Annotated in this window: 211 protein-coding genes, 2 tRNA genes and 1 riboswitch (1 of these 214 only partly in view); of the genes, 90 read left to right on the top strand and 123 right to left on the bottom strand. The window is 36.2% G+C overall.

What is annotated here, in order from left to right; genetic code table 11:
* Window positions 1–100: 100 nt before the first annotated feature.
* A complete protein-coding gene (locus tag C1634_RS18595) occupies window positions 101–1,198 on the top strand; it encodes a Fe(II)-2OG oxygenase family protein (RefSeq protein ID WP_103232494.1) in 1,098 nt (365 codons plus the stop codon).
* Between the two features lie 256 nt (window positions 1,199–1,454).
* Entirely contained in the window at window positions 1,455–2,855 is a 1,401-nt protein-coding gene (locus C1634_RS18600; RefSeq protein WP_103232493.1) for a serine hydrolase domain-containing protein, read from the top strand.
* A 74-nt stretch (window positions 2,856–2,929) separates the two neighbouring features.
* On the opposite strand, the gene C1634_RS18605 is transcribed toward C1634_RS18600, so the two are convergent.
* The 8 genes from C1634_RS18605 to C1634_RS18635 form a co-directional block, all read right to left on the bottom strand.
* A complete protein-coding gene (locus C1634_RS18605) occupies window positions 2,930–3,739 on the bottom strand; it encodes an alpha/beta hydrolase (RefSeq protein WP_103232492.1) in 810 nt (269 codons plus the stop codon).
* 173 nt (window positions 3,740–3,912) lie between these two features.
* A complete protein-coding gene (locus C1634_RS18610) occupies window positions 3,913–4,488 on the bottom strand; it encodes a Crp/Fnr family transcriptional regulator (protein WP_394337107.1) in 576 nt (191 codons plus the stop codon).
* Window positions 4,489–4,533: 45 nt separating this feature from the next.
* Window positions 4,534–5,055 (bottom strand): GNAT family N-acetyltransferase, encoded by a 522-nt coding sequence (locus tag C1634_RS18615; protein WP_103232491.1) that lies wholly within the window; start codon window positions 5,053–5,055, stop codon window positions 4,534–4,536.
* A 9-nt stretch (window positions 5,056–5,064) separates the two neighbouring features.
* On the bottom strand, window positions 5,065–5,208 hold the full coding sequence (locus C1634_RS26125; RefSeq protein ID WP_165835359.1) for a hypothetical protein: 144 nt from the start codon (window positions 5,206–5,208) through the stop codon (window positions 5,065–5,067).
* Window positions 5,209–5,341: 133 nt separating this feature from the next.
* Window positions 5,342–5,929, bottom strand: coding sequence for a 5'-methylthioadenosine/S-adenosylhomocysteine nucleosidase family protein (locus C1634_RS18620; protein WP_103232490.1), 588 nt, complete (start codon window positions 5,927–5,929; stop codon window positions 5,342–5,344).
* Between the two features lie 102 nt (window positions 5,930–6,031).
* On the bottom strand, window positions 6,032–6,733 hold the full coding sequence (locus C1634_RS18625; RefSeq protein ID WP_109738925.1) for a DsbA family oxidoreductase: 702 nt from the start codon (window positions 6,731–6,733) through the stop codon (window positions 6,032–6,034).
* A 74-nt stretch (window positions 6,734–6,807) separates the two neighbouring features.
* The gene (locus C1634_RS18630) at window positions 6,808–7,974 is read right to left on the bottom strand and encodes an MFS transporter (protein ID WP_103235074.1); all 1,167 of its coding nucleotides are present in this window, start codon (window positions 7,972–7,974) and stop codon (window positions 6,808–6,810) included.
* 2 nt (window positions 7,975–7,976) lie between these two features.
* Window positions 7,977–8,912 (bottom strand): alpha/beta hydrolase, encoded by a 936-nt coding sequence (locus C1634_RS18635; protein ID WP_103235075.1) that lies wholly within the window; start codon window positions 8,910–8,912, stop codon window positions 7,977–7,979.
* A 159-nt stretch (window positions 8,913–9,071) separates the two neighbouring features.
* Between C1634_RS18635 and C1634_RS18640 the strand changes: the two genes are divergently transcribed.
* Window positions 9,072–9,455: a winged helix-turn-helix transcriptional regulator gene (locus tag C1634_RS18640; RefSeq protein ID WP_103235076.1), complete on the top strand. Its 384-nt coding sequence runs from the start codon at window positions 9,072–9,074 to the stop codon at window positions 9,453–9,455.
* A gap of 75 nt (window positions 9,456–9,530) precedes the next feature.
* Here C1634_RS18640 and C1634_RS18645 read toward each other — a convergent pair whose 3' ends face one another.
* On the bottom strand, window positions 9,531–10,715 hold the full coding sequence (locus C1634_RS18645; protein ID WP_103235077.1) for an MFS transporter: 1,185 nt from the start codon (window positions 10,713–10,715) through the stop codon (window positions 9,531–9,533).
* A 257-nt stretch (window positions 10,716–10,972) separates the two neighbouring features.
* Between C1634_RS18645 and C1634_RS18650 the strand changes: the two genes are divergently transcribed.
* The gene (locus C1634_RS18650) at window positions 10,973–11,704 is read left to right on the top strand and encodes an MBL fold metallo-hydrolase (RefSeq protein ID WP_109738926.1); all 732 of its coding nucleotides are present in this window, start codon (window positions 10,973–10,975) and stop codon (window positions 11,702–11,704) included.
* Between the two features lie 16 nt (window positions 11,705–11,720).
* Here the strand turns inward: C1634_RS18650 and C1634_RS18655 are convergent, their stop codons facing one another.
* From C1634_RS18655 to C1634_RS18675, 5 genes are all read right to left on the bottom strand, one after another.
* On the bottom strand, window positions 11,721–12,062 hold the full coding sequence (locus C1634_RS18655) for a helix-turn-helix transcriptional regulator (protein WP_109738927.1): 342 nt from the start codon (window positions 12,060–12,062) through the stop codon (window positions 11,721–11,723).
* 539 nt (window positions 12,063–12,601) lie between these two features.
* On the bottom strand, window positions 12,602–14,743 hold the full coding sequence (locus tag C1634_RS18660) for a DEAD/DEAH box helicase (RefSeq protein WP_109738928.1): 2,142 nt from the start codon (window positions 14,741–14,743) through the stop codon (window positions 12,602–12,604).
* Entirely contained in the window at window positions 14,740–16,056 is a 1,317-nt protein-coding gene (locus C1634_RS18665) for an ATP-binding protein (protein ID WP_109738929.1), read from the bottom strand. Before C1634_RS18665 ends, C1634_RS18660 begins: the two co-directional genes overlap by 4 nt.
* Window positions 16,049–17,521, bottom strand: coding sequence for a tellurite resistance TerB C-terminal domain-containing protein (locus C1634_RS18670; protein ID WP_109738930.1), 1,473 nt, complete (start codon window positions 17,519–17,521; stop codon window positions 16,049–16,051). The genes C1634_RS18665 and C1634_RS18670 overlap by 8 nt, the downstream gene beginning before the upstream one ends.
* Before the next feature lie 231 nt (window positions 17,522–17,752).
* Complete coding sequence (locus C1634_RS18675) at window positions 17,753–18,379, bottom strand: chloramphenicol acetyltransferase (RefSeq protein ID WP_103235361.1); 627 nt, start codon at window positions 18,377–18,379, stop codon at window positions 17,753–17,755.
* A 222-nt stretch (window positions 18,380–18,601) separates the two neighbouring features.
* On the opposite strand from C1634_RS18675, the gene C1634_RS18680 reads away from it, so the two are divergent.
* The 4 genes from C1634_RS18680 (at window position 18,602) to C1634_RS18695 (ending at window position 21,695) form a co-directional block, all read left to right on the top strand.
* Window positions 18,602–19,450 carry an NAD(P)-dependent oxidoreductase gene (locus tag C1634_RS18680; protein ID WP_103235362.1) on the top strand — a complete coding sequence of 283 codons (849 nt, stop codon included), beginning with the start codon at window positions 18,602–18,604 and terminating at the stop codon, window positions 19,448–19,450.
* Between the two features lie 2 nt (window positions 19,451–19,452).
* Window positions 19,453–19,908 carry a PPC domain-containing DNA-binding protein gene (locus C1634_RS18685; protein WP_165835360.1) on the top strand — a complete coding sequence of 152 codons (456 nt, stop codon included), beginning with the start codon at window positions 19,453–19,455 and terminating at the stop codon, window positions 19,906–19,908.
* A gap of 48 nt (window positions 19,909–19,956) precedes the next feature.
* Window positions 19,957–20,541 carry a Crp/Fnr family transcriptional regulator gene (locus C1634_RS18690; protein WP_109738931.1) on the top strand — a complete coding sequence of 195 codons (585 nt, stop codon included), beginning with the start codon at window positions 19,957–19,959 and terminating at the stop codon, window positions 20,539–20,541.
* Window positions 20,542–20,627: 86 nt separating this feature from the next.
* The gene (locus C1634_RS18695; RefSeq protein ID WP_103234575.1) at window positions 20,628–21,695 is read left to right on the top strand and encodes an SDR family oxidoreductase; all 1,068 of its coding nucleotides are present in this window, start codon (window positions 20,628–20,630) and stop codon (window positions 21,693–21,695) included.
* Between the two features lie 223 nt (window positions 21,696–21,918).
* On the opposite strand, the gene C1634_RS18700 is transcribed toward C1634_RS18695, so the two are convergent.
* From C1634_RS18700 to C1634_RS18710, 3 genes are read right to left on the bottom strand one after another with little or no spacing between them, the layout of a single operon-like run.
* Window positions 21,919–22,722, bottom strand: a complete 804-nt coding sequence (locus C1634_RS18700; protein WP_109738932.1) for a helix-turn-helix domain-containing protein — start codon at window positions 22,720–22,722, stop codon at window positions 21,919–21,921.
* Between the two features lie 18 nt (window positions 22,723–22,740).
* Window positions 22,741–23,142, bottom strand: coding sequence for a GlcG/HbpS family heme-binding protein (locus C1634_RS18705; protein WP_103234576.1), 402 nt, complete (start codon window positions 23,140–23,142; stop codon window positions 22,741–22,743).
* A 5-nt stretch (window positions 23,143–23,147) separates the two neighbouring features.
* On the bottom strand, window positions 23,148–23,936 hold the full coding sequence (locus C1634_RS18710; protein WP_109738933.1) for an SDR family oxidoreductase: 789 nt from the start codon (window positions 23,934–23,936) through the stop codon (window positions 23,148–23,150).
* A gap of 202 nt (window positions 23,937–24,138) precedes the next feature.
* On the opposite strand from C1634_RS18710, the gene C1634_RS18715 reads away from it, so the two are divergent.
* The 6 genes from C1634_RS18715 (at window position 24,139) to pdeM (ending at window position 32,316) form a co-directional block, all read left to right on the top strand.
* Window positions 24,139–25,587, top strand: a complete 1,449-nt coding sequence (locus C1634_RS18715; RefSeq protein WP_103234572.1) for a S41 family peptidase — start codon at window positions 24,139–24,141, stop codon at window positions 25,585–25,587.
* A 230-nt stretch (window positions 25,588–25,817) separates the two neighbouring features.
* Window positions 25,818–26,840 carry a ligase-associated DNA damage response exonuclease gene (locus C1634_RS18720; RefSeq protein ID WP_103234571.1) on the top strand — a complete coding sequence of 341 codons (1,023 nt, stop codon included), beginning with the start codon at window positions 25,818–25,820 and terminating at the stop codon, window positions 26,838–26,840.
* Window positions 26,837–28,417: an ATP-dependent DNA ligase gene (locus tag C1634_RS18725; RefSeq protein ID WP_103234570.1), complete on the top strand. Its 1,581-nt coding sequence runs from the start codon at window positions 26,837–26,839 to the stop codon at window positions 28,415–28,417. Before C1634_RS18720 ends, C1634_RS18725 begins: the two co-directional genes overlap by 4 nt.
* A 2-nt stretch (window positions 28,418–28,419) precedes the next feature.
* Window positions 28,420–30,870: a ligase-associated DNA damage response DEXH box helicase gene (locus C1634_RS18730; RefSeq protein WP_109738934.1), complete on the top strand. Its 2,451-nt coding sequence runs from the start codon at window positions 28,420–28,422 to the stop codon at window positions 30,868–30,870.
* 149 nt (window positions 30,871–31,019) lie between these two features.
* On the top strand, window positions 31,020–31,622 hold the full coding sequence (locus tag C1634_RS18735; protein ID WP_185145147.1) for a 2,3-bisphosphoglycerate-dependent phosphoglycerate mutase: 603 nt from the start codon (window positions 31,020–31,022) through the stop codon (window positions 31,620–31,622).
* 49 nt (window positions 31,623–31,671) lie between these two features.
* Window positions 31,672–32,316, top strand: coding sequence for a ligase-associated DNA damage response endonuclease PdeM (pdeM, locus tag C1634_RS18740; protein WP_109738935.1), 645 nt, complete (start codon window positions 31,672–31,674; stop codon window positions 32,314–32,316).
* 4 nt (window positions 32,317–32,320) lie between these two features.
* Here the strand turns inward: pdeM and C1634_RS18745 are convergent, their stop codons facing one another.
* Both C1634_RS18745 and C1634_RS18755 read right to left on the bottom strand, forming a co-directional pair.
* Window positions 32,321–33,169, bottom strand: coding sequence for a GLPGLI family protein (locus C1634_RS18745; RefSeq protein WP_103234650.1), 849 nt, complete (start codon window positions 33,167–33,169; stop codon window positions 32,321–32,323).
* A 470-nt stretch (window positions 33,170–33,639) separates the two neighbouring features.
* Entirely contained in the window at window positions 33,640–34,857 is a 1,218-nt protein-coding gene (locus C1634_RS18755; RefSeq protein WP_109738936.1) for an MFS transporter, read from the bottom strand.
* Window positions 34,858–35,006: 149 nt separating this feature from the next.
* On the opposite strand from C1634_RS18755, the gene C1634_RS18760 reads away from it, so the two are divergent.
* From C1634_RS18760 to C1634_RS18775, 4 genes are all read left to right on the top strand, one after another.
* Window positions 35,007–35,597: a TetR/AcrR family transcriptional regulator gene (locus C1634_RS18760; RefSeq protein ID WP_109738937.1), complete on the top strand. Its 591-nt coding sequence runs from the start codon at window positions 35,007–35,009 to the stop codon at window positions 35,595–35,597.
* Between the two features lie 70 nt (window positions 35,598–35,667).
* The gene (locus C1634_RS18765) at window positions 35,668–36,126 is read left to right on the top strand and encodes a hypothetical protein (RefSeq protein WP_103234646.1); all 459 of its coding nucleotides are present in this window, start codon (window positions 35,668–35,670) and stop codon (window positions 36,124–36,126) included.
* 2 nt (window positions 36,127–36,128) lie between these two features.
* A complete protein-coding gene (locus C1634_RS18770; protein ID WP_109738938.1) occupies window positions 36,129–36,431 on the top strand; it encodes a DUF3817 domain-containing protein in 303 nt (100 codons plus the stop codon).
* A complete protein-coding gene (locus tag C1634_RS18775) occupies window positions 36,428–36,784 on the top strand; it encodes a rhodanese-like domain-containing protein (RefSeq protein WP_103234637.1) in 357 nt (118 codons plus the stop codon). The genes C1634_RS18770 and C1634_RS18775 overlap by 4 nt, the downstream gene beginning before the upstream one ends.
* A gap of 42 nt (window positions 36,785–36,826) precedes the next feature.
* Here C1634_RS18775 and C1634_RS18780 read toward each other — a convergent pair whose 3' ends face one another.
* Entirely contained in the window at window positions 36,827–37,780 is a 954-nt protein-coding gene (locus C1634_RS18780) for a nitrilase family protein (RefSeq protein ID WP_103234636.1), read from the bottom strand.
* Window positions 37,781–37,846: 66 nt separating this feature from the next.
* Window positions 37,847–38,644 (bottom strand): helix-turn-helix domain-containing protein, encoded by a 798-nt coding sequence (locus tag C1634_RS18785; protein WP_109738939.1) that lies wholly within the window; start codon window positions 38,642–38,644, stop codon window positions 37,847–37,849.
* Window positions 38,645–38,991: 347 nt separating this feature from the next.
* On the opposite strand from C1634_RS18785, the gene C1634_RS18790 reads away from it, so the two are divergent.
* On the top strand, window positions 38,992–39,498 hold the full coding sequence (locus C1634_RS18790; protein WP_103234634.1) for a pyridoxamine 5'-phosphate oxidase family protein: 507 nt from the start codon (window positions 38,992–38,994) through the stop codon (window positions 39,496–39,498).
* A 238-nt stretch (window positions 39,499–39,736) separates the two neighbouring features.
* Here the strand turns inward: C1634_RS18790 and C1634_RS18795 are convergent, their stop codons facing one another.
* From C1634_RS18795 to C1634_RS18805, 3 genes are all read right to left on the bottom strand, one after another.
* Window positions 39,737–39,970: a thioredoxin family protein gene (locus C1634_RS18795; RefSeq protein ID WP_103234633.1), complete on the bottom strand. Its 234-nt coding sequence runs from the start codon at window positions 39,968–39,970 to the stop codon at window positions 39,737–39,739.
* Window positions 39,971–39,979: 9 nt separating this feature from the next.
* On the bottom strand, window positions 39,980–40,864 hold the full coding sequence (locus tag C1634_RS18800; RefSeq protein WP_103234632.1) for a dihydrodipicolinate synthase family protein: 885 nt from the start codon (window positions 40,862–40,864) through the stop codon (window positions 39,980–39,982).
* A 156-nt stretch (window positions 40,865–41,020) separates the two neighbouring features.
* Window positions 41,021–41,476, bottom strand: a complete 456-nt coding sequence (locus C1634_RS18805; RefSeq protein ID WP_103234631.1) for a cupin domain-containing protein — start codon at window positions 41,474–41,476, stop codon at window positions 41,021–41,023.
* Between the two features lie 101 nt (window positions 41,477–41,577).
* On the opposite strand from C1634_RS18805, the gene pdxR reads away from it, so the two are divergent.
* A complete protein-coding gene (pdxR, locus tag C1634_RS18810; RefSeq protein ID WP_103234630.1) occupies window positions 41,578–43,008 on the top strand; it encodes a MocR-like pyridoxine biosynthesis transcription factor PdxR in 1,431 nt (476 codons plus the stop codon).
* 130 nt (window positions 43,009–43,138) lie between these two features.
* Here the strand turns inward: pdxR and C1634_RS18815 are convergent, their stop codons facing one another.
* Window positions 43,139–44,275: an Atu1372/SO_1960 family protein gene (locus tag C1634_RS18815; RefSeq protein ID WP_109738940.1), complete on the bottom strand. Its 1,137-nt coding sequence runs from the start codon at window positions 44,273–44,275 to the stop codon at window positions 43,139–43,141.
* Window positions 44,276–44,379: 104 nt separating this feature from the next.
* On the opposite strand from C1634_RS18815, the gene C1634_RS18820 reads away from it, so the two are divergent.
* A complete protein-coding gene (locus tag C1634_RS18820; protein ID WP_228410110.1) occupies window positions 44,380–45,168 on the top strand; it encodes an AraC family transcriptional regulator in 789 nt (262 codons plus the stop codon).
* A 38-nt stretch (window positions 45,169–45,206) separates the two neighbouring features.
* Here C1634_RS18820 and C1634_RS18825 read toward each other — a convergent pair whose 3' ends face one another.
* The 5 genes from C1634_RS18825 to C1634_RS18845 all read right to left on the bottom strand — a co-directional run bounded on the left by C1634_RS18825 (window position 45,207) and on the right by C1634_RS18845 (window position 48,870).
* Window positions 45,207–45,707, bottom strand: a complete 501-nt coding sequence (locus tag C1634_RS18825) for a CinA family protein (RefSeq protein ID WP_103234463.1) — start codon at window positions 45,705–45,707, stop codon at window positions 45,207–45,209.
* Between the two features lie 186 nt (window positions 45,708–45,893).
* Window positions 45,894–46,112, bottom strand: coding sequence for a hypothetical protein (locus tag C1634_RS18830; RefSeq protein ID WP_103234462.1), 219 nt, complete (start codon window positions 46,110–46,112; stop codon window positions 45,894–45,896).
* A gap of 188 nt (window positions 46,113–46,300) precedes the next feature.
* A complete protein-coding gene (locus tag C1634_RS18835) occupies window positions 46,301–46,915 on the bottom strand; it encodes a Crp/Fnr family transcriptional regulator (RefSeq protein ID WP_228410111.1) in 615 nt (204 codons plus the stop codon).
* A 52-nt stretch (window positions 46,916–46,967) separates the two neighbouring features.
* Complete coding sequence (locus C1634_RS18840; RefSeq protein ID WP_109738941.1) at window positions 46,968–47,564, bottom strand: Crp/Fnr family transcriptional regulator; 597 nt, start codon at window positions 47,562–47,564, stop codon at window positions 46,968–46,970.
* A gap of 421 nt (window positions 47,565–47,985) precedes the next feature.
* A complete protein-coding gene (locus C1634_RS18845) occupies window positions 47,986–48,870 on the bottom strand; it encodes a DMT family transporter (RefSeq protein ID WP_109738942.1) in 885 nt (294 codons plus the stop codon).
* Window positions 48,871–48,966: 96 nt separating this feature from the next.
* On the opposite strand from C1634_RS18845, the gene C1634_RS18850 reads away from it, so the two are divergent.
* Window positions 48,967–50,388: an aminotransferase-like domain-containing protein gene (locus C1634_RS18850; RefSeq protein ID WP_103234460.1), complete on the top strand. Its 1,422-nt coding sequence runs from the start codon at window positions 48,967–48,969 to the stop codon at window positions 50,386–50,388.
* A 146-nt stretch (window positions 50,389–50,534) separates the two neighbouring features.
* Here the strand turns inward: C1634_RS18850 and C1634_RS18855 are convergent, their stop codons facing one another.
* The 5 genes from C1634_RS18855 to C1634_RS18875 form a co-directional block, all read right to left on the bottom strand.
* Window positions 50,535–51,131 carry a Crp/Fnr family transcriptional regulator gene (locus C1634_RS18855; protein ID WP_089691886.1) on the bottom strand — a complete coding sequence of 199 codons (597 nt, stop codon included), beginning with the start codon at window positions 51,129–51,131 and terminating at the stop codon, window positions 50,535–50,537.
* Complete coding sequence (ytxJ, locus tag C1634_RS18860) at window positions 51,128–51,508, bottom strand: bacillithiol system redox-active protein YtxJ (RefSeq protein WP_103234458.1); 381 nt, start codon at window positions 51,506–51,508, stop codon at window positions 51,128–51,130. Before ytxJ ends, C1634_RS18855 begins: the two co-directional genes overlap by 4 nt.
* Window positions 51,505–51,966: a DUF1569 domain-containing protein gene (locus C1634_RS18865; RefSeq protein WP_228410112.1), complete on the bottom strand. Its 462-nt coding sequence runs from the start codon at window positions 51,964–51,966 to the stop codon at window positions 51,505–51,507. The genes ytxJ and C1634_RS18865 overlap by 4 nt, the downstream gene beginning before the upstream one ends.
* The gene (locus tag C1634_RS18870; protein ID WP_103234457.1) at window positions 51,960–52,496 is read right to left on the bottom strand and encodes a YfiT family bacillithiol transferase; all 537 of its coding nucleotides are present in this window, start codon (window positions 52,494–52,496) and stop codon (window positions 51,960–51,962) included. The genes C1634_RS18865 and C1634_RS18870 overlap by 7 nt, the downstream gene beginning before the upstream one ends.
* Window positions 52,497–52,705: 209 nt before the next feature.
* On the bottom strand, window positions 52,706–53,848 hold the full coding sequence (locus tag C1634_RS18875) for a DEAD/DEAH box helicase (protein ID WP_109738943.1): 1,143 nt from the start codon (window positions 53,846–53,848) through the stop codon (window positions 52,706–52,708).
* Between the two features lie 214 nt (window positions 53,849–54,062).
* On the opposite strand from C1634_RS18875, the gene pncA reads away from it, so the two are divergent.
* Together pncA and C1634_RS18885 are read left to right on the top strand one after the other, a co-directional pair.
* A complete protein-coding gene (gene pncA, locus C1634_RS18880) occupies window positions 54,063–54,668 on the top strand; it encodes a bifunctional nicotinamidase/pyrazinamidase (protein ID WP_109738944.1) in 606 nt (201 codons plus the stop codon).
* Between the two features lie 159 nt (window positions 54,669–54,827).
* Window positions 54,828–56,393, top strand: coding sequence for an amidase (locus C1634_RS18885; RefSeq protein WP_103234877.1), 1,566 nt, complete (start codon window positions 54,828–54,830; stop codon window positions 56,391–56,393).
* A gap of 231 nt (window positions 56,394–56,624) precedes the next feature.
* Here the strand turns inward: C1634_RS18885 and C1634_RS18890 are convergent, their stop codons facing one another.
* Window positions 56,625–57,806, bottom strand: coding sequence for a pseudouridine synthase (locus C1634_RS18890; protein ID WP_103234872.1), 1,182 nt, complete (start codon window positions 57,804–57,806; stop codon window positions 56,625–56,627).
* 101 nt (window positions 57,807–57,907) lie between these two features.
* On the opposite strand from C1634_RS18890, the gene aroB reads away from it, so the two are divergent.
* From aroB to C1634_RS18920, 6 genes are all read left to right on the top strand, one after another.
* Window positions 57,908–58,954 carry a 3-dehydroquinate synthase gene (aroB, locus tag C1634_RS18895; RefSeq protein WP_103234873.1) on the top strand — a complete coding sequence of 349 codons (1,047 nt, stop codon included), beginning with the start codon at window positions 57,908–57,910 and terminating at the stop codon, window positions 58,952–58,954.
* 276 nt (window positions 58,955–59,230) lie between these two features.
* On the top strand, window positions 59,231–59,869 hold the full coding sequence (locus tag C1634_RS18900) for a porin family protein (protein ID WP_103234874.1): 639 nt from the start codon (window positions 59,231–59,233) through the stop codon (window positions 59,867–59,869).
* A gap of 233 nt (window positions 59,870–60,102) precedes the next feature.
* Window positions 60,103–60,732, top strand: a complete 630-nt coding sequence (locus tag C1634_RS18905; protein ID WP_103234875.1) for a porin family protein — start codon at window positions 60,103–60,105, stop codon at window positions 60,730–60,732.
* 207 nt (window positions 60,733–60,939) lie between these two features.
* Window positions 60,940–61,524, top strand: a complete 585-nt coding sequence (locus tag C1634_RS18910; RefSeq protein WP_109738945.1) for a porin family protein — start codon at window positions 60,940–60,942, stop codon at window positions 61,522–61,524.
* A gap of 447 nt (window positions 61,525–61,971) precedes the next feature.
* On the top strand, window positions 61,972–62,676 hold the full coding sequence (locus C1634_RS18915; RefSeq protein WP_103233781.1) for a porin family protein: 705 nt from the start codon (window positions 61,972–61,974) through the stop codon (window positions 62,674–62,676).
* A gap of 364 nt (window positions 62,677–63,040) precedes the next feature.
* Window positions 63,041–63,760: a porin family protein gene (locus C1634_RS18920; RefSeq protein ID WP_103233782.1), complete on the top strand. Its 720-nt coding sequence runs from the start codon at window positions 63,041–63,043 to the stop codon at window positions 63,758–63,760.
* Between the two features lie 108 nt (window positions 63,761–63,868).
* Here the strand turns inward: C1634_RS18920 and C1634_RS18925 are convergent, their stop codons facing one another.
* From C1634_RS18925 to C1634_RS18955, 7 genes are all read right to left on the bottom strand, one after another.
* A complete protein-coding gene (locus tag C1634_RS18925) occupies window positions 63,869–64,816 on the bottom strand; it encodes a glycerophosphodiester phosphodiesterase family protein (protein WP_103233783.1) in 948 nt (315 codons plus the stop codon).
* A 141-nt stretch (window positions 64,817–64,957) separates the two neighbouring features.
* On the bottom strand, window positions 64,958–66,457 hold the full coding sequence (purF, locus tag C1634_RS18930; protein WP_103233784.1) for an amidophosphoribosyltransferase: 1,500 nt from the start codon (window positions 66,455–66,457) through the stop codon (window positions 64,958–64,960).
* Between the two features lie 66 nt (window positions 66,458–66,523).
* Window positions 66,524–66,883 (bottom strand): four helix bundle protein, encoded by a 360-nt coding sequence (locus C1634_RS18935; RefSeq protein WP_109738946.1) that lies wholly within the window; start codon window positions 66,881–66,883, stop codon window positions 66,524–66,526.
* 35 nt (window positions 66,884–66,918) lie between these two features.
* The gene (purC, locus tag C1634_RS18940; RefSeq protein WP_065397805.1) at window positions 66,919–67,641 is read right to left on the bottom strand and encodes a phosphoribosylaminoimidazolesuccinocarboxamide synthase; all 723 of its coding nucleotides are present in this window, start codon (window positions 67,639–67,641) and stop codon (window positions 66,919–66,921) included.
* A 36-nt stretch (window positions 67,642–67,677) separates the two neighbouring features.
* Window positions 67,678–68,373, bottom strand: coding sequence for a DUF3307 domain-containing protein (locus tag C1634_RS18945; protein WP_103233786.1), 696 nt, complete (start codon window positions 68,371–68,373; stop codon window positions 67,678–67,680).
* 2 nt (window positions 68,374–68,375) lie between these two features.
* Window positions 68,376–68,981 carry a SatD family protein gene (locus C1634_RS18950; RefSeq protein WP_109738947.1) on the bottom strand — a complete coding sequence of 202 codons (606 nt, stop codon included), beginning with the start codon at window positions 68,979–68,981 and terminating at the stop codon, window positions 68,376–68,378.
* A 459-nt stretch (window positions 68,982–69,440) separates the two neighbouring features.
* Window positions 69,441–71,360, bottom strand: a complete 1,920-nt coding sequence (locus C1634_RS18955; protein ID WP_109738948.1) for an endonuclease — start codon at window positions 71,358–71,360, stop codon at window positions 69,441–69,443.
* 194 nt (window positions 71,361–71,554) lie between these two features.
* Here C1634_RS18955 and C1634_RS18960 point away from each other — a divergent pair, with 194 nt between their 5' ends.
* The 11 genes from C1634_RS18960 (at window position 71,555) to C1634_RS19005 (ending at window position 81,074) form a co-directional block, all read left to right on the top strand.
* Window positions 71,555–72,694: an acyl-CoA dehydrogenase family protein gene (locus C1634_RS18960; protein ID WP_103233787.1), complete on the top strand. Its 1,140-nt coding sequence runs from the start codon at window positions 71,555–71,557 to the stop codon at window positions 72,692–72,694.
* 24 nt (window positions 72,695–72,718) lie between these two features.
* A complete protein-coding gene (locus tag C1634_RS18965; RefSeq protein WP_109738949.1) occupies window positions 72,719–73,216 on the top strand; it encodes a DinB family protein in 498 nt (165 codons plus the stop codon).
* Between the two features lie 204 nt (window positions 73,217–73,420).
* Window positions 73,421–76,351: a reprolysin-like metallopeptidase gene (locus C1634_RS18970; RefSeq protein WP_109738950.1), complete on the top strand. Its 2,931-nt coding sequence runs from the start codon at window positions 73,421–73,423 to the stop codon at window positions 76,349–76,351.
* 477 nt (window positions 76,352–76,828) lie between these two features.
* Entirely contained in the window at window positions 76,829–77,542 is a 714-nt protein-coding gene (locus C1634_RS18975; protein ID WP_103234669.1) for a glycohydrolase toxin TNT-related protein, read from the top strand.
* A gap of 9 nt (window positions 77,543–77,551) precedes the next feature.
* Entirely contained in the window at window positions 77,552–77,962 is a 411-nt protein-coding gene (locus C1634_RS18980; protein ID WP_103234668.1) for a hypothetical protein, read from the top strand.
* 124 nt (window positions 77,963–78,086) lie between these two features.
* A complete protein-coding gene (locus C1634_RS18985) occupies window positions 78,087–78,824 on the top strand; it encodes an energy transducer TonB (RefSeq protein ID WP_103234667.1) in 738 nt (245 codons plus the stop codon).
* Between the two features lie 84 nt (window positions 78,825–78,908).
* Window positions 78,909–79,376, top strand: coding sequence for a pyrophosphohydrolase domain-containing protein (locus C1634_RS18990; protein WP_109738951.1), 468 nt, complete (start codon window positions 78,909–78,911; stop codon window positions 79,374–79,376).
* Between the two features lie 2 nt (window positions 79,377–79,378).
* Window positions 79,379–79,942, top strand: coding sequence for a TlpA family protein disulfide reductase (locus tag C1634_RS18995; RefSeq protein WP_103234665.1), 564 nt, complete (start codon window positions 79,379–79,381; stop codon window positions 79,940–79,942).
* Between the two features lie 3 nt (window positions 79,943–79,945).
* Entirely contained in the window at window positions 79,946–80,551 is a 606-nt protein-coding gene (locus tag C1634_RS19000) for a DUF4230 domain-containing protein (RefSeq protein ID WP_103234664.1), read from the top strand.
* Window positions 80,552–80,568: 17 nt separating this feature from the next.
* A complete protein-coding gene (locus C1634_RS26130; RefSeq protein WP_165835361.1) occupies window positions 80,569–80,709 on the top strand; it encodes a hypothetical protein in 141 nt (46 codons plus the stop codon).
* A gap of 179 nt (window positions 80,710–80,888) precedes the next feature.
* Window positions 80,889–81,074, top strand: a complete 186-nt coding sequence (locus C1634_RS19005) for a hypothetical protein (protein WP_103234663.1) — start codon at window positions 80,889–80,891, stop codon at window positions 81,072–81,074.
* A 98-nt stretch (window positions 81,075–81,172) separates the two neighbouring features.
* Here the strand turns inward: C1634_RS19005 and leuB are convergent, their stop codons facing one another.
* The 4 genes from leuB to C1634_RS19025 form a co-directional block, all read right to left on the bottom strand.
* Window positions 81,173–82,297: a 3-isopropylmalate dehydrogenase gene (gene leuB / locus C1634_RS19010; protein WP_109738952.1), complete on the bottom strand. Its 1,125-nt coding sequence runs from the start codon at window positions 82,295–82,297 to the stop codon at window positions 81,173–81,175.
* Entirely contained in the window at window positions 82,278–82,886 is a 609-nt protein-coding gene (gene leuD, locus C1634_RS19015) for a 3-isopropylmalate dehydratase small subunit (RefSeq protein ID WP_103235438.1), read from the bottom strand. The genes leuB and leuD overlap by 20 nt, the downstream gene beginning before the upstream one ends.
* A 180-nt stretch (window positions 82,887–83,066) precedes the next feature.
* Entirely contained in the window at window positions 83,067–84,455 is a 1,389-nt protein-coding gene (leuC, locus tag C1634_RS19020; RefSeq protein ID WP_109738953.1) for a 3-isopropylmalate dehydratase large subunit, read from the bottom strand.
* 30 nt (window positions 84,456–84,485) lie between these two features.
* Window positions 84,486–85,649, bottom strand: coding sequence for a 2-isopropylmalate synthase (locus C1634_RS19025; RefSeq protein ID WP_109738954.1), 1,164 nt, complete (start codon window positions 85,647–85,649; stop codon window positions 84,486–84,488).
* Between the two features lie 148 nt (window positions 85,650–85,797).
* Between C1634_RS19025 and C1634_RS19030 the strand changes: the two genes are divergently transcribed.
* Entirely contained in the window at window positions 85,798–87,342 is a 1,545-nt protein-coding gene (locus C1634_RS19030) for a hypothetical protein (protein WP_109738955.1), read from the top strand.
* A 191-nt stretch (window positions 87,343–87,533) separates the two neighbouring features.
* Here the strand turns inward: C1634_RS19030 and C1634_RS19035 are convergent, their stop codons facing one another.
* A complete protein-coding gene (locus C1634_RS19035; RefSeq protein WP_109738956.1) occupies window positions 87,534–88,508 on the bottom strand; it encodes a dipeptidase in 975 nt (324 codons plus the stop codon).
* Between the two features lie 244 nt (window positions 88,509–88,752).
* On the opposite strand from C1634_RS19035, the gene thrS reads away from it, so the two are divergent.
* Together thrS and infC are read left to right on the top strand one after the other, a co-directional pair.
* On the top strand, window positions 88,753–90,672 hold the full coding sequence (thrS, locus tag C1634_RS19040; RefSeq protein WP_103235020.1) for a threonine--tRNA ligase: 1,920 nt from the start codon (window positions 88,753–88,755) through the stop codon (window positions 90,670–90,672).
* A 165-nt stretch (window positions 90,673–90,837) separates the two neighbouring features.
* Window positions 90,838–91,338 (top strand): translation initiation factor IF-3, encoded by a 501-nt coding sequence (gene infC / locus C1634_RS19045; RefSeq protein WP_185097810.1) that lies wholly within the window; start codon window positions 90,838–90,840, stop codon window positions 91,336–91,338.
* Window positions 91,339–91,485: 147 nt separating this feature from the next.
* Here the strand turns inward: infC and C1634_RS19050 are convergent, their stop codons facing one another.
* On the bottom strand, window positions 91,486–92,046 hold the full coding sequence (locus C1634_RS19050) for a hypothetical protein (protein ID WP_103235546.1): 561 nt from the start codon (window positions 92,044–92,046) through the stop codon (window positions 91,486–91,488).
* A 159-nt stretch (window positions 92,047–92,205) separates the two neighbouring features.
* On the opposite strand from C1634_RS19050, the gene C1634_RS19055 reads away from it, so the two are divergent.
* Both C1634_RS19055 and C1634_RS19060 read left to right on the top strand, forming a co-directional pair.
* Window positions 92,206–93,279, top strand: coding sequence for a resolvase (locus tag C1634_RS19055; protein WP_109738957.1), 1,074 nt, complete (start codon window positions 92,206–92,208; stop codon window positions 93,277–93,279).
* 108 nt (window positions 93,280–93,387) lie between these two features.
* Window positions 93,388–93,954 (top strand): hypothetical protein, encoded by a 567-nt coding sequence (locus C1634_RS19060; protein ID WP_109738958.1) that lies wholly within the window; start codon window positions 93,388–93,390, stop codon window positions 93,952–93,954.
* Between the two features lie 85 nt (window positions 93,955–94,039).
* Here the strand turns inward: C1634_RS19060 and C1634_RS19065 are convergent, their stop codons facing one another.
* From C1634_RS19065 to C1634_RS19095, 7 genes are all read right to left on the bottom strand, one after another.
* Complete coding sequence (locus C1634_RS19065) at window positions 94,040–94,669, bottom strand: response regulator transcription factor (protein WP_103235305.1); 630 nt, start codon at window positions 94,667–94,669, stop codon at window positions 94,040–94,042.
* A 2-nt stretch (window positions 94,670–94,671) separates the two neighbouring features.
* A complete protein-coding gene (locus tag C1634_RS19070) occupies window positions 94,672–97,002 on the bottom strand; it encodes a tetratricopeptide repeat-containing sensor histidine kinase (RefSeq protein ID WP_228410113.1) in 2,331 nt (776 codons plus the stop codon).
* Complete coding sequence (locus tag C1634_RS19075) at window positions 96,941–99,409, bottom strand: tetratricopeptide repeat protein (protein WP_109738959.1); 2,469 nt, start codon at window positions 99,407–99,409, stop codon at window positions 96,941–96,943. Before C1634_RS19075 ends, C1634_RS19070 begins: the two co-directional genes overlap by 62 nt.
* A 21-nt stretch (window positions 99,410–99,430) precedes the next feature.
* Window positions 99,431–100,648: a hypothetical protein gene (locus C1634_RS19080; protein WP_103233537.1), complete on the bottom strand. Its 1,218-nt coding sequence runs from the start codon at window positions 100,646–100,648 to the stop codon at window positions 99,431–99,433.
* A 46-nt stretch (window positions 100,649–100,694) separates the two neighbouring features.
* Complete coding sequence (locus C1634_RS19085; protein ID WP_103233536.1) at window positions 100,695–101,459, bottom strand: hypothetical protein; 765 nt, start codon at window positions 101,457–101,459, stop codon at window positions 100,695–100,697.
* 1 nt (window position 101,460) lies between these two features.
* Complete coding sequence (locus tag C1634_RS19090) at window positions 101,461–101,913, bottom strand: hypothetical protein (protein ID WP_103233535.1); 453 nt, start codon at window positions 101,911–101,913, stop codon at window positions 101,461–101,463.
* A gap of 427 nt (window positions 101,914–102,340) precedes the next feature.
* Window positions 102,341–103,822: a hypothetical protein gene (locus tag C1634_RS19095; protein WP_228410114.1), complete on the bottom strand. Its 1,482-nt coding sequence runs from the start codon at window positions 103,820–103,822 to the stop codon at window positions 102,341–102,343.
* A 248-nt stretch (window positions 103,823–104,070) separates the two neighbouring features.
* Here C1634_RS19095 and C1634_RS19100 point away from each other — a divergent pair, with 248 nt between their 5' ends.
* The 6 genes from C1634_RS19100 (at window position 104,071) to C1634_RS19125 (ending at window position 110,021) form a co-directional block, all read left to right on the top strand.
* Window positions 104,071–104,892 carry an alpha/beta fold hydrolase gene (locus C1634_RS19100; RefSeq protein ID WP_109738961.1) on the top strand — a complete coding sequence of 274 codons (822 nt, stop codon included), beginning with the start codon at window positions 104,071–104,073 and terminating at the stop codon, window positions 104,890–104,892.
* A gap of 223 nt (window positions 104,893–105,115) precedes the next feature.
* Window positions 105,116–105,313, top strand: coding sequence for a 50S ribosomal protein L35 (rpmI, locus tag C1634_RS19105; RefSeq protein ID WP_002979658.1), 198 nt, complete (start codon window positions 105,116–105,118; stop codon window positions 105,311–105,313).
* 118 nt (window positions 105,314–105,431) lie between these two features.
* Window positions 105,432–105,776 carry a 50S ribosomal protein L20 gene (gene rplT, locus C1634_RS19110; protein WP_103233532.1) on the top strand — a complete coding sequence of 115 codons (345 nt, stop codon included), beginning with the start codon at window positions 105,432–105,434 and terminating at the stop codon, window positions 105,774–105,776.
* 449 nt (window positions 105,777–106,225) lie between these two features.
* Window positions 106,226–107,407: a M28 family peptidase gene (locus tag C1634_RS19115; protein WP_103233531.1), complete on the top strand. Its 1,182-nt coding sequence runs from the start codon at window positions 106,226–106,228 to the stop codon at window positions 107,405–107,407.
* Window positions 107,408–107,471: 64 nt separating this feature from the next.
* On the top strand, window positions 107,472–108,647 hold the full coding sequence (locus tag C1634_RS19120) for a M28 family peptidase (protein WP_109738962.1): 1,176 nt from the start codon (window positions 107,472–107,474) through the stop codon (window positions 108,645–108,647).
* 210 nt (window positions 108,648–108,857) lie between these two features.
* A complete protein-coding gene (locus C1634_RS19125) occupies window positions 108,858–110,021 on the top strand; it encodes a M28 family peptidase (RefSeq protein WP_103233529.1) in 1,164 nt (387 codons plus the stop codon).
* Between the two features lie 73 nt (window positions 110,022–110,094).
* On the opposite strand, the gene C1634_RS19130 is transcribed toward C1634_RS19125, so the two are convergent.
* The 18 genes from C1634_RS19130 to C1634_RS19215 all read right to left on the bottom strand — a co-directional run bounded on the left by C1634_RS19130 (window position 110,095) and on the right by C1634_RS19215 (window position 127,900).
* Entirely contained in the window at window positions 110,095–112,218 is a 2,124-nt protein-coding gene (locus C1634_RS19130) for a TonB-dependent receptor (protein ID WP_109738963.1), read from the bottom strand.
* Window positions 112,219–112,640: 422 nt separating this feature from the next.
* Window positions 112,641–113,228 carry a bifunctional phosphoribosyl-AMP cyclohydrolase/phosphoribosyl-ATP diphosphatase HisIE gene (hisIE, locus tag C1634_RS19135; RefSeq protein ID WP_103231323.1) on the bottom strand — a complete coding sequence of 196 codons (588 nt, stop codon included), beginning with the start codon at window positions 113,226–113,228 and terminating at the stop codon, window positions 112,641–112,643.
* Window positions 113,225–113,977, bottom strand: coding sequence for an imidazole glycerol phosphate synthase subunit HisF (gene hisF, locus C1634_RS19140; protein WP_103231324.1), 753 nt, complete (start codon window positions 113,975–113,977; stop codon window positions 113,225–113,227). The genes hisIE and hisF overlap by 4 nt, the downstream gene beginning before the upstream one ends.
* Window positions 113,970–114,692 (bottom strand): 1-(5-phosphoribosyl)-5-[(5-phosphoribosylamino)methylideneamino]imidazole-4-carboxamide isomerase, encoded by a 723-nt coding sequence (gene hisA / locus C1634_RS19145; RefSeq protein WP_109739011.1) that lies wholly within the window; start codon window positions 114,690–114,692, stop codon window positions 113,970–113,972. Before hisA ends, hisF begins: the two co-directional genes overlap by 8 nt.
* Window positions 114,693–114,694: 2 nt before the next feature.
* Entirely contained in the window at window positions 114,695–115,273 is a 579-nt protein-coding gene (gene hisH / locus C1634_RS19150) for an imidazole glycerol phosphate synthase subunit HisH (protein ID WP_103234151.1), read from the bottom strand.
* A 2-nt stretch (window positions 115,274–115,275) separates the two neighbouring features.
* Window positions 115,276–116,370: a bifunctional histidinol-phosphatase/imidazoleglycerol-phosphate dehydratase HisB gene (gene hisB, locus C1634_RS19155; RefSeq protein ID WP_103234152.1), complete on the bottom strand. Its 1,095-nt coding sequence runs from the start codon at window positions 116,368–116,370 to the stop codon at window positions 115,276–115,278.
* Between the two features lie 178 nt (window positions 116,371–116,548).
* A complete protein-coding gene (gene hisC / locus C1634_RS19160) occupies window positions 116,549–117,574 on the bottom strand; it encodes a histidinol-phosphate transaminase (RefSeq protein WP_103234153.1) in 1,026 nt (341 codons plus the stop codon).
* 458 nt (window positions 117,575–118,032) lie between these two features.
* Entirely contained in the window at window positions 118,033–119,307 is a 1,275-nt protein-coding gene (hisD, locus tag C1634_RS19165) for a histidinol dehydrogenase (RefSeq protein WP_109739012.1), read from the bottom strand.
* Between the two features lie 282 nt (window positions 119,308–119,589).
* Window positions 119,590–120,447 (bottom strand): ATP phosphoribosyltransferase, encoded by an 858-nt coding sequence (gene hisG / locus C1634_RS19170; protein WP_103235541.1) that lies wholly within the window; start codon window positions 120,445–120,447, stop codon window positions 119,590–119,592.
* A 247-nt stretch (window positions 120,448–120,694) separates the two neighbouring features.
* Window positions 120,695–121,792 (bottom strand): glycosyltransferase family 4 protein, encoded by a 1,098-nt coding sequence (locus C1634_RS19175; RefSeq protein ID WP_103235540.1) that lies wholly within the window; start codon window positions 121,790–121,792, stop codon window positions 120,695–120,697.
* Window positions 121,789–122,565 (bottom strand): polysaccharide deacetylase family protein, encoded by a 777-nt coding sequence (locus tag C1634_RS19180; RefSeq protein ID WP_109738964.1) that lies wholly within the window; start codon window positions 122,563–122,565, stop codon window positions 121,789–121,791. Before C1634_RS19180 ends, C1634_RS19175 begins: the two co-directional genes overlap by 4 nt.
* A 1-nt stretch (window position 122,566) precedes the next feature.
* Window positions 122,567–123,496, bottom strand: a complete 930-nt coding sequence (locus C1634_RS19185) for a glycosyltransferase family 2 protein (RefSeq protein WP_103235320.1) — start codon at window positions 123,494–123,496, stop codon at window positions 122,567–122,569.
* 5 nt (window positions 123,497–123,501) lie between these two features.
* The gene (locus C1634_RS19190) at window positions 123,502–124,671 is read right to left on the bottom strand and encodes a glycosyltransferase family 87 protein (RefSeq protein ID WP_103235321.1); all 1,170 of its coding nucleotides are present in this window, start codon (window positions 124,669–124,671) and stop codon (window positions 123,502–123,504) included.
* Between the two features lie 29 nt (window positions 124,672–124,700).
* Complete coding sequence (locus C1634_RS19195; RefSeq protein WP_077417676.1) at window positions 124,701–125,513, bottom strand: 2,3,4,5-tetrahydropyridine-2,6-dicarboxylate N-succinyltransferase; 813 nt, start codon at window positions 125,511–125,513, stop codon at window positions 124,701–124,703.
* An 83-nt stretch (window positions 125,514–125,596) separates the two neighbouring features.
* On the bottom strand, window positions 125,597–126,208 hold the full coding sequence (locus tag C1634_RS19200; protein WP_228410115.1) for a methyltransferase family protein: 612 nt from the start codon (window positions 126,206–126,208) through the stop codon (window positions 125,597–125,599).
* Window positions 126,209–126,499: 291 nt separating this feature from the next.
* Complete coding sequence (locus C1634_RS19205) at window positions 126,500–126,871, bottom strand: DUF2255 family protein (protein ID WP_109738966.1); 372 nt, start codon at window positions 126,869–126,871, stop codon at window positions 126,500–126,502.
* A gap of 108 nt (window positions 126,872–126,979) precedes the next feature.
* Window positions 126,980–127,306, bottom strand: a complete 327-nt coding sequence (locus C1634_RS19210) for a LytR/AlgR family response regulator transcription factor (protein ID WP_109738967.1) — start codon at window positions 127,304–127,306, stop codon at window positions 126,980–126,982.
* Between the two features lie 21 nt (window positions 127,307–127,327).
* Entirely contained in the window at window positions 127,328–127,900 is a 573-nt protein-coding gene (locus tag C1634_RS19215) for a C40 family peptidase (RefSeq protein ID WP_109738968.1), read from the bottom strand.
* 153 nt (window positions 127,901–128,053) lie between these two features.
* Here C1634_RS19215 and C1634_RS19220 point away from each other — a divergent pair, with 153 nt between their 5' ends.
* A complete protein-coding gene (locus tag C1634_RS19220) occupies window positions 128,054–128,692 on the top strand; it encodes a hypothetical protein (RefSeq protein WP_109738969.1) in 639 nt (212 codons plus the stop codon).
* 36 nt (window positions 128,693–128,728) lie between these two features.
* Here C1634_RS19220 and C1634_RS19225 read toward each other — a convergent pair whose 3' ends face one another.
* Window positions 128,729–129,097, bottom strand: coding sequence for a hypothetical protein (locus C1634_RS19225; RefSeq protein ID WP_109739013.1), 369 nt, complete (start codon window positions 129,095–129,097; stop codon window positions 128,729–128,731).
* Between the two features lie 387 nt (window positions 129,098–129,484).
* Here C1634_RS19225 and C1634_RS19230 point away from each other — a divergent pair, with 387 nt between their 5' ends.
* A complete protein-coding gene (locus C1634_RS19230) occupies window positions 129,485–130,168 on the top strand; it encodes a hypothetical protein (protein WP_103234923.1) in 684 nt (227 codons plus the stop codon).
* 152 nt (window positions 130,169–130,320) lie between these two features.
* Here C1634_RS19230 and arr read toward each other — a convergent pair whose 3' ends face one another.
* From arr to C1634_RS19250, 4 genes are all read right to left on the bottom strand, one after another.
* Window positions 130,321–130,734 (bottom strand): NAD(+)--rifampin ADP-ribosyltransferase, encoded by a 414-nt coding sequence (arr, locus tag C1634_RS26540; protein ID WP_394337109.1) that lies wholly within the window; start codon window positions 130,732–130,734, stop codon window positions 130,321–130,323.
* 424 nt (window positions 130,735–131,158) lie between these two features.
* Window positions 131,159–131,974 carry a hypothetical protein gene (locus tag C1634_RS19240; protein WP_103234922.1) on the bottom strand — a complete coding sequence of 272 codons (816 nt, stop codon included), beginning with the start codon at window positions 131,972–131,974 and terminating at the stop codon, window positions 131,159–131,161.
* Window positions 131,975–132,014: 40 nt separating this feature from the next.
* Window positions 132,015–132,809: a hypothetical protein gene (locus C1634_RS19245; RefSeq protein ID WP_103234921.1), complete on the bottom strand. Its 795-nt coding sequence runs from the start codon at window positions 132,807–132,809 to the stop codon at window positions 132,015–132,017.
* 43 nt (window positions 132,810–132,852) lie between these two features.
* Window positions 132,853–133,644: a hypothetical protein gene (locus C1634_RS19250; RefSeq protein ID WP_103234920.1), complete on the bottom strand. Its 792-nt coding sequence runs from the start codon at window positions 133,642–133,644 to the stop codon at window positions 132,853–132,855.
* 306 nt (window positions 133,645–133,950) lie between these two features.
* Here C1634_RS19250 and C1634_RS19255 point away from each other — a divergent pair.
* Window positions 133,951–134,024, top strand: a tRNA-Ala gene (locus C1634_RS19255).
* Window positions 134,025–134,178: 154 nt separating this feature from the next.
* Here C1634_RS19255 and C1634_RS19260 read toward each other — a convergent pair.
* The 4 genes from C1634_RS19260 to C1634_RS19275 all read right to left on the bottom strand — a co-directional run bounded on the left by C1634_RS19260 (window position 134,179) and on the right by C1634_RS19275 (window position 140,590).
* Window positions 134,179–135,057, bottom strand: coding sequence for a glycerophosphodiester phosphodiesterase family protein (locus tag C1634_RS19260; RefSeq protein ID WP_109738971.1), 879 nt, complete (start codon window positions 135,055–135,057; stop codon window positions 134,179–134,181).
* A 16-nt stretch (window positions 135,058–135,073) separates the two neighbouring features.
* On the bottom strand, window positions 135,074–136,477 hold the full coding sequence (locus tag C1634_RS19265; protein WP_103234692.1) for a RagB/SusD family nutrient uptake outer membrane protein: 1,404 nt from the start codon (window positions 136,475–136,477) through the stop codon (window positions 135,074–135,076).
* Between the two features lie 4 nt (window positions 136,478–136,481).
* On the bottom strand, window positions 136,482–139,706 hold the full coding sequence (locus C1634_RS19270; protein WP_109738972.1) for a SusC/RagA family TonB-linked outer membrane protein: 3,225 nt from the start codon (window positions 139,704–139,706) through the stop codon (window positions 136,482–136,484).
* A gap of 71 nt (window positions 139,707–139,777) precedes the next feature.
* A complete protein-coding gene (locus tag C1634_RS19275; protein WP_103234695.1) occupies window positions 139,778–140,590 on the bottom strand; it encodes a FecR family protein in 813 nt (270 codons plus the stop codon).
* A 244-nt stretch (window positions 140,591–140,834) separates the two neighbouring features.
* On the opposite strand from C1634_RS19275, the gene C1634_RS19280 reads away from it, so the two are divergent.
* On the top strand, window positions 140,835–141,455 hold the full coding sequence (locus tag C1634_RS19280) for a GIY-YIG nuclease family protein (RefSeq protein WP_103234696.1): 621 nt from the start codon (window positions 140,835–140,837) through the stop codon (window positions 141,453–141,455).
* Between the two features lie 129 nt (window positions 141,456–141,584).
* Here C1634_RS19280 and C1634_RS19285 read toward each other — a convergent pair whose 3' ends face one another.
* The 3 genes from C1634_RS19285 to pnuC form a co-directional block, all read right to left on the bottom strand.
* A complete protein-coding gene (locus tag C1634_RS19285) occupies window positions 141,585–142,079 on the bottom strand; it encodes an RNA polymerase sigma factor (protein WP_109738973.1) in 495 nt (164 codons plus the stop codon).
* Window positions 142,080–142,223: 144 nt separating this feature from the next.
* Entirely contained in the window at window positions 142,224–143,255 is a 1,032-nt protein-coding gene (locus C1634_RS19290; RefSeq protein ID WP_109738974.1) for an acyl-CoA dehydrogenase family protein, read from the bottom strand.
* Window positions 143,242–143,838: a nicotinamide riboside transporter PnuC gene (gene pnuC, locus C1634_RS19295; protein ID WP_103235457.1), complete on the bottom strand. Its 597-nt coding sequence runs from the start codon at window positions 143,836–143,838 to the stop codon at window positions 143,242–143,244. Before pnuC ends, C1634_RS19290 begins: the two co-directional genes overlap by 14 nt.
* Window positions 143,839–143,863: 25 nt before the next feature.
* A riboswitch (TPP riboswitch) is annotated at window positions 143,864–143,972 on the bottom strand.
* Between the two features lie 112 nt (window positions 143,973–144,084).
* Here pnuC and C1634_RS19300 point away from each other — a divergent pair.
* Window positions 144,085–144,675 carry a hypothetical protein gene (locus C1634_RS19300; protein WP_103235458.1) on the top strand — a complete coding sequence of 197 codons (591 nt, stop codon included), beginning with the start codon at window positions 144,085–144,087 and terminating at the stop codon, window positions 144,673–144,675.
* A 65-nt stretch (window positions 144,676–144,740) separates the two neighbouring features.
* Window positions 144,741–145,046, top strand: a complete 306-nt coding sequence (locus C1634_RS19305) for a hypothetical protein (protein ID WP_103235459.1) — start codon at window positions 144,741–144,743, stop codon at window positions 145,044–145,046.
* Between the two features lie 89 nt (window positions 145,047–145,135).
* On the opposite strand, the gene C1634_RS19310 is transcribed toward C1634_RS19305, so the two are convergent.
* From C1634_RS19310 to C1634_RS19360, 11 genes are all read right to left on the bottom strand, one after another.
* Entirely contained in the window at window positions 145,136–145,507 is a 372-nt protein-coding gene (locus tag C1634_RS19310) for a response regulator (RefSeq protein ID WP_109738975.1), read from the bottom strand.
* A gap of 28 nt (window positions 145,508–145,535) precedes the next feature.
* Window positions 145,536–146,105 carry a chemotaxis protein CheB gene (locus C1634_RS19315; protein ID WP_103235042.1) on the bottom strand — a complete coding sequence of 190 codons (570 nt, stop codon included), beginning with the start codon at window positions 146,103–146,105 and terminating at the stop codon, window positions 145,536–145,538.
* An 8-nt stretch (window positions 146,106–146,113) separates the two neighbouring features.
* Window positions 146,114–146,947: a CheR family methyltransferase gene (locus tag C1634_RS19320; RefSeq protein ID WP_109738976.1), complete on the bottom strand. Its 834-nt coding sequence runs from the start codon at window positions 146,945–146,947 to the stop codon at window positions 146,114–146,116.
* On the bottom strand, window positions 146,948–147,313 hold the full coding sequence (locus C1634_RS19325) for a response regulator (RefSeq protein ID WP_185145148.1): 366 nt from the start codon (window positions 147,311–147,313) through the stop codon (window positions 146,948–146,950). It abuts the gene before it with no gap.
* Between the two features lie 15 nt (window positions 147,314–147,328).
* Window positions 147,329–150,937 carry a response regulator gene (locus C1634_RS19330; protein WP_109738977.1) on the bottom strand — a complete coding sequence of 1,203 codons (3,609 nt, stop codon included), beginning with the start codon at window positions 150,935–150,937 and terminating at the stop codon, window positions 147,329–147,331.
* A 5-nt stretch (window positions 150,938–150,942) separates the two neighbouring features.
* A complete protein-coding gene (locus tag C1634_RS19335) occupies window positions 150,943–152,421 on the bottom strand; it encodes a hybrid sensor histidine kinase/response regulator (RefSeq protein ID WP_109738978.1) in 1,479 nt (492 codons plus the stop codon).
* 262 nt (window positions 152,422–152,683) lie between these two features.
* Window positions 152,684–153,289 carry an alpha-ketoglutarate-dependent dioxygenase AlkB family protein gene (locus C1634_RS19340; RefSeq protein ID WP_109738979.1) on the bottom strand — a complete coding sequence of 202 codons (606 nt, stop codon included), beginning with the start codon at window positions 153,287–153,289 and terminating at the stop codon, window positions 152,684–152,686.
* A 453-nt stretch (window positions 153,290–153,742) separates the two neighbouring features.
* Complete coding sequence (locus C1634_RS19345; RefSeq protein WP_103234096.1) at window positions 153,743–154,231, bottom strand: hypothetical protein; 489 nt, start codon at window positions 154,229–154,231, stop codon at window positions 153,743–153,745.
* Window positions 154,203–157,703, bottom strand: coding sequence for a DUF6443 domain-containing protein (locus C1634_RS19350; protein ID WP_165835362.1), 3,501 nt, complete (start codon window positions 157,701–157,703; stop codon window positions 154,203–154,205). The genes C1634_RS19345 and C1634_RS19350 overlap by 29 nt, the downstream gene beginning before the upstream one ends.
* Window positions 157,704–157,711: 8 nt before the next feature.
* A complete protein-coding gene (locus C1634_RS19355; RefSeq protein WP_109738981.1) occupies window positions 157,712–161,218 on the bottom strand; it encodes a DUF5977 domain-containing protein in 3,507 nt (1,168 codons plus the stop codon).
* A gap of 4 nt (window positions 161,219–161,222) precedes the next feature.
* Window positions 161,223–162,839, bottom strand: coding sequence for a T9SS type A sorting domain-containing protein (locus C1634_RS19360; RefSeq protein ID WP_109738982.1), 1,617 nt, complete (start codon window positions 162,837–162,839; stop codon window positions 161,223–161,225).
* A gap of 343 nt (window positions 162,840–163,182) precedes the next feature.
* Between C1634_RS19360 and C1634_RS19365 the strand changes: the two genes are divergently transcribed.
* Window positions 163,183–165,792 (top strand): TonB-dependent receptor, encoded by a 2,610-nt coding sequence (locus C1634_RS19365; RefSeq protein WP_109738983.1) that lies wholly within the window; start codon window positions 163,183–163,185, stop codon window positions 165,790–165,792.
* A gap of 87 nt (window positions 165,793–165,879) precedes the next feature.
* Here C1634_RS19365 and C1634_RS19370 read toward each other — a convergent pair whose 3' ends face one another.
* Window positions 165,880–166,461 (bottom strand): YdeI/OmpD-associated family protein, encoded by a 582-nt coding sequence (locus C1634_RS19370; protein WP_103233433.1) that lies wholly within the window; start codon window positions 166,459–166,461, stop codon window positions 165,880–165,882.
* 149 nt (window positions 166,462–166,610) lie between these two features.
* On the opposite strand from C1634_RS19370, the gene C1634_RS26250 reads away from it, so the two are divergent.
* The gene (locus C1634_RS26250; protein ID WP_185145149.1) at window positions 166,611–167,240 is read left to right on the top strand and encodes a hypothetical protein; all 630 of its coding nucleotides are present in this window, start codon (window positions 166,611–166,613) and stop codon (window positions 167,238–167,240) included.
* A 53-nt stretch (window positions 167,241–167,293) separates the two neighbouring features.
* Here the strand turns inward: C1634_RS26250 and C1634_RS19380 are convergent, their stop codons facing one another.
* The 15 genes from C1634_RS19380 to C1634_RS19455 all read right to left on the bottom strand — a co-directional run bounded on the left by C1634_RS19380 (window position 167,294) and on the right by C1634_RS19455 (window position 185,967).
* The gene (locus C1634_RS19380; protein WP_103233434.1) at window positions 167,294–167,773 is read right to left on the bottom strand and encodes a MarR family winged helix-turn-helix transcriptional regulator; all 480 of its coding nucleotides are present in this window, start codon (window positions 167,771–167,773) and stop codon (window positions 167,294–167,296) included.
* A 2-nt stretch (window positions 167,774–167,775) separates the two neighbouring features.
* On the bottom strand, window positions 167,776–168,264 hold the full coding sequence (locus C1634_RS19385; protein ID WP_103233435.1) for a GNAT family N-acetyltransferase: 489 nt from the start codon (window positions 168,262–168,264) through the stop codon (window positions 167,776–167,778).
* Between the two features lie 214 nt (window positions 168,265–168,478).
* Window positions 168,479–169,894, bottom strand: a complete 1,416-nt coding sequence (locus C1634_RS19390) for an efflux transporter outer membrane subunit (RefSeq protein WP_103233436.1) — start codon at window positions 169,892–169,894, stop codon at window positions 168,479–168,481.
* A 91-nt stretch (window positions 169,895–169,985) separates the two neighbouring features.
* The gene (locus tag C1634_RS19395) at window positions 169,986–173,132 is read right to left on the bottom strand and encodes an efflux RND transporter permease subunit (protein WP_103233437.1); all 3,147 of its coding nucleotides are present in this window, start codon (window positions 173,130–173,132) and stop codon (window positions 169,986–169,988) included.
* On the bottom strand, window positions 173,132–174,319 hold the full coding sequence (locus C1634_RS19400; protein WP_103233438.1) for an efflux RND transporter periplasmic adaptor subunit: 1,188 nt from the start codon (window positions 174,317–174,319) through the stop codon (window positions 173,132–173,134). The genes C1634_RS19395 and C1634_RS19400 overlap by 1 nt, the downstream gene beginning before the upstream one ends.
* A gap of 1 nt (window position 174,320) precedes the next feature.
* The gene (locus C1634_RS19405; RefSeq protein WP_065394571.1) at window positions 174,321–174,776 is read right to left on the bottom strand and encodes a transcriptional regulator; all 456 of its coding nucleotides are present in this window, start codon (window positions 174,774–174,776) and stop codon (window positions 174,321–174,323) included.
* Window positions 174,777–174,893: 117 nt separating this feature from the next.
* The gene (locus C1634_RS19410; RefSeq protein ID WP_103233440.1) at window positions 174,894–175,406 is read right to left on the bottom strand and encodes a GNAT family N-acetyltransferase; all 513 of its coding nucleotides are present in this window, start codon (window positions 175,404–175,406) and stop codon (window positions 174,894–174,896) included.
* A 174-nt stretch (window positions 175,407–175,580) separates the two neighbouring features.
* Window positions 175,581–175,811: a DUF2007 domain-containing protein gene (locus C1634_RS19415; protein ID WP_103233441.1), complete on the bottom strand. Its 231-nt coding sequence runs from the start codon at window positions 175,809–175,811 to the stop codon at window positions 175,581–175,583.
* Window positions 175,812–175,873: 62 nt separating this feature from the next.
* On the bottom strand, window positions 175,874–177,199 hold the full coding sequence (gene lat / locus C1634_RS19420; protein ID WP_103233442.1) for an L-lysine 6-transaminase: 1,326 nt from the start codon (window positions 177,197–177,199) through the stop codon (window positions 175,874–175,876).
* A gap of 112 nt (window positions 177,200–177,311) precedes the next feature.
* Window positions 177,312–178,862: an L-piperidine-6-carboxylate dehydrogenase gene (amaB, locus tag C1634_RS19425; RefSeq protein WP_103234564.1), complete on the bottom strand. Its 1,551-nt coding sequence runs from the start codon at window positions 178,860–178,862 to the stop codon at window positions 177,312–177,314.
* 475 nt (window positions 178,863–179,337) lie between these two features.
* Entirely contained in the window at window positions 179,338–179,526 is a 189-nt protein-coding gene (locus C1634_RS19435; RefSeq protein ID WP_103234566.1) for an Arc family DNA binding domain-containing protein, read from the bottom strand.
* Window positions 179,527–179,604: 78 nt separating this feature from the next.
* On the bottom strand, window positions 179,605–180,471 hold the full coding sequence (locus C1634_RS19440) for an SPFH domain-containing protein (protein ID WP_103234567.1): 867 nt from the start codon (window positions 180,469–180,471) through the stop codon (window positions 179,605–179,607).
* Between the two features lie 295 nt (window positions 180,472–180,766).
* The gene (gene ccsA, locus C1634_RS19445) at window positions 180,767–184,036 is read right to left on the bottom strand and encodes a cytochrome c biogenesis protein CcsA (protein ID WP_109738984.1); all 3,270 of its coding nucleotides are present in this window, start codon (window positions 184,034–184,036) and stop codon (window positions 180,767–180,769) included.
* Between the two features lie 288 nt (window positions 184,037–184,324).
* The gene (locus C1634_RS19450) at window positions 184,325–184,906 is read right to left on the bottom strand and encodes a Crp/Fnr family transcriptional regulator (RefSeq protein ID WP_109738985.1); all 582 of its coding nucleotides are present in this window, start codon (window positions 184,904–184,906) and stop codon (window positions 184,325–184,327) included.
* A gap of 419 nt (window positions 184,907–185,325) precedes the next feature.
* Window positions 185,326–185,967, bottom strand: coding sequence for a cysteine hydrolase family protein (locus C1634_RS19455; protein ID WP_109738986.1), 642 nt, complete (start codon window positions 185,965–185,967; stop codon window positions 185,326–185,328).
* 372 nt (window positions 185,968–186,339) lie between these two features.
* On the opposite strand from C1634_RS19455, the gene C1634_RS19460 reads away from it, so the two are divergent.
* From C1634_RS19460 to C1634_RS19475, 4 genes are all read left to right on the top strand, one after another.
* Window positions 186,340–188,904, top strand: coding sequence for an FtsK/SpoIIIE family DNA translocase (locus C1634_RS19460; protein ID WP_109738987.1), 2,565 nt, complete (start codon window positions 186,340–186,342; stop codon window positions 188,902–188,904).
* 62 nt (window positions 188,905–188,966) lie between these two features.
* Window positions 188,967–189,614 carry a LolA family protein gene (locus C1634_RS19465; protein WP_109738988.1) on the top strand — a complete coding sequence of 216 codons (648 nt, stop codon included), beginning with the start codon at window positions 188,967–188,969 and terminating at the stop codon, window positions 189,612–189,614.
* 110 nt (window positions 189,615–189,724) lie between these two features.
* Window positions 189,725–191,182 carry an LptF/LptG family permease gene (locus C1634_RS19470; protein ID WP_109738989.1) on the top strand — a complete coding sequence of 486 codons (1,458 nt, stop codon included), beginning with the start codon at window positions 189,725–189,727 and terminating at the stop codon, window positions 191,180–191,182.
* Between the two features lie 132 nt (window positions 191,183–191,314).
* On the top strand, window positions 191,315–192,106 hold the full coding sequence (locus C1634_RS19475; RefSeq protein ID WP_109738990.1) for a hypothetical protein: 792 nt from the start codon (window positions 191,315–191,317) through the stop codon (window positions 192,104–192,106).
* 214 nt (window positions 192,107–192,320) lie between these two features.
* Here C1634_RS19475 and C1634_RS19480 read toward each other — a convergent pair whose 3' ends face one another.
* Window positions 192,321–193,379 carry a 3-oxoacyl-ACP synthase III family protein gene (locus tag C1634_RS19480; RefSeq protein ID WP_109738991.1) on the bottom strand — a complete coding sequence of 353 codons (1,059 nt, stop codon included), beginning with the start codon at window positions 193,377–193,379 and terminating at the stop codon, window positions 192,321–192,323.
* A gap of 569 nt (window positions 193,380–193,948) precedes the next feature.
* The gene (frr, locus tag C1634_RS19485; protein WP_103233015.1) at window positions 193,949–194,503 is read right to left on the bottom strand and encodes a ribosome recycling factor; all 555 of its coding nucleotides are present in this window, start codon (window positions 194,501–194,503) and stop codon (window positions 193,949–193,951) included.
* Between the two features lie 461 nt (window positions 194,504–194,964).
* Here frr and C1634_RS19490 point away from each other — a divergent pair, with 461 nt between their 5' ends.
* Entirely contained in the window at window positions 194,965–196,320 is a 1,356-nt protein-coding gene (locus C1634_RS19490) for a lipase family protein (protein ID WP_103233016.1), read from the top strand.
* 82 nt (window positions 196,321–196,402) lie between these two features.
* Here the strand turns inward: C1634_RS19490 and pyrH are convergent, their stop codons facing one another.
* On the bottom strand, window positions 196,403–197,110 hold the full coding sequence (gene pyrH / locus C1634_RS19495) for a UMP kinase (RefSeq protein ID WP_109738992.1): 708 nt from the start codon (window positions 197,108–197,110) through the stop codon (window positions 196,403–196,405).
* Window positions 197,111–197,277: 167 nt separating this feature from the next.
* On the opposite strand from pyrH, the gene porQ reads away from it, so the two are divergent.
* The 5 genes from porQ (at window position 197,278) to C1634_RS19520 (ending at window position 200,369) form a co-directional block, all read left to right on the top strand.
* Window positions 197,278–198,270: a type IX secretion system protein PorQ gene (gene porQ, locus C1634_RS19500; protein ID WP_103234806.1), complete on the top strand. Its 993-nt coding sequence runs from the start codon at window positions 197,278–197,280 to the stop codon at window positions 198,268–198,270.
* Between the two features lie 84 nt (window positions 198,271–198,354).
* Window positions 198,355–199,029 (top strand): (d)CMP kinase, encoded by a 675-nt coding sequence (gene cmk / locus C1634_RS19505; RefSeq protein WP_103234807.1) that lies wholly within the window; start codon window positions 198,355–198,357, stop codon window positions 199,027–199,029.
* Window positions 199,030–199,125: 96 nt separating this feature from the next.
* Window positions 199,126–199,476 (top strand): YtxH domain-containing protein, encoded by a 351-nt coding sequence (locus C1634_RS19510; protein WP_109738993.1) that lies wholly within the window; start codon window positions 199,126–199,128, stop codon window positions 199,474–199,476.
* 80 nt (window positions 199,477–199,556) lie between these two features.
* Complete coding sequence (locus tag C1634_RS19515) at window positions 199,557–199,865, top strand: phage holin family protein (protein ID WP_103234809.1); 309 nt, start codon at window positions 199,557–199,559, stop codon at window positions 199,863–199,865.
* A gap of 3 nt (window positions 199,866–199,868) precedes the next feature.
* Entirely contained in the window at window positions 199,869–200,369 is a 501-nt protein-coding gene (locus tag C1634_RS19520; RefSeq protein ID WP_103234810.1) for a phosphoribosyl-ATP pyrophosphatase, read from the top strand.
* A gap of 76 nt (window positions 200,370–200,445) precedes the next feature.
* Here the strand turns inward: C1634_RS19520 and C1634_RS19525 are convergent, their stop codons facing one another.
* Window positions 200,446–201,171 carry a TrmH family RNA methyltransferase gene (locus C1634_RS19525; RefSeq protein ID WP_109738994.1) on the bottom strand — a complete coding sequence of 242 codons (726 nt, stop codon included), beginning with the start codon at window positions 201,169–201,171 and terminating at the stop codon, window positions 200,446–200,448.
* Here C1634_RS19525 and tamL point away from each other — a divergent pair.
* Complete coding sequence (gene tamL, locus C1634_RS19530) at window positions 201,157–203,766, top strand: translocation and assembly module lipoprotein TamL (RefSeq protein WP_103234811.1); 2,610 nt, start codon at window positions 201,157–201,159, stop codon at window positions 203,764–203,766. The two genes, C1634_RS19525 and tamL, sit on opposite strands and share 15 nt — an antisense overlap.
* Here tamL and C1634_RS19535 read toward each other — a convergent pair.
* Both C1634_RS19535 and C1634_RS19540 read right to left on the bottom strand, forming a co-directional pair.
* Window positions 203,763–204,320 (bottom strand): SanA/YdcF family protein, encoded by a 558-nt coding sequence (locus tag C1634_RS19535; RefSeq protein WP_394337108.1) that lies wholly within the window; start codon window positions 204,318–204,320, stop codon window positions 203,763–203,765. The two genes, tamL and C1634_RS19535, sit on opposite strands and share 4 nt — an antisense overlap.
* Window positions 204,321–204,376: 56 nt before the next feature.
* Entirely contained in the window at window positions 204,377–205,501 is a 1,125-nt protein-coding gene (locus C1634_RS19540; protein WP_103233949.1) for a ferredoxin--NADP reductase, read from the bottom strand.
* A 33-nt stretch (window positions 205,502–205,534) separates the two neighbouring features.
* Here C1634_RS19540 and C1634_RS19545 point away from each other — a divergent pair, with 33 nt between their 5' ends.
* From C1634_RS19545 to C1634_RS19610, 14 genes are all read left to right on the top strand, one after another.
* Window positions 205,535–206,095 carry a TlpA family protein disulfide reductase gene (locus C1634_RS19545; RefSeq protein WP_103233948.1) on the top strand — a complete coding sequence of 187 codons (561 nt, stop codon included), beginning with the start codon at window positions 205,535–205,537 and terminating at the stop codon, window positions 206,093–206,095.
* A 25-nt stretch (window positions 206,096–206,120) separates the two neighbouring features.
* A complete protein-coding gene (locus C1634_RS19550; protein ID WP_185145150.1) occupies window positions 206,121–207,092 on the top strand; it encodes an iron ABC transporter permease in 972 nt (323 codons plus the stop codon).
* A gap of 341 nt (window positions 207,093–207,433) precedes the next feature.
* Window positions 207,434–207,811: a GxxExxY protein gene (locus tag C1634_RS19555; RefSeq protein WP_103233946.1), complete on the top strand. Its 378-nt coding sequence runs from the start codon at window positions 207,434–207,436 to the stop codon at window positions 207,809–207,811.
* Window positions 207,812–207,909: 98 nt separating this feature from the next.
* A complete protein-coding gene (locus tag C1634_RS19560; protein WP_103233945.1) occupies window positions 207,910–208,833 on the top strand; it encodes an ABC transporter ATP-binding protein in 924 nt (307 codons plus the stop codon).
* Between the two features lie 166 nt (window positions 208,834–208,999).
* Complete coding sequence (locus C1634_RS19565) at window positions 209,000–209,452, top strand: MarR family winged helix-turn-helix transcriptional regulator (RefSeq protein ID WP_103233950.1); 453 nt, start codon at window positions 209,000–209,002, stop codon at window positions 209,450–209,452.
* Window positions 209,453–209,506: 54 nt separating this feature from the next.
* Entirely contained in the window at window positions 209,507–211,900 is a 2,394-nt protein-coding gene (locus C1634_RS19570; protein WP_109738997.1) for a 3-hydroxyacyl-CoA dehydrogenase/enoyl-CoA hydratase family protein, read from the top strand.
* Window positions 211,901–211,987: 87 nt separating this feature from the next.
* Complete coding sequence (gene tnpA / locus C1634_RS19575; RefSeq protein ID WP_103233943.1) at window positions 211,988–212,452, top strand: IS200/IS605 family transposase; 465 nt, start codon at window positions 211,988–211,990, stop codon at window positions 212,450–212,452.
* 110 nt (window positions 212,453–212,562) lie between these two features.
* Complete coding sequence (locus C1634_RS19580) at window positions 212,563–213,741, top strand: thiolase family protein (protein WP_109738998.1); 1,179 nt, start codon at window positions 212,563–212,565, stop codon at window positions 213,739–213,741.
* 57 nt (window positions 213,742–213,798) lie between these two features.
* Complete coding sequence (locus tag C1634_RS19585; protein ID WP_103233942.1) at window positions 213,799–214,167, top strand: four helix bundle protein; 369 nt, start codon at window positions 213,799–213,801, stop codon at window positions 214,165–214,167.
* 115 nt (window positions 214,168–214,282) lie between these two features.
* Window positions 214,283–216,058 (top strand): acyl-CoA dehydrogenase family protein, encoded by a 1,776-nt coding sequence (locus C1634_RS19590; RefSeq protein WP_109738999.1) that lies wholly within the window; start codon window positions 214,283–214,285, stop codon window positions 216,056–216,058.
* Window positions 216,059–216,205: 147 nt separating this feature from the next.
* Entirely contained in the window at window positions 216,206–216,520 is a 315-nt protein-coding gene (locus tag C1634_RS19595; protein ID WP_123921512.1) for a hypothetical protein, read from the top strand.
* A 29-nt stretch (window positions 216,521–216,549) separates the two neighbouring features.
* Window positions 216,550–216,885, top strand: coding sequence for a YegP family protein (locus tag C1634_RS19600; RefSeq protein WP_109739001.1), 336 nt, complete (start codon window positions 216,550–216,552; stop codon window positions 216,883–216,885).
* An 80-nt stretch (window positions 216,886–216,965) separates the two neighbouring features.
* On the top strand, window positions 216,966–217,412 hold the full coding sequence (locus C1634_RS19605; RefSeq protein ID WP_103232957.1) for a phosphohydrolase: 447 nt from the start codon (window positions 216,966–216,968) through the stop codon (window positions 217,410–217,412).
* 12 nt (window positions 217,413–217,424) lie between these two features.
* Window positions 217,425–219,473, top strand: a complete 2,049-nt coding sequence (locus tag C1634_RS19610; RefSeq protein WP_109739002.1) for a M48 family metallopeptidase — start codon at window positions 217,425–217,427, stop codon at window positions 219,471–219,473.
* On the opposite strand, the gene C1634_RS19615 is transcribed toward C1634_RS19610, so the two are convergent.
* Together C1634_RS19615 and C1634_RS19620 are read right to left on the bottom strand one after the other, a co-directional pair.
* The gene (locus tag C1634_RS19615) at window positions 219,470–220,186 is read right to left on the bottom strand and encodes a DUF2490 domain-containing protein (RefSeq protein ID WP_109739003.1); all 717 of its coding nucleotides are present in this window, start codon (window positions 220,184–220,186) and stop codon (window positions 219,470–219,472) included. The genes C1634_RS19610 and C1634_RS19615 overlap by 4 nt on opposite strands.
* A 71-nt stretch (window positions 220,187–220,257) precedes the next feature.
* A complete protein-coding gene (locus tag C1634_RS19620) occupies window positions 220,258–222,069 on the bottom strand; it encodes a TonB-dependent receptor plug domain-containing protein (RefSeq protein WP_109739004.1) in 1,812 nt (603 codons plus the stop codon).
* Between the two features lie 643 nt (window positions 222,070–222,712).
* Between C1634_RS19620 and uvrA the strand changes: the two genes are divergently transcribed.
* The 5 genes from uvrA to C1634_RS19650 all read left to right on the top strand — a co-directional run bounded on the left by uvrA (window position 222,713) and on the right by C1634_RS19650 (window position 228,062).
* Window positions 222,713–225,505: an excinuclease ABC subunit UvrA gene (gene uvrA, locus C1634_RS19630; RefSeq protein ID WP_109739005.1), complete on the top strand. Its 2,793-nt coding sequence runs from the start codon at window positions 222,713–222,715 to the stop codon at window positions 225,503–225,505.
* A gap of 95 nt (window positions 225,506–225,600) precedes the next feature.
* Window positions 225,601–226,368 carry a methyltransferase domain-containing protein gene (locus C1634_RS19635; RefSeq protein WP_103232953.1) on the top strand — a complete coding sequence of 256 codons (768 nt, stop codon included), beginning with the start codon at window positions 225,601–225,603 and terminating at the stop codon, window positions 226,366–226,368.
* Window positions 226,369–226,493: 125 nt separating this feature from the next.
* Window positions 226,494–226,727 (top strand): hypothetical protein, encoded by a 234-nt coding sequence (locus C1634_RS19640; protein WP_103232952.1) that lies wholly within the window; start codon window positions 226,494–226,496, stop codon window positions 226,725–226,727.
* A gap of 106 nt (window positions 226,728–226,833) precedes the next feature.
* Complete coding sequence (locus C1634_RS19645) at window positions 226,834–227,607, top strand: alpha/beta hydrolase (protein ID WP_103232951.1); 774 nt, start codon at window positions 226,834–226,836, stop codon at window positions 227,605–227,607.
* A 380-nt stretch (window positions 227,608–227,987) separates the two neighbouring features.
* Window positions 227,988–228,062 (top strand) — tRNA-Arg (locus tag C1634_RS19650).
* Window positions 228,063–228,164: 102 nt separating this feature from the next.
* Here the strand turns inward: C1634_RS19650 and C1634_RS19655 are convergent.
* Both C1634_RS19655 and C1634_RS19660 read right to left on the bottom strand, forming a co-directional pair.
* Window positions 228,165–228,494 (bottom strand): transposase, encoded by a 330-nt coding sequence (locus C1634_RS19655; RefSeq protein WP_103232950.1) that lies wholly within the window; start codon window positions 228,492–228,494, stop codon window positions 228,165–228,167.
* A gap of 623 nt (window positions 228,495–229,117) precedes the next feature.
* A protein-coding gene (locus C1634_RS19660; protein WP_103232949.1) for a hypothetical protein crosses the window boundary here: on the bottom strand, window positions 229,118–230,686 show its 3' portion. Its footprint extends 147 nt past the window's final position; 1,569 of the gene's 1,716 nt are visible here — the last part of the coding sequence; the start codon falls outside the window, past its right edge; its stop codon occupies window positions 229,118–229,120.

Genomic DNA, 230,686 nt, shown 5'->3' on the forward strand with positions numbered 1-230,686 from the left:
TGGTGGTTACTTAATTATTCATAAATTTGAACCGGCTATTGTTATTTAGAATAATTAAAAACAAAGATAAAAATTATTAGTTAACACCAAATTTTTTTTAATGAATTCTACAGAAATTTTAGATAAAGACTGTTTAACAGCGGTAAAACTGCTTCCAACGGTCATAGAAGTCACCCCACAGGAGAGAAGAATGATAAAAGATGCAGCAGAGCATCTTCAGAAAAAATATGACAGTTATGAAAACCGCGACTTTATAAGACATGTTCATCAACTGGCATCCTATTTCTTACCGGAAAGGATATTAAACATAGCGGCTGATTTTGCGAGTGACTTTTCTAAAAATCAGTACGGAGCATTGATCCTCACCGGATTAATGGATATAGATCAGGAGGATATTGGTTCTACTCCTTCTAATTGGCAGTCTGCAGATTATTCAAAATTCAATTTATATGGTTTTGCATGCGCACTTATTCACGGTGCACTTCCTTCAAAGCCTGTACAATATTATTCACAGCGTAAAGGAGGCGGATTGATACATGCCATCATTCCTGATGAAAGAATGAAAGAAACGCAGACGGGATCAGGATCTTCAACAGATTTGTATGTACATACCGAAGATGCTTTTTTGAAACATCAGGCAGACTTTTTAAGTTTTATGTATGTCCGTAATGAAGAGCAGGTTCCTTCTACTCTTTATTCAATCCGCTCTCACGACTCGATTGGTGAGAATTACAGACCTCTTTTCGACCGTATTTATAAAATCCCGAAAGATGCGAATCTTGAAACGGCAGAGAATGAAGAAGAGACATTAGATGCTGTATTGTATGGCAATTACAGTCTTCCTTTTATGAGATTTGATGCCGCTGAACAGCTTTTCAATTCCAGTATCAGACAGACGGACGAAGCTCATCATTCTCTGAATGAGTTCTGGGAAGAAGCCAGACATTTGATTTACTCAGGATTTACGCCACAGGCGGGAGATGTTATTTTGGTTAATAATCATCTTTGTGCACATGGAAGATCAGCTTTCCGTGCAGGCGTAAGAAACATAGATGGTATAGAACAGCCATGCGAGAGAAGAATTATGCTTCGTATGATGAGTAAAGTGAGCCTTATCGATATGAGGGCACATACTCTTACAGAAGATCCGTTCTTTGTGATAGAAGAACATTTGGGTAAAAATTTTCAACATTTTTAATATGCTGACCTGTTAGCATTTTTGAATATCAATCAATCAATTCAAACCCTTTTTAAGCGTTGCTTAAAAAGGGTTTTTGTTTTCCTTTTGAAATTTAAAAGCCATCTTGATCCTTGACAAAGTTTAAAACCTTGTCAAGGATTCCCACATAAAAAAAATTAATAAATTATTCTTTTTCATGAAACATATGCTGTTACCGCACGACAGATATAAATGAAAATTAAAAGATCAAAATTTTCTTTAAAAACTAATCATCATGACAAATTTAATTTCAAAAAAAATAATCAGCCTTCCGCTCGTATTGTTTGCTATCGGTACGTATGCCCAGAATGAAGCCAAAACACTGGATAGCCTTTTTACAGCACTTCATCATCAGAAAAAGTTCAACGGAAATGTACTGGTTGCTGAGAAGGGCAAACCTATCTTCGAAAAGAGCTATGGGATGGCGGATGAAGAAGCAAAGCGCCCACTCAATCTGCAGAGTACTTTTGAACTCGCTTCTGTATCTAAACAGTTTACTGCCATGGGTATTGTTCTTTTGCAGAAAGCTGGAAAGCTGAATTATGACGACAAAATATCCAAATATCTTCCTGAACTGGCTTTTTATGATAAAATCACCGTCAGAAATCTTTTGAATCATACCAGCGGACTTCCCGATTATATGGAGTTATTTGAAAAGAATTGGGATAAAAATAAAATTGCTGTGAATGATGATATCATCAAAGAATTTGCAAAATCTAAACCCGCCCTGGAATTTGAGCCGAATCAACAATTTGAATACAGCAACACAGGATATGCCTTTTTAGCAAGTATTATTGAGAGGGTTTCTAAAAAATCGTTTGGGGAGTTTCTGAACCAGAATATTTTCAAACCATTGGATATGAAGCATACATTGGTGTACAGAAGTCGATATCAGCCGCAGACCATTTCCAATTATGCCCTGGGCTATGAAGCAGACAATTCCGGAAAAAAAGTTCTTTTGGACAGTCATGGAAAACAATATTACTCGTATTATCTGGATGGAATTGTAGGTGATGGTATGGTAAATTCTACCCTTGAAGATCTTCTGAAATGGGACAGAGCTTTGTATACCGACAAACTGGTGAATGAAAATGATAAGAAGCTGATATTTAATGATGTCACTACCACAAACGGAAAGGCAAGCAACTATGGATTCGGATGGTTTGTTAAAAAGACAACCAAGTATGGGAAAATAGCAAATCATTCCGGAGGTTGGGCCGGCTATATAACCTTTATAGAAAGACATCTTGATCATGATAAAACCTTTATTCTGCTTCAGAATAACAGTACTCCTGAGATAAAGATTCCTACTGATGATGTGCGAAAGGTCCTTTATCATGAAAAGCTGGGCGTAGAAAATCTCAAAAAAGCGACCCTAACTACTGATCAATTACAAGCTTATACCGGAGTGTACTCCACTGCTGATTTCCCGATGAAGATAAAAGTATTTGTTCAAAAAGGTACTCTTTACGGGCAGGCAATGGCGGAAGGACAAAATGCATTTGAACTGGCAGCCTATGAACATCATATTTTTAAGTTTGATGATGCAGGCATAAAAATGGCTTTTGACCTTGAAAACCGTAAGATGGATTTCAGCCAGGGAGAAGCTTCAAAATACACCTTTTCGAAAGAGTAATAATCTATACTAAATCTTATAAACAACAAAACCTCATGCGTATACATGAGGTTTTATTGTTTTATATGCGGTTATTATTTAAAGAATCTGTTAAATAGAGCCAGCTGTTCTGATAATGATCTGCTCCAGTATTCTGTAGTATGTCCTCCTAAAGATTCTGTGTAGAGATGCTGAATCTTCATTTCTGTCAACTTTTTATGAAAATTTCTATTCATATTGATCATTTGGGTATCTTCTGTACCACAGTCGAAAATATATTGCTGCCCGGCCCCAGCCATCAGTTTTATTTTGCTGTCTGTAAGAAAATTGGGATTCAAAGATTCCAATGGTCCCAGCACTTTATTTACCATATATTTCTGATAGCCTTCCCCAAACGAATTGAAGTCCAAAGCTCCACATGAACTTCCTACGATGCCGAAAGTCTTGTTATAAGTAACTCCAATATTCGTTGCACCATAGCCTCCCATACTCCATCCTAAAATACCCCGGAACTTTTTCTCAGCTTTCACAGGATAATTTTTATCCATAAAATCTACCAATTCTTTTCCAATAAAGGTTTGATATTGGGAGTCTTTAACGATCGGACTGTCTGCATACCATGAACTGTAGTTTCCATCCGGAAGGACATAGATTGTCTTGTATTCCTGAGCTTTCTGAACCAAATCCGGAATATCCTGCTTAATAATCCGGTCCGGATTGCCACTGAAACCATGAAGAATATAAACCGACGGATAGGTTGTGTTAGGTTGAAGATCTGGTGTAATGATAACCGTTTTGATCTTTTTATTCATTTTTGGACTAAAAATCTCCTGATGAATAATTTTTTGCGCCGATATCTGAATAAACGCAGTGAGTACAAATACAATGTTGATAAGCTTCTTCATGCTGAAAAATGTTTAATTAATAATAATCATAGAATCAATGGTATTCTTACTTTTTAAAACATATTGCGTACCAATGATCTTATGACAGAGCAAAATTGTCACATAAAAAAGAGAAAAGCCTCAACATATGTTGAAGCTTTTGCTAATTTATTTTTCACTTCGGGTTAGGAATATCAGTGTATCTCCTTTTTTATCCGGCTTAGCTGTGTAGGCGTAATCCCCAGATAAGAAGCAATGTGATGCTGTTTTAACCTGCTGTATAATGATTCATTTTCAAGCAATTGTACATAACGCTGTTTGGCGGTTTCGTATTTCAGAGAGACTTCCAAAGGTTCTTTTTTCACCACCCAGTTTTTTTCTAAATAGTGCATGTGAAAAAGCGCCAGATCATGATACTTTTCGAGCAGTTCCCGATACGCTTTTACAGGATATTTTATAACGGAACAGTCTTCAAGTGCAACGATGTTGAAGTCGCTGGGTTCATTTTTAATAATAGAAGCGGTGGAGGCTACAAAGCTGTTTTCTTCAAAGAAAATTTTATAAATATTATTTCCTTGCTCATCCACCGTGTAATATCCAATCAGCCCGGATCGCAGAAAATAATAATATCTTGCCATGGAGCCTGATTTCAGCAGAATATCATTTTTATGGTAGTATTCTTCAGTGCAGATATCCAGTAAAGCTTTAACCGTTTCTTCGGATAACGGATAATATTGGTTGACTTGTTTTACAAACTCTGAAATGTTCATTTTGAAATATTTTGTCTTACTGCATTAAACTTAGCATACCCCCTTCTAATCAAGCATCTTTTTCATCATCAGATCAGTCTGTTCTTCTTCTCCCAGTTTGAAAATATGCTTATCAAATTCAACAAATCCATTTTTCCTGTAAAAATTGAGCGCTCTTAGGTTTTCTTCCCAGACGCCCAGCCACAGATAAGCTTTATTAAGTTGCTGAGCCGTCTCTAAAGCCTGATGATAAAGAAGCTGGCCTACTTTTTTTCCATGATGGCTTTTCTTTACATAAATCCTTTCAATTTCCAGGCTGGTTTCATCCTGAAGTTCGGTCTGTGCCTTCCCGGAGTTCACTTTCAGATAGCCAACAGGATTGTCTTCTTCCCAGGCAATATAGAAAAAGGAATTGGGGTTACTCAACTCCGATTTTATTTTCTCGGTATTGAAACTTTCTTCCAGATACTTTTTCATAGACTCTTCAGTATTATCTTCTGCAAATGTTTCTGAAAAGGTCTGTATTCCTAGGTTTTGTACAATTTCCAGGTCTTCAGAAGAAGCTTTGATGATGATAATTGATGACATAGTATGTATTTATTGTTCTAATGTATTAATAAGATTTTTTATTTCAGGTAAGGTTAATTCTGTTTTTGCGCCTGTTGCTAAAATATTTTTCAAAATTTTAAAATGAGCAGCCTTTAAAGCATCTTCGCTTTTCACTTCCTGATCTGGAATCACTCCTATATGTTCCCAATTTTTTTTGAGTGATTAAAGAGGTTATTTTTCCTATCGGAACAAGCAGTAAAATATGAGCGAAGGGTTGAGCGTAACAATCCAAATAGAAAACAAAATCCTGAAAATTTATTCAGGATTATATTGATGAGAACAGTATTTTCTTGAATGCTTCAGAAGCCAGATGTACCTGTACACTCCAATCGTCTGCCGCATCACTTCCGGCATCATCAGAAATATATTTCAGACATAGGAAGGGAATATTTTCTTTTTGAGCAATCAAAGCCAATGGATAGGCTTCCATATCTACAATATTGTAATCCGTTTCAGAATGGTTCATTTCAAAGCTGTCACCACTTCCGCAGATTCCTTCTTTCAATACGTCCATTTTAAGACCATATTCCAATACAGGCGGCACTCCGGATAGCGGAGTTTCATAAAGTTTGAATCCCAGCCCTCTTACATCCATATCTCTCTGGATGAATTTTGTACAGCAAACGACTTCTCCTTTGTGGAAACCTTTACTTCCGGCAGAACCTAAATTCACGATCAGTTTAGGCTTTCTTGTATGGATTTCTTTGGTTAATTCGATCGCTGCATTTACTTTTCCAATCCCTGTAATCAGTTTATTTTTATCATCAAATACGGTTCCTGCTTCAGAATCTAATGCAAAAACAAAAAGGGTATCATCAATTGAATAATGAGTTTCGTTGTTAATTTTTATCATTGATAAATCAGATTTATACAGCTATTGGTGCTGTATGACAAAGATACAAGACTATATTAAATTAAAAACCCCAAAATAAAACTATTTTGGGGTTTTGATATCTTAAATGCTGCATCCGTCCGCATCGCAGGAAGCTCCGCTGTCGCCGGAAAGATCCTTAAAAGGACTCACTGTTTCTTTATACGTCTGCTGCAGTGCATTTTCAAATACCTCTACAGGCTGTGCTCCGGAAACAGCATATTTACCGTTCAGAACAAAAAATGGAACTCCGGAAACACCATTGTTTCTTGCTTCCTGAATATCCTGATTCACTTCATAATCCAATTGATCTGTTGTAACCGCTTCTCTGGCTTCTTCCGTATCAATTCCTAAACTTTCGGCAAGGGAAACCAAAACTTCCATATCTCCTACATTTTTACCATCAATAAAATGAGCGATAAATAACGCCTCTTCCATCTCATTGGATTTGTTGTGCTTTTTAGCCAAATGAAGCAATTTGTGAGCACTAAAAGTATTAGTGATCAGTGTTTTCCCAAAGTTAAAGTCAATTCCGGCATCTTTTCCCATTTGGGTAACCTGACCAAGCATTTGAGTAGCCTGAGCTTCTGGAACTCCTTTCTTTTCTCTAAAATATTGAATGGTATCCTGAGTCTTTTGTGGATCTAAAGTGGGATCCAGCTGGAAACTCTTCCACTCTATTTCTACTTTATCTTTGAAAGGAAGTTGACTCAAAGCCTGTTCAAAATTATTTTTTCCGATATAACAAAACGGACACATTACGTCCGACCAGATTTCTATTTTCATTGTATTCAATTTTACATCAAATTAATAGTGCAAAGTTACTACAATTTACTCAATGTAACAAAATTTGTTACAGTTTAATTCTGACATGTGGAAAGCACCTGATTTCGTTTCTCAACAACACTTTTCAAAATCATCATCAAAAATGCAAGAAGCCCAAAAACAAAACCTATCCATGGAATATACTGTACTCCTTGTGTCATGATAATCCACCCTCCTATTGTCGTTCCCAGCGTTACCCCCAGATTTCCAAATGATGTGGCAAGGCTGTTGGCAAATTCCAGTGAGTCCGGTGCAGAAAAGATCATATAAGTGGAAGCATTCAAAAAGCTGGGTGAATACAGGAACCCCCAAATTCCAATCACTGCAATGGTTGCGAATAAATTTCCATCAGAAAAATATAAAAGCACAGGCACTAAAATGGTTCCCGAAAGAAAAAAAGCAGTAGTTCTTGCGACGTTCTTATTGAGCATTTTACCGGCTACACCATTCGCAATGATTCCGATACCACCAAAGAGAAGCAGCATATAGCTTACCATTGAAGTATCCATTCCTTTGGCTTTGTTCAGATAATCGGCAAAATAACTGTAGGTAGAAAACCATGCTGTAATCATGAAAAAATTCGTCAGCGTACTCAAAATAAATGGAGGATGCTTCAATATTCTGACCTGATTTCCGTACGATTTTTTCTCTTTCACCGGCATAGATGGAAGAAGAAAATAAATAGTCATTAAAGCAATCAAACTTACAGCGGCTTGTATCATAAATGAATATTCCCAGGACCAAAGCCCAGCCATCCACGTTGCAAAAGGAACTGTAGTTACCATGGCAATAGCGACTCCATTAAAAACAATCCCCATCAACTCATTCTTTTTCCGGTCATCTGCCTGAGATACCGCCACTGACAAAGCAGTTGCAATGTATACAGGCTGCAGGAATGCCGGTAAAATCCTCACCAGCATCAGCAGCCAGAAAGGAGGTGAAAAAGAAGAAACAATTCCTGTAACCAGAAACATAAAAATGGCTGTAAGCATTATCTTTTTACGGTCAATTCCTGACGTAAGTAAAGTCATAAAAGGTCCTGTAAGAGCAATAATTAATGCAAAAGCGCTCAGCAGGTATCCAGCCTTGTCAATACTGATTTTATAATGTTCTGCAATTTGCGGGAGAATTCCGATGACTCCAAATTCTGTTGTAATGACTGCTATAAATCCCAGACATCCTATATATGCGTATTTTTTCATTGTTACTGTTCTCTGTCGGATTCAAAATGGTATGTGACAAAAGCTGCCATTTCATCCACTGCTGATTGTACTTCCTCCAAAAGTTCTCCCATATGCATAAACCCATGAACCATATCTTTGTAAAGGCTTGTTGTAAGCGTAACACCTGCATTTTCCATATTCAGGGAAAGCGTTTTACCATCATCTAAAAGTGGATCATGCTCTGCCAGGATCACTAAAGTAGGCGGCGTTTCTTTAAAATCTTTAATCAACACAGGAATCGCCAAAGGATTATCTTTTTCTTCTTTTGGAAGATACCATTCCCATGCTTCTATTCCGCCTTGCTTATTAAGAACCGGCCCGTTTTCATACGTTTCCCAGGATTTTGAGTTCAACTGATTGTCAGCTGCAGGATAAATCAATACCTGAAACTTGAACTGTTCTCCTATTTGCGTGGAAACGGCTGTTGACAAAGCTCCTCCGGCACTATCTCCTATGATTCCAATTTTATCAGGATCAATTCCTATAGATTCTGCGTTATCGACCACCCATTGTATTCCGTCAATACAGTCATTTAAACCTGCGGGAAAAGGATGTTCAGGAGCAAGACGGTAATCTATAAATATAATCACAGAACCCGTCTTATTGGCAAGTTTACGGACCACAGCATCGTGAGTTTCGTATCCTCCTGCTATAAACCAGCCTCCATGAATATAAATAATAGCTGATGAATTCTCTGTTTTTGCCCCATTAGGACGGTAAATCCGAATAGGAATCTGATGGTTTTCCTGCTGAATATTCAATTCTTCAATCATTGCCACTGATTCTTTCTTACCGTTAAGCTGGAAACACATCGTTTCAAGATATTTGCGGACTCCATCTAAAGAATTTTGTGGATTGAACGGCTGTATTGTTTCTAAATGATTTAAAATCTGTGTTATTTTAGGAGTTAATTGCATTTTGATTTTGATTTAAGTTATTATTATGTCTGCGGAGAACAGTAGCGCTATTGTTCTTTATGGCAGTATATTTTCTGTTTCGATGAACAAAATTAAATCTCAAACCTTACATTTGCATTGTATACAGCTAAATGTATGGTACTAACAAATTTGTAAGTAATGGGTAAAATAAAAGAGAATTCAACGAATAATATCAACCGGCAATATATACAGGGATGTGATTTAAGTTATGCAGTATGCAGAATCGGAGGCCGATGGAAGCTGATTATTTTAAACAAGTTAAAAGACGGAAAATTGCGCTTCAGCGAGCTTAGAAACTCTATTTCAGGAATAACGGAAAGAATGCTTACCCTTCAGCTGAGAGAACTGGAAAAAGAAAGCTTAGTAACGAGAACAGTTCACGCAGAAGTTCCACCAAGGGTAGATTATGAATTGACCGCTATAGCCAGAGAGCTTATTCCCATATGGAAACAGCTTGATGAATGGGGAGGAAGACACAGAGAATTGATGCAGGCACAGGAAGAAGCCGGAGAATTAAAATAAAAAATTTTGGGGGATTTTATCTGCGATAAAATCCCCCAAACTTAAAAGAATCAGAAATGTAAAATAAATTCTGATTTATGCTTTATTGACTCTTTTACAAAACAGAATATGTGCGATCAAAGCCAATACACCAAATACAGTTCCCACAAGGCATACTCCACTCCATTGAGCTTTTTGCCATGCAATAGAAGCCAGCCAGGTTCCCAATGATCCGCCAATGAAATAGGAAACCATATACACCGTATTCAACCTGTTTACAGCATTTGATTTAATCAGAAAATAATTGGTCTGGTTCATAATATGGCTCGATTGTACTCCCAGATCAACAAGAATAACTCCTACAATCAGTCCCCAATAGGTTTCTCCTGCAAAATAGGTAAAGCCCCAGCTTCCTATGACAATCAGTAAAGAATACAATATAATTCGGTTAATATCCAGATACTTTTGAAGTTTTCCCACCTTTGCCGCCGCTAAAGCGCCTACTGCTCCTGCCAACCCAAAGCTTCCTACAACGGAAGATCCCGCATTGAAAGGCGGTTTTTCCATATGGAAAACCAATGTTGTAAACAATGCACACATAGACCCGAATGCCATTGCTCCACGGAATGATGCCAGCTGAAGAATAGGTTGTGTTCTGGCAAGATGGGCAACAGAACGCATCAGCTCTTTGTAGCTCCCTTTAAAATTAGGGGACAGCTCAGGAAGCATTTTATATACAGCCAGCCACACCAGGATCATCAGCCCTGCCGCAATACCAAACATCGCTCTCCATCCCCATACTTCTCCTACAATTCCTCCTACAAAACGGGAAAGAAGAATTCCCAGTAACAATCCAGACATCACCAATCCGATATTGGATGATTTTTCTTTATCTGAAGAAAGTTCTGCTGCAATAGGAACAAAAAGTTGTGGAATAACCGAGGTAGCTCCAATCAATAGACTGGCTGCATACAACATCCATAACTCAGTAGCAAAAGTCATCCATAAGAGCGATCCAAAAACCAGAAACAGGTCTATTAAAATTAATCTCTTTCGGAAAAACTTATCTCCTAATGGAACAATCAGCAACAGTCCCAATGCATACCCTATCTGAGTAAGCACCGATATTTTGCTGGCAGCACTTTCAGAAACCTTAAAATCTTCCGAAATAAGCGCCAACAAGGGCTGGTTATAATAATTGTTGGCCACTACAAGCCCGGAAATAATAGCCATTAGCCAGATGACAGTCCGGGAAATACCTTGGGAAGAATTCTCCTGCATTATGTTACAATTTTATTTGAATCAATAGAAAGTGATCTGACATTTGATCATCATGTAGACTGTCAGATTTTTGAGACCTCAAAGATAATCATTAAAAAAAGAAAATTTCGGTACCCTGACTTTACATTTTTATGAATGATACAGGATTTTTTGATAAATACAATAGTCTCAGTATACTGCTGTATGATTGTTTTTATTGATGATATATATCGATGAAAAACCTTTTGAATATTAGAAATATTAAGGAAATTTGCATCATGAAAATCATTCCGCTCAAAGAAGGCAATTTTTCGGCTAGTAAATCCAAAGACTTCACTCTTTTAACAGAAGAAAATTTTGATAAAATTGGAGGAATCAAAATGTCTGTTCAGCCGTTTCTTATCATTACAGAAAATGATTATATCCTTCTGGATGCAGGGATTGGCTGGAAAGATGAGTCCGGAAAAACGGTGGTTTCAGAAATTCTGGAAAGAGAAAATATCCGTCCTGAACAAATCACAAAACTCTTGTTATCTCACCTTCATAAAGATCATATTGAAGGAGCTGTGAAGCTTACAGAGAGTGGTTTTGAAGCAGCTTTTCCGAATGCACAGATTTATATCCAGAAACGAGAGCTGGATTTTGCGATGGAAAAGAAAGGCAATCCTTCTTTTGATTTTGATATGCTGGAAAAACTGATTCAGCTTCCCAATATTACCTGGATGAGTGAAGATAAAGGACAAATCACGGATGAAATTTTCTATGAAGTGGTGGGTGGCCATACTCCTTTTATGCAGGTTTTTTGGATCAGAGAAAATGAAGAAACCGTTTTTTATGGGGCCGATGATCTTCCCCAGGCTTCTTATCTAAAATATCATTTAGCTTATAAAAGTGATTTCGATGGCAGAAAAGCCATGGAATTACGACTTCAATGGGAAAAAGAAGCCAGAGAAAACAATTGGAAAATTCTTCTTTATCACGATCTGGATAAAGCGATTCTGGAATTATAAATCAAGAAAAAATGGTTTAAATTTCATTAAACCATTTGTAGATATCAAATTCAGAAGCGATGTTGAGTTTTTTTCTGATCCTGTTTTTCCTGTTTTGTATAGCTTTTGGAGTAACAAAGATGCAGGTTGCAATTTCCTTTGTTGTCATATTCAGCTTCAGGTAAATACAAAAGATCAGTTCAGAATTTTTAAGGCTGGGCTGTATAGCAGATAATTTTTTTAAAAAATCGGGATATACCAATCTGAATTTATTCAGTAAACGAGGCGAATTGGCTTTGGCTAGTGCTACTATTTCGTCCTGTACACGAATTTTCTGGTCCAAATCATCCAAGTTAGTTTCAGGTTTTCTATTTTTCATAATATTTTTTCATCTCTACTTATTTTAGATGCACTATATTTTGTGCATCAGGATAAAGTCTTTTTCTCCGATCAATCTGTTTCATGATAATTTAATATCAAAACAAAATGATTTCTATGTATTCATAAATGCAATATAACTTGATGATTTACAACACCTATTTATTTTTAACAAATGGTGAATGTAGAAAATCACATGTATGAATTTCGTTTTAATTTTATATAGACAAAGAAAGAAAAAATGATTAAAATTTTGTTAAAACTGTATACCACATAGATACCACGTTACGCCCTAAACAAAATATCATAACGGCTTTTATCAGCCTGTTTCCAATTATCAGCTTTGCTATTTTAATTATTGTAAATGTAAAGGCTTCCTACGTTTACTTTTTATGATCTCGATCAATGTTTTGGGCTTAATATAAACATAGTTGTGACCAATGAATAGAAATAGATAAGTAAGAATAGTAAAACAGATGAAAAAGGATTCTTTAAAAGAAAAAAAGCCGGATTTATTTTAAATCCGGCTTTCCAATATAATTATTGATTATTTTCTATAAGTTTCAAATCTTTGAGATAGGCATGACAGCCTTCAAAATCGAAATATTTTTCCTTCAAAACTTTTACCTGATAGTTTACAGGAAGATACTTTCCCCACTTAGAAAAGTCGATGATTTGGGGACTGTTTTCTAATAAATCGGTCAGAATTTCATCTATATTCTGACCTATATCAGAACGGGCTAAGGCTGTTTTTAGCTCTTCTGCGGTATGGTCTTCTATTTCAAAGGAGCTGTCTTTATCATCCAGTGTACTTTCTATCTTCAACCCATCCAATAGTAATTTTAAGGTTCTGTTGATCTTTGAACTTGTAAAAGAATAGAAAGTCAGCTTTTCGTTATGATCCAATAATGGTCTCTCCTTTTTGAAATCATTGATGGTAAACGAAGAAAATTCACTTCGCAAAAGAAGAATGATTTGCTGGGCAGCCTCGTCCAGAAAGTCGTATTGCTCTTTTGACATAAGAATCTCAAGCATCTTTTCCCTGATCTGATAAGCAGTATCTGCAGCATCTCCAGAAAACTTAGGCTTTTTCCCGTCTTTAGCAGGGAGCACTTCTATTTTTTTCGTTTGATAATCAATATCCTTTATGCTCCATATTTTAGCAGAGAGATAAATATTTTCATTCTCTCTTATCTGTGGGGATAGAGGCAGTTCTCCGATTTTCACTCCGCCGCTGGAAACTTTAAAAAATACAGGCGTATCAAAAAGGCTGTAAAAATCTTTATTGTTTACCACTTCCTCTCCTTCCATTCCAATGATGAGTTCGTGACCTAATTTTTCAAAAAAATCAATACTTGTAAGATATCTGATCACGTCTTCTGTTTCTTCAGTACTGATATTTGAAAATGTTGAATTTCCAGCAATTTCATCTAGAAGCTGAGTCATAGAAACCCCTGAAGACCCCTTCACAATAGACAAAAGCTGATGAACCAACACATCATAAGGTTTTTTGTTTACAGAAACCGGTTCTATGTATTGTTCCTGATAGAGCATCCAGCAGGCCAAAGACTGCAATAAACTCCAAGGTTCTGTAGCATAGAGAAACAGATTGCTCGCTTTCCCCTCTCTTCTCCCGCTTCTTCCTACTCTTTGAATTAAAGAAGCAATACTGTGAGTAGCATCAATCTGTACCACATCATCTACATTTCCAATATCAATTCCAAGTTCCAGCGTTGAAGTACAGGAAATACAGAAGTTCTGTAACGTAGAATTTTTAGCAAAAAACTCAACATATTCACGGACTTCCTTGTCTACAGAAGAGTGATGTGAAAAATAATTCTTGTGACCGCCTACTTTCTCTGAAATCTGCTTCAGTTTCACGGCTACTTCTTCCACTCTTCCGCGGGCATTCGGAAATATTAAAACTTTACGATCTCTGGTCCTGATGTACAGATCTTTTAATAAGGGTAATGGCAGTTCTTCAACAGAGCCTGCAAAATATTTAAATAAGACATTAATCGGCTTGGGAGTAGTGTCTCTGATGACTTTTGTACGGTCCGTATCTCCAAGAAATTCTTTCAGTTCAATGTATTGACTCGCATCACTTACGGTAGCCGAAAGTCCTACAATACTGAATTTCTTGATGTTGATCTTTTGAAGGCGGTTCAGTAAGGACTGCAGATGAGTTCCCCTGTCTGAGCCTAAAAAAGAATGAATTTCATCAATAACAATATATTCCAAAGTAGAAAACAGATGGTGTAGATTATAAGGCTTATTCACAAACATGGCTTCCAGAGACTCCGGAGTGATGAGAACAATACCTTCCGGGCTTTTCAGAAGGCGGTCTTTGGCACCTTTAGAAGCTTCACCATGCCATTTCGTAACAGGAACGTCCAGATATTCACAAAGGCTTTCCACCCGAAGAAACTGGTCGTTGATCAAAGCAATCAGAGGTGAAATATAGAGAACTTTCACACCCGGTTCTTTAAAATTAACCTTGGATAAAATAGGCAGAAAAGCAGCCTCAGTTTTCCCTGAAGCTGTTCTGGATATTAAAATATAATTGTTGTCAGTAGAAATAATCCTTTGGATAGAAGCCTCCTGAATAGGTCTCAGGCTCTCCCATTTTTTATCCCGGATATATTTTCTGATGGGTTCAGAAAGCAGATTGAAGGCTGTCATAGTTCTTCAATACTGTCTAACAGAATAAGATCACTCGGCCTTTCGTCTGCGATTTCAATTTCCCCGAAAAGCCTTCTTTTATCCACTTCCGGATTTTGTCTGATGATATTAAGGATATTCAAAAAGTCTCTGATCACTTCTCTTGGGGTCAGGAATTCTGCAGCACCAGGTTTGTTGAAAATTTCTTCCATAAAAGCAGAAATTTCTTCATCCGTAATATTCAGTTCTGTTTTATAATTAAAATCAAAGATGAGCTTCAGTTTTTTAAGCAGCACAAAAATTTCATTATGATTCAGAGGCATCAGTTTGATCACAGGCTGTGCAAAATCACGAAGCTCAGTGGTTTCAAATTTATTGGATTCTAGTCTTGTTTTTAAAGCCTGATAGCTGAAAAGTCCTCTCCTTTCGTTTTCCAGAAATTCTTTTGTCCCGGCAAAATTGATAAAAAGATTGGCCACTTTCCCCTGGAAACAGTCATTATAAATAGATAAGATTTTTTCATAGTTTTTATCACGGGTAGCCGTAACAGAGATCTTATAGAGATTGATGGCTTCATCCAGATTGATCATAAAACCACTGTAGCCCATGCTTACAAAAAGCTTACAGAAGTTTTTGAGCATGTCATAATAATTAGAGTCATTGATAATCTCCCTGATTCCGAGGTCTTGTCTGGCTTCCGTTTTCGTGCTGTATTCGCCTTTCAGCCACTTCAAAGCATTTCTGCGCAAGAGCTCATCTCCTTTGATATAGCCTTCATAGTATTTTACAATAGCAGACCCGAAATCAAAACCGCCAACTTCTGTAATCTCGTTTACCGTTTTCATAATAGAATTCTGAATCAGACTGAGATACTGATCATTTCGGATGTCTATCAGAGAAATATGGTTTTCCTCTGCTGTTTTTACAATCACCTGCTCAATCCATTTTTCAAGTAAAGTCTGCAAAGCTCCGCCTTCCGGCTTCGTCTGGATCGCAATATTATCCATAATAGCAGAATATAGGATCACGCTTTTCCCGTCATTGGAATAAAGCCTGTTATCGGGTGTAAAATCGGCATTGGCAACCACAAACTTCTGTTTTAAAGCCACAGTATTCAAAAGATGGAGCATAAAAGATTTTCCGCTACCGAAATCTCCGATCCAGAATTTTACAAGACTGAGGCCGTTTTTAACGTCTTCCAGAGAGCTGATAAAAGCATGTATTTCTTCAGATCTTCCTACCGTAATATGTTGTACTCCTATTTTCGGAACGACTCCGCTTATCAGTGAATTGATAATGGAAGTTGCTTCTTTAGGTTTAATATTGTCAATCATTGTTTAAAAGTTTTTGGTAATAATTTGTGTTAATAATAAAATATTCATCTTCTTCCTCGATGAGAATATCATCAAGGGTCTCAAAACAGCATTCATTAATAGAATCTACGGTAGAGCCCATAAACAGGCCTTTTGTTTTGATAAAATCCTGAAGATCTTCCTGAAGTATATTGAAGCTGTGTTTTTCAAATAAGTCAAGGATATCCTTTTGAATATCTGTTAAATGAAGCTCATCACTATATTTGGAAGTTTGAAGTTCCGTAACCTGCTGTGCCATATTTATTGTTAACGCTTTCGGATCAGCTGTTTCTTCCGTTTTTAAGGAAGTAACTTCTTCTTCACTTTCGTCATTCAGAATCTGCCCCAAAATAGTTGCCGTTTCGGAATGCTGTGCCTGGATATTTTTGATGGCTTCATGATCAATCGTGATTTTCTTTCTTTTAGGAAGATAAAGCTGATTGGCTTTTTCAAGGGCTAGATTAAGGTTTCTGCCGGCAATAAATTCATTCAGGATATTTTCAAAATCAGAAATCAGCTCCTCTGTTGGAAATAGATTTTTCTGGATATTTTTGGGGAAATCTCTTTTGTCAAATTTGGGAGAGTTCAGATCCTTTTCCAGATAATGGATATAAAGTCTTAATGCAGAACTTTTATCGTGTTCCGCTACAAATTTTGAAGCTTCAAAAAACAAAGCATCCACAGACGGATTTTTAATATTGACCTCAGAAAGTCTGAAAATTTCTCTTTCAAATGCCAATGGATTGGAATAATCATCCCTGATCAGATCAAATTTTGTCTTCCAGCGGTTGGTGTTATTCTCATTGAGGATAATATTGGTTTTGTAATCGGCATCAAGTATCTGATGGTGATTTTCTGCCAGGAAAACATCAAGCTTTGAAACAATCTTTTTATTGTACTGGTGAAGAATATCCGGATCATTATAATTAAAATCAGTATTGATTTTCCTTTTAATACCATACACTTCACGGACCGTATTTTCACATAATTTCAAAATATGATTGAAAATTTCTGCTTGTACAGACTGATATGTGTAATTGTAATTCAGACTGTCTTTTTTATAGTTATACCGGAGGCAGACAATGATCTCCGAAAGCTCATCAATGACGGTCGGATAGGATTTGTTAACGGGAATACATTTCTGATAAAGGTATTCAATAGACCTCAAGAATTGCTTTATGATCTGTATTTTACAATAGTCAATCTCATTGAAAATATTTCCGGTAAAAGACATTCTATCCAGCATGGCTGACTGGTCTTCAGTAAGACTGAGTTTTCTGCTGTATTTTTTTCCTATTTTCCAGGAATCCGGATCATAAGATCTGTTCTGATTCTCGGGAGAGTTCCCGGAAGCAGATTCAGTTCCAAAATCAATTGGGCTGTCCGATTGTCCGGAAACATCAATAATAAAAGAATCTGTATCGGATGAAAATTGATCGTTCGGCATAATATCATCAGGATTAATACAATTGAGTTATTGGTTAATTAGTTCTTTTGATCGTAAAATCAATTTCCTAATATAGTAATATATTGACTCAAATGTATTGAAGATTTGAAAATATTCTTTACGGTTTCCCGTAATGAAAGAACGAGAATTTATAAGAGTAAATATATTAATAAGCTTACTTACTTTTATTCACTCTTACCCCCTCCAATCCTCAAGCGCTGCAACGATCTGCTATTGATCAAGTTGTTTCTGAAACTCTTCCAGGTATTTTGCAAGATGAAGCCCGTCGGCCAGCCCATGATGCGCTTCAATAGAAACCGGAAGGTATTTTCTCCCCTCACGGATATTAAATCTTCCAAAAGCAATTTTTGGGATCGATTCTGTTGTATTAAAGTCTGTAGGATGTAAAATTGCACTGAACGAGTTCCATGGAATCGTGGTATGTCTTACATGGTCTTTCCCCAGTCTTTCATTCCTTATCCTCAATCCTGAAGTCTCATGTACCCCTTTTATTTCTTCCTGCAAAGCAGCATTAAACGTTTCAAAATCTTCTGAAAAACGGGTAAACGAAAATCCGAAAGTTCCATCCGGTCTTCCGATTGTACTGCCGGCATGCACCGTATCAAACTGTACAACCTGTCCATCTATAATTCTGAGTTTTAATTCGTCAACAGTATTGATCGCTGCCATCGATTTGTGAAAATAATAGGCAAAAAATGAATACCCTTTTTCTTTAGCTGTATCATACGCTTTTGTGCAGTCTACTTCTGTAGTAAATCCAAAATATGGGCTTGCCATACCGGAAAAAAATTCAAAATGCTCCTTTCTGTTCCATTTTTCAAGGTCTACGATCTTCATTGATTTTTATTTTGGTGCAAATTTCTGAAAGTTTCTCCAGTTTTAAAAGTTTCTGATAGAAAATATAATTAAAACTTAACGTTATAAAGTTCCTATTTGGTAGATATTTTGCTTAAAAATAGAGGTATTTTGAAATCTCATTCATTATACCTGATACTAAATTCCTTCTTATTGAAGATATTTACACACTAAAAGACTTAATTCATCATAAAATAGAAAAATATGGCAATAGAAAAAATCGGATTCATCGGATTAGGAAATATGGGACATCCTATGGCCAAAAATCTTGAAAAAGCGGGCTTTCCGCTTTCCGTTTACAACAGATCATCTGAAAAAGCCAAAGATTTTGAAGAAAAATCTACAGTCTGCACCCAAATTAAAGACCTGGTAGAAAACAGTGATATTATATTCACAATGCTCACCAATGACACTGCTGTGAAAGCAGTTTATGAGGAGATTCTGGCTTTGGATATTCAGGGAAAGCTCTTTATAGATATGAGTACCATTTCTCCCGAAGCTTCCAAAGAAACAGCCACATCTTTGAAGATAAAAGAAGCCTCATTTATTGATGCTCCTGTAGCAGGAAGTACGGCACCTGCACAAGAAGGAACATTGATCATTATGGCTGGCGGCGTAGAAGAAAGCATACAGCGTGCTATGCCCTATCTGCTGAAGATGGGAAAATCTGTGAAACATTTGGGTGACAATGGAAAAGGAATTGCGGGAAAACTGTCTATCAATTATTTCTTAGCAACCATTTATCAGGGATTGGCAGAGACCGTTTTACTGGCCGGAAAATTAGGAATTGAACGATCAGATATGCTCGAAATAATCAATGAAAGTGCCAGTGGAAGCGGTGCTACCAAGGTAAAAACACCTATGCTGACTGCAGATCAGTATGCCCCGGCATTTGCGCTTGATCTTATGCTGAAAGATATTCTTCTTGCTAAAAATGCAGGAGCTGATTTTCCTCTGTCTGAAACCCTGATTCAAACTTATCAAAATGCTCATGATAAAGGCTTTGGGCAGGATGATGTCATAGGAATTATTAATTATTTAAAACAAAGCTAAGTATGGAGATCATCAATTGTAAAGGAAACCATTGGTCTGCAAGAAAGGCAGGGCAAATCTATGTGGTAAGTCTCGACAATCATTCCAATATCGTGGAAACTTTAACGGATTTTATTCAGAACCAAAATATTCAGGCTGGAGAAGTGACAGGAATCGGTGCTGTAAGTGAAGCAACACTTCGTTTCTTTAATCCGGCAACCAAAAAATATGTTGATAAAACTTTTAAAGAACAGATGGAAGTCACCAATATTTCCGGAAACATCTCTGAAATAGAGGGCAAGCTTATGCCTCATCTGCACATTACGTTGGGAAGAGAAGATTACACCGCTTTGGCAGGTCATCTTTTGGAAGCAAAAATTCAGGGAGCAGCAGAATTTATTTTTTATCCATTAGAAACCAGAATCGTAAAAATTAAAAACGAAGAAATAGGAATCAATCTTTATGATTTTGAAAAATAAGATTCAGCTTGCTGTTGAAAGTAGTATTTTTGATAAAATATTTATTTAATGTTTGAGGTCCTTCTTTCCCATATTGAGAATAAGGTTGATATTACAGAAGAGCAAAAAAGTCAGCTTCAATCTTTTTTTACTCTTAAAAAGCTTCGTAAAAAACAATATCTGCTTCAGGAAGGAGATATCTGCAAATCTTTGTCTTTTGTAAGCAAAGGCCTTCTGAAGTCTTATTTTCTGGATGAAAAAGGAAATGAGAATATCAATATGTTTGCCTTTGAAGGCTGGTGGATCTCGGACTTCAACAGCTTCATCAATCAGGAAAAATCGGTCCTGAATATTGATGCTATAGAAGAAACCGAAGTCCTGATGATCACTTTAGAAGATTATGAAAAAATGATGCTGGAAATTCCTGTTATGGACCGTTATTTCAGAATTTTATATCAAAACAGCCTCGTTACGAAAGATTACAGACTTATTGTTTCCAACAGCTACACGGCTGAAGAAAAATATCTTCAACTCACTCAGAAGAATCCTGAAATGATCAAAAGAGTTCCCCACAATCTTATTGCCTCTTATCTTGGACTTGCTCCGGAAACCGTGAGCAGGATCCGTAAAAAGAATTCCCTGAATAACACTTGATCCAGATCAACTCAAACGCATGATCCACATCAAGGATAAAAGCCTGTTTCCGTCCATAATTTTGTACAAGAAATTTTACAATACTTATGGAAAATATTGCATTGGTAGTAGGCGCTACCGGAATTACAGGAAGTAACCTTGCCGAAGAATTGATCGCTCAAGGCTGGACCACCTATGGCTTATCCAGAAACCCCAACAACAATACCCCGGGTCTTCGTCCTGTAAAGGCAGATCTTTTGAATGAACAAAGCCTTACTGAAGCACTGGAAGGGATCTCTCCTACCCACATTTACTTTACGACATGGATGCGTAACGATACTGAAGAAGAAAATATCCTTGTCAACAGCAAGCTGGTAAGAAATTTATTAAATGTTTTGTCTCCTAAAAAATCAGTGAAGCATGTGGCTTTGGTTACAGGGCTTAAACATTATTTAGGACCATTTGAGGCTTATGCTAAAGAAGGTATTTTACCTGAAACACCCGTAAGAGAAGAGCATCCAAGGCTTCCGCTTCCCAACTTCTATTATGCACAGGAAGACGAAGTGTACAAAGCTTCCGAAAGAGATGGCTTCACTTGGAGCATTCACAGGCCTCACACCGTTGTTGGATATGCCATTGGAAACCTGATGAATATCGCAACCACATTGGCCGTATATGCGAGCATCTGTAAGGAAACCGGAAGAAAATTCATCTGGCCGGGATCAGAAGCACAATGGAACGGAGTTTCGGATGTAACGGATGCCAGAATATTGGCGGCACAATTGGTGTGGGCTTCTACTACAGAATCCGCAAAGAATCAGGCATTCAATATCACGAATGGAGACGTTTTCCGATGGAAATGGCTATGGATAAGGCTGGCAGACTGGTTCGGTGTAGAAGCGGAAGGCTTCAATGGTACTATAAGATCTCTTGAAAAAGAACTGGAAAACGATCACCATATTTGGTCAGAAATAGCAGAAAAATATAACCTTAAAGAAAGCAATCTTGGTCGTTTGTCGTCAGCATGGCATACCGATCTGGATCTGGGAAGACCTTTGGAAGTGATGTGTGATATGTCTAAAAGCAGAAAATTGGGCTTCACAGCATATATCAGTACAGAAGATTCTTTTACCGATGTTTTTGAAAGATTAAGATCAGAAAATATGATCCCTTAATAATATATAGGAAAACGCAAAGACGTAGGAAAATCATAAATGATTGATAGATTCTCGCAGATGTTGCGGTTAATCAACAAGCTTTTTGAAATATTCAGTGTTCAATTTTATCGGAGATAAAATCCTTGCGACTTACAATCATCACATTGTAAAACCTTTCTTTCGTCTTTGCGTTTCTAATATTTAAGTTATAATATAATTTGTGTTTTTTTATGGTTAAAAGTTATACTTCCGTTGTAGTTACACCAAACTTCTTTTTGAAAGAAGAATAAAAATGGGATAAATTCTCAAAGCCCAGATCAAGATAAATATCTGAAGGCTTTTTATCTCTGTTTTTAATTAAATAATACGCTTCTTTCAATCTTTTCTCTTTCAGCCATTGCTTGGGTGTCATCTCAAATGTTTTATTAAAGTCTCTCTTAAAACCCGAAAGACTACGACCTGTAAGCCGTGCAAAAGCATCTACCGATACATTGAACATAAAGTTCTTATTCATAAACTCCTTAAGATCAATTTTATAAGGCTCAGAAAAATCAAAAAGGAGATTTTTAAGATCAGGATTACTCAGCAAAAGGAGTTCGATGGCTTCTTTCACCTTTAAAGCCGCTAATTTCGGAGGAATTTCCTGTGTTTTATGAATGTAAGGAATAAGAGAAGCAAAATAGCTTTCAAAAAAATCATTGGGCTCAAAAAACAACCGCTGATTTCCTGGAAAATTAGTACTTACAGCGATTCTGTTTTCAGTGGCATACTGTCTCAGTGTTTCATCATCCAATGTGATGGAGATAAACTGATACTTTTCATGAGCTGAAGGATATTTAATCGTTCTGATCAGTTGATTTTTCCTGACCAGGACCACTGTATTTTCTTTGATCACTGTTTTACCCTGTTCATGAAAAGCATGAGTTTCCCCGGATATCTGAAATCCAAGAAAATGGTCCGGAATAAACTCCTCATAGCCTCTATAAGATTCAAAAGCACATGAATAAACCAGTTTGTCGAATATGATTTCAGAAGTGTTTTCCATAGTACAAATATCTGAAATTTAAGCAATAACCTGAGCGCCTGCCCCGGCAATTTCTTTATCCTGCTCAGGAGTTCCGCCTGATGAACCTATAGCACCAATGATCCTACCTTCTGCATTCTTAAGGACAACACCGCCAGCAATCGTCAGAAGTCCATCATTGGAATTCAGCATTCCGTAACCATGAATACCGGTTTCTGAGATGATTCCTCCCATCAGATCACTATCTACTCCGAACATGACTGCTTTTTTTGCTTTTTTAATGGCAAAATCAATCACTCCGTAGACACTGTCCAGTCTTGCCAATGCAACCAGATGTCCTCCAGCATCTACCACGGCGATACTCACAGGAATATTCATAGATAATGCCTTTTCTTTGGCTGCATGTAAGGCTTTTTCGGCAACATTATAATTCAATTCCATAATATTTAGCTTTTTGAGGTCCATGCATCTGCCTGAAGCTGTTTTACAAAATCTTCAGTTTCTTTTGGATGTACATTTCTGAAATGACTCTCATCATCTAAAGCTACATTCACAATCACGTCTGCCATAGACTGTGGATCAAGCTGGTGGGCTAAAGATTCTGCCGCTCCGTCAAAAGCGGATTCCGGAGTGAAGTTAATTTTCGGATCATACCAATGGAAAATAGAATCTACTCCCCTGTCATTAAATCCTGTTCCAAATACACCTGGGTTGCAGGTTGCAATTTTGATATTAAACGGAGCAAGTTCTGTTCTCAATCCTTCAGCGATAGATTCCAATGCATGTTTTGAAGCACAATAAGCAGCCACATACGGAACCGTCCATAAACCTCCCATTGAAGAGGTAAAAACAATTTTACCCTTCTTTTTTTCAACAAACTTTTTGATAAAACCCTGGGCAAGGTTCAATGCACCAAACACATTCACATCAAACATGGAACGGATAATATCAACAGGCTGTTCAGCAATCGGACCACCTTCCATGATTCCGGCATTGCTGATTAAAATATCTATTTCATACTTTTTTAGGATATAATCAATATCTCTTTGGCTGGTTACATCCAGTTTATCCACCGTAAGGTCAATATTCTGTTCTTTAGCTTCACGGATTAAATCACTCATCTGAGGATAGACCTGTGCAGTAGCAATTACTGTATGTCCTTTTCTAGCAAGATCAAAAGCAGCAATTTTTCCGAATCCGCTTGCTGCACCTGTAATTAAAATTGTTTTACTCATTGTATTCTTTTTTTAATGATGGTACAAATTTCAAAGATTTCAAGAAGGTCGATATTGGCTGAACGTTCATTTTTATATTGCTGAAAAGTTCAGATCATGCATTAACAAGAGTTTTTATTTTAATTAAATAGCCTTTTAAATCATAAAAAAATAGAATTATCATTAAATTTGTACCCCTTACAATAAAACTAAAAACCAACGTATGCTTAAAATTAAAGCACTTCTTCTCATTTTTATATCCTCTTCTTCTTTTAGCTTTGCTCAAAACTGTAATTGTGAAAGCAATTATCAATGGGTAAAAAAAACATTCGAGGAAAATGATGCCGGATTTCAATATGTGATCGATAAAAAAGGACTCCCAGCTTATCAGGCCCATAACAATGACTTTCTGAATAAAATAAAAAATGTAAAATCGGATACTGAATGTACTCAGACTATTTATGAATGGCTTAAGTTTTTCCGATCCGGCCATCTCTCCATTTCAAGAATTGAAAAGAATAATCAGCAGGCTCAACCTGCAGCTGATGAAAATCTGAAAACAGAAATGGTAAAAGTAGATCTTGAAAAGTTTAAAAAAGAAGCGGTATCCAAGAAAGATTCTGATATTGAAGGGATTTGGGAAACCGAACCTTATACGATAGGAATTAAAAAATTTGGAGATGTCTATAAAGGCTTTATTATCAAATCGGGAGCTGAAAACTGGAAGCCCTATGAATTAAAACTGACTCTTAATGCTGATAAAACAAAAGGAACGTATTATGTAAGAAACAAATCCGGTCAGGAAATAACCATCATCAGATTTATTGGAAAAAATCATCTTGAAATCAATGATTTTACCTTGAAAAGAATCTCTCCAACATTTGAAAGAGAAGAAGGAATTGAGACTCACTTTGAAGCCACAATGGCAGAAAAACCTTTTTTGAAAGAGATTAACAAAAGCACCCTACTCTTAAGAATTCCGTCCTTCAAGGGTCCTTTTAAAAAAGATATAGACAGCGTTATTACAGCCAATCAGGCGAAAATTGAAAGTACGGAAAACCTTATTATTGATATTAGAAATAACGGTGGCGGAAGTGATAATAGTTTTGCCAAAATTATCCCATACCTCTATACAAATCCTATCAGAAGCATTAGAACACAGTTTTATTCTACAAAACTGAATAACCAAAGAATGCTTGATTTCTATGAGAATTACCAAAAATATGGGATCTCTGCAGATTCCAGAGACTATCTAAAAAAGTCTTATGATAAACTCAGTCAGAATCTTGGTAAATTTGTAAGCCTGCAGGAAGACGGAAGTATGGTGGAGATCAAAAAAATGGATAAAATCCTGCCTTATCCAAAGAATGTAGGAATTATCATCAACAACGGAAACGGCAGTACTGCAGAAGAATTCTTACTGGCAGCCAAACAAAGCAAGAAAGTGAAGCTTTTTGGAATAACCACTGCAGGTGTTTTGGATATCTCCAATATGTATTATGTGATTTCCCCTTGCAACGAATTTAAACTGGGCTATTCCCTATCCAAAAGCTTCCGTATTCCGGATATGGCCATTGACGGAAAAGGAATTCAACCGGATTATTTCATCGACAAAACAATTCCTGATTATCAATGGATTGATTTTGTAAATGATGTCCTGAATGAAAAATAATATACAGAAGCTGTTTCGAATAGAAGCAGCTTTTTTTATGCTTTAAAATCTTCTTGTAATCCTTCCTTTCATTGTTTAAATGCTATAGGATATCAATAGAAATAGTCTTTAGCCCATTTAATCTTTAAAATATTCCATCGGCTTTACCCAAAGCCTAAGATAAAAAAATAAACAGTTTGTTGTAAATTGGTTAAGTTTTTGAAGCTTATTCCACAAAACCTGTCACACCATTGAAATTAATCACATTTACAAAAAAAGGAATTTACTGTCCGCTGGGGAAATTTTATATAGATCCCTGGAGGCCTGTAGATCTGGCGGTTATTACCCATGGCCACGCTGATCATGCCCGTTGGGGAATGAAAAAATACCTTTGCCACCATTTCACGAAACCTATTCTCCATCAAAGAATAGGCATGGATATCGAATGCCAGAGTCTGGAATATGGAGAAATTGTGACCATCAATGGAGTAAAGCTTTCGCTTCATCCTGCCGGACATATTATTGGTTCCGCACAGATCAGGCTTGAATATAAAGGATATGTGACCGTCATTTCAGGGGATTATAAAGTTCAGGATGATGGGTTGAGTACTCCTTTCGAACTGGTAAAATGCAATGAATTTGTTACGGAAAGTACTTTTGGGCTGCCTATTTACAACTGGCTTGAAGTTCCGGATTTAAATAAAAAGCTTCAGAATTGGGTACTGAAGAATAAGGAAAATAATAAAACATCTGTATTCATCGGATATTCTTTAGGAAAGGCCCAGCGTATCATGAAGGCGGTAGAGGGCCTGGGGAAAATATACGTACACTATTCCATCGGAAAACTGAATGAAGCCTTTGAAACAGTAGGAATCAACCTTCCGGACTATACCATTGCAGATTTCAGGGAACGTTCCAAAGAGGTGGAACATGAAATTGTCATTGTTCCTCCGGCTTTACTCGACAGTAATATCATCAAAAAAATTCCTGATCCAGCTACCGCAATATGTTCCGGCTGGATGCAGGTTCGCGGTGCCAGAAGATGGCGCAGTGCAGATGCAGGTTTTGCAATGAGTGACCATGCGGATTGGAAAGGATTATTGCAGACTGTAAAAGCTACAGAAGCAGAACTCGTACATGTAACGCACGGACAGACGGAAGTATTTTCAAAATACCTGAATGAAATAGGAATCAAGGCAGATGTTGTGGAAACCTTATTTGGTGAAGATGAAGAAGAATCTGAAAAAGAAACCATTGAAAATCCGGAATCATGAGACATTTTGCAGACCTTATCAATGCGTTGGAAACCACCAATAAGACCAATGCTAAAATTGATGCTATCATTGATTATCTGGAACGTGCTCCGGATGAAGATAAAGTATGGTTTATTGCTTTGTTTACCGGGAAAAGACCCAAAAGAAACGTCAATACCAATTATATGAAAGAATGGGCTCTGGAAATTACCGGGCTCCCCTTCTGGCTGTTTCAGGAATCTTATTCTTCTGTAGGAGATCTTGGAGAAACACTATCATTGATTCTTCCGCCTCCACAGGAAAAAATAGAACGTACCTTATCAGAATGGATGAATGATATTGTTGGTTTGAAAGGCAAAACAGATTCAGAAAAGAAAGAATTTGTCTTAAACTCATGGAATGGTTTAGATTACACTGAACGTTTGATTTTCAATAAATTAATTGGCGGAAGTTTTCGCATCGGGGTCTCAGATAAAACATTAATCAATGCACTGACCAAATTTTCCGGTCAGGAATCGAGTGCGCTGATGCATAGTCTAATGGGAAAATGGCTGCCTGATGAGGTCTCATTCAAAGAACTTATAGATGCTGAAAATGTGAATCCTGATAATTCAAAACCTTATCCCTTCTGTCTTGCCTATCCTTTGGAAAAAGTACCTGCAGAACTGGGAAATCCTGATGAATGGCTGGTAGAATACAAATGGGATGGAATACGCGGACAGATCATCCGGAGAAACGACGAGGTTTTCATCTGGTCGAGAGGTGAAGAACTGGTCACAGAACAATTTCCAGAAGTCACAGAAGTGGTAAAAGCGATGAAAGGCAACTTTGTCATAGATGGAGAAATACTTGCGGTAAAAGACAGTAAGGTTTTAAATTTTAATGAATTACAAAAAAGATTAAACAGGAAAACTTTAACTAAAAAAATGTTATCGGAAATTCCGATAGAAGTCTTTGCCTATGACTTACTGGAACTTGAAGATCATGATCTGAGAGAAAAACCCATCTCTGCAAGAAGGGCTTTGCTTGAAGAATTATTATTAAATGAAAATCCCCAAAATATAAGCCTTTCCAACAGTCTGGATTTTGAAAAATGGGAAGAACTGGATTCGCTTCGTGAAAATTCAAGAGCTGTAAACAGTGAAGGTTTGATGCTCAAACAAAAAAACTCACCCTATCATTCCGGCCGGAAAAAAGGCGACTGGTGGAAGTGGAAAATCAATCCGTTTACCATTGATGCAGTCCTTATTTATGCCCAGAAAGGAAGTGGCAGACGAAGTGCTTATTATACCGATTATACTTTTGCCGTGAAAAACGGAGATGCTTTGGTGACCATCGCCAAAGCCTATTCCGGATTGACGGATAAGGAAATCATGGAAGTGAGCCGGTTTGTTACCAAAAATGCCATTGAGAAATTTGGACCTGTGAGAACGGTAAAAGCAGAGCTCGTCTTTGAAATTGCTTTTGAAGGCATTGGCTTCAGCAACCGTCATAAAAGTGGTGTTGCGCTCCGTTTTCCAAGAATTGTAAGATGGCGGAAAGATAAAACGGTAGATGAAATTGACAACCTTGAAGAAATCAAAAAATTAATACAATAAAATTGACAGCTTTTGAACATACCGACGGATTGAAGATCATTCAGCAATGGATGACCGATAAAGGTATTGCTCCTTTTAAATTTCAGCTGGAAACCTGGAAGAAATTTGGAAATGGTTACAGCGGAATGGTAGTAGCTCCTACTGGTTTCGGAAAAACTTTTTCTGTATTTTTAGCATTGGTCTCAGACTTCCTGAATCACCCTGAACAATACAAAAAAGGGCTGAAAATGATCTGGATTACCCCATTGCGGTCTTTATCCAAAGATATTGCGAAAGCCATGCAGGAAGCGATTGATGAAATTGGACTTGATTGGGCCGTAGGCGTAAGAAACGGAGATACCGATCCGAAAGTACGACAACAGCAGATAAAGAAAATGCCTGAAATTCTCGTTGTCACTCCCGAAAGTCTTCATCTGCTTTTGGCTCAGAAAAATAATGAAACCTTTTTCAGGGATATGAAATGTGTTGCTGTGGACGAATGGCATGAATTATTAGGTTCAAAGCGCGGTGTCATGGTAGAACTGGGGATTTCCCAGCTTAGAAAATATGTTCCCAAGATAAAAATATGGGGCATTACCGCAACCATTGGAAACCTTGATGAAGCCATGGACGTTCTTATTCCTTATGATATAAAAAAGACAAAAATTACAGCCAGAGAACACAAAAAGATAGATATTATCCCTGTTTTTCCGAACGAGATTGAAATATTACCGTGGGCAGGACATCTTGGAAACAAGCTTGCCGATAAAGTCGTCCCGATTATTCTGGAGTCAAAATCTACAATTGTTTTTACCAATACCAGGAGCCAGAGTGAAATGTGGTATCAGCTTCTGTTGGATGCTTATCCTGATTTTGCAGGTCAGATCGCTATCCATCACAGTTCCATTGATGCCCATTTGAGAATCTGGATTGAAGAAAATTTAAGTTCCGGCAAATTAAAAGCTGTGGTTTCTACCTCATCTCTTGATCTAGGAATTGATTTTAAACCTGTTGATACCATTATTCAAATCGGGTCTGCCAAAGGTGTTGCACGTTTTCTGCAAAGAGCCGGACGTAGCGGGCACTCCCCTTTTGAAACCTCCAGAATTTATTGTGTTCCAACCCATTCTCTGGAACTGATTGAAGTTTCAGCTTTAAAAGAAGCCGTAAAACAGAAAGTTGTTGAGCCTAGAGAACCACAGGTATTATGTTTCGATGTGCTGGTTCAGTTTCTGATGACATTGGCTGTGGGTGATGGTTTTTATCCTGATGAACTGTACGAAAGAATTAAAAAAGTATATGCCTTTCAGGAAATTCTGGATGAAGAATGGAAAAGTATCCTGGAATTTCTTACTATTGGCGGAAGTGTTCTGAAAAGCTATGAAGAATTCCATAAGATCGTCATTATGGAAGACGGGCTTTATAAAGTAACTTCAAGAAAAATTGCCATGCTTCACCGGATGAATATGGGCGTGATTGTAAGTGATGCCATGCTGAAAGTGAAATTTATTTCCGGAGGATATATCGGAATGATTGAAGAATATTTTATTTCAAAACTGAAAAAAGAGGAAAAATTCATTCTGGCGGGCCGTACCCTGGAAGTTGCCATGATCAAAGATATGACGGTCTATGTAAGAGCAGCAAAAGGAAGGGCTTTGGTACCGAGTTACCTGGGAGGAAGACTGCCTTTAAGTTCCAATCTGGGACATTTTTTAAGAGAAAAACTTTCACATGCTTTAAATCCTAAAGCTTCGGAAAAAGAACTTAAATTTCTGCATCCTCTGCTCGCCAATCAGGAAGAAAACTCCCATATCCCAACAGAAAATGAATTTCTGGTGGAAATGATCAAAAATCGTGAAGGATATCATGTTTTTATGTATCCTTTTGAAGGCCGTCTGGTACATGAAGTGATGGCAGCGCTGATTGCCTATCGTATTTCCAAACTGGCGCCTATTTCCTTTTCGATGGCGATGAATGATTACGGATTTGAGCTGTTCAGTGATAAAGAAATTCCTTTGAATGAAGATAATCTGCAGCAGATATTAACCCGAGAAAACCTCATGAATGATGTGATTGCCAGTATCAATTCTGCTGAAATGGCGAGAAGAAAATTCAGGGATATTGCTGTGATTTCAGGAATGGTTATTCAAAACTATGCAGGACAGCAGCGCTCCAACAAATCTTTACAAAGTTCTGCCGGACTTATTTTTAAAGTTCTGGAAGACCACGACTCTAATCATTTTTTAGTAAAACAAGCCTATACGGAAGTCTTTAATATGCAACTTCAGGAACAACGGCTTGTAGAAGCTTTTAAAAGGATTGAAAAGTCTGAAATTATTTTAAAACATTCCCGTTCTTTTACTCCGCTCAGCTTCCCGATTAAAGTAGACAGTCTGAGGCAGACACTTTCGAGTGAAGGGCTGGATGCAAGAATTAAAAGAATGCTGAAATTATCCAATATCACTGATATCTGATAGATCAATCAACATATTTTTCAATGAATTTACCTGTCATTTTAATCTTATTCTTAGCCTAATATTCTAAGTTAATTTTCTTGATAAATTTAAATAATCATCGTACCTTAGAGTATACCTTCTTAGAAGTATAAAATAAAATTTAAATAATGGAAAAGTTGTTCTTAGTCCGTCACGGACAATCACTCTGGAATCTGGAAAACAGATTTACAGGCTGGAAGGATATCGATATAACAGAAGCTGGTATTGAAGAAGCAAGAAAAGCAGGCCTTTCTTTACAAGGAGAAAAAATAGATATAGCTTTCACTTCTGCACTCATCAGAGCACAGCATACCCTCTCTATCATTCTGAATGAAATAGGAAATCCCAATATTCCGGTCGTTATGGATAAAGCATTAAACGAACGTTCTTATGGAAATCTTGAAGGATTAAACAAAGCAGAAACTGCATTGAAATACGGTGATGAACAGGTTCATACCTGGCGCAGATCCTATGACGTGGTTCCTCCCGGAGGAGAAAGTCTTAAAGATACCTACAACAGGGTAATTCCTTATTTTGAAAGTCAGATAAGACCGCTATTAAAGCAGGGAGAAAATGTATTGATCGTTGCTCATGGAAACAGCCTGCGTGCTTTGATTATGTATCTGGAACACCTGTCTCCTGAGGAAATTTTAGAAAGAGAAATTGCAACCGGCATTCCTCTTACTTACGTTTTTGATGAAAAGTTTCATGTAAGCCGGAAGGTCAGCTGATGCAATTAATATAACTCAATAAGTCTATTCAAATTTTCAATTATAAAACGTGTTTATAGCAACCAAAAGCATTTCTATCCAAAACGAAACTTTCATTCTGACCAATCAGCGTGCGGCATTCTGGGAAAGAGAAAAAGCATTGATCCTTTCTGATCTTCACATCGGAAAAACGGCTCATTTCCGTAAAAATGGTATCGCATTAGCGAATCATATTATGAAAAGCGACCTGGAAAGATTATCCGCTCTGATTGAATATTTTCAGCCTGAAAAATTCATTGTGGTTGGAGATCTGCTTCATGCCGGAGACAATTCTGATGTGGACGAATTCTGTACATGGAAAAGCCAATATCCCCATATACAGTTTTATCTTATTGAAGGAAATCATGACCGGATTTCAAAAGCTCTGGAGAAAAAACTATGTTTTAATAACAAAACTGAATATCTTGAAATAGAAAGCATTACCTTTATTCACGATTTTGATTCCGAAAGATCTGGATTTCAGATTACCGGGCATATTCATCCGGGAATTGTCCTGAATTCTGCTGTTAAAAACATAAGGCTTCCCTGCTTTGCTCTCAGCGATAATCAGTTATTGCTCCCAGCCTTCAGTGAATTCACAGGATTGGATACTAAAAACCTGCCTAAGAAAAGTACATTTTTTGTCTTTACCGATGCGGATATTTATGAAATTTAATAACCTAAGGGGTTAATTCGAGTGGATTTTGATATTTGCTGTTTTCCTCCCTTAATTTTTCTCTCTTTTTTAGCATTTCCTGTCCTTTTACGATAGTGGTTCCATAGCTTGCAAATACGGCAGCTGTATTCGCTTCATTATTTCTTTGTGCTTGTTTCAATTTAGATTGTGTTGTTTCTACAGCCCCGGTATATCTGCTTTTCTTGATATTGATTAATCTTCCTTTTAATTGAGAATCAGATACAGATTTTACCAGTTCAAAATCATAATCTCCCTTGTCATCCGTTATTTTTACGATCAAACCGGGTAATCCACTGAATTTCATTGGACCATACGGAAACGGAATTTCAGGGGCATACCATGCTATCCAGTTTCTTCCTTTAAAGGCTACTTCTGCTTTTTTGCAATTAATGGTATTGATTACTTTTATTTCATTCACAAGCTTCCAGTTCTTTATGACTGGCTCTTTATAGGTAAGTAATGCCATGAAAACTGAATCAAAATATTGTATATTTTCATTGGATTGTGCAATGGTAAAGTTAAAATCTGTTTTTGGAATCGCTACTCCTTTTTTCCAACCAAGACTTATACTTCCATCAGAATTATGGGTAGTTGTTCCTGAGTTTGTCATTACAGAATCGCCCTTCAGTGATACAATACTTGCAAAAAATGCATGATTATCCCCTATTTGTAATGAAAATAGCTCTTCATGTCTATTATCAATTCGTGTGTCGAATTTCGCTTTTAGCTGATACGTAAACTCTCCACGCAAAGTATCTTGTTTGGATTGAGCATAAGATAAAACACTATATAATAAAATGAATAATTGAAGTGGTTTTGGGGAATAATGCATAAAGGATATTTTATTATAAAATTATTTTTACGATCTGTTTCAGCTTTGGATCAGTCTTTAAATTTTTTATCATTGTATAATTTTGATCATCAGGAGATAAATATATACAATTAACTTAGACATAAAGAGCATTTTTTATTATGTTAAACGGCTCTATCATTGGGTAAATAAGTCCTATTTATTTTAAATAATTAAAAGAATAGCCATATGGGTTATAGATGCAGTTCACTTGTAGTGAGCAGGAAAATTTTAGTTTCAAACTTTTATTCTTTCCAATACAAAGGTTTTTAAAACAAAATAAAGGCAGATCAAAACCTACCTTTATAAAACCATCTACTTCATCATCACCGTATTGGTTCCTCTTCATTTATATACTATATACCTCTAACATTCTGGTTTTTGCTTTATCCATGTCAAGGTTTAAAATCTTGACATGGATTGATAAGTCAGATAAAACTATTAGTGAAATCTTATTTTTTCTTGCTTAAGCTGATACTGTACATGGTAATCAATACTGTAACCACCAGGAATAAAGCTCCAATCCATGGTGTACTCACCAGTCCCAAAGATGAAGTTACAATCATTCCTCCGGCATAAGATCCTATCGCAATACCAATATTGAATGCTGCAATATTGATCCCTGAAGCGACATCCTCAGTACCGGGAAGTTCTTTTTCTGCAATCTGCACCACCAATAGCTGAAGTCCCGGAACCGAAGCAAATGATAAAGCTCCTAAAAAGAAAAGGGTAACGATACTTAAAACCGGACTGCTTACCGTAAAATAAAATGCTAATAAAACCAATCCCTGTGCTGCAAACATCCATAGAAGAGCTTTCAAAGGATTTTTATTGGCTACCTTTCCACCAATCAGATTTCCCAATGCAATGGCAATTCCATAGATCAACAGGATAAATGTAACGGTAGATTCCTGAAATCCCGTGATTTTCTGTAAGATAGGTGACAGATAAGTAAAAACTACAAACGTTCCTCCATATCCTGTTGCCGTCATCAAAAAAGCAAAAATAAGACGTTTATTTCCCAGAACTTTAAACTGGCTTTTTAAAGAAGCGGACTTCCCGTTTTTCAGATTATTGGGAACCAGTAATAAGCTGGCTGCCAATCCGATGATCCCAAGAATTGAAACGCCAATGAAGGTCGCTCTCCATCCGAAATGCTGCCCGATAAAAGTACCCAGCGGAACTCCTGTTACAATGGCCAGCGTAAGTCCTGCAAACATAATAGAAATAGCGGTTGCTCTTTTTTCTTCAGGAACCAGTGATGCTGCAATGGTAGAACCAATGGAAAAATAGACCCCATGGGCAAAACCTGTTAATATCCTTGCCAAAACAAGTGTTATAAAGCCGGGAGCAATAGATGCCAATCCATTTCCGATAACAAACAGCAGCATAATGGAAACCAAAAGCATTTTACGCGGAATCTTCCCTGTTAAAGCCGTTAAAATCGGAGCTCCGATTGCTACTCCTATGGCATAAAGACTCACCAGCAATCCTGCTGAAGGAATCGTGATTCCAAGATCAGAAGCTACTGTTGGAAGCAGTCCTACAATCACAAATTCTGTAGTCCCAATCGCGAAGGCACTTATTGTGAGTGCCCATAAAGCTGCAGGAAGACCCTTTTTTATAGTCTGTGATGCAGTATTGGTCTGTATTTCTTTTTGAAAATTCATTGTCTTGTATTTTGTTGATATTGACAAGGCAAATTTCCGACGAATTATTGTATTATAAAAATTATTTAAATTGTATCAATGTATCAGAATAATGATAGTTTTATTTTTTGTTTAAATTTTGTTCCTTTGTATTATAAACAGCAGTTTTTATGAAGAAATCCGAAGCAACCCGTCTTACTATTCTCCAGAAAGCCTTTGAATTAATCTATGAGAAAGGCTTTCAGACAACGAGTATTGACGAGATTATTGCAAAAACTCAGGTCACAAAGGGTGCTTTTTATTATCATTTCAAAACTAAAGATGAAATGGGTCTTGCCATTATCACAGAACTTTTGCAAGTTACTTTCAGAAAAACTTTTATTGATACTTTACAAAACGGGCCCAATCCTCTGGAAAACATCTATCAGGTCTTCTATAATCTTCTCATGGAAAATGATTTTCTAAAGGTTGAATACGGCTGTCCTACTTCTAATTTTGTACAACAGATGGCTCCATGGCATATTGCTTTTACAGAAGCGCTGCACAAACTTTCAAAAGAATGGGAAAATGCTTTCACAGAGTGTATTGAAAAAGGCAAAGAAGCTGGATTGATCAAAAAAGAAGTAAGCGCAAGAGAAGTGAGCGTTTTTGTAATTTCAGGATATTGGGGCGTAAGAAATATGGGTAAACTTGAAAACTCAAAAGAAGTTTATCTTGTTTATTTAAAAGGACTTAAGTCTTATTTCAATACTCTTCAATAATTTTTTTGATTAAAAACATACTAATTAGTATGTTTTTGTTATACCTTTGCTTCATTCGAAAAAACAACCGATGTATCAGACTCTTACTTTTTTGCACTCCCTGACCCGCTGGCTGGTTTTATTAAGCTTACTCTATTCAATTTTCCGTTCTTTTAAAGGATGTTTTTCAGGCAGAAAATTCACCAAAACGGATGATTCAGTACGGCATTGGACCGCTACGATAGCGCATATTCAATTGATCATAGGAATGATATTTTATTTTAAAAGCCCGGTTATTCAATACTTCTGGAAGAATCTGAACGAAGCCAAAGAATCTTTTGAACATCTGTTTTTCGGATTAATCCATATTTCATTGATGATAACGGCTATTATTATCATCACGATCGGCTCTGCTTTAGCCAAACGAAAGGATTCAGATAAAGAAAAATTTAAAACGATGGGAATCTGGTTCTCCATTGCACTGATCATTATTTTCATTGCGATTCCGTGGCCTTTTTCTCCTTTTGCAAACAGACCTTATTTCAGATAATTATGATGGATTTATTTAAAACAAAGATCGGCCGGCTGAGGATTCTGGCTATTTTAGAAGGCATTTCACTGTTGAGCCTAATATGCATTGCTGTTCCCATGAAGTATGGGATGGGAAATCCTTTATTTGTAAGAATATTGGGTCCCGTTCACGGAACATTATTTCTTCTTTTCCTATTCAATACGCTGAGCGTGGGTGTAGAGCAAAACTGGAAGTTCAAAGAAGTGACATGGAAAGTGATCTTAGCCTGTTTTATTCCGTTCGGAACATTTTATATTGATAAAAAAATACTAAGCAAGCTATGAAGAGTTTCCTCATATTCTGCGGTATAGCGCTTATCTTGTATATTTCCTATAAAATTTACCGTTTCCAAACCCTAGATAACGGATTACCTGCCTTAATGAAAAAAGCAGCCGTTATTCTTGATGTAAGAACGGAAAAAGAGTTTGAAACAGGACATATTGAAGGTTCCATAAATATTTCGTTGGGAACCATCAGAGAGCGATACAGAGAACTTGATCCTGAAAAAACATACATCACCGTATGTTCTCATGGACTAAGAAGTGTAAAAGCTGAAAATATTTTAAAAGAAAGGGGCTTCAAACACATCTATAATGGCGGTGCCTGGAGCGATCTGCAGAAAACCATTAACCAATAAATGAATCTCTCCTATAGATTATACTACAGGAGAGATTGTATTTTAAACTGTTTTATCGTCAAGCCAGACCACTTTCTGCTCAGACGAATGTTCCTGCCCTATTATAGCTCCATACAATTCCGGCCTGCGGGCTTTAATATACCTATACCCTCCTGCCTGGGTAAGCTTTTCAGGAGTAATCACAGCAGATTCGAAACTGTCGTCGAAGGAACGGCATTCGGCAATGACATCACCGAAAGGATCAATAATCATGGAACATCCGTTTTTCAATTGGTCATCATCCATACCAATCGGGTTTGAAAAAACAATATAAGCTCCATTATCATAGGCTCTTGATGGTAGCCACTTCATCAGCCAGTCTCTTCCCTTCATCCCATTAAATTCCAACCGTAAAGAGGTTGGATCTGCTTCTCTGTTTTCCCAAAGTTGAGGATCTACAAAACCGGCTCCCGGCCTTGTAGAAGGCGTACACATGGTAACGTGAGGCATGAAAATAATTTCAGCACCAAGAAGTCTGGTAGCCCTCACATTTTCAATAATATTGTTATCATAGCAGATGAGAATACCACATTTCCAGCCCAAAATATCAAACACGCAATACTCATTACCGGGGGTAAGATGGGGATTGATAAAAGGATGCAATTTTCTATATTTTGCCTTCAACCCTGTTTTATCAACACATACATAGGCTTTGAATAGGTTATTATGTTCATCTTTTTCAAACAATCCGGCTAATATGACGATATCATAGCGAGCAGCAATCTCTTGTAGTTTTTGAATACTTTCTCCTTCCGGAATACGCTCTGCAACATCAAGCAGCTGTTCTTTAGAAAGTTTTCGGGCGAAAGTATAGCCTGTAATAGAGCATTCGTGGAAAACAATTACATCAGACCCTTCAGAAGCAGCTTTGCCAGCCAGCTTTTCTATGACAGAGAGGTTATAGGCTTTGTCTCCACTTTTATTTTCAAATTGTGCGGTTGAAATTTTAATATTCATTGATTTTTTTTGACAAAACTAGATCAGATCATCATCAAAAAATTGTATAAAACCGACATGAATAGTTTACAACTCGATGAAATTAACAGCCATTTTATTTTCTGTCTTCAGATATTGTTTGGGAGTAAGTCCGATATTATTTTTAAATTCCCTGATAAGGTGTGACTGGTCAGAATAGCCTGCTTCATAAGAAAGCATCGCCATATTTTTATGATCAACACCTTTATTAATAAGGCTTAAAAAGTAATGAAGGCGTATAATATTTCCATATTTTTTAGGGGTCACTCCCATATGATATTCAAACTTCCTTTCCAGGTGGCGTTCTGAATATCCTGTAAATTTTTCTAAGTCTTTGGATGATACAATACCTTTATTCTGAAGAATATATTTTTGAGTAGCCATCATAATCTGATGATCAATGCTTATTCTTTCTGATAAAAATTCGGTGAAAAAAGCATTCAGATGATTAATAATATTTGAAGGATCAACTTTATTAAAAAGCTTTTCCTGAAAGACTTCGAATCTGTTTTTTAATACATCTTCCACAGAAACAATCTGATTTTGGATCTCTTTTGCTGATGTTTTTAAAAGGATATTCAGAAAATAAGGTTGAAATACAACAGCAATCAAGGAAAATCTGCCTTTTGAAGAAAAATCTTTATATCCGTTTAATGCTCCGTAAAAAAAAGAAAGCGGCATCCGATCCTCAGAAATACCAGAATACAGTTTCATATCTCCGGATAGAATAAGTCCGGAACTTCCATCAGTAAAAAGTCTTAAACTCCTCATACTCTCCCCGGAATTTTCCAGAAAGATATAATGCCTTATAAAAGGAGCCAGATGTTTAGGAGGTGAAATCTGCATTCATCAAATTTACGTAAAACTTATTTCTAGAAAAGAATAACATCTCAATTTATGACATGCAAAAACATATATTTAAATTCTCTTGTAGATTTTGCAAATTAAGCAGATCTATACACAATTATCTGCGCAATCTGTGTGATCTGCGAAAGATAAAATTCTTGCACTTTATATAACATAGAAAACATCCTACGTCTTTGCGATTTCCAAAAAAATAAAACAAATCCATTTCAGGTACCACATTTTATTCCCTTTTGGTCGGGTATTTGAATGTTTTAATGAATAATATTCATCAAATCCTGTTGAATAAATTCATTTAAGCATTAACCAATCACTTAAAATAGTATATTATGTCAACACAAAATCTTACCCATCTCGAAGCGATCAAAAAAATCAAGGAATTGTCAGAAAAAGCCCGAATATGTATGTTCTGTACAGAATTGGAAACTGTTCCTGTGAATTCAAGACCCATGACTCTGCAGGAAACGGATGACAGCGGAAATCTCTGGTTTATCAGCAGTGGAAACAGCAACAAGAATTTTGAAATAAAAGAAGACCGACAAGTACAGCTGTTTTTTATGAATAACAGTGATTCCCAATATCTTTCAGTGTACGGAAAAGCTTCTGTTTATAAAGACAAAGCCACCATAGAAGAAAAATGGTCTCCTCTCGCTAAGGCCTGGTTTGACGGAAAAGATGATCCTAATGTTACCATTATCCGTGTAGAACCCAAGGAAACTTATTATTGGGACACTAAAGCAGGAAAACTGGTGAGTCTGTTTAGCTTCGTTGCATCAGCAATAACAGGCCATAAAACCAATAACTCTGACGGTGTGGAAGGAAATGCTATAATTTAAAAGGTTCAAAATAAACAATAAATTCTCTCGCAGATTTTGCAAACTAAGCAGATCTATACACAATCATCAGCGTTATCTGTATAATCTTCGAAAGATAAAAATAGCCAGCATTTAATTTTATCAAAGATAAAATCCTCGCGCCCTACAACACAAAGTAGATATTATATTTGCGCCGTGGCGTTTTCCAACAATAAAAAACGGCTCAAGAAATTGAGCCGTTTTTACAAGATTAAAAATACTATTTTTTCACATCTTCCATAGATGCTCCAAAATTAATATGAAGAACATTCCCGTTAGGAGTTACTAAAGCAGGCACAGATTGTACACCCGCTTTTTCAGCGTCTTCAATTTTGTTTCTATCATTTCCCAAATGAATGATTTCAACATTTTCAGGACCTACAAGGTTGATAATATCGTGTTCTGCACTGATGCACACAGGACATCCTGCATGATAAAAAATGGATTTTTTCATAAGATTGTATTAATGAGTAAGGGTTTTAATAATATTTTTTAATTCTTCGTTTTCTTTTTCGTGAAGAGGTTTTAAGGGACTTCTCAGATTTCCGCCATCTTCACCCAGAATAGTAAGACCTGCCTTTACAGCTCTCGGCAATCCTTTATTGACAATGAATTTTAAGAGGTCAAACTGCTGGTAGAAAATAGCTTTTGCTTTTTCAAGGTTTCCTTCCTCTACCGCATTATACAGGTTGATATTGAGTTCAGGAATAAGATTCGGGGCTGCTGTACACCACCCTCTCGCTCCGGCAGAAAATGCCGCCAATGCCAAAGGATTTGAACCATTATAGAACGCTACTTCTTCTCCCAATTGTCTTCTCAGAGAATGCATTCTCTGTATATCTCCGGTACTTTCCTTGATCATGGTTACATTAGGAATCTCAAGAAGTCTTTTCAACAGAGCGGGCGACATATCTACTCCACTTGTCGCAGGATTGTTATATGCCATAATGGGAATGGAAATTTTACGGGCCACCGCATCATAATGCGTTACAATCTCATCATCAGTAAGCTTCCAGTAGCTCATCGGAATAATCATAACCGCATCCGCCCCTGCTTTCTCTGCAAACTGAGCATGGTGGATTGTTTTCTCCGTTGTAAGATTGGAAACCCCTACAAGAGTCGGAATTCTTCCATTTACCTGCTGTAAAGTGGCTTCTGTCACTTCTTCTTTTTCTTCATCAGATAAGTAAGGCATTACTCCCGTACTTCCCAATGGAGCAATCCCATGACTTCCGGAAGTGATCAGCCTTTCTACAAGATGTTTGAAAAGGGTAATATTTACTTTTTCATTTTCATCAAAAGGTGTTATGGGATAGGCAATAATCCCTTTGAATGGCACATTTTTCATGTTTTGTGAGTTTAAAAATTTAAAATAATTTTTAGCAAAAGGTGTAAACCATTAAGAGAGATTAAATTGTTAAGACTGTTAAGTAATGGTTTCACATTGAAAAAAAATCATATCCATATCAGTAAAACGATCCCTTAATGGTTTACCTCTCAAATATTAAAGGTCTCTGCCTTCCTCTTCTCTCAAAGCAACCCCTAAGTTTTGCAGTTGAGGAGCATTTTCGCAGGCAATATATTTGGCAGATTCCGTATCACTTAGGTTCTGGTGCTTATGCCATGCCCATGAAGGAATATATACGGCATCTCCGGCTTCCCAATGTACCTTTTCACCTTCTACTTCTGTCCATCCTTTTCCTTCAATGACAAACAATACGGTTTCATAAGTATGACGGTGCTTATTGGTCTGCTGCCCAGGAAGTAGTCCACCGATTGTCATGCTGACATTTTTACTCGGAAGATCTACAAAGAAAACCGGGTGCTTTCTTTCTGTTGAAAACTGATTGTGCTCTCCTGCATTCTCTACATTTTTATGAAGTAAATGGCTTGGCTTTACATACTTTGGTCTTGCAAAAGTTTCGTGAAAATCTTTAGAACTGAATTCTTTCTTGTCCATGATTTTAAAATTATTATGGTTTTGTGCTTTATTGCATGACAAAATTATTCTATATTTGGACTATTAAAATGATTCAGTTTTTATATAAATAGATAGTCCAGATGTTGCGACCTTGGAAATTAGAATTAGAAATTGATAAAAAGCTTGATAAAGCAGTTTATCTACAGATTGCAGATACTATTATCAGCGATATCCGTTCAGGCAGGTTAAAAGCCGGGGATGCCCTTCCCGGAAGCAGGAATCTTGCGCAGACGTTAAAAATCAATAGAAATACCGTTGTGGAAGCCTATCAGGTGCTTATCAATGAAGAATGGGTAATTTCTAAAGAAAGAAAAGGTATTTTCGTATCAGAAAAGCTGCCTGTTTTGCATGAAAGAAATGCTGATCATCTCAATAATACCGGAGAGCAGCATGTATTGTCTACCGGGTTTTTAATCAATTTTGACGATGGTCATCCAGACAGTAAAATTGCACCTGTAACGGAGCTGGCAAGAGCCTACAGACAGATCTTCAGCATCAAGGCAAAGTGGCAGATGATGGGCTATGGAGATGAACATGGTGATATTGAATTTCGAAAAATGATCTCCCAGATGCTCAACCACCAGCGTGGAATGCACATTCATGAAAATGAAATTTCAATTACACGAGGCAGCCAGATGGGAATGTTTCTGACCGCTCAGAGTCTTTTAAGTTCAGGAGACCAAATTATTGTGGAAGATCCCGGATATCAGCCTGCATGGCGTGCCTTTGAATATGCTGGCGCAACCCTCTTACCCGTTCCTGTAGATCAGGAAGGAATCAGTATTGAAGCCATTGAAAAACTGGTGACACAGCATCAGAATATAAAAGCGATCTACATAACTCCTCACAGACAATATCCTACTACGGTTACCCTGAGTCTCTCAAGAAGATTAAGACTGATTGAATTATCAAACCAATACCATATCACGATCATTGAAGATGATTATGATAATGAGTTTCATTTCGGATATCGTCCTATCCTGCCGATTTCAAGCTTTCCAGAACTTCACAATTATGTGTATATCGGGACTTTGAGTAAGGTAGTAGCCCCTGCTTTGAGGATCGGTTATCTGGCGACTAAAAATCAGGAATTACTGAGAAAAATAGGGGATCTGAGAAAAATTATAGATGTACACGGAGACGTGATTATGGAACAGGCTGTTCTTCAGTTGATCAGAGAAGGTGCCGTGAAAAAACATATTAAAAAAGCAACAATACATTATAAAAGCAAACGAGACTTTGTTTTTGAATTGTTGAAAAAACATATGAAAGACATTGCAGATTTTACGCTGCCTGAAGGGGGACTCGCCTTTTGGATGGTTCCCAAAATACAATTGGATTGGGATATAGTAACAGATTTACTGCTGGAAAAAAATATTAAGATCATTCATCCGAAACAATACAGTCAAAATCAAATTAATGGGTTAAGATTGAGTTACGGAGCGCTTTCCGAAGAACAGCTGGAGCAAAGCATTCCTATTATTGCAGAGGTTTTTTCCAGGTTTTTTTAATTATTTTTGAACCACAGATGTACACAGATTTTATGCTTTCTTTAGGATTTCATTGTATCCTTTACACACTTATAATCTGTATACATCTGTGGTTAATATTTGAAATTCTATTTTAGATTTTAATTGAAGTCTACTCTACTTCAAAAATTGCCTGAATCTCCACTGAAGAGCCTACAGGAATGGAGGAAGCCCCCAAAGTAGCTCTGGCATGTTTTCCTTTCTCTCCGAAGACTTCAACGGCCAGATCAGAAGCAACATTCATCAGATCTGCATGTTTGGTATAATCATCTTTGGTATTGAAAATTCCGGTAAGCTGAACACATTGTTTTACTCTGCTTAAATCTCCTCCTACAGCTTCATTCAATACAGAAATAACATTCAGCATGGTCACTTTTGTAGCATCTTTTACCTGTTGCTCATTGACTTCCACACCTAATTTACCGGGATTGAAAATCTTTCCGTCTTTCAAGGCAACCTGATTAATAAATACCAGATTTCCGGAACGGACAAACGGCTGATAATTTCCTGCCGGTTTAGGAACCTGTGGAAGTATAATATTTTTCTGTTTCAATATTTCACTGAAATTCTGATGTTTTTCCACCATAGCTGTCGTTTTTTTAGATCTTGTACCTTGTAATGCCAGCGCTACTTTTGCAAAGTTTTTTCCTTGCAGCTCCGCTATATTTCGTTCCCCTTTTGTAGGTCGGTCAACATCTTTTAAAGAAGCCATACTCGTCACTCCTAAAACAGTATTTCCCTGCGGAATCGCTTTATTCAGCTCTTCAGTTCCTCGAATTCCGTTAGAAACCAAAACCATTCCGTGTACCGCAAGACTATTCCAGAATGCCTGAAGTGCAAGCTCTTTTCCTGCTCCGCTCCCTGCCGACATGAATACCGTCGCCGGAACGCCTTCTAATCCATGATTGGTCCAAATTTGAACCGTTTTGGATAGAAATTCACTCATTCCTGTACTGATGTTTCCGAAATAAACCGGTGACCCAAAAGCAATTCCATCATAATTTGTCAATTCATCTACCGTGGCCACAGGCAGATTCTTCAGATTGGGATTTTGCGATGCTTTGACCAATTTGATATAGGGAACTGCATTGTTTTCGCTTTCAATTCCTTTGGCGATTTCCTTAGCCAGTTCGTAAGTTCCGCCATTATCTGAATGGATAAGAACCAATATTTTAGCTTTATTTTGTGCCATGATGTTGGTGATATTAGATAATAAAATTAAAATAAAAAAAAGACATAGTTTTTTCATTCTGAATAAGATATAGGTTTTATTTGTATTGATATAATTGATAGTACAAAAATACTACTGGCGTTTTTATTAAATTTGCCAAAATATACATACAAAACGACAACATGAAATGTGGACTGATTGAAAAAACGGAAAGCCAATTTGTAGATTCCATCGAAAAAGAAGCTTATGTGTGGTGTGAAAAAAACTGGAAACATGATGATTATGAGCATAAACACAACCGTGCCCAGCTAACTTTTGTGGAAGAAGGATACCAGTATTTTCATATCGACAGGAAAATTTATCTTGTCCCACAGCATCATGTCATCTGGATTCCCTCAGAAAAAGCTCACAAAATCACTTCTGAAGCCCAGACCGTGAATTTGATGGTATTCCTTTTCAAATCTGTCTTTGAAGATGAATTTTATAAGAATGTTCAGGTATTTGCCGTTCCGCCGGTTTTAAAGGAAATGCTGTCGTATGCTTCAAAATGGAACCAATCATTGGATGAAAATGAAGAACAGGATATCTTTTTTAAAGCTATTTTAAAAAGCCTTCCCAATTTCTGCAGAGAAAGCAACGGACTGGAAATTCCTGTTCCCACGGATATAAGACTGATTCCTGTATGTAATGATATCAATTCTAATTTCAGATACAATCTGGATATTGATTCCCTAGCTGAAAAAGCACAAATGTCTGTACGAAGTCTCCAAAGAATTTTTAAAAATGAAACCGGAATTACTTTACAAAAATATCTGCAGCTGACAAGAATTTTAAAAAGCATTGAACTGATTGACACTAAGCAATATACTTTGAGTGAAGTTGCTTATAAAGTAGGATATCAAAGCCTCTCTGCATTTACGTCATCTTACTTCGCGATCATGCAGACCAAGCCAAAACTCAACAAAAATTAAATCTTTAATACCATCAACGTGTAACTGAAAGTGTAGAATTATTTTAAAATTAAAAGCCCGTTGAGCTCACTCTTAAAGCATCCGAGAATAAATTCCGTGTAATACAGCTGAGCGTTTAAGGCCTGGGTTTTGGGGTGCAGTTCCAGTTTTTTATTCAGAATGATCTCCCCTTTATAAGAGAATGAAAAATGGGCAAAAATTTTATGTCCCGAATCCCGGATGGGTGTACAATATCCGGTGGTTGCAATACACCAGTCAGATTCAAAAAGCTTTGCAACATGTAATGCCATTGTTTGGGCAATATTTTCTGATACACAATCACATTCTTCGGCTTCCGGTCTGCTGACCTTTAATAATCTTACTTTTTCCTCTAAAGAATAGGTTGTTATCCCTCCTTTATAGAACAAAGAGGCATTGGGCATCTGTGAAAAGGCCAACTGCAAGCACCCTGAAGTAACACTTTCAGCGATAGAAATAGTTTCATCAGTAGTTAGTAAAGACTGGCTTATATAATCAAGAAGATTTTTTTGAAATTCCATAATAAAATATTTTGAGTGATTGATAAAAAATTAAATAATAGGATCAAAAAGCCACTGAATGTTTAAAAACAGCAGCTTTTATGATTACAATATTTAAATGATGTGAAGGTGTTCGTATTGTTATTAAATCTTTGTCAAAGGCAATTAAATAAGAATTTAGAGTATTATAAAGCTTTCTGTATTCATTTAATCTTCCTTTTTCTCATCGACATTAATGGATGTTTTATTCATCTCTGCAGGTTGCCAATTCGGACTCTCAGCCTTATGAATATCTTTAAGAGCACTTATAAAAAATGGGTAAAGCAAAGAGTTTTTCATCTCGTCCTCCTTTACAGCAGCATGATCTTGTTCCGATTTTATGGCTGTGGAGGCAGTGGTATTAGATTCTGTGGTTTTATCAGCCATAATATGAATTTATATTATTGATTATTACAGCCCATACATGGCATTAGACAGCAATTTTAAAAATGAACAAAGGGTGACTAACTTTATATTTCTCTTATTAAGATCTTAAAAATTGTATTGAAAATTATTATTTCAAATGTAAGTCATAATAATTCACTTTTTTATGATTTGAATCATCAAAACCGATATTAATATAAAATCTTTCGGTCTTTTAAAGTGATATTACCCTCCTTTTCCATCTTCTTTAACGTTCTGATGACCGTTTCTACCCGCAGACCTACAAGATTGGCAATCTGCTGTCTGGTAAAGGCAATATGAAAACACTGATGGCATTCTTCGTCATGATAGCTCTTAAGGTAATCTAATAAGGCTCTCAATCTTTGCTCTGGGTTTTGAGATGCCATACTCTGCATCATTTTCAATTTATAAAAAACTTCCTGAGAAAGACAGGCATTCATTTCCAGAGAAAGATCGTGATTCTGATTGAGCATTTCGAAGAAATTATTTTTGGGAAGTCTTATAATTCTGGCTTCCTCAAGACATACTGCATTGATCGGGTAATCCTGATTGAGAAAAAGCATCGCTTCTCCAAAACTCTGTTTTTTACCTAAAATATTATGAATAAACTCCTTCCCATCCTCATTATAGTTATTAAGCTTTACTTTCCCGTCACCAATCTGAAAATAATAAAGGGCGTGATCTCCTTCTTTAAAAACCATATCCCGTTTTTTCAAATCCCGATCTTCTGCACCAAAGGAATACAGCAGATTTTCATCAATGTTCATGCAGCTTATTGTTTTCATAGTTTTATAAAGATTTAAATAAAAAAATCATAAAATAATATCTGAAATAGGTTTAATATAAAATTTTGCGGTTTTCAATTCTCAAGATTTTATCTTTTTCCATATGTTTGATCGTTCTTATGGCAGTCTCTACGCAAAGCCCTGTAAGACTTGCCATCTGCTGTCTTGTCAGAGGAACCAAAAAAGAGTAAGGAGATAGATCCTTTTGAAAACTTTTAAGATAGTCCATCAATCCTTTCAGTCGTATAGATGGATTTTGTGAGGAAAGGTTCTGCATCATGATAAACTTATAATACAGACGTTCTGAAAGGTAACTGCTCACTTCCATGCATAATTCCGGAGATTCACTCAACAAATTAAAAAAAACAGATTTATGGAGCCTTAGAACACTACACTCTGTAATGGCTTCAGCATTCATAGGGTAAGGTTTTTTTATAAAAAGAATAGATTCTCCACAGCTTTCTCCATCGGATAAAATGTTTTGAATAAATTCTTTTCCTTCCTCATTATAATTGTTCAGTTTCACTTCCCCTTTACTAATCTGGTAATAATAATTGGGGATATCTCCTTCACAGAAAATCATTTCTGAAGGGGTATAATGTCTCGTTTCTGCTCCCGCTGAAATCAAAATATTTTCGTCGATAACCATAATAATTGTTTTTGGCGTTGTTTTCTTCTTATCCTCTTCTTAGTCTTAGTAAAAATATCATTGGGAACTGATTTTGGTATGCATGCAAAAACCACACCTTAATCATTGTTTATAAAGTTAAAAAAAGTTAAAACTATTGACAAATTTGATTGATTTTCGACTTATTAATTATTTATTTACATTAAAACTCAAATTAATTTACATTTTTGATACCACATTTTTACAAATAACAGTTTTAATTATTTGTAATAAAATAAGACAATAAACCCCGTTTCACTGAGTGAAAACGGGGTTTTAAAAGGAATAACAGAAAAAACTGCTATTTTTTTTGTATTTTATGTAGAGGTCCGGATGACATCAATACTTTTTTGAAAGTCTCAAATCCTTATGCCTAGGGATAAAATTAGATATTGTATCTTAATTATTTCGCAAATTTTTTGGTTCCGGCAACACATAAGATCACTCCTACTGTAACTCCCAGCATTCCCATACTTACCGGCTCATGTAAAAAATAAGCTGCCAAAGCAAGACCAAAGAATGGTTGAAGAAGCTGAAGCTGCCCTACTGAAGTAATCCCTCCCTGCGCCAGGCCTTTATACCAGAATATAAAACCAATGAACATGCTGAATAATGAGATATATCCCAATCCGAACCAGCCTTTAGAGCTTACTGCTTCAAGATTTGTGGGAAAATAAATAAAAAATAACGGCAGCATTATAGGTAAAGATAAAACCAGTGCCCATGAAATAACCTGCCATCCGCCTAAAGTCTTTGACAGCTTTGCTCCTTCAGCGTAACCAAGACCACATAAAATAACAGCTAACAACATCAGAATATCGCCGATAGGAGAAGCCGAAATTCCCTGAGAAAAAGCATAGCCAATGACTAAAACACTTCCAATTATAGAAAAGAGCCAAAATATAGGATGCGGTCTTTCTCCTCCACGGAACACGCCAAAAATAGCGGTCGCTAAAGGCAGCATTCCCAAAAATACAATAGAATGAGCAGATGTCAAATATTGTAATGCCAGAGAAGAAAGCAACGGAAATCCTATCACACAGCCAATTGCTACAAGAACTAAGGAAAATATCTGATTCTTTGCAGGGCGCTTCTCTTTATAAATCAGTAAAACAGAAAGAGCCAGTAATCCTGCAATTACTGCCCGTGCAATGGTCACAAATATAGGATCCATCTCCATGACAGCTAATTTTGTAGCAGGCATGGAACCGCTAAAAAGCAGTACTCCTATGAAACCATTTATCCAGCCGCTTACTGCCTGGTCTTTTGAAATTGTATTCGTCATCATTTTAAGAAAGGTTTTAATTGATGGTTCAAAATTAAAAAGGATAATTTGATAAACACAGTCTCAGTTTTGTATATTTGCATGAACACAGTTGAACGTATGAGCAAAGAATTTTTATATACAGAAATTGCAGACGGAATTGCAGGACAGATCAGAAATGGTATTTTAAAAGCCGGAGATAAGCTTCCTTCGGTAAGAATGCTATGTCAGGAACATCAGGTAAGTATGAATACAGCCAAGCGTGTTTTTCTGGAGTTGGAATCTCAGTCTTTAGTGGAATCAAAACCGCAGTCTGGTTATTTTGTAAGCCAGTTGCTCTCTGCAAAACTCCCTTTACCGGAAGTGAGCCGTCCATCATTGATCGCCAATAATGATGAACCGGATGAGCTGATCAGCAAAGTATATGAAAATATGGGTAAAAAAGACCTTACTTTTTTCTCAATTGGTATTCCGTCAGGAGATCTGCTGCCTCAGGCAAAGCTGAAAAAAGAAATTGTAAATGCCATCCGGGAATTAAAAGAAGGAGGCACCGAATACGAAGAACTTCAGGGAAATCTGAAACTCAGGAGAATGATCGCCATACGTTCTTTACAATGGGGCGGAAATTTGAGTGAAAACGATCTGATCACAACCAATGGCGGGATGAATGCTTTATCTTTTTGCTTAATGGCGCTGGGAAAACCTGGTGATACGATTGCGATTGAAAGTCCTTGTTATCCCGGAATTCTACAGTTGGCCAACGGATTGGGCTTAAAAGTACTGGAACTTCCTACCCATCCCACTACCGGAATAGAAATTGAAGCTTTGAAAAAGGTAATTCCCCAAATAAATATGTGTCTGCTTATTCCCAATTTCAACTCTCCTCTGGGAAGCTGTATGCCGGATGAAAACAAAAAGGAAATTGTAAGAATACTTTCTGAAAACAACATTCCATTGATTGAAGATGACGTCTATGGAGATCTTTATTTCGGATCTACCCGTCCAAAATGCTGTAAATCTTTCGATAAAGACGGAAGCGTACTGTATTGCAGTTCTATTTCAAAAACACTGGCACCGGGATATCGTGTGGGATGGATTGCTCCGGGAAGATATAAAGATAAAATCATGAAACTTAAACTCCTGCACTCCACTTCATCTATTTCAATTGTGAATGAAGCAGTTGCCAACTTTCTGAAATCAGGAAAATATGAAAAACACCTCCAGCAGCTTCGCAGAACATTACAGTTCAATTACCAGAACTATGTTCAAACCATTGCAGAATCGTTCCCGGAAGGCACCAAAACCAGCCGTCCGCAGGGAGGGTTATCATTATGGGTAGAGTTTGACAAGAAGATACGAACAACAGAATTATACGATCTGGCCATCAAACAAAATATAAGTATAGCTCCCGGAAGAATGTTTACCTTTCAGGAGCAGTTTGAAAACTGTATGAGGCTTTGTATAGGACTTCCATGGACGGAAAATACACAGACAAAGCTCAGACAGGTCGGAAATCTTGCAAAAAAAATTTATTTGAAATAAGGAGATAGAGGCTGGAAGATGGAAGTTATTGTAGTCTTAATTTATGTCAATTCTTATTGATAATGTAAAGAGCATCTTAATAACTCCCGAAGTTCTTTTGTCTTCACCAGAACTTCAAGCCTCCCTCTTCCATCTTCCGGTCTTTTCTATTTGTTATCCGGAACGAAATTTTTTCTCGCCAGTTCTTTTCTTACACGGCTCAAACTTTCAGGAGTAATCCCCAGATAAGAAGCAATCATCCATTGCGGAACTCTCAAGAGCAAATCCGGATACATTTTGATGAACTTCATATACCTTTCTTCCGCAGTTTCTCCCAGTAATGAATTGATTCTGTTCTGAAGGCTTCTGATATGTTTTTGAAGGAGAAAATCACTTCTTTCAATACTATTGGGGAACTGCTCTACCAATTTGTTGAAGAAATCAGGATGCAGAAACAGCACTTCTGAATCTTCCACCGCTTCTATATAATAAATAGATTTTTCATTGAAATAAAGACTGCTTCGGTCAGAAATCAGCCAACTTTCCGGAGCAAACTGTATAATATGTTCCTTCCCGTTTTTATCAATGGAATACATCTTTATCAGTCCTTTTTCTACAAAGAATATATGACGGCATATCTCACCGTACTGAAGAAGAAACTGATTTTTAGGGATCTTCTTTACTTCATAATGCAGACTACAGGTATTAACGTTCTGAAGCGGAACATTTAAAACTTTGGCTAGATAATTATTTATATTCTTCATGATACAATCTGGCTTAAAGAAATATCCTGGTGTGAAGCGTTATTGACAGGCTTCCCGTTCTCTATAACGATCAGCTGCGGACTTTCATGCCGTACCCCAAGCTCTACCGCTATTTTACTTGAAATAGCCCTGTTGGCCAGCAAATCCAAATAATATAAACTAACCGGCTTATCTGAGTGTTCAACTTCTCTTTCAAAGTTTTTCAGTACAGTCTTGCTGATGAAGCAGCTTGTTGAATGTTTAAATATTGCTATTTTATTCTGAAAAGAATCTTCTATAGCTTTTTTCAGATCTTCTTCAGATTCTATCTTTTTCCAGAACGATTTCTGATCAGGGGTTTCGCTCTTTCCACCGAATATTTTATCAAAAAAACTCATACACTAAATTGTTTTAAATGATGATCAAGATGTTTGTATTCTAAAAATTCCCAGTCTTTTTCAGTCATATTTCCGAATAATCTGTGACGGCTTGGCAGGTTGCTATTGGTACAAGCCTCCCGAAACTCCTCCAGCGTTTTCAGCAGATTGGTTTTTGATTCATCAAAATCACACTCAAAATTAACGATTAGTTTTTGAAAAGTAGGCATGTTTCTGGGAATTCCATTATTGAAGACATACATTTCTACTTTTGTAAAGATTCCTATTGTCTCAAACAGGACATTAATACGGGGAAGGTCTACTTTTTCCAAAGCTACCTGAAGAACTAGGTCACAATGCGTTAGCATTTGGGACACGTCCATTTTCCCCCATGTTCTTTGGGATTTTTCAGATAACTTGGAAATTCTGTTTACAATTTCCTTATAACATATTGGATTATTAAGTTGCTTTCTTACCAACCTTTTTCGTTCTTCAGATTTTCAATATGAGCGAAATGGTGATTACAGTGCCAGACATATAAAGCAAGACTCTCTCTTAAATCATAATTTTTGTTGTGTTCAGGGTGATGAAATGTTCTTTCAAATTGTTTATTTGTAAGACTTTTAAGGAGTACAACCCATCTTTGGTGAGTTCCTTTCAGCATTCTCATAGCCGGCTTTACAGGCATATGAAAGCTGTCCTGAAGCTCTGCCCATTTAGCCTCATCATAAGGTTTTATGGTAGGATTATCTTCCGTAAGAGCCAGTTTGAAACGGATAAAACTATTCATATGGCTGTCTGAAAGATGGTTCACAAGCTGTCTAACAGTCCATCCTCCTTCCCTGTAAGGAGTATCCAGCTGATCATCTGTAAAATGCTCAATGAGGTTTTTTAGTCTGCCGGGAAAATCTTTGATCACTTTGATGTAAGTATCCAACGTGGTGTCACAGATATTCTCAGGAGCTTCAAACGGTCCTATTGGAAACTTTTTTTTCTCTAAATCACTCATTGCTCAAGGTTTTATTTTTTTTAATACTGCCGATTCGTCCGATTATAACTTTTTAGACGATTTGTAAATATCAGCTTGTGTAAATTTATCAAAAATTCAAGAATCTAAGGTGAAGAAAGTATTAATTGTACCGATAACAATTTACAGGGCAGAAAATAATAAAGGCTTCAATCTTTACAACTGAAGCCTTCTATATTTTAAATCAGATATTAATAACCGTGTAAATCAATACCTTCTGTTCTTTGCAGAGTAACTTTTTTACCCATTTTCTTTTGAATAACCCGGAAATGCTGCAATTCATCATCAGTCAGAATGCTAATAGCTGTTCCTTTTTCATTGGCACGCCCTGTTCTACCAATACGGTGAATGTAATCTAAAGGCGAACGCGGCAATTCATAATTGATTACACATGGTAATGATTCGATGTGAATTCCACGGCCTATTAAGTCTGTAGCTACCAAAATCTGAGCTCCATTTACTTTAAATTCTTCCAGGTTATTTCTACGGGCACCCTGTGATTTCTGACTGTGGATGGCTACCGCTTTAATTTTATTCTTTTTAAGCTTTTCTACTAAGTTATCTGCAGATCTTGTAGACGAAACAAAAATCAATGCTTTTTCAACTTTCTTTTCTTTAATCAGATAGCGTAAAAAAGGACCTTTATTTTCCGGAGAAACATGATAAGCCAGCTGTTCGATATTATCAATTTCAACTTCTTCTTTCTTAATTTCAATAATGACAGGATTAATGGACAAACGTTCTTTCATCTCAGAAACCTTATCATTTAAAGTTGCCGAAAATAAAGTGGTTTGTTTTACGACAGGCATCATCGCAAAAAGCTTATTCATTTCTTCACCAAAACCTAGCTGAAACATTTTGTCTGCTTCATCAATCACCAGGTGCTGGATTCCTGAAATACTCAATGCATTATGATCAATGAGGTCTAATAAACGACCGGGAGTTGCGATCAAAACCTCCACCCCAAACATTCCTTTCATCTGTGGGTTAATAGAAACCCCTCCATAAACTGCCATCGTACGAATCTCCCTTTTAAGATTTTCTGTAAAAGCTCTGAAAACTTCATCAATCTGAATGGCCAATTCACGGGTAGGCACCAATATTAAGACCTGAACATTACGGTCTTTTTTAACTTCTGAATTCTGTAATTTTTCTAAAATCGGCATCACAAAACAAGCCGTTTTTCCGGAACCTGTCTGTGCAATACCCATCAGATCTTTCCCCTGCAAAATAACAGGCACCGCCTGCTCCTGTATTGGAAATGGCTTTAAATACCCCAATTTGTTGACAGAACGAATAATATTGTGTGATAATCCTAAAGACTCAAATGACATAAAATACTTATTTACGGCAAAGATAAGCTATTGATATTTGGTTTATGCTTTGAAAAGCTGATCCTCTATCAATAAAGTTCAATTATTTTAATTTCTCGTTCTCTTATCCTGTCTTTACCAGAAATTTATTTTGCCGATTTGTCCGATAATTCAGTTTTGGACAAATTTTTGAAGATTAGTTTTGTAAATTTATCAAAAATTCGAGAATCAAAATATGAAAAAAGCGTTAATAATAGTCGATGTACAGAATGATTTTTGTGAAGGCGGAGCACTTGCAGTCCCTGGATCCACCGAAATTATTCCATATATCAATCTTCTGATGGAGGAAAATGCATATGATCAGGTGGTTTTAACGCAGGACTGGCATCCTGCAGGTCACAAAAGCTTTGCAAGCAGTAATGGAAGAAAGGTAGGAGAAAGTATTATTTTAAATGGTGTTCCTCAGTTTATGTGGCCTGATCACTGTATTCAGGGAACTTTCGGAGCGGAATTCCATAAAGATCTGAACAGAGAGAAGGTAACACACATTATACAAAAAGGTAAAAATATTGAAATTGACAGCTATAGCGGTTTCCAGGACAATAATCACTTTATGAAAACCGGTTTGGATGATTTCTTAAAATATCACGACATCCAATTGGTAGAAATCGTAGGATTAGCATTGGATTATTGCGTTAAATTCACCTCTTTAGATGCTGTAGCCAACGGATATGTTACCTGCCTTCATTTCAACGGGACACGTGCTGTAAAAGTAAAACCAGACAATGCCAGAGATGCTATTTATGATATGATCGAAAAAGGAGTTACTGTTCTTGGATAATCAATATTCAACTCATTTTTAGTACTATACATGTATTGATTAATATACATTCAAAAGCGTAGGGATTTATTTCTGCGCTTTTTCTATAATCAAAACACACGTTTTCCAACAGATTGATGAATTTAGGATAATTCTTTATATTTGAGAAAAACATTTGTAATGAAGAAAGTAATTCTATTCGCTGTAGTCCTTTTTGGAGCGCTCATTAAAGCTCAAGACAAAACAGATTCGCAATTCAAATATCTGGAATATGATATTGAAAAGATCCAAAATCTGTATAGAAATAATAAAGTGACGGTAAAAGAAGTTGTTGAAGCTTATTTTAAACGCATCAATGATATTGATAAAAACGGAATACAATTAAACTCTGTGATCACTACCAATCCGGATGCTATTAAGATTGCTGACTCTTTGGATCATTTGGATTCAAAATTTAAAAATAAACCATTATTTGGAATCCCTGTATTATTGAAAGATAATATAGATACTCATGATAAAATGCCCAATACGGCAGGTTCTCTGGCTTTAAAAAACTCTTTTCCACTACAGGATAGTTATCTCGTTAAAAAACTTAGAGATGCAGGTGCTGTCATCATTGGAAAAACCAATCTTAGTGAATGGGCAAATTTCAGAGGGGAGAAATCCACAAGTGGCTGGAGTGGACTGGGTGGACTTACCAAAAACCCTTATATTCTTAATAGAAATACCTGTGGATCCAGTGCTGGTTCAGGAGCTGCTATCTCCTCCAATCTCGGCATAATAGCAATTGGTACAGAAACTAATGGATCTATCGTTTGCCCCTCCAGTTTCAATGGAATTGTTGGTTTAAAACCTACTGTTGGATTAATTTCCAGACAAGGGATTATTCCCATTTCCAGTTCACAGGATACCCCGGGACCCATGGCAAGAACGGTAAAAGATATTGCCATAAGCCTTGGAACGATGGCAGGTGAGGATAAAAATGATAAGAAGACCATTGGTAATACACCATTTCTACATAAAGATTATACTCAATTCCTTACTCTAACTGGATTGAAAGGAAAAAGATTCGGATATGTAAAAGGAATTACCAAAGGAGCCAATAAAAAGGTGGACGATTTATTTTTACAAACATTAAAAATATTAGAAGCTCAGGGAGCTACAATTGTTGAAATAGAAAAAGATTGGATTTCACCCGAAATTTCAAAAAACTCCTTTGAATTGATGGTCAGTGAATTTAAGGATGATTTGAATGATTATTTAAAATCTTTAGGGAAAAATGCAGCAATAAAAAATATAGATGAGCTAATTGCTTTTAACAAAAACAACAAAGAAGAACTTCAATACTTTGGACAAGAATATTTAGAGATTTCGGCTAAAAGTAATGGGAAGAAAGATAAGAATTATAAAAAGGCAGTTACAATTGCCCAAAAAGGCAGTCAACAAGGAATAGACTCTGTAATAAAAAAATATAATTTAGATGCCATAATAGCCCCTACTACTGCGGAAGCATGGAAAACAGATTTGAAAAATGGTGATAATTATGAAAATTTCTATTCAAGTTCAAGCCCCGCAGCTATTGCCGGATATCCAAGCATTACCTTACCCATGGGGTATATAAATGAATTACCTATTGGTATTTCTTTTTTTGCCGGAAAATGGGAAGAAGGTAAACTGATCAATATGGCCTATACATTTGAACAGATCAACCCACAAAGAAAAGTTCCTCAGTTTTTAAAAGAATAGCAAGTATATTATCAGTTAGAATATATCAAATGCAGTGTTTAACTCTTGATCTTTTATAAGTTGATTAATTGTCAACTTATTTCAGGACGGAACATACAAAACAAAAAAGCGCAGAAAGTTCTGCGCTTTTTTATTCTTTATACTTAAAAGTACTGTTTAAAAGAATAAATGAAATAAGTTAGAAACCTGAATCTGTCATTCATAATTTATAACTCATCATTCATCATTATTCTAAAGCATTTTAAGGTTGTTCACTTCCAGTTCTGTAAGGATTCTCCAGTGTCCTCTCTTGATATTCTTCTTCGTTAATCCTGAAAACATTACTCTGTCTAAAGATTCTACTTCATATCCTAGTCTTTGGAATATTCTTCTGACAACACGGTTCCATCCAATGTGAATCTCAATTCCGATCTCATTTTTAGGCTTCCCTTCAATGTATGAAATCTGATCAACAACGGCAACTCCTTCATCAAGACGGATCCCTTCAGCAATAAGACGTAGATCTTCAGCCGTAAGCTTTTTATCCAGCGTTACATGATAAATCTTTTTAGCATCAAAAGATGGATGCGTAAGTTTTTTAGTCATGTGTCCGTCATTCGTTAACAAAATAACTCCTGTTGTAGAACGGTCCAGTCTTCCAACCGGGAAAAGTCTGTAAGGAGAAGCATTGGCTACAAGATCCATTACAGTTTTTCTTGCTTTATCGTCTTTCGTAGTAGAAATATAGCCTTTCGGCTTATTTAAAAGTACATATACAGGCTTTTCAGGAGTAATATTTTGTCCGTCGAAAACTACTCTGTCTGTTTTCTGTACCTGATATCCCATTTCATTGACAACTTTTCCGTTTACTTCCACCAATCCCTGAGTAATCAGTTCGTCAGCTTCTCTTCTGCTGCAAATCCCGGAATTAGCGATATACTTATTTAGACGGATAGTGTCTTTATGAACGTCTTTTTCGATTTTATTCAATCTCCTTTTCTGTACAAAAGATCTTGTTTTGTCTTCATTTCTTTCATCTCCACTAGAGGGTCTTCTTCCGTATTTCAGGCTGCCTCTTTCATACTTATCTCTGGTATCGAATTCTCTTCCGCCTCTTTTAGGTTTTCCAAAAGATTTTTTCTCATAACCCTCACTTTTGTTCGTGATATAAGGTTTTCTTTCAGATTTTGAACCAGAATCGTCATTCGAGCTTTCTGCACTATCGGTATTTCTTTTGAAAGGTTTCTTTTCAAATCTTGAGTTGGATCCTTGATGTTCTGGGCCTTTTCTTCCTCCTTCTTTAGCAAAAGGTTTCTTGAAAGACTTTGATCCTGAAGAATTTCCAGATCTGGAAGCACGAGAATCATCAGAACTTTTCTTGGTTGAAATTCTTGGTCTCTTTGGTCTGTCTGAATTATTATTATCTCTGCTCATTCTAAAAATTTCTGCAAAGATAGTAATTTAGTTACGAGTTAAAAATTAAGAATCATAACTTTGCAATATAGTTTACATTTTAACTTTACATAAAATCGAAGATGATAACAATATTAAACGATAATTTTTCTCAGCTCAATACGTTTCTCCACGAAAAAACTTTCAGTAAAATTTTCATCCTGGTAGATGAAAACACACATGAATACTGCCTTCCTATTCTTTTAGGAAATATGGAAACAGATCTTGGCTTTGAGATTTTAGAGATTGAAGCGGGTGAGGAAATGAAAAATATCCAGACAGCCAATCAGCTGTGGGAAATTTTGACAGAGATGCAGGCAGACAGAAAAGCATTAGTTATCAACCTTGGAGGTGGTGTGATCACTGATATGGGAGGATTTGTTGCATCTACCTATAAAAGAGGAATACAGTTTATCAATATCCCTACTACCCTTTTATCCATGTGTGATGCTTCTATAGGAGGAAAAACAGGAATTGATCTGATGCACTATAAAAATATGGTGGGAACTTTCGCTTTCCCGGAACAGATCTTTATTTTCCCAAAATTTCTGGAAACATTACCTTTTAAAGAATTAAGAAGTGGGTTCGCTGAAATGCTGAAACACGGATTAATTGCTGATAAAAATCATTGGGATCAGCTGATTCAGATCCGTAAACTGGAAGTTGAAACGGTAGTTCCCCATATTCAAGCTTCTATGAACATTAAACAAACTGTGGTAGATCAGGATTTCCATGAACAAAACATTAGAAAAACCCTGAACTTTGGTCATACAATAGGTCATGCAGTAGAAAGTTTGTGCTTGCAGCAGGGAAATCCTATTCTGCATGGAGAAGCGGTTGCCATGGGAATGATTGCCGAAGCTCATCTTGCTTATCTTGAGAACCTTATTTCTGAAGAAGATTCAAAAGCGATCATTGAGAATATCCAGAGATACTATCCATATCTTGATATCAGCGATTTTAAAGATGAAGATATCACCGCATTATTATTAAATGATAAAAAGAATACAGACCGTAAAATCAACTTTTCCCTGCTTTCAGGAATAGGTTCTTGTAATTATGACCATCAGTGCAGCCAGGAAAACATCATTGAGTCGTTATCTTTTTACCGAAAATTGAATAATGCTTAATTATTTTCTGAACTCCAATATGCTTTAAAAGGTGTTGTTTAACAAAATTGTCAATTTAAACACCTTCTAAACAAATGTTTATTTAAATAAATAAAACACTACAAATCAACCATATACATAAAAAATCACTTAAACACTAAGTGATTTTTTTATTGATTTTACTCATAAAAAAGATTTTTGGCAAGCAATTTGAAAGATACTCTGCGTTCAACTGAAAAGCTGAACAAGTAGTAAAATTTAAAATTAAGAAAGAGTAAAATTTAAAAAATTAAAGTTATGAAAAAGTTAATTTTAGGATTAGCGTTAACTGCAGGAACATTCGCATTCGCTCAACAGACAACAAACACATCTTCTTCTAACCCAGTAACATTTGGGGTAAAAGGTGGGATGAACGTATCTTCACTTTCAAAAGATAGTGGTCTAGACGATCAGAAATCTAAAATAGGATTCAACGCAGGTGTATTTGCAAACATTCCATTAGCAAGTTCATTTAGTGTTCAACCGGAGGTGCAATACTCGCAATACGGTAATAAATCTAATTATACTTTGGCTGGAACAAAATATTCAGCTTCTACTAAATTAGATTATATTACAGTTCCGGTAATGTTCCAGTATAACCTGATCCCTGATCTTTATGTAGAAGCAGGACCAGAATTCGGTTTTATGGTAAGTGCTAAGAACAAGTTCAAAAATGAATCTAATGGACAGTCATCTACTACAGATAACTACAAAGACAATCTAAGCACATTCAACTTTGGTATCGGTCTTGGTGCTGGATATTACTTCACACCGAACTTAGGACTTACTGCAAGATATGTGGCAGGTTTAACAGATGTAGCGAAAAACAGACCTAGCGGATCTGATGCTACAAGAAACAACCTATTCCAGGTAGGTTTAGCTTATAAATTTAAATAAGCTTATCCATTCACTAACAAATTTTATATTCAATAGAAAAGATCAGATTAATTTTTTAATCTGGTCTTTTTTTATGTTAATTTTTTATTGAGTTCATAAAAGGTTAAACATACCTCCCAAAATGTTGATTTTTTCATCTGTTAAAAAAACGATAAATTCTTTATTCATGGGATTCACGGCATGTTGTTTGTTGATTGTCGGATGTTAAACAAGTTAAAAAATAAAACTAATCTATGAAAAAGATTTTTCTAGGCCTGGCTCTTATTGCAGGTACTTTTGCTTTTGCTCAAAGCACATCCACTTCAACTGAAACAACTGCTTCATCAGCACCATCTTCTTCTAAAATCAAATTCGGTTTAAAGGCAGGACTTAATGTATCCAACCTTTCTAATATGGATATGAATTCAAAAGCGGGATTTTATGGTGGTGTTTTTGTGAATATTCCTGTATCAAAGGATTTTTCTATTCAACCGGAAGTATTGTATAGTACTGTAGGAGCAAAAGAAAAAGGGGGTCGTGAGGCAAAACTTAATTTAGAATATGTTTCCATTCCGGTAATGTTTCAATACAAAGCGCTTTCTAACTTTTATGTAGAAGCGGGTCCTCAATTTAGTTTCTTAACGGATGCTAGACTGAAAGACGATGTATCAAGTTTACAGCTTAAAAATGCAACCAGAGGTTTTGATTTTGGAATCGGCTTGGGTGCAGGTTATAATTTCACCAAAAACATTGGTGTAAATGTAAGATATACTGCAGGATTATCTGATATTGTAAACAAAAGTCAAAGATATCACTATGGATATGACCGATCAGGTTCTGTGAAAAACAATGTATTCCAGGTAGGAGTAAATTACAAATTCTAAAGCATTATCAGCTTTTTACGACAAGTTTTTATAATTAAAGTAGATCCGGGCTCATTTTGAGCCCGGATTTTTTATACAAAAGCAAGGATTCCACTTATGTAAATAGCTTTAAAACAATAAGTTAATCACATTCACCAACTTTGGCACACCGTTTGATTCTTAATGAAATGTTAAATAAAACTTAAAAACTATTAAAATATAAAACTTATGAAAAAGTTAATTTTAGGCCTTGCCTTAGTAGCAGGTACTTTTACTTTCGCTCAGAAGACTTCAACTTCTACTGCTTCATCTTCTCCAGTGAGATTCGGAGTAAAAGCAGGTCTTAATGTTTCTAGCATTTCTAACAGTGATTTAAATTCAAAAGCAGGATTTTATGGTGGTGTTTTCGCAAACATTCCAGTAGCACAGGACTTCTCTGTACAGCCTGAAGTATTATACAGTGGTATGGGTGCTAAACTTAAATCTAACAGTGATGTGAAACTTAATATGGATTATATCGCAGTACCAGTAATGTTACAGTACAACTTGATTCCTAACCTATATGTAGAGGCTGGACCTCAATTCGGTTTCCTTATCAGTGCTAAAGGAAAAAGTAACGGTAATTCTGTAGACGTTAAAGATAACTTCAAATCTTTTGATTTCGGAATTGGTCTTGGAGCTGGATATTATTTCACACAAAATATCGGAGTGAATGTAAGATATACCGCTGGATTATCTGATGTTCCTAAAAACAATACTGGTGATGCTTCAAGAAACGGAGTATTCCAGGTAGGTTTAGCTTATAAATTCTAAAAACTGAATTCAGTTTTTAGACAGCAAAACTTTATATTCAATACAAAGCCGGATTAATTTTATCCGGCTTTTTTATTTGACATCTATTTTGGCAAGAAATTTGCGTAGTGAGTAGTGATTGTACTCTATTTCGGAAATCCTCAACTTACGGTTTCTGTTTTTACAATAAAATAAGTATTGATTCTTTTGAACAATCAATTGAATTTCAAAACTGAAATCTAACTATTACCATTATAAACTTTTTCCCGAAAACTACATTAGAGTGCACAGCAGAATACTGAAACGTATTTTGTCTATATAATTAAGATACATTTTGATTTCAATAGAAAAAGTCAGGTTTATTTGTTTAAGTCTGACTTTTTCGCTTACTGCATGATTTTTATCACATTTCCCCTTTGTGGCAGGTGTTTTGTCGCAATGAAGAAAATTAAATTAAAACTTTAAATCATGAAGAAATTTTTTGCAGCACTTGCATTCACAAGTGTTCTTTTTGCAAATGCACAAGAAAAAACTCAGACAGCTTCTCCTTCATCTCCTGTTACATTTGGAGTTAAGGCAGGATTAAATGGTTCAACATTGACCAGAGGAGACGGTTATGAATATGATAACAACGAAAAAATGAAAGTAGGTTTTCATGCAGGAGTATTCGCAAATATTCCGGTTTCAGCGAAATTTAGCATTCAGCCGGAACTTCTTTTCAGCCAACTGGGATCAAAATCAGATTACAACTACAGAACAAGCTCTGGCAATTACAGAAAAACACAGCACTATGATTACAGTACAACACTCAATTATCTTAGTCTTCCTGTAATGGTTCAGTATAATATTCTTCCTCAGCTTTATGTGGAAGCAGGTCCTGAATTTGGTTACTTGCTAGGTGGAAAAACAAAAGGAGACTTAACCACTATCGAGACTACCGGAAATTCAGTAACCATTGACCATACTGAACATGTTTCGAAAAACATTTCAAAAAGTCTCTTTAACCGTTTCAATCTGGGAATAGGTATTGGTGCAGGGTATTACTTTACTCAAAATTTTGCTGTTACAGCAAGATTTACGGCTGGTATTACTGAAGTGTACAAATACAACCAAGAAGAAGATAAGGTAAGAAATAATGCGCTTCAGATTGGGGTAGCTTATAAGTTTAAATAGAGATATTTATTATTTTCAAAATTGATACCGGACTTTTAAGTTCGGTATTTTTTATTTCTCATGTTAAAAACATTCCGGACAACTCATTATTTTTCTAAAAACCGTTTCTGATTTTTAAATTTTCATGATTTCAATTATCCACAATCAAGCTTTTTTACCATTGAGCATTTTTCATAAAATATCACGTTTGGCAACCTATTTATTCATCGAAAAGTGATAAATGATTACAGAAAACGCATTCTGGAAACCGCCTGAAAAGCCTTATCAATAAGCATTTTCCAACTTTGGCAAGCAATTTGCAAAATAATAGGAGTCTAATGATAAATCATACGACACACAAATAGTAAAATTATAAAATAAAATTATGAAGAAGTTATTTTTAGGATTAGCATTAACTGCTGGTACGCTAGCTTTTGCTCAGGAGACAGAAACAAAGACAGAAACGAAAACAGTAAATGCATCACCGCTAAAAAAAGATGTTCAACCTATTAGATTCGGGATTAAAGCAGGGGGAAACTCAGCATACTTCAGCCAACAGAAGTTTGGAATCAATACTCAACAATTAGGTTTCCACGCAGGTGTATTTGTTAATATTCCAATCTCAAAACAATTTAGCTTCCAACCAGAGGTATTGTATAACCAAATGGGAGCAAAAGATGTACTTTATTCTACAGAAACTGATAACGGAGCGACGAATGTAAAAACTAAAGCACAAAGTAGAGTAAACATGAACTATATTTCAGTTCCATTAATGGTTCAAATGAGACCTACTGATAAGTTTTATATTGAAGCAGGACCTGAATTCAGTTATTTCATTAATGGAAAAAACAAAGGTGAAACTACAGTAGCAAGTACTACTGGTGGGGTTACTACAACCACTTCAAGTTCTCACTCTGCAGATATCGACAAAGACATGATCAACCAATTCAACTTTGGTTTAGGTCTTGGTTTAGGGTATGATATCACTTCCAATATCGGGATCAGTGCAAGATATGTAAACAGCTTGACAAAGATCGATAAGAGCAGACCTGCAGCTGAAAATAACAACAGAGTATTTCAGTTAGGTTTGAACTATAAATTTTAATTATAGAACCAATTTTTTAACCCCAAGTACAGCCATCTGTACGCATAAAATAGCCGGAAGAATTTCTTCCGGCTATTTATTATTGTAAGTACAGCTATGTAAATATGTTTACTCAAATATTCTCGGATCATCACTGATTACACCGTCAATTCCCATCTCTTTTAATTCCTGTAATCTCTCTTTTGAGTTGACGGTCCAGGGAATCACTTTCATCCCTAATGCATGGCATTCCTGTATTAATTGGGGAGTAATAAGAGTATGATCAGGACTGTAAATAGTCGGGGTAAAACTCAGGAATTTCATATCTCCGGATACTCCATTCAGATGGTCAGGATACATCTTGAATTTTTCTACAGGAATATTTTTAAAATAAGCCTGCTGCTGCGCCAGTTTTTTATCATCCACTTTCTCTACCAGCAAAGCGGTCATGATTTTAGGATATTGCTTATGAAGGATTTCCAGTGTTCTTGGATCAAAAGACTGAATAATGACCCTATCCTGGATTTTTTTCTCTACGATAATCTTCATCATCAGATCAACAAATTCTTTCGGTTCGGGATGAAATATATGATCTGAGAACGGTCGGGTTTTAGTTTCTATATTATAAAAAGGTAGTGGTCTTTTCAGTTCACGGGCATACGACTCGCACGCATCTATGACGTCTGAAAAGAGGGGTTTTTGAGCCTTCATTTTCTTTTGATCAGGATAATTATTCAATTTCTTTAATCCTACATCAAAAGTTTTAATCTTTGCATAGGGCATCTCATAGATTTTATAATAAAAACCTGAGTCTTTTGGAATATAGGTTCCATCCGGCTTTGTGACCAATTCAGGAGAAAGGAAGGAATCATGAGAAAGAATTACCTCTTTATCTTTGGTGATGGCCAGATCCATTTCCAGCGTTGTGATGTTCATTTTCAGAGCGTTCTTCATGGCCGGGATTGTATTTTCGGGGTAAAGAGATTTTCCACCGCGATGTGCCTGTTTGTCGAAAGACTGTGAAGAATAAAGTTGGGCACATACCAGAAAAATACCCGTCAAAAATACGTTTTTCATATCCTGAAGTTTTAATCTGACAAAATTAAAACTTCGTTGTGTACTGTATAATACAGGAATATTAAGCTTTTGCTACATTTATAAAATAAAAGAGCCAGGGACAGCCCTAGCTCTTTTTGTTTTTATATTTCAATAAAGATATTAATTGAATAATTCTACCTCCTCTCCTTTTTCTACCGGATATTCTTCAGTAAAGCATCCGAAACAGTGATTGGCAGATCCTAAAATAGTTTTCAGGTTATCAATACTTAAAAACTCTAAAGAATCTACTCCCAGATAGTTTTTAAGTTCCTCTGTAGTCATATTCGCAGAGATCAAATCATCTTTAGACGGAGTATCAATTCCCAGATAACATGGAGCAATAATAGGTGGAGAAACACTTCTGAAGTGGATCTCTTTTACGCCTGCATCTTTTAAAATTTTAACCAGTCTCTTTGATGTTGTCCCACGAACAATAGAGTCATCAATGATCACTACTCTCTTATCCTTCATTTCGGAGATGATTGGGTTCAGTTTAAGGTTCACTACCCTTTCTCTCATCTCCTGTGTAGGAACAATGAAACTTCTTCCGATATATCTGTTTTTGATCAAAACAGGACGGAAAGGTATTCCTGAAGCTTTAGAGAAGCCAATTGCAGCCGGAACTCCGGAATCCGGAACTCCAATAACCAAATCGGCATCTACAGGAGCCTGCTCCCAGATCTTCTCCCCTGATTTTTCTCTGATCTCATATACATTGATGTTTTCTAAGGTAGAGTCAGGTCTTGCAAAATAAATGTATTCAAAAGAACATATTCTCTGCTTTCCTTTCGCCTCATCCATCATGTAAGAGTGAAGTTTTCCAGGTTCGTTTTCATTGGTATAAATGATCTCTCCCGGAAGGATATCACGTACATACTGAGCTCCTACTGCATCTAGTGCAACAGACTCTGAAGCAACTACGTAAGACCTTTCGTCGATAGCTCCTAACACCAATGGACGAATTCCGTTGAAGTCTCTGAATGCAAAGAATTTGTTTCTTGTCATCCCAACTACAGAATAAGCTCCTTCGATCTTTTCCATCGTTGCTTTAATCGCTCCACGAAGACCTAAATCAAGGTTTTTCTGGATCAGTCTCAGGATCACTTCAGAATCGGATGTAGCTCTGAAAACAACGCCTTCAGCTTCTAATTCTGTTTTTAGTTCTCTCGCGTTGGTAAGGTTACCATTGTGCGCTATAGAAAGTATAATCTGGTCATATTCGTTTTTCGCGAAAAATGGCTGGAAGTTATATTTCTTTTTATCTCCTGCAGTGGTATAACGGGTATGCCCAATTGCAGAATTTCCCATAAAAGTTTCAGGTTCCTGAATGTCTTTATAAACATCTAAAACCAGTCCCTCGTCTTTCATGTTGGTAATTCTTCCATCTTTTAACACGGAAATACCACAAGCCTCCTGACCTCTGTGCTGTAATGCAAAAAGCCCGAACTGTGAAAGAGAGAAAGTATCCAGATCATTATCCGAATACAATCCGAAGATCCCACATTCTTCATTAGGAGCATCCAATCTTTCCTCTTCCTGAGTTCTGAAAAGATTTCTCCCGTAAGTCTGGGTTTCAAACTGTTTTAAATATTCACTTTTATGAATGTCTAAACTTTTCATTTCTATTTTTTCTAATGATTAGAAGTTAGATATTAGATGTTAGAAATTAGTCTAAGTTAACTTCAATTATAATTTTAAACTTGCTTTTAATGAATAGATCATTTTCTGAATTTCAGCTAAAAGTTCTTTTAAGGGAGCTATTTTTGTTTCAGAAATAAAATTCAAATCAATCAATAACTGAAGCTGTGTTTGTAGTTCATAGGTAGAACCAAACGCAATTCCGAGAAACTGGTAAAATTCATTTTTATTATTTCTTCCGGCTCCTTCTGCAATATTAGACGGTATTGAAACAGCACATCTTCTGATTTGAGATTGTAGTCCGAATTTTTCTTCCACTGGCAATTCAGCTGAGATCACATAAACCTCTTTAACTAAAGCCATTGATTTGTTCCAGACTTTCAAATCTTCTATCCGGTGCGATTTCATACTAATTTCTAATATCTAACTTCTAATTTCTAAAATTATTTTGCAAGTAAGTTCTTCAATCGGTTATAGATCTCAACATAAGCTTCAGTAACTTCTCCTAAGTCTCTTCTGAATCTGTCTTTATCTAATTTTTTCATGGTATCTTTATCCCATAGTCTGCATGTATCAGGAGAAATTTCGTCAGCTAAGATGATTTCTCCGTCTGAAGTTTTACCAAGTTCGATTTTGAAATCTACCAGGATGATATTGATTTTGTCAAACAGGTCGATAAGGATCTCGTTGATGTCTGAAGTTAACTCATACATTTCGTCAAGCTCTTCATACGTAGCAGCACCTAAGAAAACAGCATGGTGATCGTTGATAAGCGGATCTCCCAATTCGTCTTTTTTATAGCAGATATCGAAGATCGTTACCGGAGATTTTATTCCTTCTTCCACTCCTAATCTTTGTGCCATACTTCCTGCAGAGTAATTTCTTACTACCATTTCCAAAGGAATGATAGATACTTTTCTTACCAACTGCTCTCTTTCGTCCAATTGTTTGATGAAATGAGTTTTGATCCCTTTTTCATTTAAATATTCAAAAATAAGGGTTGTAATAGCATTGTTCATTTCCCCTTTCAGATCAACCTGACCTTTCTTTTGAGCATTAAATGCTGTAGCATCGTCTTTGAAACGTACTACTACTTCATCAGGATTATCGGTAGCAAATACCTGTTTTGCTTTCCCCTCGTACAACATTTCTTTCTTTTGACTCATAATTTTACTTTCTAAATTGTAGTTAGATTTATTGATTTATTTTATTATTATTCCTGTTAAGACAGCCAGTCCAAAACTCAGCAGTGTACCAATTAATACATATTCTGTAAGTTTCCTCTGTTTTGCCTGTGCAAGGTCGCTGAACCTGAAAACAGATTTGGCAGCTACCATGAAACCCACGCCTTCCCAGTGATTCACCATGATAAAAGTGAAAACCAGCAGGCGTTCTAAAATTCCGATATATTTTCCGGCACTTGATAAAGATTCGGTTTGAATAGTGTTGGGGCCATCCGGAGCAGGGGTCCAGGATGACAATAATATTTTGATAAAAATAGAAGCAGGTGTTGTCAGAAACAATGCGGCCATGATAAGCTTTAAAAATTCCTGATTTTGTAAAAAGCTGAAGCTGAATTCCTGAAAATAAAAAGAAACTCCTGCAATGACCAGAACATGCAGCACCTGATCAATGAAAAACCATGTTTTTTTAGTTTTTACATTCTGAAAGCTAAGCTTTGCGGCATCTATCATAAAATGAGTAATCCCCACCAAAACTGCCACCCACCAAAGCTGCAGATCCCAAAGGAAAATAAGGCTTAAAGCAGTGTGAATCAGAATATGAAAGTATAAAAACTTACTTTTTAGTTTATAGTTTTCCTTATCTGCAACCCATGAATTTGGCTGAAGTATAAAATCTCCGAGTAGATGTGCCAATATGAGTTTGATAAAGATCATGCCTATAGTTCTGAGATTTTCTTTCTGAAATACTGGTTGGTTTCCACGATGAGCTCATAGTTGGCTCGCTTCAGTCTCTGGCTTACAGAAGACTGTGAAATAGCAAATCTCTTGGCAAGATCTTCCTGCGTAATATCCTGGTTCATGATCATTTCATGAATAATCTCTGATGTAGCCATCGTCCAGTTATCAAAATCTTTGGACGACCATTTCAACAGGATATTAAGATCTCTGTCAACCGGGTCACTGGATGTTTTGATAGCCACGGTGTGACCGTCACTTTTAAGGTCATTCAAAAGCCTGCCGGAATTGACATAGGCGGTACCATTGGATTCAGTGATCTTCTCAGAAGAAAAACTTTCCTCACCAATACCTATGGCCATTCTTACATCTAAATTTTCCTGACTTTTAATAAGAGATTTTACGGCTAGAAAACGCCAGAAAACGTCATCAATATTGCATTTGAACTGAAACTCATCTCCTCTGTAGATTTCCCATGTGAGAGGAGCGCTCCCCCATTTTTCGAGAAGATGTTTTAGTCTGGTAATCCAAACTTCAGTATCCGCATGCTGTGAATTTATAATATCACCGGTAATGACCGCTATCATACTGCAAATATAAGCATAATTACTTATATATAAAAAATATAAGCAGAAACACTTATAGATATTGATTATTAGTGAATCTGCTTATATCGATCATGTAGTAAACATAAGGTTTTTAAGACTTTATATAAAATTGCAAAATTATATAAAAACAAAAAACGGAGAAAATTTTTAAAATTACATTTCCTTTAACTCTACTTTTTTTCATTTTTTTAGTGAGAAGCTATTCCTGCTATCCGCTCATACTCCTCGCTCCGGGCTATCCCAACCCCTTAATCCTCCAACCTTACCGCCGTACTCCGGGGTAACCGCTTCTATCAGGGCTAGGACAGTCATTGCGAGCAAAGCGAAGCAACCTCTTAAATATTTCTACACCATATAAAAATAAACCTCACAGGTTTTAAAAACCTGTGAGGTTTGGCTTATCACAAAAATGATTATTATTTAAATACTGAGAGTCTTTTATTTTTTGATAAACTGATGGGCATTCTCATCAAGCTTTAAGAAATAGATTCCCGTCGGAATTCCTTGCACAGAAATGTTTTTCTTATTTCTGAACGGATCTTTCTCTGTATAAATCACTTTTCCGGAAAGATCTATAATTTGGGCTGTTTTTATTTTTTCCGTTTCTCCTTTTACATAAAGGTTATCATAAACCGGGTTTGGATAGATGGTAAATTCATCATGAGATGCAATCAATTCTGAAGTAGACAGAGTACCCCCCAGATTTTGACAATAATTAGAAGGATAAGAATCCCACTCGCTGATATTAAAGGTATCCGCAGGCTTATTGATTGTACTTTTTCTATACAAAGATACATTGCCGTTATTGTTCGTTGTATATTTTACCCCAATAGCATCTACCGTAACCGTCTTATTATAAGCAAGCTCTACGTAGTTGCCTCCGGTAAATGTCAAAGGATCAGAAGCTGTCACAAACTTTGCCTGATCATTGGTATAACACGACAAAGTAGCTTTTGGATTCAAAATAACAAAAGTTTCATTATTCCCGACCTTCCCTTCCAGTTCATACGTATCTCCACTATAGATGGCTCCTGAGCTGTTATTTTTAAACTGAATATTAATCCTGTAATTATTCAGATTAACTTCATGCCCCGTCTTATTAACGATTTCCAGCGCGTTATTCTTAATGGTATTGTTGCTGTTATTGGTTCCTGATATATACTTTGTAATCATAAGATCCGGAGCATAAGAATCCGAAGCAATCGTAGAAGCTGTAACCGTATTACTGAACGGAGATTCCAGGTATCCTTTATCAAAAGCTTTTACAGTAAAAGTGTAAGTTGTTGACGGGCTCAGGTGATCAATACTTACGGAAGTTCCTTTTGTAACTGTAACAGGCGTTGCCGAACCATTCATATACACTCTGTATCCCAGCACGTCGGTATCGGGAGAAGCAGTCCAGTTCAAATTCACAAAATAAGCATTCTGCTGTGTTGAAACCAGTGATCCTGGAGCTGCCGGAGCAACACTGTCCGGCGTTTCAGACCAAATTATATTAATCCATTCAGGATGATCAATAAATGGGTTTCTGTTTTTTTGTATGGTATAGATAGCATTGTTCCTATCAATTTCTCTTTGCGAAACAGGGTCTGCACTGCTCCATTGCTTGAGCATAGCAATATAAGGAAGATCAACAGCTCTTTCTTCTGTTCCGTCAAGCGGACATTGGTCTGTAGCAGGTGTTATGTTTGCAGATGTGCTATAAGCCGTATTAAACGAACCTAATTTCCCTTCATATCTCACTGCAAAGTATAATAAAGTCCTTGCAATATCACCTTTAAATTCATTAATAGGTTCGTAAACTCTTCCGGTATAAGGGTAATTGGGAATGGCCGCATTAGACATCCTCGAAGTATTGCTGAAAATATAATGATTCGTACTGTTTCCTATTCCATAAGGATAGTTATTCCTTAACTGGTTAATCCTTGCATCAGCCGGAATAATAAAATTCAGATCAGAATACATTGGATAATCACTGATTGATGAACTTGTACTGAACGTACTTTGTGGCATCATATGCTCTCTGTTATACCCTAGTCCTTCTGCACCTGCAGTACTTATTAACTGATCTAATGTATACTCATAAGCATCCGGCCCAGAAGGGATTTCAGAATAGATATCCAGCAGATACTGAGTATTGGAAGCATCATGATCATAATATTTGTCAAGATCAGTCTGGCCATAATACGTTTTAAGATCGTCATAATGCCAATTGACCATTTTTTCCGAAATAATATCGTGAAGTTTAGATTTCAGGGCATACCCCGTCAATCCGGCTGTTCCGTTATAATATCCGGCAGGAGCCTGCGCAGAAAAATAAGAGGAAATTAAAATGATAGGAAGTAGAATTTTTTTCATGCCTTAAAAATTGGGGGACTAAAATAGTGAAATAAAAAACGCAAAATGCAGAATATTTTATTACGAAAGTATTAATTTTTAAAATATAAAAAATTGAAAATTAATAGAATTGCCCTCTAAATATTATGAATGAAATAATTTTTTTTAGCATTCCGCCAATTTGGTTATCTTTGGGAACTAACTATTATTATCATATGAATACAGAGACTATTGACAACATCAAAATGATAGCGGAGACGGCTAGAGAATTTGCGGAAAAGAATATCAGACCGAACATTATGGAATGGGATGAAAGCCAAACATTTCCTAAAGATCTGTTCCACCAATTAGGTGAAATGGGTTTCATGGGGATTGTAGTTCCTGAACAATATGGAGGTTCCGGCTTAGGATATCATGAATATGTTACTATTCTGGACGAAATTTCTCAGGTTGACCCATCTATTGGTCTTTCTGTAGCAGCACACAACTCACTTTGCACCAACCATATCTATGAATTTGGAAATGAAGAGCAGAGACACAAATGGCTTCCTCAGCTAGCTTCTGGAAAAGTAATCGGAGCTTGGGGACTTACAGAGCACAACACAGGTTCAGACTCAGGAGGAATGTCTACTACAGCTGTAAAGGATGGTGATGAGTGGATCATCAGTGGAGCTAAAAACTTTATTACTCACGCTATTTCAGGAGATATTGCCGTAGTAATGACAAGAACAGGAGAAATAGGAGCTAAGAACAACTCTACTGCTTTTGTTTTAGAAAAAGGAATGCCTGGCTTTACTTCCGGAAAAAAAGAAAATAAATTAGGAATGCGTGCTTCCGAAACAGCAGAACTGATTTTCGATAGTGTACGCGTACCAGATTCCCACCGTTTAGGAGAAGTAGGAGAAGGTTTCAAGCAGGCAATGAAAGTGTTGGATGGTGGTAGAATTTCTATCGCTGCACTAAGTTTAGGTACTGCAAGAGGTGCTTATAAAGCTGCTTTGAAATATGCAAAAGAAAGACATCAGTTTGGAAAGCCAATTTCAGATTTCCAGGCTATCAACTTTATGCTGGCAGATATGGCAACAGAAATTGATGCTGCGGAACTTCTTATCCAAAGAGCTTCTACACTGAAAAATGCTAAACAAAAAATGACAAAAGAAGGAGCTATGGCAAAACTATATGCTTCTGAAGCTTGTGTGAGAATTTCCAACAATGCTGTTCAGATTTTTGGAGGATACGGTTACACAAAAGACTTCCCTGTTGAAAAGTTCTACAGAGATTCTAAACTTTGCACCATTGGTGAAGGTACTTCTGAAATCCAGAGACTGGTAATTGGAAGAGATATCACAAGATAATCTTAACTTTTAAAACAAATACAAATGATTAAACAGGCACTTTTAGGTGAATTTCTGCACGAAGCTGAAAACACCAGAAAAATTTTACAGGCAATCCCTGACAGCGCACTAGACTGGAAACCGTCTGAAAAAAACTGGACAACCGGTCAGCTCGCTTCTCATATTGCTGAAGTATACAATTGGTACGAATCCACTTTCAATCAGGATACTTTTGATATGGGTGCGTATAAGTATGACAAAGGAGATATTTCAAAAGCTGAAAATATCTTAGCAAAATTTGAAGAAAATGTTGCCAATGCACAGAAAGTTCTTGAAAACTCTGACGAAAACACTTATTTCAATGAGTGGAAAATGGAAATGAACGGAAATGTACTTTTCCCTCCGTCTCCAAAGATTCAGGTGATAAGAGGCTTTCTTTATAATCATTTGTACCATCACAGAGGAGAACTGGTTGTTTATTTAAGATCAACCGGAAATAAAGTTCCCGGGCTTTATGGCCCCACTGCTGATGATAAAATGTAATTGAAAATATTATATTGAACAAATTAAGAATGACATATGCTGCGGTGTATGTCATTTTTCTTTTAGAGAGAGGCTTTCTCAATTATACTCAATGCATCGCATAATAAATTAGATGAAAAGTCTAAAATATTCTTAAAAAATTTAGTTTTCAATAACATATTTTTTGTTAGCTTTGATATTCCACAATCAAATTTAATATTTAATATGAAAAAACAATTAACGCTGATTGGAATGCTCCTTATTTCGGGTATTTCTTTCGCACAGACTGACCGTCTTTGGTCTGAAGGCTCCAGAAAGGCTTCATCAGAGATTTTTGAAAACAAATCCAGCATCAGCAATCCAAAGGTGTACAACCTGAACATCAACGGATTGAAAAATGTTCTGGCAAAGGCTCCCAAAAGACTTGCAGCAGGCGAAAAATCAGAACTCATCATCTCTTTTCCCAATTCTGAAGGCAGAATGGAAAATTTTAAAGTGAGGGAGAATTCCAATTTTGCCCCCGAGCTGGCAGCAAAATATCCGGATATCAAATCCTACGTAGGAGAAGGTCTGGATGATCCTAACTCTACAGTCTATTTCAGTGTTTCTCCACTCGGACTGTCCTCAATGGAAATTTATGGTGATAAATCTGCCGTATTCATCGAACCTTACACTAAAGATCTTTCCACTTATGTAGTGTACAGAAAATCTGACAAAAAAGATGATCTTAACAAGTTTGAATGTACCGTAGTAGATGCCGCACAGAAAGGAGTTTCCAACTCTGCTCTTGCTGCAAGACCTAATGCAGACGATGCCAAACTGAGAACATTCAGGCTGGCTCTATCCTGTACAGGAGAATACACCTCTTATTTTGGAGGCACAAAAGCTCAGGCTCTGGCCGCAATGAATACTACAATGACTCGTGTAAACGGTGTTTTTGAAAAAGATTTTGCCGCAAGAATGGTTCTGATCGCCAACAATGACGCTGTAATCTATACCAACGCTTCTACAGATCCGTATTCCGCAGCTTCAGGAATGAGCAGCTGGAATTCTCAATTACAAAGCACTCTGACTTCTGTAATTGGTGAAGCCAATTACGACATCGGACACTTGTTCGGAGCTTCAGGAGGTGGAGGAAATGCAGGCTGCATCGGCTGTATCTGTACAAACGGTTCCAAAGGAAGCGGATACACTTCTCCAGCAGATGCTATTCCTTCAGGAGATAATTTTGACATCGACTACGTGGCTCACGAAATGGGACACCAGTTCGGCGGAAACCATACCTTCTCTATGAATAATGAAGGAACAGGTGTTAATATGGAACCGGGATCAGGATCAACAATCATGGGGTATGCAGGAATTACCAGCCAGGATATCCAACCGCATTCTGATGCGTTTTTCCATGCGATAAGCATTCAGCAGATCACCAATAACATTAAAGCTAAAACCTGCTCTGTCAATACCAATACAGGAAATTCTATTCCAACAGCTAGCGCAGGCTTAGACTATACAATTCCAAAAGGAACTCCATTCGTACTGACAGGTACAGGAACGGATGCTGACGGAGATTCTTTAACCTACATCTGGGAACAGATAGACAATGCTTCTTCTTCTCAGACAGGAGCAAGTTCTGCCGCCAGTGCAACAAAAGCTTCAGGACCTAACTTCAGATCATGGGTTCCAACAACATCTCCAGCAAGATATTTCCCAAGAATGGCTTCTGTATTAACGGGAGCAACAACTACAGCGGGTTCTGAAATTACTGTGGAAGCTCTTTCTTCAGTGGCCAGATCATTGAACTTCAGATTCACCGTTCGTGACAACAAAGCGGGAGGTTCTGGAAATAATTCTGATGATGCTGTAATCACTGTGAATTCAACGGCAGGACCATTCCTGGTAACTTCACAAAACTCAGCAACCACTTATGCCGGAGGAAGCTCTCAAACAATTACATGGGATGTAGCCGGAACTACAGCCAATAGTGTCAATACAGCCAATGTAGATATTCTTTGGTCAACAGACAGCGGAAACAACTGGACTACTCTATTAGCAGGAACTCCAAATGATGGTTCGCAGGCTGTTACGATTCCAAATTCTACTACAACGACAGGAAGAATCATGGTAAAAGGATCCAATCACATTTTCTTTGATGTAAATAATGCCAACATCTCTGTAAATGCAGGTTCCGGAACTCCTGACACCGTTGCTCCTACAGCTCCTACCCTTGCTGCTTCAGGAACAACTGCTACTACCACTAACCTTTCATGGTCAGGGGCTACAGACAATGTAGGAGTTACAGGATATGACATCTATCAGGGTGCTTCATTAATCGGATCTTCAGCTTCTACGACGTATACCGTAACAGGACTTACTCCTGCAACAACGTATTCTTTCTCTGTTAAAGCAAAAGATGCAGCAGGAAATGCTTCCGTTTCCAGCAATACAGTAAGCGTTACCACTCTTTCAGGAGGAACTGTTTCATATTGCTCTTCTTCAGCATCCAATACAGCTGATGAAAGAATCGGAAATGTAACATTCGGATCGATTAATAACACTTCTACAGGAACAGCAGGTTATGAAAACTTCACTTCAGTTTCTACCAATGTGACAAGAGGAAGTGCTTACACCATTTCTATCACTCCGGTTTGGACTTCTACAAAGTATAGCGAAGCATATGCTGTTTATATTGATTATAACGGTGATGGCGACTTTACAGACAGCGGAGAATTAGCATGGACAAAAGCAGGTTCTACAACCAGCCCGGTTACAGGATCTATTACCATTCCAGCTACAGCTACTGTGGGATCTACAAGAATGAGAGTGATGATGAAGTACAGCTCAATACCTACTTCATCATGTGAAGCTTTCACTTATGGCCAGGTTGAAGACTATACCCTTAATATCGTTTCTTCAGGAAAAGGAGATCTTCAGAATACAAAAGATCTGATCACAGATATTAAGCTTTATCCAAACCCAGTTAGAGATGTGCTTTATATTTCCAATACAACTTCGGAAGACTACAAGATTTTCGATATGGGTGGAAAACTAATTGACTCAGGAAAACTACAGAGAGGCTCAGTAAATGTAAGTAATCTTATCAAAGGTGCTTATATGCTTCAAATTGGAGAATCATCCAAGAGGTTTATTAAAAACTAAAAACCTTAAAATTAAACGATGTGAAAAACTGCTCTTTAGGGGGCAGTTTTATTTTTTTTGTAGTGTAAAATATTATACATAATGTATTTATTATTGTAATTAATTTCATAAAAACATTTTATTTAAAATAAAATCACCAATATTTAAGTTTTTTGATTTAAATTTATCGCATAACAATATTTTGTTGTGCCGTTTACCCAGATTGTATTTAAGGGAGCTCCAGACCCTATTTTGACGTCTGATGCAGTTGCTTCTTTCGACTCTATTCTGAGATGAATTGATATTTCAACAATGTATTGTCAGAAAAGTGTATTATTCAACCCAATTTCAGTTCTGAAATTTTCTTTTACAGGCTGAAAAATAGCAATACTATTCATACTACTATTTCACTTAAGATTTTTGTAAAGAAAATGATGTTTCAAAAAGGCAGACTCCTTTAATACCCTATTAATTTTAAAATAATTTAAAATTTTATATATGAAACATTTATTTAAGTACCTCTTTTTTTTAGCGATTACTTCGCTCTCGGTTGCCTGTAATTCGGACAGGGATGATCAAGTTGAAACGAATCCGGACGTTACCACCGTATTCTACAAAAATGCTGATGAACTGGCAGCAACCTACGACAACAATAACTCCGTAAGCCAAACTATCAGAAATCAGGCTTACGACCTTTACAAACAAGGTAAATGGAGCGAACTGGAATCTCTATTTAAAGCCAATAATTTAAATGGCGGATGGCCTCCTGCAAACGGCGGATATAACATTGTTGATGAAGTGTCTTTACAAGTTGGACAAAAATTTGACCGTTATAGTGGTGCTGTCGGGAGCTACAATGGAACGGGTGTTCCTACTTTAGGAGGAAGTTTTACAAGTCCTATTATCAACGGATATGTATATACTTTTACCCAAAGAGCTTTAAATCAAGCGGAAGACAAATACGACTTTTATTATGAAATTGATGTAGTGAACAACTCCATGCAGTTCAAAACTCAGACAGCAGATATTATTCCTTGGTTTAATCAGGCAGGAAAAGGAAAACAAACGATGTGGAAAATTCCAATCGACATCAATACAGGATATCAGAAAACATGGAATAAACTGGCACAGGAAGGGTATATAAAAATTACCATTAAGAAAAGTCCTAGCGGAAAATATCCTAACTTAGTAGGCACAGTTATTCAGCCATAAAAAATTCAAATGTATTCAATATCAAAAAAAATAAGCATTATTAAAAAGGCTTCTATTGCAAAAAGCACTTTCATGAATGATGAAGCCCTTCCCTCTGCAACCACCACTTTCACCTGCTGCAGTTGTGGTCATAAAAATACCGTAGAAATAAAACCCTACGAATCAGGATTTGCAATACTTCAGCTATACAACGAAGATCAAGTTTTATCCAAAAGTGAATTGTTAAAACACGGAATGGTCAGCGAAACTTCTCAAAGAATGATGTATTTCGGAGAATTGACAGTCAATGATCAGCCAACGTTATATTTTGGCACCGATTGTTCATCTTGTCATTCGCAATACATTGGTGTATTTAGCTATGGGGAAAAACAACCAGGGTTATCGACCCTAAGTATCTCTGGCTTATGGAAGTATGAATAATTGAAATCATTTATACCGAATACAGAAAAGTCCACAACCTGAAAGTTGTGGACTTTTTCTTAATTTAGCAAACAAACTAATCGTACTCATTCAAAGTACTCTTAACCGTGGAAACACTTCTAAAATGAAAAAAACAATCTTATTCCTTCTTATTCTACTCTCCGAATCAGCATTTTCACAAAAAACACTCGCCACATATCCTGATGGCCAGTTTCCTTACAAAGGAGGTTCCATCCAATTATTCTCAGACATGCAGGACTATTTTCTGAAAAGCGGGTCGAAACCATGTGATAAAAATGAAATCTATTTTATAAGCCTAAAGATTGATGAGAATGGCAAACCTGCTTTGATAAAGAAAAAAAGTGATGAAAGCGTCATAGAAAAAAACAAATGTGCTTTTACTCTTGTGGTCAAATCTTTAGGAAGCCTGAAAAACTGGCAGCCTGCGGAACAAGACGGGAAGACAGTTTCTGCTTATTTTGATTTTCTATTTCAACCGAAAGATTTCTTTGAAAATTACAAATCTGATTATAATATTGCCAAATCATATGAGTCTGCTGCCATTCCCGGCGGAATCAAAGCATTTCGAAAAGACGTCCGTGAAAGCTTAATAAATTATCTGGACTGGGAATCCTACAACCCCAAAGGAACATTTATTATATCCTTTGCAGTAGATACAGATGGAGACATCACAAATGTAGATATTGAACCTAAAATAGAAAATAGTAAAATTCTTCTTGAGGATATAAAATTTGCCCTCAAAAAAATAAAAGGAAAATGGGTTCCTGCAAAAACTAATGGAGTACCAGTGAGATCATGGTTTAGAATGCCTTTTAATTTTAAATCGTCAGATAGAGACTGAGATTCCTGACAGCTTATTCTTTTTACGCTGTACATTTCACATTTTACAAATCCTTTTCTATCTTTGTGGGAAATAAAAAAATTCATGGATAAAATTGATAGTTTGAACCAAGTAGCAGAATTCCATACTACTTTCAAAGCCCCTATTTTAGATACCCCACAAATTCCTTCTCCGGAAAGATGCAATCTGAGAGTAGAACTTTTACAAGAAGAATTAAACGAACTGAAGCAGGCCATTGCAGATAATGATATTGTAGAAATTGCGGATGCATTATGTGATCTTCAATACGTTTTGAGTGGTGCTGTACTGGAATTCGGACTTGGCAACAAATTTGTAGAGTTATTCAACGAAGTTCAGCGTTCTAATATGTCGAAGGCATGTGATAATGAAGAGCAGGCAAAGGAAACTGTTGAATTCTATAAAGAAAAGGAAGTAGAATCTTTTTATGAAAAGTCTGGAGAAAAATTTAACGTTTACAGACAGGCAGATCATAAAGTATTGAAAAACAAATACTACTCTCCTGCTGATTTAAAATCAATTATCGAAAAATAAATATGAAGAAATTTATTACCAATATTGTTGCCTTTTCAAGCTTATTTTTAGCCGTTCAGCAGCTGAGCGCTCAAAAAGTAGTGATGAATCGTGAGGTTGACACCCAGAAAGATGGCAAAATGCTTTTAGGAAATCAATTGAAAGAGCAGTTTTTAAAAGCTCCTTATGCAGATTGGTATGTAAAAGAACATGACGAGTATGTTCTTGACCAAAAGGCAGTCAGTGAATTGAAAAAAGAGAAAATTGGCACTTATGACATCATTGTTTTTATGGGAACATGGTGTGAGGACAGCCACAGAGATTTTCCAAGACTGATGAAAATATTGGAAGCGGTAAATTATCCGGAAAATAAATTAAACATTATTGCCGTAAACCGTAAGAAGGAATCTCCTACCGGGGATGAAAGTCTTTATAATCTTCAGAAAGTTCCTACTATTATCCTGAAAAGATATGGAAAAGAAATTGGGAGAATTATAGAAATGCCTACTACAGGATATATTGAAAGAGATCTGGTTCAGATTCTGAAAAAAAATGATTCATCTGTTATCAAAGAAATTTTTAAATAGATTTTGAGAAATTATAAAACAATTTTGTCTTTTGCAACCGGCGCCGGCGTTGTGATACTGCTGTTTTTCGGTCTTAAATCCTGCCTAAACCTGGGAAATAAAACTGAGAAATCGGATTATTATATCCTGACCAATCAGATTTCCAAGATGAATAAGATGGTGGTAATCGAACAGAATACCTCCAGTATGCAGAAAACGAAGATGGGATTTGAAGTATTTGGCAAGGAGGTATCAAGCAACAGCATTATTACCTATACAAAGACCAATGCGCAGGTTTCTTATGATCTTAACAAAATGAAGATCGAAGTAGATTCCATCAATAAAAAACTTGTTATTACAGAGCTTCCTGATGCAGATATCAGAATCACACCAAGCGTTGAAATCCAGTCTTTAGATGATTCTTTCTTTAACCGAATTGAGGAAAAAGACATTAAGAATGTTACTCAAAAAGCTAAAGAAACCGCAGAAAAATCAATTGACCAGAATCAGCTGAGAAGTGAAGGCCATAAGCAGCTAATGGAAAATCTTAATAACATTTTCGTCCTGGCAAAAGCTTTGAATTACACTATTGAAGATAAGACAGGAAAAATTGGTATCTTAGGTCTCTAAGACTAAATACTAATATCATGAATTCAACAGAAGACAAAAAAGAAAAAGAAGAGACGTTACAGAATCAAGATTTGGAAAACAACCCATCTCCAAAAAAGACAGAGAAAGAAAAAGTTCCAAAATCTTCTACAAACAAATCCGGTAAAACTGGAGGTTAAACAGGATGAGGATCTTAACAATACCTCTCCACAAAAACATGCTTCTGATAAGAAAGAAGATGTTCCAAAGTCACCAACCCAGAAATCAGTAACACGCGGAGGGTGATGTATGCTTTTCCCATTTTGGCAAGCGCTTTGAATGATAATATCAATATTTTTGAAATTAAAAATTTAAAGTCATGAATACAAAAGGAAACACCAACAAAAAAGAATCTGCCAATACCGCAGAAACTAAAAAGCAGAATGAGGATTTCCAGGATATTCCTGCTGCCTCGAAAAAGACCAATCCACCTGAAATTGATAAGGAAGACATTCAAAAAGCTTCAAAAAACAAATCAGGAAAAACGGATAATACAAAAAGATAAAAGAGTTGCCAAAGCTTCTTTATAATTAAAAAACGAAAAGTTCCGCTTCATATGAGGCGGAACTTTTCTTTCTAACTATCTAAATGAACTTTTTGTTTCTATACAATGGTTGATTTTCCGATCTTGATATTTTCAAAATTGTAATACGACTTTTCGGAATATCTGATATGGTCGGCAATAAAGTTTCCCACTTCACTTGTTGAGTAATACTGCTTCGTATTCAGATCTACAGTAACATACTTATTTTCAATAGCATGCTCCACGGACTGCCTTAGTTTGCTGGCTGCAGCCTGTAAATTAAGATGATCCAGCATCATGGCTACACTTAAAATAGAGGCAACAGGATTTGCAATTCCTTTTCCTTTAGCCTGAGGATAAGACCCATGGATAGGCTCAAATAAAGCATTTTTCTCACCCACCGAAGCAGATGGCAGAAGCCCGATAGAACCTCCAATCACACTCGCTTCATCTGAAATAATATCTCCAAACATATTTTCAGTCAAAATAACATCGAAGTGTTTAGGATTAAGGATCAGCTGCATCGCGGCATTATCCACAAACATATAATCAAGTTGTACATCGGGATATTCTGTGGCAATTTCCTGACATGTTTTTCTCCATAATCTTGAAGTATCCAGAACATTAGCCTTATCAATAAGTGTAAGTCTTTTATTTCTTTTCTGCGCTTCCTGAAATGCCATATGCGCAATTGGAATAATATCTTCACGGCTGTATTTACATACGTCATAAGCATACGCTCCTTCAGGATCTGTAAATTTTTCACCAAAATAGATTCCACTTACCAGTTCTCTGAAGATCTGAATATCCGCACCTTCAATAATCTCTCTTTTGAGCGGGCTCTTATCAATTAAAGAACCATACGTTTTCAAAGGACGGATATTGGCAAACAATCCCAGCTCTTTGCGAAGTTTTAGCAACCCTTGTTCAGGTCTTACTTTTGCATCCGGATTATTATCAAAAATCGGATCTCCGATGGCCCCAAAGAGAACAGCATCAGATTCTTTACAGATTTTCAGGGTCTCATCCGGTAAAGGATTTCCTGTTTTGAAAATAGCTTCTGCACCGATTAATCCATAATCAAAATGGAATTTACATTGAAAAGCTTCAGCAATAACATCTAATATTTTAATGCTTTCGCTGATGATTTCCGGGCCGATCCCATCTCCGGGAAGAACCGCGATTTTAAAATAATTGTCGTTCATTTGTTTTTTGTGTCTTTAGTTCAAACTTTGTAATCGCCTGTTTTCTGCTGATTAAAAAATCAATATCGTCATAGCCGTTTAGCAGGCATATTTTCTTATAAGAATCAATCTCAAAGGTTTCAGTAGTATCTTTAAAGCTGATAGACTGCAGCTCTACATCAATCGCAATTTCATTGTCTGGATTTTCATTGATGCCTTCTAAAATTTCTTTTAAAAACTCTTCGGAAACTTTTACAGGAAGAAGTCCGTTATTGAGAGCATTTCCTTTGAAGATATCCGCAAAATAACTGGAAACAATTACTTTAAAACCATAATCCGTTAAAGACCAGGCAGCATGTTCACGACTGCTTCCACAGCCAAAATTATTTCCTGCCACCAGAATCTCACCACTGAATTTTGGATTGTTTAAAACAAAGTCAGGATTCGGTTCACCTGTATGAATATTGAACCTCCAGTCTCTGAACAGATTCTCACCAAACCCTTTTCTGTCTATACTTTTCAGAAACCTTGCCGGAATAATCTGATCTGTATCTATATTTTCTGCTGGCAATGGAACTGCAGTGGATTTTATAATAACTAATTTTTGCATGTATTCTATATTGTTAGACTTTGAACCACAAAAACACAAAAATTTTCTTTTTTACCCTTCAGTTCACTTAAGAAGAGGTAAAAGACTTCACTTTTTATGCAGGTAAATGATAACTTCTTCTTACTTAAGTGTTATCATTTTTTGTGACTTTATGGTTAAAACATATTTTAAAATTCCTTTTTAGTGTACACTTTCAAAAGCGGAAATTTTACCTTCTATCGCTGCTTTTGCTGCGGTAAGCGGACTGGCAAGAATGGTTCTTGCTCCTTGTCCCTGCCTGCCTTCAAAGTTTCTGTTGGAAGTGGATACACAATATTCTCCTTCAGGAATCTTATCATCATTCATTGCCAGACACGCTGAACATCCCGGCTGACGGATCTGAAATCCTGCTTCATTGAATATCTTATCTAATCCTTCTTCATAAATCTGCTTAACAACCTGCTGAGATCCAGGCACTATGAGAGCTTTCACTGCTTCGGACTTACTTTTTCCTTTTATATACTGAGCTGCTGAACGGAAATCTTCTATTCTTGCATTGGTACAGCTTCCTATGAAAACATAGTTAACCTTGATGCCGTTAACTGTCTGACCTGCTTCCAATCCCATATACCGTAATGCCTTCTCTTCAGATTCACTCTGGGGAGCCGGAATTACTTCACGGATAGAAATCCCCATTCCCGGATTTGTTCCATAGGTAATCATCGGATAGATGTCTGCAGCATCAAAGCTGAGCTCTTTATCGAAAATAGCCCCATCATCTGTTTTCAGGGTTCTCCAATACTCTACTTTCTCTTCCCACTCTTCACCTTGCGGAGCGAATTTTTTATCTTTTACATATTCAAAAGTCGTTTCGTCAGGAGCAATCATTCCGCCTCGGGCACCCATTTCAATGCTCATGTTGCATACGGTCATTCTTCCTTCCATCGACATTTCTTCAAATACATTTCCAGCATATTCACAGAAATATCCTGTTCCACCATCTGTTCCTATTTTTGAAATGATATAAAGAATAACATCCTTAGACTGAACATTTTCATTCAAAGTACCCGTCACAGTAATTCTCATTGATTTTGGCTTGTTGAGAAGCAGACACTGGCTGGCAAAAACCTGCGCTACCTGGCTCGTTCCAATCCCAAAAGCAATAGATCCGAATGCTCCATGGGTAGAAGTATGGCTGTCACCGCAAACAATACTCATTCCCGGTTGGGTAATTCCCAGTTCCGGAGCAATGATATGCACGATTCCCTGATATTGGTGCCCCAATCCGAAGAGTTCAATATTGTTTTTCTTACAGTTTTCGGTAAGCTGCTCTACCTGATTTCTTGAAAGATCATCTCTGATAGGCTTCTCCTGATGCAAAGTAGGAACATTATGATCAGCTGTTGCTACAATCTGTTCCGGCCTGAATACTTCCAGGTTTCTGGACTCAAGTTCCGCAAAAGCCTGAGGGCTCGTTACTTCATGGATAAGGTGTTTGTCTATGTAGATAATCTGGGGTCCGTCAGGAATAGTTTCTACTACGTGAGCGTCCCAAACTTTATCAAAAAGTGTCTTTTTATTACTGTCCATTGTTTACTTTATCTTGATTTAAATCAAACCTTACCCTATTTTTCTGCTGAAAGAATCCATCATGATGCTCAGGTCATCGTTATCAATTTCTTTTTTAAGGTCAGCAATTTTCAAAAATTCCTGATATAAATAATCAAGTTCATTCTTCGTAATATCATACCCGATATTTTTAAAGCGGTATGCCAATGCTGAACGTCCGCTTCTTGCAGTAAGAATGATAGAAGATGCATTCACTCCTACTTCAGCAGGATCAATGATTTCATAAGTTTCTCTGTTTTTGATTACTCCATCCTGATGAATTCCCGAGCTGTGCGCAAATGCGTTAGCTCCAACAATAGCTTTATTAGGCTGCACAGACATCCCCATCAGTTCAGATACCATTGTACTCATTTCATTCAACATTCTGGAATTGACATCAGTATGCAGATTTAAATTTTTATGCTGTTTTAAAATCATGACGACTTCTTCTAATGCCGTATTTCCTGCTCTTTCTCCCAATCCGTTGATGGTACATTCAATCTGACGGGCACCATTAATAGCTCCAGCAATAGAATTGGCAGTAGCCAGCCCAAGATCATTGTGACAATGGCATGACAATACTGCTTTTTCAATTCCTTTTACGTTTTCTCGCAGGTATTTTATTTTCTGTCCATACTCTTCTGGAAGACAATATCCTGTGGTATCGGGAATATTCAACACTGTAGCTCCAGCTTTAATTACAGCTTCACATACCTGTGCCAGGTAATCATTATCTGTTCTTCCGGCATCTTCAGCATAAAACTCTACATCTTCCACATAGCTTTTTGCGTATCGAACTGCATCTGCTGCTCTCTCAATGATATCTTCTCTTGTTGAATTGAATTTATATCTGATATGGGAATCAGAAGTTCCGATTCCGGTGTGTATTCTTGGTCTTTTGGCGAATTTCAATGCTTCTGCAGCGACATCAATATCTTTTTTATTTGCTCTTGTCAATCCACATACTTTTGCATTTTTCACCAGTTTTGAAATTTCAGAAACAGATTCAAAATCTCCAGGACTGGAAATCGGAAACCCTGCTTCAATGATATCAATCCCCAGCCCATCCAGCCTTTCAGCAATAATCAGTTTTTGTTCCGTGTTGAGTTTACATCCCGGCACCTGCTCCCCATCTCTTAGTGTTGTATCAAAAATTTCAATTTTATCGGAATTCATAAGTGAAGTTTTTTACTTAATTTTGGTTCAAAACTACAGCTTGCAATATTTTTTGATTTTCACTTTTTGTGAAAACTACAATATTCAACTGTTGAAAAAATGATCGTATTCATTTATTAGTCAGTATTTTAATTTATAAAAATTTACAATGGCAGAATTGCAGAAAGATTTTTTGTTTGTATTGGTAAAGTCATTGACCACCTCAGAAAAACGACAGTTTAAGTTATATGTAAACCGTCTCGGAATTAACGTAGATGCCAAATTTCTCCTGTTATTTTCCGAAATAGACAAGATGAAGGAATATGATGAAAGTGTAATTATTGAGAAAAAAATTTCTACAAAGCAGCAACTTTCCAATCTTAAAGCCCATCTTTACAAACAGGTTCTGGTAAGTCTCCGGATGAACCCAAGCCATCAGAATTATAGAATTCAGCTCCGGGAACAGTTGGATTTTGCCAATATCCTCTATCAAAAAGGACTTTATAAGCAGGCTTTAAAAATATTGGATAAAACCAAGCAGTCTGCCCTCGAACTGGATGAAAAAAGTATTGCTTCCGAAATCATAGATCTTGAAAAAGTGATTGAATCACAGTTTATTACACGAAGTATTGAAGGACGCGCTGAAGAGCTCATCAAACAATCCCAGGAAATAAGCAAACAGAACCGATATACCACAAAATTATCTAATCTTTCACTGAAATTATACAGTGAAATGCTCACCCATGGCTATGTAAAAAATGATACAGGCCGACAGGAAGTGATGGATGTTTTCAATGCTCAGATTAAAAATATAAGCCCGGAAAAACTGAACTTTACTGAAAAGCTTTGGTATTACAAGGCTCATGTCTGGAAAAACCAGCTTTTACAGGATTATAAGTATACATTGAAATATGCTTATCAATGGGTAGATCTTTTTCATAAGAAGCCTGAAATGATCTTCAGTCATCCGGTTTGGTACATCAAAGGCAATACGTATCTGCTGAAAATTCTGTTTCTGTATGGAAATATTGACATTCTGGAAGAACATTTTGCCAACTTTAATAAGATGGTAAATGCTGAAAATTTTGCCCAGAATGAAAATCTGCAATCTCTTATTTTCCTTACCCACTACAATACACTGATGAATATTCACTTTGTAAAAGGCGAATTTTTCACGGGAACCAAGCTTATTCCTGAAGTGGAATTAAAAATGGAAAAACTCAGAGAAAGAATTGACGAACACCACTTTATGATTCTCTACCTTAAAATGGCAGCGATGTTTTTCGGCAGTAAAATGTTTGAAAAATCAATTGAGTATTCTATGAGGGTGATAGAGTCAAAAGGAAATGTACAGGAAGATCTGTTGTTTCATACCCGCATTTTGATTTTAATGGCGAAGTATGAGTCCGGAAATGATGAGGATTATGATGAATTTATTGCCTCTACATTGAAGTTTGCAAAAAAGATGAAAAAACCGGAAGACTTCCATTTTGAAAGCATTCAGTTTTTTAAGAATCTTAATAATCAGGTGTTGAATCAAAGACAGAAAGCCTTTGAAAGTTTTGATAAAAAGCTGGAAGAATTTTCTAATAATGAATATTACAGACGGTCATTATTTTATATTGATATTCATGGATGGATCAAATCTAAAGTCCAGAATGTAGATGTAATTGAAATCATCAAACAGAAAGTAAAGTATAAAAGAAAGCATTAAATAAAAACACATAAATCACTGTTTTAAAAGCAATTAAAATAGTTTATTTAATGTAAAATTAAACATTTAAAACAGTCAATTTATTTAAAAAATAATCTCTCGCCGATTGAGCAAACTAAGCAGATCTTTTTATGTACATCTGCGAAATCAGCTGAATCTGCGAGAGAATACAATCGTGTTCAATGCTGTTTTTATTTATACATATTCTCTATAAACCTAAGAGCATTTTTATGACTGATCTTTTCTACCAGTTCGGATGAGAAGCGTTTTTCAATTTCTTTATTGATTGCATTGAACGCAGACGCGTCATCATATCCTTCAAAGAAAAAAGGATAGCGGGATTTATCAGGATGGTTTTTGCAAAAGAAAAAATCGGCACCATAAGCAATAGTATCTTCCGCTCCTAAATCAAGACCGTACTGAATATGTTCATATAACATTTCGGGATTTTTCTCATCAATACAGTTGCGGATAAAATTGAGCCCTATTAATCCTTTCCTTTTAATAACTTCTTTTGCCAGCTCATCAGGAAGGTTTCTTTTTTTGTCATGTACTTGTCTATAATTAGAATGACTTGCCAAAATAGGAATCTTGTAGTTTCTTTGATCTATATAATTAAGAATTCCATAGGCAAGCTGATCACTGGTATGCGCCAGATCAATAGCGATATTCTTTTCTGAAATATAATCTAGAAGAACTTTTCCGTCATCTTTCAGTCCCACATCAGAATTGTTTCCTCCTCCAAAACGGTTTTCAGTATGATGGGTTATTCCCAGGTAAAGAACTCGCTGTGTTTTTTCAATGATATCTTCCAGGTTTTTAAAACCAGATTCCAGGGTATCACTTTCGCCACAAAAGCCGGATGCATTTTCAATAGAAGCAATAACCCCTACTTTATTTGTGTTCTCAGGATTCTTATAGTTTTCACCATCCAATAAGAAAAAACTTTCATTTTGCAGGAGATCTGAAAATATTTCACTCTGTTTTGCTCCATAAACAGTGCTATTGTCTCCTGTTGCCGAATATATGGCCATAACCTGAAGTTTTACATTTCCTTCTTTTAAATAAGGAAGTGAACAGCCAAGCTCTTTGTCATCAATTAATGAGCCCGGTTCTAATAAATAGCATAATAAATCGCAGTGCAAATCAACATTTATAGTATTCATATTGAAGTGTAATTTGTTTGTTTTTAAAGCGTTTCAAAAAAGAAAATGAGTCATAATAGCAAGGAAATACAGATCAGAAAATTCTGAAGTATTTTTATGCGACAAGCTGAATCTGGAGTTCAATAAGACAAAAACACCCCTGTTTTTCTTTTTTAATATTAATTTCTCGTTCTAAATATATTGCTAATATAGTATATTATCTAAAAATTCCGTATTTTTGCATCTTAAAATTTCTTAGTAAACAATGATAAAAATTACACTTCCAGACAATAATGTCAAAGAATTCGAGGGAGCAGTGACTCCACTAGATGTGGCAAAATCTATAAGCGAGGGATTGGCTAGAAACACCATTTCCGCAATTGTTAATGACAAACAAGTAGAAACGACCACACCTATAACCACGGATTCTACGGTACAGCTATTGACATGGAATGATGATCTTGGAAAGAAGGCTTTCTGGCACTCTTCTGCCCACCTTTTGGCGCAGGCAATCCTTGAATTTTATCCTAATGCTAAGTTGACGATCGGGCCAGCCATTGAAAGCGGATTCTACTATGATGTAGATTTCGGGGATGAAAACTTATCTGAAAAAGATTTTGAAAAGATTGAGAAAAAGATCTTAGAAAATGCGAAGAAAGGTTCTACCTTCTCCCTATATCCGGTTTCTAAAGATGAAGCTTTAAAAACATATGCAGACAACCCGTACAAAGTAGAATTGATCTCTAATCTTAATGATGGAGAAATCACTTTTGTAACGCACGATAATTTCACAGATTTATGTCGTGGTGGTCACATTCCAAATACAGGAATTGTAAAAGCGGTTAAAATTTTAAATGCAGCAGGAGCCTATTGGAGAGGAAATGAAAAGAACCCACAATTGACAAGAGTATATGGTATTTCTTTCCCTAAACAGAAAGATCTTACTGAATATCTTGAAAGATTGGAAGAGGCAAAAAGAAGAGACCACAGAAAATTAGGTAAAGAACTTGGAATTTTTGCATTTTCTGAAAAAGTAGGTGCCGGTTTACCCCTATGGTTGCCAAAAGGTACTGCTTTAAGAAGAAAACTGGAAAACTTCCTTTCAGAAGCTCAGAAAAAAGGAGGGTATGAATTTGTAATGTCTCCACATATTGGATCTAAAGAATTATACGTAACTTCTGGTCACTGGGATAAATATGGAGCAGACAGCTTCCAACCGATCAAAACTCCGAACGAAGGTGAAGAATTTTTGCTGAAGCCAATGAACTGTCCTCACCACTGTGAAATTTACAAGACTTCACAATGGAGCTACAGAGACTTGCCAAAGAGATATGCAGAGTTCGGTACCGTATACAGATATGAGCAGAGTGGAGAGCTTCACGGTTTAACAAGAGTTCGTGGATTTACTCAGGATGATGCTCACCTTTTCTGTACTCCGGATCAGCTATCTGAAGAATTTGAAAAAGTAATTGACTTGACTCTTTATGTTTTCAAATCTCTAGGTTTTGAAGATTTTGTTACTCAGGTTTCATTAAGAGATCCTGAAAACAAAGAAAAATATATCGGTTCTGATGAGAACTGGGAGAAAGCAGAAAGTGCCATCATCAATGCTGCTCAGAAGAAAGGTTTGAAAACTGTTATCGAATATGGTGAAGCAGCATTCTATGGTCCTAAACTTGACTTCATGGTGAAGGACGCTTTAGGAAGAAAATGGCAGCTGGGAACCATTCAGGTAGATTATAACCTACCGGAAAGGTTCGATCTTCATTATATCGGAAATGATAATGAAAAACACAGACCGGTAATGATCCACAGAGCACCTTTCGGTTCTATGGAGCGTTTCATCGCTATTTTGTTAGAAAACACGGCAGGTGATTTCCCATTATGGCTGAGCCCGGATCAGTTTATTATTCTACCGATCAGTGAAAAATATGTAGATTATTCGAAAAAAGTTTCAGAATTTTTGGAAAATCACGATATTAGCGGTCAGATTGATGACAGAAACGAGAAGACAGGTAAAAAGATCCGTGATGCTGAATTGAAGAAGATTCCTTTCATGCTTGTAGTAGGGGAAAATGAAGAAAATGAAGGCACGATTTCTGTAAGAAGACGTGGAGAAGGAGATCTTGGAGTGATGAAACTAGAAGATTTTGTAGCTTACTTCAAAAAAGAGGCAGCAATATAAATTTAAAATTAAAAGATTGAAGGATTCAAAAATAAATGGGATCTTTCAATTTTTAAATATTTAAATCAATTAAATTAAGTAATTAACCAATAAAATTATAATACAATAGCACAAAGATTTAACAACAGGGGCCCACAAAGACGTCCTGTACAGGAGGACTTACACTTGATCAACGATAAAATTCGTGTGAGAGAGCTTCGTTTGGTGGGCGATAACGTAGAGCCAGGAATTTATCCAATTGACAAAGCAAGACAGATTGCAGCGGATCAGGAGTTGGATTTAGTAGTAATTTCTGATAAAGCAGAACCTTTTATTGCAAGAATATTAGAATATAAAAAATTCTTGTATGAGCAAAAGAAAAAACAAAAGGAACTTAAAGCTAAGCAAGTAAAAGTGGTTGTAAAAGAGATCCGTTTCGGACCTCAGACTGATGATCACGATTATGAATTCAAGAAGAAGCATGCTGAAAAATTCCTTGAAGAAGGTTCAAAATTAAAAACCTACGTATTTTTTAAAGGACGTTCGATTATCTTTAAGGACCAGGGAGAAATTTTGCTTTTAAAACTTGCTCAGGAATTGGAGCATGTAGGTAAAGTAGATCAGCTTCCTAAGCTTGAAGGAAAAAGGATGATTATGATGATGAGTCCTAAAAAACCAGCAAAATAATTAAATCATTATTTTACATATAAACCTCAAAGCAATTTGAGGTTTTTTTGTTGTACAATTTTCAGGAAAGTTATAGAAACCGTTGATTCAGACTACTCTACCGCCTGAACCAACGATCATCTTCCCATAGAAATTTATAAAATTCTATTATCCTTCAAAATCACCACAATCATGCTCTGTAAAAAGAGGCAAAGCTTTTTGGGTGGTGAAATAGGTGGATATTCTTTTGTTTTTCATTTCCAATTTCTGACCTTCTATAACAAGTTCGTAAACCGGAGATTTATCTATTTGAATTAAAGTATAAATTCTTTCCGGGGTTTTAAAAATAGTTTTATTTCCTTCTATAGAATATGAAAAATCAAAGATTTCAAAGATGTCCTTTTCATCACAAACATTCGTCCATCTTATTTTGTTCTTTATGATGGATAGACTTGCTAAATCGCATGAATAACAGTTACCTGAGAACTCAATTCCATATTTCTCATACACATTTGTGCTTTTACTATTCAATACATCAATAGGAACTAACGATGTAAAATCACTTGGCACTTCTAATTTTGGTATGTCCTTCTTTTCCGGATCCGTTTTAGAAACCGGAGCTGTTTTTACATCTGGAGAAGCATTTTTTTCCACTTTTTTTTCTGTAACAGGTGAGCAGGAAGCTAGTAAAGCTATGACAACTGAAAAGCTGATTATTACGTTTTTCATTTTTATAAAAATAATTTACAATACTTAGTGTATCGTTTTGTAAAATTGTTCAAATTCTATCGTTTGATATATCCCTGTTTTCAGCCATTTATTCCCCATTTTAGGCGGTTTTGTTGGCTGCTGGTCTGAATACTGATACATTTGCCCAAAAATATAAAAATGAAATTCTTAAATCAATTCTTTATATCATCTATGGTTGTTTTTGTGGGCTGTAACCAACAGAATAAAATGTCAGAAACCAACAAGACGGAAACTGAAATTAAGCAAAAAACAATAACCTTTGCTGATTTCAAAAAAATAAAAGGAGTAGATAATGTACAGGATGTCCCCTTTCAGTTATTCACCAAGCTGGATTCTATACAGTTTTTTGTAAGTCCAAGCAAAGATGCGGCTCATCTGAAAATAGCTTATCATAAACTTCATAATTATTATGGATTTGAAGAGTTTAAGGACTTCTACTCCATTCATTACAGCATTGATAATAATATTTCGAACAGCATTGAAGCTTTTGTTTTGAAATCAGAATTCAAGGCATCATTTGAATTGACTTTAAAAGGGGTGGATCTTTATGAGATCAGAAGCAGTACATTTAAAAAATCTGATGATTTTAAGAATAAATCTTTTAGCAAATACGGAACAATTGCTGAGATTTCAGAGCAGGAATTTAAAGCAAGCTTAAAAAACCGAATCGGTGAAGCATTGGTAAAAAATCCGAATGTACAGCTGCAAGATGGTAACTGGGTATACACTGACAATAGCAGAAAAGAGGTTATCACACAACATGAAAATATATCTACCGAAACCGGACCACTTGCTAATGAATATGTAGGACGATCACCTTTCTTAAATCTGGAGGTTTTCAAAGAAAATACTGATGAAACCGTAGATTCTTTCTATTCTTTTTACAATATAAAAAATGCACCCATGTTTGAATTGGGTACACAGGGTTATCCACAGATTCTACCCACTAAGAGCTGGGTCACTTACATCTCATCCAATAATGATGTGGGGAGTAATTTTGTGATCACCCAATATTTACCACAAACCAAAAGACAGGAGAACCTTTTGTATGCCAATTTCACCAACTTCAAAATAGCCGATGAAAAAAAGGCATTCTGGACAGATAATGAGACCTTTTATGCAGAAGTTTATCCACTCAATTCTGCTTCGGCTAATGGTAAAAAACAGAAAACGGCTTTTATCAAAATTCAACTGAAAGCTAATCTGTTTTAAGTAAGGATGCATTTTAATATCTATCAATAAGATAAAAACCCCTGAAACCAGCGAGTGTCTAAGGGAATAAAGTCTAATATCTTTGCTGCAATTATTTAAAGAGATACAATGAAAAAATTAAGTTTAACCCTTCTTTTTTGTTTACTAAGTCTTATGACTTTCGCACAATCCTTAAAAGTAGTTATAAAACAGGATGGAAAAGTGATTGAGCCCGTGAATGATGTTTATGAACTGAAAAAATCTACATTCCTGTTCGAAATTACCTCTACCAATCTGGAGGGATTTTTAGTGGGGGCCACTACGAATAAGGATATTTATGCCGGAGCCTTAGGTCTTTTGAATACGGAGGTTCCATGGTTTCAGAATACAGGTATGGCGGAGGAACTCTATAACAAGGACAAAGAAATGTTTCTGATGGATTCTGCGCCTTCCTATTGGTATTATACAGACGCGAGAGACCATAGATTCGATAAAAACCCTAAAGGCAACATCAAACAGTGGACAGCTACCCGTACTATTACAAGGTTTTATGATATCATGGTGGATCAGCCCATCAATTTAAAAGATTTTGATGGCAGCGTTTACCTATTAATGTATCAGCCTGAATATAACGACGAGTATGATTTAATAGGAAAGAAAAACCTATTCCAGGCTGCGTTGAAATTCAAAGATTAATGACTACACACCTAAATTATTTGATTATATAAAAAAAGGTCTGCTTCCGTAATGAAAGCAGGCCTTTTTTGTGGAATGAATATTTTTACGCGATAATCAAGCCGTATTCTATCGCTAATTTTATCGCTGAGCTGAGATTGGATGTTTGAAATTTTTCAATAAGGTTTTTTCTGTGGCTCTCTACCGTATGCGGGCTGATAAAGAGCTTTTCTGCCATTTGATTGGTCGTAAGCCCTCTTGCTGCTTCCCCCAGAATTTCTTTTTCTCTTCTTGTCAATTTCGGGACCTGGCTTAATCCATCCACCGATTTTTTCTCCAGAACAGACCTGGTTTGTGAGCATAAAAACCGATTCCCTTCATATACGGTAGTAATGCCTTCCAGAATTTCAGAAACTGAAGCATTTTTTTGAATGTATCCCAAAGCACCTTCAGCCAAAGAACTATTGATTACAGGCAGTTCATTGTGAACGCTAAGGATAATAATCTGGAGATTTCCGTATTTTTTCTTTAAAGGTTTTATGAGTTCAATGCTGTTGGTATCTACCAGATTGATGTCCAGCAACAAAATATCAATGGTTTGCTTTGCAAGGCCTGCATTCATTTCTGAAACGTTTCTGAAACAATCTACGACATCTATAGTGCTGCTGTTTCCTAAAATATTCTTCAATCCTTCTAAGAGAAGTGGATGATCGTCTGTTATGGCTACTTTTATCATGTTTAATGAATAGGAATTTGAAGTTCTATACTGGTTCCAATATTCAGTTCGGAGGTGATATTCATCGTTCCTTTTAAAAACTGGACTCTGAGTTCTATATTGTGAAAACCGGCTGTTTTTTTCTCGTCTAAGCTTGCAGGGTCAAAACCTTTTCCATTGTCTTCTACGGTAAGGTTTAATGCATTTTCTTCCTCACTGATCTGAATAATAATTTCGGAAGTATTGGCATGTTTTATGGCGTTGTTGACCAATTCCTGGATAATTCTGTAAATGATCAGTTGCTTTTCCTGTGATATGGAATTGCTGTAATTGATAAATTCTGTGTGAATTTCTAATGCATTATTGGATATACGCAGGGCAAACTCCTGAATAGCGATTTCAAGACCGTATTTCAGTAGTAAATCGGGCATTAAATTGTGCGCTACACGTCTTAACTCCTCCACCGCACCATCAATCTGGTCAATTGATTTAGAAATCCCTTCTTCTATATTCCCGGACTGATGAGGGTTCAAATAAGACAACTGATGTTTGGTTCCCGAAAGCAGACCTCCCAATCCGTCATGGAGATCACGGGCCAGACGGCCACGCTCCTGCTCCTGTCCTTCGAGTAATGCTGTAAGCGTAGATATTTTTGAGTTTTGTTTCTCTTTTTCCATGGCTAAAGTATGCAGCTCGTCTCTCCGCTTGATGGACTTCGCACGCTGTTTATAGGCATAAAGTAGTAAGAGGATCAAAACAATGAAGAATATAATAAAGAAAATATAGTAAGTATTGATCTTTTCTTTGAACGCCAGCAGCTTTTTGTAGGTGTTGATATCGTTGTTCTTCTGCTGGGTTTCTAATTTTGCCAAGTGAAGCTGCTGCTCTTTTTTCTCCGATTCAAGTTCTGAGAATTTCAGTCGTTCACGTTGGTTTTCTTCTACCAGTTTTAAGTTGTTGTACACCTGTTCCCGCTGTGCCCGCAGGATGTTGATCAACTTAATTTCCTGTGCTTTTTTATCACTTTCCAGTTGCAGTTTTATATATTTCTGCTCTTGTCGTTCTTTATCAAACTGAGATTCCAATCTTTTGGTAATATCCAGTTTTTCCTGATCGTAAACGCTTTTATATTTGTCAACATAACTTTTATAATACGTAAGTGCTTCTTTATAATTGCCCTGCTCTTCGCTTATTCTGGATAAAGATTCAAGAATAGACAATTCTATATTATGATCTCTGACAGGGCTTTTCCCAATTTCCATAGAAGCTTTTAGAAAATAAGATTTAGCTAAGTCATAATTTTTATCCTGTAGGGCCAGTTCTGCCAGAATCCCAAATGAAGAAGCGATATGAATGGGATCTCCTATTTCCAGACTCACGCTGTTGGCTAACCTGGCATATTGCATGGCCTTCTCTCTATTAAAACCAGTATACAGATTGGCTAAATTGATCGCAGCATAGGAAAGACTGCTTCTGTTGAGCATAGCCTCTTTATTTTTGTTGAAAGTCGTGATAGCCTGCAGATAATACTGCTCTGTTTTATTTCTAAACTCTGTATTCGATGAATTTTGGGTGTATTTCTGTTCGTATACGTAGCCCATTCTCATATAGGCATCGAAGATAAGATTAGGATCATTTTGTTTGGATGCCAACAGGAGAAATTGTTTGCTGTATTTCTCTTCCAGTTGGTATTCATTGAGGTTGGAATAAATAGCAGACAACTCTTTGGCTGTATTGCCAAATCTTCCGTACAGCGTGGAAGTGGTTGGCGAATTTTCGTAATATTCGATCGCTTTTAGATAAGCAGCAACGGCATCAGTCGTTTTATTATTGCGTACCAAAATCCAGCCTTTGGCATATTGCAGATAGCCTTTGGCTTCGTTGCTGTTCGTTTTTAAGCTATACCCTTTTGCCATGTCCAGGCTTTTTAAAGACTCTGCTCCTTTATTATCAAGCCGATAATTCATGGCTTGTACGGCGTACAAAATAGTGGCGTATTTCCCATCAGTCTGTTTTGTGGCGATGGAGATATTGGTTTCTAAAACCTGATAAGATTTAGACTTAAGGTTATGAAAAAATAAGGCTGTAGCGTATTTGGGAGCCAGATTCAGCTGCTCTGTTGTATTGTTTGAAGCATGGTTATATTCCTTTTCTAATTTGCTTAAAACATCTTGTGCCTGAACAAAAAACGGACAAAAAAGTACAATAAATATAAACAATAACCTGTGCATCAAACCCTTATCTTTATTAAGTTGTATTGTAGTAAAGAATGTAAATATAAGTAAATACCTGCTAATTGATTTTGAAGCCATTTTCTTCAGCGAAAGATCTCCACTTCTGAAGTTTTTTTTCATTTTTAAATACCGGATCTTCACCGTAGTAGTACACCAAACGCTGAGTAGCATATTCGTAAGCATTGTAAGCATTAGCCTGTTCGTAGTACTTAATAGCTTTCTTTGCATCGGCTTTTACCCCCATGCCATGTTCGTAGATAATACCGTAATAGATCCCCGAATAAGACTGATCATAGTCTTTCTTTAAATAGACCAAAAGATTCTTATAGTCTCTTAGCTGGTAATAGATTTCTGAAATTTTATCGTAGTTATAGTAGTTTTTTTTCTCGGCCTTTTGATAAAAATCCAAAGCTTTATCATAATCCTGTATGACATGTTCTCCAAAATAATACAAATCACCTAAATTGGCAAGCGCCATTCCGTCACCAAGCGAAGCGCCTTTTCCGTACGCCTGAATCGCTTTTTTGATATTAAAAGCATATCCGGTTCCGTTGTGGTACAAAGCCCCTATATTGTTCCAGGCTATAGGATGATTTTGCTGTGCCGCTTTTTCGTAATACGCCATCCCTTTTTGTGGGTTAAATAAGGATTCTATTTCAGGATCGGTGAGTAATATCCCCATTTCTACCCAACTATCTATATCGTTTTTCTGGGCAGATAGTTCAAACAAGCGAAGCGCTTCCTGATAATTTTGATTTTCTTTTGCGTCAAAAGCCATTTTTTTAATGATTTCAACATCCATGAACTGTTCAAAGTTACTACCGGCCTGGTTTTTCCAACGGTTATAAAAGGAAGTAAAATATTCCAAATCTTTTCCCCGCAATGAATACCGATCCAGATAAATAGGTCCATACTCAGCTGTCTCTACCGGATGAATGCTTCTGTCTTCATTTATTCTAAACATATTAGCCCCTTTATACAGAAACAACAACCCTTCTTCCGTTCTATAATTCAAAGGATTAGAAATATAGTCATACAATTCGGCCGACAAATCATTTTCGAAATCAAACAATTGATACCCTTCATTTTTCTGGACAGATAAAAATCCGTTTTGCAAATAATGAATCTGTTTAATTTCTGATTGAGGAGCGATTAACCAATTCTCATTGTCTGCATCGAAAAGTCCTAATCCGGTTTGGGTTTCCAAGATAAAAGCATTGTTTTTATATCCAATACTTGATTCTGCTTTTACTTTAATAATATATTCATTGTCTAACAAAAACCGATGTTTTAAGGCATGATAGATCTTCCAGTTTTTATCTTTACGAACAGCCAGTGCTTCAAAATGATCTATTAAAATCAATTGATCTGCTTCATCTATTATAATGCCGCCCTTTTCATCAATCAATCTGCCTTTTTTGTCAAATTTGTTCGGTTTAATCCAAAAACAGGCATTCGTTTTTAAGATACTTCCTTCTAAAAAATCACCCAAATAGAGTCCTTCTTTTGTATAATACCTGCGTTTGCTGATTCCCTTTTGTTTGGTGAAAAACAACTCTGGGAAATAGTCATATTCATAAGGGGTTTCGCTTTCAACAGGAATAATGATACTATTTTCATCGCCATACACTCCAAATTTACCGTCTTTTTCCACCCCTAAAAACCCATAGGCTATTCTTTCGATTGCATCATAATCAGCGGGAACCAGCCAGGTTTTTGAATACACTTTTAAGATCCCCGATTTCCCGTTCACTTTTACTTCACCCAAAGGTTCCAGGGCAAAATCGAACACATCAAAAGCTTCTTCATACATTGGAGGAACCAATTCTTTCCCGTCACTTTGCAGGTACCCGAACAGTCCTTCTTTTTGGATCACCGATATCCCGTAATGATAGTCTGCTTCAAAAATTTCATCATAAATAGCCGGAGCCAAAATGGTACCTTTTGCATCCTTCAGACCGAATTTTCCGTTTTCTTCAAATACAGAAGAGGCTATTTTCTTATAAGCAAGTTCCTCAAAATATCCCAGTCCATAATTGATCCAGTCGGTTTGTAAAATATCGAGAAATGAAGAATAGCCTGTACGCGAAAACAAGGAATCTAATAATGAAAGATTCTGAGTTTCCACCGCTTTTTTATACAGCTTGTTTTTCTGTTGAATTTCCACCAGCCATTCCTTTGCCTGTACTTTATGCTTTTCTTCATTCATATTGAACACATCTGTGGCATTCAGCACGAAGGAATCATAAGGCAAAGCCTCCAGGAACTCAAACATTTTATTGACAGGTTCGTAGTAAGCTTTTTTGTAATGCAGTTGGTAGGTATCAGCCAGTAAATTGAAAAAATAACGCAGGTGAACAATTCCTTGTTCTTTATTAGAGAAAAACTCAACGTCTTCCACTGTGATATCTTCTGAAATAAGAGGATACAGCAATAATGGAATTTCATAGTTCCACTCGCCTAAATAAGTTTCGAACGATTGATCTGTTTTCTGATCGTAATTGTATAGATAAATACGGTGTGCCATTAGATATACTACGTGTGGTTTTTAACAGTTATAATACGCTTCAGGGATTTTAACTGACTTTTTTGTCATTAGTTCTAATTGCTTAGCAAACTGGTCGAAGAAATAGGTATCCTCTATAAAAACGTACAGATCGTCTTCTGTTTTAAGATGAACCATAAAATCTGAATATCCGGACCCTTTTGCGGGAAGAACATTCTGAAATGAAAAATATGTAATTTTTTCAAGGTCTAAAATCAATGCAGTATCTGTTCCCGTAAATCCAATTTTATTATTAACACTGTCGAGCCAGATACCACTTTTCTCTTTCAGTAATTCCTTTACTTTTAATGGAATATGTTTTACTTCATCATGATCAATATACTTGACTTTCATATCCAATGTAGTATGGAAGGATAGTAATTCGGATATTTCCATCACTTCTTCATATTCTTTATTTTCTAAAAAGCTCTTGTATTCCCGCTTGTTATAGAAATGAAGCGATGTACTTCCATCGTCATACGCATACGCTTTATCATAGGTATAACAAATAGACGCATTTATACCCTGTGCCAAGGCAAATTGAAGATAACATTGATCGTCTCTTTCATAACCGTATTGATGAATATCCACATCGTCACCAATCCATAGTTCGCGTAGTTTTTTGTAACTCTCATCAGTATTTGTTTCATCGTACAGATCTACGAAAAACTCCTGTACAGGGCGATTAATACTGACATTGTCTGCATATACTTCCAATTGATCAATAAGGATTCCTTCTATTCTAACCGGATATTTGAATCTTAAATATTTAGCACCGAAATCGGTAAAATAAACTTCTATACAACCCAATGCTTCCAACTGCTCGTAAGTAGTATCCCAGGATATCATCTGTTTGGGCTCTGTATATACTTCGTAGCCAAAATCACCATCATTCAGATACTCGTCCAGGATCTGATAATTCCGGGGCATTTTTTTCGCCCAAATTTTCACTTTCTCATCTTCTTTTCTTGCCTTACATACAGCAAAAAAAGTTTCGTTATCAAAACGAAACCTATCTGACAGTTCGTGATACACTTCTTCAAACCCCTGTAATTCAGTAGATATATAATGTTGATGATCTGCAAAAACAAACAGAAAAGGTACATTTCCTAAAACCTGTACATAAGCATATTTTAATGAGTGAATGCTTGCATTTTCGATATTGCCATGATCTTTGTAAAAAAGTCTATCTCCTTCTATCCAGGTTTCTTTATTTTCCATTTACTGTTCTTTTGATATAGGTTGTAATGCTGAATTCTTTATTAGATTAAGTATACTCAAAACAGATCACTGCCTTTTTTAATTCTTTATCGTAAAATAAATATAACTGGTCTGCTGCCCATTTTTGAAAATCGTAACCTTCTAAACATCCAATATAATCCATCAGTTCTGTCTCGTTTTTATAAGGTTTTTTTATCAGGTTACATCCCGAAAACTGACATGATTCAAAAGGGAGTTTATCGGAATTTATCTCATCAAAGACACCTGCTATTTTCCCTTGAATTCTTTCCTTCAGATAATCACTAGGCTTATCATTTTCGAGATCCTCTACCGTCAATTGACGCAATCTTTCTAATCTTCTTATATCTTCTACCTCCAATCCCGGTCTGTTAAAATCTTTATCATACAGTTTTCCATTTTTATTGAAGTATGCTTTTAACAAAGAATACATGGCGCTATTCACACTGTATTCAATTTCTTCTTCCGTATATTGATCGCCGTAGTTGGCGGGATCAATTTCTTTGGAAATAGTAAAATATTTCCAATCGGCATCGAATTTATATTTGCCATCCATAACATCGAAGCCAATCATATCTTCTTTTGTAAACCGGGTGTGATATTGCGAAGTAGCATCACCTATTTGCCCATCAAAGAGTTCTTTTACCGACACAATATGCAGCCACTGATCTTCTGATGGATCAATAATTTTTAAATTAATTGAACAAATGGGAAGGAAATATTTTTTATGATTCTCAATATCATCATAAAATACGTCTTCGTACTCCGGAAAAATTTTTATTAAGTCTGTCATTTTATTTTCTTATGAGTTGTAGCTGTTCACCTTCTTTTGCCAAGTTAAAAGACATAGCTTTTGATGGTTTGAAAATTTTTGTTGGAGCTTCACAGGTTCCCGATTTACTCACACTGTCCACCTCCATTTCTATTTGGTTGGTTTCCGTAAAATAATATTTTCCATACACTTCTGTAAAGCAGTCATTTCCGCATTGCCAGCTATCATAACTTTTGAATTTTTCTTCATCCAAGAAGTTTACCGCATGGAAATTAAGGATCCATGCAGAATCTATTCTTTTAGACAGAGAATAGGTTTTTGCGCCTTCTGGAGTAATAAGCCCTCCAACATCTACGATCCAATTCGTGTTTTTCAGGTAATTTGGAAAGTTTGTTTTTTTTCTTTCAGGATTTTTGCAGCTGAAAACACTTATTATCATGAAACTAAAAAGAACTAAGGTAAGAGTCTTATTCATTCTATCAGCTATTTTATTATTGATATCAATTTGCAAAATGTAGGTCTGCAAATATGTTATGTCTTCAAAATTAATGATATGGTTTTATAAAACCCGCTATCTGCTTACTTTTACAGCTTCTTCTTCACTCAATTTTATTTGGCTATTGTTTTTACCCATCTTTTTTATTGTAGTGTTTGTTCGAAATAAGAATTTATCATTGAATTGGGTGTGAAAAAGAAAGCTATAAAAGTTATACAATTAAGAAGGTCAAAATTATTAGAGGTTTCACCGCTTTATTTTTAACAAATCTTTGAGCCAAAGATAGTCAATGGTGTCAGATGAAAATATCCCTGATACTGGTGGTTTTTTAGTTTATTTCATTTTGGGTATCCGTTCTATCTGATACTTATTTTTAATCTGTTCAATGGTAAGAATACTCAGATCATCATTCTTTGTATTCTTTTCCTGAGTAGATATCAATATAGTAGTATAAATCTTGTCCGGAATTAAGTTTTACCCTCACCAAACCATCCGAATTAATGGATTGATAGGCTTTTGATCCAATATTTTTTTTAGTTTTATTATCATAAAGTGTGTACAAACCATCTCTCTCTTTTTGAAGAGCATAGATCTGTTTTTTTATATCCAAAACCGAGACATCGTTGTATTCAGGCTTTATTTCCCAGCTCTTTTTACTGCTGTTCCACAAGCCTTTTGTTCTCAATTGTTTTTCGTTTTCAATAGGAATAAGGTATAAATCATTCATTCCCTGATAAGAATTTATTTTCCCGAATTTCCAGGTTTTCTCAATAAATTCATTGGGTAAAATCATTTTTCTATCGGGCCAAATCACATTGCCAAGCTGATCCAGAACCTTAAAATTATAGGTACCAATAGAATCTGTAACCTCTCCTTTAGTATCGATATATAACCAATCGAAAGCCCAGACATCATGATCGTAATTGAAAACACCCAGCAAAAAATAAGGTGAATTGGTAATAGAATACACTAAGGAAGTTTTTTTGATGAAATCAATTTGAGAGGCTGTTGCCTTGGTAATTTCTTTCGGAAATACTTTTTCATATTGCGGAAAAGGGTAAATATGACCGGTTTTACTATCTGTTAAAAGTTTAGGAACTTCCGGCTCATACCGTTCTTTATTCACTTCATTCAATATTATATTTTCATTTCCAAAGCGGATGGAAAGAGTTTCAGTACCTTTTAGTCCGCTGAGAATTGGCTTCTTCTGATTCAGTTCATACATTGAAAAATTTGTGTTTGAAGCTTTGAGAAATCGTTTGTTCTCCAATAACTCAGCAATATTATTTTCAATTTTATCTAAGCGGTCTTTTCTCATTTCGTAAAGGCTTCCGTTCCAAAAAATATGGTTTCCATCTACAGAAACAAAATTCAAGTAGTAATGATCCTCCAGATACGGAACATCTTCATGAAGTAAGATTTGTTTGGTTTCCAGTACTCCAATCTCAATTTTATGATAGGTTTGTTCTTTCTTGATGTCTCCTCCCATAATATTCCAATCCCATTTCCAGGCAGGCATTTTCTTTTCGTATTCAATGTCTTTTTTATAAAAGGTAAGTCCATTCACCACATTTAAATTGATTTCGCTGGGTGAAAAATCCAAAACAGTCTTTCCATTTTCATCGATGACAGCATATTCATTTTTCTGATTTTCAACCACAGCAAAACCGGTAGGTGTAAACACAGATGCATTTTTGAATTTCTGATTGGTGACAGATTTCAAACTTATCTTATCTACATAGACAAAATCATGCTGCTTAGTTAAAAACGGAATACTATTTATGGTCTTTGTTTTTGGTGGTGCTAATGAAGAGTTTTCTTTTTTCTCCTGAGTACAAGCTGCTGTCGAAGCTGCCATAAAAAGGATACTAAATACTATTGTTTTCAAGTTTTCGAAATTTTATTGATCATCTTAATCAATATTAGAGAGAATCGAAGGATAAGACAATCCCGATTATCAGCTATATTTCATGACAGACACGATGCATTTCAACTAATATTACCTGTATATTATTATTGTTTAAAAATTCTTAATCAATTATTATCTTACATCAATATGTAGTGAAGATTTTCTATCTACATTTGTGAATATAAAAAAGTCAAATACACTATTTATTAATCATTAAAAAAGAAACAATGAGCACACTTACATTAAAAGACGGAACAGAAATTTATTACAAAGATTGGGGAAAAGGACAAACGATTTTCTTCCATCACGGATGGCCGCTATCAAGTGACGACTGGGATGCACAGATGTTCTTTTTCTTAGAAAAGGGATACAGAGTAATTGCTCATGACAGAAGAGGACACGGAAGATCTGAACAAACTCCTTACGGACATGATATGGATACTTATGCTTCTGACGTAGCAGAAATAGTTGCCGCATTGGATCTAAAAGATGTCATCCATGTAGGACATTCTACAGGAGGTGGTGAAGTCATCCGATATGTAGCAAAACACGGTAACGGAAGAGTTTCAAAAGCCGTTCTGATAAGTGCAGTTACTCCTATTATGGTTCAGAATGAGAATAATCCGAATGGAGTTCCTATTTTGGTTTTTGATGATATCCGAAATAATACAGCTAATCACAGACAACAATTCTTCATTGATATTACCTTCCCTTTTTACGGTTACAACAGAGAAGGGGCCAATATTTCTGAAGGAATCCAGAGAAACTGGTGGAGACAGGGAATGAGCGGTTCTATTAAAGCGCATTATGACTGTGTCAAAGCTTTTTCTGAAACAGACTTCACGGAGGATCTTAAAAGCGTAGAGGTACCGGTGCTTGTTATGCATGGTGAAGATGATCAGATAGTCCCTTTTGAAACAACGGGTAAAGTAGCCGCTACCCTTCTTAAAAACGGAAAGCTTATCTCGTATCCTGGTTTCCCACACGGTATGCCGACAACGGAAGCTGAAACGATCAACAAAGATCTTTTAGAATTCTTCAAATCATAGTTTTAAAAGACGAAGTTAAATAGCTTATTATTATAAAAAGGCAAACCCGTATTGATACAGGTTTGCCTTTTAAATTTCATGATAAGAATCCCTCTACAGATACAGATTAAAATTTACTTTCACGTGTCACATTTTTTTCGTAATTTTGCAAACTATTATTCCTAATGTCCTTAGGGGTAACCAATACAGATATTGATAACAAAAACAATAAAAAAGCAAAACAATGCCAAAATTAAAAACGAAATCAGGTGCTAAAAAGCGTTTTGCTCTTACTGGTTCTGGTAAGATCAAAAGAAAAAATGCTTACAAAAGCCACATCTTAACTAAGAAAGAAACTAAGCAGAAGAGAAATCTTACTACTACTTCTTACGTAGCTAAAGTGGACGAAAAAAGCGTTCAACGTCAATTAGCAATTAAGTAGTTTTTATAAATCTATATTCGGTTTATAAGAATTCAAACAAATTCAACACTTTAACCCTGAAACGGTGCCACTAAGAGCAATATATATTGCCGCCCTTTTCAAAAAAACAATTTAAATTATGCCAAGATCAGTAAATGCCGTAGCTTCAAGAGCTCGCAGAAAGAAAATTTTTAAGCACGCTAAAGGTTATTTCGGAAGAAGAAAGAACGTTTGGACTGTAGCTAAAAACGCGGTAGAAAAAGCAATGCAATATGCTTACCGTGGTAGAAAAGAGAAAAAGAGAAATTTCAGAGCACTTTGGATCACTCGTATCAACGCGGGAGCTAGAGAGCACGGAATGTCTTACTCTCAATTTATGGGAACTCTTAAGAAGAACAACATCGAACTAAACAGAAAAGTTTTAGCAGATTTAGCAATGAATCACCCTGAAGCTTTCAAAGCTGTTGTAGATCAAGTAAAATAATGTAGAATAGATTTTGTTATCAATATAAGTCCCGGGTTCGCCCGGGATTTTTTGTTTTTATACTTCTGCTCTACGCGATAAGATATATCATAAGACGGGTAGTAAGATTCAACTGCTTTCTTAGACCGATGTCTACTCGACAAGCTCTTTAATTTTTATTTCAAAACCTGTTTTCAGTCAATATATTTTTATATGAATTGACATATCATCAAATGAAAATTTCATATTAAAGATTAAATCACCAAACATTTAACACAATACTAACGAAACTAAAGAAAAAAATAAATAAAAACCCAGTATTAAATGAATGAAAATCTAACATTCTAACAAACTGTATAAAATGATATATTATTATTAAAAAAACAATTGAAATCACACGAATGAGTACAATCATCAATAATAAATGATGATTTATTGCTATATTAGCAATCTCTAAAGAAAGTATCAAAATGAAAAAAGTTGCAGCTTTTTTGTTAACATCAATTGCATTGCAAGCCATTGATGCCCAAAGCTTTATTCAGGTTTATAAAGACCGGGCGAATATGGTCACTCAAACCAATATCAATACAAACCTTCAGGAATTTGCCGGGTTTGGAATAAAAAAAACAGGTACAACGGCCAATAACAACGCTTTGGACTGGATTAAAAACAAATATCTTTCTTATGGATATACGGCAAGTGATTTTTCTGAAGATACCTTCACCTACGGAAGTAATACATCAAAAAACCTGATTATTACCAAAACCGGAACTTTGTATCCCAACAAATATGTCATTATCTGCGGGCATTACGATACCATTGTAGGGCCTGGAGTGAGTGATAATGGCAGTGGAACTTCTATTATCATGGAAGCAGCAAGAATTTTGAAAGATGTTCCAACAGAATATTCTATCAAGTTTATTCATTTCTCAGGAGAAGAACAAGGTCTTGTAGGAAGTAATCATTATGTGAATAATGTTGCTTATCAAGGAGGCAACCGTGTTCTGGATATCAAACTTGTTTTAAATATTGACCAGGTAGGAGGCCTGATAGGAAATAACAACAATACCATCAACTGTGAAAGAGATGAAGGCGGAGTATCTTCCAACAATGCAATATCCAATACGATGACACAGGAACTGATGACCTGTACTACCCTTTACTCTCCTCTTCAGACCAATCTATCTCATGCTTACAGCTCAGATTATATGCCTTTTGAAGCTAAAGGATATACCATTACCGGATTTTATGAAACTATCGAAAGTAATAATCAACATACGGTAAGTGATACCTATGCAAACCTTGATCCTGTGTATATTTTTAATGTAGGGAAAGCTACTGTAGGTGCATTACAGCATTTTGCCGTTGCCACAACAACCAATAATCTTTTAAGCACTCATGAAAGCGCTGTGCAAAAATCAGCAGAAGCCATCAGAATTTATCCAAATCCTGCTAAAGATCTTATCACAGTGGAATTTCAACAAAAAGTAAAACAATTCAAAGTTGAGATTAATGATATGGTAGGAAACATGGTTTTACAAGTTGAAAATCAGGAAAAAATAAATACTTCCGGCTTAAAAAATGGAGTGTATACCATTCTGATTAAGACTGATAAAGGAAATACATCAAAAAAAATAATCATTAACAAATAATGCCGGACCGGAAATGCTGATTTAAGCTTACTTTCATCAGTATATTACACATTACGATTAAAGAATGAAGAAAATCACTACATTTTTACTGGCTTCTCTCGCTATTCAAAGTATTGGAGCTCAAAGTTTTATTCAGGCTTATCAGGACAGGGCGAATATGGTAACTCAGACCAATATTACAACGTACCTTCAGGAATTTGCCAATTTAGGAGTAAAGACTACCGGGTCACCGGCTAATGCCAATGCGCTGACATGGCTTAAAAACAAATATACCTCCTATGGATATTCAGCCAGCCAGATGGTAGAGGATCCTTTTACTTCCGGAAGCTATACTTCTAAAAATCTGGTGATTACAAAGACAGGAACTGTATATCCTAATAAATACATAATCATCTGTGGACATTTCGATAGCATTACTGGATTGGGAATCAATGATAACGGAAGTGGAACTTCTATTATTCTTGAAGCAGCCAGGATTCTGAAAGATGTACCAACGGAATATTCTATAAAATTCATTCATTTTTCCGGGGAAGAGCAAGGGCTTCTCGGCAGCAGCCATTATGCAAATACTGTAGCGTATCAGGGAAGTAACCGTGTTTTGGATATCAAACTGGTCTTTAATCTGGATCAGGTAGGCGGTGTGATGGGAAATAATAACAATACCGTTTATTGTGATCAGGATCTTGGAGGGCTTACCTCAAACAATGCTGCTTCTGCGGTAGTGACGCAGGAATTAAGAAACTGTACCGCACTCTACTCTCCTCTTCAGACGGCTGTAGACCCTGCTGAAGCTACAGATTATATCCCATTTGAGCAGAAAGGAGAAGTAATCACAGGCTACTTTGAAAGAATCAGGAGCAGCTATCCGCATACTGTGAATGATACTTTTGCCAATACAGATCCTGTGTACATTTACAATATAGGAAAGGCAGCTGTAGGCACTTTACAGCATTTTGCCGTTGCTACCGGAACATTGGGAACCCATGAAGCTGTTTTGAAAAACACATTGGAAACCGTAAAAATTTATCCTAATCCCGTAAAAGACATCATCAATATTGAACTTCCTGATTCTGGGATTAAGAATTTTACATTTGAAATTACTGACTTTCAGGGGCGGTCTATTTTCAAGAGAACCAACGAAACAAAAATCAATGCTTCAGGACTGGAAAATGGCACTTATCTCGGTATTTTAAAAGTCGGAGATCAAACGGTAGTAAGAAAAGTGATGATTGAAAGATAAATTCAGATTACTATAAAATCTTATTATATACATAACCTTTGAAGTAATTCAGAGGTTATATTTTTTTTGCCAGTATTGATATTGAGACATTTACAATACATCTATGTTTATTGATATGACATTCATAATAAAATTCATTTTATTTTATTAACATTAAACACTTCGTTGTGATTTATTTACTACATTCGTGTTACCAAAATAATATTATATATGAAAAAATTCGCAACACTTGTATGCACTGCAGTGATGATGCAGGGTATTTCAGCTCAAAGTTTTATTCAAGCCTATAAAAACAGGGCTGATATGGTTACTCAGGCTAATATCACGGCCAACTTACAGGAATTTAGTAATCTGGGAGTAAAAACTACGGGTTCGCAGGCTAATGTCAATACCATGAACTGGATTAAAAACAAGTACCTTTCTTATGGGTATACGGCCACTCAGATAGAAGAAAGCCCTTTTACTTTCGGGAGCACCAGCTCTAAAAATCTAATCATCACTAAAACAGGAACTCTTTATCCCAACAAGTATGTTATTATTTGCGGGCATTTTGACACCATTACGGGTCCTGGTGTAAACGATAATGGCAGCGGAACTTCTATTATTCTTGAAGCAGCAAGGATTCTGAAAAGTGTTCCGACTGAATATTCTATAAAATTCATTCACTTTTCCGGCGAAGAGCAGGGATTGAGAGGAAGCAGTCACTATGTCAATAATGTGGTATATCAGGGAGGGGTCCGCAAATTGGATATCAAACTGGTCATCAACCTGGACCAGGTAGGCGGTGTGAAAGGAAATAACAACAACACGGTGTATTGTGATGAAGATCAGGGAGGTCTTTCCAGCAACAATGCTGCTTCTGCAGCGGTAACGCAACAACTGAGAAACTGTACAGCACTCTACTCTCCTCTTCAGACGGCTGTAGATCCGGCAGCCGATACCGATTATATCCCTTTTGAACAGAAAGGTGAAGTGATTACCGGTTTTTTTGAAAGAATAAGAAGTAATTATCCACATACCTCCAAAGATACTTTTACCAATATGGATCCTGTGTATGTGTATAATATTGGAAGGGCTACTGTAGGTGCATTACAGCATTTTGCAGCAGCTTCTACAACACTACCTGTAGCTAAGAATTCATTAGAGGCTGTAAAGATCTATCCTAATCCCGCTAACAATGTTATTAACATTGAATTACCGGATTCTAAAGAAAGTAATTTCAGTTTTGAAATCAGCAATTCTATGGGAAGAACAATGCTTAAAGTGAATAATGAAAGAAAGGTTGATGTTTCCGGTCTTCAAAACGGAGTCTATATCGGAGTTTTGAAAGTAGGTGATCAGACGCTTGTTAAAAATATAATGATTGAAAGATAAAAAATCATTTCACTGAAAAAATACAGCCCTTTTCTATTGCAAAAAGGGCTGGTTTTTATAAAAAGGATTCAGATTAATAATTAAAATTAAGAGAAACCGTATAATATCTTCCGTTTCCTCGTACATATTCTGCATCCCTTGCAGTATACATCGAGGTTGGTGTGAAATAAGAGTTGTTGAATACATTCTCTATTCCAAGTCCTATGGTCAGGAGTTTATTCAGTTTATAGCTTCCCTGAACATTGAAAAGATTAAAGCTTTTCACCGGTCCTTCTCCTTCATCATACTTTCCTGAAGCTGCGGGCTCAAACTTATCTCTTTTAAATGAGTACATATGATAAACTCCTAATTGTAATTTCTGAGCCTTATCATTCCATTTGACAAAAGAATTCAACCTTGCGGGCGCAATTCTCAAACCACTTAAATATTTTTCGTAGCTGTTGTCATTTTTCACATCTACTTTTCCTTCCTGGTAAGTATAATTGGTTCCGATAGTTACTCCCTGTGTTGGATAGATATTCACTGACAATTCAACTCCGTTGATGTACTGAGGAGCCCTAAGCGGAGTCCAGAAACCATTGACAGAAACGAGATCAGCACCAAGTTTGGAGTAATTATAAAAATAACTGGCCGAAAAATCTACATATTGCCCGATTTTACTGTTGAAACCGATTTCATAATTGTCAATGACTACAGGATCAGTATTAATTTCACTTAAGACATTGCTTTTAGCATCTCTAAGGACACGACCCAAGTCATAGATATTAAACCCTCGTGAATAAGAGGTGAAAGGCTGGAAGAAATCAAACGCCACATAGCTCACACCTACATTATAAGAGAGATTTGAATAATTCAATCTTCCTCCCTCTACATTAAATGGAACATCTTTGTTCGATGGTAAAGTAGTATAATCCGGAACTTTTACCGACATTTTATCCCATCGGACTCCTGCCTTTACTGTCAAATCATCGGTAAGGAATAATTTCCCCTGTACAAAAGGTGCTGCAGCCAGCATATTCATTTCAGGAACCCACATTCTCCCGTCTACCAAAGGCTGACTTGTTTTTTCATTTAAAAGATCCAGACCATACGTCAATGAACCTTTTAATCCTTTATCTTTTCCAAACTCCGTATTGAAATCTGCTCTGAAACCGTATTTTTTCTCTAAAATGGCTGACTGTCCTCCTGTTTTCCATCTCGGCGCATTTCTGTAGTCATAAATGGTATAGAAATCCTGGAAATACAAGGTTGTGTTGAGGCTTGTGTTACGGAAAATATTCTTATTGATATATTTAAGATACCCGTTGTGATTATATCTTGTTCCTTCTTTCACCCCTTCTCTATCTCCTAATTTTCCGGTAGAAGGTTGTTCTCCGTATTTCCCGAGATCCAAAATATACTTGGAATCCTGCAGACTGGAATAGTAATTATACATCACTTCCAGCCTGTTGTTGTTATTAATATCATAGCCTATTTTCGCAAAAATATTATTGACCGCAGTTTCTCCTAATCCGTATCGTGGATTCTGAACCAATCCGTCACCGTCTATTTTTACTCCATTCTGAGTCAAAGTACCATTCACAAGATAATCGAACTTCCCTGCTTTTCCAAAGAAACTTTGTGAAACCCTGTACCCTGCGCCACCATCTGATTTGAACATTTTATTATTAAACAAATCATGACTTGTAAATCCTAAGACGGTTCTTCCTGAAAAAGTTTTACCGGAAGTACTTTTTTGCGTAATATAATTTATGATCCCTCCTTCTGCGCCATTCCCATAAATGGAAGTTGCTCCTTTTACGACTTCAATTCGTTCTAAAACAGAAGGATCAATGCTTCTGATTTCTCTGTCATTGTTACGCAAGGGGCTGGATTGCGGAATTCCATCAATCATGATCAGAACGTTTCTTCCTCTTAATGTCTGTCCTCTGTTGCTCACCAGATTATTTCCAAACGCTAATCCTGGTACTTTGTAGGCAAGAATATTACTGAGATCTGCAGAGATCAATGATTGCTCTGCAATTTCTTTTTTGCTGATAATATTGACGGTAGAAGCTGTTTTCTTTACAATTTCCGGAGATCTTGATGCGGTAACAATCACTTCATCAAGCCTGTTCTGTTCTAATGAATCTTTTTTCTGGGCAGCTGCTTGAGAAAATGCTACAAGGCTCCCTATCAAAAAAATAGATTTATTCATACTTAAGTGTTATTTAGAATAATTAAAAACAAAAGTACGATTTTTAGCAGCTTTCGAAATTTGGGTGTTTTAACAGCTAGCTTTACGATATAGTTTTAAATGCAATCCTCAAGCCTATTTAAATAAAATAATAAACCAAGATCCGGAATGAACTTTATTTTATAAACATCAACTGATAATCGTCATGTATAAAAGCTCTCTACAATATATCTGATTTCATAATTTTTTTCTGTTTTAACGAAAAAGAGCTGTCTCAAAAATGTCATTCTGAACACAGACTGAAAGTTTGCGAACGTAGTTCAGAAATGCAGTGAAGAATCTCATACATCTGGTTATCAATAAGATTCTTCCTTCGTCAGAAATCGAAGATTCGACATAGTCAATGACAAAAGTCAAATAATTTGACTTTTGAGACAGCCCCTTTACTTATCTCTATTTTTAAGAATTTCTTCAATTTCTTCCAGCGAAAATCCTTTGGCTTTCAATAAGATCAGAAAGTGATACAGCAGATCTGCAGCTTCATTTTTGAAGAGTTCCTCATTATTATCTTTAGCTTCTATAACCAACTCTACGGCTTCCTCACCTACTTTTTGAGCCATTTTATTGATTCCTCTTTGGTAGAGTGCGTAGGTATAAGAATCTTCGACCTTACCATCTATTCTCTGGGCTATTTTATCTTCCAGTTCATATAGAAATCCTTTGGCGTTCTTTTCTCCAAAACAGCTGAAACTTCCTGTATGGCAGACTACATTTTTAGGAACAGCTTTGATTAATATTGTGTCCTGATCGCAGTCTATATCAATACTTTTTATCGTTAAAAAATTACCCGATTCCTCACCTTTTGTCCAGAGTCTGTTTTTGGAACGGCTGAAAAAAGTAACGATTCCTTCTTCTTTTGTTTTTTCAAAAGCTTCTTCATTCATATAGCCCAACATCAAAACCTGTAAGGTTCTGCTGTCCTGAATAACCACAGGAACAAGCCCATTATCTTTATTAAAATCTATGTTCATCGTACTTCTATTTTTTGAGTTTTTAATTGATTTTTTAAATCCTGAATTCCTATTTCATTAAAATGGAATACACTGGCTGCTAATGCTCCTGTAGCTTTTGTTTCATTAAATACTTGAACAAAGTCATCAACCGTTCCCGCACCACCTGAAGCGATCACAGGAATACTGACTGCCTCTGAAACCAGCTTCGTGATACGAAGTTCAAAACCGTTTTTTGTGCCATCGCCATCCATAGAAGTCAACAGAATTTCTCCTGCTCCCCGAGATGCAGCTTCTTTTGCCCATTCTACCGTAAGAAGTTCCGTAGCTTCTCTTCCTCCTTTGATATGAACCAGATCAATATCACCAATCTGTTTTGTATCAATAGCCACCACCACACACTGACTTCCAAATTCTTTAGCCAAATCAGAAATAAGTACCGGATTTTTTACCGCTGAGGAATTGATGCTGATCTTATCAGCACCCGCTTCCAAGAGCTTTCTAACATCTTTTACAGACGAAATTCCACCTCCCACAGTAAAAGGAATACTAAGTTCTTTTGCGATATCTTTTACCAGTTCTACAAAGGTTTTTCTATCCTCAATAGTCGCGGTAATATCCAGGAAAACAAGTTCATCAGCACCTTCCTTCTCGTATTTTTTGGCGAGTTCTACAGGATCTCCTGCATTTTTAAGATCTTCAAAATTGACTCCTTTCACCGTACATCCATCTTTAATATCCAGACATGGAATAATTCTTTTCTTAAGCATTTTCAATAAAGTTTTGAAGTTGTTGTAAGCTTATTTTCCCCTCATAAATCGCTTTTCCGATGATTGTCCCCGTACATCCGATATCTTTCATTTTATAGACATCAGCAATCCCCGAAATCCCTCCACTTGCTACCAACTGAACCGATGTTTTATATAAAATTTCAATATAAAGCCCTGTTGACGGACCTTCCAGCATACCATCTTTTGCAATATCAGTACATATGGTGGTTTGTATTCCTTTTTCCTGATACTGAAGAATAAAATCAATGATGTCATGATCACTTTCTTCCAGCCAGCCTGAAGTTTTAATCTTCCGGTTTTCACAGTCTGCTCCTAAAATAATTTTCTCAGGACCATATTTTTGCATCATTTCGAAACAGAATTCAGGATTCTGAACCGCAATACTTCCTAAAGTGATCTGTTTTGCCCCCGCATTAAAGGCTGTTTCAATATCCTGCTGCGTTTTTAGGCCTCCTCCAAAGTCGATATGCAATGAAGTCCCTCCGGCAATATTTTCCAGAACCTTTTGATTAACAACATGCTTTGATTTCGCCCCGTCAAGATCTACCAAATGAAGAAACTGAATGCCGAAACTTTCAAACTCTTTCGCCACTTCTACAGGGTCTTCATTGTATATTTTCTTTGTGCTGTAATCTCCTTTTGATAAACGGACACATTTACCGTCGATAATATCAATAGCCGGAATTATTTTCATCATTATAAATTTATAAAGTTGCTAACTATTTGATTTCCCACCATTCCTGATTTTTCAGGGTGAAACTGTACCGCATAGAAATTATCTTTCTGCAAAGAAGCACTGAACGGCAGGATATAATCGCAAACAGAAGTTGTAAAGTCCGAAAGCTCACAATAATAGCTGTGAACAAAATAAACATCACTGTTCTTATCCATTCCTGAAAACAATGCCGAAGACTGCCCTGAAAGTGTATTCCAGCCCATATGCGGAACAATATCCTTTGCTGGAAACTTTCTGACATTGATATCAAAAATTCCCATTCCTTCAGTATCTCCTTCTTCATTTCCCTTACACATCAGCTGCATACCCAGACATATTCCTAAAACCGGTTGTTTAAGGCTCGGAATAAGAAGATCAAGTTCTCTTTCCTTCAACAGTTTCATGGTGGATGAAGCTTCTCCTACGCCCGGAAAGATTACTTTATCGGCTTTTAAAATCTGCTCGGGATCATCGGTGATCACAGAATCAACTTTCAGCCTGTTGAGGGCATTCTGAACAGAGTTTACATTTCCTCCGTTGTATTTTATTATAGCGATCATATTTATAAACTTCCTTTTGTAGAAGGCAGGCTGTAATTGGTATCCGATTGGTTTACCGCCATTTTGACGGCTTTTGCAAATGCTTTAAAGATAGATTCAATTTTGTGGTGTTCATTATCACCTTCTGCTTTGATATTCAGATTGGATTTTGAGGCATCGGTAAAAGATTTAAAGAAGTGAAAAAACATTTCCGTAGGTACATCTCCTATCTTTTCTCTTTTAAACGGAGCATCCCAAACCAGCCAGGGTCTTCCACCGAAATCAATAGCCACCTGAGAGAGACAGTCATCCATCGGAAGCAGGAAACCATATCTTTCGATTCCTTTTTTCTTTCCTAAGGCTTTTACAATGGCTTCTCCCAGCACAATTCCCGTATCTTCTATCGTATGGTGTTCATCTACAGCAAGATCTCCATTTACTTTGATCGTAAGATCCATATTTCCGTGTCTGGCGATCTGATCCAGCATATGATCAAAAAAGTGAAGTCCGGTTGAGATATCTGATTTTCCGTTTCCGTCAAGATTGACTTCAATTTCTATATTAGTCTCATTGGTCTTTCGGGACACTTTTGCTTTCCTCATTCCTGATTTTAAAAACTGATAAATGTCTGACCATTTTGTCGTAGACAGCTCAGCTTCCTCATTGAAGTTTTGATTAAGGTAAATAGCTTTACAATTCATATTTTTAGCTAGTTGAATATCAGTACTTCGATCACCAATTACATAGGAATTTTCCAGATCATAGTTGCCGTAGATGTATTTTCCAAGCATTCCGATTCCTGGTTTCCGGGTAGGGAGATTTTCGGATTCAAAGCTTTTATCAATTAAAATATCACTAAAAATGATCCCTTCATTTTCAAATGCCTGCAACATTTTCGCATGAGGTTTAATGAAATTTTCTTCAGGAAAACTTTCCGTTCCCAACCCATCCTGATTGGTTACCATCACCAATTCATAATCCAACTCATTGGCTATTTTTGAAAGGTTTTGAAAAACACCCGGATAAAACTCAAGCTTTTCCAGAGAATCTACCTGAAAATCTGTAGGCGGTTCAATAATGAGTGTTCCGTCACGGTCTATAAAGAGTACTTTTTTCATATGTTTTTTTCTGTTTTTTTTTAACCATTAAGCTTTTTTAAGTGATTAAGAAGTATTAAGAGCATAGCTAAAGCTATTAATTGAGATACATTTTTAATAATTCATCTTTGATAAGCCTTAATTTTTCTTATTATCTTCCTTTTCCTTAATGGTTTATATTTTAGCAAGTGATTTTTATTTATATTCCTTTTAAAAGACTGATCAGCTTTTCATTTTCCTCACGATTTCCCACATTAATCCTGATGCATCCGGGAATAGCAGGATCTCTTCGGCTGGTTAAAATCTCTTCTTCAAGCATTTTTCCATATACTGCATCCACGTTGTCCATTCTGATCAGAAAGAAGTTCGCATCTGTGGAGAATACTTTAGCAATGCATCCAATTTCGCTAAATTGTTCCTCCAGCCATGTTCTTTCCTCCAGAATATTATTTACATTGTCCTGAAGTCTGTTTTCTTCATCCAACGTCTTTAAAATCAGTTCCTGGCTCAGTACATTCACGTTATAAGGTGCTTTTACCGTATTGATAAGACTGATGATCTCTTCCGATGCGTAAGCCATACCTACTCGTGCTCCGGCAATTCCCCATGCTTTAGAAAAGGTTTGCAATACGATCAAATTGGAATACTGCTCTAAAAGCTCCAGACTCGATTTTTTCCCGGAAAATTCGATATACGCTTCATCTACCACTACAATTCCGTTGAAATTCTGAAGATAAAATTCAATATCATCAATACTGTTTCCGGTAGGGTTATTGGGAGAACATAAAAAGAAAATTTTAAGAGAAGGATCTTCTGAAACCTTTAAAAAATTATTTTTGATAATCTCAAAGTTTTCATCAAGATCCAGCTTCAACACTTTATTCTCATTGATTGTCGCATAAAAACCATACATCGCAAAGGAAGGATTCATCATCAGAATGGCATCTTTTTTAGGTTCACAGAAAATTTTAATGATAAGGTCTATCAACTCGTCACTTCCGTTTCCTATGGCAATCTGTGAAGGTGAAAGGTTTTTAAGCCCCGCAAGCCTGCTTTTAAGTTTTTTCTGGGTAGAATCCGGGTAGCGGTTGCACTCCCCAAAAGGACTTTCATTGGCATCCAGCATAACGGGAGCATTGAATTCATTGTGATCCCTGAAACTGATGTAGGGCTGTAATTGTAATATATTTTCTCGTACTAAAGTTTTGATACTGTTATTTTTCATTGTATTGCTTTTCGTTTTAAAATTGATTATCAAACGATTATTTAATATAAAATTGTTTTTAAACCATTAAGATGAGTTGAGCTATTAAGAATAATAAAGAAGATATATTTAAATCTTTATTGGGCAATGAGCTGAATTCAAATGTATTTGAATCTTAACTCTACTTAAAAGCTTCGTTTTCTTAATGGTTCTCTTTTTGGATCAACGCAAAGGCGCAAAGTTTTTTCATCTTATGTTTTTTAGGCGCAGGAAAATCTAAGATTTTCAGCAAGTGATGGGTCATTATTTCTCTCGCAGATTTCACAAATTTTTATGAATTTTTCACACATATCAGATTCATTTACAAAATCTTATACAAATAAAGATATTTGATATTCAATTTTATTGGAGATAAAATCCTTGCGTCTTAAAACGTTACCCTATTATACTTTTTGCGTCTTTGCGCTTTCCAACCTTCATTATTTTAATCTTATCGACACCGCATTTTTGTGGGCAAACAGACCTTCTGCTTCTGCCATGAGTTCTATTGTTTTTCCTAAATTCTGAAGACCTTCTTTTGAAAGCTGCTGGAACGTTATTTTCTTCACAAAACTATCCAGTGAAACTCCGCTATAGTTCTTCGCATATGCGTTGGTAGGAAGCGTATGATTGGTTCCGCTGGCATAGTCTCCGGCACTCTCACAGGAGTAATTTCCAAGAAAAACAGAGCCTGCATTCTGAACCTCCGGAATATACTTTTCAAAATCATTGATCGCCAAAATAAGGTGTTCCGGAGCATAAAGATTATTAAATTCAAGAGCCTCTTCCAGAGAATTCACCAAAATAAAAGAACTATTTCCCAAAGCCTGCTCAGCAAATTCATTTCTGGGTAAGTCTTTGACCTGCTGCCCAACAGCTTCTACTGTCTCTTCAAATACTTTAAGGTCTGTCGTAATAAAAACAACCTGACTGTCACTGCCATGTTCTGCCTGGGAAAGAAGATCTGCAGCACAAAATTCAGGAACGGCTTGCTCATCCGCTATGACAAGAACTTCACTCGGACCAGCAGGCATATCGATAGCTACTCCATAACGCTGTGCATATTCTTTAGCAGCTACGACAAACTGATTTCCCGGACCAAAAATTTTATAAACTGCAGGAATGCTTTCCGTTCCCAAAGTCATTGCAGCCACAGCCTGTGCTCCTCCTGTTTTAAAGATTTCCGAAACTCCGCAAAGTTTTGCAGCATACAGGATCGCAGGATTGATATTTCCGTTTTTATCTGGTGGTGTACACAGTATAATCTCTTTACATCCCGCCAGGTTTGCAGGAACAGCAAGCATCAACACTGTAGAAAACAAAGGAGCCGTTCCTCCGGGAATATAAATTCCGACTCTTTCTACAGCCCTGTTTTCACGCCAGCAAACCACCCCTTTCGTTGTTTCAATTTTCTGAACCTCTTGTTTTTGTGAAGTGTGAAACTTTGAAATATTTTCTTTCGCTTGTTGAATGGCTTGTTTCAATTCATCTTTAATCTGTTTTTCTGCTTCCTGAATTTCAGCATCAGAAACTTTTAGGTTCTCAGTTTCTGCTTTATCAAATTTTTTGTTGAATTCTATTAAAGCTTTATCTCCATTTTTTTCAACTTCTGCGAATATTTCTGTAATCAGACCTGAAATTTCTTTCTGTTCCAAAACAGGACGTTTTACCAAATCTTTCCAGGTGTCTTTTGTTGGATATCTGTATATTTTCATTGTATTCTTTTTAATTTTTTGAATCATTAAGCTATTTTTTGATAAACGCAAAGGCGCAATTTTTTTGAATATTATATTTTTTAAGGCGCAAGGATTTTATCTTCGATAAAATTGAATAATGTATACTTAAATACACAGAATCATATTTATATCTTGCTGAAAATCTTAGATTTTCTTGCGCCTTAAAACAGTATTAACTTCATTTTTATTGCGCCTTTGCGTTCTCCAACATCAATTATTCTTAATCTCTTCACTACCTTAATGGTTAATTATTATCAATTTTTAAATAACCATTTTATCAATGGGGATGATTAGGATATCCTGCGCACCATTGTCTTTCAGTTCGTCAATGACTTCCCAGAAACGCTCTTCATCAATCACGGAATGAATGCTGCTCCATCCTTCTTCTGCCAGCGGAATGACAGTAGGGCTTTTCAAAACCGGAAGAACTTCAGCTACTTTCTGGATTTTTTCGTTGGGAACATTCATCAGAATATATTTTGAATTTTTTGCTTTTAAAACAGCTTTGATCCTGAATACCAATTTTTCAAGAATAGCTTCTTTTTCAGGGGATAATTGTGGCGTTTGAGCTAAAACAGCCTCGGATTTCAATAGAGTAACCGTTTCTCTTAATCCGTTTTTGAATAAGGTACTTCCGGAGCTGACAATATCACATATTCCATCTGCAAGACCAATATTAGGCGCAATTTCTACAGAACCTGAAATCACGTGAATGTCTGAAACAATTCCTTTTTTTTCTAAAAAGTTTTTGAGGGTATTGGGATAAGAAGTGGCAATTTTTTTCCCTTGAAAGTAAGAGATTTCATCAGTTTCCACCTCTTTTGGAACCGCCAATGAAACACGGCATTTTGAAAAACCAAGTTTCTGGATTGTTCTGATATTTCTGCCTTTCTCAACCAGGAGATTTTCGCCTAGAATAGCAACATCTACAACCCCATCTTCCAGGTATTGCGGGATGTCTGAATTCCGAAGGTACATGATTTCCATCGGAAAGTTATCTACTGAAACTTTGAGCTGGTCTTTTCCGTTGTTGACAAAGATTCCACAGTCTTTGAGAAGCTGTAGGGATTCTTCGTAAAGCCGGCCGCTTTTTTGGATTGCAATTTTTAATTTACTCATTTTGCCTTTTTGGGTCTGAGTAAATAAAAACTGATCTATTGAGATTTCTGAGGAGAATTCAGGAAACAAAAAAACCGTCTATTTACTCAGACGGTTTTTAATTATTTTTGATTTTAGCATACACATATATCAATCAATTCCGCCTAACAGAGATGATGATAATAATGATGTAATGCTAAAAAAATTGGTTTCATTGTATTGAATTGTGATGCAAATGTAGGATTTATTTTTAAAATGCAAAGTTTTTTCAGAGAATTTTTTGATAAAAATTCATTAGCTCTTTTGCAATGGGTTCGTCATTAAACTTCTGAACAAACTCAAAACCCTTTTCCTCACGGCGTTTTCTCTCGGATTCATTTTCCCAGAGAAATTGTATTTTGGCACGGATATCAAGATCGTTATCGGGATTGACATAAACAGAGTCTTTTCCTCCTGCTTCCGGAAGGCAGCTTGTATTGCTTGTCACCACTACAGTTTTAGAGAAAAGTGCCTCAATGACAGGGATTCCGAAGCCTTCAAAGAAGCTTGGATACACAAAAATATCTGTCAGTTTATAGAGACAAGCCAGCTCATCCATAGAAACACCTTCCAGAAAAAGCACCTGCTTTTCCATCTTGTTCTTTTTAAGGAAGTTTTCTATTTTCTGATAATATTTGGTCTTCCTTCCCACCACTACGAGAGGAATTCCGGTACCGTTGATTGCTTTTACAACATTCAGAAGGTTTTTACGCTCTTCAATGGTTCCTACGTTGAGAATAAATCTCTCGGGAAGTTTATATTTGTCTTTTGCAGCCTGCATCAGTCCTACCGACTGTTGTTCTTTAAAAGCCTGATGACACCCTTGGTAAATAACGTCAATCTTAGCCTCAGGAACCTTTAAATACTGAATAATATCTCTTTTGGTCTGTTCTGAAATAGCAATAATTTGATCTGCCATGTCAGCCGCTTTTTTAAATTTCCAGAAATGGATTCTCCTGTCAAAAAAAGAGTAATACTGAGGATATCTTACAAAGATCAGATCATGAATAGTAACCACTTTTTTAATAGGTTTTGGATCCCATTTTAAAGGAAGTTCACCGGATAAACCATGGAAAATGTCCGCACCTTGTTTCTGGGCATCTTTACCCATTTTCAACTGGCGTGAAAAGTTTCCTTTTGAGGTTTCAATAAACTGAACATTCGGGCGCTCAAGGATATCTTTTCCCCGCTCCGATTTGTTTTTGTTGAGCAACAGATATTCATTATCCGGTTCATACTCGGAAAGTATTCTTACAAGGTCTCTTGAGTAATTTCCAAGACCTGAAGTGTTGTGGAAAAACCGTTTTGCATCAAAAGCAATCTTCATCGTTGTATCTGTTTTTGAAATTCCTGAAATGTACCGAATCTATGTCCTTTTTCTTTCAGCCAGCCTACAAATGAATCAAATCTTTCTACCATCTCTTTCCCGGAATTTTTCACAGTAAATCCAGGAAGTTTAAATGCTTCGTCCTTAATTTCTGCAAATTCCCATGGATGGAAATAAATATTGAGATAATTGTCTTTTTTCAAGGTATCTGAAGCCAGTTTTTTGTAGAAAGACAACGGAAAGTTGTGAAAACTTAACCAAAACAAAGGAATTCTAAAGTTAGGCGAAACTGAGGCCGGAACCTGAGTAACATTTCCTTCTTTGAAATAAGTTCTTGAAACTTTTAAGTTGTTATATCTTCCTGGTAAAAACGTAGGATTGATCGATGAATTGTATGAATACCCTGCCCTTTCCACTTCTTTTTCATCTACAGGCATCATTCTCGGCATCCTTAATCCGGTTACTTTTGTGGAAAATAATTCTTCCAGTTTTTCTCTTGATTCCTTCAGATGCTTGTCTTCAAATTCTGAATGAAACCAGGTATGAGAAGCCAATTCATGACCTTCATTTAATAACCTTTCGATAAGGTGTCTGCTGTTTTCTGCAAAAACTACTGTGGAAAAGAAAGTAGCCTTGGCATTATGTTTTTTAAGGATATTGAGAATTCTCTCTAATCCTGTTTGTGAAATTGAAATCTGCTTTTCAAAGGGAATTTCACCCTTATATTCTAATGGCATATCAAATTCTTCAATGTCAAAACTCAATAAAACCATTCTAAAAATTTTTGTTTTTAATAATATAATTAGGTCTGTCTTTCACCTGTTTAAATATTTTACCTAAATAAATTCCCATGATCCCTAAGATAATGAGCTGAAGTCCACCAAAGAAAACAATGGTCATAATCAATGATGCCCAACCTGAGATCTCAGTTTTCACAATAAATGAATGAATGACATAGGCTCCATATCCCACCACTGAAAGTGCTGAAAATAAAAATCCAAGATATGCCGCAAGATAAAGAGGTTTCACACTGAAAGCGGTGATTCCCGTAAAGGCGAAAGTAAACATCTTTTTAAGGTTATAACTGCTTTGCCCTGAGAGTCTTTCTGCTGCAGTAAAGTCAATTCCGGTTTGTTTGAAACCCATCCAACTCGTTAATCCTCTGAGGAACAGATCGTCTTCATTAAAATTTCTCATGACTTCAACAGCTCTTGCATCCAACAGTCTGAAATCTGAACCGCCTCCTTTTGTTAAATTAACATCTGACATGCTTGATAAAAGCTTGTAAAATAAGTCTGATGTTTTTCTTTTAAAAAAAGAAATCTCCTTGGGATAAGTTCTATAAGTAAAAACTACGTCATTGCCTTCTTCCCATTTCTGAATCATTTCCGGAATAAGCTCCGGCGGATGCTGAAGGTCTCCATCCATAGAAATGACTGCATTTCCAAAGGCATTGTCCATACCTGCTTTCACTGCGGGCTGGTGGCCAAAATTGCGGGAAAATTCGATGAATTTCACTTCATCATATTGGTTGGAAAGTTCTTCTAATTTCTGTTGCGTACTGTCTCTACTGCCATCATTGACAAATATGATTTCAAAGTCATAGCTGCTTAAACCCTCAAAAACTTCTTTAATTTTCTGATGGATCATCGCAACATTTCCTTCTTCGTTATAGGCGGGAATTACAATTGAAATTTTCTTCATATGTATTAATTCAGGCTGTAATTTTTCTCAAAATCTTTAGTCAAAAGTTCATAAGTTACTCTCAACCAGATCACAATACAAGGTACGGCTTTTAATGAATATTTGATGATATAGTTTTCTTTTACAAATTTCGGGAATAGATCCGACGTTGAAAAACAAGTGAAAATAATGACAAAAACAAGCAATCCTATAATCAACGGTGTTCTTTCTTTCTGAAGGAAAAACCATATCAGTACTCCTACAACAGCAATAATATATGTTGGAGATTCTGAACTGGAACTGAACAATACTAAAAACAGTAATGTAGAGGCCAGGATCATCAATTGGAAAGCATAGTGTTTGTATTGCTTAATTCTGATATAAGGTAAAGCAAAAAGCGGTAATCCACCTGCTAAAAACACGAGGTTGGAAATGGATGCATCTCCTAAAACTCTTCTTACAAAGCCCATCAGCGAGATGTCCTGCATGTTTCCTAATACCTGATTTTCACTGTTCTTTTCTACAATAGACTGAAACCAGTCCGAGTAACACTGAATCACAAACTGTGGGCTTGAATAGGCCATTGGCAGTACGAAAAACAGAACTGCAATGGCAACTCCTGAAAGAATAAATTTGGTTTTATTTTTAATGAAGAAAAATTGTGTCAATCCTACAATTCCGTAGATTTTTACAAATATTCCGATTAAAATTGCAGTTACAGACTTTACTTCTTTTCTTTCATAAATGTATACTGCAGATAAGAGTAAAAGTCCTGTCAGTGCTACATTGAACTGCAAACTTAAAGCTGCAGTAATGTATTCCTGAAGGCAAAGCAGTCCGAAAATCGCTTTTTTACTATCTGAAAACGGAAGTTTATAGACCCCGTAGATAAAGATAAAAGTATTGGCTATATTCCAAAATGAGATTCCCAGCCAGTCCGGCATCATAGCGAACGGGGCAATCAATACACTGAAAAATATACCATAATGGTTTAGATCAAAATATAGATCAGGATAATGGATAAATAAGTTTTTCTGATGAATGGTATTAAAGAATACATTTTTAAAAATCAGATAATTATTGATCGCATAATCTCCTCTCAGATATTTGGAAATTGCTGTAACAACCGATATAATAAGATAAACCCCAAATATATATTTAGGGTTTAAAAGTATTTTAAGAAATTTTTCTTTCAAGATTGTAGTATTAGCTTAGAATGTTAATCTTAAACAGCTACATTATTCTCTCTCAATGCATCATTCAGAGATGTTTTCTTATCTGTAGATTCCTTTCTCTGACCGATGATCAATGCACATGGAACCTGATATTCTCCAGCAGGATACTGTTTTGTATAGCTTCCAGGGATTACTACAGAACGTGCAGGAACTCTTCCTTTGATTTCAATAGGAGTATCTCCTGTAACATCGATAATTTTTGTAGAAGCTGTCAATACTACGTTTGCACCCAATACTGCTTCTTTTTCTACGTGAACTCCTTCTACAACGATACATCTTGAACCGATAAAGCAATCATCTTCAATGATTACCGGAGCAGCCTGTAATGGTTCCAATACTCCACCGATCCCTACACCACCACTCAGGTGAACATTTTTACCGATCTGTGCACAGCTTCCTACTGTAGCCCAAGTATCAACCATCGTTCCTGAATCTACGTAAGCACCAATGTTTACATAAGATGGCATTAAAATAACTCCCGGAGCAATGTAAGCTCCTTCTCTCGCCACTGCATGTGGTACAACTCTCACCCCTTTTTCAGCATAGTTTCTTTTCAAAGGCATTTTATCATGAAATTCAAACGGACCTACTTCAATAGTTTCCATTTTCTGAATCGGAAAATACATTACTACAGCTTTCTTCACCCATTCATTTACCTGCCATCCATTTTCTGTAGGTTCTGCAGTACGAAGTTCACCTTTATCAACTAAAGAAATAACCTCTCTGATCGCCTTTTGGCTGTCTTCATTCTGCAATAATTCTCTGTTGTCCCAGATATTTTCAATAGTTTGTTGTAACGACATGTTTCTTATTTAAATTAGTTTGAAAAATTATACTGCCCAAAGATACAAAAAAGTTCAGCAAAACAGTTTTTAACATGCTGCTTTTAATAAAGGTTCAACATACGCTTAACCCTCTTTTTATAGGCCTGGTAGATTTCTCCGTGCTGTTTCAGCAAATACTCTTCTTCAAGCCGGATCTGAATTTGCATCAAAATACTCCCAATCAGCAGGAAAGCAAAAACAATGACGGTTGGAACAACAAAGAAAAAACCAATCAGGCTTATAGTCATTCCTAAAAATATAGGGTTTCTTGAAAAACGGAATAGTCCGTGAGTGATCAGCTCCGTTTTTATTTCGCGGTCAATCCCGATACGCCACGATTCTTTCATTTGCAGCTGAGCAATACATACCCAAATAAAAGCGAAAATCAATAAAACGAATCCTGTATATTTAAAAATATCATCTTCCATATGATTGATTTTAAAAGCAAGGAAAATATCTTCAGGAAAAAATAAAAGAAGCATTACATATACCAGCAATGCCAGCAGAATCAGTTTAAAGTACAATCCTACCAATGCATAGGCAGAGCCGTCTTTTGGGAGAACGTTAGGATTTTTACCAATCTGTTGTGCTACTTTATAACTTATTCCTAAAAAGGAAACAATAAAGAAAAGAATGAAGTATAAGGGAATAAAGAATCTAATGAAATCGGTCATAGTAAAATTGTTTTTGACAAATTTCATCAGATTTATGATGCAATGCTATTGCAATGAAAAGGGGTTTATTTTAATTACAGAAATTTTTCAATTGGAAACCTAAGAATTCCCATCCTTTGGAGGGGTGGCGAAAATTCAAAGAATTTTTGACAGGGTGGTTAAAGAATGTGATAAAATAAGTTTCGGCTAAAGCCAATTTGATCGTTTTTTCTTTTATTAAACGGGCCTATTGAATATTTTGTACATTATAATCTCGCAGATTGAGGAGATTACGCAGATTTTTTAATCTCTTTAATCCAAAATAATAAACTCTATTGTTTTTGCAACATGCTTTTCCTGAACAATTCCTTGTGAATATTGGATATTATGACCCGTATTGTATTTATTCAAATAGGCCTGATTAATTTCTTCGGTAAGGTCATTGATATCTTCAGGAATGGCTGCTTTTATAGTATGAATGGTTTCGCCACATAGGATTTCTCCTGTTGAATCTTTTAAAAAAGTATTATACCAGCTTCTTTCGGCGAGCCCCCACGATCTTGCAAATATTCTATTTTGAACAACAACCATCCAGATTTCAAGAAAATCCGGTCTTTGCAGGCCTGCTTTTATTCCGATAATATTGTTGTTTTTAATGTAATCTAATGCGCTGTCTTTATTCATGAGCTTAATTTTTGGTAAAACTAGGATAAGAAAACAGAAAGGAAAACTTTTTTATGTAGAGGATCAGAAATACGATTTGGATGAATGTTTTCCTGATGTTGATTGGCTTTAAAGCATCATTTTACTGAGAGTGGTATGAAGACATTCTTTGTAGCTTTTGGCAACTGTAATTTTTAAGTCACCACATATCAACCGATTATCTTCAAAAGACGCAATATTCGTTAAATTGACAATGTATGAATTGTGAACGCGCATGAATTCATCCGGCAGCGTTTCAATCAGATCTTTAAGTGTTTTGTAATAAATAAATCTTTTATGATCTATGGTATGAATTTCCACATAGTTGCCTAGCCCCTTGATGACATTGATATCTTTGAAGAAAAGCTTGATCAGTTTTTTATCCGATTTAATAAAAGCAAATGTCCGGTTTTCCATAGCGGCGATTGTAAATAGAGCTTATAAAACCCTTTGAGCGTGAAGGTACGCCTTATTCCAGTATTTCTCGTTCAGGGATGAAATCATGACGCCTTTTGAAGTAGAAGCATGAATGAATCTTACCTCTCCATCCGAACCGATATCATGAACAATGCCTACATGGGATACTCTGCTTCCTCCAGCGGTAGCAAAAAATAACAAATCTCCAGGCTTTACGTCTCTGATATCAATATTCTTTCCGGCTTCAGCCTGGTCAGAAGATCTTCTGGGAAGGTTAAAATCGTTTTCTTCAAATACTTTTACAGTAAACCCGGAACAGTCAAATCCTGATGATGTATTTCCTCCGAATTTGTAAGGAGTTCCAATGTATTTCTCAGCATCTTTAAGAATATCATTGATAGACCTGGATACATTACCATTAAATTTTGAATCCAGTTTTCTGAGGTTCTCAGATTTCGCGACTGTTTTGGTCCCTGACTTCTTATTGTTGGAAGCACTTTTCGATGATCCGCAGGAAACCACAAAAGCAGATGTAATCAGCAAAACAGACAACTGCTTTATTTTTATTCTTTGTGTAAATAATCCCAATCCCATACTCCTCTGATTTATACTTATTTAACTAATTCTTCACAAATATACATTTTATATTTTAATTACGATATAACTATACTACAACTATATTATAAATATATGTTAAAAATTTGATTTTCATTATTTATTGGTATATTTGATCTCTATTTTGAAGATATGGCAACATATGAAAGTGTAATCAAAATCACAGGGGCTGTAGGCGACCTGGTATTTTATAATCTGAATGGCAAAAATGTGGTTCGGAAAAAAAGCGGATTCAATAAAACGGCTTTTAAAAAAAGTGCGTCGTATGAGAAAGTCCGCCAAAACAGTTCGGAATTCGGGCACTGTTCAAAAATTGGAAAGATTATAAGAAACAGTCTTGCAGGGTATATAAAAGAAGCAGGAGATCCCCTCCTCTACCAGAAGTTTGCCAAGCTGATGACCGCAATCAAAGATTTAGATGTAGTTTCCGAAAGAGGAAAACGAACTGTTGAAAATGGATTAAAAACTGAAGAAGGAAGAAAACTTCTAAGAGGATTCCAGCTGGGCACCATTCAGAATGTTTCGGAATGTATCAGCATTCAAAATAATATCCTATATAAGGATGATCATTGTAATGTGAATACAGCAGTTGTTTTAACAATAAAATTAGATTCTGAGAATTATAGTACTGAATATACTGAAGAAGTAGTGAATTTTGATAAGCAGCAGAAAGGCTCTTTTAAAAAGTATTTTTCAGATGATGATCTTCTCCTCTATTTTGCAGCATTGAAGAATGAGAATAATACAATTACCCATATGGGGTTTGTTTAAATAAAAAAGTCTGCAGAATCTGCAGACTTTCTTGTTTTATTTCTTTTCTCCTTTCCAGGTTCCTGCTCTTGCAGGAGTAGGAATTGAGTTGGACCAGTTTCCGTTACCTTTTTTATCCGTAGTTAAAGTTCCTTTGAAATCTCCTTGTGAAGGAAGTCCTACTCTTGCGTTAAGATCTCCTGTTTCACTTAAATTTCCGGAAATATTATAGTTTTCATTATTAACATCGGAATGCATTGTACCTACCACTTTACCACTTTTGTCTACCACAATGTTCCATACTCCTTTATCATTTCCTTCATAAGAACCAGACCATGTTCCTACATAATCATAAATGGTATCATCATTGGAGCTGCAGCCGATAAATAAAAACGCCGTTAATAAAAGTAAAAAAAGTTTCTTCATAGTTTCAGTAGTTTTATAACCTAAAATCCTGTTATTCTCTATATACTCCATCCTAAAGGTTTTGTCACAGAGAATACTGTTTAATATTTATTATTTTTTTGTTCCGTGCAAATCTACTAATTTTTTTTATTCAAATTATCTGAATTTTAATTAGTCCCCAATATGTTTATTAAAAATCAACATATTTTGGCTAAAATACAAATATTTTTCAAACAAATATAGGGTATATCATTTTTGAGTTATCTTAAATAAGATCGTTAAAAAATTAGATTTATCCATTCAATATATGTTTACCATTACTTTATTCTATTATTTAAAGCAATTTTAATTTCTATTTTACATATATTTCTTACCTTAGTGAAAAATTTAACCTTTTCAAAAAATAACATGAAAACAAAAACATTCTTTTTGGCAGCAATTGCTTTATGTGGTACCTTAAAAGCGCAGGTAGGGATTAACACAACCACTCCATCACATACGCTGGATGTCAATGGTCTGGTAAGGGTAAGAGGTCTTTCAAATGCTGAAAAAAAAATTGTTGCGGCTGATGATCAGGGAGTTTTGATCCTTATTTCTCCGGAAGAAATTTTTGCTCCGAAGGCACTATTAAACACTTCTATGTCAGCCACCGATCAAAGACTGACCATTTATGAAGGAAAATGCTTTCAACCTATTGATAATGCTTCTTCCTGCACGGTTTCTATAAATCATTACACGTCTTGTGCCGGATTTTCCAATCCTGTGGATACCCAAATTATTGTAGGCCAGGGAATCAATACCGGAAACGGACAGTTCCTGGGCACATGGACAGCCCGATATGTAGATAATAAAGGATTCGCTGGTGCAGCTCCAGTTGCCAACCAAACAGCACCAGATTATCCAAGAATTTCTTATCCAAGTACTAATACCGTAAACTATTTAGGGAGTGGAAACTTCGCCGGTCAATGCAATACAGATCTGGTAACAACAATTAACCAGACTACAGGAGATATAAAAATAGAGTCTGTAAAACGAAGTATGTATGCACACCTTGTATACCTTATCAATATTGCCCGTTCCAGATCTTTATAATACTTGATATTTTATTTCAAAAAAAGAACAGCCACAATGAAATATTGCGGCTGTTTTTATTAAAAGGGAAAACCCTCTTTTCAGAGGGCCCAAGTCTGTAAAAGGATTTATCCGGTACTTTATGAGCATAATCAAATATGGTCATTACAATACTAATTCAGAATCTCTCCTTTGCTATTATCTAATTTTTCACGGAATTTTTGAAGGTCTTCAGAAGATGGCTTCACCCATTCCGTAATTTCCCCAATGATTTTCAGAGGCATTTCGGAGCGATAAGAACGAGTGGGATTTCCGGGAAACTTCTTATCTGTAACATTGGGATCATTTTCAAAATTTCCTGTTGGCTCCACCCTATATACGCGCTCTGTTCCATCACCTTTTGCCAGTGCCGCAGCCAGTCCTGCTCCATGGGTTAAAGCTGTGAAATAAATATGATTCATTTTTAACTCCGATTTATAGTTAGAATTTCCGCCAGCTGTCAGCAAATCTCCAATATGCAAATCAGCTTTTGTTCCATGGTAAAAAGGACCTTTATCAGATGGATGATTTTTAAGCAATAATGCCAGTTCAGCATTCTTTTTTGATTTTTCTGTATCTCCTACATCATTATAACCTTTGGAAATATTCTGGTAAAGAGAAGGCAGGGCACTTTTAACGGTATCATCATTTATTTTTAAAGCAAATTCTAAAGAGATTTCAAGCCATTTTAACCGATCAGCAGCCATTTTCTGATGACGTGATACATAATGAGCTGCCAAAAATTTTTCATGGTCATTCGAAGATTCTTCCCAGGCTTGCAAAAATAATCTGTCTGCTTCTTCAGACATTCCTTTGTCTTCAAAGTTCATCCCTTGCAGGCAAAGCTTGATCACAGGATTAAAAGGAGAAAATTCCATGTTTTATTTTTTTCCAAATCTAGTTTATTCTATTGAAATTCCCAGGGTTATAGAAAAATGTAACTATTTAAATTTTGTAGATTTTACAACTCCTCTATTTGATTGGTGTTGCTCTTATATTAATAGCATCACGATTACCTGAGCCAAACGTTAGTCTAAAAGCAGTTCCGCTTGCGCCGGCACCATTTACTGTAAGCGTATAATTTCCCGGAGGTAAAGTTAAAGTAGACCGTGGGACAAGATAAAAATTACCGGTTGCAATAAAAGTTGCAAAACTATTGATGTAGGTTAATGAAGATAATCCGAATACACTATTGGTTGGGATACCGGCAGGTGCAGCAGTAAACGAGTAATAAAGACTGCACAGTTTTACGACATTATCTGTTATTCCAGCTCCGGCAGCCCCCTGAGCAATGCCTGAGTTGGTGAAAACCACAGAAATATTAGAATTAAATTCTACTAAAGAAGGTTTGCTTAGAGTAAATGATAGGGTCGCCAAATTAATAGTAGATATGGAACCACTGGTTGTAGCTGCCGGAACATCTAAAATTGTTGCAGCAAGTGCATCTCCGTTTATTGTACCTCCAGAAAACATTGTTTTTTCAAACCATGCGGCTGTTCTCAGCCATTGGCTCCCGTCATTGTAATATTCTCCCGGATAGACAGGGCTTGCTGCTACAGAATTATTTGTTGCAGTATTGTATACAGTCATTCCGGCAACATGAGCTGAAAGGGGTGACGGATTATTGGTTGCTGTAAGGGCCACTCTGGGAAGTAATAAGCCCTTATTGGTGCTGCTTACATCCAGCATTGCATTGCTGTTGGGTGAAGCAAGGCCTATTCCCACTTGTGCTGCTGCTGGAGATGAAACACCTAGAAAAATAATTAATAGAAGAAATAAATTTTTCATTAGTTCGGTTTTAGTCAATTTATATTCAGTATTTTCCTTTTTATTTTGTTGGAGTAGCTTTAATCTGAGCTAGATCACGCACACCCGATCCATAAGTGACTCTAAAGGCAGTAGCACCAGAGGCTGATCCGTTTAAATTAACAACATAATTTCCCGCTGGCAATTGAAGTACAGCATGAGGGGCTGTATAAAGATTACCCGTAATGGTGGTTATATTAGCCGTAGTGGTATTCATATAAGTCATTGTACTGTCTCCAAATGGAGCATTAACAGCTATTCCGCTTGGTGCTGAAGTGAAGATAAAATTTACAGTAACTAATTTTACAGATGAATCACCTACCGGGACACTGCTGTCACCATTCGCAGTAAAAGACATGGATATATTTCCTCCGAATTCTACACTCGAAGGCCTGTCCAGAGTAAAAGAAAATGTAGCTAAAGTAGTATTCACAGGACTAGCTGCCGGAACATCAACAGGAATAGATGAAAGTAAATCTGCAATAGTACCTCCCGCTATCATTCTCACATCACTTGAAGCCGAATTTCTCTGCCATTGAGTTCCATCATTATAATATTCACCGGGATATACCGGATTGGCAGCAACAGAAATATTGGTCGCTATATTGTATACTGTCATTCCGGCTACATGACTTGTAAGTGGTGCCGGGTTATTAGTAGATATCAATGCTACTCTAGGCAATAAAAAACCTTTATTAGTACTTGCGATATCCAATTGTGCATTGGCATTTGGATTCGACAATCCTATACCTACCTGAGCATGTGTAAATAAAAAGCAAACCATGAATATTGGAATGGTATATTTATTTATTTTCATTTTTTTGATTTTTAAATGGTGTTAAAATACAATGGTTTCCTAGTTACCGTAATGGAGTTGCTTTAATCTGAATCATATCATGAGTTCCTCCTCCATATCCAATTCTGAAAGCGGTCCCACTTAAAGCAGAGCCTCTTAAATTCAAAACATAGCTGCCCACAGGTAGGGTAACTACTCCATATGGATTAAGGTAAACATCTCCTGTAGCTGTTCCGGCAGCCGAAAACGAATTGGTATAGGAGGAAGAATGATCACCAAAAAAAGCTGTTGTAGATACTCCGGCAGGAGCTGTTGTAAACTGAAAGTTGATTGTACATAATTTTACAGCTCCATCTGATAACGGAGTTGTATTGCTCCCGGAAGCTGTATACCGGGTAGAAACATTAGCACTGAATTCTACAGTTGAAGGTCTGTCTAACACAAAAGAAATAGTACTTAGTACTGTATTCGATGCGGTTTCGGCAGCAGCATCTGCTGTGATCAATGAAATAGGATCACTTATACTTCCCCCGGTAATTACTCTGGCATCATTCCACGTAGATTTCCTTACCCATTGAGTACCATCATTATAATATTGTCCCGGGTATACAGGATTGGAAGCCACGGAAGTATTAGTCGCTGTATTATAGACAATCATTCCGGCAACATGGGCAGAAAGAGGAGATGCACTATTGGTAGAAACAAGAGCAATCCTTGGAAGTAATACCCCTTTATTCGTACTGGTTACATCCACCATGGCATTGGCATTGGGAGAAGGTGTGCCGATTCCGATTTGGGCTTTTATCATGGAAAAGCCAGCCAATAAAAAAGGAACCATAAAATTCACTGTTTTCATTTCTGTATAATTGCATTAGTTTTTATAAACAAAAAATATCTTTGAAAATATTTACGAGTTAAATATTTATTCGGTTTTTATTTTGATAAAAAAAATGAAAAAAAAATCTATGAAGTCGTAGGAGGTCCAGATATAAACAACTTAAAGCAAAAAATGATAAGTTTCTTTCTCAATTGATCTTCCAAAATTGAATAAGAAACTCAGGTTATAAAAAATGATCATTTATTTTGAGAAATAATATATAAAACATTTGCATATATCAATTAAATACTTACTTTTGTACCACTCAAAAATTGAGGAAAACATGGGGGATTGGCGCAGTTGGCTAGCGCGTTTGACTGGCAGTCAAAAGGTCACGGGTTCGAATCCCGTATTCTCCACTGAAAGCATGTAAGACATATGCTAAAAATTTAAAAACCCCTGCAAAATTTAAATGTTGCAGGGGTTTTTTGATAATGAAATTTTAAAGCTTTCTCCTCCAACCTCTTATTCAATAATAAAGAGTAAAAATTGGAGATTCCAGTGATTTAATTCTTAGTAATAAAGCTTATTCTTCTTCAAATAATTAATCAGCTCTTTTGGGCGGTCGGTCTGAATAATATTGACTCCTTTATTAATATACCAATCATACACATTAGGATGGTCCAACACCAGATCATCATTATTTCCGGCATTATGATGAGGCCACAATGAATTTACCCAGATTTTAACCTTCTTTTCTCTCAGTTTTTTAAAATCAATCAGATTCTTTTCCGTTGTTCCTATCGTAAATTCAAAACCATAAATTTTATAGTTATTGATATATTCTGAGATCTTTTTCAGATCTTCATCTTTACCCAATTGAATAATCGGCATATAATGAATATCATTTTTGATATCACCATATTTTTGGTTGAATTCCGTGTAAGATTCGTGTCCTTTAAACAAGATCTGATCGAGCATATTTCGTTTTTTCACCAAAGGATATACCTGCTTTATATAATCAAAACCTTTATCCAGATTCAGAAGAATTTTTCCATCCGAGATCTCTAAAATCTCCTGTAATGTGGGAACATTCATTTGGGTTTCTACTCCCAAACCATCTCTCAGATGCAGTTTTTTGATTTCGGCTAATGTAAAATCCGAGGGTTTCCCTTTTCCGGTAGTCGTTCTGTCTATGGTGTTGTCGTGCATCAGGATCAATACGCTGTCTTTGGTCATGGCAAGGTCTATTTCAGCCATATCAACTCCCTTTTCAATTGCCTTTTTTACTGCCCATACAGAGTTTTCCGGAGCTTCTCTCCAATCACCGCGATGAGCAACTACCATTACTTTACTATCAGGAAAATCAGAAAGTGAAACTTTCTTTTGTTGAGCAATGAACAAAGAAGAGAAAATCAGAAGAAATAATTGTAATAATTTATTGTTTAGCATAATTTTAATTTTTTAATTAATATCCGGGATTTTGTTTAATAGCAGGATCTGTATTGATCTGTCCCTGCGGAACCGGCATCAGAAGATGATATGGTTTGATCTGTGCAGTACTGTATCCTGCATTATTATTAAAATGAGCCGTCATCACCGAAATAGCCTTTCCAGTTCTCAGGAGATCAAACCAACGATGCCCCTCTCCTACAAATTCAAGTCTTCTTTCGCGGTCTATTTCATTAAGCAGCGCATCTTTTGTTGAAAGGTTTACAGCAGCAATTCCTGCTCTGTTTTTAATTTTATTTACATATAGATTCGCATTGGCAAAATCATTTTGTTCAGCAAAGCACTCTGCCATCATCAGAAAAACATCGGCTAATCTCAGAACCACAAAATTGCTTCCTCCATCGGCAATGGTATTCGAGGTTTTTACTAATTTTTTACTGAAAGGAATTCCGTTTGAAGTCAGCCCGATATATGCAGAACGTCTTGTATCTCCAGCCGAATAAAAATTATAGACTTCTTTGGTTGGAAGATTATGACCTTTCGCCCCTGAAACCGATCCGGACGGGCTGAACATCTGAAATGCGGTGCTTCCTTCCGAATTTCCGTTCAATCCTGAAGCAAACTGTACATCAAAAATAATTTCAGCATTATTTTTATTCGTGACATCAAAAATTTTATTGACATCGGTCAAAAGCTGATACCCTAAAGATTCAACCTGATTTAAATAAGTCAATGATTCAGCAAATTTCTTTTGTGTTAAAAGTACTTTACCCAAAATTCCCAAAGCAGCTCCTTTTGTCACTCTCCCCTTTTGCGTTGTGGTGGTCGGCAAAAGATCGATGGCTTCTTTCAAATCTTTTTCTACAGCAGAATATACCTCTGCAACAGGAGTTCTTGGCTGCCCGAAATAATCATTCACATTCGTAGTTTCTTTTAAAACCAACGGAACATCGCCAAAAATTCTCACCAGATTAAAATACATCAATGCTCTCAGAAATTTCATTTCGCCGATCCTTGTATTCTTCAGTGCATCAGTCATATCAGGAATTTTCCCAATTCTCGTCAGAATAATATTGGCCTGCTGAATGCCAACATAATTATCCTTCCATGCACTTGCAATAAGACTGTTATTAGGCTGAATCGTGAAAAAATCCAGCTCACCATACGTAAAAGCATCATTGGCAGGAACCTCATCATAGGTATTATCTGAAGGCAATTCTCCCAAAGCCGGCATTGCCAGCTGATACTGTCCCGTGTACTGAAGTGCTCCATACACCGAAATAATACCCTGCTCAATTTCTGAAGAATTAGTATAGAATTGGGATGATACTTTCTGCGCTTCAGGATTTACATTCAAAAGATCAGACGAACAAGAACACATCACTGAAAGACTGAATATTGTAATGAATATTTTTTTCATGATTTTAAAATTTAAGGTTAAAGCCTACAGAATAAATTTTAGCTACCGGATAATAAGCCTGATCAAAACCCTGCGTAAGAACATTATCTGAAGTAGCATCGATATTCATTCCTTTGTATTTTGACAGGGTAAAAAGATTGTTTCCTACCAGATAGATCTGGGCATTTTCCAACCCGATATTTTCAAGCATAGATTTTGGGAAATTAAAAGCCAGGCGAAGTGATCTCAATCTCACATAATCTGCATTTTTAAAGTACAAATTAGAAGTTCTGGCTTCTTTTCTGTTGTTGGAGAAGTTCATATTCGGCATTCCAAAAAAGCCATCTGGATTGGTTACTGCATTATAGCGGTTGTCAAAATAATACTGCGAAGCCATTCCGAAGCCTTCTCCTGATTCTAAAGTGGTTACCGCGTCCGCATTGTAGATCTTTTTACCAATTTCGCTGTACAATGAGAAACTCAGTTCAAAAAGTCCATACCTGAAATTATTATTAAAACCTAGAATATACTTTGGAACACCACTTCCGAAGCTTCTTTTATCATTCACATCTATTTTTCCATCACCATTAAGATCTTCCATGATATAATCTCCTACCATCGTCCCGGTAATGTGGGGTGAATTGTTGATCTCTTCCTGAGTTTTATAAATTCCCAGGATATTGTAACCGTACATTTCACCAATCGAGCCGCCTACTTTTGTGACAGAGAAATTATTTTCTCCGGTAATAATCTGGTTCTGCCCGTTTGCCAGAGCCAAAACTTCATTTTTGTTGGTTGAAAAATTAAAACTTCCCGAATACGTAAAGTCTGTAGCGATATTGAAAGTCTTTGAAGCAATCTGTAATTCGAAACCGGAGTTTTTGATCTTCCCAATATTTTGAAGGGATGTACTGAAACCGGACTGTTGCGGAACGGGAACATCCAACAGCAAACCATCCCTGTTCAGAATATAATAATCTGCAGAAATGTTCAGTATATTTTTAAACAGAGAAAAATCGATCCCGAAATTGTTTGATCTGGACTTTTCCCAGGAAATATTAGGATTAGGAGCCGTTGCGGTTGTGTAACCGGGTATTAAAGATCCTCCAAAGTTATAATTATCAGGATTCATTAGTGAAAGAGCCCCGAAATTAGGAATCTGATTGTTTCCGTTGCTTCCAAGGCTATATCTGAGTTTCAAATCGGTTACGATATTATTTTCAGGAAAGAAATTTTCATTACTGATGGTCCAACCTGCTGAAAATGCATAGAAATCTCCCCATTTGGAGTTTTTCCCGAAACGTGAAGAACCATCCCTACGATAAGAAGCCATCAGATTATACTTATTATCGAACGTATAATTAACCCTGGTAAAATAAGACATCAACCGCCATTTGTATTGAGTTAATGTATTTTTAAATGAAGTTCCGCCAGCAATATTTCGGATGCTGTTATCAGGAAATGCAGTGGCTTCAGTTAAAAGCTGGGTATTATCTTCCTGCTGAAAAGACTGTCCCGCAATGGCATCCACTCTATGAGAACCCCACTTTTTATCAAATGAAAGTAAGTTTTCAATTAAATAATTTTTGCGGATATATTCTGTTCTGTTGGCAAAAGTAACGTCCGGAGCTGCTGCTCTATAAGCTCCCACTGTAGAAGGGTCGAAGAAATTATATTCGTAATTGGTATAGTCTCCGCCTATGGACAATCTGTACTTCAAACCTTTCAACACTTCAAGTTCGGTGAAGATATTTCCGAATGTTTTAAATAAAGTATATTTTCTGTTCGTCATTTCCTGAACGGCAACAGGGTTTTCTACCAAGGCTCCATCAGTAGCCGTATTTCCTAGGATCTGTTGGGAAATGGCAAGACTTCCGTCATCATTATAGGATTTAAAAAATGGATACATTGCCGTAGCCATCTGCAAAGGATTGTAGCTTCTCGAATTTTCTGCAGCATTGATGGTTCCCGTTGCATAAGACGGCGTCATGGTTACTCCTACTTTCCATTTATCTGTAAGCTCTGTAGAAAGATTAATACTGGTGGAGAATTTCTCATAATCTGTCCCGATCACCAATCCTTTTTGCTTAAAATAGCTCATTGTAAAAGCGTATTTACTTTTATCGCTTCCTCCGGTAATATTCAGTGAAGTCTGGCTGATAGGTGCTGGTTTCATCACGGTATTCAGCCAATCGGTATCTGTGAGTCCCGGTTGTTTTGCCAGATAAGGAGCCAAATAATCAGGAATCAATTCTCTTAAAGAAGCCCCTTTGCTTATTCTTGTCGCATTATTATCGGAAACGCTTCTGTTGCTGCCTTTAGAAAGGTAATTATTATCTCTGGCTTCTTTCAGAAAAGTAGCCATATCATAAGCGTTGACCAATTTCACATTATCGCTTCTCATCTGCATTCCGTAATAGGAATCGAAAGAAACAGCCATTCTTCCCTTCTTTCCCTGCTTAGTTTCAATAATGATTACTCCATTGGCTCCTCTGGAACCATAAATTGCGGCAGAAGCGGCATCTTTTAAGATATCAATTTTGGCAATGGAATTAGGGTCAATCGCATTCAGATTGGAACCTTCGGTTAAAGGAAGTCCGTCTACAACGATCAAAGGATTGGAGCCTGCGGTTAAAGTTCCGATCCCTCTTACTCTTATTGAGGGCGAACTTCCCGGACTTGCATTCGCCTGAGTAATCTGAACTCCGGTTGCCTTTCCTGCGATAATGTCTCCAAAATTACTGGAAGCAACCCCTTTCATCTGCTTCTCGTCAATAGAAGAAATAGAACCCGAATTGTTTTTCTTACTCTGCTTCCCATAACCGACCAAAACAACCTCATCAATGTTTTTTTCTCTGGATTTTGCAGTGTCTTTAATTGGATTCAAATACTCTCCAGACTGCTGAGCGTTGGTTCTCTGAATTTTTGCAATTGCTTTGGAATTGAGACGAACTGTTACTGTTTTTTGATCTACATTAAAATCCAGGCCGACATTTTTCTTCAGATAATCTAAAGATGCTGACAGCGATTGATAGTTGACCTGAGATTCATCTACCTGGATATCTTTCAGGTCTGAAACCGAATAAAAGAATTTTACGTCATGCTCTTTTGAAAGTTTTTCAAAAATTTTAATTAAAGGCGTTTTCCGTTGATTGACGGACTGTTGAAAACATTTGTTAGCCTCTGCGAAGGAAAACTGTGGCGCGCACAAAAGACCCAACAACATCATGCTAATTGTTGTTTTTTTCATAGCTTTGCTGAAATTAGTTGTTATTTGACTGATTTATATTCAATGCATCGGTAACCCCAATTACTGGTGCATTATTTTTCTAAAATGATATGATTTTCTGATTCTTTTCTTGTTTTCAGATTAAAAGGAAACCCTATTGTTTTAATCACTTTACCCAGATCCCCTGTAATGTCTCCATCTATAATATTCTCTTTATAATGCTGAGGATAGGTTATAGAAATATTGTAGGTCTTCTCCAATTGGGAAATCGCCTGCCCGAATTTCATTTCATTAAAATCAAATGTTCTTACAACATCCTGATCGTAGAAATGTTTTTCAGTTCCGTCTTTATCAGCAAGCCAGGTTTCTTTGGGTAAAAGGAATGTGGTATGCCCTTTATAATCTATTTTCACTTTTCCTTCTTTCAGATAGACTTTTTTATCTTCAGACCTCTGATCAAGCAAAAATCTGGTTCCTAACACTTTTACTTTAAATCCATTGGCATCAATGATAAACGGCAGCGCTTTATTTTTAGCAACACTGAAAAATGCTTTTCCTTTAAAAGCAACATTTCTGGTTTTCTTTCCGAAATTTTCAGTCAGTTTCAGTTCGCTTTCCGGTTCCAATGTAATGATACTTCCGTCGGAGAGTGTAAATTCTTTTTGAATCTTTTCTGTTCTGAAAACCATTTGCTGATGGCCTGAAGAGTTCATTTCATTTCCATTAAAAAACAAAGTCATCACGGTGAATAAAGGCAAAAGAACGGCAGCAGCCCATAAAATTCGTTTTGTATTATTTCTGGATTTTATTTTACTTTCAAGTCCGTTCCATATTCGCTGATCTGCCGAATCCTTCATTTTCCGATTTTCGTCTTTGACCGATTTCCATTGATTTTCGAAATCCATACTCTCCTATTTGATCTTTAATAGAGAATACGCAGGAAGTGTACAATCGTCAACCTAAGTTTTTTTGATTTAATGATTTGTTCATATTGGTTGATGTTGGGTTAAAATTGGAAATTGATTTATTCAGAAACAAAACAATGACAATCAATAAACTATAATATAACTCAGCTTTTTGTAGAATATATTTTACACCTTAGGAATATGTATATTTGTGATTAGAAAACTTATAAAAACTATACAAACCATGAATCAAGAAACAAAAGATTTTTTTGAAAAACATAAAATTTTAGAAAAAGAAATCATTGATGCAAAAGGACAAACTATGTATCAACTTAAAGATTTTATGAAATCACAAAATAAGTTATTTGCTTACAATACTACCGCCTGCAAACAAGGTCATACAATTAGGGATAGAAATGGGCATTGTATTGTATGTAAAACAGCTTCAATTACATTTTTAAGAAGATCCTTAGAGACAGGTAATATTTATATTGCAGGAAGTATTGCAAAAGAATATATAAAAATAGGAATGTCAACCATTCCTCTTGATCATAGATTTAGTAGACTTAACTCTCGAAGAGTTGGTAATACTAATGATTGGGTATTAATTAAAAGTATAAAATGTGATTTTGTAAATAAACATGAACTTGCAATACATCAGTTATTAAGAAAATATAAAATTGATGGTGATAAATATGGTGATACAGAATCAACAGAAATTTTTAGATGCAGCTATGAAAAGGCAAATACAACTTTAGAACAGTATTTTAAAGAAAATAATATTGAAAAAATTGAAACAAAAACATTTCTATATAATCCGGAAAAATATAGCTTTAGAAATCTAATTAATCAAAAAAATCAGTAACCTATTCTCTAATATTGATGATTTAAATTATACAAAGTATCAGCACTGGCATCATAAAATATATCCAATCAAACAGAGATCTGGATTGGGGACTTAATACAAATATGATATCAATATAAACTAAAGAATCTAAAAGAAAAAATTCAAATTCGCTCTCAGAAACTTCAACACCCTATTAACATGCTTTTCAACGGCTGTTTTGGAAATATCATTTTCCTGAGCAATTGTAAAAAGGCTGAGATTTTGTATTTTATTTTTGATGAAAAAATCACGGCTTCTTTCAGGAACTTGCTCTAAAAGACTTTCTATCTTTTTTAGCTGATCTTCCTGCTGGGTCTGTTTTTCTATTTCTGAGATTTCTTCATCTTGGCTTTCCGGGAAATTTTCAAGAGGAACGAAGATCATTTTTCTTTTGCGGTAGAAATTGGAGATTTCCTGTTTGGCAGATTTAAAGATGAGCGCTTCAATTTCTGAAGGTGAATGGGTTTTGGATAGGTATTTCCAGACGTGCATAAAAATATCCTGAACAATTTCTTCAATATCCTCTTCTTCTGAAAGGTATTTTGCCACAAAAAAATACACCCTGTGCTTATAACCGGAATATATTTCTTTAAAATGATCCATCTTTTAAAACGTCTTTGAACTCAAAACAATGATGCAAAAGTATCCAAAAGCTATGTCAATCATATTAACGTTATATTAAGTTTAAATTCCTGACTATATTGAGCTGAAAGCAGCTTACATTGCAATCATTACTAAAGATTTATTTCAAAAAGATACATTTAAATCATCGATTGAAGGTCTGAAATTGGAATGCATCGCCGCCGTAAAATAATCACAGAACACCTGATACACTGCAGAATCTGTATCTGTTGCCCGGATTCCCAGCTGTGTATATATCCTAAGTATCTGATGGGATAATTGCTGAACCAGCTCTACCCCATAGCTATGAATTTCGTTTTGTTGATCTGCCGGAATTGCCTTGTTATTACTAAGCGCAGTTTCAACATTTCTGGAAATACTTAATACTTTTTCCAAATGCTTTTCAATGGACTCTGCAAAACTTTTGAAATTGATCTGAGGACGAATAGATTCTGCTTCTTCAATAAAATGAGAAGCGATCCCCAGATAATTGACCAAAAGTGTCAAATCAGCAAAAACCCGAAACGGAATGCTGTCCAGAATATCATTCGTGAAAAAAGTATCATAAACAAAACTGTAGTCCTCGCTTACCAGAACATTTTTAATGGTAAAAGAATAGGTCCCGCTGGCTTTCATTCCCATAGATTTCCAATTGGGGATAATTACAGCCTGTTCTTTCGGAACGATGAACGAGCGAATAATATCATTACCGTCATCATCCGTTATTGGTTTCCCATTTTCTGTAATGCTGGCATTGAGTGTAAAGTGGGTCAGATGGGGTGCGCCTGTTGCAAAATTCCATAATCCATTAATAAAGTACGTGTTATTACTTTGTTTTTCGGCGGTTCCGCCAACCATTCCGCTTCCCCCAAAACACGTTTTAGAATGGGTGAACAGTAATTGAGCCACTTCAGGATTGATATTTCTGGAAAAATAATTGGCCCCGGCACAAAGTGTCAGCATCCAGCCAAAGCTTCCATCGGTTTCAGCCCAGTCAAATAATGCTTTAAGTCCTTCTCCAAAGCGATACCCTAAGCCGCCATATTTTTTTGGCACCCAGATTTTAAGCCATCCTTCTTCGTGAATATGCTGTATCACCTTTTCAGAAATTCTAGAGGCTCCATGAAGTTCTTTTCTGATGTCTTTAGTACTGAGCATGAGCTTTGGATTTAATGAGTTTCTGCCATTCCAGATATCCGGAAATGGCTACTAAAAACAAAAATGATGTCAAAACAGCGTAGAGATATAATTCTTTATGAATCATTAAGGGGATGGAAATAATATTACTAACGTTCAGTATCACCCAGTTTTCAATTTTTCGTCTTGCCATGAGCCACATTCCTGCCCATGCGAAAGCACTTACCAAAGAATCCCAAATGGGAACATCTGAGTCGGTGAAATGGGTGAGAAAGAACCAGAATAAGCTAAAGGTTCCCAGGACAATTCCTCCGGTAATCCATTTTTCCGCAGTTGAGGTAAAAGAGATTTCCATTTCAGATTTTTGCTTCCCGAATTTCCAATACAACCATCCATAGATGCTCATGACCAAATAATAAAGGTTTAATGTAAATTCAGCATACAGTTTTGATGTAAGCATCACATACAAAGTAAGCAGAATACCGGCAATTCCGAAAAGATAGTTGTTTACATTGTTTTTGCGGGCCAGTAAAACCTGGATTATCGAAAATAAGACCCCAAACCATTCCGGTAAGGTAATTTGTTTTAAAATGTCCTGCATCATATTAATCTTTAGAAATCAAATGATGAGATGATAAATAAGCAATCCCTACGCTGGTATTATCCAGATCAGGTGTGGAAGTACATTCCTGGGTATCATCTCAGCCACTGTTACCTGCGGCACCCCATTGTTGGGGCAAAGGTGCAGCTTTTTTCCGTAAAAAGAAAGCAACATGGGAAAATAATAATCTTCATTGATTATCAATAATTTTTATATTTGTCAAACAATACACTATAGAAACTGTAAACCATGAACTTCTTCAAAAAGATTTTTTCAAAAAATAAAAATACAGCCCATCAACCGTCTGAAAATCCTAGAATCGATGGAATATATACAGATGAATATTTTAACAACAGATATACTGAAGATCAGATTTTATCAGATGATGTTCTGGTTGACAGCTCTTTCAAAATGTTAAATAGTTTTTTCATCGATAATAAAATAATACCGGCTATAGAAAATCCTATCTACCACTCCAGCAATATAGATAAAGCCGTTACTGAAGAGCCTGGGTTTTACCAGTATTGTAAATCATTTGATCAGGATGACAAACAAATTGGCCTGATGTTAACGGTAGCATTTTCCTACTATATGGTCAATGAATTAGGCTTTAAACTATACAGAGACAAAACCCCGGAATATCCTTTAAGATTCATGACTCTGAAGTATAACAATAATGGGGGTGTTATTTCTTTATATCCATTCGAATATTCATTGAAGGTTCTAAATGGAGAAGCATCATTCAATGATCTTTTGGAAAAAATTAATAAGAATCTGGAAAATATTCCCACTGCAGAGGACTTTATCGCTCATTTTAAAAGTAATCTATCTCAAGAATAAAGTTTGTATTTGTTAAACTATATGTTTTCATTTTACACGGTATAAAATTTGTATTTTAAAGTGTAATGACAACAGTTATGGATGAAACTAAAATATTAAATCCAATAACAGATAAATATCTGATTGATGAGTATTTCAATTTAACCGTAAGGCAAGAATTAAATATTGATATTGATCTTAGCTTTGAGTATATGATTGCACAAAACATCATTTCAAAAAAAACAATTCTGGTCAAAACATTCTCAGATTTTATCATGGGTAACCCGGAACTTTATAATTTATTACACTCTTTGATTTATAAGGTGAACACCTATTCTTTAACAAAAGCCCAGATCATCAGTGCATTGGAAATTCTCAGAAAAAACCAATAAGATCATTCTATTTTACATAAAAAAATCTCTCAAAATTTTGAGAGATTTTCATTTTCCAGTCATCGGCTAAAGACCAAAATATCTGGTATTTATACCTGTTCTTTTATATGTTTTGCCACCTTTTCCTCAAGGTCATCGAGATTAAAAGGTTTTGATACATAATCATCTGCCTGAGCTTCTGATGCCAAAGCAACAATATCATTATTTGCGGTAACATAGATTACCGGAATATGCTTAAATTCTTCAGTGCTTTTGAGAAGTTTTGTTGCTTCCACTCCTCCGATTCTTGGAATCCAGTTATCCATAAGAATAACATCAGGCTTATATTCTTCTACTTTCTCAAGAATATCATGTGATGTTTCTGAGATTTTGACCTCATAGCCATTTTCTTCAAATATGATGGTGATCACTTCTAAAATAGCCGTATCATCATCAAAAATTAAAATTTTCTTTTTATTCATATTATTTAGATTATTCTATTCAGAAATATTACAATTGATTGATGTAATCTGCTAAACTATCAGGTCTGATAATTAAATCATAATCAATCTTTTCTATAGCATGTCTGGGCATATATTCTACCTCTGCTGTTTCAGGATCCTGAATCCAGACCTGCCCTTTGTTTTTTTTAATATAGCTCAGTCCTTCCACTCCATCCGCATTGGCTCCTGATAAAAGTATCCCGATCATATTTTCTTCATAAATTTCAGCTGCTGACCTGAAGGTGACATCTATTGAAGGACGGGAATAGTTCATCTTTTCTGAGCTGTCCAATGACATATTTTTCTTATCTTCAAACAACAAATGATAATCCGCAGGAACAATATATAGGGTACGATTACGGATTTCGGTTTTATCTTCAACTTCTATAACGGATATCTTCGTAAACTGCTGCAACAGGGTTCGTAAAACATCTCCTGATTGAGCTTTACGGTGAACGACCAGAACAATAGGAATATTCACATCAGCATCAAGATTTTTAACCATCTCAATAATAACCTGTAAACTTCCTGCTGATCCTCCGATGACAATCAATTCTATGTTCGTTTGTAATTTCATGGCAGTTGTTATAAATGGTGATCAAGTTTTTTCCATATTTTCTGGTCTTCGACCTGATGATAATTCTTGTCAATAGTAGAAAACCTAAGCGTTTCTTTGGCTCCCAGAGCGAGAAAACCCAGATTCTCGAGACTGTTGTCAAAAAGACGGAATACTCTTTCCTGCAGTTCTCTTTCAAAATAGATAAGGACATTTCTGCATATAATCAGCTGGAAACTGTTAAAAGAGCTGTCTGACACCAGATTATGGGTAGATAAAATCAGTTTTTCCTGTAAGCTTTTATCAAATCTTACGCTATCATAGTTCGCAGTATAGTAGTCGGAAAAATCTTTTACCCCACCTGAAAGCATATAATTTTCGGAATACAGTTTCATCTGCTGCAAAGGGAAAACACCGGTTCTTGCAGTTTCCAGAACAGAAGGATTCAGATCAGTACCATAAATCAGGCATTTATGATAAAGACCAGCTTCTTTCAACAGAATCGCTATAGAATAAGCTTCTTCTCCAGTTGAGCAGCCCGCAATCCAGATTCTGATCAAAGGATAGGTGCCTAACTGCGGTAATATCTTTTCCCGCAATGTTTTAAAAAAAGAAGGATCTCTGAACATTTCTGTAACGTTTACAGTCACTTCTTCCACAAAGCGTTTCAAATATTCCGGATCATTCATAATGGTATATCTAAGCTCTGCAAAGCTGGTAAACCTGTCCAACAGGCATATCCGGTTTACCCTTCTTTTAAACGAAGCCTTGCTATAGCCAGAAAAGTCGTAGCCATACGTCTCATAGACATCATTGATCAGATATTCTACTTCCTGATCTTTTATGATACTTGGTTCCAGCATCTATAAAAGTTTTTCTATTGCTGTTATTAAAAGATCTACATCAATGGGCTTTGAGACATAATCATCAGCTCCTACCTCTATACATTTCTGACGGTCTTCAGGCATCGCCTGTGCAGTCACTGCAATGACAGGAATATCCTTGATCTCTGGGGTACGTCTTATCATTCTGACCGCTTCATATCCATCTATTCCCGGCATCATCATATCCATAAGAACAGCAGAAAACTTGTTGTCTGACATTAGAATATCAAAAGCTTCCTGAGCCATTGTACTGGTCTCAACGGCATATCCACGGGCCTTAAGAGTGAGTTTCAATGCAAATATATTACGTGGATCATCATCCACAATTAAAATTTTCTTATTCATCAGAATTTTATCTGTTTAACTTTCATATAACCAAACGCGAAGGAGAGATAATAACTGATCTATATCTACAGGTTTTGAGATATAATCTGAAGCTCCGGCGGTAATACATTTTTCACGTTCTCCAATCATAGATTTGGCAGTAATAGCTATAATAGGCAGCCTTTTGAATACGGGCATTTTTCTGATCTCCCTGATGGTTTCATATCCATCCATTTCAGGCATCATCATATCCATTAAAATAACATCTACATCAGGATTCTGCTGAAGCTGCTGAAGGGCATGCTTCCCATCCATGGCTACAATTACATCTACTTTATATTTTTCCAGGGCTTTTGTTAAAGAGAAGATATTTCGTACATCATCATCTGTGATGAGCACTTTTTTTCCGCTCAATACTTCTGTTAAAGATCCCAGGGCTCTGCTTACTGTGTTTTCAGATGCATTGTTTTTTTCTTCCACCAAATGTAAGAATAAACCTACCTCATCTAAAATTCTTTGATAGGAATGTGCCGTTTTTACGACAATAGAATCTGCATACTGCTTTATTTTCAGTTCTTCTTCCTTCGATAAATTATGCTCTGTAAAAATAATGATAGGAAGGTTCTCCAGCCCTTCATAACTTTTGATTGATTCTATTACGTGGTATTCGTTTCCTTTTGAGTTCCCAATATCCAGAATAACGCAGTCAACAAGATCAGAAGTCAATGCTTTTACACTATCTTCCACATTGTGTTCTACGGACAAAGAAATATTAAAATTGCTCAAGAAATAGGATAATGCACTGGCATGTTTGGCATTCTCTTCAACGATGAGAACTTTCTGAGGCCCTTTCTCTAATGCATCTTCTATTTTTCTGAATACATCTGTCATTTTATCCAGTGCTACCGGCTTATTGATAAAATCAACGGCACCTTTCATAAGACTTTCTTTTTGAAGATGCAGAACAGACATCATGTGGACCGGAATATGTTTGGTAACAGAATCTGATTTTAACTCATCCATTACTTCCCAGCCATCTTTTACAGGAAGTTGAACATCCAGTAAAATTGCATGTGGACGGTACTGCTGAGCTGCTGACAAACCGTGGTCTCCTCTTACCACAACAATACCTTTGTAATTTTGTAAATGGGCAAACTTTAACAACGCTTTTGCAAAATTAACATCATCTTCTATAATCAAAATAACCTTGTCTCCCTGCTTAATATGATCTCTGTCGTCTGCTACCTCTTCAGGAATATCCAATATGTTCAGCTGAACCACTGGTCTTTCGCCCTCATCGAGAATATTCTGAATTTCTTCAACGTCTTCACGTATAATCTCTACCAGATCCTGATCTGTTTCAGAATGAACAATTTCAGTGACAGCGTGTACAGGAATGACAAAACTAAACTCACTCCCTTTGTTCAATTCACTTTGCAGAAGCAGCTCTCCTCCCAGAAGTCTTGCAATTTCACGGCTTATTGAAAGTCCTAAGCCAGTACCTCCAAATTTCCTTTTGGTAGATCCATCAGCCTGCTGGAATGCTTCAAAGATAATTTTTTGCTTTTCCTCTGCGATCCCAACACCGGTATCTTTTACTAAGAATATAATAAAATCTGGTTTTTCAGAATGTTTTCTGATATGTAAATCAATGCTTCCTTTTGTTGTAAATTTTAAAGCATTAGACAATAAATTTCTCAATACCTGATCGATTCGGAGACGGTCACTTTCAATAACGGCCTGCACATTTTGATCGATCTGAATATTAAATGGAAGAGCTTTCTCCTGAAATACGGGATTGAAAAGGCTCTTTAAATCTGTTACCACTTCTTCTATGATCACATCCTGATATTCCAGGGTCATTTTACCGGATTCTATTTTCGCTAAATCCAGAATTTCATCGATCAGAGTTAATAAACTTGTCCCCGAGCTTTGAATCACTTTTGCGGATTCCACCTGATCTTCGTTGAGGTTTTCATCCGGATTTTCTGCCATCAACCTTGACAGAAGAAGAATAGAATTCAGAGGGGTACGCAATTCATGGGACATATTGGCCAGGAATTCGGACTTATATTTTGTACTTAAGGCCAGCTCCTCTACTTTTTTCTGAATTTCGTTATTACGCTCCGCAATCAAATGATTTTTTTCTTCCAATAATCTTGAACGTTCTTCGAGTTCAGCATTTGCCTGCATCAGTTCTTCCTGCTGTACTTTCAATTCCTCTTCTGAAGCCTGTAGCTTTTGTGTTTGTGCTTCCAGTTCAGTATTCAGATTTTCCAGTTCAGAATGCTGAACCTGTAATTCTTCAGACTGTGCCTGAGTTTCTTCCAATAGCTGCTGTTCTTTTTCTCTTCCTTTTGCAGCATTCAGTGCAATTCCTATATTGACAGCGCATTCTTTAAAATAGCTGATTCTGTCTTCATCAAAGTTAGAAGTTGAACCCAGCTCCAAAACTCCAATTGCATGTCCATCTGCAAAAATAGGAATCAGTATAATTCCGTATATTTTAATAGTGCTGCTGGCAAAGGTTACTACAAAATCATCTTCATGTAAGTTATTATAAACCTTAGTTTTAGAATTAATAAAGGCTTGTCCCACCATTCCTTCTCCGGGTTCAAAAGTCTTTTTCATATTAGCTTCCAGCCCGAATGCTTTATTAAGCTTTAGGATCCCTTCGTCATACAGATATAATGAACCATTGATACAGTTCCCATATTCAATCAATTGTTTTAACGCTTTATTGGAAACTTCTTCTACGGACTTATTTCCTACCAGGGATTCATTCAACAAGGCAAGACCTTTCTGCCGCCAGTCACTTTTATTAATTTTATCAAAAGAGACTTTAAGAGATTCTGTCATATGATTAAGAGAATCTACAAGATCTCCCAGATCGTCCTGTGCATTATCTATAACCTTTTCATTGTAATCGCCATTGGCAACTCTATTTGCAATTTTTTGAATGGCACTTACACGCCGTGTCATTTCCTGATCTTTTTCCTTAAGCATTTTTTCCAGCTTATCTCTTCGAATAAGATCCGCTCTCATTTTGATATAGAAAAATATCGTCACTACTATTGCGGCCAACGCAGAAAAAATAATAAAAAGAACAGTGGTACTGGATGAACGGTTTAAGTCTTTGTTTTTAATTTCCAGCTGGCTTTCTTCATATTGTACAAAATCATTTACCGTTTTCCGGCACTGATCCATATATGCTTTACCCGTAACGATCTGCTGCTGGGTCATTATGATGCCTCTGCGTCTATTTTCAACCAATTGCTTCAGATTCTCCATCACCTGATTAACTGCTGTTTTTAAGCCAGCAAGTCTTTCCAATTGATTTTGATCCTGAATTCCTAATGATTCTGCACGTATCAAAGCTTTAGGATATTCTCTAAGACCACGTTTGTATGGCTCCAGAAAATCCTCTCTTCCGGTCAGCTGATACCCTCTGTTCCCTGTTTCGGCATCCAGTAATGCTACCAGCACATCTTTCACGGCTGTCACAGAACGTCTGCTTTTGGAAAGACTTTCGCGATGATTCATCTGATTCTGGATACTCCAATATGAAGCCAGTGAACTTGCTATTAAAATCAAAAGGGAAAGACCTACTCCAAACTGAAGATTTCTTATAATTTTTTTCGGCATGCAAATTAATTTAGGGGTAATGTGAAATAGAAGGTAGAACCTTCATCTATGATACTGGAAACGCCAACATTTCCATGATGCTGTTTGATGATTTCAGAGCAGATAAACAATCCAATCCCCATTCCCTGGAACTGTAGTGAAGATTCTTCTACCCTATAGAATTTTTTAAATACGGCATCCTGTTTAAAATCAGGGATTCCAATACCGAAATCAGTTACATTAACTCTTACCTCCTGTGCTTCTTCATCTACAAAGGTGGTGACAATCACCTGATTGTTATTGGGGGAATATTTAATTGCATTGGTCAGAAAATTAATCAGTACCTGTTCTATACGGATTTCATCTAATGGGATTAAAATATCTGGTTTGATTCCGTGGCGTTCAATTTTGACTTTACCTTCATCATGGGTCTGCAGTATCGTTTCAATGGCGTTACTGATAACTTTTTCCAGATTAACCTGCTTTTTATTGATTTTCAGTTTTCCATTTTCGATCTTGGAAACATCCAGCAGATCTGTAATCAATGTATTCAGCTTCTCAATCTGTCCCTGAACTTTCGTCACAAATCCTGCTTCAGGACTGTCTTTATCTAGTTTTAATTTTCTGTCCAATAACTGAACGTATGCTTTAATACTGGTTAAAGGTGTTTTCAATTCATGGCTCGCAATGCTTAAAAATTCATCTTTTTCTTTTTCCACTTTTTTCTGATCGTCAATATCAGTAAAAGTTCCAACCCAGTTCTTAATACGGTCTTCATCATAATATACAGGAGTTACTCTCAACAAATGATACCGGTAATGACCGGAAATCACGTTTTTAATTCTAATTTCTAATTCGAGAGCTTTTCCTTTTTTTCTGCATCGCTCAAATTCCTCCTTGATATCATGATCGTCAGGATGTGTTTCTGGGAAATTCTGTTCAGCATCAGAGTACTGATACCATTTACCATTAACAAAATCAATGATTCCTGCTTCATTGAATGTAAATGCAATCTGAGGAAGAGACTCCAGCATTAAATGAAAATGATCTATCTGAGACTTCATCGTAACCTGAGACTCCCGCCTTCCTTTCACCTCTAATTCAAGATTCTGCTGGGTCTTTTTCATGGCAATATTCTGCTCCTGAAGATTATAGAAAGTTTTTACTTTAAGTAAAAGGATTTCAGGATCTACAGGTTTGGTTACATAATCTTTGGCACCGGAAGCATAGCCACGTGTTATAAATTTTTTATCTGTACTGACGGCGGATAAAAATATAATAGGAACTTCCTTCGTTTTACTATAATCTGCCAATGTTTCAGCAACTTCAAAACCATCCATATCTGGCATTTGAACGTCTAAAATAATCAGGGCATAGTCATTTTTTAGAGCTTTACCAAGAGCCTCTTCTCCTGAGCTGGCTGTTTCTACTTGGAAGTTTTTTGATTCAAGTAATTTTTGTAGTGAATAAAGATTACTTTGGTTGTCATCAACAATTAAAATCATAGAAATTAAAATCAATAATTAAATACTGGTATTTTAGGTTCAAAAATACTCACAATATTTGAAAAAACAGTAATTTTTAAAGGATTATGATTATACATTCCATACCACATTTTATGCTCGAAACAAGGAAAAATTATGTTTTGTAATGGTACTATATCTTTTTGAAAGCTTTAATTTCTGTATCATTAATTGCTACAAGACTAATACAGGACGGAATGTTAAAGAAAAGTTTTAGCAAAAAGGATTTTTATCCAGAAATGAGTCAACGAAGCAGTCTAAATGTCAGATTGATACGCTCTTTCATAGAGGTCACAGATTTTGCAATCCGGTGTTCCCAGTTTTCCTGTAAATCTCCTTTCATAATCAATAATGAACCATGAGGAAGAGGCAGGCTGTATTTACTCTGATGATGATCTTTTTTCCGGAAATCAAAGTTTCTTGTCTGTCCCAAACTTACCGATGCAATCACCGGGCGGTTTCCATATCTGCTTTCCTTGTCCCGATGCCAGGCAACAGAATCATTGTGATCCCGGTAAAGATTAAGCAATACGGAATTGAACTGATACCCAAAGGTTTGTTCTATTCTTTGTTTTAAGAAAAGTAGTTCCGGGGTCCAGGAATGAGTATCCAGTTCACCATCACCCAAAGGATAAGCATTTTCTGGATCTCCATACCATGCTGTTAAACGTGGTGTCAAAACCATTTTGTCGTACATTTTCTGGGTACGTTGTTTCCATGGAGCGGTTTCCAGCAGATGAGCCCTAAGCTGATCCGCTTCTTCCCTGCTCAAAAAACACTCTCTATACTCCAGAAGATCTTTTGGAAATTCATATAATTCTTCTGAATCGAACAAGCTGAGCTGGGTCATATTTTTTTATTTTTTTAATACTTTACCATCTTTCATATCTTCCCATTACTTCCTGAAAACCTTATGCTGTCTTAGAAAATAAAATTGATACAAATAATATCTACAAATATATTAAAATTGATACAAAATAAATCAAGCTAAATTATTGTTGCTGTTTTAATTTTTTTGATCAACTTATATTATAATCAAGTACAGGAACTTCTTCAGTTATAACCATAACACGATTTCAAAAGCTTTTTTATAGAATCGATGCAATCATTATTTACTATTATAGTTACACATTCTATATCATAATAAGCTCAAAATATCATTCAAATTCATCATAAAAAAGGTGGCAGAAAAAATCCTCGCAAATAAATATTTACGAGGATTTATGAAAATAGCAATAGATTTTAATTTCTAACAGTTTAATATCAACTGTCTGATTATATGATAACTAATCTAAATTATCTGTTATCTACATTTACCATTATAAGAAAGAACTTTCAATTCTTTACCATCAAAATAAAGACATCTATAGTGGGGATCATAATGAGAAAAGTTTAGCTTTGGCACATCTATAATTTGTGTTTTTTCAGCAGATCCGGTATAGAAACTTTTCATATCCATAGATTTATCTTCACTTAATAAGTATATAGTGTCTTTTTTTATAATTTCGACCCCTTTCATATGAACCATTTTGAAATTTGGCCTATAGTCTCCCATTTCAATAAGGATACTATCATTCTTTCTGGTAAAGAAGATACTTAGATTATTTGATTCTGAAGCATCCATTCTTCTCAGATCCTCTTTATAGGAAGATATTTCCTTTTTCAGCTGGTCATTAATCACAACTTTTTGATAAAGATATTCTTTACTATTGTCTGTTTTCCGTTCTTTACAAGAAAATAAAGTAAGGAGTACTAAAATAAGTCTACTTTTTTCTAAAAGAGTTTGTATCATAATATATAAAATGTGGTCTATTATCAGGATTACCAATATAAATCCAAGGATTCGCTTTAATCTGGTCACCATAATTTTCAAGCAAATTCTCCTGAGTTGTTCTGTCCCCTTCGTTAAGTTTGTAATCAATACTTCCATCAGGATTAAATCCAGAAGGATAATTAATGACATCATATCGTCCTTTCAGGAGATGCTTATTCTCCGGATGATCATAAATCAGCATTTGATGAGAATGTCCTGATCCTACTAAATCATAACCAGAATCTAAATATCTGAATATTGGGCTTAGACGTACACTACCATCAAGGTGGTTACTATTAATTATTGTGACAGAGCTACTTGAAAACAATCCATTCTTTGTTAAATGATTAAAGCCCCATTCTTTTTCTGTATTTGCAGCTAAGAAATAAAAATAATTTTTAATCTGTTTTGTTGAAAGAGATGATTTTTCAAATGTAATTACAGTCTCACTTGGTTTATAGGTTTTAAAATAATCATCTTTTTCCAAATCCTGACGGGAGTTTTGCATGAATTCTTTGCTCAACTTTATCACTTTGGTATCATTCCAATTGTATAATCTGTCATATTTTTCTTTGGTTCTCCTTATAAGCTCAAACTGGCCATTTCTTTTAACTCTATAATCATCTGTAGGGGCATTTCCATCAGGATCAATAAACCTTAAAGGATTATTAAATGCATAATTATAAGGAGAGTGTCTTGTCATTTTCTCTGAAAGTAGATCTACACTTCCCCACCTTCCTAAATCTGCCATATACATTCTTGCTCCATAATCATAAAAACCTGTTTCCTGAAGTTCTTTGCCATTATATTTATAACTATTATAACTACCTATAAAGCTTTTTATACCTCCTATATGGTTTGATCCAAAGGCATAATAGTTATTCACATCAACAATATCAAGTCCTCCTGCTTCATTTTTAGTATAGCTTACTCTTACATTTCCTAAATGGTCTCTATACTGGTAAATATAACGATTTTGTACAAAGCTGTAAAAGCCTTCGGCTGTAGGCACAAAATCAAGAATCCATTTTGGTTTAATATCAATTGGATCAAAACCTTTGGCAGCTATAAAGGCCTCAGGTTCGTAAGCTACGGCTGTCTTGCACCATATACAGGTGGAAGTTTCAAAATAGCTGTACTGGAAACCATCGAGATAGTCTGTTATATTTTTTTTAATCGGCTTTCCCTTTCCTCCTCCGCTAATATTACTTTTGCGAACCTTTGCTCCATCTGCACGATATAGATAGTCTAATCCAAAACTTACCGTTCCTGAAAAAATATCGGTCTGAGTAATTGAGTAAGAGTCAGATAAATTCAGATAATTGTAGGAAATACTATGAATCTTTTTATCTTCCATATCTGTCATATTTCCATTCAGATCGTAATTAATTGTATTATTTCCTCCTTCATATCCGGTATCATTCAATGCATTTTCTATGACCTTATCCAAACGGTTTCCTGTATATATATAATCGAGATTATCAACAACAGTAGGAGTAGCCTGAGAAACAGGGACTGCTGTACGTTTAAGATTACTGATATTTCCATTCAAGTCATATGTAAGATACTCGTCAAAATTACCACTGATTCCTGTAACAGGTTCTCTATAGAAAGAGTTCTTTAGCCTGTTCAATTTGTCATATTCATAATTATATCGTTTCAAAACATTCTCGAAAGAATTTTTCCAATCTACTTCGGCAATATTCCCGTTGAACCTGCCTGTGACAATATTTGAAGATTCGGGGTTGTTATATTTTATTTCGTAGCCAAACAATTTCCCGTTAAGGTTTGTGGGATTATTAATTTTGGTCATCCAACCTCGTATATTATAAGTGAAATCTGCCACCTGTAGTGGAGAAGCTGCTGCAATGCCACCTATCTTTTTACTTTCCAGTTGGGCAAGTTCATTATATTTATTCTGTGCTAAGAACTCTACAGGATTACTTCCAACCTGATGGGTATGTACAATCAATCTGTTTTGAGAGTCATAGGTGAAATTTTCTGTAATTACTTTATCAATATCAGTATCTAATCTTTTGTGTATCGTTACCTTCTGTTCAATGACTCCGGAAAAATCCAGTTTAGACTCTATCTTTGTACGCCCCCCCAAATGATTGATGGAGTAAGATCCGATTGGTCTTCCTTTTCTATCATAATAGGAGTAATTTTTGGTCCAGTTATCATCTTCAATATTTTTAACCAAATTCATTACTGGAAGTCTTTCTGTACTAAATCCATCTGCATCAAGATTTTCGGTTAATGTAAGCTGTCCCAGAATATTACCGGGAAAAACAGGATTAAAGTCGTATTGAGGATAGGTATCATAATAATTCACAGAAAGAATTGTCGGAATCTCGTTAACGAAATAATTTTCTGTATAATAAACAGTCATTCCATTACGTGTAAAACCAGTTGTACTTCTACTTTCTGTAATTACTAAATTATCAATTTCATTTTGTCTTGCAGCTCTCTCTCCTCCTGTTAAAAATCCTGTATAAATAACTCTTCCAAATCTATCATATTTCGTAATTACCCATTTATTTTCCTTTTCTTTTAGCTTGATATCCTGGAACAAAATCAACCTGTCGGCTTTATCATATACCATATATTCTTTTCCCTTACCCGGAATTTTCTTTTCTACCAGACGATTTTTATTATCATACTTATACTGATAACAAAGATCATTAAGCACCGAATTAACGTCTGCTACAACTGATGCTTTGGGAGGGATAACAAATACAAGCTGATCATATTCGTTATAAACATAATATGTATTAGCACTTTCTGTAGCATTTATTATTTTTTTAACCATTACCACCTGGCCTTTGCTATTCTTAAATTCTACAGTCTGATTTTCGTCTTCATCAGTAATTATATTTTTGTATAACTGTCCTGCCGGATACGCTCCCGAAACAGATATCTCTGTAGAAGTTATGCCGTTTACCCAAGTAGTACTGGCAATATACTTTTTCACATCACTATCTGCATTAGCTTCATAGTTGAACTGAACGGGATGTGCCTGCCATATTGCTCCAGGTTGTATTTGGGACAAAACTCTATCTAAAGGAGAACTTTCAAAGTTTTTATGTGTAAATGCTCTGTTATCATTATGATAAGTTTGTGCAGCTCCTTCAACTCCTGACTGAATTCCTCCATTCAGAGAAGCCATCGGTACAGGAAGCCAAGTGTCTGCCTGTCTTCCGAAAACATCAAAAGGAGTTGTACTCACCAAATCATTGCCCAGAGGAGTAGATTTTACATTAATAGTTTGTTTTACTCTTCCAAGTCCATCAAAATATTGTACTATTTCTGATTGTTTGGCGGTGGAACTTGTAGTTGTTACAGGCTCAAGATAAGTTCTTGTATGTATATAGTTTTCAGCAGGTGTTACCTGTGCCAAGGAAAGTCCCGACACAAGAAGTGTACTTATAGGAATTATTATTTTCTTCATGGTTTGCATTAGTATTTATCATATTCAAAAGTAAGCGAGATAGGTCCTGGTGAAGTTCCTCCGGTAGATCTTAAAGTAACCATTCCATCAGATCCGATTGTCACAGTCCATGAGCTGCCGCTTGAGGTTACATTTACATATTTATAATTTGATGGTCTACATAAGGAACCGAGTGTACCTATCATTACACCATTAGACCAATTAGGAGCAGCTCCTCCACTGGTATTTGTAAGTGGTAAACTTAAATATGCTCTAAAATGATTGGTTGAGATTTCCTGAAATGAAGAATAATAAATATCCGCCAAATATGTAGGTGTTATTGAGCAGACATACGGAGTACAGGTATAATTGCTGTTAATATAATTCTGTCCGTTCAAATTAATGTCATTCTGTGCCTGCTGATCTGCATCTGCCTGGTTGATAGTGGATGAATATTTAAATTCAGGAACCGTATATACTCCTGATACAGGTAGCGTTCCCGGCATACAGTTTGTCGTTGTAAAAGTCTGACTTTTCATGCTACTGTAGTACTTGAGAGGCGCATAATTATATTTAAAATCTTTAATTATATTTTTATCCTTATCTAATACCTTTTCCAATCTGTTCGAATTGTCATATTTATAGAACTCACGTCCTCCCGGAGATTTAGACATACTTGTCATTCCCCTTAGTGGATCATAAGTATAAGTAGTGATGGGATAACCTTTTAATACTGGATTTTTCTTAAATAATTCTAACGCATTTATCAATTCCTGTTCAGAGGCACTATCAATATCTGCATTCGATTTACCGACGATATCTAAAGTTAAATATCCTGTAGGAGTTTGAGGTTGATTTAAAAGCTGCATCAGCTGGATATAAGTTATTCCTTCAATTTTTGCTATAGGAAGGGTTTGATTATAGCCATAAAGCGTAACAACTGAAGCACCTGACTTATCAGTTACCTGAAGATAATTAGCCTTATTATCCAACAAATCATAGCTTATATTTTCATTTGTCTCATTTACCGGAATATTAAAACTTGTAAAACTGGCACTTGAATTAAGCTTCGAGTCTCGTATTTTCTTGTAAGCAAATGATCCCGTATAAAACTGATTCTCTCTTAATGAATACTTATTGTCTTTATTTTTTTCAATTTCAAGAATAGGATTCATGATATTGGCATTCAGCATCAGATTATAGGTGGTGTAATCTTCTCCTACAGTATTGGGATTATCTGCAAAGCCCGGTTTGTATAGATTATAGGCATAAAGACTTTTCTTAGTACTTGTTCCTTCAGCCGTAGTTGTTTCAACCTGTTCCGGATATGTATGCCAAAAATAACTGGATTCTCTGTATTTAATATTTGTTTCTTCTGTAATTTGCTTATTACCAAGATAATTAATTACCTTTTCTTTTTTCAGTAAGTAAGGAACAACGGGAACGTACATGGAAACTCCTGTAGTAATACTATGGCTGAAAGGCTTACTGATATCTGTGTACACATAATAATTCAGATCTGATATTTTACAAGTAGTACAATTAGCTGGATCTGGATTATCTAAAAGCTCACTTTCCGGACGAAGAAAGTTTTCATATTCGTAAAAGCTTTCTTTTAATAATATATTGCTGGCATCAAATACTTTCTTATTTAAGGTTTTTCCTCTTTCATTATCTCTATTTACCTTTATAAGACCTTTTAGCTTATAATAATCGCCTGTGGAAAAATTTTTCAATGTCAGATTATCTGGATTTGTATAATAATCTGCAAAGAAGTATTCCGTCATTCCTTTGTTTGCTTTTTTCTCTTGAACCTGGCTATAATTTATCGGATTTTTTTTCAAGCCAGACCTGAGAATACCAGATGACGAACCATTATTTAATTTATAAGTATAAAAAGTTTCATATTGATTAGACCCATCACTTTCTATTTTGCTTTTCAACCTTACCAGGGGCTTGGTTGTAAGACTTGTATTTGTAAAAATATCTTTTTGCTGTGACGACGAATATTCTGATATTACATTGTAATCGGCTGGCTCGTAATAGAATTTTGCAAATCCTTTAGTGGGGTATATTACTTTTTTTATAGATGTTATATCATATAGATTATTATCATTATTGAACGAGTTAGCTCCTGTCCAATACCCAAAACCATTTATATAATTAGTACTTTTAGCTGGCAATACATCTGTTTTGTTATATTCAAAAGAATATTTCTCCCCATTATTTTCTTCAATTGATTCTAGGAAGTATCTGTAGTTCTGCCCTCCTAATGGGATCTGATTAAATGTAAAGTTCCTATTATTTCCATAGCTATTTAAATTAATACTGCTTAGGTGTAATAAGTTATTACTATCTTTAAAATAATTGTAATTGATTTTTAAATTTTTCCCGACTACTTCTATCTCTTTCAGAATAGATCTTTTGGTAAAATTGTTAATCGTAGCAGTTGCTGGAAACGGAGTGATGGCAAAAGTTCTATAATCTACAGATCTTGCACCAGTTATATAGATATTAGCTTGATCCAACTGTGCCTGCGTAGGAAAGCTGGTAGGAAAAACAATATTTGTATTGTTGGAATTTATTAATGCTTTTTCAAAATATGAATTGAAAATACTTAAATCTCCCTGTTGTTCATATTTACCTATAATAGTATCTCCATTATAAGTCTCTACTTTTTTCAGCTGCCAGGATATGATATAATTAGCTCTTGTTCCGCTAAAAAAATTACGCTCACTAGATCCAAGATAATACTTTCCATTGATATCAAATTGTGAATAGTTGATTTCAAGTTCATTATTCGTTCCCCCAAAATAAAACTTATTTCCTTTATCATCAGTAATGATAATCTCTTTTACAATATTCGTTAAGCCACTTAATGGAGTTCTTGTAGAATAGCACATAGACTCATTATTGTTGCCAATGACCGGATAAACGAGCTGTATTTTTAATCGTGCATTTTCACAATATACAATAGGATTTCTGTTGTTGTCAAATGTAAAATATCCGCTATATCCAAAAAAATCAAAATAAAACTTATCGGGATTAAAATCTGATGCTACATTATTGTTGGTAGGATCAAATAGAGCCTGTTTCTTTGAATATCCATTCTTCAGATTTGATTTTGGTAGTATACAATCTGTTGTTGCCTGCTGCCTTTCTTCTTCAGTTCCCGCATGAATACCATAATTATAGTTGTACTCATCTGCAATAAAATAGTTGGTAAGCAGATAATTTCCTTTTATTTCTCTTGTTATTTGACCAAATGGATTTCCATACCAATTTAGCCCATAAATACTCTCATCAGATTTAGGATCAAAACCTGTAAAAGTATTGGCTATTTCATTCTTTAACTTCAGGTTTCCTAGCGAAATTTCAAATAATGGGATATTTACATTTAAAGTCCCCTTATATAGATCATTGTTTGTAGAAACTTTATCAATAAGAAGCAGACTTTCTGAAGGCCTGTCCTGTGCTGTTATGCTTGTTGACAAACTTAATCCTAGCAAGAGGATCATCACTCTTTTTTTCTTCATTTTTCTATTTCTTAATCAGTTTAGCATTCGCTGTTTTGTTGGTATCCGTTTTTATCGTGATCAGATAAGCTCCCTGAACCAAAGTCTGGGTATTGATCTTAGTCACTCTGTTCTTGGTTTTTAAGTTTTGAAGTTGTCTTCCACTCATATCATACAATAGAATATCAGCATCCTTGAAATCAAAACCGATTTCTACATAAGCATAGTCAGAAACTGGGTTTGGATAGATTTTGATGTCGTATTTTTCGATTAACTGATCAACCTGCTTGTCTCCCAGTTTTACAATCTTCCAGTTCTCTTTTCCCAATTCTTCTGCACTGGTTCCGGCCAAAATAATAGAACCATCTCTGTTGAGTTTTAAGTCTGAAAGCCTCTCTTCCTTCTTCCTGGACTCTCCGGTGATATGCTTTCTCCACTGTTCATTGCCATTCTGATCAAGATACAGCATCCAGAAGGTTTCATCATCGGTCTGTATTCTTCCTTCAGCCTGAGTATAACCTCCCAACAATATTCCTTTTGTAAAGTCTTGATTCTTGGATCTTGTATCCTGACTCTGAATTACACTCATTCCCATCAAAATATCACGGTTCTTGAAGTTGTAGGATTTCTGCCACTGCTCATCACCTCTTTCATTTAAAGATATCAACCATAAGTCTGTGCCTTCTTCAGTCCCTACCGTTTTGTTTCCTGATCTTTCCGATCTTGATTCGCCACCAATGATAAAACCATTTGAAGTTAAAGCCAAGGTTCTGATGTGATCGTCACCTTTTCCACCGAAATTCTTTTCCCATTCTACTTTTCCGGTTTTATCGAGCTTTACAATCCAGTAGTCGCCTTCGCCGAAGTTATCCGTAGATTTTGCGATGCGGGATGCGGGATTCGTGGCAATAGTTTCACGGGTTTTAGTTTCAGATCCCGAAACACGAACCTCGGAACTTCTGGAGTAGATTCCCAATAAAGCCCCACCATCTTTTGTTGGAATCATTTTCTCGACTTCGTCTAAGCCTTTTCCGCCTAAAATTAATTGGGAGAGTTCTTTTCCTTCCTTATCCAGTCTCGTGATCAAAACGTCTTTGGAACCGTACCCTTTTGCAGTGTTTTGTACATTTCCGGCAACAAAGAATCCTAAATCGGTCGTTTGAATCACGGCTCTGGCTTCTTCATCAGAAGAGCTTCCCAATGTTTTCTGCCATAATTCATCTCCGAATTCATTGATTCTGATTAGCCAGATATCTGAGCCTCCTTTGGAATCCTCTTTTTTATCCAGTCCTTTTCCTGAATAAGAGGTTCCGGCTAAGAGAAATCCACCATCCTGCGTGGTAACTGTTGCTGATAAATAATCATGACTTTGTCCGGAAAAGTATTTTTCCCAGACTTCTTCTCCCTGCTGATTTAGTTTGACAAGGTGAAAATCATAACCATTGTTTTGTTTACTGGATTGCTGTAATTTGTCGCTCTGAATTGAGCTTCCCGTAATTAAATACTGTTGATCAATGGTTGTGGTGATCTGATTTAGAAAATCCTGAGTAGAGGATTTGATGTCTTTCTGCCATACCACTTCCTGGGCAGATAGCATGAGACAAGTGCATGTGAGCAATACACTGCATTTGAGTTTCTTCATAAATTATTAGTTTTTTTGAAAAAAAAGTTGTCCGAAATTAACATTTTTCTCCAATAGGAGAAGTATTAAGTCCATCAAATTAAATATGAAATTTATCATATCATTTTGATGACAAAATCAAAATATCAAAAAAAGAATATATCCAAATAAACTCTTTTATGCCAAATTTACTTCTTTAACAAATTGTAAATTAAAGTCATGAAGTAATTTAATACAATCAAAAAAATCAGCAATGATGAATGATACATATATAGTATGAAATCACCTATTAAAGATTTAATACTTAATTCAAAAATAAATTTTCATCTTTGCAGCCTTAAAATCAAACACGCTAGTTTATTTCATGAGCATTACTTTTAAAAAGCGACTTTTTATAGCGCTTGTATTACCTACGGCCGCCATATATTATGGGCAGAGTACAAAGGATTCATTAGAAAAATCAAAATCTATTGATGAGGTTATGTTGGTAGGTAGAAACCTTTCCCAAACAGCCAAAGAGAGAAAAACTCCTGTTGCAGTTTCCAACATTAAGGCAGCAGAAATTCAGGAGAAGTTAGGAAATAGAGAATTTCCTGAGATTATGAAGTCTACCCCATCCGTATACGTTACCAAAGTAGGTGGAGGATTTGGAGACAGCAGAATCAACATGAGAGGATTTGATGGTGCCAACATTGCGGTTATTATCAACGGACAGCCGGTTAACGACATGCAGGGAGGTACCGTATACTGGTCCAACTGGACGGGATTGGCAGATATTGCGAGCAATATTCAGATCCAGAGAGGTTTGGGTGCTTCTAAATTTGTAGTTCCTTCTGTAGGAGGAACCATCAATATTGTAACCAAAGCTACCGATTCTGAGCAAAAAGCAATGATTAAGGGAGAAGTTGGAAACGGCAACTACTCCAGAATATCAGCAATGTACTCTTCCGGATTAAAGAACAAATGGGGAACCACGGTATTACTTTCCCGCTGGCAGGGTGATGGCTACATCAACGGAACAAAAGGAGAAGGTTATTCATGGTTTTTCTCAACAGGATTTAAGCCTAATGAAAAGCATGCGTTCAATTTAATTGCAACCGGAGCGCCTCAGGTACACGACACCAGAAGATCTTCAGCAACCGGAGCAAATGTGGCTACTCTACAGCAATTTGACACCTATGGAAGAAGATACAATCCACAAACAGGAATGTTGAACGGTTCTCAATTCAACCTGGCTCCTAACTTCTATCATAAGCCTATTGCATCCTTGAACTGGGACTGGACTATGAATGATAACCTGAAGTTATCTACAGTTCTTTATGGTTCATGGGGACGTGGTGGCGGTGGTACCGGACTTAATGGTTCTATTAAAAACGGCAGCGGACAAACCATGAATTTCATGAATTATGGTGCTGGTGGAGATGGTACCATCAACTGGGATATGATTTACCGTTATAACAGAGGGGGTATGGTAACAGATTATAATGGAAATACCTTCCAGAAATCGACCTTTACTGCGCCTGCAGGTTCTCCAGGAGATTACAACGGACAATATGTAGCGACTCTTAACGGAACCAATGGTATTGTGAGAAAGCAAAGTATTAATGCTCATGACTGGTACGGTGTAATTGCAGACCTTAATTACAAAAAAAATAACTGGACCTTTAACGGAGGTATCGATCTTAAAACTTATAAAGGAGCACTGTATGATATTGTGACGGATATGTTAGGATCTGATGCAGTATTTGTTCCTAATACAGCGAATGCTCCAAAAGGATATTATATTAACCAAACCGTAAAACCGGAACCTCTTACGAAACTTAAAGATGCTCAGAAAGTATCTATACACAACGAAGGTTTGGTAAAATGGGCTGGGATCTATGGAATGGTTGAATACAGCTCTGAAAAACTAAGTGCATCTGTTCAGGGATCTCTTTCCGAACAGTACTATAAGAGAAGAGATTACATGCTGTACACTCCTGGAAATCAGGAAACAAAATGGTATCACAAAACGGGTTATATTGTAAAAGGTGGTGCCAACTATAATATAGATGACCATCATAACGTATTTTTCAATACTGGAGTTATTTCCAGACAGCCGTTATTTAATGCTTTGTTCCCGTCAAATCAGAATATTTACAACGATGCAAAGAATGAAAGAATCTTCTCTGTAGAGTTGGGATATGGGTTCAAATCTCGTTATATAGATGTGAATATCAATGCGTACAGAACGCAGTGGGATGACAGATTTATTTCAAGAACATTCAATGCTACTTCCGCAGATATTGCAAAGTTCCCTCAACTGAACCTTGGAAATGCTTATTTCTACAATGCTCTGAATGTTGGACAAGTACACCAGGGGATTGAATTGGAAGCAAAAGCAAGGCCTTTTACCAACCTAAAGCTTAGAGGAATGTTATCTTTGGGTAACTGGAAATATAAAGGAAATGCCAACTTCAACATCCTTGATGTTCAAAGCAATCAGGAAGTATCCGGAGCAACGGGAATGATCAATATCAAAGACCTGAAGGTTGGAGATGCTGCTCAAACAACCGCTAGCATCGGGGCTGATTATAATATTACGAAAGCTTTCAGTATTGATGCCAACTGGGAATATTATGACAAATTATATGCACAGTTCAACCCGATCAACTTCCTTACTGAAGCAGCTAGAGAGAAAGGAATTGTAAAATTGCCAAGCTATCATTTATTTGATGTGGGAGCTTCTTACAAGTTCACGATTGATGCGAAAAAATCTTTAACATTGAGAGCTAATGTGTACAACTTATTCAACAAATATTATGTTTCTGAGTTAAGCTCTAATATCTTCGCAGGGGATAAAATTGCCAATGGTCCGGATGCCGGAAAAACGTATCAGGATGCAGGCAGAGTGTATCAGGGTATTGCTGATGGTAATACAGGATTTCTTGGTTTTGGAAGAACCTGGTCTGTTGCAGCGACTTTAAGATTCTAAGATAATATCATTTCAATAATGAATCAATTGAATAGGCTGTCCCAAAAATGGGACAGCCTATTTTTATATTGGTCACAGGCCTGAAGTTTAAAAGTTTTTAGGTTTCTTATTCTGAGCTGCCTGTATTGCTATTTCATCAATGCGATTTTTCCTGGTTTCGGGTCTTTTGGCAAGTACAATCCATTGCAGCATCATTTTTTTTATTGATTTGCTCAAGCTTAAAAAGTATGCTTCTGAACCTTCATGAAGTTTAAATGTTTCATTCAGATCTTCCGGAATTATTAATTCTTCCACAGAATCTAAAATAGTCCAGGAACCATTTTCTTTTGCAATCCTGATCGTTTCAAGCCCTGCCTGAGTCATCAGTTTATTTTCAATCAGTCTTTCAACTTTCTCTTTGTTGATCTTTGACCATGTACTCTTGGGTTTCCGCCTGCTGAATAACTGCATAAAAGAACCTTCATCAATTGTTTTCCTCGTACTGTCAATCCAGCCAAAACAAAGTGCTTCATCCACTAGCTCTGTCCAATAAACAACAGGTAAATTAGATTTTTTGGTATTGCATACAAGCCATATAGATTGTTCCACATGATGATTATTTTCTAACCATTCTCTCCATTCTGCTTTTGTATTGACATATATTGTTGATCTTTCTGAAGATGTTCCCATAGTATTGTGTTTTTAAACGTTCTAATCATGTAAATTTAAAAAAAATGAGTGACAACGGTTTGTCAGTATAAAAATCGAATTCTATGATAAATAAATGATAAATTAGACACGACAAAAAACTAAGAATCATTACCCTTTTTCAGTTAGATATGGATAAAGAAACAGTAGATTATATCATCAGGTATTTTAGTAAATTAATGAATGATCATGAAACGTTAGCATTAAATTATCATATGTATACTTCCAAAAGTTCTGATAATCCCAAGTTGAGAAATATGATGATAGAAAGAGGCTGGATACAATCTGATACTGAAACGGCAAACCTATTAAAAAACGGGTATGAAGACTTTGAACAAAATACGGCAAGGCGCATCATGAATGAAACTCCTGAGAAAGTATTTTTCAACAACTGTCCGAAATGTGATAAACTAGCCCGTACTCCTTATGCCAAACAATGCAGATATTGTGGCTATAACTGGCATCATCTAGTAGTTGCTCAATTTAAACTCAACAATACTTTTCAAATTACAGGAAGACAATTTTTCTTAACAGGAGAAATTATAAAAGGTGAAATCAAAGAAGGACAACGAATAGATTTGAGAATACTGGGACTTAATAAGAAACCCCAAATTGAATCCATTGAATTGGCTCTTAAACGTCAGGATGGAAAAGCATCGGAGGATATTGCACTTGGCACCAATGAACTCACGGAGGAGGACAAACAATATTTAAAAAGCATAAATTCTTTCAGAGAATTACTTGATATAGTTATAGAATAAAAAGAGCTATACCCTATCAGTACAGCTCTTTTCAATATAATAAATAATTTATTTTATTTCGAATTTTTTACCTGCAGTGCTCTCTGATAAAAAGACTGGCTGGCTATTTTCTCTTCCGCTTCATCAATGGCCCTCAGCAGATTGTTTGTATTATCGGTAATATCTCCCAGAATCTGTGACATCAGGTCCCACACGGGTTTCATTTTATCGATGAGTTCCTGACCTTTTTCAGTCAGCTTAAACAATCTCTTTCGCTCGTCCTGCTTATCTTTTTCCCACTGTATCAACTCCAGTTTTTCGAGTTCTTTGAGCAGGGTTATGGTGGAGGGATGGGTGTATCCTATCTCATTGGCTATTTCGACAACGCTGGCTATTTCTTTTTTATAAATGGTAAAAATGACTGGAAACCATTTCAGTTCAAAATCAATTCCGAATGCTTTATAGATTAAGGCTCCGTCTTTCCTCAATTGCTCACTGAGGCGGTGCAGTCTGGTGGATATCGCAAGAATTCCTGCTTCGTTGATCACATTCATGTTTAGTCAATATGTAAATGGTAAAAAATATCGTCGGCACTCATTAAAGGGAATTTCACAGGAAGATTTCCTTTTTCAATCTTCACAAACTGATTCCGTTCATAGAAACGCTGAGCTGCTTTCAATACATTTATGGTTCCTAAATACAAGTCATCAATTCCATTTTCTTTGCAAAAAGAAATTAATACTTCTAATAATTCCTGAGCAATATTCAGTTCTTTTCCTCTGAATTCTTTTTTAACAAACATTTTTCTGATCGCTCCTGCCCTTTCATCAAACTTGACCAATGCAATAGAACCCACCAGTTCTCCGTCCACAAACGCTCCCCAGAAGTTACCTCCGGCCTCCGTATAGAAACTTTCTATCTGCAAAAGATCAGGCTGATCCTGTATCGTAATCGGAATATTAAACTCCTTCTGCTGAATAGTCAAAATCAAGTCAATCGCCTGCTCTGAATATGAATTTCCTATGGTTTGTATCTCCAATTTCATAGTGTTTGTATTTTAAAGTACAAAACTACGTAGTTGAATACATATATACAAACAGATTTTACTTTTTAAAGAATTTTAACATACATATTTAAAATTGAATTGAACTTTCTGATCGGTGTTTTTAAGTCCGCATTGACTTAGTTTTATCTATCTGGAAAATAAAAAAACGTATGCCGTTTCTGACATACGTTTTCATTATCTAACAAAAATAGTGTTATTTCCAGCCTCCGCCTAAAGCCTGATAAAGCTCTACAGCTGCTTTCATTTTACTATATCGTGCATTGGAAATATTAAGTTCCGCGTTCAATGAATTCACACTTGCATTCAATACTTCAAGGTAGTTTGCCATACCATAGTTCACCAATTCCTGGGAATAGTCAACAGATTTTTTGTAGGCATTCAATTCTTTTTGTTTTAATTCAATAAATGAATCCTGTACAGAAAATACTCTGATCGCATCTGAAACTTCTTTTCCAGCAGTAAGCACTGTTTTTCTGAAGTTTAAATAAGCCGTTTCCTGATTTGCAAGACTTACATCATAGTTGGTCTTGATCTGTCTTTTATTTAAAATCGGCTGTGCCAGCCCTGCTACTACATTCGCGAACAATGAGTTTACACTGAATAAGTGATCAATATCCACAGACTGAAGTCCTCCACTTCCTGTCAATTTTAAAGTAGGATAAAATTGAGCTTTGGCAGCATTCGTCAATTCGAAAGTATTCATTAAGTTATATTCTGCTCTCATCACATCTGGACGGTTAGCCAAAAGCTGAGCCGGGTAACCCAATTTCAAATCGATCGGAATATTTTGCCCTTCCAGGGTAGATCTTTCAATAGAGTGAGAAGGTTCTCCCATCAAAAGACTCATGGTATTTTCAAGCTGCTGGATCTGTGTATCAATATCAATCAGTAATGATTTGGCATTGAAGACAAGAGCCTCGCTCTGCTGTACTGCTACTTCTGTTACGGTTCCTGAAATTTTCAGAGCTTTGGTAGTCTCTAGGTTTTTCTCGCGTACAGCAATCGTTTCTGTAATAATTTTCTTCTGGGCATCAAAAGTCAGCAATTGATAATAAGCAGAAGCGATGGAAGATACCAGGCTGCTTTTTACTGCTTTATGAGCGGCAACAGTTCCTAAATAAGTTGCTAGCTGGGCTTTCTCCTGTGCTTTTAATTTTCCCCAGATATCTGCTTCCCATCCGATAGTTCCTGTAATGTCAAACTGGTTCACATAACGTCTTTCCCCAATGATCTGTCCAAACTGAGTATTGATTGACTGCGTTTGAAAAGTATAGTTGGGTCCGATAGAAAGTGTCGGCTGATAAGCAGCTTTGCTTTGTTTAAGATAGGCTTCTGCAGAATTAATGCTTTCTAAAGCGATTCTGATATCAAGGTTGTTTGCCAGTGCTTTAGAAATATGCCCCTGCAATATTGGATCTGTGAATATTTCTTTCCATGAAATATCTGCGATACTGGCACTGTCAGAAGGAAGCATATCCGTACGGAAAAGCTTTTCGTCTACAACGTTTTTCGGTCTTTCATACTCTTTTCTTGCCATACATGATGATACGGCTCCGAGTATGAAAACTGAAAAAGTGATTCCTTTTATGATGTTTAATAAACTCTTCATTATTTTTAATTAGAAGTTAGAGTTTAGAAACTAGAAGTTAGTTTTTAGACTCATCTCTAATTTCTAACTTCTAATTTCTTAAATCTTAATTTTATTCTGCTAAATTGATCTCTTCTTTTTTGATAGGTTTAATCTTTTCCTGTAATGTTTCAAAGATGACATACAGAACCGGAATAACAAATAATCCCAAAATAGTTCCTATCAATAGTCCGATTGCCGCACCCGTCGCAATAGATCTGTTCCCTACTGCACCAATTCCACTTGCCAGAACTAGCGGCAGTAAACCGAAGATAAAGGCAAACGATGTCATTAGAATCGGTCTCACCCTGGCTTTTGCTGCATTAATGGCTGACATTACAATCGTTTCACCATGATGCCTTCTCTGAACAGCAAATTCGACAATAAGGATCGCATTTTTCGCCAGTAGTCCTACAAGCATGATCAGGGCAATCTGGAAATAAATATTATTTTCCAAGCCCATAATCTTCTGTCCGAAGTACGCTCCCATTACCCCAAGAGGAAGAGAAATAACAACGATCAGTGGAAGAATATAGCTTTCATACTGTGCAGAAAGGATAAAGTAAACGAAGATCAAACTTAGCCCGAAAATAAGAAGCGTCTGAGATCCTGAGTTTAATTCTTCTCTCGTCAACCCGGTAAATTCTACGGCATAGTTTTGATTCAGGGTTTCATTGGCCACCTGCTGTACAGCAGTAATGGCATCCCCGGAACTATATCCATCAGAGTTTGCTCCGGTTACCTTTACTGAAGTAAACAGGTTATAACGGCTTACAGACTGTGGTCCATATGCTTTTTTCAATGTTACAAACTGTGAAATCGGAGACATGACACCGGAACCGGTTTTTACATAGATCTCATTCAGATTTTCGATGTTCTTTCTGTTTTCAGGAAGTGCCTGAACCATTACTCTGAACTGTTTCCCATACTTGGTAAAGTCGGCCGTATAAATACCTCCAATATACCCCTGCATGGTAGACAGAATATCATTTACAGAAACCCCAAGCTGTTTGCTCAGTGGAACATTAATTTCCATCTGATACTGAGGATATTTTGTATTGAATGAAGTTTGTGCAAATTGAATTTCCGGTCTCTCCATCAGCTTGCCGATGAATTCATTGGTTTTATTATCAAGGTCCGCATATTCTCCACCTGATTTGTCCAGCAATACCATCTCAAAACCTGCACTGTTACCAAATCCTGGTACACTTGGCGGTTGGAAGAATACTACTTTCGCATCAGGAACGGCTCCTACAATTCCAAATAGTTTTTTGGTGATATCTTCAGAAGTCTGACCATCTTTTTTTCTTTCCTCGAAAGGTTTTAGTTTAACAAAGGCTAGACCGTTGTTACTTCCGTTTCCGGATAAAAATCCTCTACCAGTAGAAATTGTTACATTCTGTACTCCAGGAACCTTCATTGCTTTGGCCTGAAGTGTTTTCAAAGCGTTGTAAGTTCTTTCCATAGAAGCTCCCGGAGGAAGCTGAACATCTGTAAAGATAATCCCTCTGTCTTCTGTAGGTACAAACCCTTTCTTCATACTGCTGCTTGCCCAGAATAAGATTCCTCCGGTAATAGCGAAGATAACCAGGGTTACCCATTTATGTCTTAGCAGGAATACAAATCCTCTTCCGTAACGCTCAGTTGTTGTTTTAAAAGCAATATTAAACTTATAGAAAAACTTCTGCAGCAGATTTAGGTTTTTGTACTCTGTATGATGCTCTGCGTGAGGTTTCAGGAATAATGAACATAAAACCGGACTCAGCGTTAATGCGTTGATAGCAGAAATGATGATGGCTATGATCAGCGTAATCCCAAACTGTTGGTAGAATACCCCTGTAGGACCTGTAATAAACGTTACAGGGATAAATACGGCTGCCATTACCAAAGTAATAGAGATAATAGCCCCTGTAATCTCGTCCATCGCTTCTACGGTTGCCTTTTTAGCATCAGAAATACCGTGCTCCATCTTCGCATGAACGGCCTCGACGACGACAATCGCGTCATCCACCACAATACCGATGGCAAGTACCAATGCAAACAAGGTCAATAGGTTCAATGAATATCCGAAAAGATTCAGGAAGAAGAATGCCCCAACAATAGATACCGGAACCGCAATGGCTGGAATCAGGGTAGATCTGAAGTCCTGAAGGAAAATATACACTACAATAAATACAAGGATGAAGGCTTCGATCAGGGTATGTACTACCTTTTCAATAGAAGCTTCCAGGAATTCATTGGTATCAAAGTTAAAAGTATATTTAACGCCTTTAGGGAAAGTGCTTTCTGCAGATTTCAGATACGTTTTTATATTTTTAATAATCTCCTGTGCGTTGGAACCTGGTGTCTGGAAGATCCCCATACTGATGGAAGGATTGTTTCCGTTCTCCCCGATTCCTGTATAAGACTGTCCTGCCAGTTCTACTTTAGCAACGTCTTTCAGCATCAGATTTTGTCCGTTTGCAAGAGATTTGATGATGATATTATCGTACTGTTCTTTATCGTTGAATTTACCTACATACTTGATGATATATTCAAAAGAACTTCCACTGTTCTGACCAATAGAACCCGCCGCAGCTTCTCTACTCTGCTCATTGATTGCATTGGTAACATCCGTAGGAGTTACGCTGTAGGCAGCCATTTTTGCAGGATCCAGCCAGATTCTCATGGAGTAGTTTTTACCTCCGAAAACGTTGGCATCCCCTACACCATTTACTCTTTTAAGGTTTGGAATAATATTGATATTCAAAAAGTTCTGAAGGTATACGTCATCAAGATCTTTATTTTCAGAATAGAAAGACATATACATCAGGGCACTTGTCTGCTGCTTTTGAGTTACAACCCCTGAACGCGTCACTTCGGACGGCAGCAAAGGTGTCGCTCTGGCCACACGGTTTTGTACGTTTACCGCTGCAATATCCGGGTCTATTCCTTGTTTAAAGAAAACCTGGATCTGGGCAGATCCATCATTTCCCGCAGAGGAAGTGATATAATCCATTCCTTCCACCCCGTTGATCTGCTCTTCCAAAGGTACTACCACACTCTTCATCACCGTTTCCGCATTGGCTCCTGTATAGTTTGCAGAAACACTTACCGTGGGCGGTGCAATGTCCGGATACTGTGTAACCGGTAACGAGATCAGCCCTAGCACACCGAGAATCACAATCAAGATTGAGATTACGGTAGATAAAACCGGTCTGTTAATAAAGTTTTTTATCATTAGAATTTCGGTTTTATTGATTGAACAAGACTATCCATTTTGATTGGTTTTGGCTTCACAGCTGTTCCTGGTTTCAAACCTCCGATACCTGCTGCAATAACTGTTTCCCCTTTATTAACTCCTGATTTTATAAGAGCCAAATTGTCGATTCTGTCAATAACATTTACCACAACGTTTCTCGCAGTATCTCCTTTTTCTACTTTATATACGTACACAATACCTTGTTGTTCGTACGTAGCACTTTCAGGAACGACAAGAACATTATCATAACGCTGAGGGAATCTGATGGTTCCACTATTACCATTGCTTAATAATTTTTGAGCATTGGAGAACACAACTCTGAACTGAATGGTCCCTGTTGTAGGATCAATCTGGCCGGTAATGGCTTCAATTTTTCCTTTTTCAGGATAAAGGCTTCCGTTTGCTAGCTGCAGCTCAACCATGGGTAGGTTTTTGATTTTCTCAGGCATAGAAGATCCGGGAGCTTTTTCAAGGAAATCAAAATACTCTTTTTCATTCATTGCAAAGTAGGCAAAGATCTCAGAAGTATCAGAAATAGTTGTCAGAGGGGTCTGATCAGACGGTCCTACCAAACTTCCTACTTTTAACGGAAGTCTTCCGATTACCCCTGAAATAGGAGCACGAATAATTGAGTATTCGATATTTGCTTCCACTCCTTTATAATTGGCTTCTGCCTGCCTTTTAGCAGCATTGGCCTGTTGTAACTGAGCTTGGGCCTGAGCCAGCTGAGCCTGGGCTGTCTGTAACTGTACGTTGCTGATGATATTCTTCTGAACCAGAGGTTTTAGTTTGTTCACTTCAACCTGGGCAGCATTTACAGAAGCCTGAGCCGCTGCAATACTGGATTCAGCAGCGCCAATTCCTGCTTTGGAAGCCGCGGCATTTTCGTTCAGAATATTAGTTTCCAGACGGAACAATGGCTGCCCCTTTGTAACATATTGTCCTTCATCTACCAATACCTGGGTAATGTAACCCTGTATTTTTGCACGTACATCATTGTTTACTCTACCTTGGATGGTAGCCGGAAACGTCTGATAACCCACTATATTTTTTGACTCCACAGAAACAACAGGGTACGGCTTGGCACCATCTTGTTTGGGAGCTTCTTTTTTGCAGGCAGTCAGTGAAAGCGCTGCAATGGAAAGTATAACTAGCTTATTATTCATTTTATAGTTTATTAAGAGATTCCTGAATATTTTCTATGTTTTTATTTAAGAGTGCTTTGTAAACTTCTATTCTTTCATTGTATCCATCGTCTTTACTTTTTTTAAAATTGTTTAAATCATCTAATAGTTTTAATTCGTCCTGCATCTTTTGTACAATTTTTTCGAATCGTATTTTCTTGTATTCATCATTGATGAAAAAATATCGTTTCCGCTCATCCATTTTATTGTGGTCTACAATAAGCTGTGCATTTAATAGTAATGAAATACTTGTAGAAACAGAGCTTTTGCTCGCAGAGAGCACTTCAACAAATTCGTCAAAAGTAATTCCTACTTTCTCATAGTCAAAAAGAAGGTAGGAATAAATTTTCGATGCTAAAGGGGGTAAGCTAAACACGGTGCCATAGAACTTTACGGCATCCTGAAAAATTTTTTCATCAATTTCTATACTTTGGTGCATAATATAAAAATTTTTAACAAAAGTAAAAATTAGTTCAGAACCAAACGAACAAACTTGATAGAGTTTATAAATACACCCCGGTTTAAAAATTCAATGAAAGATGATTTAACTTTTTGCTTAAATTATAATCTTCTCAAAGGCCTTTCTCATTCCGTCTTTTAAAAGAACCTCTCCACAATAGGAATAGCCTCTGCCTTCAAGGATTTTCAACATAGCAAGATTGTCATGATTGGTATCTACTTTAATGCTCTGAATTCCATGGGACTTGGTAAATTCTTCAATCTGATCAAAAAGTTTTTTTACCATCCCTTGTCCTGCAAATTTTTCATCAACAGCTACTCTGTGCACTACCACAAATTCACCGTCACTCAGCCATGCTCCTTCAATGGTGCTGTAAGCCGGCTCATCATTCAGGATCAAAGCTGCATATACCGCAATTTCCCCATCTACTGTCATCACATATGCGAATCCTTTGGCAATATCACTCTCTACTGTTCCAAGATTAGGATATCCGTTCTGCCATTGGGTACTTCCATCCTGTCTTCTTCTTTCTATGGATTGCTGGATAATTTCCCAAATACTGTTTCTTTCTTCAATTTCCGCTTGTCTTAGTTTAATCTCTGGATTCATGTTGTCATATTTGATTAAAATATTGGATGGTTTAAAGAATTAAAAATCTAGCATGACAGCTATTTGTTTAATCTTTAAAACCTTCTTCTATAATAGTTTATAATTAAAAAACCGAAAATTAATAAGAAATTAATTTTCGGTTCGAAGTAGTAAAATTTAAAATTATGAAATTGTTTATTGATTCTCACTTTGTTGAAGGTAAGCATCAATAATATCAAATGCTTTTGTTTCATCTTCCAAATCTACCATTACCTTTAGCGAAGTTGCTGTAGGCGTTGTAGTAAACGTAAGATAGTTATTTTCAACGGTATTTGTAATTTCAGCATCATCCAATTTAGACTTAACCAATTGAATTTCTGAAGGGTTATCACTTACATAAACCGATACTCTCGTACTTCTTTCCATATCCTAATTGTTTGAGTATCTAAATATACGATAATTTTTTCAAAATTACAAATCCCGGAAGTTTAAATTTTATTAATATTGTTTTCAATTTTGTCTAAAGCAAGCTGGATTTCTTCCTTTGTAACATTCAAATGAGGTCTGAAACGAAGAGACTGATCCCCGCATGGAAGAATGATCAATCCATCGTTGAAAAGCTCACTCATCAGGTGGTTTCTTTGTTCTGCAGTGGGCAGATCAATCGCACACATCAAGCCTCTTCCTCTTGCATTTGAAATTTTTTCAGGATACTTTTCAGCAAAACCTTTTAAGCTTTCCAATAGGAAGTCTCCAACTACTCTTGCATTTTCTACAAGGTTTTCTTTTTCGATAACTTCCATTACCAGCTGGAAACGAAGCATGTCTATAAAGTTTCCTCCGAAGGTAGAATTGATTCTTGAACTTTCTCTGAAAACGTTATTCGGAACTTCGTCAAACTTTTCTTTATTGGCTAATACACCGCAAACCTGTGCTTTTTTCCCGAAAGAAATGATATCCGGTTTTGCTGTAAAATGCTGGAATGCCCACATTTTCCCTGTAATAGCAATCCCTGTCTGAACTTCATCAAAAATAAGTAAGATTTCGTTGTCATCACAGATTCTTCTTAATCCTAATAAGAATTCGTCTCTGAAATGATTGTCACCTCCTTCTGCCTGAATAGGTTCTATGATGATGCAAGCCACTTTATTAGGGTTCATCAGGATAGCCTCTTCAATCTGAAGTAAAGCAAGGTTTTCGTTTTTGATCGTTTCTTCCAGGTTTTCTTCTGTAATCGGGAATTTTAATTTTGGATTTAAAATTCTCGGCCAGTTGAACATTGGGAAATATTGGTACTTTCTTGGGTCAGAAGTATTGGTTAAGCTCAATGTATAACCGCTTCTTCCGTGGAAAGCCTGTTTGAAGTGAATACAGATTCCTGCTTCTGTATCTAGTCCTTTTGCAAAGTTTTTGCGGGTTTTCCAGTCGAAGCATGCCTTCATTGCATTTTCAACGCCCAGGCTTCCGCCTTCAATAAAGAAAGCATATTGTAATTCTTCAGGAATAACTACTCTCTCGAATACTTCAAGGAAATGAGCGTATTCTTCTGAGTAAACGTCAGCCAAAGTAGGCTTGTTCACCGCCATTCTTCCCAACCATTCTGATCTTTCTAAAAGATAAGGGTGATTGTATCCGATAGACGCTGATGCAAACATGGAGAACATATCCAGATACTCTTTGTCTGTCAATTTATCATAAAGCCATGATCCATGTGATTTTTCAATATCCATCACAAAATCGAAACCGTCTGCCAACACATGTCTTCCTACTGTTTCTTTTACTTTATTTGCTTTTATATCTAATGTTTGTTCCATAATAAATTGTTGTGTGATTTAATAAGTGAATGATTCAATGATCCAAAGAATGAATCATTGAATCATTCAGGTTATTAAGTTTTTTGTTTTTCGAGTTCTTTAAGTAAAGCTTTTATAAATCAAACTTAATTCCTTGTGCTAAAGGAAGTTGTGCAGTATAATTTATAGTGTTAGTTTGTCTTCTCATATAGTACTTCCAAGCGTCAGAACCTGACTCTCTTCCTCCTCCGGTTTCTTTTTCTCCACCGAAAGCACCACCGATTTCCGCACCAGAAGTTCCGATGTTTACGTTGGCAATACCACAGTCTGAACCTGCATGAGAAAGGAACAATTCTGCCTCTCTTAAGTTCTGAGTCATGATAGCAGAAGATAGTCCCTGAGGAACATCATTCTGAATGGCAATAGCTTCTTCTAATGTTTTGTATTTGATAAGATATAAGATTGGTGCAAAGGTTTCATGCTGAACAATCTCATAAGAGTTTTTCACTTCTGCAACACAAGGTTTCACGTAGCATCCTGATTCGTAATCTTTTCCAGTTAAAACTCCGCCTTCAACAGCGAATTTTCCTCCTTCTTTTTTACATTTCTTGATCGCTTCTTCGTATTGGTTTACCGCATCAGTGTCAATAAGTGGTCCTACATGGTTGTTTTCATCCAATGGATTTCCTATTTTAAGCTGGCCATAAGCTTTTGTCAGTCTTGTTTTTACTTCATTGTATACGCTTTCGTGGATGATCAGTCTTCTTGTTGAAGTACATCTCTGTCCTGCAGTTCCTACCGCCCCGAAAACTGCTCCGATGATAGACATGTCAATATCGGCTTCTTTCGTAATGATAATAGCGTTGTTTCCTCCTAATTCAAGAATAGATTTTCCGAATCTTTCTGCTACTTTAGAAGAAACCATTCGTCCTACTCTTGTAGATCCTGTGAAAGATACCAGTGCTACTCTTTTATCGTCTACTAATTTCTGTCCGATTTCGTGGTCTGATACCAATACACTTGAAAGTCCTTCAGGAAGGTTATTCTCCTTTAAAACTTCAATCATTATATTCTGGCATGCAATGGCACAAAGTGGTGTTTTCTCAGATGGTTTCCAGATGGTAACGTTACCACAGATCCATGCTAATGCTGTATTCCAAGACCACACAGCTACCGGGAAGTTGAATGCAGTGATGATTCCTACAACCCCTAGCGGATGGTATTGCTCATACATTCTGTGCCCTGGTCTTTCAGAGTGCATCGTGTACCCCTGAAGCTGTCTTGAAAGTCCTACCGCGAAATCGCAGATATCGATCATTTCCTGAACTTCTCCAAGTCCTTCCTGTAATGACTTACCCATTTCGTAAGAAACAAGTTTACCAAGATCGTCTTTGTATTCTCTTAATTTTAAGCCCAGCTGTCTTACGATCTCTCCTCTTTTGGGAGCCGGGATCAGTCTGAATTCCTGAAATGCTTTTTGAGCAGTTTCAATTACTTTGTCATAATCACTTTCTCCGGAAGTTTTTACTTTAGCGATCAACTTTCCATCTACAGGAGAAATGCTTTCTATCACCTTTCCTGAAGCGAAATATTTTCCGCCTGTTGAGGTACCTTTATTTTCTTCTTTAATACCTAAATTTTTCAGCGTTTTTTCGATTCCGAAATCCTTTACTTTTTTTGACATAAAATCTTACTTTTCGTTCTCTCTAAAGATAAAAATATTATGCGAACCTCAAAACTTTAATTTTTAATGTGTTTTTTATTTGGACTAATTATAAACATGCTTATCTTTGCAGGGTAATCATTTTGATAATCACCGATGGAAAATTCACAAGAAAACAACTCAAAGTTTAAAAAGTGGTTCAAGCGTGTAGGATGGGCGGGATTTGCTTTCTTTACCATTAAAGGCTTGATTTGGCTCGTCATATTCTACTTTGGAGCAGACACGCTTCAGAGTTGTATAAAATAAAAAAGCAGAGAAATTTTCTCTGCTTTCTTTTTTTGTAAAACGTGTACCGAATTGTCATCTTTTTATTGAAACGTTAAAAAAACAGCCCTTTTTTGTATTTTCTGTAATTAAAAAAAGGAATGAAATACCAAGTTCTAATTGATCATTACCCAAAAAGATCATTTATTATCCTAAACTGACCATTTTAAAACTAATCATTCTTCTTTCTCCCTGCATGGATCAGGCTCTGATGCAACAGGTATTCTATCTGTCCATTCACACTTCTGAATTCATCGCCTGCCCACTTTTCAAGAAGTTTATAAGTAGACTCATCTATCCTTATGACAAAGGATTTTTTACCTTTATTTTCTGAAGTGTTTTGAGCTTTTTCTGATTTCATTGTTCTTGTTTTTAATGCAAGATTTATTTTCCAGGTTTATAAGTTCAATCATCAACCTGAAAATTTTTATTATTATTCTTAGTTATACAGCGTTCCTGCATTTAGGATTGGAGTTGCTGCTTTTTCACCACATAAAACCACCATTAGGTTGCTTACCATGGCTGCTTTTCTTTCATCATCAAGCTCAACGATATTACCTTCGGAAAGCTTTTTCAGCGCAAGATCTACCATTCCTACAGCTCCTTCCACAATTTTGGTTCTTGCTGCAACAATAGCTGTAGCCTGCTGTCTTTGAAGCATTGCTCCTGCAATTTCCGAAGCATAGGCTAAGTGTGAAATCCTTGCTTCCTGAATCACAATTCCTGCTTTTGAAAGACGGTCTGTAAGCTCCTGTTCCAAAATAGAATTGATCTTATCTCCACCCTCTCTTAAAGTGATCGGCGCGTGATCATCCTCTAAATTATCATAAGGAAAACTCATCGCCAGATGACGTACCGCAGCTTCACTCTGCATTCTTACAAAGTCAGAATAGCGTTCTACATCAAAAGCTGCCTTATAGGTATCTCCTACTTTCCATACCATTACTACAGCAATTTCGATAGGGTTTCCCATTTTATCATTTACCTTCAGGGTCTGCCCTTGCAAGTTCTCGGAACGCAAAGACATTTTCTGTGACGAGTATAAAGGATTGATAAAAAACAGTCCGTTTTCTTTTACCGAACCTACATATTTCCCAAAGAAGTTCAATACTCTTGAGTGATTAGGCTGAATGATCATTAATCCTTTCAGAAAAAAGCACGAAGTAAGAAAGCAAAGCATAGCGATCACCACATAGGCAATACTTTGATCTACTCCGCTCACAAAGAAGTAAACTGCTGCCACAAACAAAGCAAGACAGATGACCAGTGTAATGTAACCTGACATAGGTTTTAATGTTTTTTCCATAATTGAATTTTATTTTGATATTATTTTGATATCATAAAGATAGCAATGAATTTTGAATTATGAGGCATTAATTATATTTTTTTTGATGAGGTGTGTTGTGGATTTCGAGTTTCGAGATGTGATATGAATGTGGCATTTGGAGAATTATAATACGAGAGTATGAAAATTAATGATTCTTTTTGTAATAACTCATAACTCAAAATCCTGAAACTCGTATCTCTTATCTCGCAAAAAAGGACACAAAAAAATCCCGGAAAATGAATTCCGGGATTTTGCTTTTTATATGTTTGAAGTTTTATTTCTTCGTTAAAGTTTTAAACTTGAAATAAGATACTGCTGATAGTGTAATCATTGTTGCGATTCCGATATATACCCAAGCTGGTACTGGTACCGGATCTCCTGCTGCATAAGAGTGAAGTCCACTCAGGTAGTAATTTACCCCAAAATAAGTCATTACCATTGAACAGAACGCAAACATTGTTGCTACGTGGAATGCCCATCTGCTTCTCAATCCAGGTACTAATCTCATGTGCAATACAAATGCATACACCATGATGGAGATGAAAGCCCAAGTTTCTTTCGGGTCCCAGCTCCAGTATCTTCCCCAAGATTCGTTTGCCCAGATTCCTCCTAAGAAGTTTCCTACTGTTAATGCAAACAATCCGATTGTTAATGACATTTCAGAAACGACTACCAATTCTTTTAATGTTGTATCGTGGTGAATTTTATACGTTTCTTTATTGGATATAATATAGAATACCAATGAGATTACAGCAATGATCATCGACAGTGCAAAGAATCCGTAACTGGAAGTAATAATGGCTACGTGAACAATCAACCAATAAGATTTCAATACCGGAACAAGCGGTGTGATCTGTGGATCAAGAGCTGAACCTCCATGTGCAAATCCCATCATGATAACAGCCACCATAAATCCGGAAGCAGGAATCAATGCATTTGAATTTCTATAAAGCGCCAGACCTGCCGTAATACCTACCCAAGAGATGAAGATAATAGCTTCATATCCGTTACTCCATGGTGCGTGTCCAGAAATATACCATCTTGCAACAAGCCCAAGGAAATGGCATAGATATCCTATTAAACCAACAGCTATAATAACCTTAATGGCTTTATTTAATAGTTTATTTGACTTGAATAATTCAACAAACCCCAGAATTAAAAGAAGACCTCCAATGATGGTATAGAAAATCAATAGTTTGAAGTTAATATCCGCTTTATTCATGAAAACCTCAAGATCAACTTTTGATTTTGCAGGAACTACTGCCTTCCCCCATTTCTGCTGATATTCTGAAAGCTTTACCAATTCTTCATCTGCTTTGCTCCAGTTTCCTGATTTCTGAGCAGTAAGTGCTTGTGCAAAGTAAGGTCCCATTACCTGCTGAGATTCCATATCCGGTTCGAATTTCTGATCTAACCATGAATGCCATGTATGATTGGCATCATTTTTCACAGGAACAATTCTCATAAACTGACCGCTAAAGAACTCATTGAAGATCTGTACTCTTTCGTTTACAGCAATAACTTCTTTATCATAATTGGTCTGATCAGCCGGTTTCTTACGGAATGCCGTATTGTAATCATGATCTAAAATATATGTTAGATTACCATTGGCATCTGCCGGGAAAAGGTTCATCAGTGAAGTATAGCCATCTTCATCTGCCTTTGTTTTATTTTTCAGTTCATCACCACCTTTCGGTCCCACCTTGATTATTGGAACCATTGTCCAGCTTGGAGTGTCTGTATTGATAGAGAGGAACCATTGGTTAGCAGTAAGCGACTTTCCGTCTGTTCCTTTGAATTCGTCTTTTTTATATAGTTTTCTTAAAACATCTAATGCTACTGTATTTATAGGAACAATTCTTCCTTCAAAACTTTGCACCAAAAGGTAACCGAATTTATCCGCATGTTCTTTAGTGATTCTATTTCTCGCAATGATTTCATCCGGAGAGATAGATCTCATTTTACCCATTGGGGTTGCTAATGAGTTATTCTTTGGAGCAGCACCATCAAGCGGTTGAGCAGATGGAGCCGGTGCATGAGAATGATTGTCTCCTTCTACGTGGATATGTTCTCTGCTTCCGTCAGTAGTACCATGTGTTTCGATTTTCTGTGCATTTAAACCTAAGCTTAAAAGAATCAATAATACTGCAGCCGCTTTTTTCTTACTAGCATCTACAAGCATTTTATTTAATTTCCAGAAGTGTGTTCCTTTCCAGAAGAAAATAACAAACATTCCTAAGAATAAAAGACCATATCCGATGTAAGAAATCAAAGTTCCCCAGAAATCATGGTTGACAGAAAGTACCGTTCCCATTCTGTCCGGATCAAAACTTGACTGGAAGAAACGGTATCCTTTATGATTAAGAACGTGGTTCATATAGATTTTATAAGGAGTTTCTTTACCTTCATCAATGATTTTAATGTGACTTTCATAAGCACTTGGAGATGAACTTCCTGGATACGTTTCCATAACGAAATCATCCAGTTTCAATGCGAAAGGGGTATTGTATACTTTAGGTCCGAAGCCTACCATGATGTTTAAACCATCCATAGTAACCTGTTTGTAAACGTTTGGATTTCCTCTTTCAACAGAAAGATCTACCAATCGTTTTGTTTTTGGTCCCTGAAGCTCAATCTGAAGCATATCCGGAACACTAGCATCTTTCTTCCTGTCTCCTTCAATAGCGATCAGTCTTCCTTTTTTAAGACCTTCAGGAACTACAAGTTTTAATTCGTTGATGGTATATAAACTTCTTAATGCTAACGGCTGGAATTCATTTTTAACGGTAGTTCCGGTAGCCTGAGTAGCCATGGTCATATAGTTGGCATCTACAGGAGTTTTGATGAACAATTTTCCTCCTTCATTTTTGAACTCAACAGCTCCTTCAATCGCTCTGTTGAATGTCACCAAAGTTCCGTTGATCGATTTTGTCTCTCCCGGTTTGATGTAAATATTTTGTCTTCCGGTACTTCCGGTAGAAACCAAATGAAGGTACTCTGCACCGTTTGGCTCAGCTACAAGGCTGTCTTTTTTTCTTTGAATGTATTCCTTAGCAAATACTTTCACTTCTTTTCCGTGGAAGTCATAAGTTGCATTGAAATCTTTATGCAATGGTGACATCAGATAAGGAACATCCTGATAGTTAAGAACATCTCCTTTTTCTTCGATCTGGATTTTAAAGAAATTTTTATCCGTTACGATTTCGTTGGAAGTCTCACCTTCCCGGATGTGCATTTGCCCTTCAAAACTGATGTATCTTGTGATAGCACCACCGATAAAAATGAAAATAAAGGCAAGGTGGAAAACAAGAACCGGCCATTTTTCCTTTTTCCACAGTCTGTATCTTCCGATATTTCCTATGAAGTTTAGAATGAGCACGACCATGATCAGTTCGAACCATTTGGCCTCATAAATTAATGCTTTTGCTGTAGGAGTTCCGTAGTCGTTTTCTAAGAACGTTGCATAAGCCATCGCAAATGCGTACACCAGCAACAATACAGCCATTGTTCTGGTTGAGATAAGAATATCTTGGAGCTTCTTCATGATTTATTGTACTTGACATGCAAAAATAAGCATGATAAACCATAACAAGCTTAAAAAAAGCTGTTTTTTGTCACTTTGGCCTCAGTTTTGCTTATTTTGAAACATTCTTAATAAGCCTGAAAACATTGGGAAAAATTCAATTTTGAAAATCTGAAGAATCCAGATTTATAATACCTATTCCGCTGATTGAATTCTTCTATCTCCCAACATTCCAAGTAGTCACAAAAATACTAATAGACAAATAGTTAAAGTCCTTTGTATTATTTAAAAAGGAAATAAAAATGTAAACTATTTTCCAAAATATATTTTTTTCCTGATTTTACTTAAAAATTCATGAGTAATTCCCAGATAGGAAGCCACCTGTTGCTGGGTTAGTCTTTGTTCCAATCCCGGATATTTCTCAAGGAATTCCAAATATCGTTTATCAGCCGTTTTGCCCGTTAAAGAAAGAATTCTTCTCTGGAGTGCTACCGAAGATTTTTGGTTCATGATTCTGAAAAGCTTTTCTATCTGAGGCATTGTTTCGTACAAGACCTCTTTATCTTTTTTTGAAATCATCAATACTTCACTATCCTCAAGAGCTTCAATGTTCAATATAGAAGGAACATGATTGATCAGACTGTCTATATCTGTAATCCACCAGTCTTCCACAGCAAAATATAAAGTCTGCTCAAATCCTGTTTCGTTCAGGTAATAAATTTTAAAACAGCCATTCAAAACAAAACCTTCAAAAAGGCAATAGTCTCCTTCATTGAGAACTATTTCTTTCTTTTTAAACTTTTTGTATTCAAATGGCTTTACAAACTTTTTAAAATCCTCCTCCGAAAGGTGTATATATTGATTGATATTTTTTAGAAGTAAATCGGACATTGTTTTGTTTAAGCAAAATAAAGGTATCAAAATTATTGACACCTTTACGTAATAAGTTATGTTAAGTTATTTTCGTACTTGAGCAATAGAACTCCGATTTTTTATTGGGTAAACGCAAAGGCTTATTATACATTGTGCTTATCTTTGAGACGCAAGAAAATCGAAGATTTTCAGCAAGCCGAACTGTTTTCACGTCTTTGTATTTTCCAATATAATTTTGTTCTATCCTCACGCGGATTTAGACTGACTTTACAGATAATTGTGCATCATCTTATCTTAAAATCTGCGTTATCTGTTTAATCTGCGTGCTTTTGTATTTGAATATTTGAATATGTGGTGCTCAATTTTATGTGATCTTATAGTAGATTTTTAATATCATCCTGCACCCTTATGTATCCAAAACATGCTCACTTTTAAATCTATTTACTTAAAAATTCATTTGTATTTGTTATCCCAGCATAAAGATTTCCTAGAGCAGAAATTCCTGCCAAAAAAGATCTTTGAACCTCCGCAGCTTTCACCACTTCCCCATTAATCTCCCTGTTTCTGGTTGCTGTAGCATCTCCGATAATTGTATTATGAAAACCAAAATCAAAAGCAGCTCTGGTAGTGGCGTCCACACACACATCGGTCATCATTCCTGTAATCACAAGGTTTTTGATTTTCTTTGATTCTAGATAGTTCAAAAGATCAGTTTCTCTAAAGCTGTTGGGAAAATGTTTGGTAATTATTTTCTCATTCTCTCGTGGCGAAACTAAACGGTTAATTTTAGCTCCATCAGTATCCGGAAGGAAAAAAGTGGCTCCGTCATTCGTAGAAATATGCTGAATATGAATGACAGGAAGATTATTTTTCCGGAAATATTCTAAAATCTTTTTACTATTTTCTCCAGCCTGTTCAGCTTTTTCCAATGTCATTTTTCCTCCCTGGAAATAATCATTTTGTACATCGATAATTAATAATGCGGTGTTTTCCATTTTTTGTTTTTGTTGTGCGTTCATTCTAATCAGTGAAATAAATACCAGACCTAAAGTCAGCATTGTTTTGAATCTATTTTTCATAGGTGAAATTTTATGAGACAAAATTACATAGGCTCCGGATCTTAACCTTTGAACTAGTTCAAAAACACAGCTAACCTTCTATAATATCAACTGTATTCTCAAATATTATTATTTTTTTTATTCCTGTAGATTTAAATCAGAAATTTTATTATCTTTTTAAAAGAAAACAAAAAACAACTAGTTAATATAATTTAACAGGATCAGATTTGGATAAACAAAAAAAATAGTCTTATTTTATTTTCTAAATAGTAGAAAATATTTTTCAATTAGGTTTTAAATAATCGCTGTAAAAAGCGGGATTTCCAAAATGTTTTTTGGAGAAAAAAGATTCTTTTAGTGTTGAAAAAACATTAAATTTGTGACATTGATATTATGGACAAAAAGACACAAAAAAAACAGACTGAATTGCCTGAAAAAGGCAGGATTTTATCTAAGCCCCGTATTTTTTCCGGGCTTACTTTTATACTTTTCTCGGCTGTTCTAGCCTTCTCATTCATCTCTTATTTAATGAACTGGAAAGCAGATCAAAGCCAGGCGGGAACGATGCTGGACAAGACTATAAAATCTTCAAATATCTTTGGCAAGGTAGGTGATTGGCTGGGAAATATTTTCATTTTTGAAAGTATTGGTATTGCCTCATTTATTATTGCATTTTTATTTTTGGTAGTCGGTACGCTGATTCTTAAGAAAAAAATCTTCAAACCCTGGAAAACCATCGGCCATTCTTTATTTTTCATCTGCTGGCTTCCTATTTTTATGGGGGCACTTACCAAAGGGCAAGGTGTTTTAGGAGGAGTCTATGGGTTTCAGATTATGGATTACCTTAATTCTATCATTGGAACAGTAGGTCTGTGGACTGTATTGGCAGCAAGTATCCTTTTATATTTTATTCTTGAATTTAATCTTCGTCCAAGTTCCATCAAAGCAAAACTGGATAAGATCAATGAAAATACAATTGGAAAAGTAAAATCTATGATTCCAGATTCTGATGAAGATTTCGAAGCTGATGAAGAATTGAAAGAAGAAATGGAAGAGGCAGAACAGGAAGCTGCTCCTCGTGTTACGGTAAGTGAAGTTTCCAATAATTCAATTAATACAACGAAAGAACCAGAACCGGTAAGTATTCCGAAAGGATTTCCTGAAGTTCCGCTTTCTACCAATATAGAAACAATTACCACTCCCAATCATACTTCTTTTGAAGCGGAGCCTAGAGAAGTGAACCAACCGGTAAGTTTGAATTTATCTACAAAACCAGTTATTCCGGTTTCCACTCCGGAGGAAGCATTTGATATCAGGCCTTCTACACCATCTTCTGCAGCAGCTTCCCCTGCGCAGGAAAACATTAAATTCAATGTAGAAATAGCTCCGGTTATTGATATCCTGGACGATTCTGATAAAAAATCACAGGAGCTTGTAGAAAAACACGGTTTGTATGACCATAAACTGGACCTGGCCAATTTCCATATGCCGCCTGTAGACTTGCTGAAAGACTATGGAAATGAAGAGATTTCCATTAACAAGGAAGAATTAGAAGAAAATAAAAATAAGATTGTTGGACTTCTGAAGAATTTCAATGTAGGAATTGCAGAGATCAAAGCTACTATCGGTCCTACCGTTACTTTATACGAAATTGTTCCGGAAGCGGGAATCAGAGTAGCAGCCATCAAAAAACTACAGGACGACATCGCGCTGAACCTTTCTGCTTTAGGAATCAGAATTATTGCTCCGATGCCTGGAAAAGGAACAATCGGTATTGAAGTGCCAAGAAAAAATCCTACAATGGTTTCTATGCGTTCTGTAATTGCTTCTCAGAAATTCCAGAATACAGATATGGATCTTCCGGTAGTTTTTGGTAAGACCATCTCCAACGAAGTCTTTATGGCCGACCTTTCAAAAATGCCTCACTTGCTGATGGCAGGAGCAACAGGACAGGGTAAATCTGTAGGGATTAATGCTATCCTTACTTCCCTTCTTTATAAAAAACACCCAAGTGAACTGAAGTTCGTTATGGTGGATCCTAAAAAAGTGGAACTTTCATTATATTCAAAAATTGAAAGACATTATTTAGCAAAACTGCCAGATGCTGAAGAAGCGATCATTACAGATACCAATAAAGTAATCAATACGCTGAACTCTCTTTGTGTTGAGATGGACACCCGATACGACCTTCTGAAAAATGCTTTCTGCAAAAACCTGAAAGAGTACAATAAGAAATTTACAGAAAGAAAATTGAATCCTGAAAACGGACACCGTTATTTACCCTATATCGTTTTGGTGGTAGACGAGTTTGCAGATTTGATCATGACAGCAGGAAAAGAAGTTGAATTACCAATCGCCAGACTTGCACAGCTTGCAAGAGCCGTAGGGATTCACCTTATCGTTGCAACACAAAGACCGTCTGTAAACGTAATTACGGGTATGATCAAGGCCAACTTCCCTGCAAGAGCAGCCTTCAGAGTAATTTCCAGTGTAGACTCCAGAACGATCCTTGACTCTCCGGGAGCTGATCAGCTGATTGGTAAAGGAGATATGCTTTATTTCAACGGAAACGAGATCTTAAGACTTCAGTGTGCTTTCGTAGATACTCCGGAAGTAGAAAGGCTTGCAGAGTTTATTGGAGAGCAGAAAGGATATGCTTCAGCATTCTTGCTTCCTGAATATGTTTCTGAAGATTCTACAAGTTCAGTAGGTGCTTTTGATCCGAATGAAAAGGATGCTTTGTTTGAAGACGCTGCAAGAATTATTGTTTCTACTCAGCAGGGATCTACCTCAATGCTTCAGAGACAATTGAAACTTGGGTATAACAGAGCCGGAAGAATTATGGATCAGTTGGAAGCCAGTGGTATTGTAGGAGGTTTTAACGGAGCTAAAGCAAGAGAGGTGATCATCAGTGACCTTCATTCTTTGGAACAGTTTTTGGAAGATCTGCGTAGTTAAAGGGAAATTGAACGATTTAACCTTTCAAAATTAAGAATGTCTAAAGATTATTAAATAAAAAAATGAAAAATATTATTTCAAAAGTTATATTAGGAAGTTTTGTTGTAAGTGCAGTAGGTATGGCAAATGCTCAGAAGATTGATGCTAAGGCCAAAAAGATATTAGATGATATTACAGCCAACTACAATTCTAAAAAGAATTCTTACTTCAAATTTTCTTTTGGAAGCGGTCTTAACGGACAGGTTACGAAAACGGAGCCAGGTATTTATTATGTTGCCGGAGAAAAATACAAACTGAAGATCATGGATACAGAGCAGATCTTCGATGGAAACAAAATTTACAATATCAATGCTGATGATATGGAAGTAACGGTTGCCAAACCTAACGGAAGCGGCACCATGTTCTCCCCTATCAATTATCTTACAACCTACAGAAACGATTATAATGTAACCTATAACGGCAAAAAAATGGTTAACGGTGTCAATGCTGATTTTATTAAACTGACCCCTGTAAAAGCAAACGGAATACAGTTTGTGTACATTTTTGTAGATTCTGCGAAAAAGCAAATGGTAAAACTGGAACAGCACGGAAATAACAAAGATGTTGCTGTAATTGCGATTAAAGAATACAAAGAAAACCAGGAACTGGATCCTAATATGTTTGTTTTTGACAAGAATAAGTTCAAAAACTACGTAATTACAGAACTTTAAAAAGCTGAAAGTGAATTCGCAACTCAGCAAATTTGCTTTTTAAATTAAAAAAATAACAAAATATAAAAAGCCACAAGTAAACTTTGTGGCTTTTTGATTAATTTTGGCGCATGTTAAAAATACTAGACCGATATATCATAAAAACCTTCTTTGGACCGTTTTTCTTTATATTCAGCGTATTGTTTTTCATTTTTATTGTAAACATTATCTGGGTTCAGTTGGGACAATTTATGGGAAAAGGGTTAAGCTACTGGCAGATCCTCAAACTTCTTTTTTACCTTGGGGTAAACGTTATCAGTATGGTTCTCCCGCTTACGATCCTCCTCGCGAGTATCATGTCATTCGGGGAATTTGGGGAACGGTATGAGCTTGCCGCGATGAAAGCAGCCGGAATTCCTTTGACAAGGGTAATGACTCCTTTGCTTGGAATTTCAACGGCACTTGCTATCATGCTGTTTTTCTTCTCTAATAATATTATCCCGGATTTTCAGAAAAAAGCCAAGAACATGCTTTTCAATATTGCCCAGACAAAGCCGGCCATCAATTTTACCCCGGGGCAGTTTATTGATCAGATTCCTGGTTACATGGTAAAGTTTGACAAAATATACGGAGAAAACGGAGAAAATATTGAAGGGGTTTTTGTTCATAAAAAAGCCAATGCTTACGAAAATCAACAATCTGTAGTGGCAGAAAAAGGAAAGTTTGTTCCGGCTGCGAATAAGAACTACCTAAAGCTTGTCTTGTATAACGGATATGTATTTGAAGATGCATTCGCTGGTAAAGGTGACAATGTAAGACAGAAACAGCCTGATCAGGCTATTAAATTTGACACGCTGACTTCCCACTTTGACATCAGTGAGATCATTAATAAAGCGATCGAGAAAGAACAGATTACAGACGACTACCGTTTTCAGACGTATAACCAGCTGGATGGAACGATTGCTAAGAATAAGAAAGACAATAAGCAGTTCTTTGATAATATCGGTTCCGAGGTCCTTAACCAGACTAATTCCGTTGTCACTTATATGGATAAGGGCAACAAACATAAAGTGGCTCCCAAAACCCAGATAAAACTGGATACGGTAAAAGGTGACAAAAAACTGGAAATAATTTATAACTCCTACAACAGATTAGAAAACCTAAAATCGACTTTAGAGTCTAAAAAGAATGAATACAGTTCCAATGTAAAATACTTCAGTAAGGTGGTGATCTATCAGCAGAGAATTGTTGCTTATTCGGTGACCTGTATTATCTTTTTCCTGATTGGAGCCAGTTTGGGGTCTATCATCAGAAAAGGAGGAATGGGACTTCCGGTAATCATTGCGATTGTCATTTTCATTATCTTTTATGTCATGAATGTTGGAGTGGAAAATATGTCATGGAGCGGGAAAATGAACCCTTATCTTGCGGCGTGGCTTCCGAACCTGATCCTTCTTCCTTTTGGAGTATGGATGACATATAAAGCACTTACCGATTCACAATTATTTGATGCGGAAAAATACAAAACACTATTCAAACCGATCACAAAAAGGTTTACAAAAAGTAAAGAACATCAGAGATATCAGTAATTCTGATACAAGAAATAAGATTAATAGTAAAGCTTCGATTTTTTCGGAGCTTTTTTATTGATTTTTAGCAAAACATTTAGTTTCATATTATTGAATATAAAATTTATATTTGCTGGAATTTAAAACAAAACCATGAAGAAATTACTAATTATTGGCCTATTTGGTCTTCTTTCGTTGAATGTCTATGCTCAGGAGCAAGATGAAAACGGAACCTATAATGGTGAAAAATACGGATACATTATTGATAAATCAGGAAGGAAAACGGAAGGAGTTATACATCTGCACGGAGGCTACTCCAGCCCATGGCAAAATCAGTTAAAAGTAAAATTTGCCGCAGTTGCTGATATTGATAAAGTAAAAAACAAAATCAAATTTAAAACCTACGATACAGACGACATTAAAGAATATATGCTGTATGAAGGCGATACTCCAAGAGTTTTCAAGTCTGTAAAATATTCCAATATGAGAGAAGCTTTAAACAGTTCTGAAAGTACAACAGGATTGTCAGCAGGCTTTAAAGCAATCAATAATCTTTCCAGAACGGATCAGTTTGCAGAAGTTATAGTAGAGGGTAAAATAACTGTTTATAAGTTGTATGGTTATCCTACAGCTCTTTCTGCAAACAGTACACAGGCAATCACCTATGCAGAAACAGAAAGACTAAAAGAAAACCCGAATTATATCTTTTCTAAGAAAAACGGAAAAGTAGAGGAACTGACCCCCGCAAAAGCAAAAATTATCCTTGCAGACTGCCCTTATGTAAAAGCAAAAATAACAAAAGGAGAATATGGTTCCCTGAAAAATGAGGAGAAGAAAAGAAGTGGTCTTGGGAAATTTATTAGAGACGAAATCAGCAATTCTACAGTAGATAAACTTTCAATTATCAATGAAGTGATCTATGATTACAATGAAAATTGTAAATAAAATAAATGGAAGGCTTTCAATCGAAAGTCTTTTTTTGTGACCTTAATTTATTTGTATTTTTATCAAACATTAGATAATTTATCCCTGGAAAATTAATCTAAAAAATAGAGAAAGAAAATCTTATAAAAACAAAAGAGGATTCCGTTGGGAACCCTCTTTTTATATTCTCAAAACTGAAATTTATATTTCTATAATTTCAGCCTATTTTATAAGTTTAAAACTGATAAACAAAAGCGTTAATATTCATTCCTGCCCCTACTGAAGCAAATAACACGACATCATTCTTCTTAATCTTATGATGCTCCATTTCATCCTTTAAAATCATTGTCAGCAACGTGGGAATGGTTGCCACACTGCTGTTTCCTAGCTTATGAATAACCATAGGCATTATATTTTCAGGAACCGGTTTTTCATACAATTGATAAAATCTGCTAACGATAGCTTCATCCATTTTTTCATTCGCCTGATGAATAATGATTTTATCCAGCTGGTCAATGGTAAAACCACTGCTATCCAGACATTTTTTCATGGCATCAGGAACATTGATTAGAGCAAACTCATATATTTTCCTGCCATCCATTTTGATGTATCGAGTATCCGGACATTTATCATTGTTGTAAGATTTTCCAAAATACAGGAAATCTTTCTCATTGAATGTATAAGAAGCCGATAAATGGGCTTTTATACCAGAGTCATCATCATTGTTAACTTCCAAAATAGCAGCTCCTGCCCCATCAGCATAGATCATACTATCTCTGTCGTGAATATCCACCACGCGGGAAAGTGTTTCAGCACCAATAACCAAACATCGTTTTGCAATACCCGCTTTAATAAAGGCATTAGCCTGTATCACTGCTTCAATCCATCCAGGACAGCCAAAAAGAACATCATAGGCAACGCAGAAGTTATTTCTGATCCCTAATAAATGTTTTACTCTTGCTGCAAGGCTGGGTACCGAATCAGACTGAATGGTCCCGAAACGGACATCTCCGAAATTATGGGCAAATATGACATAATCTAATGTTTCAGGATCTATCCCTGCATCTTCTATTGCGGCGCGGGCAGCAATGAAGCCAAGATCTGAAGTGACCTCTGTACTGTGGGCATATCTCCTTTCTTCAATACCTGTAATTTTTTTTAACTTGTCTGTAATGGAAGCATTATTCTCTTTTAATAATACCCCTTCTTCATTAAGAAAAATATGTTTATCAAAAAATAAATTGGTTATTGTTTCCGATGGGATGTAGTTGCCTACACCAATAATTTTAGTCATCGCTTTAGCATTTTGATTTCCAGATCATTATATAATAAATCGGAATAATTTTGTAAATATAACGATTAAAAGCTAATAATCATCATTTCTTTTTATGCAAAGAATACAGATCATCACTGATAAAAATGCAACATTCTATCATTCAATAACTTTAATTTTCAATAAAAAAACAAAAAAGATGCTGCTAAAAAACATCCGTGAAGATCTGTTAGTTCTTGGTGGAGTGAATTGAGTCAAACAAAACCTCCTGCTGCTAACAAGAGGTCCAATGAAAAAAACAGAATCATTAAAGTTTCCGGCCTCATTGTTCTACAATAAAAAATAATTTAATATATTGAAAATGTGTTTTTTACAATCCCTGTCTAAAGGTACACTATTAAAAATGGATAATACTACAAAGGCAATATTTGTTTGAAAAGGCAAATCCTCATAGAAAATATTCTCTTTTCATCTCCATCATTCACTTTCTGCAGAGCATAAACATAAAAAATACTACTATTCCAACTTTACCCTACAAAAAAAGAGGCTCCCCATTGGAAACCTCTTGATTATTTTCAAATAACTGAAAATTATACTTTCATAATTTCAGCTTCTTTTGTCTTAAGATGCTCGTCGCACAGTTTTACATATTTATCTGTATAAGCCTGGATTTCTTCTTCCACTCCTTTTACAACATCTTCAGAAACGCCATCTAGTTTTTTAAGTTCTTTCAAACCATCTTGTCTTGCATTTCTTACAGTTACTTTAGTATTTTCAGCTTCCACTTTAGCTTGTTTTGCAAGCTCTCTTCTTCTTTCCTCCGTCAAAGGCGGAACATTAAGGATAATATTCTCTCCGTTATTAGAAGGTGCAAAACCTAAATTTGAGTTGATGATCGCTTTTTCAATTGCATTGATTGCAGTTCTGTCCCAAGGTTGAATAGAGATTGTCATTGCATCCGGAACAGAAACATTCGCAACCTGGTTGATAGGAGTAGGTGCTCCGTAATATTCTACCATTACATCCTGAACCATTGCCGTAGAAGCACGTCCTGCTCTAATTCTTTGAAATGCATGATCCAAGTGCTTTACAGCTCCATCCATGTCTTGTTTTACAGATTCTAATATAAGATCTAATTCTTCCATTATTATATTAAAGTTTGATAAGTTACACATCTATTAATAAATCTGAATATCAATTGTTTAAAATTAAAAAACGCTGTAAAAATCGGTGATTTCTTACTGTTTTAAACTATTTTTTGCTATTCAATGCTGCAAAAATAATAATTGTTTTCGAATAATAGCTATTTCCATAGATGGATTTTCTGTACTTGCCCCTACAAGGGAATTGCTTGTTTGAAAACGCTCTTAAAGCCAAGAACCTGAAGTACAAATACCTATCTTATATTTTGGTTGTTTCTACTTATCTGCATATCATTCTTTCTCTCTTACTTTACTATGTTCTTTTAAAGAAATTTCTTATTGATAAATATGACTGATCTTGAAATAAGATCAATGCTATGATAAAAAATGGAAAGTCTTACAAAAGATAATTTCTTAAAAATAACTCTTATCATTTTAAAAACTAATTTTAAACCAATCACATTATGACAAATCCATCTTTAGACGCCTATCAACAAGTGTTTGCTATGTCAGGTCTTGCCAACCGTGCCGGAGGCTACAACGGTTTTGGTATCCAACTGCAGCAACAGCTTCAGTACGATTTATCTTATTATTTTAACAATGTTCCTCCGGTTAAAATAATGGACCAGAAAACACCTTCAACAGCCAATCCTTCAGTTCTGGAAAAATTAGGAAGCTGGGATCTTGTTTGGGGACCTGCCTTGATCGAAGAAAAAAATGAAAAGGGTGTTCCTACCGGTGTTGCAGATAATGCATTATATGTAGCTAAGTCGAATGCTGTCGCATTTCCGGGAGGCCCTACATTGCCTACTTATGTTGTAGCGATTGCAGCAACGAACCCTTCCTCCCTTTATGACTGGGAAACAGAGGATTTTTCGGTAGCTGAAGTTGTGAACTGGACAACTTATAACCCTTCCAATTTCGCTCCATCAGCGTATAATAGTACTGACCCTTATATTTCAAAAGGAACTGCTACCGGTATAAGTATCCTTCTCGGACTTGAAAGCCCGTCTTCTGCAGCTTCACCCAATACCACACTGCAGCAGTTTCTTGCAAGCTTAAATCCGGAACCGGGTACAGCCATTATATTTTGCGGACACAGTCTTGCAGGAGCATTATCTCCTACTCTTGCCCTTTATCTTAAAGAAAATAAGGATCTGAATGCTTTCGGGGTAACGCTTGTATATCCTACCGCCGGACCAACGCCGGGTGAGGCAGCATTTGCCAGTCTGTTCAATAGTAAATTTCCACCATTGCCCCCAGGATGGCAGCAACAAACAGGTACTTACCAAAGCTGGAACACAATGCACTGGAATGATCTGGATGTTGTGCCTCATGCATGGCCAGTATCAGAACTGGGGAAAATTGCCACTATATATGGCCAGGCCACTACCAATATGACGGCCTCCATATTAACAGCTTTACAAACGATGGCTATCACTGATTCTTCAAATTCAGGAGCCAGCTATACAAGAATACAAAACCAATCGCTTCCAGGTCAACTGCAACACTCAAATGGCTCCTTGATTAGCATCAAAACACCTCCTGAGACTTTGCAGGACTATATGCTTCAGTTATCAGTACAACATGTGGGAATGTATAATGGTATTCCTGCAGCAGGACCTAATCCACAAGTAAACGGTCTTATTTTACAACAGCCATTGCCCAAACCAGACGTTGTGCTGGTACCAGGAGTAACTGCTGTCTCCGAATTGGAAATGATAATGAAAATAATAAGTCAGATCATTGGGTGGATTTCTTCCCATTATGTTTTGGTTGAAAAGGAAAATGCCACACAAAACGTTGAAGCAGACCAATAAGTATTAAAATTATTATAAAACAAAAACACCTGTCACGCTAATGGTGACAGGTGTTTATTATATTTTTTTCAGCTAAAATTGATTATAAATCAACCAAAGTACCTACATTTTCTCCGTCTACAATTTTTTCCAGATTACCATCTTTATTCATATCGAATACGATGATAGGCAATTTGTTTTCGTGGCTTAGAGTAAAGGCAGTCATATCCATTACCTTAAGGTTCTTTTCAAATACTTCATCAAAAGATAATGAGTTGTATTTTACAGCATCAGCATTCTTCTCAGGGTCGCTGTCATAGATTCCATCTACTCTTGTTCCTTTTAAGATTACATCAGCTCCTATTTCGATAGCTCTTAAAGTAGCCGCGGTATCTGTTGTAAAATAAGGGTTTCCTGTTCCTGCTCCGAAGATCACTACTCTTCCTTTTTCAAGGTGTCTTACTGCTCTTCTTTTGATGAAAGGCTCAGCTACTTTATCCATTTCGATAGCAGACTGAAGTCTTGTCTTGATTCCTGCATCTTCCAAAGCTCCCTGTAGTGCCATTCCATTGATTACAGTTGCCAGCATTCCCATATAATCTCCCTGCACTCTGTCCATTCCTTTTGCAGCTCCTGCTACACCACGGAAGATATTTCCTCCTCCAATCACGATCGCCACTTCACAGCCTTTTTCTACTACTGTTTTGATTTCAGCAGCATATTCTTGCAGCCTTTCGTTATCAATACCGTATTGTCTGTTTCCCATTAAGGCCTCACCGCTTAGTTTCAGAAGGATTCTTTTATATTTCATCTTTTATTTTTAGTAACTTTTTATTAGTATGGGTCTCCCCTGAATTTGATTTTGCAAATATAATCATTAAAGATATTGATAGAAGAAAAATATTTAAATAGAAATAATGTAAGAAATATTTTGAAAAGTACGAAAAAGGATTATTTTTGCATTAATTATAAATTGAGTTGAAGAAAATTATCATTTTTTCATTATTTCTATCAGGAATTGTTTCTTATGCACAAACAGGAACAAATGTTTATCCGTTCTTAAATGTACCTGTATCCGCAAGACAGGCTGCTTTGGGTGGAGATGCAATTTCGATAAGAGATTATGATGTTTCCTTTGCTATTGCAAACCCTGCCCTGTTAAATAAAGATTCCGACAAACAGCTTTCCGTCAACGCAACGGCTTATCTTGCCGATTCGAAATACGGTACTATTGCTTATGCCAAAGACTTTGAGAACGGCCACATGGCTACCATCAATGCCAGGTATATGAGCTATGGAAGTATTCCGAGAACGGATGAAAGCGGTTTTCAAAATGGAGATTTCAAAGCTTCAGATGTCGCTATTGGTGCGGGCTACGCCTACCAGTTTGAAGAAGACTGGACGATTGGTGGAGGACTTAATTTTATTACCTCAAAAATTGACAACTATACTTCTTCCGCTATTTCAGGAACTGCGGGAGTTACCTATCATAATAAAAAGACCAAAGAAGTACTTTCTCTTGTGATGAGAAATTTTGGTTTCCAGCTGAAATCATTCAACGGAGAAAGAGAAAATCTTCCTTTCAGAATTGATGTGGGATATACCAAAATAATAAAGAACTTCCCTCTTGCGATCACGATTACAGCACACGATCTTCAGAAATTTGATATTTCTTCCGAATATAATCTTGACGGACAGAAAGTGAATGCCGGCAGAAAAATTGCAGACCACTTTTCATTGGGAGCAGAATTGTTTCCGGAGAAAAATTTCAATATCAGATTGGGATATAATGTGAAAAGAGGAAATGAACTGGCTGTTGCAGATCAAAGAAACTTCTCAGGACTTTCTGCAGGATTTGGAGTTAAAGTTTCCAGATTTCGCATCGATTATGCTCACGTAAGATATCACAACTCTTCGAACGTCAATCAGATAGGAATTTCTATGGACCTTTCCAGCCACAGAGGGGAATAATCTGCCTGGAAGAAAATTTCTTAATTATTCTGATTTTTTTTTACTTCCCCTTGATTTTTAAGAAAAAATCTTGAAATTTGCAGTATGAAAAAACCTGTAATTGCTATCGATGGGTACTCGTCTACCGGAAAAAGTTCTATCTCCAAAATCATTGCTGATAAACTTGGACTTATTCATATGGATACAGGGGCACTTTACAGAGGAGTTACTTGGTATGCGTTACAGCATTGTCTGAATGAAAACAGTGAGATTGATCTGAACAGATTATTCGCTTCCTTAGACCAGATCAAACTTGAATTCAAAAACAACGACGGAACGCTTATTCTTTTCCTTAATGATATCGATATCTCTAAAGATATCCGCACCAATATAGTATCTGACAATGTAAGCCTGGTTGCCAAGCAGAAAGAAGTGAGAGACTTTTTGCTGCAGTCACAACGCTCTTTGGCAGAAAAAGGCGGTGTTATCATGGACGGACGTGACATAGGGACAGTAGTTCTGCCAAATGCGGACTATAAGTTCTTTCTTACTGCCAGTATTGACGAAAGAACCAACAGGAGGTTTCTGGAATTAAAAAGCCTGGGAATTGAAACAGATAAAGAGCAGGTAAAGCAGAACCTTATTGAAAGAGACAAGATTGACAGCGAGCGCGAAATAGCCCCATTGAAGCAGGCTGAGGACGCTATCGTTATTGATAACTCAGCCTTAACCAAAGAAGAAACTATAGATCTTATTTTATCTCACATCGAAAAGATTTAACAATTTTTAATAGGCTTAAAGCCTCCTTTGGTATACAAATTGTAAGTTTTATTACTGTAAAAACTAATCTTATTATTAATTATTAAAAAACTTAAAATGTCTAGAAAAGAAAAAAATACAGCAGGTATATTGGCAGGACTTCTTGCAGGTGCTGCGGCAGGTGTAATCTTAGGAATGTTATACGCACCGGAAGAAGGTAAAGAAACCAGAAAAAAGATTAAAAATAAAGCAAATGATCTTAAAGATCAGGCTAAAGATAAATATGGAGAGGTTTCTGAAAAAATGAAAGACCAGTACAGCAATATTTCTTCTACTTTCAAAGAAACTGCAAACACCGTAGCACATACTGTGAAAGACGGATATGACAAATACAAAGATCAAATTGTTGCTAAAACGGCAGATGTAGTAAAGGATGTAGAAGCAGAATTGAATGATCTAAAAAAATAAGTAATTTATCTTTTTTAAGTAAATTACAGAAAGGAACTTTTGTGCGAAAGTTCCTTTTTTTGTAACTTTAAAAAAAAACAATGATAGAAACTATTAAAGAATATGCCTCCAAGAGAATAGATCTTCTGAAAATTGAAGCTACTGAAAAGTCATCTCTTTCTGCTGGTCTCATTACCTACTTTGTAGTACTGCTTGTTGCTTTTGCTTTTTTTATTATCCTTTTCAATTTTGGAATTGCCTTTCTTATCGGAAAAGCACTGGATAACTACTCCTACGGATTCTTAATTGTTGCTGCATTTTATGCACTGGTAATGGCCTTTGTCATTGCCTTCAAAAATAAGATTGTCAATGCTGTTGCAGATCAGGTTATTAAATTTTTAAATCATTAAACTATGGGCAGAAAATACGAAAGCATAGAAGAATTAAGAAGAAAGAAAAAACTGCTTCAAGGGGAAATAAGTGATCTGGAAAATCTTCTTACCTTCAAAAACACGAAGGAAAGCTTAAGTGCATTTACCAATGGTTTAAGTGATCAGTACCTGCAGGAAAAGGTAGATGAAGATGGTGATGAAAAAGTGGTTCTGAGAAAAGATGTCATTGCCAGACAATTGACTTCAGAAGTAAAAGACCTTCTGATCAAAAAAAATACAGCCGTGGGGCTTGCAAGTTCCGCCTTCAAAGGAGGAAATATTACAGACAGCCTCGTGAAGCTGGGAGTTACCGCTATCGTTGGAAACTATGCCAAAAAGAATATGAAAAGCTCCAATTGGAAGAAAAAACTGATTGGTGCTGCATTGATCTATCTTGCTCCTATAGCATTGAAATATGTCAGAAAAAAGATGGAAGTATATCAGAAGAATAAAAGTGTTTCCAGTTTGGAACAATTGATATAAAAGTTAGATGTTAGAAACTAGAAGTTAGAGAATATCCAGTGATTTACACTAATTTCTAACCTCTAGTTTCTAGCTTTTATTTTGAAAATAACTGTCCCAAAATAATCCCGGCAGCCATAGATACATTCAGGCTTTCTGTAGACTGGGATTTTCCAAACCTTGGAATACTGATACTTTTTTGTAGAAGTTTCTCTGTTTCCGGTCTCATTCCGTTTCCTTCATTTCCTAAAATCAGATTAATCTTTTCCGGTTTCTCAAAAGTGTAGATATTCTCCCCTTCCATATCCGTTCCTACATTTACATTTTCTGTTTTAGAAAGATATTCTACGAGATCGGTATAAACGACATTCACTCTGGTAAAAGAGCCCATGGTTGCCTGAATCACTTTTGGATTATAGAAATCCACGGTGTCTTCACTACAGATAATCTGTTCAATTCCGAACCAATCTGCCAGTCGTATAATTGTTCCTAAATTTCCCGGATCCTGTATCCCATCCAAAACCAATTGTATATTCTTATCCCTCATTTTTTCTTCCTCAGCAAGATAACATACCGCTATGGAATCTTTTGGAGTTTTAAGGAAACTGATTTTTTTCAATTCATTTTCAGAGATATGAGTAATAGGGATATCAGTCCGGTCCAATTTTTGCGGATCGGTTGATAATATTTCTTTAACTTTAAAGTTAGAATTAAAAAGTTCACAAATGATTTTATTACCTTCAACCAAAAACAAATTGTATTTTTGTCTGAACTTCTTTTTATCTAAAGATTGTAAAACTTTTATTGTATGAGCTGTAAGCATTATAAGAATTCTCCTCAAAAATATTATAAAATTATCTCATTTGCAACATTTGTTGGTCTCCTTTATGCTTGTAGTACGACAAAAAAAGTTCCTGAGGGCGAATACCTCCTTACCAAGAACAATTTAGCGTTCGAGGATAAGAGAGAATTTTTTGACGAAGAGCTCAAAGATTACATTCAGCAGAAGCCCAACAAAAAGCAATTTCTCTTCATGCCATTGAGTCTCCTTTTGTACAATATGGCTGAACCGAAATACGACACCATACTTAATGAATATATGACCTATCCCGGTGAGATGAGAAATCAGAAGCTGAGAGACTCTTTATTCCTTAAATACAACATGAAAAGCAGTGTTGGAAAAAGTCTACTTTTTGATCGTTTATTGCACAACTGGGGAACACCACCGGTAATTCTTGATCAGACCAGAAGTGAAAAAAGTGCTGAATCTATTAAAAAAAGACTTACCTACAGAGGATATTGGGATGCTGATGTAACATTCAAACATTCCCTAGACTCTGCGTCTAAAAAAGCATCTGTTAATTATTCTATTAAGCATAACGAGCCTACCCGGATTAAGGATTATTATTACAATATTCCGGATCAGGGAATCAAAGGTTACTACAACTATAATCTGAGCAGAAGTCTTGTGAGATCCGGGCATATCCTGGATCAGACTGTGCTGGAAAGAGAAGTAGTCAGAATTACCGACCTGATGAGAGAGTTTGGATTCTATAGATTCAACGCCTCCAATGATGAGGTCTATTTTGTTGCGGATTCTCTTAAAAGCAAAAAACAGGTTCCTTTGACATTGGAAATTCATAAAGATTCACTGGATACCCCTTATAAGATTGCTACTTTTGGAAATATTGATGTTGCCATTGTTGATGAACCTGGCGACTACCCTAAAAATACCAGGAAAGACAGCTTAAGAAGAATAAGATTCCATACGGTGAATGATAAATATAAGCTTTCCTCTATATGGAGAGCTATTATTCCGGACAGTAAGAAGGTTTTTGACCAAACTAAGCTGGACATTACCAAGAGAAATCTTTTAGCCATGAACAATTTTAGTATCGTTAAGGCAAGAGACTCTCTGAGACAAGGTGGAATGACTTCTCCTAATGACAGTATCGTTGATGTTTTATATGTATTGAAACCACTTCCGAAATATGAGCTTAAAGTGGGGACAGATGTTAATTATTCTCAGATTTTGAATCTCGGGATCTCTCCATCTGTAGACCTTACTACCCGAAATGTTTTTAAAGGGGCAGAAAACCTTTCTACAAGCCTTTCAGGAACATTTGGTTCTATCCGAAGTACGAAAGATATTGATAAAAGAGTGGCTGCCTACGAAATATCAGCACAGGCATCTCTGAATTTCCCGAGACTGCTGCTTCCTTTTAATTATTATAAATTCATCCCTAAACGATACACTCCTACTTCATCTATTCTGCTGGGAGCATCCATACAGAATAATATTGGTTTAGGAAGAATTATCTTTAATACAGGATTGAATTACCAGGCAAGTGTGAATGATCAGGTATACCATAAGCTTACCTTATTCAATACTCAGGTCAGTTTGACTAAAAATAAAGATGCTTACTACGACTACTTTGTGAATGACGGAAGGGTAAAAGATGAGGTTTTCGGAAATTATTTTATGTTTAACCCGGAAACGGCACAAACCGGACAAGATTATAGAGATGGAAAACTCACTGTAGATGAGGTTTCCAAAAAGATTATAGAGAACGAATCTTACCGTGGAAGTCTTAATCAGCAGGGAACTGATCTTTTAACAGCGTTCAGAGGAACTTTGGTGAACAAAGACAGACAGACACAGGATGTTCTTATTTCTTCCATGATCTATAACTTTGTTTATAGTGAGATTGGAAAAAAAGAATATCCAAATGCATTTTACTTTAACGGAAAAGTAGAACTTGCGGGTAACATTTTAAGCTTATTCAACAAAAAAGATAATGATGGAGGGGTTGTTACCAGTCCTCAAAAAACTATTTTCGGGTTACCTTATGCACAGTTTGTAAAATTTGATATTGATGCCAGAAAATATTTCAAATTTAATGGAAACCAGACGTTGGTACTTCGCCAGTTTATCGGAGTTGGAATTCCTTATGGAAACTCTGAAGATATGCCGATCATTAAGTCTTATTTCAATGGGGGTTCCAATGATATCAGAGCATGGGTTGCGTTTGGAGGATTAGGTCCTGCAGACTCTCAGGTAGATGAAAGAGTTCGTACCTATATGACGGATAACTTAAAGCTTACTACCAATATTGAATATCGAATTCCTTTCAATAAAACCTACGAGGGAGCCTTATTTACCGATATCGGGAATACATGGAGTCTTCGTAATTATAATGACGGATACGGAGATGAGTTTAAATTCAACAAGTTTCTGAAGCAGGTAGGTGTCGGAAGTGGATTCGGATTAAGATTAAACATTGCTTATGTTACTGCCAGAATTGACCTTGCTTACAAGATCTACGACCCGAATAAACCTGAAGGAGACCGATGGAGATTTAAAAACTTCCAGCCTTTCAAACCAACGGTTAATATTGCGTTCGGATATCCTTTCTAATCCGGAGAAACGCCTAAAATAAAATACACTACAGCAATCACACGGGCGAGGATTTCTCTCGCCTGATTTCTGTAAAAGCTTTCAGATTTTGTGACATCCTGAGCATCAAATCCCAAAGCATTCATATCATTATTTCTTGCAAAAAACAACGCCCTGAGGTTGTGAAATCCCTGAGATACAATAATGACATTTTTCTTTTTATAAACATCCTTACAACGAAGAATACTTTTATAAGTATTGAAACCCTTCGGATCTTCCTCAATAATATCTTCCGGAACACCCTCCTGGTAGATCAGGTAGTTTTTCATCGCTCCCGGCTCATTATATCCCTTACTCTTCTCACCGCTCACAATAATTTTTTTGATTTTGCCATGATGGTAAAGAAGCGCTGCCGCATCCATTCTTTTGGTAAAATAAGGATTCGATTTTCCGGATCTCATTTTAGGAGATGTTCCCAAAACCAAAGCAACTTCTCTGGGTGGAATTTTTGATATTTTGGTATAGGTTCTCCCATTGGTAAGACCGAATACCCATACATTACAGAAACATATCATTAGAATTCCTAATTCCAATGATATAAAACCCAGGTTAAATATGTTCCTAATAATTCTCAACTAAGATCAAAGTTAAGCTTTATTTTTTTACTTTTCACAATAGACATGCAAGCTAAAATATGCCCTTGCTCTTCTTCCTTTTCGGTAAGATATTCATTCTCCAATAGTTCCACTTCACCTTCATCCAAAGAACATTCACAGCTTCCACAAATTCCTGACTTACAAGAATAAGGAACCGGGAACTTTTGAATCAAAAGTTGCTGAAGGATTTTATCCTTATTATCAGGAAGTTGAGCCGTATATTTTTTTCCGAATATTGTAAACTCCACTTCTATATTTTCAATCAGAGGAAATTCTCTTTCTACAGGATAAATATCATCATTAAATTCTTCAAAAAGTTCAAAATGGATATTTTTCTTGGGAATCCCATGGTGATAACAGGCATTAGCCAATGTTTTGATCATCTCTCCTTTTCCACAGATCAGCACTTCATCTACAGCATCCCAGATTGTAGACTCTTCGTCTGTATCATCTAAATGAAGGATTTGATTGATGATAAGGTGTAATTTCTTTTCATCCAATCTGCCGTAAAAGAATTGGTCTCCCGTTTTCTCCTGTGAAAAAAAGTAAAATATCTGAAGTCTGTCCCCGAAAGTTCTGGCGAGATGATCCAACTGTTCACGATAGACCAACTCATCGGAGCTCTTATTTCCAAAAAACAAAAACAACCTCGTTCTCGGTTCGGTATGAAGAATATTTTTAAAATGGCTCAGAATAGGAGTAATTCCTATACCGGCAGCGAAAGCAACAATTGTCCTGAATTCACTTGGTTTGGATACCAATGTAAATCTTCCGGCAGGTTCACTCACCAAAATTTCGTCCCCTGCATTATAGTTTTCAAACAGCTGAGAAGTCGCTCCATCAGAGGAATTAATCTTTATTCCAAGACTTATTTTACCCTCATAAGGAGCCGAAGTCATTGAATAATCATTAATAACCTCTTTCCCATGTGATTGAAATCGTATACTGACGAACTGCCCGGCCTCAAACCTGAAATTTTCTTTTAAATTCTCAGGAATATCGAACTCCAGAGAAAAAGTATTTTTGGTCAGCTCTTCCTTTTTCGCTATTTTTAACGGATGAAACTGTATTAGTTTCCCTTTATAGATTTGTTGTTCCATAACTTCAATTCAAAAATAGATAAAAAATAATTTATGAAGAAGATAATTTTATCCACGTTACTTCTTACTGCACTGTACAGCTGTAAAAAAGAAGGTCAGAAAACTGAAAATACTACAGCTGCAGATTCTCTTTCCGTATCTCAACCTACAGATACTAAGGAAAGTACAGCCGTTCCCAAAGAACTTTCCCCTGAAAATGTAAGCCAGCACTTAGCCAAAAATAATGATACATTATATGTTACCAATTTTTTTGCAACCTGGTGTGGTCCATGTATGAGAGAGATTCCAAGCTTTAAAAGTAAAATGGAGGAATTGAAGGGAAAACCTGTAAAATTCACTTTCGTAAATCTTGATGATAAAGCAGAATGGGCGGGTGCTGTTAAAAATTTTGCAACAGAAAACAAGCTAGGAGGGAATATTATTTTACTGGATGGACAAAAATTAGATCAAAACTTCTTTCATAATAACTTCAAGCAATGGGACGGAGGTTCTATTCCCTTTACTTTCATGAGAAAAGGAGATAAGACCGATGAATATCTGGGAATGATGACGGAAGATGTATTGAATTCAAAAATCAATTCTTTCTTACAATAAAAATAGACTGAACTCTTTCTGAATCATGTCAAAAAGATTTAAAATCCTGTGTTTATTATTCGTGATTGCAATTATTGTAAGTGCTGTCATTAATATGAACACAGGATTTTTAAGTTTAAGTTTTCAGGACTTTTTTCAAGATTCTGCTCATAATCAGATTGCCGAAATCCGTATCAACCGCGTTCTCGTGATGATGCTTGCCGGAATTTCAATTCCTACGTCAGGTTTTCTGATGCAGGAGTATTTTCAAAATCCCCTGGCTGGCCCCGATATATTGGGAATCACTTCGGTAGCCAGTCTGTCGGTCGCTTTTTATATTTTCTTTTCCCATAATATTCTACTGCCTGAGTTTCTGCAGAACAGTTTTCTTAGTTTATCAGCAATTGGAGGAAGTTTACTGTTAATGCTGATTCTTCTGTCCATGTCTAACAAGTTTCAGGATAAATCTTATCTTATTATCTTCGGATTTCTTGTCTCAGCATTTGCCGGAGCAATTGTATCCCTGCTGCAGTTTTATGCGGAAAATCAAAGTCTGAAAAACTATATTTTATGGTCTTTCGGAGCTAATAATATGGTGACCAGAAATCAGATCTATGTACTATTTATCTTAGTATCCATAGGTCTTTTCATTTGTTTCAAAGCGATAAAACCTCTTATTGGAAACTCTCTTGGTAATTCTTATGCACAAAGTTTAGGAGTAAACCTGAAACAGCTGAAACTATTAATAATAGTAGCGTCCTCTCTCCTTTCAGCCTCTATTACTGCATTTTTAGGTCCTATCCTATTTATCGGAATCATTGTTCCTCATTTTTGCAGACTCATCTATAATCCATCCAAATTATGGCAGCAATGGATTCTTAATATGTTTCTGGGAATTCTGATCATGTTATTTTTCTCAGTTATTGCAGAAAAAACACAGATCCCTTTGAATGTAATAAGCTCTGTATTTGGAATTCCTGTGATTCTAATGATGCTTTTGAAGCAGAATAAAGTGTAATTTTTTTTTGGAAAGCGCAAAGACGCAAGGATTTTCTATTTAATCTGTAAACTTTAAGTCGCAAAGATTTTATCTCCGATAAAATTGAAAACTGCATATTCAAAACAAAAAATATCCTTACCCCTTCTTGCTGAAAATATTTGATTTTCTTGCGCCTTAAAAATATACACAACGTATTATAAAACTTTGCGTATTCGCGTTTACCCAACATCTTGCATCAATAAAACTATACTCACACTTTCTGAGGGGTTTTAATTTTATTATACATCATAGATTACAGTCTTCCATCTCACAATTATTAACCAACAATTCATATATTTAGATTCAACAAAACATCACAAATGACAGAAAATGAATTATCAAAAGTAGTTTTTGAAACCGGTTTAAAGATTCATAAAAAACTTGGAGCGGGATTATTTGAACATGTGTACGAAGAATGTTTGTTCTATGAATTAACAAAATCAGGTTATCAGGTAGAAAAGCAAAAATTATTTCCTATCATTTATGAAGATTTAAAAATAGAGAACGCTTTCAGACTCGATATGATTATTGAAAACAAAGTGATTTTGGAATTAAAAACAGTTGAGTATATATCCCCTGCTCATAAAGCACAACTTTTAACTTATTTAAAAATCACAAACTGTAAATTAGGCATGTTACTCAACTTTCAATCTGATGTTTTCAAAAACGGAGTGACAAGAATCGTGAACAATTTATAGATCAAACAGGATAAAAATTTAGAAAAGTCAAATTCCCTGCGCCTTAAAACACTATTTTTGTAAAACATTTTAATCTTTTGCAGATAACCAACAAAAGTATGCATTTACAGATCAAACAGGCAAATATCGGCTACAATACAACATTAATATCCAACGCTAATGCGGATTTGAAGCTTGGTGATGTATGCCTGCTGATTGGTAATAATGGGGTAGGAAAAACAACACTGATCAAATCTATTCTGCATCAGCTTTCTTTACTGAGTGGAGAGATTTCTATTAATGGAAAAAATGTAAAGAGTCTTTCTGTAAAAGAAATTGCCGAGAATATTGCGATTGTTTTTTCAAAGTCGGTTATTCCGCAGCATTATACGGTTGAAGACCTTATTTCTCTGGGAAAATACATCTACTACCCTTTTTATTTTGAGTTAAAAAAAGAAGACCGTGAAGAAGTTGCTCATATTATCGAGGAATTAGATTTGAATCAATACAGATATACCCTTTTGAAAAATCTGTCAGACGGAAACCTTCAAAAAGCATTTATAGGGCGGGCTATTACTCAGAACTCTCCCATTATTATTTTGGATGAGCCCACCACGCATCTGGATGAAAAAAATAAGCTTATTATTCTCAAAACCCTCAGAAAATTAGCCAAAGAACAGAATAAACTTATCTTGTTTTCTTCTCACGACTGGCGATTGGCTAAAGAATTTGCAGATAAAATATGGTATATAAAGGAAAACCATCTGTATTCGGGAATTGTTGAAGATATCCTGCTTCAACATGATGAACTCACCAATGCTTCCTTATTCCAGGTCAATGAAAATTTTGTTGCACCACAAATCTCAGCACCGCGAGTTCACAAAGAAATGTTGTATTCTCTGCTTCAAAAAAACTTCCAAAAAGACCTTTCTTCTTTCAATTTTGAATTCCAGCACTCATTTTGGGTAATTACTAAAGATTCCGCCAGTTACCAATGTGAATCTTTTGAAGAAATCATCAATTCTATTAAAAACATTCATTAATACTACATTTTTATTGATTAATCCATATACTATGCATGCATAGTATTATGCTAATCATACAATTTAATCTATTTACTATCAGGTTATTAACAAAATTTAACGTTAATAAATACTATGCATGCATAATATTTACTAAATTTGGGTAAAACCATTGGCGCAAAAAATGATGGATAATAATAAAGAAAAAATAGAAAACGTAGATTTAATTTTAAAGCAGACTTGGTTGGCTGTTTCTAAAATGTACACAGAACTAGCCCAGGAACATGATTCCACAGCGGTACAAGCTCTCACCCTTCTTAAAATTGATCCCAAAGAAGGAACCAGAAGTACCAATCTTGGTCCCAAAATGGCTATTGAACCCACCTCTTTAACGAGAATCATTAAACTTTTGGAAGATAACGGATATATCTATAAGGAAAAGACGACCACTGATAAACGAGAGGTTATCATTAAGCTTACAGATAAAGGGCTCAACTCCAGAAACATGTCAAAGGAAGTCGTTGTCAACTTTAACAAGAAGGTGATGGAAAAAATAGCTCCGGAAAAGATGGATGCTTTCAAAGACGTGATGACCGAAATCATGAAAATAGCAAACGAATTATTAAACAACAGAAAATAAATTATGTTGAAACCTCAGGGTTCCATATAATCTTATAAAAATAAAAATTTACATATGAAAAGAAGAATCAAACATGTAACGGTTCTTGGTTCAGGAATTATGGGAAGCGGTATCGCAGCTCACTTCGCCAACATCGGTGTTGAAGTATCACTCTTGGATATTGTTCCTTTTGAACTTACTGAAGCTGAACAGAAAAAAGGTTTGACCAAAGATGACAAAGCAGTACGTAACAGAATTGCTTCCGAAAACTTTGAAAAACTAAAAAAAGCAAGTCCTGCACTTCTTTATTCTCCAAAGTTTGCAGACAGAATTAAAATCGGAAACTTCGATGATGATCTACCGAAAATAAAAAATACAGACTGGATCATTGAAGTAGTAGTAGAAAGACTTGACATCAAAAAGTCAGTATATGAAAAGATTGAACAGTTCAGAAAACCGGGAACATTAATTTCTTCTAATACTTCCGGTATTCCTATTCATTTCCTGATAGAAGGGAGAAGCGAGGATTTCAAAAAATACTTCGCAGGAACTCACTTCTTCAACCCGGTAAGATACCTTCCTCTTTTAGAGATTATTCCTACTAACGATACAGATCCTGAGATCATCGATTTCTATATGAACTATGGAGCAAAATTCCTAGGTAAAACTACTGTTTTAGCCAAAGATACTCCAGCTTTCATCGCCAACAGAATCGGGGTATTCTCTATGATGGATCTTCTTCACAATGTACAGAAACTAGGACTTACCGTTTCTGATGTTGATAAATTAACAGGTCCGGTAATCGGACGTCCAAAATCTGCAACATTCAGAACAGCTGATGTAGTAGGTCTTGATACTTTGGTTATGGTAGCCAACGGTGTTCGCCAAAGCGGTGCTGAAGCGAATAACTTTAATGATGTATTTGCCCTTCCTGGCTATATCCAGAAAATGATGGATAACAAATGGTTAGGTTCAAAAACGGAACAAGGTTTCTATAAAAAAGTAAAAAATGCAGATGGAAAATCTGAAATTCATGGATTAAACCTTGATACTTTAGAATATGAACTTCAAGGAAAATCATCATTCCCTACCCTGGAATTAACAAAAGCTATTGATAAGCCGATTGACAGATTCAAAGTTCTGATCGGAGGTAAAGATAAAGCTGGTGAATTGTACAGAAAATCTTTAGGAGCGTTATTCGCTTACGTTTCACATAAAGTTCCTGAAATTTCTGACGAGGTTTATAAAATTGATGATGCCATGAGAGCTGGTTTTGGATGGGAAAACGGACCATTTGAAATCTGGGATGCTGTAGGCGTTCAAAAAGGTATTGAATTGGCTAAAGACGCTGGTTATGAAGTTTCAGACTGGGTGAAGAATGTAGAGACTTTCTATAAAGTAAATGATGAAGGACAAAGCATTTATGTAGATAAAAACTCAGGAGAATACAACAAAATTCCGGGTCAGGATGCATTCATTATCTTAGATAATATCAGAAAAAACAAAACGCTTTGGAGCAATTCAGGGGCTTCGATTGAAGATTTAGGAGACGGAATCATCAACTTCGAGATCCGTTCAAAAATGAATTCTCTTGGAGGCGAAGTTCTTGATGGCTTAAACAGAGCGATCGATTTAGCAGAAAAAGAATATGACGGATTGGTGGTAGGAAATCAGGGAACAAACTTCTCTGTAGGAGCCAACCTTGCTATGATCCTTATGATGGCTATTGAGCAGGATTGGGATGATTTGAATATGGCGATCGCTTACTTCCAGAAATCAATGATGAGAGTACGTTATTCTTCTATTCCTGTAGTAGTTGCTCCTCACGGAATGACCTTAGGAGGTGGATGCGAAATGACAATGCATGCAGACAGAGTGGTTGCGGCAGCAGAAACTTATATCGGGCTTGTAGAAACCGGAGTTGGGGTAATTCCTGGCGGAGGTGGTACTAAAGAATTGACTTTAAGAACTTCCAGAGAATTCCACAGCGATGATGTTAAAAACAACAGACTTCGTGAAGCTTTCATGAACATCGCAATGGGTAAAGTAGCTACTTCTGCGTATGAAGCTTATGATATGGGAATCCTTGAAAAAGGGAAAGACATCGTTTCCGTAAGCAAAAACAGACAGATTGCAGAAGCTAAAAAAGTTGCAAAACTATTAGCAGAGCAAGGATATACTCAGCCAATCGAGCAAAAAGTAAAAGTTCTTGGTAAAGATGCATTAGGAATGTTCTATGTAGGAACTGACCAGATGTTAACCGGAAACTTCATCTCTGCACACGATAAGAAAATTGCTGATAAACTGGCCAACGTAATGGTAGGTGGAAATCTTTCCGAACCAACAGTTGTTACAGAACAATACTTGCTGAACCTTGAAAGAGAAACCTTCCTTCAGCTTTGTGGAGAAAGAAAAACTTTGGAGAGAATCCAATATATGTTGCAGAATGGAAAACCGTTAAGAAATTAATAGGAAGCTCCGTAGGAGCGGACTGTTAATAGCTATCAATAATTTACGAATTTTCGTAGAGCCTCGTAGAGGCGACCTGTTAATTTTATGGCAAATACATATACACAAATTTATATCCAAATTGTTTTCGCTGTAAGAGGACGACAAAACCTGATTTTGAAAGAAAACAGAGAGGAACTCCACAAATTTATTACAGGTATCGTTAGCAACAGAGGTCAAAAATTATTTGCTGTTTTTGCAATGCCTGATCATGTTCATATTCTTGTAAGTATGAGTCCCGTTATTTCGATTTCAGACTTAGTAAGGGATATTAAAGCGGGTTCTTCAAAATTCATTAATGAAGAAGGATGGGCAAATGGAAAATTCAACTGGCAGGAAGGTTATGGTGCATTTTCTTATTCCAAAAGCAGTGTTGATTCGGTTGTAAAGTATATTTTAAACCAAGAAGAACATCATAAAAAGAAAACATTTAAGGAAGAATATTTGGGGTTTATGGAAAAATTTGAAATTGAATATGATTCAAAATATTTATTTGAATGGATTGAAAACTAACAGGTCGCTCCTACGGAGCTCCACGAATTGCAAATCAAAACAAATAGCTACAAACAGTTTACCTCTACGAGGCAAAAAACTTTCAAAAAATAATTTTAATTAATAAAAATATGAAACAAGCATATATAGTAAAAGGATTTAGAACAGCAGTAGGAAAAGCGCCAAAAGGTTCTCTGCGTTTTACCCGTCCTGATGTCATGGCGGCTACCGTTATTGAAAAATTAATGGCTGAGCTCCCACAATTAGATAAAAATAGAATTGATGACCTTATCGTAGGAAATGCAATGCCGGAAGCTGAACAGGGGCTGAACGTTGCACGTCTTATCTCTTTGATGGGATTAAATACCGATAAAGTTCCGGGAGTAACCGTAAACCGATACTGTGCTTCAGGAAGTGAAGCCATTGCAATTGCTTCTGCAAAAATTCAGGCTGGAATGGCAGATTGTATCATCGCTGGTGGTACAGAATCAATGTCATACATCCCAATGGGAGGTTACAAGCCTGTTCCTGAAACAGATATCGCAAAAACAAACCCTGATTATTATTGGGGAATGGGCTACACTGCGGAAGAAGTAGCTAAACAATACAATATTACAAGAGAAGAACAGGATCAGTTCGCTTTTGAATCTCATATGAAAGCTTTAAAAGCCAATCAGGAAGGAAGATTTGCCAACCAGATTGTTTCGATTCCTGTAGAATATAATTTTCTGGATGAAAATCAGAAAATGCAGACTAAAAAGTTTGATTTTTCAGTAGATGAGGGCCCTAGAGCAGATACTTCATTGGCTGGTTTGACTAAATTAAGACCTGTATTTAAAAACGGAGGAAGCGTAACAGCCGGAAACTCTTCTCAAATGAGTGATGGAGCAGCTTTCGTAATGGTAATGAGTGAGGAAATGGTAAAAGAATTAGGATTGGAGCCTGAAGCAAGATTAGTTGCTTATGCTGCAGCCGGATTAGAGCCAAGAATCATGGGAATGGGACCTATCTATGCTATTCCAAAAGCGTTAAAACAAGCAGGTTTAGAATTAAAAGATATCGAGTTGATCGAACTTAACGAAGCGTTTGCCTCTCAATCGGTTGCCATTAAGAAAGAATTAGGTTTAAATCCTGACATTTTAAACGTAAACGGAGGAGCCATCGCTCTTGGACACCCGCTTGGATGTACAGGAACAAAGCTAACCGTTCAACTTCTTGATGAAATGAGAAAACGTGGCAACAAGTACGGAATGGTTTCTATGTGTGTAGGAACAGGACAAGGTGCGGCTTCTATTTTTGAACTTCTATAAATAGATAAATAAGAAAATAGACGGATAGATAATAGAAGGTAAAGACACAAGAAATGAATGAATGATTTTAAAAGACACAATTTTAAGAAGCTTAAAATTTGGCAAATGGGTATGGAATTATCAAGATTAACTTTAGATCTTACAGATACTTTCCCAACTTATGAAAAATATGGACTGAAAAGTCAAATGGATAGATGCGTTATCTCAATTCCATCAAATATAGCCGAAGGTTCAAGCAGAACAAATAAGTCTTTTAGTCACTTTTTAGATATTTCTTTAGGTTCTTCATTTGAATTGCAAACACAAATATTGTTGGCAAATCATAGAAAATATTTATCCAACGAAAAAACTGAAATCTTTGAAATTAAAATTGAAGAATTTCAAAAAGCAACAATGGTATTTCAGAATACTTTAAATAGGGATTAATAAGAGTAAAGACAAAGAGAAAATAGACGGATAGAAAATAGACCACAATAACAATCTATCATCTATCCGTCTATTATCTAAGTGTCTTAAAAAAATTTAAATAACAAAATAACATATGGCTACATTAAAAGGCGGGGAATTCCTAATCAAACAAATTCCTGCAAACGAAATTTTCAGTCTTGAAGAACTGAGTGAAGAACAAAAAATGCTTCGTGATTCTGCGAAGGAATTTATAGATAGAGAAGTGATTCCACATCATGACCGTTTTGAGAAAAAAGACTATGAATTGACCGAAAAAACAATGCGTCAGTTAGGTGAAATGGGACTTTTGGGAATTACTGTTCCTGAAGAATATGGTGGTCTTGGAATGGGATTTGTGAGCACGATGTTGGCTTGTGATTATGTTTCAGGAGGAAATGGATCATTAGCAACAGCTTATGGAGCACATACTGGAATCGGGACTCTTCCAACTCTTCTTTACGGAAGCGAGGAATTAAAAAAGAAATATCTTCCCGATTTGGCTACAGGAACAAAATTTGGAGCCTATTGTTTGACCGAGCCGGATGCCGGATCTGATGCCAACTCAGGAAAGACAAGAGCAAAATTGTCTGATGACGGAAAACATTACATCATCAACGGACAAAAAATGTGGATTTCCAATGCTGGTTTTGCTGATACTTTCACTTTATTTGCTAAAATAAATGATGATAAAAATATTACAGGTTTTGTCATCAACCGTTCAGAATTGGAAGATCCAAACAGCTTATCTTTTGGTGAAGAAGAGCATAAATTAGGAATCCGCTCCTCTTCTACTCGTCAGGTTTTCTTTAATGATATGAAAGTGCCTGTCGAAAATATGTTGGGTGAAAGAAACAATGGTTTCAAAATCGCTTTGAACGCATTAAATGTTGGTAGAATTAAGTTAGCTGCTGCAAATCTTGACGGACAAAGAAGAATTTTAAACCACTCTATTCAGTATGCAAACGAAAGAAAACAATTTGGAGTTTCCATTTCAACTTTTGGGGCTATCAGAAAGAAAATTGCTGAAATGTCAACCGGAGTTTTCGTAAGTGAAGCGGGTTCTTACCGTTTAGCAAAAAATGTAGAAGATAAAATCGCTGAATTGGTTGCCGGAGGAATGGATCATCAACAAGCTGAATTGAAAGGGGTTGAAGAGTTTGCAGTTGAAGCTTCTATCTTAAAAGTTTTCGTGTCTGATCTTACTCAAAATACAGCCGATGAAGGAATTCAGATCTATGGTGGAATGGGATTCTCAGAAGATACTCCGATGGAATCTGCCTGGAGAGACGCAAGAATTGGAAGAATTTATGAAGGTACCAACGAAATCAACAGACTTTTGGCTGTAGGAATGCTTATTAAAAGAGCAATGAAGGGTGAATTGGACCTTTTATCTCCTGCAATGGCAATCAGCAAAGAATTGATGGGTATCCCTTCATTTGAAGTTCCTGATTATTCAGAATTCATGAGTGAGGAAAAGGCAATTATCGCCAATCTTAAGAAAGTATTCTTAATGGTTTCCGGAGCTGCTCTTCAGAAATATATGATGGATATTGAGAAACAACAGCATTTATTATTGAATGCATCTGAAATCCTAAACCAAATCTACATGGCAGAATCTGCAGTTTTAAGAGCTGAAAAACATTTCTCTGCTGATTCTGTGGAAGCTGCAATGGCTCAATTAAATCTTTACAAAGCTATCGACAAAATCATTTCTGCGGCAAAAGAAGGAATTGTTTCTTTCGCGGAAGGTGACGAACAGAGAATGATGCTTTCCGGATTAAGAAGATTCACAAAGTATACTAATCAGCCAAATGTAGTGGCTTTAACTGAAAAAGTTGCGGCTCATTACATTGAAAAAGGAGCTTATTAGTCTTTAACAACATAAATTTGATTTAGCGTCTCAGTTTTTGAGGCGCTTTTGTTTTGCCACCTGCCTGCTATGATTATCATTGAATTTCAGAGCATTCAATCGTTTTATTAAAAAAAAATGCTATTTTTATTTAAAATTAACAAACACATGAAAACATTATTATTTCCCCTACTTCTTATTTCAGCTGTATTGACGGCACAAAAAAGGGAAAAATTAATCCCTATCCCCAAAACAGATACTGTCAAGATTCTAAAGAATGGAAAATTCCCAGGATACCTCGCGTTGAAATCCGATCAACCAGAGCAAGGATTTTATAAGATGTTGATAAAAAAACCTGGTGATACGGCCTTATATCTCGCTCTGAAAGAACCGGGAAAGGACCATTCGCAATATAAAATTTTAAATGCCATTACCCCTGATAAGCTTCAGGTGAATCCAAAAAAACTAATACCATCTAAATAATTACAACACCAAACTCAAAAACGATTATCATGGGAAAATTCATTATCTCGAAGAGAGTAAACGGCGACTTTCAGTTTAACCTTAAAGCCGGAAACGGACAGGTTATTTTAACCAGCCAGGGATACAGCACAAAACCATCCTGCGAAAGCGGAATAGGGTCTGTAAAAAACAATGCACAGGAAGATTCAAAGTTTGAAAGAAATACCGCCAATGACGGCAGATGTTATTTTAATCTTAAAGCTGGAAACGGGCAAATCATAGGAACCAGCCAGATGTACGAATCTGATAACGGCATGGAAAACGGAATAGAATCTGTAAAAAACAATGCCCCACATGCTCATATAGAGGATGACGCCAATTTGTAAAATCATCTGAAAATAATTTTACTAAAAATGCTTTATTTTTTAAGGCATTTTTTATTTTTGTATTCTATTTTTCATTAGAAATGACCAAAGAAGAATTACTGAATAGAGCAATCAAAATTGCCGATAAGGCTCATAAAGGACAAACCGACAAATACCATGCTCCCTACATCGGCCACGTGATGCGGGTGATGAATTATGGTAAAACACTGGATGAAAAGATCGTAGGTGTTCTTCACGATGTTGTAGAGGACCATCCGCAGGAATTCAGCCTGGATTATTTAAGATCTGAAGGGTTTCCTGAATACATTATTTTCGCCATCAGCTGTCTTACGAAGTTTGATCCCGAAGAAGATTACGATGACTTCATTAAGAGAACGGAAAGGTCTCTTCTCTCTGTTGCCGTAAAACTGAATGACCTGCGTGATAATATGGACCTTAGAAGAGTAAACAGAGAGCTTACTCCGAAGGATATCAAAAGATTCAACAAATACCTGAAAGCCTATCGTTATCTGATAGAGAAATATTAATAAAAAACACACATGACTAATAACCTGCCCAAAATTTCATCAGCTTATCAATCTAAGCTGATCTCCGCCATTGTATCTGTTTCAGTTTTTTTCCTGATCTATCTGATACTCATACTTGCTTCTCTTCTAATGGTATTTTTATTAGGATATGGAGTAGTAAAAATGTTAAGCGTTTCTATCAACTATTTTACTGTTTTAGGGGCGGCAGGATTACTAAGTGTTGGAGTTTTTGTCTTTATCTTTCTCGTTAAATTTATTTTCAAAAAAAATCACTACAGTACGCGTCATTTGCTGGAAGTTAACAGATCTCATCAGCCTGAATTGTTTGCTATTATTGATGAAATTGTAGCAGAAACAAATGTGAAAGCTCCCCAAAAAGTTTTTCTTTCTCCGGATGTAAATGCCAGTGTAAGCTATAATTCTATTTTCTGGAGTATGTTTCTGCCGGTAAAGAAAAATCTAACAATTGGCGTTGGCCTCATCAACTCTACAAGTGTAGGAGAATTAAGAACAATTCTGGCTCACGAATTTGGACATTTCTCTCAAAAAAGCATGAAAGTCGGCGGTTATGTGAACCAGGCTGAAAAAATAATTTTTGAAACGGTTTACAATAATAAAGATTATGAAAACTTCATTTTGGAATTTTCAGGAGGGAACGCCATTTTTAAAATTTTCGGCCTTATTTCAGTCAGTTTCATCAATGCATTTCAATCTGTTCTTAAAAGTATCTCCACTTTTCTTTTCAAAAATCATGCTTCCCTGCAAAGAGAAATGGAATACCATGCGGATGCCATTTCAACTTATATTACCAACCCTGAAGAGCAGTCTTCCTCTTTATTAAGGCTGGAATTAAGCGATCTGGCTTTCAACCATTCTTTTAATTTTTATGTTGAAAGTAATCAAAAATATCTTCCAAAAGATCTGTATAAAAATCAGATTTCTTTAATGAAAATTTTATCAGAAAGAAATAATCATCCTTACATAAACGGGCTTCCCAAAATAGATGCTGAAGATCTTACCCGCTATAATAAATCCAGAATAGAAATTGAAGATCAGTGGACCTCACATCCCGATATTTTAAAAAGAATTGAAAGGATTAAAACAAACGAAACCAGAAATACGGGTACAGACCACAGATACGCAAAAGAGATCATCAGCGGATATGATAAAATCTGCGAAATTATGACCTCAAAATACCTGACTTTACGCATGGTAAAAAACGTAGGAGAAGTAATAGAGGATGAAACTTTCATCAGGCTTTATCTGGATAACACTATCTATCAGAACTTCAGTGCGAATTTCAATGGATATTATGAAAGACATCATCCAATTATAGAAAATATTGAGTCTATAATTTCCGACACTGCCTTTCATCATGATACAGATCTTTTCAGTGACAAAAAAGTATCTTTAGTTTACGAAAAATCAGGAGTAGAAAGTGATATTCAGACATTACAATATCTGGTTTCATATCCGAAAGAAATAAAAACATTCAGATTTAATGGCAGCTTATACAAAGCAAAAGATGCTGCAAGCCTTATTCCAAAACTGGAAAACGAACTGAAAAGGGTAAAAGAAGAACTTCTGGAAAATGACAAAGCAATTTTTCAGCATTACTACAGTATTTCCAATGAAGATATTAGGAAAGAGCTCCTTAGCAAGTACAAGAATTTTGCAGTAATTGATAAGGAATTTGATGATTTTCAGAAAAGTCTTAATGACTTCACAGTATACCTTCAGTTTATGGCAGTTACTTTACCCTTTGAAGAAATCCGTAAACACAGAGCCAAGCTGTTGAAAGCAGAAGAACCTTTTAAACTAAAAACTAAAGAACTGATCGAAAAATCAGCTTATAAAGAAGCTTTAAAGACTGAAGATAAAAACATTTTACAAGAATTTGTAAACTCTGAATACATTTATTTCAACAAAGACAAATACCTTGAGCATGAAGTAAATGCCATCTCATTAGTGATTGAAAAATATCAGGCATTACTGAATGATCATTATCTTAATTCTAAACTTGAGCTGTTAACTTTTCAGTCAGGATTAAATAAGGATTAATCCGCACCCGGAAAATCGTAAGTCTTCGTGTGATGATCTGTTCCGTCGATGTTGATGTTTAAAGCAAGGTAAACGAAATGTAAATTTTTGTTTCCTTTCGCTTCAAATTCACGCTGCCAAAGATATCCGCTCACGATTCCAAAATAATCATCGATCTGATAGCCGAAACCGCCATAGACTCTGTTTCTGGCAAAAGTAGGCTTCATCGGAGTTACAAAGAAAACTTCATCGTAGGCATTCGCAAAAACAGTTCCTTTCTTGATGGTTTTTGCATTTAAAGGGACACTTACGTTCAGACGGTATCTGTAACGCATTCTTTGGGAGGTCAGATCTGTTTTGGGCTCGTAGAACCAGCTCTTTTCAGCTCGGAAACGGTTTTCAAATTTTACGATACCTTTCTTGATATCAATAACGTCCTGAAGCCATACCCTGAACTCCTCTCTGCTTAAGCTGTGCTCTTTATAATTGACATATCTTCCTAGCCCTACAAAAGGTTTGTGATTTTTGGTAAGATTATACCCTAAGCCCCCTTTTATCTCATAGTAATCTGGGTAGGTATAATCTTCGTTACCACGCATCTGCCCTTCGGCATAGAGGAAAAATTTCGGATGAAACTTGTAGGTCAGAGTCACTGCATTGAAGCTGGAGATGTGCTCCTGTGCTTTAAAAAAAGAAATTCCAAGTAGTAAACCTAATCCTAAAAGACGTTTCATAAAAAATTTTTGCAAATGTATATTTTTTAACAATTTGTTAATATTAACTTTCATTAATATTAAATTAACACCTACTTAATATTAATTGTATAAGAAAATCCAATGTGGAACCACCTTTGAGGCATTGCTACCCCAAATGCTTCTGTGTATTGTGTGTTGGTAATATTGTTAATCAATACATACACCGAATAGTCTTTTTTAGCAAAGCTTAGTTTCTCATCTACAAGATTATAGGTTCCCAGATTTACTCTTTCATTATACCTGTAAACAAGCTCATTGGTAAAATTTTTCAGGAATTTCACCTCTAATTTAGAAATAAACTGGTGTCTCAGATTGTCCAGAATATACCTTGAAACCAAGCCATTCTTTTCTTCATATTTGCTGTCGATATAAGTATATCCAACCGTATATTTTAACCAATCCATCGGTCTGTGACTCCACTCGGCTTCAATTCCTTTGGTTCTGATATCTCCTACATTTTCTGCAAACCAGATTTTATCATTGATGTCTTTTTTCACCCAGTCAATAGAATTGCTGGAATTCCTTAAAAACCCACTGATTTTGGCTAAAATCTTACTATTCTGATATTGATATCCAACCTCGGATGAAACGGCATTTTCAGGGCGTAAGTCTGGATTTCCCTGCTCCGTTTTACTCATGTAATAAAGATCCGTAAAAGTCGGGATGCGGTGTACTTTAGCGATATTTCCGTATACTTTATGATTAGGATTGAAGTTATACCCTACATCAAGCCCCGGATAGAAGAAGTTTCCTTCTTTAGAATAATTAGCCCATGAAATTCCCGGAGTAATATTCAGTTTTTTATCCAGTAATGAAAAATGATGTTCAAAGAAAACCTGAGATACAAAACGGTTTCTGTTTCCCAAATTACTGCTGGCTAAAAACTCCTTTCTCAGCTCTACTCCTACTCCTGTGGTTCCTAATCCCCATTGGTAGCTGGAATTCACTTCACCTCCTACATTATTCCCGATATGCATATTCCTGTAAATACCAGGATTCCATCGGTCAAAAAGATACATATCCTGCCCTCTTCTCCAATATACATTAGAATTAAGTTTCAGCTTTCCAAAAGTCTGCTGATGTGCTACACTGACGATAGAAGCCTGTGTCTCCTCATACTGTTTTGTAGCAGTGCTGGAAGCATAAAATCCATTGGCCCCGAATTTCTTTTCTGAAAAACCTGCCTGTACTCTTACATCTCCGTTTTTGATATTCAGTTTCCCCTGATAGAAAACATTTCTGATCTCGTAATCAGTATTGAACATATACCCCTCTGAAGAAGCAGAATTCGCCTGAAGGGAATTGGTGAATTTTTCATTTCCTATCTGCGCATTGAACCCAAGGCCATAGGTACTGTAATCCCCTCCGTCAGCACTTATTTTCACTCTTTTTCCGGGAGTTGTCTTGGTAATGATATTGATTACCCCGGCATACGCATTCTGCCCGAAACGTCTGGCAGCCGGTCCTTTTATGATTTCTATTCTTTCTACGTCATCCAGATCTACCGGAATATTCATATTATTATGTCCGGTCTGGGAGTCGTTCATTCTGATACCATTCAGAAGCAGCAGAACCTGTTCAAAAGAGCTTCCACGGAAACTGATATCACTCTGCACCCCATTGGCTCCCCGCCTTCTGATATCCATTCCCGGTACCTGCTGAAGAATTTCGTCTATACTTTTAGCCGGAGAATTCACAATATCTTCCCTCGTGATAACACTGATATTCTGATTGGCACTTTTATAAGGTGTAGAAATGAATTTTCCCTGAAATTCGATGATTTCAATATCCGTTGTCTTTTCCTGTGCACTTACCCAAAGTAGAGATCCCAGAAAAAAAACACTTCCTATCTTTTTGATCATAATCGGTTCCGTAGTTTTCTTTAATAACAGGTTCCAAAAGTAAGGGAGTTCAACAAGACAGACAAATGATACTTGTCATAAAAAAAGATGCAGCATAATGCTGCATCTGTGTGAGGGAGTAGTTCTATCTTTTTCTCATTAAATGTGTAACTAGATCTCTGAATAATTTTCTCATTTCTCTATTACATATTTATGAATACAATTTTAAATAATTTTAAAACATAAAACAATACTTTAGTAAAAAATCATAATGTAATTTATAAAACTCCATAAAACACTGTAATATAAATAGTAAAACTAGAATAAGTCCACAAAACGCATCTCATTTCTCGATTTCCAATGCATACTATTTCCATTTTGTCCGTCTAGTGTAAGCTTCATTATAATAATTTTTAACAATAAGATATAGATAAAATTTTCAGTAAAAATTCGTAATTTTGTGGGTCTTAATTTTACAATGGGAAGATTCTTTTTCAACTGTATTTCTCGCATCATTCTTACAAAATGCTGTCATAGAAGACCGGATGAATTCAGGAATAGATATAAGAGTTCAATTGATGACCGCCCTGGAGTATTCTGAGGCAAAACACCATTATACTGGCAGTCCTTACTCCTGCACAGTTACTTTATGAATAAACAAAATATGGCTAAAACAGCAGAAATAGACATAAAAAAACAGATTTTTGTTAAGAATGCACATCTTAACAATCTGAAACATATAGATGTCCTGATCCCGAAAAACAAACTGATTGTGATTACAGGAGTTTCAGGAAGCGGTAAATCGTCTTTGGCTTTTGATACGATCTATGCAGAAGGACAGAGAAGATATGTTGAAAGTTTAAGTTCTTATGCACGTCAATTTTTGGGTAAATTAGAAAAACCAAAAGTAGATGACATTAAAGGGCTTGCCCCATCTATTGCCATCCAGCAGAAGGTAATCTCTTCCAATCCTCGTTCTACTGTAGGAACTTCTACGGAGATCTATGATTATATGAAGCTTTTATTTGCAAGGATCGGGAAAACTTTTTCTCCGGTTTCGGGTGAAGAAGTAAAGAAGGATTCGGTTTCTGATGTTGTCGATTTCATTAAAGCATCCAAAAAAGATAGTTCTTTCCTATTAACAGCACCTTTGGAATATGATGCTGACAATTTTAAAGAAACTTTAAATATTTTAAAACTGGCAGGTTTCACAAGACTTGAGATCAGTGGAAATGTAGCCGGAATCGAAGATCTGGAAAGCTTTGGATTTGCTCCGGAAAAAGGGATGCAGATCAATCTTGTGATTGACCGTTTTTCTTATGAAGAAGATGAAAGCTTTTTGCAAAGACTTGCGGATTCTATTCAGATGGCATTCTATGAAGGACGCGGCTATTGCTCATTAAAAAATACGGATACTGAAAAAGTAAAAGAATTCTCCAATAAATTCGAACTGGATGGGATGGAATTCCTTGAGCCGAATGTTCATTTTTTCAGCTTCAATAATCCATACGGAGCATGTCCGGCATGTGAAGGATACGGAAAAGTAATCGGAATTGACGAAGATCTTGTAGTTCCCAACAAAACTTTATCCATCTACGAAGATGCTGTTGTATGCTGGAGAGGGGAAACCATGAGTGAATGGAAAAAAGACTTCATCAAAAAAGCTGGTGACTTCCCTATTCATAAGCCTTATCACCAATTAACAAAAGAACAGAAAAACTTCCTTTGGAAAGGTGACGGAAAAAGTAATTTCCCATGCATCAACAATTTCTTCAAAATGCTTGAAGAAAACCTCTATAAAATCCAGTACAGAGTAATGCTTTCCCGCTACAGAGGAAAAACGCTTTGTCCTACCTGCGAAGGGTTAAGACTTCGTGAGGAAACCACCTGGGTAAAAGTAGACGGGCACAATATCCAATCGATGATTGAACTTCCTTTGGATGAACTGGCACCGCTAATTAATGGATTAAAACTTTCAGAACACGATAAAGAGGTTGCAAAACGATTATTATATGAAATCACAACCCGTCTGGAATTTTTATTAAAAGTAGGGTTAGGATATTTAACATTAAACAGGACTTCCAATACTCTTTCTGGAGGAGAAAGTCAGAGAATCAACCTGGCAACAAGCTTAGGAAGTTCTTTGGTAGGTTCTATTTATATCCTTGACGAACCTTCTATAGGACTCCATTCAAAAGATACTGAAAACCTGATCGAAGTATTGAAAAATCTTCGTGATCTTGGTAATACCGTGATTGTTGTAGAACATGACGAAGATGTCATGAGAGCTGCTGACTATATCATTGATATTGGTCCTGAAGCTGGTTATCTTGGTGGAGAACTGGTATTTGCAGGAGATTATAAAGATCTGAAAAAAGCCAACACCCTTACTTCAGAATATCTTACCGGAAGACTGGAGATAGAAGTTCCGAAGAAGCGAAGAAAAGCAAAAGAATGGATCTACATCAAAGGAGCCCGTCAGAACAACCTTAAAAATATAGACGTAGACGTTCCTTTGGAAAGTCTGGTCGTGATTTCAGGAGTTTCCGGAAGTGGTAAATCTACTTTGATGAAGGAAATTTTGACCAACGATATTCAGATCCAATTGGGAATGGGGGGTAAAAAAGGAGATTATGATTCTGTTGAATTCCCGAAAAAACTGATCAAAAACATTGAACTGATCGATCAGAATCCAATTGGAAAATCATCCCGTTCAAACCCTGTTACTTATCTAAAAGCTTACGACGATATCCGTGATCTTTTTGCGAAGCAGAAAGTAGCAAAAATGATGGGTTACAAGCCTAAACATTTTTCTTTCAACGTAGATGGCGGAAGATGTGATGAGTGTAAAGGAGAAGGCGTGATCAACGTTTCTATGCAGTTCATGGCAGACATCGAGCTGGAGTGTGAAGTTTGCAAAGGCACCCGATTCAAGAATGAGATCCTGGAAGTAAGGTTTGATGAGAAAAATATCTCGGATATCCTTCACATGACGGTAGATGAAGCATTGGAATTCTTTAAAGACAATAATGAAACGAAGATCGTAACAAAGCTGAAGCCTCTACAAGAAGTAGGTCTGGGCTACCTACAGCTGGGACAAAGCTCTTCTACTCTTTCCGGCGGTGAAGCACAGCGTGTAAAACTGGCTTCATTCCTTGTAAAAGGGGTTACAACGGATAAAACATTATTTATCTTTGACGAACCTTCCACAGGACTTCACTTCCATGATATTCAGAAATTATTGAAATCATTGCAAGCCCTGATTGATCTTGGGCATTCGGTGATTGTTATTGAGCACCAGCCTGATATCATCAAATGTGCTGATTACATTATTGATATCGGTCCGGAAGCAGGAAAACACGGTGGAGAAATTGTATTTACAGGAACACCTGAAGATCTGGCAAAAAATAAAAAGTCTTATACAGCAAAATACATCAAGGAAAAGCTTGAACAATAAATTAAAAGCGACTGTTTTAGAAACAGTCGCTTTTTTTTGAACTTATTTTACGATAGATTCTCTTATCTTTATATGATCATTTCAAAATTATTTTTATGCCTTGGAATCCCGAATTATATGATCAGTATAAAGATATACGTTACAAACCTTTTTACGATTTAGCCACATTAATTAAGCCTGAAAACAATATAAAAGCTATTGACCTTGGCTGTGGTACTGGTGAACAAACTTCAATTTTAACAGAAAAACTGACAGGTTCTACATTTTTGGGGATCGATTCATCAGCGGAAATGCTTGAAAAATCTAAAAAATATGAACATGAGAATCTACACTTTAAACTTCAGACTATTGAAGAAACGGCACAGTCTGATCAAAAATGGGATCTTGTTTTCAGTAATGCAGCGCTACAATGGGCGGATGATCATGAAACATTATTTCCTAAAATCATTGGACTGCTATCTCCTGCAGGGCAGTTAGCGATCCAGATGCCCGTTCAGAAAGAAAATATCCTGAATCAGATTCTAACGGAAATGGCAGATGAAGAACCTTATGCATCACAGTTAAATCATTTCAACCGTGATTCCCCGGTGCTTTCAATGGATGATTATGCACAGATACTGTTTGACAACGAAATTCAGGACATTGAAATATTCCAGAAGGTCTATCCTATCATTGCAGATGATTACGAGGCTTTATATGAATTTATTTCAGGAACGGCATTATTGCCTTATTTAGAACGTTTGGAAGGAGAACAAAAAGAAAGTTTTATTACCGAATTTAAATCGCGCATAGCCCAAAGATTTACAAAATATCCGGCTATCTATGCATTTAAGCGCATCCTGATGTACGGCCGTAAAAAATAAAAAATATTCTAAATAATACCTGATTCATAGTAGTATTCATTAGGAGATTTCAATGAAATAAATCCCATCAATGAGTATTATATTTTTTCATACATTCGCAGTTAACCTATTCAAAATCAATTGCTATGAAAAATTTAAAAAAATTAAAGAGAAATCATTTACTATTGATAAACGGAGGTGATTTTCCTTACGCAGACTGCGATGTTGAAGGAAGATGTCCGGCAGTATCAGGATCATACTATTGCTCCGGAGGAATCTGCTACAGGTCTACAGGTGGCGGAACTCCGGGAGGAAACTGCCATGAACCTATGCGTGACTGCATGGAATGGGAAACCGGATGCGGATGTGTATACTCATAAAATAATTGATTGAATCAATTGAGGAGCGGTTTTCTATCGCTCTTTTTTATTATTTTTATCAAAATTTTTAGTGAAAAATAGTTTCCTGTGACCTAATCATTCCTTCATGCAGTATAAAAAAAATCTTTTCATTTTTCCCATCTTTCTGTTTTTGATCAATTGTTCAGTCAATAAAAACACAGACCTCGTTACTGATTACGAAATAAAACTGGATACGCTAACCCTATTTGATCAAAGCCGAAACCGTAAGATTCCCGTTGCCTTATACAGCCCTAAGACCAATAAAAAGATCCTGAACCAGCAGATTGTTATCTTCAATCATGGATATGGTTTCAATAAAGGCGGAGATTATTTTGTATATTCTTACTTAACAGAAAAGTTAGCTTCTAAAGGATATTTTACGGTAAGCATTCAGCATGAGCTTACCACCGATAGCCTGCTGCCGGTAGAAGGCAATTTACAGATCGTAAGAAGACCTTTCTGGCAAAATGGTTCGGATAATATTCTTTTTGTACTTCATGAACTTAAGAAGACAAACCCGGAACTCGATTATAAACATCTTACATTAATAGGTCATTCCAATGGTGGTGATATGGCTGCATTATTCGGTAATCAGCATCCAAACCTGGTATATAAACTGATCACAATGGATAACCGGAGAATGTTCCTGCCAAGAACTTCTGTTCCTAAAATTTATACGCTACGTTCCAATGATTATCCGGCAGATGAAGGAGTATTGCCGGGTGAAGAGGAGCAGAAAAAGTATCATATCACTGTACAGCAAACTTCAATCAATCACGGTCATATGGACAATAAAGGAAATGATGAAGAGAAAAAAGTCTTAAATGATTTTGTTTTAAAATATCTCTCTGAACAGTAGTTTTTCAGATGCTCACAAGTTATCCACAATTTTTTGTGGATAACTTGTGAATTTTAACATTAAATTCATATTTCGTATTAAAATTATTACTACATTTACTATGTAATAAACATCGAAGTGGAAACTTTATTTGCTTTTCTTACTACTATTGAAATTGCAATTAAATTTGAAATAAAAATTTAAGCACAGCATTGTCGGCTGTGCTTTTTTATTGTTGTCTAATTAAAAAAATGAGATGTATTTATCTACTGGATCTGCCTCTAAAGGGCAGATTCTTTTATTTCAGCATCTTTTTCAATCTGCAGCTAGCCCCTATCCTTTCCATTCATATATTGATCATTACTATGTTTCAGAATAATTTGTAATTTTAATAGTTAAAAGGCCTCATAGTTCAATGGATAGAATAGAAGTTTCCTAAACTTTAGATCCAAGTTCGATTCTTGGTGGGGCTACCAATCATCTGTCCTTTCATATACATTCCTGAATACATGGCGATCAAAATACAAGATCGCATATTGATAAATAAGGCTGAAGCAAAATAGGTAAAAATTGAACATTTACATTTTCATTTTCTTCCATTTTGCAAGAGTATTTCTACTTATTCTAAAGTGGTTAGCTGTTTGTACATTATTGAGTTGGTTTGTTATCTGATATTTTAAAATATACTGGACTGTCTCCTGATCATAAGCCCTAAATTTTTGATTACTTTCTGAAAGGTTTGATTCTATATCACTGCCAAATATGTATGAATTTAACATGATAACATCCTTAGTTGTAAGCTTTTTCTTTTGAAGCAAGGAATGGCATTTTTCTTTCTTTTCAGGATGTTTATACTTAATAATATCCTGGAAAATTTTTTTATAATTAGGTGATTGATCATTTTCCATATTCTGTTCTCATATATTTTACTTCTACTCCATCTTTTTTAAAAACCAGACCTATTGTTCTTTTTTACCATACCAGGCTTTAATTAGTATAAAGCACAGCATTCCATTATTATATTCATATCTATCATTGTTTCACTTCCTTCTTTGTCTTCCCATAATATTTAACATTTTCAATGTCCTTTTTTTAAATTGTTCTTTCTTTTTTCAAGTGAAATATAAGGCTGTAAAACTATGATGCTATAGAAAGACAAGCAATACAATAGCTATTACAATTCGCGAATAGTAACAGTACAATACTCATCTATGATAGGAATTTTGTGTTTGCCATTTTTGAACATGAGTATCAAACCCATTCTCTTAGATTTTAAAAACTTCTTAAGGAGTTCTAATAACCCCCTAAGAAGTTCACCAAAAAAATATTATTATGAAAAAAATAGTTTTCAATAGATAAAATTATGACTAACCGGTCGCCACTGCAAGAAAAAGCCTGTCACTATTCGAGAATAATGACAGACTTGAGCATATAAAAATTACAATCTTGTGATTTTTTCAGCGCCCAATTTTCTTATCACATATCTGCATTACGTAAAGCTTCCAGAGTGTTTAAAATAAGAATCAATAGTTTATTGTATTGGCTGATAGGTAATTGATGATTCATCCCAATCAAATCTAACATCGAAAGACACCAGCCCCCCAGTACTGGAAACATTATCTGCAAGTAAGTAATACGTCTTGTTGGCACCACTGGTATTGTTCACCCCCAGATCTCCTCTTACCATTCCTCTTTCTTCAGATTTTCCGAAGCCTGCTGAGGCTAATTTAGGCAGCATTGCATCAGATGAAAAGCTTCCAATGTTAAGATCTCTTGTAGTATCTCCCAGTCTGAATCGGATAAAATTACTTCCTTTACTATAGATATCTGCTGCTGAATTCATAAATTCCAATCCTAGTGTTACGTTTATTAACCATTTTCCGGGAGGTAATGTTATAGGAACTCCCGTATATTTTGCCATGTTATTGTTATTTGCAGGATGGGTATAGGTTATTGAAGGGATAGATAAGGGTCGAAAAGAAATAGCTACTGATTTCCATATTCCTACTCCATCGGCATCAGAAGTCAGTACTTTTCCAGTGTCCTGAGTACCATCTACAATCTTTATAGCACCATTTCTCGTTCCGTTATTGATTTCAAAAGCGCCGTTAGTCTTTAAGGTTTTGGCAGAAAAATTACCATCTATCAAAGGAGTTATTGTACTGCTATTTGCAATAATAAGACGATTATTCAATACATAGCCTGATGATGATGTTCCAGCCTCATATCCTATCACTATATTCCCATCTCCATTAATATTGGATGCTGCATTAGTGCCCAGAATTGTATTTTGTGATCCTTTACCTGATCTTAAAGCACCATAGCCTACCGCTACATTATCACTTCCTGTACTGTTCTGTGTAAGAGCATAGTTTCCCAATGCTGTATTATTCTGGCCAGTAGAATTTGCCGCAAGGGACACATATCCAACAGCAACATTTTCAGAGCCATCTGTATTGCTTTCCAAAGACTGCACTCCAACTGAAGTATTGAAACTACCCGTTGTGTTGAGTCTTGAACTAAACCTGCCAACTGCTGTATTGCTGAGCCCTGAAATATTGCTAAAAAGTGAAAAAGTACCCAAAGCGGTATTATAGTTTCCAGTGGTAGAACTGCTTAACGTTCCCAGTCCTATAGAAACATTTTCATCCCCGGTAGTATTGGATTGTAAAGCTTCAGATCCAACGGCTGTATTATATCTTCCAGTTGTCACACTTTTTAAAGCAGATACCCCCATTGCAGTATTATATACCCCTGACCCCAAAGGATTGAGAGCTTCATATCCAAAAGCAGTGTTTTTATCACTAATAATTCCTGACCGCATATTATTTCTTTTAAAAATAAGATCCTGATTATCCTTGGTTCCTATAAAATGAATATTGGGATCAGTGCCGGTATTTCCATCTATATTCCATGAATTTTCTTTTATTTTCATCCATTTTACACCATCAAAATAGTAATATCCCGGTGTATCAATATTTTCAGTTTTACTACCGGCCTCTTTGGAGGACACTCCCACTGTGGCAAAGATTATTGTTCCTACCTGATCAGCACCATAGTGTGCATCTGCAGATTTGATCTCGTCTCCTGTAAGCTTAGG

Origin of the sequence: Chryseobacterium viscerum, from assembly GCF_002899945.2 — a bacterium.
Lineage (GTDB): Bacteria > Bacteroidota > Bacteroidia > Flavobacteriales > Weeksellaceae > Chryseobacterium > Chryseobacterium viscerum.

Bases quoted from the DNA above. Each gene is read 5' to 3' on its own strand.
- C1634_RS18900 (WP_103234874.1), top strand. From the start codon at position 59,231: ATGAAAAAGTTAATTTTAGGATTAGCGTTAACTGCAGGAACATTCGCA.
- C1634_RS18760 (WP_109738937.1), top strand. From the start codon at position 35,007: ATGAAGAAATCCGAAGCAACCCGTCTTACTATTCTCCAGAAAGCCTTT.
- C1634_RS19545 (WP_103233948.1), top strand. From the start codon at position 205,535: ATGAAGAAGATAATTTTATCCACGTTACTTCTTACTGCACTGTACAGC.
- hisB (WP_103234152.1), bottom strand. From the start codon at position 116,370: ATGAAAAAAGTACTCTTTATAGACCGTGACGGAACACTCATTATTGAA.
- C1634_RS19405 (WP_065394571.1), bottom strand. From the start codon at position 174,776: ATGCACCAAAGTATAGAAATTGATGAAAAAATTTTTCAGGATGCCGTA.
- C1634_RS19345 (WP_103234096.1), bottom strand. From the start codon at position 154,231: ATGATACAAACTCTTTTAGAAAAAAGTAGACTTATTTTAGTACTCCTT.
- C1634_RS19610 (WP_109739002.1), top strand. From the start codon at position 217,425: ATGACTAATAACCTGCCCAAAATTTCATCAGCTTATCAATCTAAGCTG.
- C1634_RS19180 (WP_109738964.1), bottom strand. From the start codon at position 122,565: ATGGTTTTATTGAGTTTTGACATTGAAGAATTTGATATGCCATTAGAA.
- C1634_RS19060 (WP_109738958.1), top strand. From the start codon at position 93,388: ATGAAAAAATTAAGTTTAACCCTTCTTTTTTGTTTACTAAGTCTTATG.
- C1634_RS18630 (WP_103235074.1), bottom strand. From the start codon at position 7,974: ATGAAAAAATACGCATATATAGGATGTCTGGGATTTATAGCAGTCATT.
- rpmI (WP_002979658.1), top strand. From the start codon at position 105,116: ATGCCAAAATTAAAAACGAAATCAGGTGCTAAAAAGCGTTTTGCTCTT.
- C1634_RS18800 (WP_103234632.1), bottom strand. From the start codon at position 40,864: ATGAAAAATGTGCCATTCAAAGGGATTATTGCCTATCCCATAACACCT.
- C1634_RS19510 (WP_109738993.1), top strand. From the start codon at position 199,126: ATGTCTAGAAAAGAAAAAAATACAGCAGGTATATTGGCAGGACTTCTT.
- pyrH (WP_109738992.1), bottom strand. From the start codon at position 197,110: ATGAAATATAAAAGAATCCTTCTGAAACTAAGCGGTGAGGCCTTAATG.
- tamL (WP_103234811.1), top strand. From the start codon at position 201,157: ATGAGCTGTAAGCATTATAAGAATTCTCCTCAAAAATATTATAAAATT.
- C1634_RS18980 (WP_103234668.1), top strand. From the start codon at position 77,552: ATGTATTCAATATCAAAAAAAATAAGCATTATTAAAAAGGCTTCTATT.
- pnuC (WP_103235457.1), bottom strand. From the start codon at position 143,838: ATGATGCAGGACATTTTAAAACAAATTACCTTACCGGAATGGTTTGGG.
- C1634_RS18785 (WP_109738939.1), bottom strand. From the start codon at position 38,644: ATGCAGATTTCACCTCCTAAACATCTGGCTCCTTTTATAAGGCATTAT.
- C1634_RS18665 (WP_109738929.1), bottom strand. From the start codon at position 16,056: ATGATTGACAATATTAAACCTAAAGAAGCAACTTCCATTATCAATTCA.
- C1634_RS19220 (WP_109738969.1), top strand. From the start codon at position 128,054: ATGGCAACATATGAAAGTGTAATCAAAATCACAGGGGCTGTAGGCGAC.
- C1634_RS19455 (WP_109738986.1), bottom strand. From the start codon at position 185,967: ATGAAAAATAGATTCAAAACAATGCTGACTTTAGGTCTGGTATTTATT.
- C1634_RS19070 (WP_228410113.1), bottom strand. From the start codon at position 97,002: ATGAAAAAAAACTTCAGAAGTGGAGATCTTTCGCTGAAGAAAATGGCT.
- hisA (WP_109739011.1), bottom strand. From the start codon at position 114,692: ATGAAAATAATTCCGGCTATTGATATTATCGACGGTAAATGTGTCCGT.
- C1634_RS18790 (WP_103234634.1), top strand. From the start codon at position 38,992: ATGTCAACACAAAATCTTACCCATCTCGAAGCGATCAAAAAAATCAAG.
- C1634_RS19370 (WP_103233433.1), bottom strand. From the start codon at position 166,461: ATGGGAACATCTTCAGAAAGATCAACAATATATGTCAATACAAAAGCA.
- C1634_RS19035 (WP_109738956.1), bottom strand. From the start codon at position 88,508: ATGAATACTATAAATGTTGATTTGCACTGCGATTTATTATGCTATTTA.
- C1634_RS18745 (WP_103234650.1), bottom strand. From the start codon at position 33,169: ATGCATTATTCCCCAAAACCACTTCAATTATTCATTTTATTATATAGT.
- leuC (WP_109738953.1), bottom strand. From the start codon at position 84,455: ATGGACAGTAATAAAAAGACACTTTTTGATAAAGTTTGGGACGCTCAC.
- C1634_RS19075 (WP_109738959.1), bottom strand. From the start codon at position 99,409: ATGGCACACCGTATTTATCTATACAATTACGATCAGAAAACAGATCAA.
- purC (WP_065397805.1), bottom strand. From the start codon at position 67,641: ATGAGTCAAAAGAAAGAAATGTTGTACGAGGGGAAAGCAAAACAGGTA.
- C1634_RS18655 (WP_109738927.1), bottom strand. From the start codon at position 12,062: ATGAAAAATAGAAAACCTGAAACTAACTTGGATGATTTGGACCAGAAA.
- C1634_RS18950 (WP_109738947.1), bottom strand. From the start codon at position 68,981: ATGATAGCGGTCATTACCGGTGATATTATAAATTCACAGCATGCGGAT.
- C1634_RS19290 (WP_109738974.1), bottom strand. From the start codon at position 143,255: ATGCTCAGTACTAAAGACATCAGAAAAGAACTTCATGGAGCCTCTAGA.
- C1634_RS19395 (WP_103233437.1), bottom strand. From the start codon at position 173,132: ATGATAAAAAACTTTATTAACAGACCGGTTTTATCTACCGTAATCTCA.
- C1634_RS19480 (WP_109738991.1), bottom strand. From the start codon at position 193,379: ATGACTAAAATTATTGGTGTAGGCAACTACATCCCATCGGAAACAATA.
- C1634_RS19585 (WP_103233942.1), top strand. From the start codon at position 213,799: ATGAATGATTTTAAAAGACACAATTTTAAGAAGCTTAAAATTTGGCAA.
- C1634_RS19215 (WP_109738968.1), bottom strand. From the start codon at position 127,900: ATGGGATTGGGATTATTTACACAAAGAATAAAAATAAAGCAGTTGTCT.
- hisC (WP_103234153.1), bottom strand. From the start codon at position 117,574: ATGAAAAATAACAGTATCAAAACTTTAGTACGAGAAAATATATTACAA.
- C1634_RS18650 (WP_109738926.1), top strand. From the start codon at position 10,973: ATGAAAATCATTCCGCTCAAAGAAGGCAATTTTTCGGCTAGTAAATCC.
- C1634_RS18985 (WP_103234667.1), top strand. From the start codon at position 78,087: ATGAAAAAAACAATCTTATTCCTTCTTATTCTACTCTCCGAATCAGCA.
- C1634_RS18875 (WP_109738943.1), bottom strand. From the start codon at position 53,848: ATGTCATTTGAGTCTTTAGGATTATCACACAATATTATTCGTTCTGTC.
- C1634_RS19285 (WP_109738973.1), bottom strand. From the start codon at position 142,079: ATGGATCATTTTAAAGAAATATATTCCGGTTATAAGCACAGGGTGTAT.
- C1634_RS19360 (WP_109738982.1), bottom strand. From the start codon at position 162,839: ATGAAGAAACTCAAATGCAGTGTATTGCTCACATGCACTTGTCTCATG.
- C1634_RS18820 (WP_228410110.1), top strand. From the start codon at position 44,380: ATGAAATGTGGACTGATTGAAAAAACGGAAAGCCAATTTGTAGATTCC.
- C1634_RS18765 (WP_103234646.1), top strand. From the start codon at position 35,668: ATGTATCAGACTCTTACTTTTTTGCACTCCCTGACCCGCTGGCTGGTT.
- C1634_RS19470 (WP_109738989.1), top strand. From the start codon at position 189,725: ATGTTAAAAATACTAGACCGATATATCATAAAAACCTTCTTTGGACCG.
- C1634_RS18600 (WP_103232493.1), top strand. From the start codon at position 1,455: ATGACAAATTTAATTTCAAAAAAAATAATCAGCCTTCCGCTCGTATTG.
- C1634_RS19540 (WP_103233949.1), bottom strand. From the start codon at position 205,501: ATGGAACAACAAATCTATAAAGGGAAACTAATACAGTTTCATCCGTTA.
- C1634_RS18915 (WP_103233781.1), top strand. From the start codon at position 61,972: ATGAAGAAATTTTTTGCAGCACTTGCATTCACAAGTGTTCTTTTTGCA.
- C1634_RS18890 (WP_103234872.1), bottom strand. From the start codon at position 57,806: ATGAGCAGAGATAATAATAATTCAGACAGACCAAAGAGACCAAGAATT.
- C1634_RS18855 (WP_089691886.1), bottom strand. From the start codon at position 51,131: ATGAAGAATATAAATAATTATCTAGCCAAAGTTTTAAATGTTCCGCTT.
- C1634_RS19030 (WP_109738955.1), top strand. From the start codon at position 85,798: ATGGCAGAATTGCAGAAAGATTTTTTGTTTGTATTGGTAAAGTCATTG.
- C1634_RS18995 (WP_103234665.1), top strand. From the start codon at position 79,379: ATGAAGAAATTTATTACCAATATTGTTGCCTTTTCAAGCTTATTTTTA.
- hisH (WP_103234151.1), bottom strand. From the start codon at position 115,273: ATGATCGCTATAATAAAATACAACGGAGGAAATGTAAACTCTGTTCAG.
- C1634_RS18710 (WP_109738933.1), bottom strand. From the start codon at position 23,936: ATGAGTAAAACAATTTTAATTACAGGTGCAGCAAGCGGATTCGGAAAA.
- C1634_RS18945 (WP_103233786.1), bottom strand. From the start codon at position 68,373: ATGATCTTTATCAAACTCATATTGGCACATCTACTCGGAGATTTTATA.
- C1634_RS18700 (WP_109738932.1), bottom strand. From the start codon at position 22,722: ATGGAAAACACTTCTGAAATCATATTCGACAAACTGGTTTATTCATGT.
- C1634_RS18705 (WP_103234576.1), bottom strand. From the start codon at position 23,142: ATGGAATTGAATTATAATGTTGCCGAAAAAGCCTTACATGCAGCCAAA.
- pdxR (WP_103234630.1), top strand. From the start codon at position 41,578: ATGTTGCGACCTTGGAAATTAGAATTAGAAATTGATAAAAAGCTTGAT.
- C1634_RS19055 (WP_109738957.1), top strand. From the start codon at position 92,206: ATGAAATTCTTAAATCAATTCTTTATATCATCTATGGTTGTTTTTGTG.
- C1634_RS18825 (WP_103234463.1), bottom strand. From the start codon at position 45,707: ATGGAATTTCAAAAAAATCTTCTTGATTATATAAGCCAGTCTTTACTA.
- rplT (WP_103233532.1), top strand. From the start codon at position 105,432: ATGCCAAGATCAGTAAATGCCGTAGCTTCAAGAGCTCGCAGAAAGAAA.
- C1634_RS18910 (WP_109738945.1), top strand. From the start codon at position 60,940: ATGAAAAAGTTAATTTTAGGCCTTGCCTTAGTAGCAGGTACTTTTACT.
- C1634_RS18970 (WP_109738950.1), top strand. From the start codon at position 73,421: ATGAAAAAACAATTAACGCTGATTGGAATGCTCCTTATTTCGGGTATT.
- C1634_RS19645 (WP_103232951.1), top strand. From the start codon at position 226,834: ATGCAGTATAAAAAAAATCTTTTCATTTTTCCCATCTTTCTGTTTTTG.
- C1634_RS19460 (WP_109738987.1), top strand. From the start codon at position 186,340: ATGGACAAAAAGACACAAAAAAAACAGACTGAATTGCCTGAAAAAGGC.
- leuD (WP_103235438.1), bottom strand. From the start codon at position 82,886: ATGCAAAAATTAGTTATTATAAAATCCACTGCAGTTCCATTGCCAGCA.
- C1634_RS18695 (WP_103234575.1), top strand. From the start codon at position 20,628: ATGGAAAATATTGCATTGGTAGTAGGCGCTACCGGAATTACAGGAAGT.
- C1634_RS19100 (WP_109738961.1), top strand. From the start codon at position 104,071: ATGAGCACACTTACATTAAAAGACGGAACAGAAATTTATTACAAAGAT.
- C1634_RS18795 (WP_103234633.1), bottom strand. From the start codon at position 39,970: ATGAAAAAATCCATTTTTTATCATGCAGGATGTCCTGTGTGCATCAGT.
- C1634_RS18620 (WP_103232490.1), bottom strand. From the start codon at position 5,929: ATGATAAAAATTAACAACGAAACTCATTATTCAATTGATGATACCCTT.
- C1634_RS18595 (WP_103232494.1), top strand. From the start codon at position 101: ATGAATTCTACAGAAATTTTAGATAAAGACTGTTTAACAGCGGTAAAA.
- C1634_RS18605 (WP_103232492.1), bottom strand. From the start codon at position 3,739: ATGAAGAAGCTTATCAACATTGTATTTGTACTCACTGCGTTTATTCAG.
- leuB (WP_109738952.1), bottom strand. From the start codon at position 82,297: ATGAACGACAATTATTTTAAAATCGCGGTTCTTCCCGGAGATGGGATC.
- C1634_RS19175 (WP_103235540.1), bottom strand. From the start codon at position 121,792: ATGAAGATTGCTTTTGATGCAAAACGGTTTTTCCACAACACTTCAGGT.
- C1634_RS19225 (WP_109739013.1), bottom strand. From the start codon at position 129,097: ATGAAGAAACTTTTTTTACTTTTATTAACGGCGTTTTTATTTATCGGC.
- C1634_RS18965 (WP_109738949.1), top strand. From the start codon at position 72,719: ATGATTAAACAGGCACTTTTAGGTGAATTTCTGCACGAAGCTGAAAAC.
- C1634_RS18775 (WP_103234637.1), top strand. From the start codon at position 36,428: ATGAAGAGTTTCCTCATATTCTGCGGTATAGCGCTTATCTTGTATATT.
- C1634_RS19325 (WP_185145148.1), bottom strand. From the start codon at position 147,313: ATGAATAAGAAAATTTTAATTGTGGATGATGATCCACGTAATATATTT.
- C1634_RS19065 (WP_103235305.1), bottom strand. From the start codon at position 94,669: ATGATAAAAGTAGCCATAACAGACGATCATCCACTTCTCTTAGAAGGA.
- C1634_RS18885 (WP_103234877.1), top strand. From the start codon at position 54,828: ATGAAGAAAGTAATTCTATTCGCTGTAGTCCTTTTTGGAGCGCTCATT.
- C1634_RS19200 (WP_228410115.1), bottom strand. From the start codon at position 126,208: ATGACCGATTTCATTAGATTCTTTATTCCCTTATACTTCATTCTTTTC.
- C1634_RS19440 (WP_103234567.1), bottom strand. From the start codon at position 180,471: ATGGAAAAAACATTAAAACCTATGTCAGGTTACATTACACTGGTCATC.
- C1634_RS19410 (WP_103233440.1), bottom strand. From the start codon at position 175,406: ATGAATCCAGAGATTAAACTAAGACAAGCGGAAATTGAAGAAAGAAAC.
- C1634_RS19605 (WP_103232957.1), top strand. From the start codon at position 216,966: ATGACCAAAGAAGAATTACTGAATAGAGCAATCAAAATTGCCGATAAG.
- C1634_RS19005 (WP_103234663.1), top strand. From the start codon at position 80,889: ATGAATACAAAAGGAAACACCAACAAAAAAGAATCTGCCAATACCGCA.
- C1634_RS18685 (WP_165835360.1), top strand. From the start codon at position 19,453: ATGGAGATCATCAATTGTAAAGGAAACCATTGGTCTGCAAGAAAGGCA.
- C1634_RS19275 (WP_103234695.1), bottom strand. From the start codon at position 140,590: ATGGATTTCGAAAATCAATGGAAATCGGTCAAAGACGAAAATCGGAAA.
- C1634_RS19085 (WP_103233536.1), bottom strand. From the start codon at position 101,459: ATGACAGACTTAATAAAAATTTTTCCGGAGTACGAAGACGTATTTTAT.
- C1634_RS19280 (WP_103234696.1), top strand. From the start codon at position 140,835: ATGAATCAAGAAACAAAAGATTTTTTTGAAAAACATAAAATTTTAGAA.
- C1634_RS18830 (WP_103234462.1), bottom strand. From the start codon at position 46,112: ATGGCTGATAAAACCACAGAATCTAATACCACTGCCTCCACAGCCATA.
- C1634_RS18835 (WP_228410111.1), bottom strand. From the start codon at position 46,915: ATGAAAACAATAAGCTGCATGAACATTGATGAAAATCTGCTGTATTCC.
- hisIE (WP_103231323.1), bottom strand. From the start codon at position 113,228: ATGAACATAGATTTTAATAAAGATAATGGGCTTGTTCCTGTGGTTATT.
- C1634_RS18845 (WP_109738942.1), bottom strand. From the start codon at position 48,870: ATGATGACGAATACAATTTCAAAAGACCAGGCAGTAAGCGGCTGGATA.
- C1634_RS18645 (WP_103235077.1), bottom strand. From the start codon at position 10,715: ATGCAGGAGAATTCTTCCCAAGGTATTTCCCGGACTGTCATCTGGCTA.
- C1634_RS19210 (WP_109738967.1), bottom strand. From the start codon at position 127,306: ATGGAAAACCGGACATTTGCTTTTATTAAATCGGATAAAAAACTGATC.
- C1634_RS19125 (WP_103233529.1), top strand. From the start codon at position 108,858: ATGAAAAAATTCGCAACACTTGTATGCACTGCAGTGATGATGCAGGGT.
- C1634_RS19390 (WP_103233436.1), bottom strand. From the start codon at position 169,894: ATGAAGAGTTTATTAAACATCATAAAAGGAATCACTTTTTCAGTTTTC.
- C1634_RS18625 (WP_109738925.1), bottom strand. From the start codon at position 6,733: ATGAAAATAGAAATCTGGTCGGACGTAATGTGTCCGTTTTGTTATATC.
- C1634_RS18815 (WP_109738940.1), bottom strand. From the start codon at position 44,275: ATGAAAAAACTATGTCTTTTTTTTATTTTAATTTTATTATCTAATATC.
- C1634_RS19380 (WP_103233434.1), bottom strand. From the start codon at position 167,773: ATGAATGTGATCAACGAAGCAGGAATTCTTGCGATATCCACCAGACTG.
- C1634_RS19250 (WP_103234920.1), bottom strand. From the start codon at position 133,644: ATGAAAACAGTGAATTTTATGGTTCCTTTTTTATTGGCTGGCTTTTCC.
- C1634_RS19450 (WP_109738985.1), bottom strand. From the start codon at position 184,906: ATGTCCGATTTACTTCTAAAAAATATCAATCAATATATACACCTTTCG.
- C1634_RS19600 (WP_109739001.1), top strand. From the start codon at position 216,550: ATGGGAAAATTCATTATCTCGAAGAGAGTAAACGGCGACTTTCAGTTT.
- pncA (WP_109738944.1), top strand. From the start codon at position 54,063: ATGAAAAAAGCGTTAATAATAGTCGATGTACAGAATGATTTTTGTGAA.
- C1634_RS19245 (WP_103234921.1), bottom strand. From the start codon at position 132,809: ATGAAAATAAATAAATATACCATTCCAATATTCATGGTTTGCTTTTTA.
- C1634_RS19615 (WP_109739003.1), bottom strand. From the start codon at position 220,186: ATGAAACGTCTTTTAGGATTAGGTTTACTACTTGGAATTTCTTTTTTT.
- C1634_RS19400 (WP_103233438.1), bottom strand. From the start codon at position 174,319: ATGAATAATAAGCTAGTTATACTTTCCATTGCAGCGCTTTCACTGACT.
- C1634_RS19270 (WP_109738972.1), bottom strand. From the start codon at position 139,706: ATGAAAAAAACAACAATTAGCATGATGTTGTTGGGTCTTTTGTGCGCG.
- tnpA (WP_103233943.1), top strand. From the start codon at position 211,988: ATGGCAAATACATATACACAAATTTATATCCAAATTGTTTTCGCTGTA.
- C1634_RS18735 (WP_185145147.1), top strand. From the start codon at position 31,020: ATGGAAAAGTTGTTCTTAGTCCGTCACGGACAATCACTCTGGAATCTG.
- C1634_RS19475 (WP_109738990.1), top strand. From the start codon at position 191,315: ATGAAGAAATTACTAATTATTGGCCTATTTGGTCTTCTTTCGTTGAAT.
- C1634_RS19025 (WP_109738954.1), bottom strand. From the start codon at position 85,649: ATGAATTCCGATAAAATTGAAATTTTTGATACAACACTAAGAGATGGG.
- C1634_RS26130 (WP_165835361.1), top strand. From the start codon at position 80,569: ATGAATTCAACAGAAGACAAAAAAGAAAAAGAAGAGACGTTACAGAAT.
- C1634_RS19620 (WP_109739004.1), bottom strand. From the start codon at position 222,069: ATGATCAAAAAGATAGGAAGTGTTTTTTTTCTGGGATCTCTACTTTGG.
- C1634_RS18955 (WP_109738948.1), bottom strand. From the start codon at position 71,360: ATGAAAAAAATTCTACTTCCTATCATTTTAATTTCCTCTTATTTTTCT.
- C1634_RS19355 (WP_109738981.1), bottom strand. From the start codon at position 161,218: ATGAAGAAAAAAAGAGTGATGATCCTCTTGCTAGGATTAAGTTTGTCA.
- uvrA (WP_109739005.1), top strand. From the start codon at position 222,713: ATGGCTAAAACAGCAGAAATAGACATAAAAAAACAGATTTTTGTTAAG.
- ytxJ (WP_103234458.1), bottom strand. From the start codon at position 51,508: ATGAGTTTTTTTGATAAAATATTCGGTGGAAAGAGCGAAACCCCTGAT.
- C1634_RS18905 (WP_103234875.1), top strand. From the start codon at position 60,103: ATGAAAAAGATTTTTCTAGGCCTGGCTCTTATTGCAGGTACTTTTGCT.
- C1634_RS18725 (WP_103234570.1), top strand. From the start codon at position 26,837: ATGAGACATTTTGCAGACCTTATCAATGCGTTGGAAACCACCAATAAG.
- C1634_RS18935 (WP_109738946.1), bottom strand. From the start codon at position 66,883: ATGAAATCGCACCGGATAGAAGATTTGAAAGTCTGGAACAAATCAATG.
- lat (WP_103233442.1), bottom strand. From the start codon at position 177,199: ATGGAACAAACATTAGATATAAAAGCAAATAAAGTAAAAGAAACAGTA.
- C1634_RS19550 (WP_185145150.1), top strand. From the start codon at position 206,121: ATGTCAAAAAGATTTAAAATCCTGTGTTTATTATTCGTGATTGCAATT.
- C1634_RS19515 (WP_103234809.1), top strand. From the start codon at position 199,557: ATGATAGAAACTATTAAAGAATATGCCTCCAAGAGAATAGATCTTCTG.
- C1634_RS19205 (WP_109738966.1), bottom strand. From the start codon at position 126,871: ATGAATAAAGACAGCGCATTAGATTACATTAAAAACAACAATATTATC.
- C1634_RS18850 (WP_103234460.1), top strand. From the start codon at position 48,967: ATGAGCAAAGAATTTTTATATACAGAAATTGCAGACGGAATTGCAGGA.
- C1634_RS18780 (WP_103234636.1), bottom strand. From the start codon at position 37,780: ATGAATATTAAAATTTCAACCGCACAATTTGAAAATAAAAGTGGAGAC.
- C1634_RS19435 (WP_103234566.1), bottom strand. From the start codon at position 179,526: ATGAAATCAGAAAAAGCTCAAAACACTTCAGAAAATAAAGGTAAAAAA.
- C1634_RS19465 (WP_109738988.1), top strand. From the start codon at position 188,967: ATGAAAAATATTATTTCAAAAGTTATATTAGGAAGTTTTGTTGTAAGT.
- C1634_RS18870 (WP_103234457.1), bottom strand. From the start codon at position 52,496: ATGAGTGATTTAGAGAAAAAAAAGTTTCCAATAGGACCGTTTGAAGCT.
- C1634_RS19315 (WP_103235042.1), bottom strand. From the start codon at position 146,105: ATGAAATTACAAACGAACATAGAATTGATTGTCATCGGAGGATCAGCA.
- frr (WP_103233015.1), bottom strand. From the start codon at position 194,503: ATGGAAGAATTAGATCTTATATTAGAATCTGTAAAACAAGACATGGAT.
- ccsA (WP_109738984.1), bottom strand. From the start codon at position 184,036: ATGAAGAAGCTCCAAGATATTCTTATCTCAACCAGAACAATGGCTGTA.
- C1634_RS18805 (WP_103234631.1), bottom strand. From the start codon at position 41,476: ATGGACAAGAAAGAATTCAGTTCTAAAGATTTTCACGAAACTTTTGCA.
- C1634_RS19320 (WP_109738976.1), bottom strand. From the start codon at position 146,947: ATGCTGGAACCAAGTATCATAAAAGATCAGGAAGTAGAATATCTGATC.
- C1634_RS19565 (WP_103233950.1), top strand. From the start codon at position 209,000: ATGGATAATAATAAAGAAAAAATAGAAAACGTAGATTTAATTTTAAAG.
- C1634_RS19595 (WP_123921512.1), top strand. From the start codon at position 216,206: ATGAAAACATTATTATTTCCCCTACTTCTTATTTCAGCTGTATTGACG.
- purF (WP_103233784.1), bottom strand. From the start codon at position 66,457: ATGAAAAGTTTAGACATTCATAAAAGTGAATATTTAAAACAGTTTGAA.
- C1634_RS18960 (WP_103233787.1), top strand. From the start codon at position 71,555: ATGAATACAGAGACTATTGACAACATCAAAATGATAGCGGAGACGGCT.
- C1634_RS19335 (WP_109738978.1), bottom strand. From the start codon at position 152,421: ATGATTTTAATTGTTGATGACAACCAAAGTAATCTTTATTCACTACAA.
- C1634_RS19640 (WP_103232952.1), top strand. From the start codon at position 226,494: ATGAAAAATTTAAAAAAATTAAAGAGAAATCATTTACTATTGATAAAC.
- thrS (WP_103235020.1), top strand. From the start codon at position 88,753: ATGATAAAAATTACACTTCCAGACAATAATGTCAAAGAATTCGAGGGA.
- C1634_RS19520 (WP_103234810.1), top strand. From the start codon at position 199,869: ATGGGCAGAAAATACGAAAGCATAGAAGAATTAAGAAGAAAGAAAAAA.
- C1634_RS19535 (WP_394337108.1), bottom strand. From the start codon at position 204,320: ATGATATGTTTCTGTAATGTATGGGTATTCGGTCTTACCAATGGGAGA.
- C1634_RS19560 (WP_103233945.1), top strand. From the start codon at position 207,910: ATGCATTTACAGATCAAACAGGCAAATATCGGCTACAATACAACATTA.
- C1634_RS18670 (WP_109738930.1), bottom strand. From the start codon at position 17,521: ATGCCGAACGATCAATTTTCATCCGATACAGATTCTTTTATTATTGAT.
- C1634_RS18610 (WP_394337107.1), bottom strand. From the start codon at position 4,488: ATGAACATTTCAGAGTTTGTAAAACAAGTCAACCAATATTATCCGTTA.
- C1634_RS18990 (WP_109738951.1), top strand. From the start codon at position 78,909: ATGGATAAAATTGATAGTTTGAACCAAGTAGCAGAATTCCATACTACT.
- C1634_RS18660 (WP_109738928.1), bottom strand. From the start codon at position 14,743: ATGACAGCCTTCAATCTGCTTTCTGAACCCATCAGAAAATATATCCGG.
- C1634_RS19415 (WP_103233441.1), bottom strand. From the start codon at position 175,811: ATGGAAAGAAGTACGAGAGTATCGGTTTATGTAAGTGATAACCCTTCA.
- C1634_RS18615 (WP_103232491.1), bottom strand. From the start codon at position 5,055: ATGTCATCAATTATCATCATCAAAGCTTCTTCTGAAGACCTGGAAATT.
- C1634_RS19310 (WP_109738975.1), bottom strand. From the start codon at position 145,507: ATGAATAAAAAGAAAATTTTAATTTTTGATGATGATACGGCTATTTTA.
- C1634_RS19185 (WP_103235320.1), bottom strand. From the start codon at position 123,496: ATGAAGAAAATTTCAATTGTAATTCCCGCCTATAACGAAGAAGGAAAT.
- C1634_RS19365 (WP_109738983.1), top strand. From the start codon at position 163,183: ATGAGCATTACTTTTAAAAAGCGACTTTTTATAGCGCTTGTATTACCT.
- C1634_RS19490 (WP_103233016.1), top strand. From the start codon at position 194,965: ATGACAAATCCATCTTTAGACGCCTATCAACAAGTGTTTGCTATGTCA.
- C1634_RS18680 (WP_103235362.1), top strand. From the start codon at position 18,602: ATGGCAATAGAAAAAATCGGATTCATCGGATTAGGAAATATGGGACAT.
- C1634_RS18840 (WP_109738941.1), bottom strand. From the start codon at position 47,564: ATGGTTATCGACGAAAATATTTTGATTTCAGCGGGAGCAGAAACGAGA.
- hisG (WP_103235541.1), bottom strand. From the start codon at position 120,447: ATGAGTAAATTAAAAATTGCAATCCAAAAAAGCGGCCGGCTTTACGAA.
- amaB (WP_103234564.1), bottom strand. From the start codon at position 178,862: ATGTCAAAAAAAGTAAAGGATTTCGGAATCGAAAAAACGCTGAAAAAT.
- C1634_RS19570 (WP_109738997.1), top strand. From the start codon at position 209,507: ATGAAAAGAAGAATCAAACATGTAACGGTTCTTGGTTCAGGAATTATG.
- C1634_RS19330 (WP_109738977.1), bottom strand. From the start codon at position 150,937: ATGCCGAAAAAAATTATAAGAAATCTTCAGTTTGGAGTAGGTCTTTCC.
- C1634_RS19655 (WP_103232950.1), bottom strand. From the start codon at position 228,494: ATGGAAAATGATCAATCACCTAATTATAAAAAAATTTTCCAGGATATT.
- C1634_RS19300 (WP_103235458.1), top strand. From the start codon at position 144,085: ATGAACTTCTTCAAAAAGATTTTTTCAAAAAATAAAAATACAGCCCAT.
- C1634_RS19635 (WP_103232953.1), top strand. From the start codon at position 225,601: ATGCCTTGGAATCCCGAATTATATGATCAGTATAAAGATATACGTTAC.
- C1634_RS18755 (WP_109738936.1), bottom strand. From the start codon at position 34,857: ATGAATTTTCAAAAAGAAATACAGACCAATACTGCATCACAGACTATA.
- C1634_RS26250 (WP_185145149.1), top strand. From the start codon at position 166,611: ATGGATAAAGAAACAGTAGATTATATCATCAGGTATTTTAGTAAATTA.
- C1634_RS19265 (WP_103234692.1), bottom strand. From the start codon at position 136,477: ATGAAAAAAATATTCATTACAATATTCAGTCTTTCAGTGATGTGTTCT.
- cmk (WP_103234807.1), top strand. From the start codon at position 198,355: ATGAAAAAACCTGTAATTGCTATCGATGGGTACTCGTCTACCGGAAAA.
- C1634_RS19555 (WP_103233946.1), top strand. From the start codon at position 207,434: ATGACAGAAAATGAATTATCAAAAGTAGTTTTTGAAACCGGTTTAAAG.
- C1634_RS19240 (WP_103234922.1), bottom strand. From the start codon at position 131,974: ATGAAAAATTTATTTCTTCTATTAATTATTTTTCTAGGTGTTTCATCT.
- C1634_RS19260 (WP_109738971.1), bottom strand. From the start codon at position 135,057: ATGCTAAACAATAAATTATTACAATTATTTCTTCTGATTTTCTCTTCT.
- C1634_RS18675 (WP_103235361.1), bottom strand. From the start codon at position 18,379: ATGAAGATCGTAGACCTTGAAAAATGGAACAGAAAGGAGCATTTTGAA.
- hisD (WP_109739012.1), bottom strand. From the start codon at position 119,307: ATGAAAATATACAGATATCCAACAAAAGACACCTGGAAAGATTTGGTA.
- C1634_RS19120 (WP_109738962.1), top strand. From the start codon at position 107,472: ATGAAGAAAATCACTACATTTTTACTGGCTTCTCTCGCTATTCAAAGT.
- C1634_RS18635 (WP_103235075.1), bottom strand. From the start codon at position 8,912: ATGCAATTAACTCCTAAAATAACACAGATTTTAAATCATTTAGAAACA.
- C1634_RS19590 (WP_109738999.1), top strand. From the start codon at position 214,283: ATGGCTACATTAAAAGGCGGGGAATTCCTAATCAAACAAATTCCTGCA.
- C1634_RS18975 (WP_103234669.1), top strand. From the start codon at position 76,829: ATGAAACATTTATTTAAGTACCTCTTTTTTTTAGCGATTACTTCGCTC.
- C1634_RS18640 (WP_103235076.1), top strand. From the start codon at position 9,072: ATGGGTAAAATAAAAGAGAATTCAACGAATAATATCAACCGGCAATAT.
- C1634_RS18715 (WP_103234572.1), top strand. From the start codon at position 24,139: ATGCTTAAAATTAAAGCACTTCTTCTCATTTTTATATCCTCTTCTTCT.
- C1634_RS19385 (WP_103233435.1), bottom strand. From the start codon at position 168,264: ATGAAATTGGAGATACAAACCATAGGAAATTCATATTCAGAGCAGGCG.
- C1634_RS19230 (WP_103234923.1), top strand. From the start codon at position 129,485: ATGAAAACAAAAACATTCTTTTTGGCAGCAATTGCTTTATGTGGTACC.
- C1634_RS19195 (WP_077417676.1), bottom strand. From the start codon at position 125,513: ATGTCGTTACAACAAACTATTGAAAATATCTGGGACAACAGAGAATTA.
- C1634_RS18770 (WP_109738938.1), top strand. From the start codon at position 36,129: ATGATGGATTTATTTAAAACAAAGATCGGCCGGCTGAGGATTCTGGCT.
- C1634_RS19080 (WP_103233537.1), bottom strand. From the start codon at position 100,648: ATGGAAAATAAAGAAACCTGGATAGAAGGAGATAGACTTTTTTACAAA.
- hisF (WP_103231324.1), bottom strand. From the start codon at position 113,977: ATGCTTAAGAAAAGAATTATTCCATGTCTGGATATTAAAGATGGATGT.
- C1634_RS19340 (WP_109738979.1), bottom strand. From the start codon at position 153,289: ATGACCCAGCTCAGCTTGTTCGATTCAGAAGAATTATATGAATTTCCA.
- C1634_RS18925 (WP_103233783.1), bottom strand. From the start codon at position 64,816: ATGAAAAACGTATTTTTGACGGGTATTTTTCTGGTATGTGCCCAACTT.
- C1634_RS19130 (WP_109738963.1), bottom strand. From the start codon at position 112,218: ATGAATAAATCTATTTTTTTGATAGGGAGCCTTGTAGCATTTTCTCAA.
- aroB (WP_103234873.1), top strand. From the start codon at position 57,908: ATGATAACAATATTAAACGATAATTTTTCTCAGCTCAATACGTTTCTC.
- C1634_RS19115 (WP_103233531.1), top strand. From the start codon at position 106,226: ATGAAAAAAGTTGCAGCTTTTTTGTTAACATCAATTGCATTGCAAGCC.
- C1634_RS19525 (WP_109738994.1), bottom strand. From the start codon at position 201,171: ATGCTTACAGCTCATACAATAAAAGTTTTACAATCTTTAGATAAAAAG.
- C1634_RS19305 (WP_103235459.1), top strand. From the start codon at position 144,741: ATGACAACAGTTATGGATGAAACTAAAATATTAAATCCAATAACAGAT.
- C1634_RS19580 (WP_109738998.1), top strand. From the start codon at position 212,563: ATGAAACAAGCATATATAGTAAAAGGATTTAGAACAGCAGTAGGAAAA.
- C1634_RS19350 (WP_165835362.1), bottom strand. From the start codon at position 157,703: ATGAAGAAAATAATAATTCCTATAAGTACACTTCTTGTGTCGGGACTT.
- C1634_RS19050 (WP_103235546.1), bottom strand. From the start codon at position 92,046: ATGAAAAACGTAATAATCAGCTTTTCAGTTGTCATAGCTTTACTAGCT.
- C1634_RS19090 (WP_103233535.1), bottom strand. From the start codon at position 101,913: ATGAATAAGACTCTTACCTTAGTTCTTTTTAGTTTCATGATAATAAGT.
- C1634_RS18920 (WP_103233782.1), top strand. From the start codon at position 63,041: ATGAAGAAGTTATTTTTAGGATTAGCATTAACTGCTGGTACGCTAGCT.
- C1634_RS18690 (WP_109738931.1), top strand. From the start codon at position 19,957: ATGTTTGAGGTCCTTCTTTCCCATATTGAGAATAAGGTTGATATTACA.